This window comes from Bacillus rhizoplanae (genome assembly GCF_917563915.1).
GTDB lineage: Bacteria > Bacillota > Bacilli > Bacillales > Bacillaceae_G > Bacillus_A > Bacillus_A rhizoplanae.
Genome location: NZ_CAKJTI010000002.1, coordinates 1 through 230,686 on the forward strand (window position 1 = coordinate 1; position 230,686 = coordinate 230,686).

Sequence of the window (230,686 nt, forward strand, 5' to 3'; positions counted from 1 at the left end):
AATCATTATTATTTATTGCAACATTTTCAAAGATGTATTATACTGAGTTGGTAATGAAAAACGTAATCATTACGTTTTGTTACAAAAGAAAGATGTTCATTTAATAATAAAAAAGGAGATAAGAAAAATGAAAGCATTTAAGGTAATGGTCACGGCAGCTATAACATCATTATTCTTTTCATCAATTACAGTTTTTGCAGAAGGTGATGTTACGCCTGCTGAGTCGCAAATGGTTGAAGAAATTGTGGAACAAAGAGGGCAATTATTTTTTGATAAGGATAAGATCGAAACAGGTCAAGATGATTCACTATATAAAGACGTTAAAAAAGAAGGTTTGGCTACAGCATATAAACCGAATGATACTGTTCGCTTAATTGTAGAAGTTGAACAACCAACAGAAATTGAGCAAACAGCCAAAAGCAAAAAAGCTTTATATAAACAAAAGCAAGACAAAGTAATCGAACAAATCTCAAAAGAAAAAAATTCTAAATCAAATGCTTCTATTAAAGTGAAGCATCGTTTTTTCGAAGGGTTTAACGGATTCAGTGTAGAAACAGAGTTTCAAAATATTAAAGGTATCCAGTCTATTCCAGGGGTTACGAATGTCCATGTTGCTAGAACATACCAGGAAACGATGGGGGCAAGTAAAGAATTAGTACAAGCTCAAAAAGTATGGGAACAATATGGTTATAAAGGTGAAGGATTAGTAGTAGCGGTCGTAGACTCCGGGATTGATTATACGCATAAAGATATGAAACTATCTGACACAGCCAAAGCGAAAGAAAAATGGACTCAAGATAAAATTAATCAAAAATTTGTTGAGACAGATGTAAACGAAATTTGGTATTCCGATAAAATTCCAACAGGATATGATTGGGCAGACAATGATACCAATGTCATTCCGGGAACAAAAGGCAGCCCGCATGGTACACACGTGGCTGGTACAATTGGAGCAAATGGCGATGAAACGAATGGCGGTGTCGAGGGTATTGCACCAGGTGTTCAACTATTAGCTGAGAAGGTATTTTCTGATAATGGCGGTGGTGCCTATGAGGATGATATTATAGCGGGTATTGAGCATGCCATTACATTGGATGCAGATGTAATAAACATGAGCTTAGGTGCCGATGCAGGCTATGTAGATGAAGAATTTGATCCGATCCAAAAAGCAATTCGAGTTGCGACAGAACAAGGCACTCTTGTTGTAGTGGCAGCCGGTAATTCAGCCTACAGTACGAAAAATAATATCATTCCCTCTTCATTAAGACCATATGCAGAAAATCCTGATATTGGAACAGTTGGTGCACCGGGTGTAAGTCCATATGCGTTATCGGTTGCTTCCTATGAAAATACTAAACTTCATTTAAATGCATTAGCAGATGCAAGTGGTTTTTCGGTGCCGTTCAAAGACCAAACACAATTTCCAGCATCGTATAATTTTAAAGTCTCTAAGGTTCTTTCACCAGATGTACCTTATGATTTGGTATATGTTGGGGAAGGAAAGAATGCATCAGATTATCCTAAAGGCAAAACTGGCTACATTGCAGTAGTTAAACTATTAAATTCATATAGTACTGTTTCATCCATTCAGTGGACAGCAAAGAGTGCAGGAGCAAAGGCGATTATTATGATACCACCTGCAAATTGGTCAGATTATGCTACTCTACCAGTAACGCCAACTGCAACACCAACGGCGTCAACAAGTAAAGCTGCAGGTGAAGCATTACTGAGTAAAATGAATAGTCTGCCAAGCGGTCAATATGTAAGTATGAAATTCGCAGGCGATACTCTCGTTGATAACCCAGCAAAAGATAGTATGTCTAGTTTTTCATCGATGGGTACTCCACATACATTAGATTTTAAGCCAGAAATTTCTGCCCCTGGTGGAAATATTTATTCCACTATACCAGGTAATGATTATGAAATGATGAGCGGTACATCCATGGCAGCACCTCATGTTGCAGGCGGTTCGGCATTGTTATTGCAGGCCCTTTATCAAAAAGGATTAACCCATTCAGAAGATACAGTTTTAAAAGCAAAACTTGCTTTAATGAATACAGCTAATCTTGCCATGGATCCAAGGACCAATGGAGAAGTTCCATATTCACCACGTGTACAAGGATCAGGTCTAATGCAAATTCAAAATGCCATTCATACACCAGTCATTGTGACAAATAGAAATGCGCCTTTAGAACAAGCTGGAGCGGTTGCTTTAAAGGAAATAGGTCAAAATACAAGTTTCAAATTAAACATGGAAGCATTCGACGCTCCTAAAGGTAAAAATAGTAGTGAGGATATTGAATATAAAGTTTATGTAGATGTATTAAAAGATAAGACGGAAATGAAGGAATTTGATTTAGATAGTGATGGGCAATTGGATTCAAAAGAGTATTTAACATTAACTAGTGAACGTATTAATGGTGCGACAGTCACTGTCAATGATAATACAGTTACAGAAACAGAAGGAGCATTAGTTAAAATCAAACCAGGTCAAACAAAAATGCTGACTGTTAATGTAACTTTACCAGATTCCTTAAAGAAAAATAGTTTTGTAGAAGGATTTGTTCGTCTCGTTCCGGTTGCTAAAGACCAGGATAAAGCTGTTCCTTTAACTGTTCCATATATGGGCTTCTATGGAAAATGGGATGAACCACGAAATATCGACGCACCTGCATGGGAGAAGGATGCGTTTGTAGGATATACGGCCCTTTGGGATGAGAATTCAGAAAGGTATCCATTAGGGTATAACCCATATACTGGAAGGTTCAGTCTTAACCATATTGCATTCTCGAAAAACTATATACTCGATGGTATCTATCCGTCATTCCAATCCTTACGTAATTTAGACAAAACTGAAATGTATATTGAAGATCAATCTGGAAATCTCATTAAAAATTTAGGTGACTTTAGTGAATATACTGGTACTCCATGGAAATTTAGAAAAAATATAATGTCATATGGGGATACAAAGTATGACGGATATAAATGGGATATGAAAGACTCATCCGGACAATATGTGCCTGATGGTGTTTACCAATATGTTATTAAAACAACATTAGATTATCCAAACGCAAAGCCGCAGATTGTTAAAATGCCAATTACGGTAGATTCCATCGCTCCGACCGTTTCAGATATTACAGTAACGCCAAAGAACGGAAAATATGAAATTTCCTTCAATCCGCAAGACAATGCAAGTGACTTTAATTCTGCTGTTGTATGGGTGAATGGACAATATTATTCACTAGGTCTTGAGCAAAAATCTTTCTTAGTTAATACAGAACCGAAAAGTATTATTATTCTAGCCATTGATTATGCAGGAAATCAATCGTACAAAGTTTGGGGAGATCCGAACTATATTAAATATACTATGGCTGTACAAACGATCAGTATAACTCCGACTGCAAATATTAACAAAAGCAAACCTGCAAATATTAGTGCCTGGGCTTATGCTAGAGTAGACTGGACGATTAATGTTAAAGATGCAAGTGGAAAGATAGTCGATTCGTTTGAAGTGAAAAATGAACATACACTGAAAACACAATGGGTACCTAATGCGGATCTTCCAAATGGAACGTATACGATCTCAGCTGATGTGGTTACAAAAGACGGTTTTAAAGTTACAACAGAACCTAAGCAAGTCACGGTTCGTCAACAATCATAGAGAAAACTCGCCGATTGGCGGGCTCCTAAGAGTGAAGACAGAGGTGTAGTTACACTTATGACTGATAGGAAAGTGAAATACTTTCCTATCAGCGAATAAAATCGCTAACATGACTAAATCAAGACCCAAGTGAGGATTATTCACTTGGGTCTTTTCTTGTTCGTCGCATTGTGCCATTAAAAGGACGTACTACTTCAACTTTTTCATTTTCTTTTAAATCATAAAGTAGTTCTTTTGTACTATACGGTATAGAACTTATAACTATAAAAAATATTCCTTTTTGCTAATTTTCAGAAAAGTTTTATTTTATTACAATAAGGAAGTAGAATCGTAGTCTAATAGCTTCGTAAATTTATGTTATACATTGACTACAAATAAAAAGAAATGATGGGGGAACTTGTATGAAGAGAGGGAAATTTGGGAGGGTTCTTACAGGAACGTTAGTTGCTGGCATGCTATTGTCACAAGGTATTCCGTATAATGTATTGGCAGAAAGCGCGGTTGAACTGAATCCAGTTGATAATGCGGAACAGGTATTAATGAATCTGTCTCCAGAACAAAGAAAAGCGTTGGAACAGTTAGATGTAAGTCCTAATTTTACAATTTCACCTGATATTGATTCGAATAGTCCTGAATTAGTCAACGTTATTGTGGAATTCAATCAGGCTCCGGCAAAAATTGAAGTGATGAAACAAGCGGCAAAAGGAAAGAAAATAGCTTCTACTACTGCGCAAGCAAAAGTGGATGAAGAACATAAAGTGTTCAAACAACATGTCGAATCCTTGAAATCGAAGAAGGATGCCGGCACGTACGATGCGCAAAAAATGAAGATCACACGTGAATACAAGAATGCGATCAACGGTGTAGCCATGACTTTACCTGGTGTTGCAGTGCAGGAATTACTGCAATCCGGAGTAGTAAAACGTGTCTTTAAAGATTACGAGGTAAAAGTGGAACCTCCGGTAGAAACGCAAAAAGAAATCCAGCCAAAAATGGCGGACAGCATTCCGCAAATTGGCGTGGACAAGCTCCATGCAGAAAACATTATGGGTAAAGGGATTAAAGTCGGCGTTCTTGATACAGGTGTTGACTATAATCATCCTGATTTAAAAGATGCTTATAAAGGCGGATATGATTTTGTAGATAACGATGCAGATCCGATGGAAACAACATACGAGGATTGGATCAATGCTGGTAAGCCGGAATATCCAGGCTATGTATATTACACAAACCATGGTACACACGTAGCGGGGACGATTGCAGCTCAAAAGAAAAATAATGCGGATTATGCTGTGAAAGGTGTGGCACCTGAAGTAGATTTATATGCGTATAGAGTATTAGGCCCTTGGGGCGGAGGTAATACAGCGGGAATTCTTGCTGGAATCGATAAAGCGATTGCAGATGGTATGGACGTTATCAATATGTCACTTGGTGCTCAGAAGAACGATCCGTTATATGCTACTTCTGTCGCGACAAATAACGCCATGCTTTCAGGTGTGGTAACAGTTGTTGCCGCAGGTAACTCTGGACCGAACGAAAAAACACTCGGTTCCCCGGGAGCGGCAGCTCTTGGTATTTCAGTAGGGGCAAGTGATGTTTCCATGTCCATTCCTACATTCAGCGCAAGTGCAGCGAGCGAAAAGTTTGAAAACATGCAGTTATTAGGGAAAGATTTTCCTGATAAGTTAGAAGATTTACAAGGACAATCGTTACCAATTGTATTTGCGGGACTTGGTAAACCAGCTGATTTTACGGGGAAAGATTTAAACGGAAAAATTGCGTTAATTCAGCGCGGAGAAATTACGTTTGATGAAAAAATCAAAAACGCCAAAAAGGCCGGAGCAAAAGCTGTTATCGTGTATAACAATGTCGACGGACAAATACCAGCCTACTTAGGCGAGGGTGTGGATTTCATTCCATCTTTCCGCCTATCAAAAGCGGATGGCGAACGGTTAAAGGGACTAGGCGAAGTATCTTTCAAATTTGAAACGTTAAGCAATACAAAAACGGAGGGCGATCACTTAGCTGATTTCAGCTCACGTGGGCCGGTAAACGGAAACTACGATATTAAGCCAGATGTAGTCGCTCCTGGTGTGTCAATTTTCTCTACTGCACCGGAATATATCAATGATCCGCAGGACGGTGTGAATTACAGCAATGCATATGTACGCTTATCAGGAACGTCCATGGCGACTCCTCACGTGACAGGTACAGCAGCATTGATTCTGCAGGAGCATCCGGATTACACTCCTTTCGATGTAAAAGCAGCTCTTATGAACACATCTGATGATTTGAATGGGAAGTATTCTGTATACGAAGTGGGTGCGGGACGCATTGATGCGTATCAAGCTGTTCATACGGACACTTCCATCAAAGTATTAGACAAAACAAAAAATATCGAGAACGGAAATATTGTTGAAATTGACGAACAAACAGGCTCTATCATGTTCGGCAGACATTTTAAGCAAGGTGATAAACCAATTGAAGCGAGCAAAAAAGTGAATTTCCAAAACCACAGCAAGGAAGAAAAATCCTTTAAAGTGGAAGTGGAGTATCACGGCGAGCGTACAGGTATTCAAGATGCAGTGAAGAACGGTGTAAAAGTTGAGGTACCGGCATCCATTACAGTGGCAAGCGGACAATCACAGGAGCTGGAGCCAAAAATTACGATTCCTTCTAGCGCAGCGACAGGCAGATATGAAGGATATATCCATGTGATGAATGCGAACAATCCAGCCGAAACGTATCAAATCCCATTCGCTGTCATGGTGACGGAAAAAGGATTTGAATATATAAAAACGACTAAACCATCCGTAACAAACACGACACCTTTCTGGCAATATTTAGGTCCTGTGGTCCACGGAGTAATGAAGTTGAATAGTCCGATGCAAACAATCGATATAGTTGTCAAAGACAGTAAAACAGGAAAAGCTGTAGGTTTTATAGGAACAGCGAATACCAGCAAATTACTGACAGACACAGAAACTTTTCTTATAGGAGCATTCAGTGGTACTGTCTATCCATTTACAAATGATCCTTCCAAGCCGATTGGCGATCTTCCTGTGAAGCTTCCAGCAGGCGATTATATACTGGAAATGATTGCGCATGATGAGGAAGGGAAATCATATGTTGCAGACAATCCGCTTATTGTGGACAATACAGCACCGGAAGTGAACATGGATAAAAAACCGGGTGTAATTGAGATTAATGACTCCATGTTTACAGTAGAGGATGGACAAAAAGCGGTATGGGTGCATGGAACAGCCAAGGATGAGACAGTGGACGTATTAAAATCAAAAGGTTTAAACTATGATCAGTCTTCCAACAGCATGCTTTACTCTGTAAACCCTCCGTTCATAGATGATGGGTACTTTCCAATCCAAGCGAATGGAGATGTAAAATTCGGAATTGAGGAAAGTGATATTGCAACAAAACCGTTACCTTTGAAGTTGACTACGTTTGATATTGCAACGGCAATGGTTCAACAAAACTATGTCTTCGTAAAAGAAGGTACGGAATATACGACTTCTAGTTATGATAAGAAAGATGTAAAAGTTGACGATACAGTTACGATGACACTCAGCCTCAATAATGTAAAGCAGCTTGTATCTGGGGAATTTCAGGTCGAATTCAAGAAAGATTTGTTTAAGTTTGAGAATGTGAAACTGAACAATGCGGCAAACGAGTATGTAAAGGAAAAAGGCCTGGAGGTATCACTGCAAGAACCTGTGGTGACAGAAGGAACTTACAAGAATACGGTGAAAGTTGGCGCATCTATGAAAGGGAATGCATTCAGCGGTATGGATGGAGATATGCCTTTCCTTGATGTCACGTTCAAATTAGTAAGTGATGCATTTTTCGATAATGTTATCGGATTTGATGTAAAGCAGGGGTCTTATATGAAAGCGGGACAAACAGCAGCTACTGCTATTCCTTTTTATAATACGGAAAGTTTTAACATCATTCCAACGCATTCGAGAGTGCAGGGTTCTATCGGACCGGAAGCATTTTTTATTGGGAATGAGGGTTCTCAGTATTTGAGAAAAGCGGATTATACAAAAATCGGTGCTCAAGTATATGCGATGTCCCCAAGCGGTAAAAAATATAAGGGAACAATTGATAATACAGGATTCTACACCATTTATGGTATCCCAGCTTCTAATGAAGCATACACAGTTGTTATTGATGTTCCGGGACATCTCAAAGCGATGAAGAAATTCATTCCTGGATATTCTGTAAACGGTGAGATGCGCGGGCAACATGTTAGAATAGGTGTTAAAAATCTTGCAGGGGACGTGAATGGTGATAGATTAATTGATATTCGCGATATGCAAAGTGTAGTTGATGTATACGGTAAGAAGGAGGCATCCATCGTGCCGCAAGACATCAATCAAGACGGTGTCGTAGACGAGACAGATGTCCGCTTCATTGAGAAAAACTTCTTGCAAAAAGAAGTCGGCGTTCCAGAAGCGGTTAAGCCAAAAGAAACAATCGGTAAAAAAGGACTGGAAGATTTCCTGCGCCAGATCGGTTTGGAGCCGAAATCGAAATAATAAAGTGAAACTTCCATCAGTGGGGGGGTTTCATCCCCCACTGATGGTTAGTTGAACCAATCGGGCTTTTACGGGCAGTTATCCCCACCTATCTTCCACGCTTTCCTCTGAATCTTGAGGTGGGGGTCTTACTGCCCGTTAATGCGGGATAAAGTGAAATTTCCATTAGTGGGGGATTTTCTTCATCCCTCACTAATGATTTCTAACTTAATCTAATGATAGATTTTATCCACTATATTTTTACACAAAGTGAGATCGATAGCTTTAAAGGTTACTTCTTTTGTTTGATTTTCAGAATGGCATCTTAGTTTACTAGTTTCGCGGATTGTTTGTAAAACAATTATATGAGGAAAAGGAGATGCGCTATGAAGAGAAGAAAAAAAGGGAAGCTTCTTATAGGAACGTTAGCTGTAGGCATGCTATTGTCACAAGGCATTCCGTATAACGTATTGGCAGAAAGCCCGGTTGCATTGAATCCAGTTGATAATGCGGAGAAAGTCTTGACGAGCCTGTCTGCGGATCAAAGAAAGGCTTTAGAGCAATTAGATGTAAATCCTAACTTTACGATTTCGCCTGATATTGATTCTAATAGTCCTGAATTAGTCAAAGTTATCGTGGAATTCAATCAGGCTCCAGCGAAAATTGAAGTGATGAAACAAGCGGCAAAAGGAAAGAAAATATCTTCTAGTGCTGCGCAAGCAAAAGTGGATGAAGAACATAAAGTGTTTAAGCAACATGTCGAATCCTTGAAATCGAAGAAGGATGCCGGCACGTACGATACGAAAAAAATGAAGGTTACACGCGAATACAAAAATGCGATCAACGGCGTAGCGATGACTTTACCTGGTGTTGCAGTGCAGGATTTGCTGCAATCTGGAGTAGTAAAACGTGTCTTTAAAGATTACGAGGTAAAAGTAGAACCTCCAGTAGAAACAAAAGAAACAATCGAGCCAAAAATGGCGGACAGCATTCCGCAAATTGGTGTGGACAAGCTTCATGCAGAGAACATTATGGGTAAAGGGGTTAAAGTCGGCGTTCTTGATACAGGTGTTGACTACAATCATCCTGATTTAAAAGATGCTTATAAAGGCGGATATGATTTTGTAGATAACGATGCAGATCCGATGGAAACAACATACGAGGATTGGATACAAGCTGGTAAACCGGAATATCCAGGCTATGTATATTATACAAATCATGGTACACATGTAGCTGGAACGATTGCAGCTCAAAAGAAAAACAATGCGGATTATGCTGTGAAAGGTGTGGCACCTGAAGTAGATTTATATTCTTACAGAGTTTTAGGACCATGGGGAGCTGGATATACAGAGGGAATCCTTGCTGGAATCGATAAAGCGATTGAAGATGGTATGGACGTCATCAATATGTCGCTAGGTGCCCAGACAAATGATCCGTTATATGCTACTTCCGTCGCGACGAATAACGCCATGCTTTCAGGTGTGGTGACTGTTGTTGCCGCAGGAAACTCCGGACCGAATGAAAAAACTCTCGGTTCCCCAGGAGCGGCAGCTCTTGGTATTTCAGTAGGGGCAAGCGATGTTTCCATGTCTATTCCTACATTCAGTGCAAGTGTATCCAATGAAAAGTTTGAAAACATGCAGTTATTAGGCAAAGATTTTCCTGATAAGTTAGAAGATTTACAAGGACAATCCTTACCAATTGTATTTGCGGGACTTGGGAAAGAATCTGATTTTGCGGGGAAAGATTTAAACGGAAAAATTGCGTTGATTCAGCGCGGGGAAATTACGTTTGATGAAAAAATCAAAAACGCCAAAAAAGCCGGGGCAAAAGCGGTTATCGTGTATAACAATGTCGACGGACAAATACCTGCCTACTTAGGTGAGGGTGTAGGTCTTATTCCATCTTTCCGCCTCTCAAAAGCGGATGGCGAACGGTTAAAGGGGCTAGGCGAAGTATCTTTCAAATTTGAAACACTGAGCAATACAAAAACGGAAGGCGATCACTTAGCTGATTTCAGCTCACGCGGACCGGTAAACGGAAACTACGATATTAAGCCGGATGTAGTCGCTCCTGGTGTATCAATTTTCTCTACTGCACCGGAGTATATCAACGATCCGCAGGACGGCACTAATTACAGCAATGCATATGTACGCTTGTCTGGCACGTCTATGGCTACTCCTCATGTGGCAGGTGCAGCGGCATTGATTTTGCAGGAGCATCCGGAATATACACCTTTTGATGTAAAAGCGGCTCTTATGAATACATCTGATGATTTGAATGGGGACTATTCTGTATACGAAGCAGGTGCTGGGCGCATCGATGCATATCAAGCTGTTCATACAGACACATCCATCAAAGTATTAGATAAAACACAAAATGTAGAGAACGGAAACGTTGTGGAAATTGATGAACAAACGGGATCTATCGTGTTTGGCAGACATTATAAGCAAGGTGATAAACCAATTGAAGTGAGCAAAAAAGTGGCTGTTCAAAACCATAGTAAGGAAGAAAAATCCTTTAAAGTGGAAGTGGAGTACCATGGCGAGCGTACAGGTATCCAAGATGCGGTGAAGAACGGTGTACAAGTTGCGGTACCGGCGTCCATCACAGTAGCAAGTGGACAATCGCAGGAGCTAGAGCCGAAAATTACGATTCCTGCTAGCGCAGCGGCAGGCAGATATGAAGGATATATTCATGTAACGAATGCGAATAATTCGGCCGAAACGTATCAAATTCCATTCGCTGTCATGGTGACGGAAAAGGGATTTGCCTATATGGAAACGGAACGACCATCGGTAACAACTAATACGCCTTTCTGGCAATACATGAGGCCATTCATCCTTGGAAAAATGAAGTTGAATAGCCCAATGAAAACAATCGATATAGTTGTCAAGGACAGCAAATCGGGGAAAGCCGTAGGATTGACCGGAACGATAGATGGCAGCAACATGATGACAGATAGAGAGTATGGTGGCATATTGTTCAATAGCTATGTCTATCCATTTACAAATGATCCTTCCAAGCCAATTGGAGATGTCCCTGTAAAACTTCCAGAAGGAGACTATACAATTGAAATGATTGGGCATGATGAGGAAGGAAAATCATATGTTGTAGGCAATCCGATGATTGTGGACAATACAGCACCGGAAGTGAACATGGATAAAAAACCGGGTGTAATCGAGATTAATGACTCCATGTTTACAGTAGAGGATGGACAAAAAGCAGTATGGCTGCATGGAACAGCCAAGGATGCGACAGTAAATCTATTAAAATCCAAAGGGTTGAACTATGATCAATCGTCCAATACAATGGCTTACTATGGAAACTCTGGATTCATAGAGGCATTCTTCCCGATCCAAGCAAACGGAGATGTAAAATTTGGAATTGAGGAAAGCGATATTGCAACACAACCTTTAAAATTTAAGTTGACTACGTTTGATATGGCAACGGCCGTTGGTAGACAAGACTATATCTTCATGAAAGAAGGTACAGAGTATACGACTTCTAGTTACGATAAGAAAGACGTAAAAGTCGGTGATACCGTAACAATGACACTGAGCTTGAATAATGTGAAGCAGCTTGTATCTGGGGAATTCCAGGTAGAGTTCATCAAAGATCTGTTTAAGTTTGAGAATGTGAAGCTGAACAATGCGGCAAACGAGTATGTAAAGGAAAATGGCTTGGAGGTATCACTACAAGAGCCTGTGGTGGCGGATGGCGATTACTTTAGTACGGTAAAGGTTGGCGCATCTATGAAAGGGAATGCATTCAGCGGTCTGGACGGAGATATGCCTTTCCTTGATGTCACGTTCAAAGTAGTACATGATGAATCGTATTCTGGCGATATCTTTATGGATGTAAAACAGGCATCTTATATGAAAGTGGGACAAGCGGCAGCTACTGCCATTCCTTTTTACAATACGCAAAATGTTAACATCATTACGAAGCATTCGACTGTGACAGGCTATATAGGGCCGGAAGCATTTTTGACAGCAGGCGGTTATTTGAAACAGGGAGATTATACAAAAATCGGTGCCCAAGTATATGCGCTGTCTCCGAGCGGTAAAAAATATAAGGGAACCATTGATAAACAAGGAGAATACCGTATCACCGGTATCCCAGCTTCTGGTGAAGTATTCACAGTTGTTGCTGAGGTTCCAGGACATCTAAAAGCAATGAAGAAGTTTATTCCTGGATATTTGGTAAACGGTGAACAGCGTGGGCAAAACTTTAGATTTGCTGCCCTAAAAGGTCTTGCAGGAGACGTGAATGATGATAGATTGATTGATATTCGTGATATGCAAAGTGTAGTCGATGTATACGGTAAGAAAGATGCATCTATCTTGCCGCAAGACATTAATCAAGACGGTGTCGTAGACGAGACAGATGTCCGCTTCGTTGAGAAAAACTTCTTACAAAAAGAAGTTGGCGTTCCAGAGGTGGTCAAGCCAAAAGAAACCATTGGCAAAAAAGGTCTGGCAGACTTCTTACGCCTTATCGGTCTAGAGCCGAAGAAATAAACATAAAAAAGAAGTCGTCTTAGGAGCGGCTGTTGATAAAAGAGGGGGAAATTTCATCTTCTGCAAATATCGATAGTCGCTCTTGAATAACAATAACGGTTCTTTATTAAGAACTTCAAGAGAACAAACTATGTGATTTTGTTTTACTTCATATGGGCTTATTGGCTTTTAAATATTATAAAATTAGGGGGATTATGAAAATGAGTCTTAAGAAAAAACTTGGTATGGGTGTTGCATCCGCAGTTCTTGGTTTATCTTTAATTGGAGGCGGAACGTTTGCGTACTTCAGTGATAAAGAAGTATCAGCAAACACGTTTGCGGCTGGTACATTAGATTTGAGCATTGATCCACAAGTTATCATCGATGTTGACAATATCAAACCAGGTGACCAAGTGGAACGCGATTTCCACTTAATCAACAACGGCACTTTGAAAATCAAGGACGTTCATCTTCTTACTGACTACATTGTAACAGATGCAAAAGGTGATAACGGAGATGCAGATTTCGGTGATCATATTAAAGTGGAATTCTTATGGAACATAGACAAGAACACAGTTCCTGTATGGGAAACTACTTTGTCTGAATTGAAACAAGCTACTGCTGATGGTAACTTTCCTGATCTTGTAGAAAAAGGTATCGTAAACTGGGAAGGAAACGGACTTGCTCCAGGCAATGATGATACTTTCTATGTGAAATTTACATTTGTAGATAATGGAGAAGATCAAAACGTATTCCAAGGAGATACGTTGAAATTGAACTGGACGTTCGATGCGACTCAAACAAAAGGTAAAGACAAATAAGCTCGAATTTTATTCATTATATCTATGTGAAGTTTATGTAACGACTTAGCCGCTAAATGAAAATGCAAGAGAAAGAGAGGTCATACTATGAAGGATGACCTCTCTTCTTATTTTGTACAAGCAGTTTTACTTGTAAATTGATGATACATAAGCTGAGTTTATCCCGCACTAACGGGCAGTAAGACCCTCACCTCAAGATGTAGAGAAAGCGAAGAAGCTAGGTGGGGGGGAAGAGTCCGATTGGTTCAACTAACCTCCACTGAGGGACGTTTCACTTTAAGCCAGCATGTCTGCTTTTCGATTTTGAATGACATCTTCATAATGCATCACGAGGTCACTGAAAATTTCATCCCAGCTTTGTGTTAAAGCATAGTTTCTACCTTGTTGCCCCATGTATTCACGTTGCTCTTTCTGATCAAGCAATGTGTAAATAGAAGATAAAAAAGAGTCCGTTTGTTTCGGCTTACAAAGAAATCCTGTTGTTCCGTGCGTAATAATGCCTTTCACACCACCTGCGTTTGCGCCAATCACTGGTGTGCCGCATGCGAGGGATTCTAAGACGACATTTCCGAATGTTTCTGTTGCAGAAGGGAATACCATAACATCTGAACAAGCATATGCTTTAGCTAACTCTTCTCCTTTTAAATACCCAGTAAATGTTATGTTCTCTGTTTTTGTTTCTTTTACTTCACTAGCGAGAGGGCCATCTCCGACAATCAGCCAATGAATATCGTTTTTTCGTTCTTTCGTTGTTTTTTGGATTAATGCCAGCAATGTTTCGATATCTTTTTCAGGAGCTAAACGTCCAACGTAAGAGAGGATATAGGGCGATGTAATGTTATATTTTTTTCGAAATACGTCCTCGTTATAATGAGGATGGAATAGATTGCAATCTACCCCGCGGCTCCATAAGTATAAGTCTTGGAAGCCTTTTTTCTGTAATTGATGCATCGTTTCAAAAGAAGGTACGAACGTTTTTTGCAGGGAGCTATGAAACCATTTTAAATAGTTCCATAACATATTGGAGAAAAATTCAATTTTATAATATTGCAAATAAGCATCAAAATCTGTGTGATACGAACCGACAAGAGGGATGTTTAGTTTTTTGGCGTAATACATGCCGCAAAGTCCCATATTAAACGGTGTTGCGACATGTATTATATCTGGTTGAAATTGAAATAGTTCTTTTTTGATGAAACGTGGATTTGGAAAAGCTAATCGGCATTCTGGATATAGTAGTTTAAGCGGAATACTTTTTATTTTATTGACGTTCGTAACAAAATTATCTTCCGCTGTATGCTGCGGTGCAAATACTGAGTAAGAGATATTTTGCTTTTGCAAATACTGTGTAAAGCGATCGAGTGTTTTTGCAACGCCGTTCACTTGCGGTGTAAATGTATCTGTAAAGATGGCAATTTTCATCAAATCCCCTCCTTCTTCTATCCCGCTATTAACAGGCAGTAAGATTCCTCACCTCAAGGTTCAGAGAAAACAAAGAGACACTGATGGAAGTTTCACCTTATATGAAAAGTGGAATGAGTTGATAATAAGAAACAATGCCGGACATTGTTCCGAGGCACGTGCCAACAAGTACATCAGATGGATAGTGCAGGCCGAGATAAATGCGTGAAATACCCACGCTAATCGCTATTGGAAGCAGCAAGAATGTCATACTTGGTTCATATAATAAAAAAGGAATAATAACAGAAAAGATAGCAGTCGTGTGTCCTGATGGAAAAGAATGATCTACTAATGGATTTGTTGGATACTTTGCATTAAGAATTGTTAAATAAGGCCGTTTTCTTGGATAAAACTTTTTTAGAATTTGCACAGGTATATGGCTAATCGCAAGGGAAACAGCACTTGCAATTGATGCGTTGTGTAAAGTTCCGGTTGTGAAAAAAAGTAAGAATAGAACGAGGGAAATCGTAACGGTAGCACCGCCCATATGTGTAATGGTGCGAAAAAAGATGTTTAATGTTTTGCGTTCAAAATAGCGATTAATTCCTTCGAAGATGTAGCACTCTATTTTATATAAGGAGCTTATGGAACGAGTTTTCATGAAAAATTCTCCTCCTCACTACATATATATTTGAAGATTTACTTTTATTTTAATAAAATTTTATTGAGGGAATAATAAGATTTTGTAAAGAAAACGTAGAATTTTGCAAAGAAAAAGCTGCCTGTATAGTGGCAGCTAAAAAAATTATTTTGTTTGTAAACCTTTATAATATTGTCCTTTTTCGACGTATTGACGACGGATGCGAGCCATATCTTTACGGTCTTCATCCGTTAACTCGCGAATGACTTTGGCAGGGCGGCCGAATGCAAGTGTATTTGGCGGGATTTTCTTTCCTTGTGGTACTAAACTGCCAGCACCAATAAATGCACCTTCACCAATTTCAGCTCCGTCTAAAATAATGGACCCCATGCCGATTAAAGCGTCTTTTTTCACTGTGCAGCTATGTAAAATGACTTGATGTCCAATTGTTGCATCATCTTCTAAAATAAGCGGATATGCCGGGCTTTGATGAAGTGTACATTGATCTTGTACATTGACCCGGTCTCCAATAATGGTTGGAGAAACATCTCCACGAATGACAGTGTTAAACCAAATGCTTGATTCTTCACCAATTGTTACATCACCTGTAATTGTGACATAGTCAGCGATAAACGCGCTATTAGCAATTTTCGGATTTTTGTCTTTGTAAGGATAAATCATATAAGTAGCCTTCCTCTCCTAGAAACTAATATAAGTGTAGCAAATTATGAAACAGAGTGAAATGGAGGAGTTTTATGTGGAATTATGAAGCAGAAGAGGCGAAAGCTGTTATAGTTATGGTACACGGTGCAATGGAGCATCATGGCCGTTATGTGTCACTTGCAGAAATGTGGCGGCATATTGGATTTCATGTTGTGATGGGTGATTTACCAGCGCACGGAACAACTTCAAGAAATAGAGGACATATTACTTCATTTGATGAATACATAGAAGAAGTAAAGACATGGATTAAAGAAGCGAGAAAATATTACTTGCCTATTTTTCTATATGGGCATAGTATGGGAGGCTTAACGGTCATTCGTGTGCTGCAAGAAACGAAAATGGATATGCAAGGAGTAATCTTAACTTCGCCATGTTTAGGGGTTGTAGCAAATCCTAAAGTACCGCTTCGTGCTATTGTAAAAGTGCTGAATGTTGTTGCACCGAAAATGCAGTTTAATTCAAATATTACAGTTGAAATGGCAACGCGTAATCATGAAATTCGTGATGCGATGGAAAATGACTCATTGTTCTTGCGCAAAGTATCAGTTCGTTGGTATAGTGAGTTAATTAAAGCTATAGAAATCGCACATGAAAAACGCGATGAGTTTCCAGATGTACCACTCTTGCTAATGCAGGCATGTGAGGATAAACTTGTAGATAAAACACGTGTCCGCAAATGGTTTGATAATCTGAAAATTAGTGACAAAGCATACAAGGAATGGCCGAATTGTTATCATGAGCTATTTAATGAGTATGAAAAAGATGACGTTTTCGCATATGCAAAATCATTTGTAGAAACACATTTAATTCAGAAAGACAAATAAACAGATGAAATTCGTAATACATTTAGAACATGTTTGACCATATTCATTAGAGGAGATGAAGAAAGAAGTGAAAGTACCGAGTAACCCCATAACGCTCATGGCGAAAGTATACCGAGATGTGTTTCCGGTCGTACACCATGAGCTCGCAATGTGGAAAGAACGCGCCTATCATATTCCGAATGATGAACTTCATAATCAAGCGTTAGCGAGTATCGAACATAAAACGTTTCACTGTGAAGGCGGTGGGATTTTAGCACTGCTTGCTCATGAACATCGTGAGGAATGTATTCGATTTATTGTAGCGTATCAAACGATTAGTGATTACTTGGATAATTTATGTGATCGCAGCACATCGCTTGATCCGAATGATTTTGCGGCGCTTCATGAATCGATGCTTGCGGCGCTAACGCCAGGAAGTGAAGGAAGCAATTATTATCGTTACCGTGATGATCAAGATGATGGCGGTTATTTAGATGAACTTGTAGAAACGTGTCAGGACGTGCTTACAAAAACGAAGCATTATGATAAGATTGCACCAATTCTTCATGAGCTTGCTTGTTATTATTGTGACTTGCAAATTCATAAACATGTAAAGCTAGAAGAGAGAGAAGAACGCTTAAAAACGTGGTTTGCAACGCATCGTGAAAATGTACCACCGATGAGCTGGTTTGAATTTTCCGCATGCGCAGGCTCAACGCTCGGTATTTTCTGTCTTGTAGCGTATGCGTTCCACGATGAATTAACAGACGAAGATATTATGAAAATTAAGCAAGGATATTTTCCATATGTACAAGGATTGCATATTTTACTTGATTATTTCATTGACCAAGAAGAAGACCGCATTGGCGGAGATTTAAATTTTTGTAGTTATTATGAGAATAAAGAAGCAACTCTTGAGAGATTGAAACATTTTGTGATAGAAGCGGAAAAAAGTTTGGAACAACTGCCGCATATGAAGTTTCATCGCCTCATCAGCCGCGGGCTACTTGGTATATATTTATCAGACCAAAAAGTGTCGCAGCAAAAAGAAATGCAGCAGATGGCGCGGCGTATTGTGAAATATGGAGGTCTTACTTCGCGCTTTTTCTATTGGAATGGGAAGATGTATCGAAAGAAAATAGCGCAGTGATAAAAAAGCCGCTCTTTATACTGTTGTATGAAGAGCGGCTTTTTTACTTCTATCTTTTTGTAGGTGTATTCACGTCGAATTTTGTAGAACGATCTTTATATTGTGTCGAAGCGTCGATATATTTCAAAAAGCGCCGATATATGACGAGAAGTGGTCGATATATCGAGAAAAGCGCCGATATATTGACGAGACACTTTATCTTTTCTCAATCGCAATAATAAACGGCGGGTTATTTTGTTGGTTCATAAATTCGTACTTCAGTACATGCGCTTCTTTTTGATCCAGCTCTTGTGCAAATTTCACAACAGCATCGCGTTCGACTTGCCCTTCTGGATGTCCGTGATAGATGACGAGAACGATGATTCCTTCCGGTGCCATTACTTCTAATAACTGCTGTATAGCAGAAAGAGTTGAGAACGGTTTTGTGACGATGCTTTTATCGCCGCCAGGAAGGTAGCCTAAGTTAAAGATAGCTCCTGTTACTTTTCCTTTTGCATCCTCTGGTAATACGGCTGTTAATGTATCGTGGCTATCATGAATAAGAACGGCGCGCTCAGCCAGTCCTTTTTCTTGTAGACGCGCGGCTGAATTTGTGATTGCCTCTTCTTGAATATCGAAGCCAAATACTTTTCCGTTCTCTCCAACAAGTTCTGCTAAAAAACAGGTATCATGACCGTTGCCAAGCGTTGCATCAACGGCATAATCCCCTTCTTTCACCGCTCGCTTTAGCAGTGTGCGAGCAAAAGGTAAAATTCGTTCTAATTTCATGCTTCCGTCACCTCATTTGCATATTTGCCTTGCCAGCTGCCGCGGCGTACAAATTCAGCGTCAATCGCATTTAATACTTCCCATTTATTTAAGCTCCACATCGGACCGATCATTAAATTTGGCGGACCGTCGCCTGTGATGCGGTGTACGATGACGTCTGATGGAATGATTTCAAGCTGATCAACAACAAGATTTACGTAATCTTCAAGAGAAAGGAATTCTAATTGTCCTTTTTCATATTGTTTCACCATCGGCGTTCCTTTCAATAAATGAAGCAAATGAATTTTAATACCTTGAATATCAAGTTTTGCGACTTCGCGTGCTGTTTCCATCATCATGTCATAGTCTTCAAGCGGAAGACCGTTAATAATATGTGAACAGACGTTAATGTTATGCTTACGAAGTTTATTTACACCTTCTACATAAGATGGATAATCATGAGCACGGTTAATAAGAAGTGCTGTACGTTCATGCACTGTTTGTAAGCCAAGTTCAACCCAAAGGTAAGTCCGTTTATTTAAGTCTGCTAAATATTCGATAACATCGTCTGGTAAGCAGTCTGGTCGGGTAGCGATTGATAAACCAACAACGCCTTCTTCCTTTAGCAGAGGTTCGAATTTTTCTTTTAACACTTCAACAGGAGCATGAGTATTTGTATAAGCTTGGAAATATGCAATACATTTGCCATCTTTCCATTTTGTATGCATTTTTTCTTTCATTTCATGATATTGCGTAATAACATCATCACGGCGGTCACCAGCAAAGTCACCAGAACCAGCCGCGCTGCAAAATGTACAGCCGCCGTATGCGACTGTGCCGTCACGGTTTGGACAATCGAAGCCAGCATCTAAGGAAACTTTAAAGATTTTCTCGCCAAAATGTCCGCGCAGGTGATAGTTCCATGTATGATAACGTTTATTGTCATTTGAATATGGGAAAGGATTTTGAACTTTCATGTTACGCCTCCTCAATGATATGAGCAAAAATCATTATAACATACTCATAAGGTTCATATGGAAGGGATAAACTAATGGAGAAATGAAAGGCAAGGAGGAAACATGATGGCAGAGCGTCACGCAATTGAACGATGCATCAATGAAGCAGAACAAGCGATGGAATACGCAAAACAACAGCTAGAACTTGGCATGAGACAAGAACATTACAATAAGATGAATTATTCAGATGCGCAGCTCCAATTGGAAAAAGCTTATACAGAAATGGAAACAATGGAGCACTATGCAACTGCTGAGCAGCGCGATCAGTTATATCGTGCTCGTCTTGCGGTTCAACAGCTGCAGCATCAAATGATCGTTACACCGCACTAATAAGGAGTGAAAGATAAATGGCAAAACGTTCTGATCAAAATAACCCAGAGCAAAAAACGCAAAACGGACATAATGCCGAGTTTTCAAATGAATTAGATCCAGTGGTGCAAGCGAAGCAAAGAAATCGTAAAAAAGGGCAACCACAAAAATCAAAGCAGTCTGAGTAAGCCAGGTCGAAGTATGACCTGGTTTTATTTTTTGCTCTTACATGATGATCATTAAAAGACTGCTTATTAATACGTACATATGTGCGTATTGAGAGGAGATGAATTATAATTAAAATTAAACATAACATATCGGAGGAATGAAACATGATTGCACATATCGGCACAGTAGCAGTTTACGTAGATGACCAGCAAAAGGCGCTAGAATTTTGGACAGAGAAAGCAGGATTTGCAGTATACCGTAATGATCTAATGGGTCCAAATGCAAGCTGGATTGAAGTAGGACCGAAAGATACGCGTTCTCACTTAGTTATTTATCCAAAAGCAATGATGAAAAATACAAATGAACTAAAAGCATCGATTGTATTTGTAACAGAAAATATGACGGATACATATGAAACAATGAAGAAAAACGGTGTAGAATTTACACAAGAGCCAAATGAAATGCCATGGGGTACATTTGCAATCTTCAAAGATAACGAAGGAAATGAGTTTGTTTTAAAAGGATAAAATGAAAAAAGCTGAACTTACATGAGCTCAGCTTTTTTATATTTCACATGGTAATATGTGGTATATTTAGTGTGGAGAGAAATATTGACATGCTTGAGTTTTTATAAAGTGAAACTTCCATCAGTGGGGGGCTTCATCCCCCACTGATGGAAAGCTCTCACCAATCGGGCTTTTACGGGCAGTTATCCCCAACCTATCTTCTTTGCTTCTCTCTCAATCTTGAGGTGGGGGTCTTACTGCCCGTTAATGCGGGATACAACATGACGAGAAAAATAAAGGGAAGGAAATAGAGATGAAAAATACTATGGAGACAAGTGCTAATCATGTACAGGAGAAACTCAATGTATTTGGAAGTAAATCTTTTTCACAACCAGTTATTGCCGAAAGTGTCCGTGTGAAAGGTGTTGCATCTTTTAAAAAGGATGTACAGGCTAATGAATTTAGTATAATCGGGGACTGCACAATTCGGGGAAGTTTAATTGCTAAAAGTTTTAGCAATTCTGGTACATGCAAGATTGAAGGGGTATCTCAAATTAACGAAATAAAAAACACCGGTAGTTGTAAATTAGGAAAAATACAGGCAAAACATATACACTCATCAGGTACTTTATCGATAAAGGAAGATGTGTGTGCCGAAACACTTACAGTACAGGGAGCTGTTCGAGTAAATGGAAATCTACAAGTAAAAAAGATTGAAATAGGATTTATAGCACCTAGTGAATTGCAAAATGTTGAAGGGGATATAATCACGTTAGCGCCATCTCGTAAATTTCTATCTCTTACAAGTTTTATCCCAGGCATAAAGAAAAGAATTGCTTGTAAAAAGATAAAAGGAACCGACATCACTTTAAGTAAAACAGATGTATCAATTGTGTCTGGTCGTCATATAAAAATCGGTCCAGACTGCAATGTGGATGAAGTTGAATATAGCGGTACATTACATGTAGATCCAAGTGCGAGCGTTAGAAAAATCACACGGTTGTAATGTCACTTTATTACATGAAATGAAAATATATATTAAAATAACAAGCGGCTCCATATGCTACGTGTTTACATGTAACATATGGAGCCGTTTTTGTATATGACAAAAATGTAAGATAAATGTAAGTTTAATCAATGGCAGATCATGCTTTAAAAGAGCAAAATAGGAATAGGAAAACAAAGCACAGGAGGGTTCATATGAAAACACCAGTTGTAGACGTGAAAAATGTTCAAAAAGTATACGGTAAAAAGGGTGAGAGCCAATCACATGCATTAAAAGGCGTATCATTTTCCATTCAAGAAGGCGAATTTGTTGGGATTATGGGACCATCTGGTTCTGGTAAAACCACTTTATTAAATGTCATTTCAACATTAGATAAAGCGACGGATGGCGTTGTTGAAATTGCTGGTACGGATATTACGAAAATGAAGCAAGGGGAACTATCTGATTTCCGTTCACAAAAACTAGGATTTATTTTCCAAGATTTTAATTTACTAGAGAACCTATCAATCTATGAAAATATTGCATTGCCGCTTTCTCTGCAAGGCATTCCTTCTAAAAAGATTGGTCCAAAAGTAGAGAAGGTAGCAGAAATGTTAGGGATTTCAGCAATTCTTCAAAAATACCCTTCAGAAGTTTCTGGCGGGCAAAAGCAGCGTTCAGCAGCAGCGCGTGCACTTGTACATGAACCGGCAATTATTTTAGGAGATGAGCCAACAGGAGCACTTGATTCTAAAAACGCAACAAGTCTTTTAGATGCGATGACAGACTTAAATGAAGAACAAGGTGTTTCTATCATGATGGTTACACATGATCCGTATAGTGCAAGTTATTGCCGACGTATTTTATTTATTCAAGACGGAGAGTTATATAAAGAAATTCACCGCGGTGGTACACGTGAAGAATTCTATAAAGAAATTTTAGATGTGCTTGCTAATTTAGGCACACAAAAAGCGTAAGAAAGGAGGGTTAGGCATGTTATTTAAGCTTTCCATGTCGGGGCTGAAAAGTAAGTTAAAAGACTATATCGTCTTACTTGTTGGTCTTGTTATGTCGATTTCTATTTTTTATATGTTCCAAACGTTAGCGATAAATAAAGCGTTTCTTGAATCGAATTCTGTTATTGCATCAATTGCATTTGTTTTTCAGGCAGGTTCATTTTTACTAGCTATTATTACATTCTTCTATATTTTATATGCGAACTCATTCTTATTATCTCTTCGTCAAAAAGAGTTTGGGATGTATATGATGTTAGGAGCAAAAAAACATAAGATTACATTGCTTATGTTTATAGAAACAATTGTAATAGGAATAGCGTCTCTTGTGATTGGGATTGCAGTCGGTGTAGGACTGGCGCAAGGAATTGGGCAGCTGCTTATGAAACAGCTTGAGTTTACTGCAGGTGGTTATCAAGCATTTTATGTTCCATCGATGACTGTTACGTGTATCTTCTTCTTTGCATTATTTGTGTTATCCGCAATTATGAATAGTATTAAACTATCACGTATTTCAGTATTACAGCTTGTGCATGCAGATGCGCAAACAGAGCGCGTTGCTGTAAAAGGAACAATGACTGGTATCGTAGCATTTCTTGCGATTATTTTATTAGCAATCGGTTATGCTTCTATGATTTATATGGACAAGTTACGAGAATTTGGTATCATCATTGCGCTCATTACAACAACATCAGGAACGTATATGTTATTTGCTTCTGTTCTTCCGCTTATTATTAAAAAGCTGAAAAGTAATAAAAAAAGAAGCGAAAAAGGGGTTAACGCATTTACATTTGCACAGCTAAACTTTCGTATTAACAGCTTAACGAGAGTGTTAGCGACAGTAGCGATGCTAGTAGCACTTGGTGCGGGTGCCATTTCTGGCGGTATGGCTTTTAAAAATAACGTTATGCTTACTGTAGACGGTTTTGCGGTTTATGATACAGCCATTCATAATCCAACAGCAGAAGAAAAGAAAATTTTAGACGGTATTACATTCAATGAGAAAAATGAATATCGATATAAAGTTGATGATAAATTTGTTTACTATTTGAAGGAAGATTTAGAGAAGAATCGTCCATTGGTGCGGGCTGGCATAGGCAAAGAGAACTTTGGTAAATTTAAACGCGTTTCAGGAGAGCTTCCTGTAGGTGCTGTTTCAAGAAATAGTCAGGAAATGGCGGAACAAGCAGTGGCAATTCCAAAAGAATGGGATGAGGCCTTAAGTAGTATTCAGCCATTTTATCTATACCGCAATCAAGCGATTAAAATTGTAGATCAGAAAATGTACAATGATGTACAAGGAAAAGAAGGAATTGCCTTCATTGGCAAAACAGATGATTTTATAGCACATAAAGATGAATGGAAAAAACTTGATGAATTGGAGTTAGCGAAATATAAAGATGTTAAAGCTGATGATTTAGCAACGAAATATGCGATGTATACAGGGTTTTACAGTATTGCGAGCGGAACCGTATTTATGGGCTTCTTCTTAGGAATTGCGTTCTTAGCAATGATGGCAAGTTGCTTAATGTTTAAGATTCTTTCTGGTGCCTCAAAAGATATTACACGTTATAACATGCTTCGTAAAATCGGTGTGCGCCGTGAGTTATTAACGAAGTCTATTTACAAAGAGTTATTCTTAGTGTTCTTATTCCCGGCAATTGTGGGAATTGTACACGTGTTAATTGGAATGAAAATGTTCGGTTTTATTTTACTTGATCCGTACTTCCGTATTTGGCTTCCAATTGTTATCTTCGTAGTCATTTATGCAATTTATTATTTCATTACCGTTCAATTGTATAAAGGGATTGTTTTGCCGAAAGAAGAATAGAATTTTAAAAATACCGAGCATAGGATGCTCGGTATTTTTTATCCCCCACTGATGGAAGTTACACTTTATTTCAACTGTTGAATTGCAACAAAGATTAATTAAAATGAGTTCGTTTAGTTTACTAATAAACTATCTTTTTATTTTAAATCCACAAATGATTGGTTCGATTAACTATCTTCCTTTAAATAATGGTTGGGTCTTTTCTAAAAATGATTTAGTTCCTTCTCTGAAGTCCTCCGTGGACGCTATCAAACCGAAATAATCTGCACCGAGAAGTGCGGACTCTTCTAAAGTTAGATTACCTCCCCGATGAATTGCTTCCCAAGTCATCTTCACTGCGATAGGAGCTTGAGACAGAATTTCTAGGATAAGCGTTTCTGCTTCTGATAGTAATTTATCAGGTTCAACAATTCTATTAACTAGTCCTATTCGATAAGCTTCGTCTGCGCTTATCGCGTTTCCGGTGAGCAACAGTTCTGCAGCACGCCCCTTACCTATAAGTCTGGGCAGTCTCGTAGTTCCTCCAAAACCGGCAACAGCTCCAATACGGACTTCAGGATGTCCTAATCTAGCATGATTAGCACAAATACGGAGCGCACAGGATTCAGCTAATTCAAGTCCACCTCCTAGTGCAAAGCCGTTGATGGCGGCAACAACTACTTTCCCTAATGACTCGATTTTATTAGTAACCGTAACAGCTAACTGAGCTAAATCACGTACTTCTAGCGGAGTGGCTTTATTGAGAAACTGAATGTCAGCACCTGCGGAAAATGCCTTTCCCCCGGCACCAATAATTATCACTGCTTTTACACTTGAATCAGTTTTAACCATGTCCAAGACGGACGAAAGTTGTTCAAGAACATCTCGGTTTAACGCATTTAGTGTTTCCGGTCTGTTTAGTGTAATTCTTGCGATACCATTTTCCATAGTGTAGAGGACGACATTTTTGTTTAACATCTTAATCCCTCCAATAGTTTAGTGTACCGACACAAAAGGTTACTTATTTTTGCTGAGATGCCATTACCGACTGATTGCTTGCTCATGAACGAGCCTATATTTAGAATATACTGACCGATTCAAAAAAATGTTTCTTTATTCATCCGTTATATAGTTAGAAAATCTAGAAATATAAAAGTGTTATTTTCCATATCTGATAAGAATTCGTGTTGCTTCTTCGTTTTTATTCCTTTTAATCCTTGTGACGAGACATCTTGAATTTTTAACCACGGCTAATTATTTCAAACCCACATCAATCATTCTAGCTATTAGTTCTATATCATTAATTTTCATGCTAAAGGTGCTTGGATTTTTCATTGCAAAAGAGAAAAGATATTGGAAATAAAAACATGTAATGATAAATAAAGGAATCCTCTTTATAATGAAATTGAAGAGAAATTATAGGAAGGTTCTGATCATATGTTTACGGTAGGGATTGATGTGAAAAAAACAGAAAAAGAATTAATTATTAAGTGGCAGCTTGCAACAGTCAATATTCTATTGGAAGAAATTATTGAAATTACCGAAGATGATACTTACGGCGGCGAAAAAGCTGATGCAATTCGAATAGGTGCACCATATGGTACAACGAATCGGATTTTCATTAAAACGAAAAAACAAAATTACATATTGTTTACGGATAATATATCTAAAATTTTAAAGGAAATACATTCATAAAAAACAAAAAGAGTTCTCGATACTCAGTCGGGGGGGGGGCAGATAGTTTTTTTGTTTGATATACAGAATGGGTAAAAGGATTAACGGTTTTTAGCCGTTGAAACTTAGCTTAATAGTGCCGTGCTATAATGAAAGAGAAACCAATAGGATGTGAAACGCTAATGAAGCAAGCTTTAGTTGTTATTGACATGCAAGAGATCTTTTTTAATGAACCGCAAAATTTTTTGTACGATAAGGAACATGTAGTTACAAATATAAACGAATTAATCACAAAAGCTCATGAGAAAAATATCCCAGTTATCTTTATTCAACATACGAGTACAGAGGAAACAGATGAAATGTTTGAAGGGAAAGATGAGTGGCAATTACATAAGGGGTTAGTGAAAACTTCTTCAGATAAAGTTATTCAAAAAACGAAATGGGATTCATTTTATGAAACAGAGCTATTAAACTACCTAAAAGAGAATGAAATTGAGCAAATTATTTTTGCAGGAGCGCAAACTGAATTTTGTTTGGACACTACAATTCGAGCTGCTTATAGCTTAGGTTATCAAAATAACATTCTTTATAAAAATAGCCATAGTACAATAACGAGTACAGTATTAGAAGCGCAAACCATTATTAAACATCATGAAAACATTTGGAATAACCGATTTTTAAAGATTGTAGAAGGAGATACAGTGCTATCTTTTTAATAACAAATATAGATTAAGCAGTTCTATAAATGAAAGCTAGTGAGCATTCAATAAAATACATGAATGTTACCCTAGCTTTTTTCATAGCACAGTTACTATTTGACTTCGTAAAGATAAAAAGCATTTTCACCAGGAGGATGTATAACACTCATAGTTCGATCCCCTTTTGTAAATATAGTCATTTCCCCTTCATTGGACGCTTTTGTCTAACCTTTCATCTTTATAGCTATCAAAGGTAAAAATGAAGTATATTTCTAATCTTTTCTAAAGTCATATGTTTCATCTGGTACGTGTAACGTATGGCCATTGATAATAACAGTATCTTCACTTTGCCATTCAATATTGGCTTGGTCTTCTTTGTAATGCCAATAAATATTTTTTGTTTTAAATATCTTACGTTTGTTAAAAATAAGTTCACCTCTCACGGCAAAGCTTGTAGTTGCTCCTCCATTTGTAATATAGGCATTTAACGTATATGTACCATTTGGAGATTTAACCTCTTGAATCAATTCACCTTTTGGAACACCTTGCAAACTAAAAAACTTCCAATATACAAAACTAGCTCCAATGATAAATATAGAAAATAATACAACTACTACTTTTCTTTTCGTTTTCTTAATTTCTTTTTGTGCCTTTTTTGTATCCATTCTATTCCCCTTGAAAATTGTGATATGTATGTGATTCACAGTACATTATACCATTTTATGGATAAATATATTGTGGACTGAAAAAATAACGCCCAATATGAGTACGATTTCAACTCATTATCTGAATTTCATCAACTATTAATCATTTGCCTTCCTATTCAAAAACGACTACAATTTTACTGTTATTGAAGACCGAAAAAATAATAGAATAGGAGGGAAGGGCATGCCAAGGAAAGTATGGCTATTAGTAGCTGGGATGATTATTAATGTCACAGGTGCTTCTTTTTTATGGCCTTTTAATACAATTTATTTACATGATCATTTAGGAAAGTCATTATCTGTGGCCGGAATGGTATTAATGATTAACTCGTTAACAGGAGTAATTGGTAATTTACTCGGCGGTGTACTATTTGATAAATGGGGCGGATATAAGTCCATTTTAGTTGGTATTGTTATTACACTATTAGCGATTTTAGGACTGGTATTCTTCCATGGTTGGCCATTTTATGTTGTGTGGCTTGCGTTAATTGGATTTGGTTCTGGAATGGTCTTCCCGTCGATGTATGCGATGGTCGGAACGGTTTGGCCAGAAGGCGGACGGAGAGCATTTAATGCGATGTATGTAGGGCAAAACGTTGGGATCGCTATTGGAACAGCGTGCGGTGGTTTAGTTGCTTCTTATCGTTTTGATTATATTTTCTTAGCAAACTTTATTTTATACTTTATTTTCTTCTTAATTGCTTTTATTGGATTCCGTGGTATGGAAGATAAGAAAGATAAGAGTGTAGAAGTAAAAGAAAATACGAAAAAAGGTTGGTTACTTACACCAGGATTCAAGGCGCTTCTTATTGTATGTGTAGCATATGCTTTATGCTGGGTTACATATGTACAGTGGCAAGGAGCGATTGCAACGCATATGCAGGAGTTGAATATTAGTCTTCGTCATTATAGTTTATTATGGACGATCAACGGAGCGATGATTGTTTGTGCGCAGCCATTAATAAGTATGATTATTCGTGCGATGAAACGTTCTTTAAAACAACAAATTATGATCGGAATCGGTATTTTCGCAGTGTCGTTTATCGTATTAAGTCAAGCGCAGCAATTTTCAATGTTCCTTGTGGCGATGGTGACTTTAACAATCGGTGAATTATTTGTATGGCCAGCTGTTCCAACGATTGCGAATATCCTTGCACCAAATGATAAGCTCGGTTTTTATCAAGGTGTTGTAAATAGCGCAGCAACTGTTGGGAAAATGTTTGGACCTGTTGTCGGCGGAGCAATTGTAGATCTATATAATATGGAAGTATTGTTCATAGCGATAATGGTAATGCTTGTATTAGCACTTATCGCAACGAGTATTTATGATAAGAGAGTACGGGTTGAAGAAGCAGTAGAAGAAAAAATTGCAGTTTAGTTTGACGGAACAAGTAACTTGTTTTAGAATATATTTTAAATAACTCATATGTAATAACAGTGATAAGGAGTAGTAGTAATGGAAGCTGGTTTAGAGAGTTGACGGTTGGTGCAAGTCAATCCACGTTTCGTTATGAACTCGCCTTGGAGTTGCAGTCGTGAAAGAAAGTAGCGATTTGCCGTCTATCCACGTTACGGATCTAAGCGAATGTATGTATGACATTAATTTAGGGTGGTACCGCGGGAATATAACCTCTCGTCCCTTTTATGGGATGAGGGGTTTTTTGTATTTTTGGCGGTGAAAATATGTAGAATTTGAATGGAGGGTGTTTAATGAGCTTCAATCATGAAGAAATTGAGAAGAAGTGGCAAGCGTATTGGGAAGAGAATAAAACATTCCGTACGCCAGATGAAACAGATAAACCGAAATTTTACGCACTAGATATGTTCCCATATCCATCAGGCGCAGGTCTGCACGTAGGACATCCAGAAGGATATACAGCAACGGATATTTTATCTCGTATGAAACGTATGCAAGGCTATAATGTACTTCATCCAATGGGATGGGATGCGTTCGGTCTTCCAGCGGAGCAATACGCACTTGATACTGGAAACAGCCCGGCTGAATTTACAGAGAAAAACATCAACACATTCCGCAATCAAATTAAATCATTAGGTTTCTCTTATGATTGGGATCGTGAAGTAAATACGACAGATCCAGGCTATTACAAATGGACACAATGGATCTTCCTAAAATTATTTGAAAAAGGCTTAGCTTATGTAGATGAAGTACCAGTAAACTGGTGCCCGGCACTTGGTACTGTACTTGCGAACGAAGAAGTAATCGATGGTGTGAGTGAGCGCGGCGGACATCCTGTTGAGCGCCGTCCGATGAGACAATGGATGCTTAAGATTACAGCTTATGCAGATCGTTTACTTGAAGACTTAGATGAACTTGATTGGCCAGAAAGCTTAAAAGATATGCAGCGCAACTGGATCGGTCGTTCTGAAGGTGCAGAAGTACACTTCAACATCGACGGTACAGATGAGAAGTTTACAGTGTTTACAACGCGTCCTGATACACTATTTGGTGCAACGTACTGTGTACTTGCTCCAGAACACGCACTTGTTGCAGAAATTACAACTGCGGATCAAAAAGAAGCAGTGGAAGCGTACATTGATTCTGTAAAAGCGAAAAGTGATTTAGAGCGTACAGAGCTTGCGAAAGAAAAAACAGGTGTATTCACAGGTGCTTATGCAATTAACCCAGTAAATGGTGAGAAATTACCAATCTGGATCGCTGACTATGTACTTGCAAGCTACGGAACAGGTGCTGTTATGGCAGTTCCAGCACACGATGAGCGTGACTATGAGTTTGCGAAAACATTTGAGCTTCCAATGAAAGAAGTTGTAGAAGGCGGAGATATTACGAAAGAAGCACATACAGGTGATGGTGCTCACGTAAATTCTGCATTCTTAGATGGCTTAAATAAAGAAGAAGCAATTGCAAAAATGATTGAATGGCTTGAAGTAACGAGTGCAGGAAATCAAAAAGTAACATACCGTCTTCGTGACTGGTTATTTAGCCGTCAACGTTACTGGGGTGAGCCGATTCCAATTATCCACTGGGAAGATGGCACAATGTCAGCTGTGAAAGAAGAAGAATTACCATTAGTTCTTCCAAAAACAGAGAACATCCGTCCATCTGGTACAGGTGAATCACCACTTGCAAACATTGATGAGTGGGTAAATGTTGTTGATCCAGTGACTGGTAAAAAAGGTCGCCGCGAGACAAACACAATGCCGCAATGGGCAGGCAGCTGCTGGTATTACCTACGTTATATCGATCCGAAAAACAGCGAAACACTTGCTGATCCAGAAAAAATTAAACAATGGCTTCCGGTTGATATTTACATCGGCGGTGCAGAGCATGCGGTACTTCACTTACTATATGCACGCTTCTGGCATAAAGTATTATACGATGTAGGCGTGGTTCCAACGAAAGAGCCATTCCAACAACTATTTAACCAAGGTATGATTCTAGGTGAAAACAACGAGAAAATGAGTAAATCAAAAGGTAACGTTGTAAACCCTGATGATATCGTAGCAAGCCACGGTGCAGATACACTTCGTCTATACGAAATGTTCATGGGACCATTAGATGCTTCTATTGCTTGGTCTGAAAATGGTCTTGACGGAGCTCGTCGTTTCTTAGATCGCGTATGGCGTCTATTTGTTCAAGATAATGGTGAACTAAGCGAGAAGATTACAGATACAGCAAACAAAAATCTTGAAAAAGTATATCATCAAACAGTGAAGAAAGTTACAGAAGATTATGCAGAACTTCGCTTTAACACTGCGATTTCTCAAATGATGATGTTTGTAAATGATGCATATAAAGCAGAAACACTTCCAAAAGAATATGTAGAAGGTTTTGTGAAATTATTAGCACCAGTTGCACCGCACGTAGCGGAAGAGCTTTGGAGCAAGCTTGGACATAACGAAACAATCACATATGTAAGCTGGCCAACATTTGATGAGTCTAAACTTGTAGAAGATGAAGTTGAAATCGTTGTTCAAGTCATGGGCAAAGTACGTGCGAAGCTAACAATGAAAAAAGATGCAGCAAAAGAAGAAATGGAACAACTTGCACTTGAGGCAATTAAAGAGCAAATTGAAGGGAAAACAGTTCGTAAAGTAATTGTTGTTCCTGGAAAACTTGTGAATATCGTAGCGAATTAATGGAAAGGAGCACCTATTTTAGGTGCTCTTTTTGTCATGCATTAACGGATAGTAAGACTCCCACCTCAAGATGCAGAGAAAAGCGAAGAAGATAGGTGGGGGATAACTGTCCGTAAAACCCCCGCTGATGGAAGTTTCACCTTATGTTTTAACTGGGATGAAGAAACTGAATTTTAGAGCAGACAAACACCTATTTCTCTTTTTGCAATATGATAACATCGACACATTAAATTGTGAGGAAGAGGTGAACGAAATGAATTATAATGAACAACGACAAATGCCTAGTCCATATGGTATGGGTGGGTTCCCTACAACACAAGTAGGATATCCACATGGAGGATATCCTTATGGCTATCATCATGTGGGGTATCATCCACATTATCCATATCATCACTATCCTCATCATGGTTATCAACATGTTGGTTATTATCCTCATCATGGTTATCATCCTCATCATGGTTATCATCACGGCCAACCTTATGTCACGCCACATTAAGGCTAACAACAGAAGAATGTAAGATTAAACAACTATGAATAGGACGTTAGTGCCTTAAAGAAAATCTCCTTCTATGCAAGGAGATTTTTTATTTGGGAATGATAAAGAAAAAGGGGGTGTATACATATGGGTAAAGGCAGAAGCAATAACGCTGGACAAAAACAACCGAACTTCGATGATTCATCTAATTTCTCTAAAGGGAAACAAAGTCAAACGACAGCACCGAAGAAGAAGTAACGTAAAAGGAGCTATCTGTATAGATAGCTCCTTTTCAAAGTATCAATATATCGGCGATTTTTATAATATATCGACCGTTTCTCATCATATATCGGCGCTTCGACACAACATAAAGACCCTTCGACAATATATGGCATGATTTCACTGTTATCCCGCATTAACGGGCAGTAAGACCCCCACCTCAAGATTCAGAGAAGAGCTAAGAAGATAGGTGAAAAGCCCGATTGGTTCAACTAACCATCAGTGGGGGATGAAGAAAACCCCCACTGATGGAAGTTTCACTTTATTTTCCTACTTTTTCAAGTGCTTCTTGACGCTGACGTTCAATTTCCGCACGAAGTTGTGGTTCTGGCGCTTCCCATCCTTCAGGTTTTAAAATCTTGCCGTCACCTTCGCGGAAGCGTGGTTTACCGTCTGGGAATAATTTTGCCATGTTTGCATTGTTCACGATCTCAAAACCTTTATCAGGACGTACACCCATTTCTGCAAACGTTCCAAATGCAAAGTAAATTAAGTCAATTAATGCATCGTATTGATCTTCTACTGTGTTTGCTTCTAAGAACTCTTCTAGTTCTTCTTGCATAAAGCTTGCACGAATTTTTGCACGCTCTTCTGTTAATTTTGTTGGAATATCAGCAACAGGGTGACCGAATATTTCATGCATTTTCGCAACAAGCTCATATCCTTTATCTAAACCTTTTTCGTTTGTCATGTTGTTTCATCCTTTCTCGTTCTTTACCGATTGTTATTGTAACATGATTTACGTTAGGGAGGTTTAAATTCTGTTTTTACAAAAAAGATCCTCTTTCTAATTTAACTTTAGGAAAGAGGATCAACTATTTTATTCAATAACGCCTGAATTTGTAATATCAACTTCATATTTAACTTTTACAGGAACATCTTTGTACATTTTTTTCCATTCTTTTAATTGAAAAGGTCTGTAGTGTTGTTTAAATCTGGCACCTAAAGCGAGTGGGTCTGTACCAAGAGATTGAAATTTTTTAATTAATTTTACACCATCTTTATTTAAGCTCTTTTCAATGTCTTTTCGTATTGTTTCTACAATTTTTTTGTTTTCTAGGTTAGCATGCTTCGAAACCTCTTGAAGGCGAGTTGTCATTTTTACATGAATGAAAAAGGAAGGCTTGCCGTTGCTTACATATACACGATAAGAAGGAGAAGAACGAATATTGTTAATAATCGTATAGCCCAATCTTGTTTTAAATTCATGTGAATCCATCTCACTTTTCTCAAGCAGCGATTTAAAAAGAAACATATCTTTTTCTTCTACTTTTCCTACATACTTATCTTGTTTGAAAAGAGCCATACTTGTAATTTTAATGCTGTTCTTTTTCTTTTTTAACATAGGCATATACGTATCTTGCCCTTCACGATAATATCGAGCAGCCTGAAGGTGTAAATTATCTTTTGGTAATACGCCTGTTTTCATATTATGTTCTAACATTTTTTTTATGTAGATTGCTACGTTAGCAGATGTGTTATATTTGCCTGAGAGCAGTTTTTCCCCTTCTCCATTTCCGCCACCTTCAAGAACGCCGATATATAATAAGTTACCGATAGTTACATCGCGAATAAGCGTATCAAGTATACTAGAGAGTCCTTTTTTAGCTAGTTTTTCTGTGAAAAGATTAACGCGCATTTGTCCGCTGACAAGAGGTTGTCCAGATTCTAAAGAAGTTGTTACTTTAATTTGTTTGACTGTATTCCCATACCCTTGAACTACTTGTACTTTATTCCCTTTTCTTTGAATAGGACAAACGTAAGTCACTTTTACTCTTTCCTTCTTTGAGCCTGTATCTGAAGCGACATCAAAAACAGCACCTTGAATGAGGCTGAGATCATCAACGATGTTTTTGGGTACACATGCTGTTGTAAAAAATAAGCATAAACTAAAAAGGAATATTACTTGCTTTTTGATGTTTTCCATTTCTTTTTCACCCACATTATAAGAAATAAAACCGGGATGTACACGTAAACAATCCAAAAACTTGTTTTTGAGACGTGACTAATAAAATTATTAATATCATACCGTTCTGTTAGCAATTGTGAAATAATGACGGTTAAGAATAATAAGGAAATTAAGATGTATTTTTGTTTTACGCGAAATAGTTCATGTAATCCTCTTGTTGCAGCCCATAAGGGGAGGATGAAACTTGTAATTGCAATGAGTGCATAGCCGCTGATAGCAATATATTCTAGACGCTCAATAAAAGGAAGACGAATTACTTGCGAGATGGATAGCTGTGACCAAATTGTTTTTGATAATTGTTTTTCGCTAAAGAACGTAAAAGCAAGAATTGTACTTAGTAAATATAAAAAGTTAGAAAATAAAACACCATATTGTGCAAATTTATGAGATTTCTCCGGGGTTTTGATAAATGGATATATCATCAAAATAATTTCGAAACTAATCATTGTATAAACAGATGCTTGAGCTGATTTTAAAATATCCCCAAAAGAGTGAGAGAATATAGGTAGTAGGTTTGCAAAGTTAACGTATTTCATTGCTAAAAATAACATCATGATATATCCGCATGTAGCGACAACAGAAACAACACAAATACCAGTCATAACTCGAAAGCCAGATGAGATAATGTAATAACCAAGTAGAGATAAAAAGATTGTTAATTTCCATGTAGATGCTGTTGGGAACATCCAAACTTGAATAATTTCTACATACTCGCGCATAACGGATAGGCTAACAAGAAAGAAATATACAAGATAGATTAGACTGAATGCATTTCCTATCCATTTTCCGAATATATTTTGATGCAATGTAATCAGGTTTCCGTTTACACTTTCTAATAAGCGGTACATCATCCACATCAGAATATGAATGCCTGCACCTGCAATAATTACACCCATCCATGCATCATATCCAGCAGCTTTTGCAATAATACGTGCAAATCCAAGAACACCAACACCGAATTGTGCACTATGGATTAAGAAAAAAACAAAAATGGGAGATACTTTGTAGTTTGTTTTAACTGTACTCATATGCTCTCCTCGTTTCTTACTCATCAAAATCTGTCATACGTTTTTGAAATACTTCTTTTACATAACGACCGACATGTTGCGGTCTTGCTTGAACATTGCGTGTATCTATTTTAGATAAGGGCATTCGTACGAGTGAATCTTTTATTGACTGTTTTCGAAATGGATAAAAAAGCCCGTACGGTTTTCGAAGGGATGATAATTGAAAAAGTCGCGTTAAAAGAAAGATAAATCCTATTGAAATTCCTAATACTCCCCACAACTCTGCAAGTATTAAAAATGGAAAGCGAAGTAAACGAATGGCATTGCCCATTTTATAAATCGGTGTAATAAATGATGCTAGTGCAGATAAGGCGACGATGATCAACAAAATATTACTTGTTAAGCCCGCTTGTACAGATGCTTGCCCAATAACGATACCACCTACAATACCGAGCGTTTGTCCGACCTTCATTGGTAAACGTGCTCCTGCTTCGCGGAGAAGGTCAATGGCTAACTCTAGAAAAATAGCCTCTATTATAGGTGGAAATGGTACTTGTGCCCGCGATAAAATTAATGTCTCTAGCAAATCACTTGGAATCAATTCATAGTGGTAACTAAGTGCAGCAACATAGAGGGACGTTGCACAAATTGAAAACGTAACCGCTACAAAACGTAATAAGCGGGAAAAGGTTGCATAAAACCAAGACACGCTGTAATCCTCAGGAGAGATGAAGAAATCCAGTAGAGATACAGGCGCTAATAAAACATTCGGTGAGCCATCAACGAATATAGCGATCTTTCCATCAACGAGCCCACTGCTGACACGATCAGAGCGTTCTGTATTAATAAAAGTTGGAAAAATAGATGTATCGCCCATTAGATGGGGAATATAATAGCTATCATTAATTTGCTCATATTGAATTTTGTTCAGGAGATCTTCTAAATATGTGATGCTTTCTTCTTCTGCTAAATTACTCAAATACATCATAACGACTTTTGTTTTTGAAAATTCCCCAATCAACATTTCTTTTGTTTTTAATTCCAGGACTGGTAAACGCTTACGAACAAGATTAATGTTTGTATCGATATCCTCTACAAATCCTTCTTGCGGCCCAATAACTGCTGATTCATTTAATGGTATACTCGGTAATCTGTATTTCTCAATTGCGATGTTTGCAAGTAGACATTCAGTATCATGCTCCTGCAGTTGAACAATGGCATGCCCTTTTAAGACCATTTCTTCAATTTTTTTTACGTCACTTGTAATGGTAAGGCCGCTTATTGGAACCATTGCTTTTATTTCTTCTAGTGTTGGCGCAGTATGATGTAATAAAGCAGGCATTAAATAATTTTGTAATCTCATGCCATCCATTGATGTACGAAAATACGAAATCCAATAAGGCTTAGCTGGGTCTTCAGAAGTATGATAGTGAACAAAATCGCTTGATTCTTGTAATTTCTGCAAGAGTTCTTGTAGTGAATGAGCTGTTTCATGCTCTGGCTTACTAAAATCGAAAATGCCGTTTTTACTTTGTTTAGTATATTGTTTGCTTGATTGTTGATTTGGTTGTTGCTTATTTGCTTCAGCTTGTTGCTGTTTCGGCTGTTGCTTGTTTGTTTGAGCTTGTTGTTGTTTTGGCTGTTGCTTATTTGTTTGAGCTTGTTGTTGTTTCGGCTGTTGCTTGTTTGTTTGAGCTTGTTGTTGTTCCGGCTGTTGCTTACTTGCTTGAGCTTGTTGCTGTTCCGGTTGTTGCTTACTTGTTTGAACTTGTTGTTGTTTTTGCTGTTGCTCCGTTTGCTGCGTGCCTTTCATTTGTGCCTTCTTTGTTGCATCTGTACTGTTCTTTTTTCTACTAAACCATTTAAAAAACATATGTATTCCCTCTTTATCCAAATAAGATAACTTTAGTCTGTGGGAATTTTTATATATTATGCACATATTTGTGTTTGGAAAAAGCGAAACAAATGGCTGGGCTATGGTAGAAGGAAATCATGCCCTATAGTACGAATAAATATAATTGATTATGGTGTATGCGCATTCTTGTAACAACGGATATACTTGCAGCGGCTTTTTTCGAGATGTTATCAAAGAAAGGCCGTTTTCTCTTTTTAATTTGTCTTCAGTATCACGCTTTGTTTATGTTAATAAAGTGAAACTTCCATCAGTGGAGGCGGGTTGATCCCTCACTGATGGAAAGCTCTCACCAATCGGGCTTTTACGGGCAGTCATCGCCTCGATTTTCTCTGAATCTTACCGCCCGTTAATGCGGGATAAAAATGAAGAAAAGTGTTACGTAAGGAGGACGAAATGGTGTTATACGTAGAAAAACAAGAATTTCGATTAAAGAAATTCACATTTGAAAACGGTGCATCAATCCCAATTCAAATCGGTTATGAAACATACGGTAAGTTAAACCGTGAGAAGTCAAATGCGGTTTTAGTATGTCATTATTTTAGTGCAACGAGCCATGCAGCGGGGAAGTATACAGAGCAAGATCCTTTGCCAGGATGGTGGGATGAGTTCATCGGGCCAGGAAAAGCAATCGATACGAATACATATTTTGTTATTTGTACAGATAATCTTTGTAACGTACAAGTGAAAAATCCTTATATTGTGACAACAGGACCAAAAACAATAAATCCAGAGACGGGTGCAGAATATGGGATGACTTTTCCAATCTTTACGTTTCTTGATATGGCTCGTATTCAATATGAATTAATACAGCAAATGGGAATTGCTAGACTGCATACTGTGGTTGGACCATCAGCTGGAGGCATGATAGCACAGCAATGGGCGGTTCATTATCCGCATATGATGGAACGAATGATTGGTGTCATTACAAATCCGCAAAATCCAGTTGTAACGTCTATTCATGTTTTGCAAAATGCAATCGATTCAATTCAATTAGATCCAGCTTGGAAAGATGGAAATTATGGAGAGCAGCAGCCCGTGAAAGGGCTGCACATAGCAGCTAAAATGATGTTTATGAATGCATTTGATGCACATTATTATGAAACGACATTTCCGCGGGACAGTACAGAATCTGCGCCGTATCAAGATTTCTGTACATTCACTTCATTTGAAAAAACGATTAATGAAGCAACATTACAAAATATCGCCTTTGTTGATGCAAATTCATGGATGTACACCGCAAAAGCAACTTTATTACACGATATTGCTCACGGATTTTCTTCATTAGAAGAAGCGCTTCGACAAGTAGAAGCGAGCGTCCTTATGATTCCTTGTAAGCAAGATGTACTACAGCCTTCTCGTTATAATTATGAAATGGTTGAGTTATTGAGGAAGAATAAAAAAATTGCAGAAGTATATGAGATTGAAAGTATATACGGACATATGGCAGGTGTGCTAGAGACGCATTTATTTGCTAAAAAAGTACATCAATTTATGAATCAGCGAATTTCAAATATTCTCTAATGAGACTTGGATACATATCTTGTTTTCTAGCTGTTGCATGCTAAAATTGAGAATGAATTGAAAGAAGGAGGAAGTTCCATGTCTGAAATTAAAACAATTATGCCACAAGAAGTACAAGAACGTTTAGAAAAAGGGGAAACGTTATTTTTAGTAGATGTGCGTGAAGATGAAGAAGTAGAATACGGGAAAATCCCAGAAGCAGTTCATATTAAAATGGGTGATATTCCGCATAAAGTGGACTTCTTTGATAAAGAAAATGAGTATATTTTCATTTGCCGCTCTGGTATGCGCAGCGAAAATGTTTGTCATTATTTAAATGAACTAGGTTATAAAACAGTAAACATGGTTGGCGGTATGATGCAGTATGAAGGTGAAATTAAATAAAGTTCAACTAACCATCAGGATCCCTGTTAGGAATAATTTTTTTAAAACTTGAAACGCGTCCGTTTCAAGTTTTTTTCTTTTGCATACAGTGTAGAAAGAACGAGATATTGTTAAGGAAGGTGTCTTACGGGTGAATCCACTTATTCGAAAAATTAAAATTATAAACAATAGAGGACCAATTAATATGGGGAATTGTTATAATCTTTCTCCGTTTTTTGCGACGAAGGTATTTAGTGGAGCTGGTGGATCAAGCTCTGCTAGATTGTTAAATGGGAAATTAACGCCAGTGGGAGCACCACGAGGTAATACTGAATTTACTTCGGCGAACATAAGTTCAACAGCAGGAGTGTAATAGAAAGGTTGTATGAAGATGGGAGTTTCTATTAAAGAATTTGTTATCGTAAATAACTCTGGGAATATATTCACAGGAGATAATTTACGGGATACTTCGTTTGTTGCAACGAAAACATTTACCGGATCAACAGGACCGACATGTATGGATGTTGTAGTCGTTATCGGAAATACAAATGAAGTTTGTTTGCGACCAGGAGACACAATTACAACAACTATTACACGAGGTAGCACCTTGACAGGTGCTGCTGCAAGTAGTAGTGGGATGACAGGTGCTTTACCGGGGGGCTCAGAATAGCAGCGGGATGACCAATGCTTCACAGGGAGCTCGTAATAGTAGTGGGATGACTAATGTTTCACAGACAGCTCAGAATAGCAGCGGGATGACATGTGCTTCACAGGGGACTACGAATAGAAATGGGATGACAAATGCTTCACAGACAGCTCAGAATAGCAATGGGATGACTGGTGCTTCACCGGGAGCTCCGAATGTGGAGCGTACAGATTGTATAGTAGAATAAGAAAAAAGCATTCCGAGGAAAGGAATGCTTTTCTATTTTTATGAAATATTTATTTCGTGAAAAATTCCCTGATTAAAATTTCATTTCGTTAGACTCTATCGGTTTTCTTTTTCGATAAATAACATAGCTGCGTCGTAAATATTTCACGGGAACGCTAAAGACATGAACAAGTCTTGTAAATGGCCATGCTGCAAACAGTCCCATTGCTGCAACGATGTGAATTTTAAACCAAATTGGCACCTCCGCCATATACTCGGCTTTAGGTTGGAAAATAAAGAGGCTGCGGAACCACGAGCCAATCGTTGTTCGATAATCAAAACCGTTTGAATCAATATTTAAAAATGTAGAAGAAAGTCCTGCGAGCATTACAATGAGCAACAAGATGAGAGCGATATAATCTCCTGTTGTACTTGTTGCAATAATACGTTTTATGGTAAAGCGGCGATACGTTAGAATGAATAATCCGATTACAGAAGCAATACCTGCCGGAAGGCCGAAACCGATTGCCATTATATGATACGTATGTTCAGAAATGCCGAGGGAACTGTAGACGGGTTCGGGGATTAAAATTCCCATGACATGCCCGCCAATTACGAACATAATACCAAAATGAAACAATAAACTTCCGATTCGGAGCATTTTCTTCTCTAATAGTTCACTAGATTTTGATGTCCAGCCAAATTGATCGTAGTTGTATCTAAAAATATGCCCACCAATAAAAATGACTAAAATGATATATGGAAAGAGTACCCATAAAAATTGATCTATCATCTTTGCCGTACTCCTTTCTATTCTATTTCATAATGCCATGCACCAATAGCAGTAAGAATGCATCGGACAATTGGTTCGTGCATACTGTTTGCGTCTTTTAATTGTTGATGCAATGCCTCGATATTGTTTGCATATTTTTTCATAATAGGCTCAATATCTTCTTCCTCTGCATTTGCGAGAAACTCTAACATAAGTGGTAAATAATCAGGCAGTTCTTTATCTGTTACGGCGAAGCCTGCTTTTTGATAGTGCTGTTTTAATTCTAGTAGTTCAATCCCTCGTTCTCGTTGTTCACCAGTATTCATATAAGTGAGATACATATTTGTTTTTTTGCCAAAATCAAATGTATATACATATGCTTCAATTAATTCCTCGTTTGTTTTTTGCTTTGCTTGTTCGATAAATGTTGTAAGGGTAGTGCGAATTTCCTCATGTTCGATGCTTTGAATATCACTTTGTAAATGAGGAAGTGCTTCTCTCCAACCCTGTTCAGGATAGGAGAGAAGAAAGGAAGAACAAGAAAAAGCAGTTTGTAAACTTTGTTTCATAGTTGTTACCTCCTTTATTTTAAGAGATTGTCATACAAGAGCCGGGGCCGCCAGCAAAGGAAAGACCGCAGCTTCCTTGCTCGTTATAAAGGTCTGCTACTTGTTCGCGGTGAGAAGTTGGAATTACGAAACGATCTTTATATTTCGCAATCGCAAGCAGACGGTACATATCTTCAATGTCTTCTTTTGCTAAGCCCAGTTCTGTTAATACATCTTTATTTGGTTCTTTATTTATTTGCAATGCTCTCATATGAGTACGCATAACAGCCATTTTTTTCAATGTAAGACGAATATGAGATTCATCGCCTGCAGTTAATAAGTTTGCTAAATATTGAATAGGAATACGCATATTATCAATAGTCGGAAAAATTTCTTCTGCCTGCCAGTTGCTTCCTTTTCCTTCGACCATGTTCATAATCGGGCTTAAAGGCGGGATGTACCAAACCATTGGCAACGTACGATACTCTGGATGAAGTGGAAGAGCAATTTTCCAATCAATAATCATTTTATAGATAGGTGATTGCTGAGCAGCTTTGATCCATTCTTCTGGAATACCTTGTTTCTTTGCTTCAGCGGCTACTTCTGGATCGTTTGGATCTAGGAATACATTAAGCTGAGAATGGTATAAGTCTTTTTCATCTTCTACAGATGCGGCTTCTTTTACTTTATCAGCGTCATATAACATAACTCCGATGTAACGAATTCGTCCAACACATGTTTCCGAACAAATTGTCGGCATACCAGCTTCAATACGCGGGAAACACATCGTACATTTTTCAGCTTTATTCGTTTGCCAGTTGAAATACACTTTTTTGTATGGACAAGAAGAGACACAGAATCTCCAAGCGCGGCATGCGTTTTGATCAACTAGGACAATTCCATCTTCATCGCGCTTATACATAGAGCCAGATGGACAAGAAGATACGCACGGCGGATTGATGCAATGTTCGCAAATACGCGGTAAGTACATCATGAACACATTTTCGAAATCCGTTTTAATTTCTTCTTCCATTTTCTTGACGTTTGGATCTTGTAAGCCTGTTACATGCCCGCCGGCTAAATCATCTTCCCAGTTTGGTCCCCATTCAATTTTATCGATAAATTCACCTGTAATGGCTGACTTTGGACGAGCAACTGGTTGGTGCTTTCGCTGCGGACTGTTTGTTAATGTTTCATAGTCGTAGTTCCAAGGCTCAAAGTAATCATCAATTGTTGGTTGATCTGGGTTATGGAAAATGTTCATGAGACGTTTCATTTTTGAACCGGATTTCAACTGAAGGTCTCCATTTTTCAGCTCCCAGCCGCCTTTATATTTTTCTTGATCTTCCCATTGTTTTGGATAGCCAATACCCGGTTTTGTTTCCACGTTGTTAAAGTACATGTATTCAGCACCTGGACGATTCGTCCAGGTGTTTTTGCATGTTACGCTACAAGTGTGACAGCCGATGCATTTATCAAGATTCATTACCATTCCGACTTGTGCTTTAATCTTCAAGCCAATCTACCTCCTTCAGTTTGCGGATGACGACGTTTAAGTCGCGTTGGTTTCCGGTTGGGCCATAGTAGTTAAAGCCATAGCTTAATTGACCGTATCCGCCAATCATATGTGTTGGTTTTACGTGAATACGCGTCGGACTATTGTGTGTTCCTCCGCGGTTACTTGTTAAATTCGTACCAGGCACGTTAATGTGGCGATCTTGTGCATGATGCATAAAGGCCATTCCCCGCGGCATGCGGTGTGTTACGACAGCACGTGCAACAACGACACCGTTTCGATTAAAGCATTCAATCCAATCATTATCAGCAACACCGGCTTCAGCGGCGTCATCTTTATTCATCCATACTGTTGGTCCGCCGCGGAACAGTGTTAACATCGGCAGTGAATCAAAGTACATACTATGAATGGACCACTTGTTATGCGGTGTTAAATAATTCAGCGTAATTTCTTTTCCTTCTACTTCAGGGCGAGATTTACGGAACGGTTTATGCTGTAAAATTGGTTTGAACGTTGCCATTGTTTCGCCAAATTCTTTCATCATATCGTGATCTAAGTAGAAAGATTGACGCCCTGTTATTGTTCTCCAAGGAATAAGACGTTCTACGTTTGTTGTAAACGGTGAGTAACGGCGTCCTCCTTTTTCTGAACCACTAAAAGCAGGGGAGGTAATAACCGTTTTTGGCTGTGCTGTAATTTGTTCGAATGTGAAGCATTCTTCTTCACGCTCTGCTGCTAAATCACGGAGTTGTAAGTCCGTTTGTTTTTCAAGCGCTTCCCATGCTTTTACTGCCATATGACCGTTTGTTGTAGAAGAAAGGGTTAACACAGCTTCAGCGGCATTGATTGCTTCTGTTATATCAGGGCATCCTTTCGCGATAGAATCAGCGCGAATTACACCTAATTTACTCTTTAATTGTTCGTATTCTTTTTCCGCAGACCAAGAGATGCCTTTCGTGCCAATTGGTTGTTTTCCAACGTTTGGTCCGAGTGCAGTCATTTTGTCATATAGCGTTTTATAGTCGTGTTCTACAACATGAATTTGCGGCATTGTTTTGCCTGGGATTGGCTCACATTCCCCTTTACTCCAATCTTTAATTTGTCCAAGCGGCTGTGCTAATTCTTGTGGTGTATCGTGAAGAAGCGGCGTTGCAACAACTTCTTTCATTGGCTCAAGGTCTAATTTTTGTGCCAAATCAGAGACTGCTTTTGAAAGGGAGCAGAAAATATCCCAATCCGAACGCGCTTCCCAAGGGGAACCGATTGCCGGATTAAATGGATGTACGAACGGGTGCATATCTGTACTGCTTAAGTCATGTTTTTCATACCACGTGGAAGCAGGAAGAACGATGTCAGAGTATAGTGCTGTCCCAGCCATGCGGAAATCTAAGTTAATCAGTAAATCAAGTTTTCCTTCCGGTGCCTCTTCATGCCACTTTATTTCCTCTGGTCGTAATGAATCACTATCGTCGTTCATTAATCCGTTTGTTGTACCTAATAAATGTTTTAAGAAATACTCGTGTCCTTTACCAGAGCTTGAAATTAGGTTCGCGCGCCATACGAATAAGTTGCGCGGGAAGTTATTTTTGTTATCTGGATCTTCAATCGCAAATTTGAGCTCTTTGTCTTTTAGCTTCTGCGCAACATATTTCCCGATTTCCTCTTGGGTTGTTGCACCACTAGCGACCGCTTCTTTATATAATTCAATGCCATTCTTTTCGAACGTTGGATAAGAAGGCAGCCAGCCAAGACGAGCCGCTAACACGTTATAATCACCATGATGCTGATAACGTGAATTGCCGACAACTGGCGATGCTAAATGTCCAACAGGTGTATCTTCATAGCGCCACTGATCTGTAACGAAATAGAAGAAGGATGTACCGTTTTGCAGTTTCGGTGGGCCTTGCCAATCCTTTGCGGTTGCGATGGTCTGCCAACCTTCTGCCGGGCGTAATTTTTCTTGGCCGACATAATGAGCCCAGCCGCCGCCGTTTACACCTTGTGCACCAACAAGAAGAACGAGGTTTAAAACAGCGCGGTAAATCGTATCAGAGTTAAACCAATGGTTAATACCAGCGCCGACAATAATCATCGAGCGTCCATTTGTATCAACAGCATTTTGAGCAAATTCACGAGCGATTTGAATAATAAGTTCTCTTTTTACACCTGTCATTTTTTCTTGCCATGCTGGCGTAAACGGAACATCTTCATCAAAGCTCTTCGGTTCTTGGCCGCCAAGCCCGCGGTCTACGCCGTAGTTTGCTAATGTTAAATCATAGACAGTTGTTATGAAAAGATCTCCGTTTGGTGTTGTAATCTTTTTCACTGGAATGGTACGTTCTAATACTTCATTTCCGTCATCAGAAAAGTACGGAATTTGTACAGTTCCAATTGCATCCTCCATACCAAGTAAAGAAAGGCGCGGCTCAATTTTTTCACCCGTTTGTTCATCTTCTAAACGTAAGTTCCACTTCTTCTCGTTATCCCAGCGTGATCCCATTGTGCCGTGCGGCGTTGCGAAATCATGACAGTTATCGTTCCAAAGAACAGGTTTCCATTCGCCAAGCTGCGTTTCACGGCCAATATCAGCCGCATTTAAGAAGCGATCTGCAACAAATTGATCTCCTTGCTGCTTTAACGTGACAAGGAATGGGAAATCTGTATATTGTTTTGCATAATTTATGAAGTAGTCTACTTGTTTGTCCACGTAGAATTCTTGTAAAATGACGTGCCCCATTGCCATTGCAAGTGCACCGTCTGTTCCTTGTTTTACACTGATCCAGTCATCGGCGAATTTTGTTGATTCGGCATAATCAGGGCTAACAGAAACGACTTTCGTTCCTTTATAGCGCACTTCCGCTAAGAAGTGGGCATCTGGTGTCCGCGTTAGCGGTACGTTGGAGCCCCATGTCATAATGTAGCCAGCGTTGTACCAATCACTACTTTCTGGCACATCTGTTTGATCACCCCAAATTTGCGGTGAAGCTGGCGGTAAGTCAGCGTACCAATCGTAGAAGCTGAGCATCGGCCCGCCCATAAGCTGCATAAAGCGGCTTCCAGCTGCGTGGCTTAACATTGACATCGCAGGAATTGGCGAGAAGCCAACATTTCGATCTGGACCGTATTTGATTACTGTATATAATAAGGAAGCAGCAACAAGCTGTAATACCTCATCCCAATTTGCACGAATGAAGCCGCCTTTTCCGCGTGCTTGCTTATATGTGCGTGCTTTTTCTGGATTTTCAACAATGCTTTTCCAAGCATCTAACGGTGATTCATGTTTTTGCAGTTCTTCTTGCCACATATTCCAAAGGACGCCGCGTACATATGGATATTTCACACGAAGCGGGCTATAAATGTACCAGGAAAAGCTTGCTCCGCGCGGACATCCGCGTGGCTCAAAGTCTGGCATATCAGGACCAGTAGACGGATAATTTAGCTCTTGTCCTTCCCAAGTTACAATTCCATCCTTTACGTAAATGTTCCAGCTGCAAGAACCGGTGCAGTTTACGCCATGTGTGGAGCGAATTACTTTATCATGCTGCCATCGCTTTCTATAAGCGTTTTCCCATTCGCGGTCTTCGTATGTTTCTTGTGTATGATTATCGTTGTAACGATCTATTGGAGAAAAATATTTTAAACGTTGCATGAATGGTGATAGTTTCTTTTTCATACTGCTCACTCCTTTATTGCGTCTCTCTTGCTTACTTTCACTATAAGAGGGCATGCAAAATAGAGATGTGATATCTATCACAGTTCAACAGATTGTCAAAAATTCATGAGTGTGTAAGGGGAAAATAGAGAAGGTGTGACATTTTGCACATTACAAAACACGTTTAGGATGTAGAATAAAAAAAGAGCAGCATCTAAATGAGACGCTACTCAATACTACAAATAGAGGTAGGGCAATCTTCACAGGCGATTGCACATTTTAAAAAGTTTAAATTATGAATGGTAATCTTTCCTTTATAAATGGAAATAATGCCTTGTTTTTTTAAATCATTTAACATGCGATTGACACTTTCCCGAGAGGTTGCACAGAAGTTTGCAAGCTCTTGATTCGTTAATGGAAGATCGATGAGAATACCATCTTCTTTTAAAATCCCATAACTATTCGTCATGCGAATGAGCGTCGAATAGAGCGCTCCTTTTTTGCCGTGCAATACTAAATCACGAAACTTCGTTTGCATTCTTCGTAAATGCTCACTAACCCACCTCATAAATTCAAACGCAAGAGCGGGCTTTTCCAGCAATGCTTTTTCTAATGCGTCTCGTTTAATGACACCGATTTCTGCATGTTCAAGCACTTTTGCATTTAACAAATATTTGGCATCCTCTGTAAATAATGTGAGTTCTCCGATAATATCATTTTGCGAACAAATGCGCAGCGTCAATTCTTGACCATCGGCACTAATTTTACTAATTTGCACTTTTCCAGAGTGAATAATGTATAGTTCTTTTGCCGCCATACCTTCTTGGAATATATAATTGGCTTTGCTTACTTTCATTTTATATTCAACAGATGCGAGCAATTCTTTTAAATCATTTGATAATGCCGTACTGTTTGCCACAGCAATCACCTTTCTTTTCAGAACAGTCTATTTCTTATTTTGAATGTAAATATAGTGAAAATGCAAGAGATTTTTTCCTTTGGCTAATTGTGAACAGTTTTTGAACAGAATTGTGAAGAATTTTTGAATGAGAAAATCGATGTGAGAAATATCACAACATAGATTGTTGTTCTTTTTTATGATGAAGACAAATGAAAGACAGCCAAAAAAAGATAAAGCGCAAGAGCAAAAACACCCTAGTTTAAAAATATATTATAATAGAATAAAGGTATATAGAGACAGCAAGAAGGAGGGGTGAAGATGACTGAGAAGATTTTAGATGTATGGCAGCGTCCACTTCAAGATTTACGCATTTCTGTTATTGATCGTTGTAATTTTCGGTGCACATATTGTATGCCAGCTGAAGTGTTTGGAACAGACTATGCGTTTTTAAAAGATGAATTTTTGCTTACTTTTGATGAGATTGAGAGACTAGCTAAAATTTTTGTTCGCATGGGTGTTAAGAAAATTCGATTAACTGGCGGCGAACCGTTACTTCGTAAAGATTTACCAAAGCTTATTGAACGTCTTGTGAAATTAGAAGGCTTAACAGATATTGGGCTAACGACGAACGGTATTCATTTAACGAAGCAGGCGAAGGCTTTAAAAGAAGCTGGTTTACAACGAGTAAACGTTAGCTTAGATGCGTTAGATGATGATGTATTTCGAAACATTAATGGTCGCAATGTAAGTACGAAACCTATATTGCGAGGGATCGAAGCCGCAAGAGCAGCCGGATTAGAAGTGAAAATCAATATGGTTGTGAAAAAAGGAATGAACGATAATCAAATTTTGAAGATGGCCGCTTACTGTAAAGAGCAGTGCATCCCTCTTCGCTTTATCGAATTTATGGATGTTGGTAGTACGAACGGCTGGAATTTTGAACAAGTGATTACGAAGAAAGAATTAATCGATATGATTGGACGTGTGTATCCAATTGAGCCGGTAGATCCGCATTATTTTGGTGAAGTGGCAAAGCGGTATCGATATGTTGGAACTGAGGCGGAGGTCGGCTTTATCACGTCTGTTTCTGAATCATTTTGTTCTTCTTGTACGAGAGCACGCATTTCAGCAGAAGGTAAGTTGTACACATGTTTATTTGCAACAACAGGAACGGATTTACGAATGCTTCTACGCAGGGGTATAGATGATGATGAATTATTCCAAGTTGTGCAAGATGTGTGGACGAAGCGCAGTGATCGTTATTCAGATGAACGAACGGAAGAAAGTGCAAATAACCGCCCGAAAATTGAGATGTCATACATTGGCGGATAAGAGAGAAGGGGTCAAGATGCAAGAGCGGTACTCACGGCAAATACTATTTTCAGAGATTGGTGAAACTGGCCAGCGAAATCTAGGTGAAAAACACGTATTAATCATTGGCGCTGGTGCGCTTGGTACGGCAAATGCCGAGGCGCTTGTCCGGGCGGGAATTGGCAAGTTAACGATTGCCGATCGTGATTATGTTGAGTGGAGCAATTTACAAAGGCAGCAGTTATATACAGAAGAAGATGCGAATCGTTATGTACCGAAAGCAGTTGCAGCGGCGCAGCATTTAAGTCGGATTAACTCTGAAGTAGATATAGAGCCAGTTGTAACAGATGTAACAGTGCAAGAAATGGAACAGCTTGTTAAGAATGTGGATGTAATGATAGATGCAACAGACAACTTCGATACGCGTCTTCTTATTAACGATATTTCACAGAAGTATAACGTTCCGTGGATATACGGTGGTTGTGTGGGGAGTTATGGTGTAACGTATACGATTATCCCAGGGAAAACACCATGTTTTCGATGTTTAATGGAGCATCCAACGAGCGGGGCAACGTGTGATACAGCCGGGATTATTCAACCAGCCGTGCAAATGGTCGTTGCTTATCAAGTTGCAGAAGCTTTAAAAATACTAGTTGGAGATTTTGAAGCATTGCGAGAAACGATGGTAACATTCGATCTTTGGAACAATCAGTATATGGCTTTTAAAGTAAACAGGCAGAAAAAAGAGAATTGCCCATCTTGTGGTAAATTACGTACATATCCAAGCTTAACATTTGAGGCACAAATGAAAACAGAAGTGCTGTGCGGTCGAAATACAGTTCAGATTCGCCCAGGCATAAATCAGCTTCTTAACTTAGAAGAAATAGAAAAGCGCTTACAAAAGAGCGTAACGATGCAGAGGACACCGTACTTATTATCATTTTATGTAGATGAATATCGCTTTGTTTTATTCCAAGATGGGCGAGCCTTTGTTCATGGTACAAATGATACACAAGTGGCAAAGCGATTATACGCTCGTTATATAGGGTGAATCCAAGGGGACGCCCCCCTTGGATTCGATGAAGGAGTTTAAGACTGATTTCTTGTATAATCGCCGCTTTTGCCGCCTGTTTTTTCAAGCAGGTATGTTTCACCGATGATCATGCCTTTATCGACAGCTTTGCACATGTCATATACGGTAAGAGCCGTAGCGGAAGCTGCAGTTAAAGCTTCCATTTCAACGCCGGTGCTGCCCTCTGTTTTCACTTTTACTTCAATAAGCAAACGATATTGTTCATCTGCAATATGCCAGTCAAAGGAAATATCGACACCTTTTAGAAGTAGTGGATGACACATCGGAATAATATCAGAAGTACGCTTTGCTGCCATAATACCAGCGATTTGTGCAACGGCTAGAACATCGCCTTTTCCAATTTCATTGCGGGTGATTTTATCATAAATTTCTTTCGTCACTATGATGCTAGAATGAGCAATAGCTGTTCGCACCGTAATCTTCTTATCGCTAATATCGACCATTTTGGCGCGGCCTTGTTCGTTAAAATGAGTAAATGAAGACATGAAATTCCTCCTTGAAGTAATTACTATTATGATTAGCATTGTACAACAAAAAGTGTAATGAAGATGTGATATTTTGCAAACGTGGGGTGAAAATGATGCTAGAAAAACGAATACCAATTGCTGTTAGCGATGCAGTGGCACATGTGATGAAATATGCAAGATATGGAGAAACAGAGCGAGTACCGCTTACAGAAAGTTATGGGCGAATTCTTGGTGAGGACGTAGTAGCGGATCATGATGTTCCTCATTTCGATCGCTCTCCATACGACGGTTTTGCGATACGTGCAGAAGATACAAAAAAAGCAAGTCAGGAGCAGCCAGTTGAATTTGAAGTCGTTGGAGAAATTGGTGCTGGTTTTGTTTTTACAGAAGAAGTGAAGACATTTCAAGCGGTGCGGATTATGACAGGCGCAGCTATTCCAACAGGTTGTGACGCGGTTGTCATGCTAGAGCTTACAGAAGGCTTCCAAAAAAACGGGAAGACATATATGAAACTGAAGCGTCCGTTTCAATCAGGCGATAATATTTCATTTAAAGGTGAAGATGTAAAGCAACATGATGTACTTGTGGAAAAGGGAACAGTGATTAATCCAGGAGTGGCAGCGCTTCTTGCAACGTTTGGTTATAGTACGGTAGCTGTTATCAGAAGACCTGTTGTTGGAGTTGTCACAACAGGAAGTGAATTGCTAGAAGTTCATGAGCCTCTTGAACCGGGAAAAATTCGTAACAGTAACTCTTATATGATTGCTGCGCAAATTATGCGAGCGGGCGGCACTGTCCGGTATTATGGACAATTCGCAGATGACTTCGATACTTGCTATGAAATGGTAAAAAAAACAATGGAAGAAGTCGATCTTCTCATTACAACAGGCGGTGTGTCAGTTGGAGATTATGATTACTTACCGGCTATTTATGAGAAGCTTGGAGCGCATGTACTGTTCAATAAAGTAGCGATGAGACCAGGAAGTGTAACGACGGTAGCGGAAGTAAACGGAAAATTATTATTTGGATTATCAGGTAATCCGTCTGCTTGCTATGTTGGATTTGAATTGTTTGTACGTCCTATTGTTCAGACATTTCTACATAGGAAGCAGCCTCATATGTACCGCGGTGATGCCATTTTAATGAAGGGGTTTCCGAAAGCGAATCCATTTACACGTTTTGTTAGGGGGAAAGTAGAAATAGTAAACGGACAACTGCAAGCAGTGCCAGTTGGGCTTGATAAATCAAGTGCTGTGTCTTCACTCGCTGATGCGAATGCTTTTATCGTCTTACCAGGTGGTACGCGCGGTTTTGAAGCAGGTATGACTGTTACTGTATTTTTATTAGAAGCAGAGCAAGGAAGTGAGTGGCCATGGGAAGAGCCGTTCCAGTCTTACAAATCGTAGGGTATCAAAATAGCGGAAAAACAACATTGGCAGAGAAGCTGATTAGAGCTTTAACGAATGAAGGCGTGCGAGTAGGGACGATTAAGCATCATGGACACGGAGGATATCCAGAGTTGCCGCTGCAAAAAGATAGCGAGCGTCATCGTCAAGCGGGAGCGACCGTCAGTGCAGTAGAAGGGGACGGGTTATTGTCTTTATCTGCTAAGCGCCATTGGTCTTTACAAAAAATCATTCATTTGTATACATGTTTTGAAGCAGAAGTTGTTATTGTTGAAGGATATAAAAAAGAACAATACCCGAAAGTAGTTTTACTTAGGTCAGATGAAGATGCTTCTTTATTAGAAAGTGTAGAAAATGTGATCGCTGTCATTACATGGAATGAGGCTCCGGAAACATGGCACGAGAACTATAAAGTTTTTCGTATAACAGAAGAGGCAGAGTATATAAATTGGCTCGTACAAAGAATGAGGGATACAAAATGACAAATACGTATTTTGAAGTAGTGGATACACCAATTTCCATTGAAGAAGTGACAAAGAAAGTGATTCGGCGTGAATGCGGCGCTGTGACGACATTCACTGGTACAGTGCGCGAATTTACGAAAGGGCGCCGTACGCTTTATCTGGAATATGCTGCGTATCGTTCGATGGCCGAAAAGATGTTTGCCAAAATTGGTGAAGAAACGAAGGAAAAATGGCCAGGAACACATGTGGCAATTACGCACCGCATCGGCACACTGCAAATTTCTGATATTGCCGTAGTTGTTGCTGTATCGACGCCGCACCGAAAAGCAGCGTATGAAGCAAATGAGTACATTATGGAGCGCATTAAACAAATTGTGCCAATTTGGAAGAAAGAGTTTTGGGAAGACGGCGAGAAATGGATTGGCGATCAATTAGAGCAAACACCGTATCCAAAGGGAGAACCAGGAAAGGGGAATGTAAAATGATTACAGTATTATTATTTGCTCATTTACAAGAAGAAGCTGGAGCGCATCAATTACAAATCGATGTACAAAACCTTGCCGTCGCAGAATTGAAGGAGCTTGTGACGAAAGACTACAATGTATCCCTTTCACAGCACACAATGGTAGCGATTAATGAAGAATATGCGAATGAAGATGATATCATTCAAGATGGTGATGTTGTCGCATTGATTCCACCGGTAAGCGGAGGCTGATTCTTTCCTGCCTAATCACGCTCTATCGTGATTAGGCAGGAGGGAAGTAATAGAAATTGTGAAATATTGAACAAAATTGGAGGAGAGACTGATGAAAAGTACGAATTTTCAGTTAGGATTACAAACTTCAAATCTTGTAATTGGCTTTATGGTATGGGTTATTTTATCTTCTTTAATGCCATTTATTAAAGCAGACATTGCGTTAACAGCAGGGCAGATTTCTCTTGTCACAGCAGTACCAGTTATTTTAGGATCTATTCTTCGCATTCCAATTGGTTACTGGACCAATCGTTACGGAGCAAGAAAATTATTCTTTATTAGTTTTATTATTCTATTATTCCCTGTTTTCTATATTAGTAAAGCAACATCGATGCTAGATTTAATTATTGGCGGTTTATTTGCCGGAGTTGGCGGTGCTGTATTTTCTGTTGGGGTCACAGCTCTTCCAAAATATTATCCGAAAGAAAAGCATGGTTTTGTAAACGGAATTTATGGAGTAGGAAATGCAGGGACAGCGGTTACATCGTTTCTTGCACCAGTACTTGCAACTTCATTTGGCTGGAGAACGACTGTACAAATGTACTTAATTTTACTCGCTTCATTTGCACTGCTCAATTTCCTGTTAGGAGATCGTAACGAGAAGAAGGTGAATACACCGTTAACAGAACAAATTAAAGGTGTATATAAAAATGAAAAGCTTTGGTTCTTATGTATTTTCTATTTCTTAACTTTCGGTTCATTCGTCGCATTTACAGTCTATTTACCGAACTTCCTTGTATCTCACTTTGGCTTAGAAAAAGTAGACGCTGGATTACGTACAGCTGGTTTTATCGTGTTAGCAACAATCATGCGTCCAATTGGGGGCTGGCTTGGTGACAAATTTAATCCATTTAAAATTTTAATCTTTGTATTTATTGGATTAACATTATCAGGCATTATTTTATCCTTTATGCCAAGCATGCACGTATATACATTTGGCTGTTTATTAGTTGCCTTTTGCGCTGGTATTGGAAATGGAACGATCTTTAAACTTGTACCAATGTATTTCTCGAAACAAGCTGGTATCGTAAACGGTCTTGTATCGGCACTTGGGGGACTTGGCGGTTTCTTCCCGCCGTTAATTTTAACATTATTATTCCAATTTACAGGACACTATGCAATTGGATTTATGGCATTATCAGAAGTAGCGCTTGCTTGCTTAATTATTACAGTGTGGATGTATAGTCAAGAAAAGTTACTTGCAATGTTACAGCATAGATAGTAAAAGAGGGTGTCTCCTAAGTGGTGATTTTGGGGACACTTTTTTAATTTTTAAGGAGGGTTGTTCAGAGATAGCTTGGTGAGAGCTTTCCATCAGTGGGGGATGAAAAAACTCCACTGATGCAAGTTTCACTTCATAAGGTTGTGTAAATAAAGGAGAGAGGAATCATCTTGATAGTATAAGCATATTAGTTTATAGAGTCTATCTTTACGTATAAGGGGAATGAAGAGAATGAGAAAGGTAAGAAAAAATGATTTTGTTTCTGGGTTTGTACCACATCATAACCATGGGTCAGTGGATTATACATCTGTTGAGGACGGACATGTACATCAATGTCTAGATGTAACATCTCCGCCTATTAAGACGCAAGAGGGTGGGCATATACATTATACAGAAGGATATGTTTTGTTCGAAGATGGGCATACGCACTATTATAAGGCATACTCAGGACCAGCAATCCCAGTTGGAAATGGGATGCATGTTCATTATTACGATTTTTATACGACGGAAGATGACGGACATAAACACCATGTTAAGGGAGTGGATCAGCCCGCCCCGGGTGATAAATAAAGTGAAACTTCCATCAGTGTGGGATAAAGTTAATCCGAAAAAATTCTTGCTGTTAAGAGGTAGTTTTTTGTCTTGTTTTTGATTTTAAAAACCTTGAAACAATTACTATTTCTTCTAGTTATCTTGTATTTAGATTATCCATATACATAGTATGGTAGTGAGATTCGAGGAATAAGGAGTGAGTGTATGTCTCAAGATAAACCTGTTCCTGAACACTTTGTTATGGATACGCAACGCGCTATGCTGTTGCCTCCAGAGCTGAAAGCAGCACCTCCTGAATCATTAACAGAACAACTATTTATTGAAAGATCCTTAACTGAAAATCAATTTTGGCTGCGAATTATGAAAGAGCATGCTCTTTTTCTTAGTGAAGGGTTTGATAGACATGAGAAAAGTTTAATTCAACAAGTAGATCAATTTTTTCATTTGTTTGACCGGCATTTACAAAAAGCATTTTCTGTTCCTCACACAGTTCAAGCAGTTCGGAAATTAAATGAAGAAAGTATTGAGCTAGTTTACGCTTTCCGTAATTATAAAAGAAATCTTTTAATTTTAATTATTAATTGTAAAGCAAAAGGATTTAATTTCCCGCTATTAGTGGACCATACTGCACGAGAAGCGGAGTATTTTATGAGAACACTCCAGAAATTTAACGAGGGAAAAATGGATCCTATTCAAGATTCAATTATTAGTGAAAATGTATTTTGGTTACGAATCATGATGGAACACTCTCGTTTTATTGCATCTCTGCTTGATCAATCAGAAAGAAATTTAGTTCATACTGCGTCGAAATTCGGTGACGATTTTGAAGTTCTCCTCAATCAAGCTAGAGATGTTGAATCCATGTTATATAAGAAACAACCGACATATCCTATTATTGGTAAAATGAATAAAGACAGCGAAAATGCGACTGTTGAGTTAAGAAACTTCAAAAAAGCAGGACTGGAGTTCATCCAAACATGTCAAATTAAAAATGTAATTAATCCTTTACTAGCGGATCATGTTTTAAGAGAAGCTAATCATTTCCTCTTTATGATTAGCGTTTTAGAACAGCGATTAAAACAAAAACAAATGGAACAATCTGTACAATAATAGAAGGGATCTCGGACTTCTATCTTAAAATTATGAGATAGAATCATATTGCTATTAACCTAATAGAATTAAATACCAAAAAAGAGCTTATATTACTGTAAGCTCTTTTTTTATCCCGCATTAACGGGCAGTAAGACCCCCACCTCAAGATGCAGAGAAAAGCAAAGAAGATAGGTGGGGGATAACTGCCCGTAAAAGCCCGATTGATGAGAGCTTTCCATCAGTGGGGATGAAGAAACCCCCCACTGATGGAAGTTTCACTTTATCAAATTTCAAATCATTGATGTTAGCTTGATGGGTATGCGGTGTTACCCTATTATAAAATGAATATTGAATCATACTCTATTAACTTTTATTATGAATATATGGGATATTATGTATTTGTTTATTGAGGTAGATTTGTGTGCTTTCCAAAAATATAAAGGCTCAATTCTTGCAATAGTTGGTGCTGTAGATTTGAAATAAAGATTAATCATTTATAAAAAAGTTGTACTGTTTAACCCCTTGGAATATTTTTGTCTAAAGAGATGTTTTAAAATAAGGGTTGGGAACTTATAACAAGGTTCGATGGGATAGGGAGGATTTACGGAATGAATAAGAGTTTTAAAAAGAGACTTGTGTATTTATTTACAGGGGAACTCTTCGCAGTGATTACCTTTATTTTTCTGTACTTTTTTTATCCTTTAAACCCTAACGGTAGTTATGCTCTAATATATGTATTCTTTATATTAAATTTCGTCTTACTACAAGGGAGTTTTTACTGGTTTGTAAAGTGGAAACGATTAAAAACAAAAAGACCCCTTCTTCCTAATTTTTACAAGTTACTTAGCATACTAAAAAAAATAAATCTTATACTCATATGTATAGCACCTATCATATTTCTTATTGATATAACTATGATGGAACGGATGTCATTTCCTGTATTTTTCCTAACATTATTCATTTATGCATTTTCTATAATTGAGTATATTAACTACTTTCATATTCAATTAACAAATTACAAAAAAGGAAGGGGAAAAAAGGCTTCAATTGCTAAAGAAATTAACAGAATTACAAGTAAAGATTGATCAAACTTTTTTATGAAAATTCCATCTGTATTCAAAACTGTAGAATCCATTTTGTTCGATCTTTTTTTTATGGATTCTTTTTGTTTGTTGTCTAATAATAATTAGTTTCGCCCTTTGTATCAAACTTTTTTACAAAACTACAGGTACTGTTATTTACATTATCACAACACTTATCGTTTCAATATATAGAAAGAGGAGAGTTCTGTGAAAATAAGATACATGGTTCAATTCGGAGTAGCTCTTATATTCTTTATCGTTTCAGCAATTATCAGTTGGTACGAAGGAAGTAATTTAATCGAGGATTCATTTGACTGGAAATATTCCGCTAAGTTTACGAATTATTTCAAAGGGCCTGTTTCAGATTACCACGACATTATGCAAATCGATTTTTTTGTATATGCAGCTAAATTTTATCCTATACCAGTTATCATTATGGTTACTAGTTTTGGATATTTGGTGTTGTTAAGTTTGTATATCGTTTTGAAAAGAAGGCTGTTTTCTTAAAGATTGTTTTATACTCCTTTTGTCGTACTTCGTTCTAACTCTAATGGGAGATTTTAAGAAGCGTATAGCTATTTTATAGTAGTAGATGAAAGTGCTCTTGAATTCATAGGGGGAGAAATTTATATGAAAAAATGGGTTCAGTTTAGAATAGCAAGACCGACAGACAAATTTGAAGAAGTAATTCAGTTTTACGAAGAAGGATTGGGGTTAAAACGCATAGGCGAGTTTCACAATCATGAAGACTATGATGGGGTAACCTGGTGTAGAATATCATTTAGAGTTTACAAGGCATATAAATGGAAGTCCATGTCCTGCTCCAACAAAAGATAACCTACTTGTATTTTATTTTCCTGATAAAATTGAAATTGAAAAAATAAATTATAGACTAAATACAATGGGCTATTATGAAGTTGAGCCGGAAAATCCTTATTGAAAAGAAAAGGGGATTACAATAGAAGACCCTGATGGATGGAGAATTGTACTCATGAATACAGAGGGATTGCGCTCCCGTGATTAAAGCCGTAAGCTCATTAACGAAGCAGGGATTCTATATATTACAAAATTTATTGTTATAAATTTTTATTAAAAACGGAGAACGATTATTTTGTTTATAGTTTATAGGTTTACCTCAGGTTTCTTCTTTTTTCCTTAGCATATCCCCTTAAATTTCATTCATAAAATAAAAAATTCTTAATACAATAAACCAAATCCGTTCTTTTTCGAAAGGAGGGGTGGGAGATGAGCCGCACAATTAAAATTGATATTACAGACAAGGTAGTGGCGAAATTCAAGACAGATTATTTGGAATTATACTCTAATAAATTTATGATTGGTAAATTTTATGTCTATACTGAAGAGAAGCAGTACGTATTAGAAGATGGCTATTTATATGAAGATGGAAAGTTTTATCGTATCATTGATACGCGCCGAGATAACAGTCCAGCAGTAGAAGGTTGTGACTTAGGATGGTGTTAATGTGATTCGAGTGAAGATATTTGATGAAAGTCATGAAAAAGATTTAGAAGAGGCTATCAATGTCTTTTTAAAGAAGATGGATGAAGAGCAAATTGTAGATATTAAATACCAAGTATCAGTTTCAAATAATGATGAAGAGAGTCAAATTTATTGTTTTTCAGCGATGGTTGTATATCGGTCTTAAATAAAAACAACGAAAAAGGACGACGAGAAGTCGTTCTTTTTCGTTGTTTATTAAATATATCGGCGCTTTTTTCAATATATCGACTATTCGACACGATATAAAGACCGTTCGACAACACACGACAGGAATAGGTTCTGAGAATAAAGTGAAACTTCCATCAGCGGGGGTTTTTTCATCCCCCACTGATGGAAAGCTCTCACCAATCGGGCTTTTACGGGCAGTTATCCTCCAACTATCTTCCTCGCTTCTCTCTCAATCTTGAGGTGGGGGTCTTATTGCCCGTTAATGCGGGATAAACAAAAAAGGCTAGCGTTTCGCTAGCCTTTCTAATATAAATTTTACTTATTTACAGCCTTTTGCTTGGGTACTGCTGCACCCTCTTGGTTTTGTTTTAAGAAGAACCATGAAATAAGTAAACTAATAACAGCTAATATAAACGTGCCGCTAAAGATAATATGAACACTAGAAGCCAAGACTTCTTGCGATCCTGTAGCAGTACTTCCGTGTTCCGAAGTTACTAAGTTTACATTTCCCTCACCTGCACTGTGAATCATTATATTGAAGATCGTTCCAAATACAGCTGATCCTAGCGTTTGGCTAAATGTATTAATAAATGTATTTAAACCGACCGCTGTTCCGCGTTTATTTGCAGGGACAGAAGCTTGAATTGTGACCATATAGATTGGTGTCACAAGTCCCATTCCTAAACCGAACATACCCATTGCGATGTAAATGAGAGCTGGATGCGAGTGAGTAGACAATGTGAACAACAGGAATGTAGAAACGGATAAAATGCTCCCGCCAAGTAAAATAATTTGTTTTGTTTGTAACCGGCCAACTAAGTTACCAGATAGCATGGCCCCAACTGTCCAAAGGACTGGAATTGGCATAAGAATCAAACCGGCTTCTGTTGCATTTTTTCCTAATACGCCTTGGGTCCAAATTGGGAGGTACATCGTAATACTAATAATCATACCACCAGCAATTAACGTTAATGCGTTAACAATGGATACAGTCCGATTTGAGAAAAGATCTAATGGAATTAATGGTTCTGGTGATTTTTTTTCTACGAGTAAGAAAATGATAAATGCGACAATCGCAAATAGCAGTAGACCAATAATTGTGATATCTCCCCAGTTTTGATGCTGACTTCCTGTTAATAGTGCATAAAGTAAAGCAATTGTACTAAGTGAGAAAATAACAGCACCTGGATAATCGATATGCTGTTTTGCTGGCGTGATGGATTCTTTATAAGAAATGGCGATCATCGCACAAGCAAGGATTCCAAATGGAATGTTTATGAAAAAGATATAACGCCAAGATAGTGAATCGACTAAAAAACCGCCAACTAACGGTCCAATAACACCGGATACACCCCAAACAGCACTCATCCATCCTTGTGCTTTTGCTCTGTCTTTTGCTTCGCTGTATAGGTCACCAATAATGGTCATTGTAATTGGCATGACAGCTCCTGCACCTAACCCTTGCAGAGCACGGAAAAGAATTAATTGTTCCATTGTCGTTGCAAGGCCGCATAATGTAGAGCCGATTAAAAAGATGGTTGCACCAATTAATAGTACTTTTTTACGCCCAAACAAGTCTGCTAACTTTCCGTAAATCGGTGTTGATACAGCGGTTGCTAACATATAAATCGCATATACCCAGCTTACAAGTTCTACACCTGACAGTTCGCTTGTAATGCGAGGTACAGCTGTGCTAACAATCGTTCCTTCAACAGCGGAAAGAAACGTCATTAACATTAAAGATATCATTACTTTTTTTCTCATCTGTTTTCCCCTTTGTTTCTTTATACTGATATATCGGTTATTTTACAATATCCGACATTTTTTACTATTACATGTTAGCATTTTGACCCGCAGTCATTCCAGCAATTCGGCCTGTAATGAGTGCAGAAGTAATATTATATCCGCCTGTATAGCCATGAATATCAAGAACTTCGCCGCAGAAATATAAGCCGTTCATAAGTTTTGATGACATTTCTTTCGGATTAATTTCTTTGACAGACACACCGCCGCCCGTTACAAATGCTTTTTCAAGAGGCTGCGTTCCATTTACGGTAAAAGTAAATCCTTTGAAGTCTGCGGCAAGAGCTCGGATTTTTTCATGAGAAATTTGTCCGCATTGCTGACTACCGTCAATTTCATTTTTTTCTAATAGGAATAAGAAATAACGTTCAGGTACATAACCTTTCAGTACATTTTTTAATCCTTTCTTCGGCTCTTCTTTTATTTGCTTCATCATGCGCTGGAAGAGTTGTTCGCTATGTTCATCTGGCAGTGCATCAATGCTCATTGTTACTTTGTTTGTTTTGAATTTTTTCATCGTTTTCACAACAAATTGACTACAGCGAAGGGCAGCGGGACCAGAAACGCCAAAATGAGTAAAGAGCATGTCCATTTTATGAGAGATAACAGCTTTTCCTTTTGGATTTAACACGCTTAGTTCTACATCTCGCAGTGCTAAGCCTTGTAATGTACGGTCACGAATAAATGGTTCGTTAGAAAGGATTGGTACCTCAGTTGGAAATAGTTCTGTAATTGTATGCCCTACTTTTTCAGCCCAAGCATAGCCATCACCAGTTGAGCCGGTATGCGGTACAGATTTACCCCCAACAGCGATTACAACATGATTTGTTTCAAGAACTTCTCCATTTTGCAGAATAACCGCTTTTGTTTGCCCATTTTCATACTCTACTGTTTTAACAGGAAGATTGGTACGAATCGTAACGCGCAGTTCCTTTAAGCGTATTAACAAAGCATCGACTACTGACTGTGCTTTATTGGATACTGGGAACATGCGGCCGTGATCTTCCTCTTTTAATTTCACGCCGAGATTTTCGAAAAACTGAATAATATCTTCATTATTAAAAATAGAAAAGGCGCTATATAAAAAACGACCATTTCCAGGAATATGTTTTACAATTTCATCAAGCGGAAGACGGTTTGTTACGTTGCAGCGTCCTCCGCCAGAAATGGCAAGTTTTCTTCCTAATTTATCGCCTTTATCAAGAAGTAAAACGCGTGCACCTTCTTCTGCAGCTCCGATTGCTGCCATTAATCCAGAAGGACCTCCTCCGATAACAATTACATCATAATGCATATAAATCGACCTCATTTTCTTATTTTGCTGCATTCAAGAATATCACGTTTTCATAGAAAAGAAAAATGAGGGAAGGTACTGTTTACATGAGAAATTGTGGTACAATACAAAAGTTGAGTTCAGCGTTTTAAATAATGGAGGAGGATTTTTTATGTCCGATTCAAAATTTTTACGTGGAACGCTTATTGTGACACTTGGGACATTTTTAGTAAAGTTCCTCGGTATGATCTATGTCTTTCCGTTTCATGCGTTAGTTGGCACAGAAGGCGGGACGCTGTATACATATGGATATATTCCATATACAATCTTTTTAAGTATCGCAACGGCAGGAGTGCCGCTTGCAGTTTCGAAGTTTGTTTCGAAGTATAATGCGCTTGGAGATTATAAAACGAGCCGAAGAATGTTTCGCTCAGGTATGATTATGATGATTGTGAGCGGAATTCTTTCCTTTTTCGTATTGTATATGTCAGCGCCGTTATTTGCTGAGGCAATGCTAGGGAAACAGAGTTTACATAGCAGCTTAGAAGATGTAACAATGATTATTCGTCTGGTCAGCTTTGCGCTTATTGTTGTACCAGCAGCGAGTTTAATTCGCGGCTACTTCCAAGGTCACCAATCAATGGGACCTACAACAGTGTCGCAAATTATTGAACAAATTATTCGTATCGTATTTTTACTTGCAGGTAGTTTTATCGTAATAAAAGTATTGAAGGGTTCGGTTGCAACCGCAGTTGGTGTGGCGACGTTTGCAGCGTTTGTTTCCGCCGTCGGGGCATTAGCTGTGCTCATTTGGTATTGGATGAAGAGAAAGCATCATTTAGATCAATACATCATCAATCAAACCGTACCAGAATCAACAGTTCGTACATTTGACCTATTTAAAGAGCTGTTTGCTTATGCGATTCCTTACGTTGTAGTTGGATTAACGATCCCGCTTTATCAGCAAATTGATGCGTTAACATTTAACTCAATTATGCAAGCAATTGGACAAGGGGATATTGCAGAGCGTGCTTTCGGTATTTTTACGATGTGGACACATAAGTTAATCATGATTCCAGTATCGCTTGCAACGGCGTTTAGTTTAACGCTTGTACCAGCGATTACAAAATCGTTTACAGAAGGACAGTTCCGTTATTTAAACCAGCAAATTACACAAACGTTTCAAGTGAATATGTTTTTAACATTACCAGCTGTCATTGGAATTTCCACTTTAGCGTATCCAATTTATACCGCATTTTATGAAGCTGATCCGCTCGGCGGAAAAATATTAATGTGGTATGCACCAGTCGCATTATTATTTGCACTATTTACAGTAACAGCGGCAATTTTGCAAGGAATTAATCAACAAAGGCATGCAATCGTTGCACTTGGCATGGGAATTATTTTAAAATTCTTATGTAATGTACTATTCATTCGTTATTTTGGCACAATAGGTGCGGTCGTAGCAACAGGTGTAGGGTTCTTCGCATCCATTTGGTATACAAATAAACAAATTCGAAAACATGCCCATTTCTCATTTGAACTTGTTTATAAACGAACGTTCCAAATTGCAGTGTTAACAGCTGCGATGGTGATTGTTGTAAAGCTATTATTATGGATTCTTTCGTTTATGCTTCCATATGAGACAAGCCGTTTTGCGGCATTGGTTACAGTAGGTATTTGCGCAATGGGAGGTGCGGCTGTATATGGCTATTTAGCACTTCGTACAGGCGTAATCGAACGAGTACTTGGCGGTGAATTTTTAGAGAAGATTCAGCGTAAACTTGGTAGTAGATTGAAAATTAAAGTGAAAACGAAAGGGGCGTAATCGTACGCCTCTCTTTTTCTGAGTATAACAAGAAGGTGTGAAACGATGAGATTAGATAAATTATTAGCAAATATGGGCTATGGCAGCCGCAAAGAAGTGAAGAAGTTATTAAAGGACGGCGTCGTAAAAATAGATGGCGTACCGGTGAAAGATGCGAAATATCATGTGAATGTGGAAGAACAAGAGGTTATGATTCACGGTGAAGTAGTGGAGTATAAAGAATTTGTGTATTTAATGATGCATAAACCTCAAGGCGTCATTTCTGCAACAGAAGATGATAATCATGAAACGGTTGTTGATTTATTAGAACTAGAAGATGCTATTTTTGATCCATTTCCAGTAGGAAGACTTGATATTGATACAGAAGGTTTTCTTTTATTAACGAATGACGGAAAGCTAACGCATCAATTACTTTCTCCGAAAAAGCACGTGCCGAAAAAATATTTTGCGAGAGTAGCTGGGAAAGTTACAGAAGAGGATATTGCTGCGTTCAAAAAAGGTGTTATTTTAGATGACGGATATGAGACGAAGCCAGGAGCGCTTACGATTTTACAAAGCGATGATGTGTCTGAAATTGAACTTGTCATTACAGAAGGTAAGTTTCATCAAGTAAAGCGCATGTTTGAAGCAGTTGGAAAAAAGGTTGTGTATTTAAAACGTACAGAGATGGGGCCTTTAGTATTAGATGAGGAATTAGAACTTGGGCAATATCGTGAGTTAACAGATGAAGAAGTAGAAATGCTGAAGTCATATCATTCTCAAACAGAGGGTTTAGATAATTGATTTAATATATTTCCCTAAGACCGATTCCAAAAACGAAAAAGAATCCCCTTTCTCTGTATAGAAAGGGGATATATATTGTAAATCAAGTTATATTTGTCACGAGGTCATTCTCACTTTCTTTCCTGTTGTTGTCCACTTGCCGCGGCAAGGGCTATACACGAGTTCATTAAATTGCAACACATTCAGATCGCGCTGTATCGTTCGCGGTGTGATCCCGAACTCATCTACAAGGTCTTGCGTCGTTACGGTGCCTTTCTCATTAATGTACATATAGATAGATTTAATGCGTGTTAGCATACGAGTAGTTGTAGGTTTTATCAAAAAACCACTCCTCTACAAGTTTTTTGACCCATTCAGGAAAGAAGGTCCTTACTTCCATTGTACTCCATATGAAAAAAAATCATGCTCTAACTTGCTCAAATTTTACAAAATTTTAACATATACTAGAGTTTGTAGAAAGAAAGTTGTTGATATTCTGTTTCTCTTTATCAACTATCTTATAAATTTCTACGTAAAACGTCAAATTCCTGCAAAAAACTTTGAAAAAAATAAGAAAAAACTAAATTTAATTATCTGAAATATTTAAATTGTTCGGTATTGCCCCTTTCCTTGCTAGCATAATAAGAAATCGTTTGCTATGATGAAAGAGAGAATAGAGAAGAAGGTGAAGGTATGAAAAATATAAATTGGATGCAAGAAGTAGAGAAACGAAAAGATGCTCTTATTCAAGACGTACAGCAATTTTTACAAATTAAAAGTGTATGGGAAGAAGAGACGGCAAAAGAAGGCGCACCATTTGGAGAAGGGGTAGCAAAGGCATTATCTTTCATGCTAGATAAGGGAGAAGTTGACGGATTTCTTTCTAAAAATTTAGAAGGATATGCAGGTCATTTAGAAATGGGACAAGGAGAAGAACTTCTTGGTATTTTATGTCATGTTGATGTTGTACCAGAAGGAGACGGCTGGACAACTCCTGCATATAGTGCGGATATTCGCGATGGTAAAATTTTTGCACGCGGTGCAATTGATGATAAAGGGCCAACAATGGCAGCTTACTATGCAATGAAAATTGTAAAAGAATTAGGATTGCCGCTTTCTAAACGCGTTCGGATGATTTTAGGAACAGATGAAGAAAGTAATTGGAAGTGCGTGGATCATTACTTCAAACATGAAGAAATGCCAACGATGGGATTTGCACCAGATGCAGATTTTCCGATTATTAATGCTGAAAAAGGAATTTGCGATTTATATGTTGTTCAAAATAAAAAAGAACACGCAGCAGGAGAGAATGTATTAGTATCATTTTCATCTGGTCGCCGTTTAAATATGGTTCCTGATTTTGCAGAAGCTGTTGTAACGAGCGAAAAAGCAGCAGAACTTGCAAGTCAGTATGAACAATATGTGCAAGAAGCAAAGAAAAATGGAAAAGCAATTGTAGAAGGAAATACAGTTACACTGCAAGTAAAAGGTATTTCTGCACACGGCTCTACGCCTGAACAAGGAGAAAATGCAGGATTAACACTTGTAAACTTCTTAACGACAATCTCTTTAGATGAGCAAGGCGCAGCATTTGCTAGCCTAGCGGCGGAAACATTCACAAATGATACGCTTGGGAAAAAAGCTGGCATTGCTTATGCAGATGAGATTACAGGACCATTAACAGTAAACGTTGGTCTTCTTTCATATACGAAAGAAGAAGGCGGTAAACTTGGATTAAATATTCGTTATCCAGTTACAACAAACTTAGAAGGAACGCTGCAAACATTAATGAATTATGTGGGTGCACAGGACTTTGCTATAACAATTGTGTCAGACTCTCGTCCGCATCACGTAGATAAAAATCATGTGTTAATTCGTACACTTCAGCGTGTATACGAAGAGCAAACAGGCGAAAAAGCAGAGTTATTAGCAATCGGCGGCGGTACATATGCACGTTCATTGGAAGCTGGTGTTGCGTTTGGTCCTCTATTCCCAGGAAAAGAAGAATTAGCACATCAAAAAGATGAGTATATTGAAATTGAGGATTTACTAAAAGCAACAGCCATCTATGCACACGCTATTTATGAATTAGCGAAATAGTAGCAACAATAAATGAACCGCTCTCTGCAAGGAGAGCGGCTTCTTTTGTATGTATGGAGAATAAGAAGACGTTTCACACTAATAATAGTGAAAAGTCCTGTTGAGATGTATTGTGTTAGACAGTTTAATAACAGGCAAAGGAGTTAGAAAAGATGGCGAGACATTATTTTATTGCAGTGAAATTACCAAATGAGATAAAGAATGTGCTGGCGGAGTGGAAAGAAACGATAGAAGAAACCGCCCCGTTTCGTTCTTGGGTGCATAAAGAGGACTATCATATTACACTCTCGTTTTTAGGAAGTGCTGAGGAAGCGCAGCTTAAAAAACTGAAACAAGACTTGCAGCAGCTAGCTAAAATTTCACGTTTTTCACTTACATTGCAAGGATGTCATACATTTGGAAGAAAAGAACAGCCGCGTGTTTTTTGGGTGGGAGTGGAAGAAGAAAGGGCTTTGTTTGACTTACAAAAACAAGTGTATACAATATGTGAACAGAATGGTTTTCAATTAGAAACACGCCCATATCACCCTCACATTACGATGGCTCGTAAATGGAAAGGTGAAGAAAAATTTGATGAGAAGCCGCTTTCAGTAGTACCGCGGCGTACATTTGAAGTCGAAACAGTAACCTTATACGAAACTCATGTAGACCAGGTACCGAAGTATGAGGCAATCCATGAAATATCTTTACAGAAGACACAAGCTTGAAAACGTTTTCTGGTTTTTTGAATATACTATAGAAAATGGAATGTCTCTTGGGAGGATGTGAGTACATATGTTAAACATACAGCGTACGTTTGAAGCATATTTAGATGAAATGGATAAAATCACAATTTTACTTCCGCATGCGTACGGAACGAGTAGCATCTTCCATTTAAAACAAGATGCAAATGAATGGGAGCTCTCGATCGAACGTATCACCTCTCTTCCACATGCAATAAAATATGAATGTAAAGTGAGTGAACCAATTACACTGAATCAGTGTTATATCATATATGATGAGCGCGGTGTAGAAACAGATTTGCAGATGGGTGCTGTCATTAGAACAGCGAAGTTTGATGAGTTATATATGTACGAGGGAAGCGATTTAGGAGCTTCTTATTCAAAGGTACAAACGAAGTTTAAAGTGTGGGCACCGACAGCCACTAAAGCAAAAGTTCGTATTTATGAAAGCGACGATGTATATACAGATTATGAAATGAATGGACAAGAAAAAGGCGTTTGGTGCTATGAGTTGTCGGGAGACTGGGATGGTGCGCAATATACATTTCTTGTCTGTATCAATCTTATTTGGAGAGAAGCAGTTGATCCATATGCAAAATCAGTTTCTTTAAACGGCACATATGGAATCGTCGTAAATCTTGCGAAAACATATGTACAAGACCATGAACCGTTACCGCCAATGACTTCTATGACGGATGCCATTATTTATGAGGCACACATTCGTGATATGACGGTTCATCCTGATAGCGGTGCGAGCAATAAAGGAAAGTACCTCGGTTTAACGGAAGAAGGAACAGTAGGAAAAGATGGGACGTTCACAGCTCTTTCTTATATAAAGGAATTAGGAGTTACACATATCGAACTATTGCCCATTCATCATTATGCTGGAGTAGATGAGAAGCAGCCGTTCACAACGTATAACTGGGGATATAACCCGTTATATTACAACGTTCCAAATGGCAGTTATGCAACAAATCCGATTGATCCGTACAACCGAATTGTTGAATGTAAACAAATGATTCAAGCACTTCATCGAAATGGTCTACGCGTTATTATAGATGTTGTTTATAATCATATGTATGAAAGAGAAACATCTTCTTTTGAGAAGCTTGTACCAGGATATTACTTTCGGCACGATGAAAATGGGATGCCGTCAAATGGGACGGGTGTTGGAAATGATATTGCATCAGAGCGTAATATGGTCCGTAAATTTATTGTCGATTCGGTATTATATTGGTTAACAGAATACAATGTGGACGGATTTCGTTTCGACTTAATGGGTATTTTAGATGTTGATACAATGAACGAAATTCGTGAAAAAACAAATGCAGTGAAAGAACATGTAGTATTACTAGGTGAAGGATGGGATTTGCAAACACCGCTTGCTGCTGATAAGAAAGCAACGTTACAAAATGCAATCCAAATACCATCTATTGCTCAGTTTAATGATCAATTTCGAGATGGAATCAAGGGAAGTACATTTGATGTGCAAAAAAGCGGCTACGCTCTTGGTGAAACAACAAATAAAGAGCATATCCAATATTTACTTACAGGAAGTATCCCTTATTTAAAGTCGTCTAGTTTATTTCAAGAGCCTGTGCAAAGCATTAATTATGTAGAATGTCACGATAACATGACAATGTGGGATAAGATTGCAAGCAGCAGTAAAGAAGAGGAACAACTGCAAAAACGTCGTCACCGCCTCGCGACGACAATGACATTATTAGCACAAGGTATTCCGTTCTTACATGCTGGTCAAGAATTTTACCGTACAAAACAAGGAAATGAAAATAGTTATAATGCCCCGGATTGCATCAATCAGATGGACTGGGATCAAAAAGAGCGAGAAGAAGAAAATGTTTCCTATATAAAAGGAATGATTCGTATTCGAAAATCACACGGAGCATTTCGTTTTGCGTCTTCTGAGCTGATTAAGCGGTATATGTCCTTCTTAAATACGGTTCCTTCTGTTATCGCGTATTACTTACAGGATGTGCAGCAGTTTGGGACGTGGAAAGAAATTGTTGTGTTCTTTCATAACGGAATAGAAGAGCAAACTGTTTCATTGCCAAATAGCGGTGTATGGCATGTACTTGCAAATGATAAAAATGCAGCAGAGAGTCCAATTTCTTCATTTGATGGAGATACATTTGTTATTGCTCCGATTAGTACCTATATATTGGCGAAAATGTGACAAATCGACCCTTGACGATGCGAATATAATAAATGTAGAATTGACAAAGGTGGCTATTCAGATAAGTTGCCAGATATATTATTGTTTTTGTAAAATAAAGTAAAAGAGTGAACAGCTTGTTTGTTTCTTTTCATAACTATAAAAGATAAGGAATTGTTAACGGGTAATGAACATGGAATGGTTGGAACAATTGTTAGGAGAAGAGTGGAAAGTAATACCAGCCGGAGGGGCGACAGGAGATGCCTACATTGCGCACAATGAACAACATAAACTATTTTTAAAGCGCAATTCATCGCCCTTTCTTGCGGTATTGTCAGCAGAAGGGATTGTTCCGAAGCTACTTTGGACAAGGCGATTAACAAATGGCGATGTCATTTCGGCGCAAAAGTGGCTGCCAGGACAAAGGTTAGAGCCAGAAGATATGAAATCTAAGCGAGTTGCAGCATTGCTGAAAAAAATTCATTCTTCTGAAGCGCTGGTGCATATGATTCAAAAGCTTGGTAAACAGCCCTTGCATGCGCAAGATATATTAGAAGAAGTGCTTCTCACTTTGCAAGAGGATGTAAAGCAAAATGAAATCATTCAAAAAGGACTTCAGTATTTACAAAAGTCCCTTCAGCATGTAGAATTTGATAATCTTGCTGTTTGCCATTGCGATGTGAATCATAACAATTGGTTATTAACAGATGATGATGAATTGTTCTTGATTGATTGGGACGGAGCAGTTATTGCAGACCCAGCTCTTGATATTGGAATGCTACTCCATTGGTATATTCCAAGAGATGAATGGCACGAGTGGCTTGAGCATTATGGATTAGAACTGACTGATTCTTTGCTAAGCCGTATGAAATGGTATGTTACACTGCAATGTATGATTTTCGTACAATGGTACACAGCAAAAAATAAGCAAGTAGAAGCAGAATATTGGCTTCAATATTTAATACAACTACTCGCTTCAGAATAATTTAAGAAAAACTATCCATTCCTGTAATCCATTGTGACAGTTGTTCTTGATGACCAGAAATATGGCCGTCTAAATCAGGAGACAATTTACCCGATTGACTATAGTAATATACATCGTTTAACATCGTTTTGACCTCATTGCTCACACTGTCATTTACGAGTAATGATTGAATGAGACGTTCTAATTGTTCACACTCAGAAACCGTTCCACAACAATCACTTTGATGATTGACTAAGATGTCTTTTAAGATTGCCATTTGATGTTCATGATTAAGTGGCATTTTTGACACATCCTTTTCAGTTGTTATCGTAACAATGAAACGAGCGTAATGCACCGCCAGCGAAGAGCTGATGGAAGTTGTATGTAATACACTTTGTAGTTTCCATCAAAATAGCAAATCTTATACTAGAAAGAAACGGACCGAGTGCTCGTACGTACTTGGTTTTTTATTTGATATACACATCTTGAAATACAGAGAGGGAGAGAACTATGCGCTTAAGACATAAACCATATGCAATGGACCGAACGAAAGAATATTCGCAGTTTGTAATTGGAAATCCGGAAGAACATAACGGGAAATGGAAAGAGTTGTTTGGTAACGACAACCCAATTCATATTGAAGTTGGAACAGGACGTGGTCGCTTCATGTACGAAATGGCAAAAGCAAATCCCGATGTAAACTATATTGGAATTGAGAAGTTTACAAGTGTGGTTGTAGATGCACTTGATAAACTAATTGAAGAAGCAGTGCCGAATTTAAAATTAATTAATAAAGACGCAGAAGATTTAACAGTATTTTTTGCGGAGAATGAAATTGATCGCGTTTATTTAAACTTCTCTGATCCATGGCCAAAGAATCGTCATGAAAAACGCCGTTTAACGTATAAAGCGTTTTTACGTAACTATGAAACAGTACTTGTAAAGGGCGGAGAAATTCACTTCAAAACAGATAACCAAGCTCTATTCGAATACTCTCTTACAAGTATGGCGGAATATGGCATGCTGCTGCCGTATATTAGCTTAGATCTTCACAACAGTGATTTTGAAGGCAATATTATGACGGAATACGAAGCAAAATTCTCAAGCAAGGGAAATCGTATTTACCGCGTTGAAGCAAAATATCGTACGGAACCTGCGCAATAATGCGCAGGTTTTTTCTTTTTTAGGGAAGCTGCATAAAATAAAGAAGCCGCCCCAAAGTACTAGCTTTGTGACAGCTTCTTGGAAAAAAGAAAGAGTTAGAGAAGCACAAGAATGTCAATGAAAGTGAAACGGTTTAAAAAACTAAATTTTCAGAAAAATATAAAGCTTATAGGGTGTTTTTTTCTACTCTTTCTTTATGATTATGAGTTTATCATTAAAAATAAAATAAATCAACAAAAAATAGACAATTTTCTTTATAATTCGACATTTTTACAGATTGATCCCGCATTAACGGGCAGTAAGACCCCTACCTCAAGATTTAGAGAGAAGCGAGGAAGATAGGTGGGGGGCAAATGCCCGTTAAAGCCCGATTGGTTCAACTAACCATCAGTGGGGGATGAAAAAAACCCCACTGATGGAAGTTTCACTTTACATCAGAACCATCTAAAGTATTATTAAGTCATATTAAATGTGGATATCACATGTAATACATAGGAGTGAAAAGGATTGTTTCAGTTAGACAAAGGAGATCAAATAGGTATTTTTTCACCATCACTGCCAGGTACATATACATCGCCTAATAGATTCAAACGCTCCAAACAGTTTATGGAAAGTAAAGGATTTCGTATAGTTGATGGAAGTCTTACTGAAAAACATGATGGGTATCGATCTGGAAGTATAAAGGATCGTGTTCAAGAGTTGAATGAACTCATTCGAAATCCAGCGATTAAGTGTATTATGTCGTCTGTTGGAGGGAGCAATTCAAATTCTTTACTTCCCTATTTAGATTACGAAGCAATAAAACAACACCCTAAAATTTTTGTTGGATATTCAGATGTTACAGCAATTTTATTAGGTATTTATGCTAAAACAGGTATTCAAACATTTTATGGACCTTCCTTGATTTCTTCATTGGGAGAATTTCCTCCGTATGTAAATGACACATTTTTATCATTTGAAGATGTGCTAATAAAAAGTGAAGCACTTCCATATGAGTATCCTGTATATCCTTTTTGGACAGATGAGCAATTAAATTGGCAGACACAAAATAGGCCAAAAAAAAGTTATCCGAATGAATGGATTTGTGTAAAAGAAGGTATAGCAACAGGTCGGTTAATAGCTGGAAATTTAACGACAATGTTAAGTATATGGGGAAGTCCTTATATGCCTGCTATTAATAAGGGGGATATTTTAATGATTGAAGACTGTAAAAAAACAGCAGCGATCGTTGAAAAGCATTTTAGTTTCCTAAAAATAAATGGTGTGTTCGACAAGGTTAGCGGCATAATCTTAGGAAAGCATGAACAGTTTGACGATCAAGGAACAGGGTTAGCGCCATATGACATTTTACTCGAAGTAATCGGGGACCTTGATATACCTATCTTAGCGGATTTTGATTGCTGCCATACACATCCTATTGTAACAATGCCAATTGGAGCAACTATTGAATTAAATGCAACGCAGAAAACAGTTCGTATTTTGAGCTTTTGATTGTTTATAGCATTTTCAATTGGAATTATATACCTATCTAGAGCGAAAAATATGTGTATTTTAATCTTATAAGAGACATAAAAAAATCCCTTCAGAAAAAATCTAAAGGGATTTTTGATATTGAAAAAACATACAAGTCTTTGTGTTAATAATCTAGTTAAATAATAGATAAAATACATATCAAACCAAATAACCTCAAAAAGTTTAAGGTATTTGGTTTGATATGACAGGACAGCAAAGAAAGAGTGGTAAATGCACATACATGTCAAACAAGTGGAAATGGATTAAACAAGCGAAAAAATGAATATTTATACTTCTTGGAATACAGAGGGTTTTAGTTACTCTCTCTTTGTGATTGTAAGTGTAACACTAAAAATAAAATAAAGCAACGGAAAATAGACAATTTTCCTATTAATTCGACAATTAGGGTTTTTGGATAATATCTGTGATAAAGATTCAAGCATTACAGAAATGTAATGTTTACGTCACGTAAATCGATAACAAATCACGCACAAAACCTTTACGATACAAAAAGATAATACATTGCAAATTCATGGAAAAGGCGTGAACGATTTGAAGAAATATGTAGTAGGTATTATGACATGTGTTTTATTATTTTTACTATCTTCAGTAGTAGTATTGGCTGTTGCTGAAAAGAATGATGTACTAGATATTAAAAAATGGGGAACAAAAGAATATTATGTTCAAATCACAGAGAACGGAAAAGAAGAATCTACGAAAGGTGAAGATGGGGAAATGTATACGCTGTATTGGTATACATTGAAAGCATATGATGATAAAGGTAAGGAAGTAACTGTTAAATTTTTTGCAAATAAAAATTTGAAATTACATGCATTTCTTCGTGTATATGTAGAGGGTGAATATGATGACAAAACGAAATCAATTCAAAGTTATGAAGAGGTAACAATGAATGAATTACCTGTGAAGGCAAAAGAAAAGTTAGGTGTGAAATAATATATAAAAAAAGCAGTCCATATTTATGTAGAAAAAACGCTATTCTTTTTGTAGAAATATAAAAAGGATAGCGTTTTTTTACCAATCTCGTTTTTTTAATTACAAAACCAATTACAAAACTTACAAAATCTGTTTTTATTATTGAAAGCGTTTTAATATTGTGAATAACGACATAAGGGGGTGCCTCTATGGGGATTCAAAAAAAAATGGAAACGGTGTCACCTGTAGGTGAAGTAGAAACAAAACAGGAATCACTTGTTTCAAAAATCATGAATATAAAAATTGGTGTTATACCGTTGCCTTTATATATCGTGCTAGCGGCTGTTATTTACGGAGCATCTGTATATAATAAGTTGCCTGCTGATATGATTGGTGGATTTGCAGTAATTATGATTATGGGAATTTTCTTAGGTGATATCGGAATGAGAATTCCAATTTTAAAAAACATTGGTGGACCAGCAATTCTTTCATTATTTATTCCTTCGTTACTCGTGTTCTTTAATTGGATGAGCCCAGCTTCAATGAATGCTGTGAATATGTTAATGAAAAAATCGAACTTTTTATATTTATATATTTCTTGTTTAGTAGTCGGCAGTGTTTTAGGAATGAATCGTAAAGTGTTAGTACAAGGGTTTATTCGTATGTTTATTCCATTAGTTGTAGGAACAATTGCTTCTATTGCAGTTGGATTATTAGTTGGATCATTATTTGGATTTGAAATGAAGAGAACGTTCTTCTTTATCATTGTACCAATTGTGAGCGGTGGTATCGGAGAAGGTATTTTACCACTTTCTCTAGCTTACAGTGACATTTTACATCAATCATCAGCAACATTTGTATCTCAGCTTATTCCAGCAGCGGTTATCGGAAATATGTTTGCGATTGTAGGCGCTGGATACATGAAGCGATTAGGCGAGAAAAAACCAGAGCTTAGCGGTAATGGTATGTTGGTGAAAACAGGTAATCAAGATGAATTATTAAAAGAACAAAATACAGAAAAACCAATTGACTTCTCATTAATGGGAGCAGGTTTATTAATTGCATGTACGTTCTTTATTTTCGGTGGACTTGCTTCTAAATTTATTGGTATTCCAGGGGCAATCATTATGATCTTTTCAGCAGCACTTGTAAAATACTTTAAATTAATGCCAGCAAAAATGGAGCAAGGTTCATATCACTTATATAAATTTATTTCAACAAGCTTAACGTGGCCATTAATGGTTGGTTTAGGATTGCTATACATTCCGTTAAAAGATGTAGCAGCTGTTCTTTCAGTTGGATATGTTGTTGTGTGTGCATCAGTAGTAGTAACAATGATAGCTTCTGGTTATTTTGTTGGAAAAATTATGAAGATGTATCCAGTTGAATCTGCGATTGTAACAGGATGTCATAGCGGATTAGGTGGAACAGGAGACGTTGCGATTTTATCAGCTTCAAACCGTATGGAATTAATGCCGTTTGCACAAATTTCAACGCGCTTAGGCGGAGCAGCGATGGTTGTAATAGCATCAATTTTATTAAAAATGTTTTCGTAATGTATGCAGACAAGCTAGCTATGGAAAGACGTAGCTAGCTTGTCGAATTAGGAGGAGATTATTTCTATGTTAGAGAGTCAAATTAAGGAACGTTCGTTATTACTTCATAAAGAATTAGTAGGAAAAATTGAGATTACAAGCAAGGTAGAAGTGAATTCAGCAGATGATTTAAGTTTGACATATACACCAGGCGTAGCTGAATCTTGTAAGGCCATTGCTGCGGATGAAGAAACAGCTTACGACTATACTGCACGCGGTAATATGGTTGCCGTTATATCTGATGGAACGGCAGTGCTTGGATTAGGGGATATTGGACCGAAAGCAGCTATGCCTGTTATGGAAGGAAAAAGTATTTTATTTAAAAAGTTTGCGAATGTCGATGCATTTCCGCTTTGTCTTGGAACGACAGATGTAGATGAAATCGTAACTATTGTTAAAAATTTAGAACCTACATTTGCAGGGATTAATTTAGAAGATATCGCAGCACCGCGTTGTTTTGAAATTGAAAAACGTTTAAAAGAAGAAACGAATATTCCCGTGTTTCATGATGATCAGCACGGAACAGCAATTGTTGTTTTAGCTGCGGCTATTAACGCGTTAAAAGTTGTAAATAAAACGATGAATGAAGTAAAGATTGTCATTAATGGTGCTGGTTCTGCAGGAATTGCAATTGGTAAATTATTATTAAAAGCAGGCGCACAGCATATGACATTAGTAAGTTTAGAAGGTGTTGTTTGTGAAGGAGAGTCATGGATGAACCCGGCACAAATCGAGATTGCGAAAGAAACAAATCGTGAACTTGTACGTGGAACATTAAAAGAAGCGATTGATGGTGCAGACGTTTTTATCGGTGTATCTGCTCCTAACGTATTAACAAAGGAACTTGTAAAAACAATGAATGAAAATCCAATTGTGTTTGCAATGGCGAATCCAGTACCGGAAATATTCCCAGAGGATGCGCTGGAGGCCGGAGCAGCTGTTGTTGGAACAGGACGCTCTGATTATCCGAACCAAGTGAACAATGTATTAGCATTTCCAGGTATATTCCGCGGTGCATTAGATGTCCGTGCAACAGATGTTACAGAGGAAATGAAATTAGCTGCGGCGTACGGAATTGCTAACATTATTACGGATGAAGAACGAAATGCAAATTACGTCATTCCAAATCCACTGGATAAAAGAGTTGTACCAAGTGTAGCAGCTGCGGTAGCAAAAGCAGCTATTCAATCAGGAGTGGCGCAAATTACAACGATGCCAAACTATTCTACAGAACAATAAAATGAAACTTTGAATGGAAGTTTCACTTTATAATTTGTTGTTCTTTTGGCTTGTTAAATTAAATAGGTATCCATTGCTACTTATGGATATCTTTTTTGTTTGTTTAAAATCACCACTAGTATAATCTTTGGAAATAGAGTGTTCTAATTCGCATTCTTTTGAATCTATACTCAAAATCTTAACTTTTATTAAGTGTGAAGAAATCTTGTAACAAAAATATAACAGTTATAATGATCATTCCCAAGTTAAATATAAGAGCTGTTATAACAGATAAGTCTGTGATATTTAATAATACGATACAGATTGAAAAAATTGATGCAATAAAAGGAATGATTTTTTTCGTTCTTGATATCACATACCCTTTACTTTCCTGAAGATATATCATCATTACAGCAATAATTAATAGTAGGGGAGCAGTAATAAGGACCCCAAACCAACCTACAGCATCTTCAACAAACCAAGGTAAAAATCGTATGGTCGAGGAGAATATAAATAGGTTAAGTACGAAAACGAGTAATTGTACGAGAGATAATCTATACATGTTTTTTTGCTTCATAGTGTCAAATCTCCTAGAGTGTAATTTTACACTATTTTAAAAATAATTCACTATGATGTCAAGTGGCTCTTCAGTAAATTTTATCCCGCTATTCGCGGGCAATAAGACCCCCACCTCAAGATTGTGAGGAATCCGATGAAGATAGATGGGGGGTAACTGCTGGCATGTACCCGATTGGTTCAACTAACCATTCGGAGGAAAAGCATCTCCGAATGGAAGTTTCACTTTATGCTCTTTTTTCTATTTTTGTACCAAAATCTAGAAATCTGTATGGACCTTTTGGAACTATAGTATATTTGTATTAAAACTAGTAAAGTAATGTAGATGATTTTACTTATAAAAAGTGTTGTTTTCATTAAAGAGAATAAGTAAATATAGATTTTGCATGCGGTATAGAAGAAATAAGGGAGAAAATAGAGAGATGAGAAAAAGAAAAAACTTGTTAGGTTTACGGACAACGATTACATTGCTAGTATGTACGGTTGTCATATTGTCTTTGCTTGTAACAGACATTTTAATTAGTCATCATGTCGAGCGTATGACAGAAGAAAGCCAAATGGAAAAAGCTAAAGCAGTTGCACGTATTACAGCAAATTCACCGCTCGTAATCGATGCTTTAACGGGAAGAAAAGATGCATCTGAAATTCAAGCGTATACGAATAGACTTTTAAAAAATACAGATGTTCAATTCATTGTAGTCATGGATATGAATGGAATAAGAAAGTCTCATCCAGATCCTAAGAAGATCGGCCAACATTTTGTTGGGGGCGATGAAGGCTTAGCCATGAAAGGAAAAGAACATGTATCAAAAGCAGAAGGAACATTAGGGAGATCTATGCGGGTATTTGTACCCATTTTTTCTGAAGCGAAAGAACAAATTGGGGTTGTTGCTGTTGGAATTTCAGCTGATAATGTGGAAGAAAGGGTTAAGGAGAGTAGACATATTATTTACATCGGTGTTAGTGTTGGAATTTTAGTTGGTGTTATAGGTGCTATTTTATTAGCTAGACATATTAAGAAAATTTTATTTGGCCTCGAACCTAGTGAAATCTCAAAAATTTTAGAAGAGCGGAATACGATGCTACAATCCGTCAAAGAAGGAATTATTGCGATTGATAAAGATGCGAGGATTACTTTAATTAATAACGAAGCGAAACGGTTAATTGAGAAAAGCGGAATCAAAGAAGAGTGTATTGGTAAAGACATTGAGCAGTATATGCCGAACACAAGGATAAAAGAAGTATTACAAACGGGAGTAGCGCAGCTCGATGAGGAACAAAGTCTACATGGGATTACAATTGTTACGAATCGAGTTCCTCTATACGTAAAGGGTGAAATTGTTGGTGTCATTGCAACATTTCGTGATAAAACGGAAATGAGAAAATTAGCAGAGCAGTTAACGGGTATTCGACTATATGCAGAGGCTTTACGGGCACAATCTCATGAATTTATGAATAAGATGCACGTTGTATTAGGGCTAACACATATGAAAAATTATGAAGAATTAGAGACGTATGTTAGTAGCATGGTATCAGAGCATCAATATGAAATTGGCGGTGTGATGAGGAAAATAAAAAATCCCGTGTTTGCAGGGTTTATGCTTGGCAAGCTTAGCTATGCGAGAGAAAAGGGAATAGAACTGACTATAAGTGAGGATTCGTATTTACCAGATCCAGATGATGAGAGATTGATTCATGAACTCATTACAATTGGAGGAAATTTAATTGATAATGCACTAGATGCGGTGGCGAGTTGTGAATATAAGCAAGTACATGTTTCCGTCCAATATCATGATAAATTGATTATTAAAGTTACCGATACAGGAAATGGAATTCCGAAAGAAGAAGTGGATAAAATATTCGTCAAAGGATATTCCACAAAAGGTGAAAATCGAGGGTATGGTTTATATCTTGTAAATGAAAGTATAAGGCGCATAAAAGGGAACATATATATCGATTCCGTCTTAGGAAAGGGAACGACCATCACAATTGAAATACCATATAAAAGTAGGGATGAGATAGGAAAATGATCAAAGTTTTAATTGTAGAAGATGACCCAATGGTGGCGATGCTAAATAAGCATTATTTAGAACAAGTTGGAGGATTTGAACTTGTTCATATAGCTAAATCCGTAAACGAAGCAGTACAAATATTAGAGGAATCTCATATAGATTTTATACTGCTTGATATCTTTATGCCTGGTGATACAGGGTTTGAATTGTTATTGCATATCCGCAATAAAGAAAAAGAAACTGATGTTATGATGATTTCAGCGGTACATGATATGGCAAGTATTAAAAAAGCACTGCAATATGGAGTTGTCGACTATTTAATTAAACCATTTACGTTTGAACGTTTTAAGGAAGCGTTAACTGCATATCGTGAGAAATTTAGATTTATGAAGGCGCAACAAAAGATTAATCAATCCGAACTAGATGCACTGATTTTACAAAAAGAAAAAGTAGAATCTCACGTAAGTAAAGAACTTCCAAAAGGATTAACAAAACAAACATTGCAGTTAATTTGGAAACAAATAGAATCGCTCCGTGGAAACGAATTTACAACAGATGAAATGGCGCAATTAGTTGGAATCTCAAGGGTGTCTATTCGAAAGTATGTCATATTTTTAATTGAAATTGGAGTTTTAGAAAATGAAATGGTTTATCAGCAGGTAGGAAGACCGGTAAGTAAATTGCGTTGTATTGATGAAACAAAAATACAGTTGTATATATAAGCAGCTTATGGAAGCTGCTTTTTAAAATTACAAAATCTATTAAGATTTAGTAGCATACGATGCAGACGGCAAAGCATACAAGTATGAAGTGAAAGAACAACTAGTAGCTGGATACAAATCAGAAGTAAACGGTTATGATATCACGAATACAGAAATCAAGGACGGAACAGTCGAAGTTCCTAAAGACAATCCAAACACGAATAGCGATTCAAAAGTTCCACCTACTAAAGAAGATGATAAAACGACAGTATTACTTCCTAAAACAGGAGGAACACCAGCGGAGATGATTTCAATTGCTGGAGGTATGATATTGTTTGTTTTAGGTAGAATCCTATTCTTTCGTCAAAGAGTTAAATAATTAGATTATTTATTAACGATAACCCGAGTAGTAGACAAGTTAACAAGTCGCTATTCGGTTTTTTTGTTATCCCGCACTAACGGGCAGTAAGACTCCCACCTCAAGGTTCTGAGAAAACAAAGAAGATAGGTGGGAGCTAACTGCCCGTAAGAGCCCGATTGGTTCAACTAACCATCAGTGGGGGATGAAGAAAACCCCCACTGATGGAAGTTTCACTTTATTTAGAACATGTCTTTTTTAAACAAATGCTCTTTACTGCATATAGTTATAGGGAGAACGGAGGGATAAAAGTGACTAGAATTGCCTATACAGAAAGTGATGTCGATTTACTTGCTCGTCTTATGAGAGCGGAAGCAGAAGGTGAAGGGCAACAAGGTATGATGGCAGTAGGAACAGTTGGTGTGAATCGTGTAATGTGCGATTGTTTGGATTTTAAACAAATTACAAATATTTCACAAATGGTGTATCAGCAGCCAGGCGGATTTGAAGCAGTGACGAAAGGGTATTTCTACCAACGAGCAAGAGAGAGCGACAAAGAAATGGCAAGAAAATGTTTGAATTATGCTCGCATATGGCCAGGTGTATATTCTCTTTGGTTCTTTCGTCCAGTTGGCAATTGTCCTCCTACGTGGTGGGATCAACCTCATGCAGGACAATATAAGAATCATTGTTTTTACGAACCGACTGGAGATGAATGTCCGAAGGTATATAGCGGAAAATAGAGTAAGTAGCTTGGGACGAATATATCGGCGCTTTTCATGATATATCGGCGCAAGTGCATCATTTATCGGCGTTTTTTACAATATATCGGCGCTTCGACACAACATAAAGACCGCTCGACGATATTCGACATACGAAAAAAACACCTCATTTCCAAAATGAGGTGTTTTTTTGTTGTATTCATAGAAAATGATATTACCTCTTGTCAGCTCGCGAATAATGAATGGAGATAAGAATTAGAATATTTTCCCTTAAAGAATACATAATAAAAAATAGTTATGAAATGCAGAAAGGGATGGAGTTTATGTTTAAGTTTCTGAAACCATTAAAAGGTAAACGCAATTCAAAGTCTTTTCAAATAAACAATAATACTCATTTTCAGGAAAAAAACATAGAAGATTCTCCCTTGGACGTTAATTTATCTAAGAACATAGCTCAACTTCAACAACTCTTCTGTCAATCTCCTGATTTGGTCATTCGTCCGTTTCCAATCACAGTCGATGGATTAGAAGCAGCTTTAGTCTATTTGTCTGGCTTAACAGACAAGCGATCGATTCAAAATCATGTTTTAAGTCCTTTGATGAATAGCGTCCGTGATCCTAACATGGATCTGCCCATTACATTAGGGCAGGTCAAAGTCGTCGATACGTGGACCAAAATTGAAAGTGCTATTTTGGAAGGAGATAGCGTTTTATTTATTCACGGCCAGACTACAGCGCATCAATTAGATACGAAAGGATGGCCGCAAAGAAATATTGAAGATTCTAGGAATGAAATATCACTAAAAGGTGCTCATCAAGGGTTTGTAGAAACTGGAAGTCAAAATATCGCATTGATTCGGAGATACATTCCTCATCGAGAATTAATGTTAAAAGAGATTACAATTGGTGTGCGGGGTAAAACGAAGATTTCCATTTTATATTTGAAAGATGTAGCTTCCGAAGATGTGCTGAAAGAATTGGAAACACGGATTCAAGATATTATGGTGGACGCTGTCATTAGTACGGGTGAACTTATCGAGTTCATTGAAGATAATCCGTATTCACCGTTTCCTCAATTTATATTAACTGAAAGACCTGATTTAGCTGTATCTCACATTCTCCAGGGAAGATTTGTGATTGTTGTAGATCATTCTCCAAATGTATTGATTGCTCCGACAAATTTTATATCCTTTTTTCAAGGAGTTGATGATTACGGGACACGTTGGTTAGTTGCCTCGTCTATTCGGATACTTCGTTTCATCGCTTTTATGATTGCTCTATTTTTGCCTGCGAGTTATGTTGCGTTTATTTCCTTTAATTTTGAAGTCATTCCTGTGGAGCTTTTTTTATCTATTGCGGAATCAAGAACGCGCGTACCATTTTCTCCAGTTATGGAAGCACTGCTTATGGAAATGACTTTAGAAATGATGAGGGAAGGAGCTTTGCGGCTACCTACTCCTATCGGTCAAACAGTTGGAATTGTAGGGGGGATTATCATTGGACAGGCGGCTGTTCAGGCGGGAATTGTAAGCAACATTATGATTATTGTTGTTGCTGTTACAGCCATCGCTTCCTTTATCATTCCGAATTATGATATGGGAGCGGCAGTCAGATTGTTGCGATTTCCTATGATGATATCAGCTGCTTTGTTTGGAATTGTAGGAATTGTTATCGGGTGGATGACATTAATTGCGCATCTCATCAGTCTTGAATCGTTAGGTACTCCTTATGGGACTCCGTTAGCACCATTTCGCTTTGCGGATATGAAGGATGCTTTTGTACGCTTTCCTCTATGGGCAATGAGAAGTCGTCCTAAGGGTACGAGAGCTATTCAATCTATTCGCCAAGGAAAAAACCACAATAAAAGGTGAAACTATGAAAAAGTATGCCTATAATGACATCACTCTTATGCAGTATATTTTTATAATTAATGGAATGCAGGTGGCAACTGGAGTTTTATCTCTCCCACGAGTGCTTGCAGAAAAAGCTGGAACAGATGGATGGATAGCTATACTTATCGGCTGGGTATTCTCCACAATATCCGGTATTTTTATAATTAAAACATCTGCAAGATATCCAGAGGACACGCTTTATGACATTCTTATACGATTGTTTGGAAAAATAGTTGGGAAAGCACTAGTTGTTATTTACACGATATACTTCGCTTGTTATTCCGGTATCGTTCTTGTGAACGCTATGCTTTATCTTAAGGCGTGGCTTCTCCCGAAAACGCCTGATTATATCATTATATTTTTGTTTTCAATTCCTATTTTTCTTGTTGCACGCAACGGCCTTCGTATTATAGGACGATACTGCGAACTCGCTTTTTATATGATGCTTTGGATTCCGCTGTTTTTTTTGATACCGCTAAGAGGTGGTTGGAGTTGGCTGCCTTTCTTTCCATTGTTGAAGGATGGATGGAATCCGATATTGACAGCTGTGCCAACTACTATTTTTGCATATTTAGGATTTGATATTACGTTCTTTTTGTATCCTTTTTTACAAAAAAAGCAGTACGCGGTCCATGGATTCGTTATTGCAAATACTTTGACGATGTTATTCTATCTGTTTGCTACTCTTGTTTGCTTTTCCTATTTTAGCCCTGATAGCATTACAGAATTTAACCAACCAGTACTAAATTTACTTAAAGTAATTGAATTTCGTTTTTTAGAACGCTTTGACATGGTTTTATTAGCTGTTTACTTAATTGTTGTTTCCACAGCCTGGATCCCTTGCATATACTGCGCTGTATTTTGTTCTAGTCAATTACTTGGAAAAGAAGATCATAGCTCTCACGTCATTGTTTTATTATTGTGCATTATCGGTTTCGTATTTTTGACCCATCCTACTTGGAATCAATCTGAGGTTTGGCAACAGGCAATATCAAATGCTGGATTAGGATTGACGTATATATCACCTGTGATTTTATGGATGTACAGCTGGGTATATGAGAAGTATAGCCGGAGGGGGATACATTGAAAAAGAAGGTACTATGTTGCATTTTGTTATTGACGTTCACGATGACGGGATGCTTTGATCAAACAAATGTTGAAGATGTTTCTCTTACTCTTATACTTGGTATTGATTTAGATCGCAATAATAATTTATTGGTATACATGTCAAGTCCTGTGTTTAATAAAGAAGCACAGATAAAGGAAGAAAATTCTGGTGTAAAGTCTGTTACGGTTCGAAAGTCTAGACAGAAATTTGATGCTACGGTTATGGCGCTAACATCGGGAAGCAAAACTCAAGTCTTCTTAGTTGGAAAACGGCTGCTAAAACGAAAAAACTGGGAAGATTACCTTGATCCATTTTACCGTGATCCAAAAAATACGGTTACTGCACGGGTTGTCGCTGTAGATGGACCTGTTTCGGACGTAATTTTTTATAGACCAAAAGATAAGCCTCGGCTCCCTTTGTATTTATCAAAATTAGTTGATACCGCCTATTTAAGAAATGTTACGGTAAAAACAACTCTTCAAAAATTTCATCAACAAATGACAGATAAAGGGATGACAGCGAGTATTACCGAGATGAAAAAAAAGAATAGAGTATGGGTGACAGGAACGGCTTTGTTGGACGAAAAAGGCAGATATAAATTAACGCTAACACCGGATGAAAACAGATTATTACGTATTTTACAGCATGAAACTAAAGGTGAGTTTCTATTTACACTGCCAATCAAGCCGAAAACGGATGATCGTAATAAAGATTGGATCAGCTTTGCTGCTCAAAATATCAAGGTAAAGACAAAGGCAAAATATGACGGTCGTTTTATATTTAATACAGATGTAAAGATGAGAATCATCATTACAGAACGGCTTTTTCCGTTCAATACAAGAAAGGACGCAGCAAAGCTGCAAAAAGCTATTGAAACTAAGCTGGAAGCTGATTTCAAGCACTTAATAAAGAAAATACAAGCAGCCGAAATCGATCCTTTTGGACTTGGTAAATATGCAAGAACTTACACATATCCAGAGTGGAAAAAAGTCCAAAATCAATGGGATAAGGAATTGGCAAAGGGAGATGTAAATGTCAAGGTAAGTGTAAAAGTTGCTGGGATGGGAACGATTAAGTAATTAAGATACGGATGAAAATTGAGTATAATTTGCAAGCCCCTTCAGAAGATCTGAAGGGGGCTTTTCTAATGTGAAAGTAAATTAAAGTGGTAATACTTCTTCTAGATGTGTATTTAGTTCAGATACAAATTTATCAACATCAGGGTTCTTTATTACATTATAGCAAGCGAAGCTCTTTAACGGTTTCATACCGATAAACTCTTGCATCCGGTGTAAATGACTGAGTGCGTCCTCTAAGCTTTTTCCTCCAAAGAATTGTGTTGGATCGTTAAATGCTTTTTCGGGAGCGTTCCATGTAGTCGAGAACATATAGTGTTTATCAGTTAATAATCCGCCTCTTCCGTATTGCTCAGAGCCTTTGAAAAATAATCCGTAAGCATATACCTCATCCATGTATGTTTTCAGTAATCCTGGAACATTGAACCAATAAATAGGTGTTTGGAAGATTAGAATATCAGCCCATAAAAACTTATTTTGTTCTTCTTCGATATCATATCCGTTTTGAATGACTGTTGTTTGTACATGATTCTCGGGACTTAATATATTCACCATGTTGTCTGTTAATGTTTTGTTTAGTTTTCCTTCCGCTGATCTATATGTTTGATGCCCGTTTATAATAAGTATATTTTTCATCTTTATTTTTCCCCTTTATACGATAATGTGTTAGCGATTCTAAAAACTTCGAAATCTTTCAAAGTAGTTTTATTTTTAAGTACGATACCGAGTCGTTGCATGAGAATAAGATGATCCTCTAAGTGCCAATCTTCAATAATTTTCTATCCTCATTTTCAATACCCCCTTATTTCTAAAATAGCGTCTAGTCGCTAATGATATTGTATGTATAGTTGATTCCTTTTGGAAAGTAGTGATATTTATTTCATATAGTTACCGTAAGGATAGAATTGTGATAGCATAAAGGAAATCAGTCAAAAAATTTTTAGGAGTGTGTTTCTATGAGTAGCATGGATCCAATTGAATTAACAAAAGGAACACCAGGGCAAGTTTGTCCCATTGCGAAAACACTTGACGTGATCGGAACAAAGTGGACTTTTTTAATTATTCGAGATCTTCTTATTGAAGGAACGATGCGATTTAGCGATTTACAAAAATCAATGGATGGAATCAGCCCGAAAACCCTCTCACTTCGTTTGAAGGAACTTGAAGCACAAGGGATCGTGGAAAGAACGGTATACCCAGAGGTTCCTCCGCGGGTAGAATACAAATTAACAGAGAAAGGAAAACAATTAGAAAGTATTTTTATTGAATTAAAGCGCTTCGGGTTAACATTATAAAGAGCTTTGAAACGAGATAAAAAATAAATTTTTTGTGCGTACATTTCTTGCTAAAAAAGAAACTTTCTAAAATGTAACTATGTGAATTTAATATCACTACTTCCAAAAATAAAGTATTAGAAATACAATAACCTCAGCAAAACAAAACAAGAAAAACTGGGGGAAATGAACATGTTAAGTAATAAAAAGATTGTAATTATCGGTGGAAGTTCTGGAATTGGTTTAGAAACAGCGAGACTTGCACTCCTGCAAGATGCTGAGGTTATCATTGCTAGTCGTTCTGAGGAAAAGTTACAGAGAGCGAAGGATCATTTAGGAGGAAACGTAACAGTTTATACGCTGGATACAACGCAAGAACAACAAGTTCAATCCTTTTTTGAACAAGTCGGTACGATGGATCATTTAGTTGTTACAGCGGCAGAAACATCCGGGGGCTCTTTTATTGACACAGATACAGCTGCAGCACGTCAGTTGTTTGAAAATAAATTTTGGGGACAATTCTATTCTGCAAAATATGGTGCATCAAAGATTGCTGAGAATGGCTCCATCACTTTATTTTCCGGAGTTGTTGCTTATAAATCTATGGTTGGGTCTGCAACGCTTGGTGCAGTCAATGCAGCCGTTTCTAATCTTGGCCAAACGTTAGCGTTAGAACTAGCTCCTATTCGAGTGAATGTTGTTTCTCCTGGAATTATTGATACACCGTCACGCAGTAAAATGGCAGAAGAAGCGCGTAATAAATTCTATACTGACTTAGGAAACAAACTTCCTGCAAGGCGAGTAGGTAAGGCTGAAGATGTAGCGAAAGCTGTACTATATGCGATGCAAAACGGTTTTGTTACGGGAACGGTTCTTCATGTTGAAGGTGGGCATACTTTGATTTAGTAGATTAAGATGAATTTATATTTAGTATAAAGGGAAAACGCTATTCTTTTGTGGAAACATACAGAGAGAATAGCGTTTTTTATGAATTTATCGATGTTTGATAAATTTCAGTTGTAGACTGAAAAGGGGAAAATCCCTTTTATAAATTCCGTTAGCAACATTTATTTTTGCTTAACCAATCCTCTTTATAAAGAGCATAGTGATTTTCCGTAAAAACTTGGTTGTACTTAGTAAACAACCGTTTTATTTGTTTTTCTAATTGAAATCCCATGTTCTCCATGGAACTACATGAATTTATGTTATTATTCCAAGCTTGTGCATGAACTTCATCCACCTTTAATGTCGAAAACACATAATGATATATTAAAGTTCTAGCTTCACGAGCAATTCCTTGTCGCCAAAATTCACGTGCGATTCGCTGAGCTTCTGAAGCAATCACTAAATGATTATTCTCATCCTCTGTTGGTACAGTAATCCAATACGTGCCTATCATTTCTCCTGAACTTTTTAATATAACAGACCAAGCAATCATATCTTCTAGGTCTTTATACTTCTGAAGCAATTGTTTAATTTCATCAGCATTTACAGGAACTGTGTTTCCTGTCCAATGATGCATTTCAGGATCTTTCATGGTCTCATACCACTGCTTATAATCCTTTTCTGGATCTATTGGACGCAGTAGTATGTTTGTTCCTTCTAATATAGGTATTGTTATAAGCGACATAATTCATCTCCCTTTGTTATTGAGATGTAAACCAATAATTCATTTGTATCAAACAGAATAAATTTTGGGGTTCCCATATGTCATACATCTACTATTTAGTCTAATACTTTTGTTTTTACCTTATTTAGCAGTCGAACTAAACAGTCTACATACTATGAGTTTTGTCTATGGCTTCACGTAGTGCTTTAGCTAATTTGATTGGATCGTCATTTGCCCAAAAATGCATAAAAAACAGTCGGGGATTCTCGGTTAACATGTGATTATGTACAGCCGTTACTTCAATATCGTATTTACGTAACGTACTTGCAACAGGATTTATCTCTTCTGCAGTAAGCACAAAATCACCAGTTATGGCTGCTTTTCCATTTTTCGTCGGCTGAAAATTGATTGCTGTTGCTACCCCCATAGCAGGAGGAATTTCCATGCCATTTTCCATGATTTTTTCTAACCGTGGAATACTTACGTGATAAACACCACCACTAACTGTACCTTTATGTCTAAATATTTTATCAAGCTTCTGTTGATCAATGGAAAAGGCATGCGAATCATTCGGTAATTTGTTGTTCCATGGTATTGTTGTTAGTTTCATTGCGGATTTAATCCCTTTAGCTAATTGAACTGGATTACCATACCCTTTCACATGCAAATACATAATACGTGTTGACTCTCCTAGTAAATGATTGTGTAGTGCAGAAACTTGAATTCCTTGTTGGAAAAGTTGATCCATGACAGGTTGAACTTCATTTTCTGTAAGAACTAAATCACCCATAACCATCGCTTGACTACCCATTTGTTTAAAGGCGGTCCAGCCCCCCAAGGCTAAACTTGCTCGGATTGATATTCCCTTTACACTTACTTGTAAATCACTACGTGGAAGGCTGATATAAAAGACTTCACCTGGCTTCATCGCACCTGATTTTCCCATTGTTTTCTCAACTAGTTTCCAGTTTACTTGCTGCGATAAACGATTTGTTGAATGACTGTAATTAGGAGAAGAAGGGTTCTCCATCGCTTGAATCAAGGAATTCGATGGAAAATCATAAATTATAACAACAACTAAAAAAGTAACTATAATATACTTCCACTTATGCATAGATTAACTCCTTTTTAGATGTATGGTGAAATATTAGGAAACGATATTATAATTCCCCATTCATCTTTTTTCTTACACATAAAAGCTCGTTAGTGAATGAGCTTTTTTATTCTCGATTACGTCTCGATTCTTTTGTTGCATATAAAAAAGGTTAATTGATATAGCTAGTAGGAGAAAACAAATACTTAAGAATTTCATAAGCCAATGAGGGGAAACGGAATGACTGGTTCAGTGCTGTTAGATGAACAAGGCATCTTCGTTAGGACTAATCATTCCTTTTAGAAATGGAATGCACATTTATTATTATGACTTTTATACAACTCATGTTAAGGGAGTGAATCGACCTGCTTCAGAGAATAGATGCGGTCTGATATAAGAGCTATTATGTAAAAAAGGTTAGAAATGCCCTTATAGAAACAGAAATAGGGAGGATTGATGAGAATTCCTCCCTGATATAAATAAAATCAAACTATTTTTTTAATACTTTAAATGCTGCTCTTATTTTTCTAGCAAACTCTAATGGTGGTTCAACTGATTCAAAATGCATATACATAGCCCGTGGTTCTTCAAATAACCAATGATTATGAAGTGCTGTAACGATAATGTCTCTTTTTCGAAGTTCAGTTAATAATGGATTAACCTCTTCTTGTAAAAGAACTGTTTCCCCTAAATTCAACGCATTTCCTTTACTATCAACATCTTCAAACGAAAAAAACTGTGGGTTAACCAGTGGAGAGTGTGTTCTACGTCCAAGAATAGTAATTTTAATATCACGAAACTTTTGTACTAAGCAGACCCCTTCTGGAGTAACTGTTGCAGATCCACCTAAGATTTTCCCAAATTCTTTACATAAGTCACATATAGAGTCATTTGAACGATGACTATTTGAACCCATAAAAAACCTTCTTTCCGTAAATATTTGGGGTTTATATAATCAATTCCCTCTAGTAAAGTATTCATAGTATAGAGAAAAGGCTTGGACTATTTACGTACTATTAATAGAATTAATATAAATATTTTAATAGTTTTATATACTTAAGAATTCTAAAAGCTCAATATTTCCTATTTCAAAAAACAAGAGCAGTCTTTTCGACCTCTCTTGTTCCATAAATTTTAACTTCCTTTTCCTTTAATAAGCTGTTTTTTCTGAATTATATGATAACATGAAAGAAAAGGGGGCATACAAAAATGGAACGTCTACAAATTGGAGATATACAAGTGACATGGCTGCGAGGAGGAAATACGCATTTAGATGGCGGAGCGATGTTTGGCGTTGTGCCGAAAGCGCTTTGGTCACGTAAATATAGCCATAACGATAAAAATCAAATTTATTTACGAACAGATCCATTGTTGCTGCAAACGAAAGATGGAAATATGCTCATAGATTCAGGTATGGGAAATAACAAAATGAATGAGAAGATGAAACGAAATCAAGGAGTGACAGAAGAGTCATCTGTTGAACAATCGCTCGCTCAGCTCGGTTTGAAAGCGGAAGATATTCAGTATGTTCTTATGACGCATCTTCATTTTGATCATGCCTCTGGTTTAACGAAATGGGAAGGTGAAAAGCTTGTCCCGACGTTTCCGAATGCAAAAATATATGTATCGCAAACAGAATGGGACGAAATGAGAAATCCGAATATCCGTTCACGCAATACATATTGGAAAGAAAATTGGGAGCCAATTGTACATCAAGTACATCTCTTCACAGAGGAAGTTAATGTTACAGATGAAATCAGAATGGTTCATACAGGCGGACATAGTGATGGACATGCGGTTGTCATTGCGCAAAGCCAAAATGAAACATTGCTGCATTTAGCAGATCTACTGCCAACACATGCGCATCAAAATGTATTGTGGGTCATGGCGTATGATGATTATCCAATGACATCAATTGATAATAAACAAAAATGGATGAAATACGGAACAGAGCAGAAAGCGTGGTTTACGTTCTACCACGATGCATATTACCGTGCGGTGAAATGGGACGAAGAGGGGCATATGGTAGAAAAATTAGAACGTAAAGAAGTAGAAGTACCGAGCGAAGTGTAATGGAGTAAAACTTGAATCAGTAAACATGAAGCGAATGAAAAGATAACTCATATGAGTACATGCAAAGTATCGGTCTACACTGACCGATACTTTTTATGTATTAGAAAAAATTCTGAAAATATAGACATTTACACATGAATGTTTTATAGTAGTTAATACAATAACTACTATAAGGGAGGACTTATGGAAGAGAAAGCAATTATTGAATTGCAAAAACATGGATTTTCAAAATACGAGTGTAAGGCCTATATAGGTTTATTGAAATCACCAGCCATCACTGGCTATGAATTAAGTAAGCGTTCTGGCGTCCCGCGCTCAATGATTTATGAGGTATTGGGAAAGTTACTTGATAAAGGAGCAATTCAAACTGTTCCTTCTGATCCCATTGTTTATAAACCTGTTGAGCCGAAACAGTTGCTCGCTCGTCTTAAAGAAGAGATGAATACATCATTAGAAGTGCTAGAATCGTCCCTTACAACATTAGAAAGTGATCAGAAAGTGGATGTCGTGACTAGAATTGTTCAGTATGAACATATTGTTCAAGAAATGCTTTCGATGATTCGAGATGCAAACAAAGAACTTTGGTTATCCATTTGGTCTCCTATTGTGAAAGACATTGAAAAAGCCGTTCGAGAGAAAGAAGGATCAATCCCTATTTTTACAGTTTTATTTGGAGCAGAAGATAAGACGCTAGGACACACGTATCATCACAACTATATGGCACCGGACATTGTTAGTAAACGTATGGGCGGGTATTTGACCATTCTTATTCGAGATGAAGAAGAAGCCTTAATTGCTAAGTTTAGCGACAGAGGTTCAGAGTGGGCTGTGAAGTCAACTGATCCTGCTCTCGTTCTTATCGCTACTGAATACATTCGGCACGACATTATGGTAGAAGAGATTACAGCTGCGTTCGGTCCTGAAAAGCTAGATGAGCTATGGAAAAAGCGAGAAGATTTAATTCATGTCATGACGGGAAGAAACAGCTTAGCGTAAAGCTGTTTTTTATCCCGCATTAACGGGCAGTAAGTCCCCCACCTTAAGGCTGAGAGAAGCAAGGAAGATAGGTGGGGAATAACTGTCCGTAAAAGCCCGATTGGTTCAACTAACCATCAATGGGAGGTGAAAAACCCCCCACTGATGGAAGTTTCACTTTATCATAAAACAAAAGTCGTTATAACTATAACTACTTTGGGGGGATTAGATGTATGCAAAATTAAAATTTGCCATCTCTATGGCTATCTTTGGTTCAATCGGTTTATTTTCAATAGAAACAGGTCTTCCATCGATTGAATTGGTTTTTGTGCGTTGCCTCTCTGCAAGCATTCTTTTAGGAGCAATATGGGGGTTTCGTGCATTAACAACGAAACAGCAGCACAACAATTCTATTCCGCGCCGGGAGTACTTACTCGCCTTACTATGTGGTGTATTTCTTGTTATAAACTGGGTCTTTTTCTTTCGCTCTTTTGAAGTAATGCCTATTACTGTGGCAGTATCCATTTATCATTTAGCACCTGTTATTGTGCTTTTATTAGGCTCCTTTATCTTTAAAGAAAAAATAACAGGAACAGGTTTATTATTTTTCTTTGTTTGCTTTGTAGGAACACTGTTAGCCGGAGGGATTCATCAACATACAACCGTTGCTGGATTTTTGTCCACAGGTGTTCTCTGGGCGTTTGCAGCAGCATTCTTCTATGCACTTACTTCAATCACGGGAAAGGGAATTCAAACACTTAGCCCGTTGTTAACAACGGTTATTCAAACGAGTTTAGGTGTTTTATTATTGATTCCATTCGTAGATTGGTCAAAGTTTATGCATCTTACCACTGAAAATTGGTTCTATATCCTTGTTACAGGATTTATTCATACAGGATTCGTATTTTATTTGTTTTTCAGTAGTTTGCGAGAATTAAAGGCTCAAACCATTGCTATTTTAGTCTTTATTGATCCGATTGTTGCAATCTTACTGGATGTTACTATTTTGAATTACCATCCTGATGTCTATCAGCTTCTTGGGATTTTGCTAGTGTTTGTAGGGATTAGTTATTCTCCTAAAAAAGAAAGACGATTAGCAGCGGAAGCGTGAGTAGTAAAACTTTAATCAAATTTTTTTATAAAATGAGGTTGTATATACTTATGTTAAGAGCATGTTTTGATTAATCTTTTATCTAAACATGCTCTTTATATTTGAACTTATATCAAAGTTGAAAGCGTTAATTTAATCAAACTTTATTTCAAAGCTACATGATTGTATGGATATAAGATTATGTTAGCTTGATAACGATGCTTGGTTACTAGAGTTGAAAAATTTTAGTTTTATGATGATCAATAAAAACGAAAGCAGTGTAAATGTGAATCCGCTCCAGATAAGCTGGTGAATGCCTAATCGAGAAATGAACCAGCCGCCAATAGAGGTTCCTAAAGTAATTCCAAGGTTGGAAAACGAGACGAATAAGCTATTGCCAAATTCCGGAGCTTCTTTTGCTTCACTTATTAACCATGCTTGACCAACAATTAAACCGCCGGAATGTACGATTCCCCAAATGAATACCATAAAAATCATCGGAACAAGATAAGACCCTAAATAATAAACCAATAAATAAACGACTGAATATAAAATTGGAAAAAATATTATGGTATTTACTATACTTTTTTGAAGAAAAACTCCAAATAAATGATTACCTAAAATCATAGTGACACCAAATATGAATAGCATGATACTGATGAGAGAGCTGTTCATGTCAGTTACTTTTGCAAGGTACTCGGCAAAGTAACTGTATACTGAAAACATGGCTGCAAAAAGAAAGGTAACAGTTGCGATATTTAACCATAATGCTGATTTACGCAATATGCGAATTTGCTTGCCAAAAGACATTTTTTCTTCAACGGGCATAGAAGGAAGCAAAATCAATATTCCGATAAATGCGAGAGCATTTACAAATGCTCCAAATAGGAATGCAATTTCTAATGAAAACTGTTCTGCAAGGTAAGAAGTCAATGGTACACCTAAAGCAAATCCAACAGTAATTCCCGTAAAAACTTTTGTAACTGCTTGACCGCTTTTTTCTGGAGGGACAAGTTTTGCAGCAGTTACAAGAGCGATTGAAAAGAAGAGTGGGTGAAGTGCTGCTGGTAGAATACGAAAAATGAGCATAACTTCAAATTGTGTTGTATAAGCGTAAATCATATTAGAGATAGCAAAAATAGATATTGCTGTTAATAAAAGTATTTTACGATTAATCCCAGATACGAGCAGTATTAAAAATGGTCCAGAGATCGCAACAACTAGAGCAAATATACTTACTAATAATCCGGCTTGTGCAGTTGAAATTCCAAATTTTTGAGTGATTTGTGGTAATACGCCGACAATACTCATCTCTGTTGTAATAATTCCAAATACACCTACTGCTAGCATAATAATAAGTAGATGGTTTACTGTTTTCATTTATAAAAATCTCCATTCTTATATTGATTTTAAAAGTCTGTATACATAAATGCTTAAAATTTATAGGGATCCAATTCATTAACATAAAAAATAGTTGGATATTGTTGCAAGGAGATATCGCTAAAAATGTCATCGTTCTTTTGTTTATGTACGGAATTTCCAAACATACAATAACAGATATCTGTATAATTAGATATGAAATCTTAAAAAAAATCCTCCTTTCTATTTGTCTTGCATGAACGGGCAGTAAGGTTCCTTTCACAAAATGGTGAGGGCCTGTAAAAGCAGAATTCGAGAAGACTAAGAATCAGTGGGGGTGAAGAAAACTCCCACTGATTCAAGTTTCACTCTATAATTCGTTTTGGACGTAATCGGAAAATTCTTGTATTGTTTTTTCATTTCGCCGATAATACGTCCATTTCCCAATTCGTTCGGATTCTAATAATCCTGCTTTTTTCATCGTTAATAAATAACTAGAAACAACAGATTGGGCTAAGCCAGTTTTGAGTTGGATATCTCCTACACATACTCCAACTTGAAAACTAATTCCTTGTTCTAAATAAGGTTTTTCGTCAAAAAACTTTTCTGGATTCTTTAGCCATAATAAGATTTGACTTCTAGTATCATTTGATAATGCTTTATAAATTAATGAAGGTTCCATAACAACAATTATATCTACTTTTATAGATTTGTAAATAGGAGATGCTGTAGCTGCCTGGTATAAAGAAGAAGAGCGAAAGAAAGATCCAACATATAAGAAACAAATTGCTCCTCAATTTGAATATAATCAATTTGTTCGTGACTTTTTTGCGGATTCAAACAATAAAGGAAAAAGTCATGAAGAAGCGATTAAAGCTTGGAACACCATTAAGAAACTTCCCGGAAGTAATAAACATACGCCTAACCATTAGTATCTTAAGCACCTCTGAGTATTTTTTGTGATATGAAAAAACAAGCATTTGTTTGGCATTTTTAAATTATCGAGGCCAATAGGCGTTTTCTCTAAGTTTTGTTGTAACTATTTGTCGAAATGTTCGCCTCTAAAACATTCTGAAAATTGTTATAATAACCCCAAGCTATTCCATTTTTTATAAGAAGATAACAAAAAAATGAAAGCGTTTTAATGGATGGGGAGGGGAAATGTATCGTGTATATGACGATTGGGAAGCTGCTGGAATTAACGGTTGGAAGTTATCCGAATAAGGAAGCAATTGTTGAGCCGGAAAAACAGGTTCGCTGGACGTATGCAGAGTGGAACGAGCAGGTAAACAAACTTGCCCATGCACTTCAGCAAAGCGGGATACGAAAGGGTGACCGCGTTTCGACATTTCTTTTTAATAGTAGTGCGCTGGCAACGACATGTTTTGCCTGTGCAAAAATTGGGGCTGTATTCAATCCAATTAATTTTCGGTTAAAGCCGCAAGAACTTGCTTATATATTAGAAGACGCTTCTCCTAAAATCGTACTTTTTGAACAGCAATTATCCTCCCAAGTACAAAGCATTCATACACAATTTCCTCACATTCAGTTTTGGTACATTGATCAAGATCAGCCAACGTTTTCTATTTCTTATGAAGAAAAAGTATCTAGTGCCACGCCATATTTTGAAAAAATAGAAGTAAAAGAAGATGATATTTGTTCCATTATGTATACAAGCGGAACAACGGGTTATCCAAAAGGTGTGCTTCATCGTCACCGAGAGATTATTGATCAAAGTTTGATGGGCGTTGCTTATTTACATTACACGGAAAATAGCCGCGGCCTTGTAACAGCGCCGATGTTTCATTGCGCGGAGCTGCATTGCTGCTTTATTCCGAGAGTACATAGCGGTGCAACAAATATCATTCTTCATCATTTTGATGCAAAGCTTGTCTTAGAGACAGTTCAAAGTGAAAAGGTGACTGTTATGTTTGCGGCACCGACAATGTGGAATATGATACTGCAAGAAGATTTGTCACAGTATGATTTATCCTCACTTCAATACGGTTTATATGGAGCGGCGTCGATGGCACCTGCACTTGTGAAAGCTTGCGATGCAAAATTGAATGTTTCATTAGTACAAGCTTACGGAATGACAGAGATGGGACCAGCCGTTACGTTTTTACGTGAGCATGAGCAGCTTTCAAAAGTTGGTTCGGCAGGAAAGGCTGGGTATAATCATGAAATTCGCATTGTCCGTCCGAACGATGATGGACCGTCTGAACCGGATGATGTATTACTTCCATATGAAATTGGAGAAATTATTATAAGAGGTTCGTGTGTAATGGCAGGGTATTACAACAATAAAGAAGCGACAGAAAAGGCTTTATATAAAGGGTGGTATCATTCAGGCGATTTAGGGTATGTAGATAGCGATGGGTATTTATACGTTGCAGACCGCGTTGATGATATGGTCGTGAGCGGCGGTGAGAATATTTATCCGCGTGAAGTTGAGGACTTTTTGTATACGCATGAAAGTGTGTTAGACGTTGCGGTGCTGGGAGAGAAGGATGAACTGTGGGGACAGCGGGTTGTTGCGTATGTCGTTTCGAAGGACGGGTCTCTTACAGAAGAAATGCTAGATGAATATTGTAAACAAAGCGATAAACTTGCTGATTATAAACGCCCGCGCAAGTATGTATTTACGGAGCAGTTGCCGAGAAATGCGAGCGGGAAAATTCAAAAGTTTATTATACGTAGTGAAGGGCAGAGGTGAAAAAATAAGGAGAGAATACGATGAAGCATGCGTATTTGGAGGAGGAGCATCACATTTTCCGTGATGCCTTCCGTAAATTTTTAGAAAAGGAAGCGTATCCGCACTATAACCAATGGGAGAAAGACGGTATTATTCCGCGTTCCTTATGGAAAAAGATGGGCCAAAATGGCTTTCTTTGTCCGATGGTAGAGGAGAAATACGGCGGAGCTGGAGCAGATTTTGGATATTCAGCTGTGATAAATGAAGAGTTAGAAAAGGTTGGTTCTAGTTTAGTAGGAATTAGTCTCCATAATGATATTGTCGTTCCTTATTTAACAGCATATGGAACAGAAGAGCAAAAGAAACGTTGGCTTCCAAAATGTGTGAGCGGTGAATACATTACTGCAATTGCGATGACAGAGCCGGGAGCAGGTTCTGATTTAGCTGGTATTCGCACAACAGCACGAAAGGAAGGAGCTCATTATGTTGTAAACGGAGAAAAAACATTCATTACAAATGGCATTCATGCAGATTTAGTCGTTGTTGTTTGTAAGACGGATTCTACTGTAAAGCCAGCTCATAAAGGAATGAGTTTGCTTGTTTTAGAGAGAGGAATGGAAGGATTTAAAAGAGGGAAAAAATTAGAAAAGGTTGGATTACATAGCCAAGATACAGCAGAACTTATTTTTGAAGATGTGAAAGTTCCTGCCTCTAATTTGTTAGGAGAAGAAGGAAAAGGTTTTTATTATTTAATGGACAAATTGCAGCAAGAGCGCCTCGTTGTCGCGATTGCTGCCATAACTGCAGCAGAAGTGATGCTGCGTTTAACAAAGGAATATGTAAAAGGGCGAAAAGCATTCGGAAAGAGTATAAGTGATTTTCAAACTGTTCAATTCAGACTCGCAGAAATGTATACAGAAATTGAAATTGGCCGCACATTTATTGATGAATGTATTAGGGCACATATGCATGGGGAAAACATCGTTACCAAAGTATCGATGGCAAAGTGGTGGATAACAGACCTTGCGAAGAAAGTAGCGGCAGAGTGCATGCAACTGCACGGCGGGTATGGATATATGGAAGAATACGAGATTGCAAGGCGGTACCGTGATATTCCAGTAAGTGCGATCTATGCCGGAACAAACGAAATTATGAAAAGTATTATCGCGAAAAGTATGGGATTGTAATGAAAGAGGAATGGGAGGAGAAACGATGATTCAAAATATTGCAGTAATTGGTGCCGGAATTATGGGAGGCGGTATTGTCCAAGCATTAGCGATGGGCGGAAAGTGTGTGAAAATGTATGATGTATCGGAAGAAAGTTTACAAAAAGCATATAAGGCGATTACCACAAGTTTAGATCGCTTTGTAAAAGCTGGGCGTATGGGTGAAGAAGAGAAAGAGCAGATTCTAGCTAATATTGTTTCTACGATTACGTTAGATGAAGCATGTAAAGATGTAGAACTTGTTATTGAAGCTGCACCTGAAAATTTGCAGTTGAAAAAAGAGATTTTTAAACAGCTAGATAGCTATGCTTCTCAGGCTACTATTCTTGCGACAAATACATCTGAATTAAGTGTAACGGCGATTGCAAGTGCGACAAACCATCCAGAGAAAGTAGTAGGGATGCATTGGTTTAATCCAGCGCCTGTTATGAAACTCATTGAAATTGTGAAAGGGGTTGATACAGAGGAACATACAATACAAGCAGTGAAAGAATTAGCAGAAGAGATTGGAAAAGAAACAGTTGTTGTGAAAGATGTGCAAGGATTTGTCACTTCAAGAGCAATTGCAGTGCATTTGTTAGAGTGTATGCGCATGTATGAAGAAGGAGTAGGAAGTAAAGAGGAAATTGATAAAGCAATTAAACTCGGCTTGAATTATCCAATGGGTCCGTTTGAGTTAGCGGATTATGTTGGATTAGATACGATGCTATTTGCAAGTCAAGGCTTAAGCGAAGCGTTTGGTGATAGATTCCGCGCTCCGCAAACACTTGTAAAACTTGTAGAGGCAGGACATCTTGGCCGGAAAACGGGAAAAGGGTTCTATGATTATCAAAAAGGGAAAGTGGGAGAGAAAATATGAATCGAGAAGTCGTTATTGTTGAAGCGGTACGTACTCCAGTTGGAAAAAGAAACGGTGCTTTTCGTGAACTTCATCCAGTACAACTTGGAGCAGTTGCACTGAATGAAGTAACAAAACGTGCAAATATCGAAAAAGGAATCGTAGAAGATATTGTAATGGGATGTGTGACGCCGATTGCGGAGCAAGGTTTTAATATTGGTAGACTTGCCGCGCTAGAAGCAAATTTTCCGATTACAGTTCCTGCCGTAACGATTAACCGTCTTTGCGGTTCGGGACAGCAAGCGATCCATTTTGCGGCGCAAGAAATTAAATCTGGTGATATGGATATTACCATTGCTGCTGGTGTTGAGCATATGACGAAAGTGCCAATTTTAAGCGATGGCAATGCAAATACAATTCCGAGTAGTCTTCATGCGAAATATGAAGTTGTACATCAAGGTGTATCAGCAGAAATGATTGCTGAAAAATATGGAATTACAAGAGAGCAACTAGATAGCTATGCCTTTGAAAGTCATCAACGCGCACTACATGCGATAGAAGCAGGTCATTTTAAACGAGAAATTGTACCTGTAAATGGAATAGATAAGGAAGGAAATGCAATACTAGTTACAAATGATGAAGGGCCGCGGGCGAATACTTCTCTTGAAGCACTAGCAAATTTAAAGGCTGTGTTCAAGGAGAACGGATCGATTACAGCAGGAAATGCAAGTCAAATTAGTGACGGAGCAGCAGCGATTCTTTTAATGGACAGTGAAAAAGCGAAAGAGCTAGGATATAAAGCACGGGCGCGAATTGTGAATCAAGTTGTTGTTGGCTCAGATCCTACAATGGGACTTACTGGAGTTATTCCAGCAACGAAAAAAGTACTGCAAAAATCAAACTTAACGATTCATGATATGGACTTAGTAGAAATTAATGAAGCATTCGCTTCCGTTGTTCTTGCATGGCAAAAAGAAATGGAAGCAGATTTACATAAGGTGAATGTCAATGGCGGTGCTATTGCATTAGGGCATCCGCTTGGAGCAACAGGTGTGAAATTGATGACTTCCCTTCTCCATGAACTGGAAAGAAGAAATGGAAGATACGGGTTGCTTACGATTTGTATTGGACACGGGATGTCAACGGCAACAATTATTGAGAGAATATAACAGTAAATTTAAGTCATATATTGTCGACTCGCCGTTATGTTGTGTTGAATGGTCGATATATCATAAAAAACGCCGATATATTGATGTGATAATTAAAAGGGTGCAGAAATGAATCTGCACCCTTTTAATTAAGCAACTTTTACTTCTAAAATTGTACCTGTTTTTGCATCTACTAAAAATTCAAATCGTTCTTGTACATCGTGTAATAACGTTGTAATACCACCACGGTATACATCATAAGTAACATCATATTTTTCAAACGTCTCTGGGACCATATGGACCCAAGAACCTGTAATTTCACCTTTATGACTTAATGCTTGTTTCACCATTTTTAATGCTTTTTCAGAAGAAATGTGTGCTTGTTCTTGTACTTTATTTGCAACAACATATCCAGCCGCAAAACCTATACCAACACCAGCTAATAAGCTTTTCCAGTTCATGTATTCACCTCTATCCTATAAAAAGTTCATCTTCATAATTATAAATCAATTTACATGAAAAAAGAAGAAACTAGAAAGATTTCGAAAATTTCGTTACAATAAAAAGAGTGATTCTATTATTGGATTGAAGGAAGGATAACGCGATGAATAAAGAGACAATGGAGCTATTTCGTACGTTAACAGAGCTGCAAGGAGCTTCTGGATTTGAGCATGATGTGCGTCGTTTTATGAAGCAAGAACTGAGTAAATACTCAGATGAGATTGTGCAAGATCGTTTAGGAAGTATCTTCGGCTTAAAAAAGGGTGACGAAAATGGACCGCGCGTTCTTGTAGCTGGTCATATGGATGAAGTTGGCTTTATGGTAACGCAAATTACGAAAAACGGAATGGTTCGTTTTCAAACATTAGGCGGCTGGTGGAGCCAAGTGTTACTAGCGCAGCGCGTACAAATTATGACAGACAATGGACCAATTATCGGTGTAGTAGGTTCTGTTCCTCCTCACTTATTAAGTGACGAACAACGTGCGAGACCAATGGATATAAAAAATATGCTAATTGATATCGGTGCAGATAGCCGCGAGGAAGCGCATGAAATTGGCGTGAAACCTGGTCAACAAATTGTGCCAATTTGTCCGTTTACACCAATGGCAAATCCAAAGAAAATTATGGCGAAAGCTTGGGATAACCGTTATGGCTGCGGCCTTGCGATTGAATTGTTAAAAGAGTTAAAAGATGAAAAATTACCAAACACGCTATATTCCGGTGCAACTGTACAAGAAGAAGTCGGCCTTCGCGGTGCACAAACAGCAGCGAATATGATTCAGCCAGATATTTTTTATGCGTTAGATGCAGGCCCAGCAAACGATGCATCAGGAGATAAAACACAGTTTGGTCAAATCGGAAAAGGTGCTGTGCTTCGTTTGTATGATCGTTCTATGGTAACACACCGTGGAATTCGTGAATTTATTTTAGATACAGCAGAAACGCATAACATTCCGTATCAATATTTCGTATCACAAGGTGGTACAGATGCAGGACGCATACATACAAGTAACTCTGGTGTACCATCAGCTGTTATTGGTGTATGTGCTCGTTACATTCATACACATGCTTCGATTTTACATATCGATGATTATGCAGCTGCGAAAGAATTGCTGATTCATTTAGTAAAAGCAACAGATAAAACAACATTTGAAACAATTAAACAAAATGTTTAATATGGAAAAGGCCAAATGCGGCCTTTTCTTTTTAAATTAGGAGGTTTAACAGTGAAAGTAGCAGTCGGATCAAAAAATAAAACGAAAGTAAATGCTGCTCAGCAAGTGTTACCAGATGCTGAAATGATTTCATTGTCTGTACCATCTCATGTGTCAGCGCAGCCGTTTTCTGATGAAGAAACGCTGCAAGGGGCAAGTAACCGGGCAAAATTAGCATTAGCAGAAGGAAAAGCAGATATTGGAATTGGTTTAGAAGGCGGTGTGATGCACACAGAACACGGCTTGTTTATGTGTAACTGGGGTGCTTTAGCAACGAAAGAAGGAAAGCTATTTACCGCAGGCGGAGCACGTATGAGACTGCCAGATGAATTTATTCAGCCTCTTGAAGAAGGAAAAGAATTAAGTGAAGTGATGGATGACTATACAAAGCGGCATGACATTCGCAGCCATGAAGGAGCAATCGGCATTTTTACAAACAATTACGTAGATCGAACGGATTTGTTTGTGCATGTTGTGAAGCTATTAGTTGGACAATATATGTATGACAGAAATGAAGCATAAACCTTGCACCGTACTTCATGTATGGTAGTATATAAATACAAATTAAAAAAACGACATAAAAACCCTCTTTCTTTTTAGGGGGGCGAGAGCATCTGGCCATGCATAGAAGCGGTCAGGGCCTTTTCCTGCCACATGCAAGGGTTAAAACAAAGGTGGAAAGCGAGTGCAGGTCATGTTTTAATCTGCATAGCAGCGACTTATATGTTGATAAATCAAAATGGATTTATATATAAATTAAGATTAGATTAGTAAATATACACTTCTTTTTAGGGAGGAATAATAGATGAAATCATTAGAAAGCATGGAGCAATTTCAAGAATTGAAAAACGAAGAGAAAGTGATCTTTTTATTCTCAGCAGACTGGTGCCCGGATTGCCGTTTTATTGATCCATTTATGCCGGAAGTAGAAGAAAAATATAGCGAGTTCTCTTTCTATTATGTAGACCGTGATGAATATATCGATCTATGCATCAAATTAGACGTATTTGGTATTCCAAGCTTTGTCGCTTACAATAAGGGAGAAGAAATTGGTCGTTACGTTAACAAAGATCGTAAAACACAAGAGCAAATTGAAGAGTTTATTGAAGGGTTAAAATAAAGTGAAACTTCCGTCAGTGGGGGGTTCCCCCGTTGATGGTTAGTTGAACCAATTGGGCTTTTACGGGTAGTTATCCTCCCTATTTTCCTCGTTTCTCTTTGAATCTTGAGGTAGGGGTCTTACTCCCGCGAATAGCGGGATAAGCTGTTTCCAGCCAATTACAATGCGAAAAACAACCTCTATCTTCACATGTGGAGGTTGTTTTTTTCGGAAGGGAGGTACATCATATGAAAATGACGAGTAAAAAGATGAAAGACGAGCTCATGAAGCGCCTTGAAAGAGCAGAGTGGAGTTTTCAGTACGATAGTGAAAAGGAGACACTTCGCATTGAACAGACAGATACGGAAAAGGGAATCACGGTTTCTCTTCCGGGTATCGTAGCGAAGTGGGAGGTAAAGAAAGAGAAGGCAATTGACGAAGTTGTATATTACATAGAAGAAGCACTTGTTGCGATGCATAAAGAAGTAAAAAGTACGGCGAAAGTTTTGCCGGTCATTCGTTCAACGTCCTTTCCGAAAGAAGCGGAAAAAGGAAATCCGTTTGTCATGACAGAGCATACAGCAGAAACACGTATTTACTATGCATTAGATTCAGATAAAACATATCGCCTTATTGATCAGCGTTTGTTGCAAAAACTTGGAATGACAGAAGAACAAGTGCGTGAAATGGCATTGTTCAACGTTCGTTCTTTAAGTGCTGATTTTAAGCGAGACGAAGTCGCTGGAAATACGTTTTATTTCTTAAATACAAATGACGGCTATGACGCAAGCCGTATTTTAAACGATTCATTATTACGAGAGATGCGTAAACAAATTTCAGGTGATATGGTTGTTGCGGTTCCACACCAAGATGTATTAATTGTTGCTGATATCGAGAACAAAATCGGTTATGATATTATTGCACAAATGACAATGAAGTTTTTTGCAGAAGGTCATGTTCCGATTACATCACTTTCATTCGTATATGAAGATGGTAATTTCGAACCAATCTTTATTTTGGCGAAAAATCGGAAGGAACGAAGTGAAAAAGAGAAAGGATGAACAAAGTGAACGTTTTTTATAACCTTGAAGGTATTGGGGATACATTAATTGTTGCCCTGCAAGATATTACATTAGAAAACCGTACATTTGAGCGTAAAGGAGATGTAGCGCGCGTTTTCGATCGTGAAAGTAATGTAACAGCAGGATTCAACATTTTTAATGCTTCTTCTTATATGGAAGTAACAGAAACAGGCAATCTTACATTAACGAAAGAGCTTGTTGAAAAAATCAATGAAATTTTAGCAAAGAACGATTTTACAGAAAAAGTAGAAGCGGATCTTTCTCCAAAATTTGTTGTTGGTTACGTAGCAGAAAAAGAAAAACATCCAAATGCGGATAAATTAAATGTATGTAAAGTAGAAGTTGGGACAGAAACATTACAAATCGTATGCGGTGCGCCAAACGTTGACGCAGGTCAAAAAGTAGTTGTTGCGAAAATCGGTGCGGTAATGCCAAGCGGTATGTTAATTAAACCAGCAGAGCTTCGTGGTATTCCATCTTCAGGTATGATTTGCTCAGCACGTGAATTAGAGCTTCCAGATGCTCCACAAGAAAAAGGAATTCTTGTACTTGAAGACAGCTACGAAGTTGGACAAGAGTTTAAATTTTAAATATATGGCCCGTTAGAGCGGGATGAAAAATAGTCTCATTGTTAATGAGGCTATTTTTTTATGGTTATATATTTTCTTCGTAAAGAATTTCATTAAAAAAGGAATATACATATCCTCCGTACAATATTATAAAGTGTAAAATTACACTTTAAGGGTAGGGGATTGTATGAAAAAAATAATTGTCATATCACTTCTTAGTATCGTTGCTGCTATCGCTGTTTTGTTTTACGTTGCTTTTAACGGTAATCCTATTAGTAAATATGTAATGGAGAGAGATACAAGGTTGTATTTAGAAAAGAAGGGATATAAAAAAGATGAGATTCTTTCTATAGAATCAACATATAACATGAAACGGAATACTGACTGCATTGAAGGAACCATTACGAAGGTTGTATTTAAGGACGAGCAGAACGTAACATATATATACGTTAAGCATCGAAAGGACAATCGTATTTTACAACACTGTGAATATTATAATCACGATACAGGAACATGGGAGGTATGGGAGGTTGAATTTAATTCTAAACGTAAACATATGGAGAGAACTTGTATAAAAATGTATTGAAGTGGTCCGGTAGACGGACTTTTTTTATGTATGAGTTTTTTATTTTGATATCTAATGTAGTGATTCTCCTTTTTCGATTGAAACAGTTTTTATCTCGTAATATTTTTCACTTTTCTGTAAATAAAATGAAAGCAATTTCATCTGCACTTTTTGCCGAATGCTGATACAATAAAGGGTGTTACTATTTAGTAGAAAGAGTGGTAAGCATGCTAGATTGGATGAAAAAGCTTTTTAAAAAAGAGGAAGAAAATGAAGCAACAACATGGATAGAAGCAGAAAATTCTGTAGAGACAAAGGTTACTTCTCACATTCCTCGTGTAAACTACTACTCTGATAAACGAGAAGATGAGCGGCAAGTGTCCAAGCCATATTCAAGTGGGAATTTTCGTTTTCCATTAATTCCTGACGGAGGACTTGAGGAGAACACAATGAAATCGCCTCGGAGAGAGGAGCGCGTTATACAAGAAATACCGATTAGAGAACGACGCCAATCAAGACGAGTAGAAGAGACACAGATTGAACTGATAGAAGAGACACAGATTGAACCGATTATTCAAGAGGTAACGAAAGCAAAGTCTACTTCTGGAGAAGAAAGTCACCGAAGACCGTTTCGTCCAACAGAAATGATTTCTCCGATTTTTGGATATAAACGCCCAGAAGTAGGGGGACAAGAACATACTGAAAGTAAGAAACAACAACAAGAAGATATTGAGATATCAATAGAAGGAAAAGCAGTTGTTGATGCGTGGTTTGAGAAGAATGGCTATGCAGTTTACGGTTTATCACAAGATGTTCTACCAGAACAAAATCAAGTAGAATCTACACAAATCGAAGCCGATGCAATGCAAGAGGGATCGGTAGTTAAGAAGTCTGTTGTTGATACATGGTTAGAGAAAAATGAAACAACATTCGATGAAACGGTGCTACATAATCGTGATACAGAACAGGCAAATATGTCCGAAGATGCTGTTGTGTTAAAGGAAGATTCTAGTCAGCAAATTTATTCATTTGAAAGTGAAACAGCTGCGTCTCAAGGTGAAAATGAATTACCTGAACCTATTGCTGTGAAGACAGAATTTGAAATGAAAGAAGAAGCAAAAGAATCTGAAGAGTCTAAGGAAACAGAAGAAATAGAGTTATCTTCAGAGACAGAAGAATCGGATGTACAAGAAGAAACACAAGAATCTGAAGAGCCTAAGGAAATAGAAGTAGTGGAAGTATCTTCAGAGACGGAAGAATCGGATGTACAAGAAGAAACATTTGAAGTTGAAGAGCCTAATGAAATAGAAGTAGTGGAAGTATCTTCAGAGATAGAAGAATCCGTTATGCAAGAAGAAGCAAAAGAATCTGAAGAGCCTAAGGAAATAGAAGTAGTGGAAGTATCTTCAGAGATAAAAGAATCCGTTATGCAAGAAGAAGTACAAGAATCTGAAGAGCCTAAGGAAATAGAAGAAGTAGAGTTATCTTCAGAGACAGAAGAATCGGATATACAAGAAGAAACACAAGAATCTGAAGAGCCTAAAGAAATAGAAGTAGTGGAAGTATCTTCAGAGATAAAAGAATCCGTTATGCAAGAAGAAGTACAAGAATCTGAAGAGCCTAAGGAAATAGAAGTAGTGGAAGTATCTTTAGAGATAAAAGAATCCGTTATACAAGAAGAAGTACAAGAATCTGAAGAGCCTAAGGAAATAGAAGTAGTGGAAGTATCTTCAGAAATGGAAGAATCGGATATACAAGAAGAAGCACAAGAATCTGAAGAGCCTAAGGAAATAGAAGTAGTGGAAGTATCTTCAGAGATAAAAGAATCGGATATACAAGAAGAAGCACAAGAATCTGAAGAGCCTAAGGAAACAGAAGAAGTAGAGTTATCTTCAGAGACGGAAGAATCGGATGTACAAGAAGAAACATTTGAAGTTGAAGAATCTAAGGAAATAGAAGTAGTGGAAGTATCTTCAAAAACGGAAGAATCCAATACACAAGAAGAAGTACTTGAGGCTGAAGAGTTCAAGGAAGCATTTTCAATAATAGAAGAACCGCTTGAAGCTAAGGAAGCGGAAGCAGTAGAGTTATCTTCAGAAATGGAAGAGTCCAATATACAAGAGGAAGTACTTGAAGCTTCAATAACAGAAGTACCGCTTGAATCTAAGGAAGTGGAAGCAGTAGAGTTATCTTCAGAAATGGAAGAATCCAATATACAAGAAGAAGTACTTGAAGCGGAAGCAATAGTAACTGAAAATTTCGTTCATGAACAAAGTGAAGAACAAACACAGCAAGCTGTACAAAGCTTTGCAAACACATTAATAGGAGAAACAGAGGAAAAACAAAATGCAGTTGCTGAGCAGACTAAAGTAAAAACAGAGCAGTCCAAAGTAGATGCAACGAAAGAACCAAACCGCGAGAAGAAACGTTTCGTTCCGTTTAATGTAGTGATGTTGAAGCAAGATAAACGGATGTTAGAAGAAAAGCGCCGTGTAGTAATGCCATCACAACCGGCTCCCTCACACAATGTGACTGAGCAAAAACAAAATATTGAACCGCCAGCAGTGAAACAACCAGTGCAAGAAGAGATGACGCATCGAGTTGTTGTAGAAACAAAACAAGATATTCGTAATGTTTTACAGGCACCGCCAACGTATGAGTTTCCACCATTAGCACTTTTAAATATCCCAAGTTATCCGGCGGCACATGATGCTGAGTGGTTAGAGGAACAAAAAGAGCTGTTAAATACGACATTCCATAATTTCCATGTCGGTGCAAAAGTGGTGAATGTGACGCAAGGGCCAGCTGTAACTCGTTTTGAAGTGCAGCCAGAACCTGGTGTGAAAGTAAATAAAATTACGAATTTAAGTGACGATATTAAACTAAATTTAGCTGCTCGTGATATTCGAATTGAGGCGCCAATTCCAGGGAAAAATGCAGTTGGAATTGAAGTGCCGAATAAAGAGAGCAAAGCTGTATTTCTTCGTGAAATTTTACGAAGCCCAGTGTTTACGAAAAGCGAATCGCCGCTGACAGTCGCACTTGGTCTTGATATTTCAGGGACACCGATTGTAACGGATATTCGAAAAATGCCGCACGGTTTAATTGCTGGGGCAACGGGATCAGGAAAAAGTGTATGTATTAATGCAATTTTAACAAGTATTTTATATAAAGCGAAGCCACACGAAGTAAAGCTGATGCTCATTGATCCGAAGATGGTTGAACTTGCGCCGTACAATTCTGTACCGCACCTTGTTGCGCCTGTTATTACGGATGTAAAAGCGGCGACGGCGGCATTAAAGTGGGCAGTAGAGGAAATGGAACGTCGTTATGAATTGTTTGCGCATGCAGGTGCGCGTGATTTAACGCGTTACAATACAATTATGAACGAACAAGAAATTCCAGGCGAGACGTTGCCGTATATCGTTATTGTTATTGATGAGCTGGCTGATTTAATGATGGTTGCACCGGGTGATGTGGAAGAAGCGATTTGCCGGATTGCCCAAAAAGCAAGAGCGTGTGGAATTCATTTATTAGTAGCGACGCAGCGTCCATCTGTAGATGTTATTACAGGGTTGATTAAATCGAACATTCCAACGCGAATTGCTTTTACAGTGTCATCGCAAGTAGACTCACGTACAATTATTGATATTGGCGGAGCTGAGAAATTACTTGGCCGTGGTGATATGCTATTTTTAGATAATGGAACATCAAAACCGGTTCGTGTGCAAGGAGTATACGTTTCAGATGAAGAAATTGAAAAGTCTGTTGCGCATGCGAAACGTCAAATGAAGCCAAATTATTTATTCCATCAAGAAGACCTATTGGCAAAAACAGAACAGCAAGAATCTGAAGATGAGTTGTTCTTTGAGGCATGTCAATTTGTTGTAGAACAAGGGGGAGCATCCACGTCTTCTGTGCAGAGAAGATTCCGAATTGGGTATAATCGTGCAGCTCGTCTTATTGAAGACATGGAAGCGCAAGGGATTATTTCAGAAGCACGCGGAACAAAACCAAGAGACGTCCTCATTACAGAAGATGAATTTGCTGCAATGCAGGATATACATGTATAAGAAAAGGTTTTGCTGTATACTAAGAGAAAACGCTGGATAGTAAAGTAGGGAGTATAGCGACATGAAAGAAATCGAATTAAAATTACAAGGTGAAATAAATCGACTAACAAATAAGACGTTCAAGTTTGATGAGCGCGTTGGCGAAGGTTGGTTTTCTGCGGTTTATTTCTTAAAAACTCGTGATATTATTAAAGAATTTCGACCAGGAAGCGTTGTGACAATGCAGTTTTTCCAAAAGGAACATGCTGTATTATGCGGAACAGATGAAGCACTTGCTTTATTACAAACATTTGCAGAGCATCCTGAAGAGCTTGAAATTTATTCCTTAAAAGATGGGGATCAGGTTAATCCGTTTGAAACAGTATTAACAATTCGCGGACCGTATGAGTATTTCGGTTATTTAGAAGGTGTAATAGATGGCATTTTAGGACGCCGCACTTCTGTTGCAACAAATGTGTATAATGTTGTGCAAGCTGCGCGCAGCGGTGAGAAAGAGAAGCCTGTTATTTTCATGGGTGATCGTGATGATCATTATACGCAACAAGCTGGTGATGGTTATGCGGCTTATATCGGTGGCATGAGCGCGCAAGCAACGCATGCGATGAATGAATGGTGGGGTAGAAGCGGCATGGGAACAATGCCTCACGCTTTAATTCAAATGTTTAACGGTGATGTTGTGGAAGCGGCAAAAGCATACCATAAAAAGTTCCCAGAAGATGAGTTAGTTGTACTAATTGATTACAATAACGATGTGATTACAGATGCGCTTCGCGTGGCACATGAATTTGGATCAGAGCTAAAAGGAGTACGTGTAGATACATCTCGTACGATGATTGATCAATACTTCATTCGTCATCCGGAAGTGCTTGGTACATTTGATCCGCGCGGTGTGAATCCGTCTCTTATCTTTGCACTTCGCAAAGCATTAGATGACGAAGGATTCCAGCATGTAAATATCGTAGTGAGCGGCGGATTTGATGAAAAACGTATCCGTGAGTTTGAAGCACAAAATGTTCCTGTTGATATTTATGGCGTTGGCAGCAGCTTATTAAAAATGAATATTGGCTTCACAGGTGATAACGTAGAATTGAACGAAAAACCGGAAGCGAAAGCAGGACGTAAATATCGTCCAAATCCACGCTTAGAGCGTGTTCAATTGCAAGCAAGAGAAAATGAGGAATAAGAGGAAAAACTGATAGGGAATTGACCCTATCAGTTTTTCTGTTATCATAGTATAACGGATTGTTTTTTGCTATAATAAGTTTGTTGTGGATTTAAAAGAGAGCATGAACGTGATTATAAGAAATTCGAGATGATTACCAAAATAAAAAGAAAATCATATACTGTCTTATAGATAGACCGTTGGAATAGTTCGAAATGTTGGAGGTTCTTTAAGATGACAGTTTACCATTTTGTGGGAATTAAAGGGACAGGGATGAGTGCTTTAGCGCAAATTTTACATGATATGAAGCATACTGTTCAAGGTTCTGATGTAGACAAACGTTTTTTTACGCAAACAGCATTGGAAAATCGTGGGATTTCTATCCTGCCTTTTGATAAGAATAATGTTGAAGAAGGACAAGTGATTATCGCAGGAAATGCATTCCCAGATACGCATGAGGAAATTGAAGCTGCGAAGGAATTAAATTTACCTATTTATCGTTATCATCATTTTTTAGGCGACTTTATGAGTAAGTATACGAGTGTTGCTGTAACCGGTGCTCACGGAAAAACATCAACGACAGGTTTGTTATCTCACGTGATGCAAGGAGCAAACCCTACATCTTGTTTAATTGGTGATGGAACAGGACTTGGAGTAGAAGATAGTAAGTATTTTGTATTTGAAGCGTGTGAATATCGTCGTCATTTCTTGTCATATCATCCAGACTATGCAATTATGACAAATATTGATTTTGATCATCCAGATTATTTTGCAGACATTAATGATGTATTTAATGCGTTCCAAGAGATGGCACTGCAAGTGAAGAAAGGTATTATTGCGTGTGGTGATGATGAAGAACTTCAAAAAATTCATGCGAAAGTACCAGTTATTTTCTATGGATTTGGTGAAGATAACGATTTCCAAGCACGTAATATTCAAAAAAGAACAGATGGTACAGTGTTTGATGTCTTTGTTCGTAATACGTATTATGGAACGTTCCAAATTACAGGTTACGGCAATCATAGTGTGCTAAATGCATTGGCGGTTATTGCTCTTTGTGATTATGAAAACATTGATGTCGAAGTTGTGAAACATCAGTTAACAACATTCGGTGGTGTAAAGCGTCGCTTCAATGAAAAGAAAATGGGCGAGCAAGTGATTATTGATGATTATGCACATCATCCAACAGAAATCAATGCGACAATTGAAGCTGCTCGTCAGAAATACCCAGAGCGTGAAATTGTAGCAGTATTTCAGCCTCATACATTCTCTCGAACACAAAAATTCTTAGATGAATTTGCAGAGAGTTTACGTAAGGCTGATCAAGTATATTTATGTGATATTTTTGGTTCTGCTCGTGAAAATAGAGGAGAATTAACGATTCAAGACCTGCAGCAACGCATTGATGGTGCAGAGCTTATTACAGTTATGACTACAGAAGCATTAAAGAAACATAAAAACGGCGTACTTATTTTTATGGGCGCTGGTGATATTCAAAAATTTGAAGCTGCTTATGCGAAGGAAGTACAAGTAGCGGAGAAGAAGTAAGGTAGAAATGACGTGCAATTAGCACGTCATTTTTTTGTTGACTTAAAGTTAGCTCTAATCCATAAGATGGAAGAGTGAAAGTTAGGGGGATATGATGTATACAATTGCAGGCATTCTTTGTTCCTCAGAGCTGTTTGTATTAAACAATTAAAAAAGAGTTTCCTTTTGAATTGTTATTTTTTTTTAGAAAAATTGTAATTTCAAATGTTAGAATAATAAGAAAAAATAAGGGGAGAGGAAAATGTTTACACTACGTGTTGATGATGAAATTTCATTACAATTATTAGAAAGGCAATATAAAGATGAACTATACGAATTAGTGGACAGCAACCGAGAATATTTACGAGAATGGCTTCCATGGGTGGATCGTACGAAATCAGCTGAAGGGTACAATGAATTCTTTCCAATGTGGCTGCATAACTTCGCAGATGGGAATGGTTTTGAAGCAGGTATACGCTATAAAGGAAAGCTCGTTGGGATGGTTGGGATTCATCCGGTGGATTGGGCGAAGAAGGCGACAACTCTTGGATACTATCTTGTGGAAGAAGCAAGTGGAAAAGGAATTATGACGCGAAGTGTAAAGGCTGCACTTCGTTATGCTTTCGAAGAATTAGAATTAAATAAGGTTGAAATTCATTGCGGAGTAAAAAATCGAAAGAGCCGTGCAATTCCAGAGCGGTTAGGTTTTCACTTAGATGGAATTATACGTGAGGGAGAATGGTTATATAATCATTTTCAGGACATTGCGGTGTATAGTATGTTAGCGAGAGAATGGAGGGAGAGAAGCGTTTAAAATGACGCTTCTTTTTTCTGAATTTATCAACAATTGATGGTATAATATGGATAAGGAGTGATAAAGATGGAGTTTTACGTGAAAAAAAATCCAGTTATGATACTGTTTACTGTCATTATGCTGTTACTTGTCGTAATCTCTCCCGTTATATCATTTATGCTGAACGAGAAAGGTTGGCTGACGGGACTTGCAGCAGGAATCTTATTTCTAGCTGCAAATATTATTCCCATTTCTGAAATGTTTGTATTTCAGCATAAAGTTGTTGATGGTGAATTAATAACAGGGCATTGGCTAACAAAGAAGAAAATTCCGACTGTAAGCATTCGTGCTATGCGATTTGTTGGAAAAAACAATAAAAGCTTAGAAATCACGTACGGTAGTAATTTTGAAGTACATATGATTACAATGCCAAAAGAGAAAGAAAAGTTCATGGAGCTGCTTTTGCAAGGAAGTCCTTATGTGAGAATAGAAGACTGAGTATTATATTTTCAGGGAGAAGCTGATGGAGGTTTTACTATGACTAAAATAGGTATAATTCGTCACGGAAGTACACCGTGGAATAAAGAAGGAAGAGCACAGGGGAGTTCAGAGATTTCCCTTGATCAAGATGGAATATTAGATGCGTATAAACTTGCAGAGCGCTTGCGTAAGGAGAATTGGGATTTCATATATTCTAGTAATCTATTAAGAGCAAAGCAAACTGCTGAAATTATAGGAGAAAAAATTGCGAATATACCAATTTACTTGGAACCTAGGCTTCGTGAAGCAGGCGGAGGACAGATTGAAGGGACAACGGAAGAAGAGCGAGTTTTAAAATGGGGAAAGAATTGGAGAGAGCTAGATTTAGGAATTGAAAGTGCTGATAGTGTAATCACAAGAGGTCTTTCGGTAATTGAGGAGATTGCATCTAAACATGATAACAGGAATATATTAATTGTTAGTCATGGTGCATTCATTAGACATCTTCTAAAGGAACTAGTACCGCATTTAAATATGGTAGAATCTCCGAGAAACACGTCTCTAACTAAACTTATAAAAGCAAAGAATGGTTGGGATTCAGAACTATATAATTGCACAGTACATTTGGGATAGAGGAAAAAGAGGGATTGACGCTTTTTAAAGTAAAGCTCCCTCTTATCTGCTTATCTCTGCTTTCTTCTAATTTCATCACACAATCTTTTTCGGGGTCTTCTCAGTGCTGTTATTTGATTGGAATGTAGGGAAAAGGGAGATGTGAAATATGATAAATTCCACATTAGAAATGTATGACTACCATGTGTGGGCGACTAAAAAAATGATTGATCGATTAAAAGAACTGTCTCAGGATGTTTACACCAAGGAAATGCAGAGTATTTTTCCTTCTATATCAAAAGCGTTATCTCATATCTATCTCACCGATCACTTATGGTTAGATGTGATTTCTGGTAAAAGTATGAATGAAGCATTCGAATTAGTAAATCAATTAATAGAGCAAACAGAGTCAAAAAGTATCGAGGAAATGGAGAGCATATTTTTCGATTTATCAAGGAAATATACAGACTTTCTAAGTGTTCAAGAAGATATGGAAAAGGTAATAGTAGTTGATAATCCATATGCTGGTTTACTTACAACTTCTATTTCTGAATCTATACTACACGTTGTTACTCATGGATCTTATCACCGTGGCAATATCGCAGCTATGTTACGACAACAAGGTCACGCTTCCGTTATGCAAGATTATGGTCTTTATTTGTATAAGAAGTAATTCTCTATTAGGAAAAGAGTACCTTTATTTTGTATTTAGCTTGTAATGTAGAAGCAAGGGAGAAATAAATATGAATTCTTGGGTTATAACTGCATTTGTTTTTTTCGGTGTCATTTATATTTCAGATCGTATCAATCAAATTAATAAAAGAGTAAAACGAACAGAAAATCAATTAGAGCAAATAGCTAAACAAGTGGGTGTTCCAGAGCATGTAAGCAATGAAGAGATCCATCAGTTAGTTAAAGATGGAGAGAAAATTAGAGCGATTCAAAAAGCCTAGAAAGATCTAGGATTATCATTACGTGAGTCTAAAGATTCTATTGATTCTTTATAATACATATAATTTCCGCTAACGAACCTCATGTTGAAAAACAAAAATGAGCACAGCAACCTGTGCTCACTTTCTCTATCTTATTTTAAGTTCTCAGGATTTAATGCTTCTAATTCAGGTACAACGAAGCGGCCGTCTTTACGGATCAATACGTCATCGAAATAAATTTCTCCGCCGCCGTATTCAGGGCGTTGGATACATACTAAATCCCAGTGGATGTTAGAGTTGTTGCCGTTCCATGCATCTTCGTATGCTTGTCCTGGTGTGAAGTGGAAGCTGCCGTCGATTTTCTCATCGAATAGAATATCGCCCATTGGATGTAAAATGTATGGGTTTACGCCAATTGCGAATTCACCAACATAGCGTGCGCCTTCATCTGTATCGAAAATTTTGTTAATGCGTTCTGTATCGTTTGCAGTTGCTTCAACGATTTTACCGTCTTTAAATGTAAGTTTTACATTTTCGAACATGTAACCGTTGTATGGAGATGGTGTGTTGTAAGAAACTGTACCGTTAACAGAATCGCGAACAGGCGCAGAGTATACTTCGCCGTCTGGAATATTTAAGTGACCAGCACATTTAATTGCTGGAATGTCTTTAATTGAGAATGTTAAGTCAGTTCCAGGTCCAACAAGACGTACTTTGTCTGTTTTGTTCATTAACTCAACAAGATTGTCCATCGCTTTATCCATTTTAGCGTAGTCTAAGTTACATACGTCAAAGTAGAAGTCTTCAAAGCCTTCTGTGCTCATTTTTGCAAGCTGTGCCATAGAAGCGTTTGGATAGCGAAGTACAACCCATCTTGTTTTTGGAACACGAATGTCTCTATGTACTTTTTTACCTACTGTGTTGCCGTAAATTTTCATGCGTTCGCTTGGAACGTCAGCTTGTTCATTTACGTTATCACCAGAGCGAAGGCCGATATAAGCATCCATATCTTTCATTACGCTTGCTTCATATGCAGCGATTTGCTCGAAATGTTCTTCTGTTGCGCCCATCATTAAAGAGCGGTCTACTTGATGATCTTTTAATAGTACGAATGGATAACCACCAGCTTCATATGCAGCTTTTACAAGTGCTGTTACAAGCTCTTTTTGTAAGCCGAAGTTTTCGATTAATACTTTTTCGCCTTTTTGCAAACGAATAGAGTAATTAATTAAATTTTTTGCTAATGTTTCAATACGTGGGTCTTTCATATGTAAAGCCTCCCTTATATGTGTATCCTTACTTATTGTAACCTACTTGTCTGAATTTGTTTAATAATTTATGTTGCAGTTGCCAAACAAATATGAAAATTAATACGAAATATGGAACAATTAGAATGAAACGGAAAATGATTGTATAATAGAAAAAAGCATAAAAAGATAAAGGAGTGATTCGTATGCAAATTCTTTTATACGTCAGTGTAGCCATTATCGCAATTGCGTTTGCCGTATTAGTTGTATATGTATGTAAGACTTTAGTATCTGTCCAAAAAACGTTAGAAAATGTAGCAAGTACGATGGAAGGTCTTGAAAAACAAATGCAGGGCATTACTGTAGAAACAGAGCAGCTTCTTCATAAAACAAATGCATTAGCAGAAGATATTCAACAGAAATCACAATCGTTAAATAAAGTTGTGGAAGGTGTAGAGGGAATTGGAACAACGATTCATTCTTTAAACACAAGACTACGCAGCGTTTCTGATTCTGTTGCAGATCAAGTAGAAAATAATGCAGATAAAGTAGCACAAGTGGTGCAATGGAGTAATGCGGTCATTGATGTGTATAATCGCTTTCGTGCAAAAAAGAAAGAGGATGAAGTAGAGCAGCTTGAAAAGCCAGAGAAAAAACCGAAGAAGGAAAAGAAATTACCGCGACTTCCGATTCGAATGAGAGGCGAATGAAATGAGCATGACGAAGATTGAAACAATGGAGCAATTTGAAGAAGTAACAGCAAGTAAAGGGCCATATATATTGTTTAAACATAGTACAACATGTCCAATTAGCCACGGTGCTTTCACAGCGTTTCAAGAATATCGCAGTGAAGAGCAAGCTGTGCCGGCATATTATTTATATGTGCAAGATGCACGTCCTGTTTCAAATAAGGTTGCCGAGCATTTTGAAATTAGACATGAATCACCGCAAGTATTATACATAAAAGATGGTAAAGTGCTATGGCATGCATCGCATTGGAAAATTACAAAGCAAGCGTTACAAGAGAATATAAAGTGAAACTTCCATCAGTGAGGTTTTTTCATCCCCCACTGATGGTTAGTTGAACCAATCGGGGTCTTACTGCCCAAAAGTAGCGGGATAAAATAAGGGAAAGCAAGCAAATGCGCTTGCTTTTTTAATTTTTTGAAAATAATATTGACGTACCATGCGTTTTACGATTAAATTAAGAAAAAATAACGATTCCATACGTAATCTAATGCGAAGTGTATGAAGTGACATCCGCATATGTATCATATATAATAAGTTATCTTATGGATGATATTTATATCTTTTTATTAATATACATATAAATTTTGAAAGAGGTGGCTTTATTATGGCATCACAGGAATTAGATCGTTTACGTTCTCAAATTGATGAAAAAAACTTGCAAATTTTAAAATTATTAAATGAGCGCGGTCGTCTTGTACAAGAGGTTGGTAAATTAAAAGAAGTACAAGGTGTGAAACGTTTTGATCCAGTACGCGAGCGTAAAATGCTCGATTTAATCGCAGAAAACAATGATGGACCATTCGAAACATCAACGCTTCAACATTTATTTAAACAAATTTTTAAAACAGGTTTAGAATTGCAAGAAGATGATCATCGTAAAGCACTTCTTGTATCTCGTAAGAAAAAGTCAGATGATACGATTGTTGATATTAAAGGTGAAAAAATTGGTGATGGCAATGCTCACTTTATTATGGGGCCATGTGCAGTTGAAAGTTATGAGCAAGTTCGTCAAGTAGCGGAAGCAATGAAAGAACAAGGATTAAAACTTATGCGCGGCGGAGCATTTAAACCGCGTACATCACCATATGATTTCCAAGGTCTTGGTGTTGAAGGGTTGAAAATTTTACGCCAAGTAGCAGATGAGTATGATTTAGCTGTAATTAGTGAAATTTTAAATCCAAATGATATTGAAATGGCGCTTGATTACGTAGATGTAATTCAAATTGGTGCGCGCAATATGCAAAATTTTGAGCTATTAAAAGCCGCTGGTTCTGTCAATAAGCCAGTATTATTAAAACGAGGATTATCCGCAACGATTGAAGAGTTTATGTATGCGGCAGAATATATTATTGCACAAGGGAACGGCGATATTATTTTATGTGAGCGCGGCATTCGTACGTACGAGAAAGCAACGCGAAATACATTAGATATTTCTGCTGTACCAATCTTAAAGAAAGAAACGCACTTGCCGGTTGTTGTAGATGTAACACATTCGACAGGACGCCGTGATTTATTATTGCCAACTGCAAAAGCAGCGATGGCAATCGGAGCAGATGCGATTATGGCAGAAGTGCACCCTGACCCAGCTGTAGCACTTTCAGATTCAGCGCAGCAAATGGATATTCCGGAATTTAATGCATTTATGAACGAATTAAAAGCATTTCGTATGAGATAAAGTGAAACTTCCATCAGTGGGGGTCTTACTGCCGTTAATGTGGGATAAGAATGGCTTCAAAATCTATGTAGCTGAATGCTGCATAGATTTTTTTCTCGAAAATAAGTATTTTTCTATTTAAAATATGAAAATATAAGAAAAGGAACAAATTTTTTCGAAACTTTTTCGGGAAAATATTGTCTCAATCCTTATTTGTATCGTATCATTAGTAAAAGGGCTCGGGAGTGACATCTTCAAGTAGAGTGGATGTCTTTTTTTTCATTCAAGTTAACCGATACATAGTATATAGATAAATTTTATAAAGGAGTGTGTGAAAAGATGAACGTAACAATATATGATGTAGCGCGCGAAGCAAATGTCTCAATGGCAACAGTATCACGTGTTGTGAACGGCAATCCAAATGTAAAACCGACAACAAGAAAGAAAGTACTAGAGGCGATTGAGCGCCTTGGCTACCGTCCAAATGCAGTAGCACGAGGATTAGCAAGTAAGAAAACAACAACAGTAGGGGTTATTATTCCAGATATCTCTAACACGTTTTATGCAGAACTTGCACGTGGTATTGAAGATATCGCAACAATGTACAAATATAATATTATTTTAAGTAACTCTGACCAAAACAAAGAGAAAGAGTTCCATTTATTGAATACAATGCTTGGTAAGCAAGTAGACGGCATCGTATTTATGGGAGAAGATATTACAGACATTCATGTAGAGGAATTTAAAAAATCTCCTGTTCCAATCGTACTTGCGGCATCGTTTGATGAGCAAAACATTACACCATCTGTAAATATTGATTACACACAAGCAGCATATGATGCAATGAAGCATTTCTTAGAGCAAGGTCATACACGCATTGCTTTCGTAACTGGTCCTTATGTTGATAAAGCAGGCAGCGCAAAAAAATTACAAGGATATAAACAAGCATTAGAAGAAGCTGGTATTGCTTACGACGAAGAGCTTGTTGTTGACGGTGATTATACATACGATTCAGGTATGGAAGCATTAGATAAGCTATGGGAACTTGCTGAAAAGCCAACAGCAGTATTCGTATCCTCTGATGAAATGGCATTAGGTGTGATTCATGCAGCTCAAGATAAAGGTCTAAACGTGCCAAACGATTTAGAAGTACTTGGTTTTGACAATACGCGTCTTGCAATTATGGTACGCCCGCAGCTTTCAACAGTTGTACAACCAATGTATGACATCGGAGCAGTTGCAATGCGCTTATTAACAAAATACATGAACAAAGAAACAGTAGAAGATCATACGGTTATCTTACCGCACAGTATTAAGTTTAGAGATTCAACAAAGTAATAAGGAGAAAACTCGTGGAAATACAACCACGAGTTTTTTATTTTGTAAAGAGTTCAATAGTCACTGTGACATTTGTTTTTAGATGGAAGTTTCGCTTTACCACTATTTCTAATGTATAATGATTATAAAGTGAAACTTCCATCAGTGGGAGATCATACTGTTCGTGAATAGCGGATAAAACGATGTGAGGGGGAGATGAAATGATAATTCTTTGGGGAATTACGCTTTGTGTGACGGCTATATTCGCTTATATGACGTTAAAGCAGAGTGGTATGAGACGCTTTATTCCTGGTGGTGTTTTGGCAGGGATAGCCCTAATCACATACGTTACTTCGATTTTTTTAGAAAGTGCTGGAGAACAAATACATGACAGTTTTGTGTTTTTTTCCACTACATTATTTATAGGCGCTATTATTATTTTACTTGTCGCAGGTATTATTTTGTTTATTCATACAAATTCAGAAACGCTATAAAGTGAAACTTCCGTCAGTGAGGTTTTTTTCATCCTCCACTGATGGTTAGTTGAACCAATCGGGCTCTTACTGCCCAAAAGTAGCGGGATAAAAAAGAGAGCAGATCTATGTCTGCTCTCTCTTTGTCTATTTCATTATGCATTGTCTCTTGAGGCATTTTGTTGTTTTAATAAATCACGAATTTCTGTAAGAAGCTCTTCTTCTTTCGATAAAGCAGCTGGTACTTCTTCTTTCTTCTCTTCTTCTTTTTTGAATGATAGTTTATTGAATAGTTTAATGAATAAGAAGATAGAGAATGCAATGATGAAGAAGTCAACAATAGTTTGAATGAATGCACCGTATTTTAATGCTGCATCACCTACTGGATAAGAAAGACCCGTAAAGTCAACGCCACCTAGTAAAATTCCGACCAATGGCATAATAATATCATTTACTAATGAAGAAACAATTTTACCAAATGCGCCACCGATTACAACCCCGACAGCTAAATCCATGACGTTCCCTTTTAAAGCGAACTTTTTAAACTCGTTCCACATTTATAATTCCCATCCTTTTCACAATTATGTATAAAATTATTAGTCCTATCCCATACATTGTATATAGATTTAAGGTAGAAATAAAGAGTAAAAGGGAATGAAAGTGAATTCGGAAAACTGAATGCGTTTTCCTTTTTTGTTACAAATTTCTAGCAAGGTATGAAGAAATTGCTGCGATTTCAACCCTTCTAAACCATCAATGATTGGTTTTGTATTACCGTAATGACAGATAGGAGAAAATGATCTCGTATTAACATTAATAAATAGTTTTCTGGTCCTGATGTAAGGTGTAAATATTAAATTTTTCTAAACTGGTGCTTAAATAACTATAAAATCGCTTGAGTATTGGAAACTATCTTCTTATGCTTAGCAGTAAGCCCCAATGATGGGAATGAAGCGAGGTTTGTAGCTATGTCTATAAAAACAAGATTTTTATTATCGTATATTGCAGTTATTTTTGTATCGATTACGTTATTAATAGTTACAGGTTTCTTAATCGTATTTTCGATAACAGGGGATTTGGAATCTGTGAAAAATTTTTATAAAAGCTCTTATATTCAAAAGCCTCTTACTCCAGAAGAAGAGAATGCATTTCTTGAATTAAAGCTAGCTGCCAAGAAAAATCCAGAACAGTTATTAGATGAAAAGATGATAGCATCATTAGAGCAAAAAGATGTCAAAATTATTGTGAGAAAAGGAAAACGAATTTCGTATGTATCAAAAGCAATTCAAAATGTCTCTTTAGATGAGGCTCTTCCAAATTTTGAAGTTACAAATATTAACAGTCGTGGTACTGCGGATTTGAATAATGAACTTTATAGATATGTGAAATTCGATTTTTATTTTCCGAAAGATGAAGAGGGAAGTATATTTGTTCTAAAAAAGCAAAGTTCTTATGAGGAATTAATACAGAAATTATTTCCAATTTTGTTTTTATCGGTACTGTTATTGGCAATTTTTATTATTGGATTAGTAAGTTATTTTGTTTCAAGAAGTGTCATAAAACCAATTTTTAAATTGAAGGGTGCAGCGAATCGAATTAAAGAGGGAGATTTGCAATTTCAAATTTCGGCAACTTCACGTGATGAAATGGGACAGTTAAATCAAGCATTTGAAGAAATGAGGAAAAGGCTGAAAGAATCGATTGAGGTTCAGTCTAAATATGAGGAAAACCGAAAAGAGCTTATTTCTAATATTTCACATGATTTAAAAACACCAATTACCTCTATTATTGGTTATGTGGAAGGAATACAAGATGGCGTTGCCAACACACCAGAAAAGATGAATCGATACTTAACAACAATTCATGCGAAGGCAAAACATATGGATACTCTTATTGATGAATTATTTCTATTCTCAAAATTAGATTTAAATCGAGTTCCATTTCGATTTGAAAAGATAGAATTATACACGTTCATGAAGGATTTAGTAGAAGAAATGCAAATGGATTTATATGAAGATGGAATCGAGTTGCAATTAATTTCGAATATACATGAACCAATATATGTTACGGCTGATCGTGAGAAGATTAACCGGGTTATATCAAATTTAATTCATAATAGTGTTAAATATATGGATAAACAACAAAAGAAAATTATAGTTTCTCTACTTGATGAAGAAGATGTGATAATTGTAAGTGTGAAGGATAACGGTGCGGGTATAGCAGCTGAAGCGCTGCCTTACATTTTTGATCGTTTTTATCGTGCCGAACAATCACGTAATTCTAGTACAGGAGGAAGTGGGCTCGGTTTAGCGATTGCAAAGCAAATTGTAGAAGAACATGGCGGAGTAATTTGGGCAACGAGTGCAATCGGCATTGGTACAAATATTTTCTTTTCACTAAAAAAAGTAAAGGAATGTGGTGAGGGAATTGAAGAGAGTTCTGCTAATTGAAGATGAGGTGAGCATTGCTGAATTACAGCGAGATTATTTAGAAATCAATGGTTTTCAAGTTGATATACAACATTCCGGTGAAACAGGACTACACTGTGCGTTGCGAGAAAACTATGATCTCATTATTTTGGATATTATGCTTCCAAAAGTAAATGGATTTGAAATTTGTAGACAAGTACGAGCTGTAAAAGATATTCCGATTTTACTTGTATCAGCTAAAAAAGAAGACATTGATAAAATTCGCGGACTTGGTTTAGGAGCCGATGATTATATTACGAAACCATTTAGTCCAAGTGAATTAGTGGCAAGGGTAAAAGCTCATATTGCCCGTTATGAACGTTTGTCTGCTAATACGATAAAACAGGGAAATACGCTATATATACATGGGATCTCTATTGATCAAGCTGCTAGAAAAGTATATATAAACGATGATGAAGTTTCTTTTACAACGAAAGAGTTTGATTTATTAACCTTTTTAGTTATGCATCCGAATCAAGTATTAAGTAAGGAACAGTTATTTGAACGAATTTGGGGATTAGACTCAGCAGGAGATTTATCTACTGTTGTTGTTCATGTTAGAAAGCTACGTGAGAAAATTGAAAGAGACCCTGCCAATCCGCAATATATTGAAACGGTTTGGGGTGTTGGGTATCGATTGAATGTGTAGACCTGCCAAAGAGTTGGCAGGTTTTTTATATTAAGAAATAGATTAGCTTTATTTAATAGTTTGTTAAGAATTTGTTTATAAGCATTTTATACTTGCCACCTATTATCGATAGTACAGAGCGGAAATAGAGAAGAGAACATGTTTTTCTTTAATGAGAGTTTTTGTTCCGTACGAAGTGGACGAAGTTTCATTTCATGTAAACAAACAATAACGAACAATAGTAATGAGGAGGCTTTTTATGATGAAAAAACTTAAATTTTTTGTACCGGCTATGATTGGATTAACGGTGATGGTAACAGGTTGTGCGCAGGAAGAAACAAAAGCAAAGCCAAAACAAGAGACGAAGCAAGAAGAGAAGAAACAGGAAGCACAAATTACAAAATTACAAGCATTAAACGCAATGACACTACAAATAACATTTGCGAAACCTTTATCAGAAGAAGAGGTGAAGTTGGAAAATTTAGAAGCAATTAAGAAAAACTTTGTATTTGATAACGGTATGACAATTGTAAACGTACCTCGCTTAAAAACAGGTGCTACAAGTACGTATATCATTCCTGTTACGATTCAGAAACCTGGCACAACATATACATTAAGTTATAAGGGTGGCAAAAAAGAAACATTTGAGGCAAGCAGTGAGAAAATTCATGTACGTCAAGCCAAACAGGTGACAAATGATACATTTGAAATTGAATCATTTTTAGAAGATGGTGTGACGGATTATGCCAATGTAATTGAAGCTTATAAAGCTGGCAGAGGGAATCAAGCATTTCAACTAGATGAAAACAACAAAGACAAAGCTGGGAAGCAATATCAAATTATTTCATCATTACGTGATCGAAAAGTAACAATTACAACAAGTGCAGGGGGAAAAATTGAGGCAAGTTATGTACCGTTTACACAAGCGACAGATGGAAGACAAGCACCAAAGTTTCGCCTACCAGCGGGTCAAGTATTACAACCAGGTATGTCATATACAGTAACATCTGATTGGGCAGATATTCAAAATCCGGCTTTTAGTGCTGAAACAATCGCACCACTAACGATTCAAGCTGTAGAAGCAATTGATAATAAGTCTATCCAAGTTACTTTAGATAAAGATCCAAAAACAGAGTTATTTGCCGGACGCAAAGTAGAGCTACAAGCCGCAGACGGAAATAAAATAGAAGCGCAGTACCGCTTTACATCTCGAAAAGGTGAAATAGGCATTTTTGACTTGCAAAATGGTGCAACGTTACAACCGAATGTAACATATACAGTCGTTCCTATGAATGGATGGGCAACTGCCAATCATATTACGTTTGCAGCAAAATAATGAGAAAAAAGGTGTGCTTTTAAAGAGCACATCCTTTTTGTATTTGTTAACGATACGACAAAGCTTGCTTTCCTAACGCATCCCAAGATTGAATAAACGTTTCTTTGTTTACCTTCAGTGCTTTTTTCTCAGTTAAAGGATCATTAATATAAACGTATCCATTTTCAAAACCTACGAGTACAACAGCGTGTAAATCTAGAGGAGCTGTAATATTTTCGTTTCCATGTTTCCATGACGCCCATTTGTCAGGAAGTTTATAATCCCCTGTTGTCCAAACTACTACAGGTTTCCCCATGTTGACTTGAGCTAACACATCATCAAAAGATTTTCCTGTTAAATTTACTGTGCGATTTGGAAGGTAGCGTGCCATCAATTCTTGCAGTGGTTCAACGTAAACAGCATATCCCATAGTTTTCCCCGTTATATCTCCAACGAACCCCTCTTTAGGGTCTCCCCATTGAAGAATGTCCCCGTCTTTGCTGACAGACGGCGGATCGTTATCTTTTTTGATATTATTTGCTAACTGCATTTTATCGACTTTCACGCCAGCATGTTGCAGTACCATCGCTAAGCTCGTCACTTCACAGCCGAATTTCAGCTCAGGTTTTTGAGGTATGAGCGGTACATCTAAAATAACCTTTTCTTGTTTTGGAGGAGTTGGAGGTTGCAGTGGTTCGTTTGGGGGCGATGAATATTTTACATTTTTCGTTAATTCGGCTTCTTCATGTTTGGGATGAGATGCATGCTTTTCAGTGGGAGCCTGTTTAGTAGAATAGCCTGTCATAAATGCAAATAGGGTATACAAAATTAGAAATCTTTTCATAGCGTTCACCTTCTTTATGTAGTGCCATACATGGTGTAATGATAGCGTGTTTATCCCGCATTAACGGGCAGTAAGATCCCCACCTCAAGAATCAGAGAGAAGTAAAGAAGATAGGTGGGGGATAACTGCCCGTAAAAGCCCGATTGGTTCAACTAACCATCAGTTAGGGATGAAGAACCCCCTCACTGATGGAAGTTTCACTTTATAATTAAGTTCTTTCATTTCTCATGAAAATATTCAAAAGATAATGGATTTGGTTTAAGAGTAAAAAAGAGAAATTTCCATCGGTGAGAGGATGAAGAACCTCTCCACTGATAGAAGTTTCTCTTTATTAATGAAGATATAATTTTATAATAAAGTTAGTTTTTCAAACATAGCACTTATTCCTGTATTTGTTTGTCTTCCCAAGCTTCAAATGAAAACGGAATTCCAACCATTTTAGCAGTCAACTCATCGTATGATACTAAATCTTTTTTTGACAATTCTTTTAATGAGCGTTTTCCCATTGCTCTTAATGCCGTTTTTATTTCTTCTATACTTGCCGTTAAGAACTTTTCAGCAGATTTTACCCCATCTTCGACATTAAATTGATCCTTAAATTTCCCGTTGTACCAAACAGCTTGTGTCGGTGGCTCAAAAGGAAGTGCATTGAAGGATTGAGTATGAGAGAGAGAAAATAACATTGCAGAGCCAAGATACACAGCATCAGCGCCGAGTGCGAGCACCTTCAAAAAATGTCCAGGGACCAAAAGTCCTCCGGAGACAATTAAGCTTATTTCTCCTTTCTTATTTCTTTTTTCTAAATGATTCACAGCACGAACGACTGCATGCAATGTTGGAATACCAAAATCATCGCATAAAATAGGTGGAGCCTCTTTCATCGCTGCCTGTCCTCCATCAATCGCGATAAAATCAACACCTTGGTCAATTAAATGATCAATATCTTCTTCAATCTTTCCACCTGCCCCTATTTTCACACCAATGGGGACACCGCCAGATAAACTTCTTAGTTCCTCAACTAGTTCTTTTATATCCCTTAATGTTTGATTTTCAAAAAAATGTTCCAAAATCACAGCATCCTCATTTTCCTTAAGCCCCATCACCTCGCGAGCACGACCTGTTAAATCTTTAGGTTCGATTTTCTTGCCCATCCCGGCTAGTGCCCCTTGACCAAGTTTAATTTCGATCATGTCAGCACGCTTAATCACTTCTTTTTCCTTTGCCCATGCTGTTTTCGAAAACTGTAAAATATACTTCCCGGCTGTGTCTAACTCTTCAGGTAAGATTCCTCCTTCACCGGAGTTAATCGCTGTCCCTGCATTTCTAGCTGCTTCTACTAATGAAAGCCTTGCCTGCTCACTAAGCCCTATCCCATAGCCCATCCCACTGATCATTAGAGGGATTTGAATTTCCAGTGGTTTTTTTGCTTTTGGTCCAATGGTTATTTTTAGATCAACTTCCTCTTCACCATCAATTGGAAATGGTGTCGTTTGTGTAGGGATAAAAGTTATTGGATCTAAGTGCGGCCATTTTTTGGAAGATCCAGCAAGTGGTCGCTGAAGGACGCTGCCTGTTTCTGCACGCAAGCTATTTTCCAGCATATTTTGAATGCCCATATGCCTTAGAGTTGGTATCAACTCTGTAATATTTTCTTGATAATTATCGGTTAAAATAATTTTCCCGTACTTCTTCACCGTTAGTTCTATGATCCAACGCCAACCAATAAATAAGAATAATATTAGAACAAATACAATGGACAACATTGCAAACGCTATATAAATAAAAATGTTCGGCATATTCACTTCTCCGCTATAAATTAAATAGTTGTTATTATCATTATTCCTCAAAGAGAGATAATTATCATTTGATATGAAACACTGCACGGCACTTGAAAATATAACAATAAAGTTGTTTAACGTATTTCCGAAAGAAGTCCCCATCTTCAAGCGCGTGACGGGCAAAAGTCCAGCGGTAAGGTGGGGATGAATTTCGGTTAGGTATAGCCTAACTGATTTGTAAGAACTGCCAATTGTTCGTATGGTGTATACGTTCCATATCTGACATCTTCACTTGCTTATAGGATTTAGAAGGGTTTTGTATATATTGTCCATGGATATCTTGTACGTATACCATTTTTCCTGTAAATCCTGTCACAAATCCTACTTGTCCAAATACCTTTACTTTATCACCTAGATAGATTCCATCTATATGTGGTGTATTTTTCCTGTTCCGTTTTGCACTTGTATTCTTTGTTTTCCTTCCTTTTCTTGCGGTTGCTTCATGCAGGGAGCGTTTTTTCTTTCTAAATTGCTTAATTCGAAACTCACCGCTTTGATCATATTCTTGTATTGGTGTTGGATGGGCAATCGCAATCGCGTCATTTACATGAGTTTTTGATAAACCTAATTCTTTTCGCTTCGGTGTGGTGTAACTGCCGTACGTAATGTCACAATCTAAACGATTCATAATTTGTAAACGCAATACATTCATAAAAGCAGTCTCTTTATATTGTTTCGGTTTTTTGAAACTGTGTTTGATTTTCCCTTGATGAAATTTTTGATGGCATTCATCGTGCACTGTTACAAGATTATCTGCCATATCTGAACCGCCACTGCATCGTTCAATGATATGATGTGTATGTAAAATACCACCTTTCTTCTTACAAATTTGGCAGGTGTAATTGTCTCTAGCGAATACATAATATCTCGTATTCCAAAAGCCAAAGGTATCCCCTTGTTGGTATTCTATTCCTTGTATATCGGGATTTTTTAGCTTTTGTGCATCAAATTTTTCTACTTCGACAATCACTTTTGGAGATGGTAATAACGAGCGAAATATTTCAATCCAATGAATTTGGTTATCCACTCTGCTTTGAACCGATGGCGGCAACCATCCTTCTTTCTTTTTCCGATTGAGAAAACGTGCTTTTCGATATCTTGTTTTTCGTTGTCTTCTACCTCTGCGTAATGTAGCTCTCAGTGTAAGATTTTCTTTGACGTCCTGACGTAACTCAATGGTTCCTTTTGTTAGCACTTTGTCTTCAGTGGTAATCGCAATGCCGATATGCTTTGCTCCGCTGTCAACACCGATTGTGACGGGTTGCACCGCTTCACCTGTAGCATATTGTAATTGAATTGTAAACGGATTGTATCCAATAATCTTTGCTTTTCCTTGTTTGAGAAGAATCCGTGCCTTGCGATGACTGCAAGGCATGAGCGGCTCTCCCCTTAAATTTTTGACAAACACACACATGTTTTGTCCCTCCTAAGAGTTTGTTTCCCTTCGCCAATGTTTGTAGGTGTTGGCAACTTCTCGTGCAAGAAGGCGTGTGGTTGACCGTTCCTTCCCAATCAGAACTGTTACAGAGCCACCATAGAGCCAAGAACTAGGGAATCATTCTTGGGCATGCAACCTACGAACGGAGTCCACGAAAGACCGAGGCTAGACAACCAGGGCTTTTTTCAAGCCCCCACTTCAAAACGTGTTAGTGTTTAAGTGGTGGGTAGTTGACTAGAAAAAAAGTAAAACATACCTCCAATCATCCAGTAAGGCTCCCAGAGTACTAGTCGCCAGAAGGTGGCATAGCTATCTAATTCAAGGTTTAAAACACCAATTGCACTCAAGGATATTGTTATGAAATTGAACAAACCGTATAAAAAAAGTAAAAGTCCACAAATTTTTATTATGAGATAGAGCGACTTTTGAATCCGAGAATTTTCCCATTTAATTAACAACATTATGAGCAATACTACTCCGAGTAATTTTATGAATCCAGTTATCCAAACGATTGCTATAAACGATGGTGTTGGATGTAATGCCATTTCATAAATTGCACCTCCTAGGGATCTAACACCAAACATACCTCCCGCTGCCCAATAGAAACTCAAGACAGAAAATAGAAGTGTCCATATCACTCCTAAATACAAAAAATACTTATTGGTTTCCATAAAAATAGCTCCTCGTATTGAAATAACAATGCTCTTTAATCCTGCATTAACGGGCAGTAAGACCCCCACCTCAAGATTTCGAGATAATCGAAGAAGATAGGTGGTGGATAACTGCCCGTAAAAGCCCGATTGGTTCAACTAACCATCAATGGGGGATGAAAAAAACACTGATGGAAGTTTCACTTTATCCCATTTTGAAGCATTATACTTGTCCACTTTCTTCCTTTAAAGAATGATAGAACGCTGTAGTAACAGATGAAAATTTCTCTTGCTCTTCTAGAAATGGATAATGATTGCTGTGTTCAAAAGAAATAAAAGAAGAGTTTCGTATGCCTTGATGTATTTGTAGGGAAGAGGCAATAGGACATTGAACATCGTGTTTTCCACAAAGGATTAACGTTTTTGTTGTTACACTAGAAAGGTGTTCTCTTAAATCAAAGCTACGAAATTCTTTTGAAAAATAGTTCATACGGCTTGCGGCCATCGTCTTATGAATCGGTTTTGAAAAGTATGTTTCATATTGCTCTGGATGGTATAAAGATAGCTTCGCACGCTTGACTGATAAGGCATTTCTTTCTTCTTTTGTAAGATGCGGCAGTTTTAAATCTTCAATCAGTTGCTGCATATATGCAAACTGCGGATGATCTGGATGATAAATGCAGTCCTTTGTTTTTGTGTAATCGCTGGCAGATGCTCCTACTATTACTAAAGATTGTAAGGATTGTGGATGATGTACAGCATAAAAGATTCCAAGCATGCCGCCGGTAGAGTGTCCTGCAAAATGCCATGTTGAAATGTGTAGCGCTTCTCGAATTGCTTCTAGGTCTTCAACTGTTTCTTCCATACTTAATTCTTCTTCTTTACAAGCAATTACTGAATGACCTGCATCTTTTAGGTTGATTAATATAACTTGATGTGATGATGTAAAGCTATCGGCAAAATAATCGCCAGTTTTGTTAAACTGTGAATATAGGTGTGTCACACAGAGAGGTTCTCCATGTCCTTTTGTAAATAATTCAAATGTTCCTCGCTCTGTATGGATAAGTTGTTGCTTCCACATAAAAGATCACCTTTCATAAAAAAGAATAGGAGCAAATCTCCTATTCTGTTATTTAATATAACGCTTTTTTTGTATTATTCCGAATAATTTCAAGGGATTTTGCCACGGTTAAGGCATTTTTTTCTTCGATTTCTGGTTTTCGAGGGATAGGATTATACATGTTGTTAGGATCTTCCCATGTGAGGGGAAGATCAGCTGTTGCTTGTCCTTTCCAAGCTTCAGTCCATTCTGGAGGGAGATAACCTGAGATGTTCTGGATGTTATTCATTTCGAGCCAAATGAGTGCCCAAGCTCTTGGAATGACGCGCCACATATCATAGCCGCCGCCACCGACTGCAATCCAGCGACCGTTGCAATATTCATGAGCAATTTCATGAGCAAGTCTCGGGATTTCACGGTAAATTTGTATGGTTGAACAAAGATGTGTTAGGGGGTCGTAGTAATGAGCATCAGCTCCGTTTTGCGTTAAAATAATATCTGGTTTGAAATAATCGGCGACTTCACGAATAACAGTGCGATACGCATGTATAAATGAATCATCTTCTGTAAAAGCATCAAGAGGAACGTTAAAAGAATAGCTGTATCCATTTCCTTGACCACGTTCGTTTACAGCACCTGTTCCAGGAAATAAGTAACGCCCTGTTTCATGTAAGGAGATCGTGCATACGTTAGGATCATCATAAAAGGACCACTGCACACCATCACCGTGATGGGCATCTGTATCAATGTATAAAACACGAAGACCATATTTTTGCTGCATATACTTAATAGCAATTGAGCTGTCATTATAAATACAAAAGCCAGATGCTTTGCCGCGAAAGCCGTGATGTAAGCCGCCTCCTAAATTTAGAGCATGTTCTGCTTTTCCTTCAAGGATTGCATCGACCGCAGTTAATGTCCCCCCAACAAGAAGGGCGCTTGCTTCATGCATATTGGCAAACATTGGCGTATCTTCTGTTCCAAGACCGTAGGACATTGCGATTGATTTTTCTAGCGTTCCTTCTCCAGCACGTTTTACCGCATTTATGTACTCCTCTGTATGAATTAAAGCAATTTCTTCATCAGTTGCAATTCGTGGTGGAATGACTTGTGAAGGGTGTATGAATCCTCCTTTTTGGAGTAAATCATATGTCAGCTTTACACGAAGCTGATTAAAAGGATGATCAGGACTAAAGGAATAGCCCTGATAATCTTCTGAGTAAATGAATACATTTTTCATGTTCCCATCCCCGCGATATTCGGCCATAACACACGGTAGCCTTTTTGTTCTAGTTCTTCAATTGCTTTAAGAGGATTCATTGTTTGAATGCGGAAAACAAGAACTTTGTCGCTCTCTTCTTTTGCTGGATAGACGAGAACGCTCACAATGTTAATTTTCAGTTCGCTAAAAACAGCAACAACTTTTCCAAGAATACCAGGTTCATTTTTTATTTGAATTTCAATTTGTGAACTTGGTTGATGAGCACCTGTTAATTTAACGAGCGTATGCAGTACAGTCGATTCTGAAATAATACCGACAAGCTTACCGCTTTTTGTAACAGGAAGACAGCCAATTTTATTTTCAAAAAATAACGTGGCGATTTCTTCAACGAAGTCAAGAGGATGACATGTCATAACGGGATGTTTCATAATACGTTCAACTGGCTCGTTAAGAGCATCCTTTGAAACGTGTTCATCAAGAATAGATGGACTTGCATCTCGAACGTCACGGTCGGAGATAATCCCAACGACTTCATATTTTTCATTTACAACTGGAATGTGACGGATGCTTTTTGCTGCTAATGTTCGTAAAGCTGTTTCAATCGTGTCGTTTGGGCGCAGCGCTGTTACATTTTGATTCATAATTTCTTCAACAATCATGATGTAATCCTCCCTTTTAGTACATGAAACGATTTTGGAAGCGTAAGCGGTCAAACTTTTGAATGGCTTGTGGATCAACGCGTTTTCCGATGCGAACCATTAAGCAGTTTGCTGGATGCGAACAAATTTCAGGATCATCCGTTGCCATCCATTCAAGTCCACCAGCATTCATCATTTTTTCCATTACTTTTCGATATTCCCAAACATTTAAGCCGGTTTGTTTTAAATCCCAGTGCCAATAATACTCAGTTGTTAAAATAATATAATCTTCCATATGATCATCCATCATGGAAACTTCTAATAAATTCTTTCCGACAGCACATCCGCGAAAATCTGCTGCAACCTCAATGGCACCAAGTTCGATTAAATCGTCCATTTTCCCTTCAGACCATCTCTCAAGCGGATCGGGATATAAATATGTTACATAGCCAACAATCGTATGTTCATGACGAGCAATAATGATGCGGGCTTCCGGTAACTTAGAAATTTCGACAATTGCTTTATATTGTTGATCGGCAGGTCGAAAGGCAACTAAATCAGGATGAAACTCATACATTTCTAAATTATGTGCTTGGACAGGACCTTCAATAACTAAAGTTCCTTTCGGCGTTTTCAAGTTTCTTACATTGTACACTTTACTATGAATCAATTTCAGGCTCACCACCTTCAGAGCTTTGTGAATCTACTATCTATTTTCATACTACTGTACTCAGTATGCGATGTGAATCGAAATTTGTCAGTAAAAATTTGTGCGAAATTTGTAAAAAATACTGAAAATTATAAAAAATATATTTATAATAAATACATAGAGTACATAGAAGGGGGATGTAAAGAATGAAAGTAGAAACGCTTCCAGTAATTAAAGGTGAAAATAATTTGTTGAATTATGATGAAGCATATCAAAATTTTAATTGGGAAGAAGTAAATCAAAACTTTTCTTGGCATGAAACTGGGCGAGTAAATATGGCTTACGAAGCAATTGATCGACATGCAAAATCCCACCGAAAAAATAAAGTAGCATTGTATTATCAAGATGGTGAGAGAAAAGAGAAATATACATTTAAAGAAATGATGGAGTTGTCGAATAAAGCAGGAAATGTCTTGAAGAATTATGGGGATGTCGAAAAAGGCGATCGCGTCTTTATTTTTATGCCTCGTTCACCGGAATTGTATTTTGCTTTACTTGGTGCAGTAAAGCTAGGAGCAATCGTTGGGCCACTATTTGAAGCTTTCATGGAAGCGGCTGTTTGCGACCGTTTAGTAGATAGTGAAGCAAAGGTGCTTGTGACAACGCCAGAATTGTTAGATCGCATACCTCTTAATGATTTACCGGCATTAAAAACGGTATTTGTCGTTGGTGAAAATGTAGAAGAAGGCGGTAAAATTACAGCGTTCAACCCACTCTTTGAACAAGCTTCCAATAAGTTAAACATTGAATGGCTTGGAAGAGAAGATGGACTTATTTTACATTATACATCTGGTTCTACAGGGAAACCAAAAGGTGTACTGCACGTTCAAAATGCAATGGTGCAGCATTATCAAACAGCAAAATGGGTGTTAGATTTAAAAGAAGACGATGTATACTGGTGCACAGCTGATCCAGGCTGGGTAACAGGAACTGCCTACGGTATATTTGCACCGTGGTTAGTCGGAGCGTCAAACGTTATTCTAGGAGGACGCTTTAGTCCAGAGGCATGGTATGAAGCGCTGCAAGATTATGGTGTAACGGTTTGGTATAGTGCACCAACAGCGTTCCGCATGCTTATGGGAGCTGGTCAAGAAACACTTAAAAAGTATGATTTATCACAGCTACGTCATGTGTTAAGTGTTGGTGAGCCGTTAAATCCAGAAGTAATTCGTTGGGGAATGAACGTATTTGGCCTTCGCATTCATGATACATGGTGGATGACAGAAACAGGAGGACAAGTTATCTGTAACTATCCTTGTATGGAAATTCGTCCAGGGTCAATGGGAAAACCAATTCCAGGCGTGCAGGCAGCAATTGTTGATAATGAAGGAAATAAAGTGCCGCCATATACAATGGGGAACTTAGCGATTGCGAAAGGCTGGCCATCTATGATGCGTGCCGTTTGGAATAACCCGCAAAAATATGAGTCTTATTTTATGCCAGGAGACTGGTATGTGTCAGGTGACTCTGCGTATATGGATGAAGATGGCTACTTCTGGTTCCAAGGGCGTATTGATGATGTTATTATGACGTCAGGTGAGCGCGTTGGTCCATTTGAAGTAGAAAGTAAATTAATCGAACACGCAGCAGTTGCGGAAGCTGGTGTAATTGGTATTCCGGATCCAGTGCGCGGAGAAATTATTAAAGCATTTATCGCACTGCGCGCAGGATATGAAGCGTCCGATGAATTAAAAGAAGAGATTCGCCAATTTGTGAAAAAAGGATTAGCTGCTCATGCGGCACCTCGTCAAATTGAGTTCCGTGATAAATTACCGAAAACGAGAAGCGGTAAAATTATGCGCCGTGTGTTAAAGGCCTGGGAGTTAAACTTGCCAACAGGAGACTTGTCTACGATGGAAGATTAAATAAGAAAGGTCTGAACTAGACTTGGTTCAGGCCTTTCTTGTTTAGAGTATAGTGAAATTGTGTTCAAATTGTTCAGCGTTACATATAACTTATTGTAATATGTAAAATGCAACAGAGGATGCAAGAAGGTTAATACAATGGTATAAAGTGAAACTTCCATCAGTGGGGATTTTTCTTCATCCCCCACTGATGGAAAGCCCGTCCAATCGGGCTCTTACTGCCCTAAAGTAGCGGGATAAAGAAAAGATTTAATCAGTGGAGGGATGTTAGTGACGCAATATTATCTTTTTGTTGCTATGTCAATTTTTCTTATTATTTTGCCAGGACCTGATACGGGATTAGTAACTCAGAATACAATACTGCAGGGAAAACAAGGCGGAATGAAAACTGTTTTTGGTATTCTATGTGGTTTAAGTATTCATACGTTAGCGGCTGTACTTGGGATTTCTGCAATTCTTGTTAAATCGGCATTTTTATTTTCTATTTTTAAGTATATTGGTGCTATTTATCTTATTTATTTAGGATGCGTATCATTATGGTCTATACGGAAGAAAGGAAAACAAACAGAGGATATTACAGTTAAAAATAAATATCAGGGTGCTCCTTGCTTCCGGCAAGGTTTTCTTACTAATTTGTTAAATCCAAAAGTTGCTATTTTCTTTTTAACATTTTTACCACAATTTATACAGCATGATGGAAATATGTTTTTTCAACTTTTTATTATGGGAATGACATATACAGTTTTAACTTTTCTATGGTTTATACTCTATATTTATTTAATCAATGCAATTCGGACATGGATGAAAAAGCCGTCTACAGAGCGGGCTATTCAAGGTATAAGCGGTTTTGTACTTGTGGCATTTGGTATTAAATTAGCGCTGGAAAAAAGACCGTAGTCATTTTCATAAGTAAAGCTCATTTCTTACTTATGGTTAGCCTAGCTAATCAAGCCCCTGCTACACGTTAGTGTGGGATAAAGTGAAACTGGGGAACTTAAAGGCTTAGGAATTAAACTTGCCGATAGGCGACTGTCTACGATGGAAGATTAAATAAGCAAGTTCTGAACTACACTTGGTTCAGAACTTGCTTATTTTAAGTAGGTTATTATAAAAACGAAAGAACTTATATATACGTGTTTAAGGGGATGTTATTGTGAGAACGGAAAAAGAAAAGATGATATGTGGTGAAATGTATGTGGCCGCTGATCCAATACTAGTACAAGAACGAGAGTATGCCCGAACATTAACAAGAAAGTTGAATGAAATACCAGAAACAAAACATGAGGAGCGACGAGTAATCATAAAAGAGCTATTTGGTTCAACTGGCGATAACGTTCATATTGAACCTCTCTTTAAATGTGATTATGGCTACAACATTCATGTCGGAGAAAATTTTTATGCAAATTTTGATTGTGTGATTTTAGATGTGTGCTCAGTAGTAATAGGGGATAATTGCTTAATGGCTCCAGGTGTCCATATTTACACAGCGACGCATCCTCTTAATCCAATTGAACGAGCAAGCGGCGTAGAATTTGGTAAACCTGTTACAATTGGCAATAACGTATGGATTGGTGGAAGAGCTGTCATTAATCCGGGTGTCACAATTGGAGATAATGTAGTGATTGCATCTGGTGCAGTTGTAACGAAGGATATACGGGATAATGTGGTAGTAGGAGGCAACCCTGCAAGAGTAATTAAAGAAATAAAGTAAAACTTGCCTTAGTGGGGGTTTCTTCATCCACCACTGGCCCAATTGGGCATATGCCAGTAGTTATCCCCCATCTATTCTCTTCGCTTTCTTTGAATCGTGAGGCTGGGGTCTTACTGCCCAAAAGTAGCGGGATAAAGAAATAAAATGATTTTTTGAACCAATTGCCTCCAGTATTTGTATAAGTTTATGACATGATAGATTAGGAGGCGGTTTATATGTCGAATAAATGGATGATAATTTTTGCTTCATTAGGAATTATAGTCGTATTTTCTTGTGGCATGTTATTGCCTATGGCGATTGGATTTAAGGTTTCGATGATCACAGCGGGAATTATGATGGTTGTTATGTTCTCGATTATTATACCTTTTGACAAGAAATATATTGTGAGAAAAAAGGGGAATAAAATCGATTTTACAAAAACAAAAGTTTACTTTCGCTGGAATGTATTTGATACAATCTCTGTCTGTGTTGCGATATATGCTTGTCTATGTGTACAGGCGCTTAATTTTTTAGTTTCAAGCGGATTAACAATTCAAAATCCATATGTGCAGTTTTTTACGAATCAAGCGCAAGTTTGGACATTAGTCGCAAGTATTTATTTAATTAGCCGAATCTCTTTAACGTTAAAAGGGATAAAGGAGATTAAAAAACATGGCGCAAATTGGGATTGAGGAAGAACTCATGCTTGCGTATCAAAATGGGGATAAGCGGGCAGGAGAAAAATTATATATCTTAATCAAACCAGCGTTATATACGTTTTTATATCGCTTTAACCGTGATGAACAGCTGAGCATAGACCTCGTTCAAGATACGTTTTTGACGTTAGAACGTAAGAAACATATGTATGAGATTGAAAAAGGGAAGATTAAAACGTATTTGTTTCAAATTGGTTATCGGCTTATGATTAATAAACTGAATCGAAGAAAGAAATGGCGTTCACTTATACCATTTCTTGTACCGATTCAAGAACAGGAATTTCCGCAGGAAGACCGTCTTACAGTGAGAGAGGCGGTTTTGAAAGTTCCAGAAGACCAGCGAGCGGTCCTTATTCTTTCTTATTATCATGATATGCCGCAAAAGGAAATCGCAGAGGTACTTGATATTCCTGTAGGAACGGTGAAATCGAGGCTTCATAATGGCATTAAGAAATTGAAACAATTGCTGGAGGTGGATGAAATTGAACGAAAATCCCTTTGATAAAGAATATAGATTGAAACAGCATTTAGATAGCGATCATGTGGAAGTTCCTGATTTTCCGCAAAAAGTTAATATGGGAGATCGGTTTTTACGTTTTCTTGCGTCTCCAGCAAAAGATCCTGTGGAAGCAACGATTGGAAATGAGTTATCAATTGTGCTTCATGTATCGTTACTAGCGGGTGTTCCGATTTTTTCTTTGATTATGATATTCATTGTGAGTTTGTAAGATGATTGAACACTGAGAAACTCCCAGCTCTATTTGACATGCCTATATAAATGATGGTATAAAGAAAAGTATATAAATAATTGAGCGTGGAAAGGGAACAGTAGTGATCATTTCCCTGTTTTAGAGAGCTGATGGTCGGTGAAAATCAGCACATAAATGATCGTGAATTACACCTCTGGAGCATCTTTCTTCGATTGGATTTCATCCGAAAGGGGAAAGACGGTGATAAGCCGTTATGTGAATGAAGTGGCAGGCTTTTTGTTTGCAACTAGGGTGGTAACGCGATGAGTAAAATCGTCCCTTATTGAAGGGGCGATTTTTTTATGTTTTTAAAATCCGCGCAAAAACTATTTCTAAAGGAGTGAATTTGATGAACATTTTACAAGATCTTGAGTTCCGTGGTTTAATTAATCAACAAACGGATGCAGAAGGTTTACAAGAGTTGCTAGAGAAAGAAAGTGTGAAATTATACTGTGGCTTTGATCCGACAGCTGACAGTTTACATATTGGTCATATGCTTCCAATTTTAATACTACGTCGCTTCCAGCAAGCAGGGCACCAACCAATCGCACTTGTTGGCGGAGGTACAGGTTTAATCGGTGATCCAAGTGGTAAAAAAGCAGAGCGTACATTAAATGAGAAAGAAACAGTTGCCTTTTTCAGTGAGCGCATTAAAGAGCAGCTTTCTAGCTTCTTAGATTTTGAAAAATCAGGTAATCCAGCGATTATCGCAAACAACTACGATTGGATTGGTTCTTTAGATTTAATCACATTCTTACGCGATATCGGTAAAAACTTTGGTTTAAATTACATGTTAGCGAAAGATACAGTTGCATCTCGTTTAGAAACAGGTATCTCATTTACAGAGTTTAGCTACATGATTTTACAATCATACGATTTCTTAAACTTATACCAAACATACGGCTGCAAATTACAAATTGGTGGTAGTGACCAATGGGGGAACATTACAGCTGGTCTTGAATTAATCCGTAAATCAGAAGAAGATGCGAAGGCGTTTGGATTAACAGTACCGCTTGTAACGAAATCTGACGGTACGAAGTTTGGTAAAACAGAAGGCGGCGCAGTTTGGTTAGACCCAGAAAAAACAACGCCATACGAGTTCTACCAATTCTGGATTAATACAGATGATCGCGATGTTGTTAAATACTTAAAATACTTCACATTTTTATCTCATGAAGAGATTCTTGAATTAGAAAAACAAGTAGCAGAAGCGCCGGAAAAACGTGAAGCACAAAAAGCATTAGCTTCTGAAATGACAAAACTTGTTCACGGCGAAGCTGCATTAGAGCAAGCAATCAAAATTTCAGCAGCATTATTTAGCGGTTCTGTTGCAGAATTATCAGCAGCAGAAATTGAGCAAGGCTTTAAGGATGTACCATCTGTGGAACGTAGTGTAGAAGATGCATTATTAGTGGATGTACTTGTGGAAAGCAAAATTTCACCATCAAAACGTCAAGCGCGTGAAGACATTACAAATGGTGCGGTTTATGTAAATGGTGAGCGTACACAAGAGTTAGACTACACGGTAACAGAAAAAGACCGTATTGAAGGCAAGTTTACAATCATTCGCCGCGGTAAGAAAAAATATTTCTTAATTCGTTACTAATATGCGAAAAAGCGTAAGAATCCTTACGCTTTTTGCATTTTAAAGGAGAGGAGTTAATATTTTGGATATTCAGAAATTTTTTGAAGAGTATATTTTAAACCCAGAAAAATTAATGAGCTTTGGGGGAACTATCCTAAGAATTATTATTATTTTTATTGTTGCAAAAGTGGTTATTCGCGTAACTTGTGTAGGAATTGAACAAATTTTTAAGATGAGCAGCAAAGCGCCTGTGCGTACGAATGAAAGACGTGAGGCGACATTAACGAAGCTTTGTCAAAATATTGTTCATTATGTTGTGTATTTCATGGTAGTTGTGACGGTTTTAGACACAGTAGGAATCGATATTAAAGCACTTCTTGCTGGGGTGAGTGTTGCCGGTTTGGCAATTGGTTTTGGTGCGCAAAACTTAGTAAAAGACATTGTAACAGGATTCTTTATTATTTTTGAAGATCAATTTTCAGTTGGCGATAAAGTGAAAATCAATGATATCGATGGTATCGTCGAAGAAGTAGGGCTTCGTACGACGCAGCTAGTTGCAGAAGAAGGGGAGATTTACTTCATTCCAAACAGCTCAATTACAAAAGTTGTGAACTACTCTTTAGGAGAAAAGCGTAAAGAAATAGCGTAAGAGAATTTAGATGAAAAAAGACTTTGGTGATCCCGGAGTCTTTTTTTGTTTAAAAATTTTCCGTATGTTCACTTCAAGTTCATAACAAGCATGTATGATGTAAGTATCATAAGTGATAGAAAAAAGGAGCTTAACTATATGTCACTAGAAGCATTAATTATCTTTTCGTTACTGAACGCAGGACAGCTAGCAGAAAATGAAAAAAGCCACTTACAAAAAAATCAAAGTGAACAACATGTTTATGTAGAGAAACAAGAACCTAATGAAACCATGAATATAAAGCTTAAATAATAATTTTTATAAAACGAAAAAAGCCAATCCAAAAGGATTGGCTTTTCGTCATTAACGAGAGTAGAACTCTACGATTAACGCTTCGTTGATTTCAGCAGCTAACTCAGCGCGCTCTGGTAAGCGAGTGAAAGTAGCTTCTAATTTGTCAGCATCGAAAGTTAAGTACTCAGGTACGAAGTTGTTAACTTCAACTGCTTCTTTAACTACAGCTAGGTTTTGAGATTTTTCGCGAAGGCTGATTGTTTGGCCTGGTTTAACGCGGTAAGATGGGATATCAACGCGAGCGCCATCTACCATGATGTGACCGTGGTTTACTAATTGACGAGCAGCGCGACGAGTGCGAGCTAAGCCCATACGGTAAACTAGGTTGTCAAGGCGAGCTTCAAGAAGGATCATGAAGTTTTCACCGTGTTTACCCATCATTTTACCAGCTTGGTCAAACGTGCGACGGAATTGACGCTCAGTCATGCCGTACATGTGACGAAGTTTTTGTTTTTCTTGTAATTGTAAACCGTATTCTGAAAGTTTCTTACGTTGGTTAGGACCGTGTGGACCTGGTGCGTAAGGGCGTTTTTCTAATTCTTTACCTGTGCCGCTTAGAGAGACTCCAAGACGACGAGAAAGTTTCCAAGATGGACCTGTATAACGAGCCATGAATGACTCCTCCTTTAAATGTTTTTATTTTTGTAAAATAAAAACAGACGTAATTGACATTTATGCGTATTTCATTTTCATGTACCCTCGCTCCAGCAGCAGGGAGTTACACGATACACCTCTTCGTGAGGAACAAAATACAAACAATAAACTCATATTACAAGGCTGCCTTTTTATTTTACACAAAGGCTATTATATCTGTTTATCGGGAGAGAGTCAAGAAGATCAATTTTCATTTTATACATATAAATTTTGGAAAAATGCAAGAAGGAATTTTAAGAATGCTCATGGAAAGGATAGCAACAGATAGAAAGCGTTTACATAATATGAAGTATAAGGGGGATGTTTGTATGAAAAAGAAACATATCGAAACGACGCTAGTTCATCACGGGTATGATGCTGCGCAGTATAAAGGGAGTTTAACACCGCCGTTATTTCAAACATCTACGTATACATTTGAAACAGCTCAGCAAGGGGAAGCGAGTTTTGCTGGATATGATTCAGCTTACATTTATTCTAGACTTGGCAATCCAACAGTCGAGTTATTTGAAGAAAGAATGGCAGCTTTAGAAGAAGGGGCAGCTGCGCTTGCATTTGGCTCTGGAATGGCAGCTATTTCAGGGACGCTTTTAGCCTTTTTAAAAGCGGGAGATCATATTGTTTGTTCTAACGGATTATACGGTTGTACGTATGGATTTTTAGAAGTGTTAGAGGAGAAATTTGCAATTACGCATACATTATGTGAGATGGAAACAGAAGCAGAGATTACAAATAGTATTCAACCGAATACAAAGATCATTTTTGTAGAAACACCAATTAATCCAACGATGAAACTTATTGATTTAGAACTTGTTGTAAAAGTAGCAAAGCAGCATGGGCTTCTCGTTATTGTTGATAATACGTTTTGTTCGCCATATTTACAAAGACCGCTTACCTTAGGCTGCGATGTTGTTTTGCACAGTGCGACAAAATATATTGGCGGTCATGGTGATGTTGTCGCGGGTGTTACGATTTGTAAAACAAAAGAGCTTGCAGAAAAAATTCGTCCAATTCGCAAAGATGTTGGAGGGATTATGTCACCATTTGATGCATGGCTGCTTTTGCGCGGTTTAAAAACATTAGCAGTGCGGATGGATCGCCACTCTGAAAATGCAGAAAAAATTGCTGCTTTTCTGAGAAATCATGAACTAGTAGAAGATGTTTGGTATCCAGGAGGAATGCTTGCGAATAAACAAATGAAGCGCGGCGGTGGAGTGCTGTCGTTTACAGTAAAAGGTGGAAAAGAAGAGGCACAGGCTTTGATGGATAGCTTAAAGTTAATTGCAATTGCAGTTAGCCTTGGTGATACAGAAACGTTAATTCAGCATCCAGCAACGATGACACATGCGGTTATTCCAAAACATATTCGTGAGCAGATGGGTATTTATGATAATTTATTGCGCTTATCTGCAGGACTTGAGGCGTGGGAAGATGTCGTAGTAGATTTAGCACAAGCGCTGCAAAAAGAAAAAACGGCTCTATCTTAAGAGCCGTTTTTCTATATATGTTTTAATAAAGTTTCTACAAATTTCTCTAAATATGTTTGATCGATTTCATCAAAACGACCTTTATTTGGGCTATCGATGTCTAATACGCCGATGACTTCATCGTTTTTGATAAGTGGTACAACAACTTCTGAATTAGAAGCTGCATCACAGGCGATATGTCCAGGGAACTGATGAACATCAGCGACAAGTTGCGTCGTTTTTGTTTCCGCTGCTGCGCCGCATACACCACGGCCAAATGGGATACGAACGCAAGCTGGCAATCCTTGAAATGGTCCAAGTACAAGCTGATTCCCTTCCGTTACATAAAAGCCCACCCAGTTAATATCTTGTAAAAACACATTGAGCAAAGCAGATGCATTTGCTAAGTTAGCTACTACATTTGACTCACCTGTTAATAATGCATCGAGCTGTTTTATTACTGTTTCGTATTGCTCCTCGCGTGTACCTGTATATCCTTCTGATGTAAACATAAAAACGCCGCCCTTTCTCTAGTAAAATGTAAAATCATCGCAAAATAAGCTATAATTCGCATGACTTTGTCGATAGAAAATTAAAGGAATTTGTCTTAAAAGTCAAGAAATTTACATAAAAGTGAAACTTTCATCAGTAGAGGAGGGCGTCCTCCTTTGATGGCTAGTTGAACCAACGGGCTCTTACTGCTTGCTAAAGAATAAAAGCTGTTCTACGAAAGGGAGTGAGTAAGTATATGACACAGGCAAGACAGAAGATTATTGATGCGGCAATTTCGCTATTTTATGCGAAAGGATATGATGGTACATCGGTGCGTGATATAGCAAAACAAGCAAATGTCAATGCTGCCAATATTTCGTATTATTTTGCTGGAAAACAAGGATTGCTGGAACAGTTGGTGTCAGACTTTTTAGAGGGGTACTTACGTGTAATTGAAATAACATTTGAACAGCGGAATTTTTTGTCTTCAAAAGAAGTATTATTTCAGATGGTACGCAATATTTTACAATATCAATTTGAGCGAAGAGAGCTAACTCGTTTCTTTTATAGAGAACTTTCATTAGATAGCACATTAATTCGAGAAGTAATGACAATTTACTTTTCGAAAGAGAGATATTATGTGGAACAACTTATTAGACAAGGTCAGGAAAATAAAGAATTTCAAAAAGTATCCTTCACGATGTTTATGACGCAGCTGAAGGGGATGATCAGTATGCCATATTTATATCCGCAATATATATCGGAAGTGCTGCATTCATTTCCGTCAGAAGTGTTTTTTATTGAAATGTATATAAAGGAAGTAGAGCAGTGGATAGAGAAAACTCTTTGTATAGAGCATTCGCATTATCGTCTGCCGAGAGCGGCTTATGTATAAAGAAAATCGAAAAACATAAAAACAGCTTGTTACCAGTATGTATGGGAACGAGCTGTTTTTATGTTTACTTCCTAATGAAATAGTATCTTCTTTTTTGTATTCTTATATAGTAGTATATCAATGAGATGGTAATAGTACTTACTTTATACAGAAGAGAAATACTGTTTTTAGCAATTATAACTTTTGGTTAGAGGTGTAACCATAATGAATTTGGAGGTAGTAAATTCTTTCGTTAAATTTTTCTAAAAACTAGGCCAAAAACATATGATTACATGGTATGATTAGTACATTGACAGTTGTTAAATATAGGGGATTTTCCTTTTCTTACATAACGCCTTCCATTTCAAAAAACGGAACGGACAAAAAACAAGATAAATAGGAGGCTTTTGAATGGATTCAATTTTAACGATCGTTATCATCGTAGTAAGCTCTATTTTGCTCTTCCTCATAGTAGAGCTTGTGATGAGAAATCGTTTATATAAAGATATCGAGGCATTGCAGCAATGGCAGCAAGAAATTAAGGATAAGCCTGTTGCAGATGAACTGAAGAGAGTAAAAGAGTTAAATATGACCGGACAAACAGAAGAACTGTTTGAGAAGTGGCGAAATGAATGGGATGAAATTGTTGCTAATATTCTTCCGAAAGCAGAAAAAGAATTAGAAAGCGCTCAAAAGCTTGCCGCGCAATTTTCCTTCCGAAAAGCAAAACATATAATGAATGAATCCATTAGCGGTTTAGATGAAGCAGACCATCGGATTACTGATATTTTAAATGAATTGCAAGAGTTGTTGGAAAGCTATGAGAAAAACAATTCAGAAATTGAACAGTTACGTGATACATATCGGAATATGAAAAAGAGTGTGCTTGCTCATCGCCATATGTTTGGCTCAGCAGAACAGAAAATTGAAGAGTTACTTGATGTAGAGTCTAAAAAATTTCAAACGTTTGAAGAAGCAACGCAAAATGGAGATTATTTAAAAGCGCGTGAAATTGTTAGGAGTTTAGAAGAAGGACTATCAAATTTAGAACTAATTGTGCATGAAGTGCCCGATCTATTAGTAGAATGTCAAGCGACATTACCAGTACAATTAGAAGACTTAACACAAGGTCACGACGATATGAAAAAGCAAGGCTATGTATTAAATCATTTGGAAATCCCAAAAGAAGTAAGAGAGATGAACAAACAACTGCAAACATGTCTTGCGGATTTAGAATATCTACATGTGTTGGAAGCAAAAGAAAAAATCGATGTTTTAAAAACGCAGCTCGATACGTTATACGAACAATTGGAATTAGAAGTGAGAGCGAAATATTATGTTGAGCAACAGACAGCAACTGTATACGAAGATTTAGAAACAATTCGAGAGCAGGCGCTGGAAACAAAAGCAGAAACACAATTTGTGAAGCAAAGTTATCAGCTGCAAGATAAAGATATTGAATCACAAAAAATAATTGAAAAACAAATGCATATTTTGATGAAGCGTTTTGAAGTATTACAACTTCGTATTGCAGAGCAAGATATCGCCTTCTCTGTCATTCGAGAAGAGTTAGAGGAAATTTACGAGCAATGTGAAACATTGAAAGTACTTCACGCTGAGTACAAGGATATGTTACAAACAATGCGTAAAGATGAATTCGAAGCACGTGAAGCGTTACGAGAAATGCGCCATACAATAATGGAATCAAAACGTATGATGCAAAAATCAAATTTACCAGGTTTGCCAGATAGCATCATGGTTGATTTGCAAAACGGCCAACAAGCGATGCAAAGTGTGTATGAGCAGCTGGAATTAAAACCGCTGAATATGGGCGTGGTAAATGGTACGTTAGAAGAAGCAGTAGCTATTGTAAATGGTGTATATGAAGCAACGCAAGAATTAATTGAGCAAGCATATTTAGTAGAGAAATTAATTCAGTATGGTAATCGTTATCGTAGTCATGATGATATGCTGGCGCGAAGTTTAGATAACGCAGAGCGATTATTTCGTGAATATGAATACGATGCAGCTCTCGAACAAGCAGCTTCTGTATTAGAACAAATTGAGCCAGGTGTTGTCCAAAAGATTGCTGGATTTGTTGACATAGAACAAACTCCTTAATATGTATTAAGGGGTTTGTTTTTTTTGTTCAAATAACTTTTGTATGCGTGATGATGCAATATTGCTATAATGAATAGCGGAATATGGAGCGTTTTTTAGTTAAAAGTAGAAAAGCATACTTCCGCTTTAATGACGGAAACTATGAGCATGCTTAGCGTAAACGCATGAATTTGTGATATGATTGTGTGATGTGATATCGCTGAAAGGGGAAGAACGATGATCTATTTTGATAATAGTGCAACGACAAAACCATACCCGGAAGCCTTGCAATCTTATGTAACAGTTGCAGGAAAATATTTTGGAAATCCTTCTTCTATTCATTCCCTTGGGGGAGAATCAGAGCGTTTATTAACGCAATCACGTGCGATTGCAGCTCAGCTTCTTCATGCAAAGCCTTCAGAAATTATCTTTACGTCTGGAGGAACAGAAGGGAATAACCTTGCAATTAAGGGGATTGCGATGAGAAATCGCTCCCGCGGCAAGCATATGATTACAACAAATATTGAACACGCTTCTGTGTCTGAATCATATAAACAGCTAGAAAATCTTGGTTTTGACGTTACATATTTACCTGTAAATGAAAATGGTGTTGTATCGGTAGAAGATGTAAAACGTGCTCTTCGAGAGGATACAATTCTTGTTTCCATGATTCACGTTAATAACGAAACAGGAGCGATTCAGCCTGTTGGTGAAATTGGAAAGTTGTTAGTGGACTATCCGAAAGTACGGTTCCATGTGGATCATGTGCAAGGAATTGGAAAAGTACCACTTGACTTTTATGAAAATCATATTGACCTTTGCACGATTTCTGGGCATAAGTTCCATAGTGTGAAAGGAACAGGGCTTTTATATGTTCGTGATGGCGTTAGACTTGATCCAGTTTTATCAGGTGGTGGACAAGAGTTGCGTTACCGTTCTGGTACAGAAAACTTGCCGGGAATTGTTGCAATGATAAAAGCTTTGCGAATGACATTAGAAAAGCAGTCAGAGAATATCATGTATCTTCAAACATTAAAAAAAGAACTCATTCATGTTTTTAATGATATGGAGGATGTTACAATTAATACGCCGAATGACCATACGGCACCGCATATTTTAAACGTATCATTTGTAGGATTAAAGCCAGAGGTTGTTGTACATGCCTTAGAAGAACGTGATGTGTATGTATCGACAAAGTCTGCTTGTTCTTCAAAAGCAAACGAAATCAGCCATGTTTTACTGGCGATGGGCTTACCGCATGCAGTAGCAGCAAGTGCGATTCGCGTGAGTCTAGCGCCGGAAAATACGATGGAAGAAGTAAAACAATTCGAAGGAATTGTAAAAGAAACATTGCCAAAATTATATGAAGTGATGAGGTAAGGAAAGATGATGACATACGAATATATTTTAGTTCGTTACGGCGAAATGACAACAAAAGGAAAGAACCGTTCTAAATTTGTAAGTACGTTGAAAGATAACGTAAAACATAAGTTGAAGAAATTTACAAATTTAAAAATTGATGCAACGCATGATCGGATGTATATTCAATTAAATGGTGAAGATCATGAAGCGGTTGCGGAGAAGTTAAAAGACGTGTTTGGTATTCATAAATTTAACTTGGCTATGAAAGTACCAACAGATTTAGATGAAATTAAAAAAGGTGCACTCGCTGCTTTCCTGCAAGTAAAGAGTGAAGTAAAAACATTTAAAATTACGGTTCATCGTTCTTATAAGCACTTTCCGATGCAAACGATGGAATTGCTTCCAGAAATCGGCGGGCATGTTTTACAAAATACAGAGGATATTACAGTAGACGTTCATAATCCAGATGTAAATATCCGTGTTGAAATTAGAAGCGGTTATAGCTATATTATGTGTGATGAGCGCATGGGAGCTGGCGGTCTTCCAGTTGGTGTTGGCGGAAAAGTCATGCTTCTTCTTTCTGGCGGTATTGATAGCCCGGTTGCAGCTTATTTAACAATGAAACGCGGCGTATCAGTGGAAGCTGTTCATTTTCATAGTCCGCCATTTACAAGCGAACGCGCGAAGCAAAAAGTTATCGACTTAGCACAGGAGTTAACGAAGTATTGTAAACGTGTGACACTTCATCTCGTACCGTTTACAGAAGTGCAAAAAACAATTAATAAAGAAATTCCATCTAGCTATTCGATGACAATTATGCGCCGTATGATGATGCGCATTGCAGAGCGTATTGCAGAAGAGCGTAACGCGCTTGCTCTTACGACAGGGGAAAGCCTTGGCCAAGTGGCAAGTCAAACATTGGATAGTATGCATACGATTAACGAAGTGACAAATTATCCAATTATCCGTCCACTTATTGCGATGGATAAGCTAGAAATTATTAAAATTGCAAATCAAATCGGTACGTATGACATTTCGATTCGTCCGTATGAAGATTGTTGTACAGTATTTACTCCAGCGAGTCCAACAACAAAACCGAAGCGTGAAAAAGCAAATAAATTTGAATCATACTATGATTTTACGCCGCTTATTGAAGAAGCAGTTGCCAATACAGAGAAAATGGTATTACAAACAGTAGAAGTAGCAGAAGAAGAACAATTCGAAGATTTATTTTAAAACCATAAATTACCATTAAAAGATACGTATGAAGCCATATGGTTTATCACACTCTATACTCACAAGGAGGTGATACCATATGGCAAACACAAATCAATTAGCAGTTGCTGGTGCGCAAGCTGCTTTAGATCAAATGAAGTATGAAATCGCTCAAGAGTTTGGTGTACAACTTGGACCAGATGCAACATCTCGTGCTAACGGATCTGTTGGTGGAGAAATCACAAAACGTTTAGTTGCAATGGCTGAACAACAATTAGGCGGTTTTCAACGATAACAACCATATATAATGGCTTAGAGAGAGCGGGATTCCCCGCTCTTTCTTTTTTTGTCAAAAAATAAGAGAAAACATCTACTATTGTAGCCAACTAGTCAAAATATAAACCAATTTGTCAAAAGAAGATAGTTTCGAATTAACAGAAAATTCTTTATCATCGGCAGAAAACCCTTTATTATTGACAGAAAATTCTTTATTATTAAGGGGAAGTCGTATATTGTAAAGGGGGAAGCGTATGAGACGTGTGAGCCGTGAAGAGTTATTGGCACCGCCGACGTATAACTTAGTAGAAGAGATGGAGCGTTATGCAAAGCAACCAAATAAGCTTGCGCTTATTTGGCAAGATGATCAAGGTAATAAAAAGAAAGTGACATATGGGGAATTGTTACAAGGGGCAAATAAAATTGGAAACGCTTTTATAAAAAGGGGTCTGAAAAAAGGGGACAAGCTTCTAATTATGATGCCTCGTCTTATTGAAACATATATGACGTATATTGCCGCAATTAAAGCGGGATTTGTTGTCATTCCAAGTTCAGAAATGCTGCGTAAAAAAGATATTGAATACCGCATTGCACATGGAGAAGTAAAAGCGATTGTGAGTTATGAGCCGTACGTTAGACAATTCGACGGAATCGAAGCAATGAATTCGCTTTATAAATTTGTATTAAGTGAAAGACCGTTAGACGGTTGGAGCAATATAAGGGAAGCGCTTGAAACAGAGAGTGATGTACTAGAAATGGCAGAGACAAACTGTGATGATATGGTCTTTTTATCATATACATCTGGAACGACAGGCAATCCAAAAGGTGTTGTACATACACATGCTTGGGCGTATGCTCATCTTCGTACGAGCGCTGCAAATTGGTTAGCAATTGAAGAAAATGATGTTGTATGGGCAACAGCAAGTCCAGGATGGCAAAAGTGGGTTTGGAGTCCTTTTCTTGCAACACTTGGTTCAGGCGCAACGGGATTTGTGTATCACGGGAAATTTGACCCGGCAACATATTTACAATTATTAAGTGATAATAAAGTAAATGTATTGTGTTGCACGCCGACTGAATATCGTTTAATGGCAAAAATAGAAAACTTGCAGCAATATGACTTGTCTTCCCTGCATAGTGCTGTTTCAGCAGGAGAGCCATTGAACAGAGAGGTTATTAATACATTCCGAAATTATTTTCATGTAACGGTTCGCGATGGTTATGGCCAAACAGAAAATACATTACTTGTTGGTGTATTAAAAGGAATGGAAACAAAGCCTGGTTCGATGGGGAAACCAACGCCAGGTAATCAAGTTGATATTGTTGATGAGGATGGTAAACCAGTTCTTCCGGGAGAAGTAGGAGATATTGCGGTACACATCAAAACACCAGCATTATTTAAGGAGTACTATAAAGACCCGGAACGTACAACTATGCAGTTTCGCGGTGATTATTATATTACAGGTGATCAGGCGAAAAAGGATGAAGATGGCTACTTCTGGTTTGAAGGGCGAGGCGATGATATTATTATTAGTTCTGGTTACACAATTGGACCGTTTGAAGTGGAAGATGCACTTGTGAAGCATCCATATGTAAGAGAATGTGCTGTTGTGGCAAGTCCAGATGAAATAAGAGGGAATGTCGTAAAAGCCTTTATTGTTTTACAAGAGGGGATAGAGGAACAAGATGAAATGTTAATTCCGCTTCTGCAAGAGCATGTGAAAGAATTAACAGCACCTTACAAATACCCGCGGAAGATTGAATTTGTGAAAGAACTTCCAAAAACAATTTCCGGTAAAATTCGCCGCATTGAACTGCGAAAGCGTGAAATGGAAATAGCTGCGAAGTAAAGTGAAACTTCCATCAGTGGGGGGCTTTATCCCCCACTGATGGAAAGCCCGCCCAATCGGGCTTTTACGGGCAGTTATCCCTCACCTATCTTCCTCGTTTTTCTCCGAATCTTAAGGTGAGGTCTTACTGCCCGTTAACGGGATAAAGAAGGATTGTAAGTACGAAAGAATCGTGGGCAGAGAAATCTGCCTGCTTTTTTTCTTGCTGACAATTTCGTACACTAAAAAGTAAGAAGCAAAGGGGGAGAAAAAATGGGAGAACTTTGGTATGGTGGAAAGATTTATACAATGGAAGAAGAAGGAACGACCGTAGAAGCTGTTTACGTAGAAAACGGTAAGATTATTGCTGTTGGAATGAAAGAAGATTTAGAATCTCGTTATCATCCGAAGCAGTTATTTGATGTAGAAGGAAAAACAATGCTCCCTGGTCTTGTAGACAGTCATATGCATCTTATTGGACACGGGGAACGATTGCTTCGCTTAGATTTATCAGCATGTACATCTTATCAAGAAGTGTTAAATCTTGTTGCTGAACGAGTAAAAACAGCCAAGCAAGGAGAATGGATTATTGGAGAGGGCTGGAATGAAAATAATTTTACAGATCGGAAAGACATACATAAACGCGATTTAGATGTTCTGTCACTTCATCATCCTATTTTATTGAAACGCGTTTGTCGTCATGTGACTTTAGTAAATTCTTATATTCTTGAGAAAGCAGAGATTATGCAGGGAAGAGAAGATCCGAAAGGCGGGAAAATTGGACGAGATAAAACTGGTGAATTCACAGGTTTATTGTACGAACAAGCGCAGGATTTAATTGCTCATATTCAACCAGAAATCGATGCAGCGTATTTAACAAACGCATTGAAAACAGCCATTAAAGATTGTTGGAAATATGGATTAGTTGGTGGTCATACAGAAGACTTAAACTATTACGGTGGTTTTCAAAAAACATATAAAGCCTTTGCAGAAGTGATTCGAGATATGCCGTTTAAAGCGCACCTTCTAGTTCATCATGAGGTGGCACATGAAAGGGAGCGCTATGAGAGTACACGTTATATTGAGTTTGGAGCGATGAAAATCTTTTCAGATGGTTCCTTTGGCGGACGAACAGCACTGCTTAGTGAGCCATATGAAGATGTAAAGGAAACAAATGGAGTTGCCATCTTTTCACGTGATGAACTTGCGCTACTTGTAAAACAAGCGAGAGATTTTCATATGCCTGTTGCAATTCATACAATTGGTGATTTATCACTTGAATATGTGATAGATGCGCTCGAAATGCATCCACCAAAAGAAGGGCAGCGTGATCGCATTATTCACTGTCAGCTTGTACGTGAAGAGTTAATTGAGCGAATGAAGAAGCTCCCTGCAATTTTAGATCTTCAACCTGTCTTCGTTTCTTCCGACTTTCCATCTGTTATTGAAAAACTAGGGGAGCATCGCCTTCGTTATGCCTATGCCTGGAAAACACTTCTTCATGCTGGCTTGCACTGTGCGGGCGGTTCGGATGCACCAATCGAGCAGGTGAACCCGCTTTTAGGCATATACAGCGCCGTAACAAGGAAAAGCTTTGTGGATGGAAACTGTTACATACTAGAAGAAAAGTTAACAGTATTTGAAGCTGCTTCGCTATTCACAACAGGAAGCGCATATGCGATTGGAAAAGAAGAGAGCCGCGGGAAAATTGCTGCAGGGTATGAAGCGGATTTTACTATATTAGACAGAGATATATTTGACATTCAGGAAGAAGAAATAAAAGAGATAGATGTTGTAATAACGGTTGTGGATGGTGAAATTGTATATAAAAAATAGAGGCAGCATATGCCGCCTCTATTTTTTATCCCGCATTAACGGGCAGTAAGATCCTCTACCTCAAGATTCAGAGAGAAGCAAAGAAGATAGGTGGGGGATAACTGCCCGTAAAAGCCCGATTGGTTCAACTAGCCGTCAGTGGAGGATGAAGAAAACCTCCACTGACGGAAGTTTCACTTTATAAAAACGTTCTTTGTACTTTCTCCCAGAACGAATTATTTTTCAGTTTCACTGTTTTAATTTGTTTATCGCTTAAACGAACAACTGCTTTTTCGACTTGTTTAATACTTAATGCTTCGTTATCCATGCCCATGACAGGATAGTCGTTGCCACTTGGAGCTAATTTTAGTGTTAATGTACGATTATTGTTTAAGATAAATGGGGAACCAAGTGTACGGTACGTATTGTTATTTAAAGAAGCGAGTTCACTCACCTGGAAACATGGAATTAATGTATCCACAACAGCTCCGCGTAGTGATTTATTATATGCTGTGCTCCCTGTTGGTGTAGAAACGACTAAGCCATCGCCTCTGAATGTTTCAAAGTATAAGTCATCAACGTACACATCTAGTACAAATGTTTTAATAACGCTAGAGCGCAGTGAAAATTCATTTAAGCAATAAAAAGATGTATCATGATCAACTGTTACTTGAATTGTTGGATATCTTCTTACTTCAATTTCATTTTTTGTGATTTCTTGAAGGGCGCTATCGACATGGTCAATGTGGAAGTCACAGTAAAAGGAAATATCATCTGTTGTCGAAACCCCTGCGTATAAACAATCTTCACGAAATCCTGTTTTTCTGACAGCTTGCAAGAATGTACCGTCGTCGCCAACACTAACGATGGCATTTGCATGTTTTGGATGGTCTAATATTGTAAATCCATTTTCTTCTAAAATGTCGTATACTGGTTTCATTTTTTCGACAAGTGTTGCTTTATCATCACCGTAAAAGAAAAATAAATTGCGACGATCTGCCATTTTGTATCCCTCCATGCAGTAAATAATATGTTCGAATACTATATTTCGATAAAAAGTATTAAAAATCCTTCTATTTTTTAGAAAAATCTATATTTTCAATTTCGTTTATTCTTTTCATATTGTGTCGATAATGGATACGAAATGAAAGGATGGTACGATGAAGTGGCTTGCGATTGGAATTGGAATACTTATTTTGTTCGTCTTGCTTATTTTGTTATCGAAATTATCGCTGAAAATTAGTTTGTTATATACAGAAACAGAAAAACAATGTTTATTTCAAGTGAAAATATGGATGATTCATTATACGTTTGATGTACTTGAGCGGATAGAGAAACAACAAAAGAAAACAGATCAAAAAATTGAAAAAGCAGAAGAAGAGGGCGGAACAGAAGATAAGTTTGTAGCAATGCTTGACAGTATAGCCGAGGTTATAAAAAGGATGCAAGAAATCCATACTATGATGAAAGGCTTTCTTCAAAAAGTGAAAATCAAAAATTGGAGATGGCGTTCGCAAGTTGGAACAGGTGATGCAGCGAGCACTGGAGTTATAACAGGCTATGTATGGTCAGTAAAAGGAATGATTGTTGGCATTACTGGAAATTATATGGACATTATCGGTGTACCTCAGCTTGAAGTTACTCCAATTTTTCAAGGGGAAACTGTGGCATCACATTGTGAATTAACAGCTTCATTTCGTATATACCGTGCAGTGAAAGCGGCAATTCGTATATTTGTATTTTTGAAACAACAAGGGGTTATTGCTACAGATAATGCTATGCAACAATGAACATAGGGGGGATTATGTGGAACATCCAATTCAAGGATTGATGACAACAGCGATGCAACATTTAAATCATATGATTGATGTAAGCACAATCGTCGGTGATCCAATTCAATCGCCAGATGGAAGTGTCATCTTACCGGTTTCTAAAGTAAGTTTTGGCTTTGCGGCAGGCGGGAGTGAATTTGGTAAACTTGAAAACAATAATCGTCATCCATTTGGCGGTGGTAGTGGGGGCGGCGTTTCCATTAATCCAATTGCTTTTCTCGTTGTAAATAGTGAAGGTGTGAAAGTGCTTCACTTAGATAAACAGACACATATACTTGATAAAATAATGGAATTAGCACCGCAAGCAGTCGATAAAGTGAAAGAAATGATGAACACACAAAAAGGTGAACAGCCGGAGTATGAAATATAGAATGAAGAAGCTAATCAATTGATTAGCTTCTTTTTTTATTAAATAGAGCGATTCATTTGCATTCTGTTTGCTGAACATCTATCATTTACACTGTACATATTTTGTTATAGAAAAGGGAGGATTTTCAAATGGCAAACGTAACGTTTAAAGGAAACCCAATCACTTTAGTTGGAACAGAAGTTAAAGTAGGCGACCAAGCGCCTAACTTTCAAGTATTAGCAAATGACCTATCTCCAGTAACTTTAGAAACATACAAAGGTGCAGTGAAATTAATTAGTGTTGTACCATCTATCGATACAGGTGTATGTGATGCGCAAACTCGTCGTTTTAACGAAGATGCAGCTGGTATTGAAAATGCAAAAGTATTAACAATTAGCGTTGATTTACCATTCGCTCAAAAACGCTGGTGTGCAGCTAACGGTTTAGAAAATGTTGTAACGCTTTCTGATCACCGTGACCTTTCTTTTGGCAAAGCATACGGTGTTGTAATGAAAGAACTTCGTTTACTTGCACGTGCAGTATTCGTAGTAGATAGCAACGACAAAGTTGTTTACGTAGAATATGTAAGCGAAGGTACAAGCCATCCAAATTACGAAGCAGCATTAGAAGCAGCAAAAGCTGCAAAGTAATGTGAAGAGCAAAAAGCGACCTCTTATGAAAAGAGGTCGCTTTTTCTTTTGGAAAGAATTTAGAGTGTGGTATGATATAAGTTATGTGTATTTTAGTTTTAAGGAGGAATTTTCGTGAGTTCAACAGTAGAAACATTATTTTCTATCTTTGATTCTTCTGCCGTAATTTTACGTAAAGAATTAGACATAACCTATTTAGAAGCGCTTGTAGAAACAGGCGATAATTTATTTGAAGGAACAATTTTACAAGAAGGATTAGAACAACCAACAATTGAACGACTAGAGCGTGAATATAGCAAGTTTAATGAAGAAAACTATAAAGGCGAAGAAATTCGCAAAGCGTTTCAACTTGCCATCTTAAAAGGAATGAAAGAAGGCGTACAAGCAAATCATGAAATGACACCAGATGCAGTTGGTATGTTTATGAGTTATTTATTCCAGAAATTTATGAAGGATCAAAAGGAAATGACTGTTTTAGATCCTGCAATTGGAACGGGAAATTTATTGATGACAATCTTTAACGGTTGCCCAGAAGGTACAAATATGAGCGGATTTGGGGTAGATGTGGATGATTTGCTTGTTAAGCTTGCTTTAGTCAATGCAAATTTACAAAAACAAGCAGTTGAGTTTTTCAATCAGGATGGATTAGCTCCTCTTTACATTGATCCAGTTGATGCAGTTGTGTGTGATTTACCAGTCGGCTATTATCCAAACGAAATTGGTGCAAGTGAATATACTTTAAAAGCAGATGAAGGCATGTCTTATGCGCATCATCTTTTTATTGAACAAAGTGTAAAACATACGAAAGAAGGCGGCTATTTATTTTTCTTAGTGCCAAACTTCATTTTCGAAAGTGATCAAGCGCCAAAGCTTCATGCATTTATTAAAGAAACATGTTTTGTGCAAGGTCTACTGCAGCTACCTGTTTCCATGTTTAAAAATGAAAAAAATGCAAAAAGTATATTTGTTCTCCAAAAGAAAGGGCAAGATACAAAAATGCCAAAACAAGCGTTATTAGTAGAATTGCCAAAATTCTCAAATATGAAAGCGATGGAGAATATTATGAATCAAATTAATGGTTGGTTTGCTGAACAAAAGTAAACAGTGTTTATATGTAACAGGTATATACTAATATATAGTACAGTTTTATATTGTTTACAAAATTCAGTAATATATATAAGAGTCGAAATGAAAAAATGTTAAATCTGTAATATAAAAAAATTCTTTGTGTTACAATTTTTTCACTTGAAATATATGTCGTACGATGTTTAAATTAAAATCGTGAGTATAAAACTTCTGTCAGTAAAATATTTATATTAGCTGATGGCTAGTTGAAGACATAAAATTGAGCGGTTTGTGGAAAGATTCCACAAGGCTAACAAGAGAAAAAGGGGCGAAAGACTAGATGTCAAAAATCATCGCGATTAATGCAGGAAGCTCTTCCTTGAAATTCCAATTATTTGAAATGCCAAGTGAAACAGTATTAACAAAAGGTTTAGTAGAACGTATCGGTTTAGAAGATAGTATATTTACAATTACTGTAAACGGCGAGAAACAAACAGAAGTAACAAATATCGCAGACCATGGAGTTGCGGTTAATATGCTTTTAAACAAATTAACTGAAACTGGCATTATTAAATCTCTTGATGAGATTAGCGGTATTGGTCACCGTGTTGTACACGGCGGTGAAAAATTCGCAGATTCTGCTCTAATTGACGATCAAGTATTAGCAGAAATCGACGCTTTAAGTGAGTTAGCGCCACTTCATAACCCAGCACACGTTGTTGGTATTAAAGCGTTCCAAGAAGTTCTTCCGAACGTACCTTCAGTAGCAGTGTTCGATACAGCATTCCATCAAACAATGCCGGAAGAATCTTTCTTATACAGCTTACCTTACGAATACTATGAGAAATACGGCATCCGTAAATACGGTTTCCACGGTACTTCTCACAAGTACGTAACAGAGCGCGCAGCTGAATTATTAGGCCGTCCACTTGAAAGCTTACGTTTACTTTCTTGTCACTTAGGTAACGGTGCAAGTATCGCAGCTGTTGAAGGCGGAAAATCAATTGATACGTCTATGGGCTTCACTCCACTTGCTGGTGTAACAATGGGTACACGTTCTGGTAACCTTGATCCTGCGTTAATTCCATATATTATGAAGAAAACAGGACAAACTGTAGATGAAGTTCTTAACGTATTAAACAAGAAAAGTGGTATGTTAGGTCTTTCTGGATTCTCAAGTGACTTACGTGATATTGAACAAGCTGAAGAAGAAGGAAATCACCGTGCAGAAGTAGCACTAGAGATATTTATAGGCCGCATTCATAAATATATCGGTTCTTATGCAGCTCGTATGAAAGGTGTAGACGCAATCATCTTTACAGCTGGTATTGGTGAGAACAGTGCATTAATTCGTGAGCGTGTATTAGAAGGCCTTGAGTTCATGGGTGTATACTTTGATGCGAAACGCAACAATTTCCGCGGTGAAGAAGCATTCATTAGCTTCCCGCACTCTCCAGTAAAAGTAATCGTAATTCCAACAGACGAAGAAGTTATGATTGCTCGTGATGTAGTACGTCTTGGAAATATTGGTTAATATATGATAAAAAAGACGGGATGATTCCCGTCTTTTTTTGTATTATTTTTTTGAAAGTAGTTCGGTTAATCCGTTTGGGTATAATGTTTTTTCTCCTTGCAAAAATGTTTCAATGGGAACACATACACCGTAGGAGATGTTCTGTCCTTCTGTTATTGTGAATCGATCCTTTTGATAAAGTTCTTTTTTTGAAAAGCAGACAGAATACAATTGGATTAGTTCATGTCCAATTGTATTTTCTATTTGAAAGATATTTTCTAAACAGCCCAAATATGCAACGATTTCCACATCGACGCCAAGTTCTTCTTCGAATTCTCGGATAACAGTTTGCGTTGCATACTCTCCAAGTTCCATACTTCCGCCAAGTGGTCTATAATAATAGCCCTCACCACTTTCATGTTTTCCTTTATATTCTTCAACAAGGATACAATGATTGTGTTCAATAATACCTAAGGCTTTTGCACGTGGATACATAGCATTCCTCCCATTTTTTATCCCGCATTAACGGGCAGTAAGACCCCCACCTCAACATTCTGAGAAAAGCGAAGAAGATAGGTGGGGGATAACTGCCTGTAAAAGCCCGATTGGTTCAACTAACCATCAGTGGGGAATGAAGAAAGCCCCCACTGATAGAAGTTTCACTTTATTATGACGCATTTAAAGTTAACATGTTTTTCAGAAAAAAACAGGCGTTCTTTCTCTTCTAGCAAATATGTTACAATGTAGAAAAAATAATCCAAGGGGTTGTTTGTATGCTGTCAAAGCGAGAAGAACGAATTTTATATGATATGAAAAGCTGGGAGCAGCAATTAGTGCAACAAGAATCAACGGATTTCCAGAGAATGTTTGATAAGTGGTTGAACGGCACATTTTCTAAGTTACCAGAAAAAAAACGAAATGAATTTTTTTCGAAAGCAGATGGATGGCTCTTTCATCTTCATGCATTTATTCAAAGTTCGCAATCACAGCTCGATGCACGTGGACGTATTTTAGGCACGGCACGTTTATTTGATGATTCCATTGAACATATTGAAGAAATGAAAACATTATCGATTGATCAATTAACATACATAGCAGAACAGCAAACAGCTCGTCATCGTTTATATTCTTTCGTGCAAGGAGGAGTAACAGGAATTGGTGGCTTTTTATTATTAAGTGCAGACTTACCAGTAATGGTTGCCTTAAATGTGAAAGCAGTGCAGCTAATCGCCACATCATTTGGTCATGATGTGAATAAACCGTATGAAATGATGCTAGCGTTAAAAGTATTCCATGCAGCCATATTGCCAACGCATTTGCAGCAGTATGCTTGGTACAACTTACTGCAAGAGTTAGAACAAGAAGAAGCGGCTCCATTCTTCTATGAGGGAGAAGAGGAAGTGTTGAACCCAGCATCTGTACAGGTGCTATTAAAACAAATCATGAAAACGTTCGTTATTTATTCACTGCGTCGTAAGTTGTTTCAAGGTGTACCGGTACTTGGGATTGCGGTAGGATCAACGATGAATTACCGTTTAACACGGAGCATAACAGAATTTGCAAATCGATTTTATCAAATGCGTTATTTACGCCAAAAAATATAAAAAGCGAAAGGCAGCCGCCTTTCGCTTTTTAGTTTGTTGCATGTTGTTTTGATAATGGAATTGCCACTGGTTTCTTTTCCTTTGCTGGATAGTAGATTAAATCTAGTACTTTCGCCTGCACGGCAAGGGAAAGAATCGTAAAGGCAATTTCAGTCCATGTTAAATAATATAATGAAAGTGCAATGACAATTGCGTCAAAAACGAAGAAAATTTGCCCAATTGTAAAGCGTGATTTTTTGCTTAATACAATAGTTAAAATGTCGTCTCCGCCTGTTGCACCACCGAATCGTAAAATAAAACCAAGTCCAATCCCAGCTAATGCACCGCCCACTACTGCAGCTACAAATAAGTGATTCGATAAATCCACCGTGAACGGAGAATAGTTTTCCATTAAAGAATAAAATACTCCGAATGAAACGGAACCAACAAATGAATAACCGACCATTTTTTTACCTAAAAATGTAGCACATAGTAAAATGACAGGAATATCCATTAAAACAGTTGAAATTGACGGTGAAATGTCAAAAAAGTTTTGTAAAAACAGTGCGATTCCTACAAAGCCACCTTCTGTTAAGTGATTTTGAAACTGAATGTGGTATAGGGCGACAGCTAAAATAAATGAACCAAGTAAAACCATAAAAATTTCTTTAATAATTTGTCGACTTTGGATGTTCTCCATCGTTATTCCTTCTCTCCGTAGTTAGTAGTTTTTTGTTTTTTCATAAACTAACTACGCCTACATAGCAGCAGTTAGTTTACATACGTCTAACTACGCTATATATCACTGAAGAAATAACGAATAATCCTCTCGTCCATCAATTCTCCCTACTTTCGTTTTAGTTTAGGTCTGAAACAGACTAAACAAAACTTAGAGTAGGATTTTCATTTAGCAATCCTGCTCTCTTCAATGTTTTGTTTAGCGAGTATGAAACAACCTAAACAAAACGCTACGTGTAAGAAGAGTCTTTTCGTTGCCAAATTATCCTTCGGGCAATCATAATTTCCCCACTCTCGTATTTTTTTTCGCTAGACAAAGTATCTAAGCAAAAAAATACGCTACGTGTAAGATTCGTCTTTTCGATGCCACATGCTCCTTCGAGCGATCATGATATCTAAATCCTTTCTATAAAAGATTATATTCCATTATATCATACTTTTTTAAAATGTATGTTCTTGGAAGTCGACAATGGGCAGCGAAAAACCTACATACTTCGTAAATATGGAAGCTTTAGGTGAAATTCGTGTAAATTTTGCTGAAAAATGGTGCAATAAAAAAACATTTGCCGTCGAAAGATTTTCCGTATGAAAAATTAAATTTTGTTCATTTTTCTTTAAAACTTACTTTAATTAATTACAAAATGTTTATTTTAAACAAAATATTTTGTATTATTCGAATAATATTATCTATAGTGACTGGAGAGATTTGTATGAAAACGATAGATATACAAGAAAGGATGGAGGAAAAAAGGAAGGAACTAATTGAACTTGTAAGAGATTATGGTTTTTATCATGATAGAGTAATTGTATGTAGTCAAGAATTAGATAGTTTAGTATATCTTTTGATGGAAAGTACTATATACACAGAGAAAGCGTCTCATATGTCCGAAAAGAAAAATACGATTACCACTGCATGTTTAACGGAATAGACAAGGCTATACTTTCTATTATTATAATATAGATATATTTTAACTAGTTTCGCGTTGTAACTTACCGTATTTGAACAAGTCGACAACGATATTGTTTATCTATAATTGAAAGCGTTTTCAGGATACGTACAAAGGGGAACGGAAAGAAAAAAGATAGAACTGTTTTATCCCGCTATTTTTGGGCAGTAAGACCCCCACCTCGAGATTCAGAGAAAATCTAAGAAGATAGTTGAGGGATAACTGCTGGCATGCGCCTGATTGGTTCAACTAACCATCAGTGGGGGACCACTGATGGAAGTTGAACTTTATAAAATTTTTAAGTCGTTGAGGAAATATTCTCAACGACTTTTTTATTTCACTATTCATGGGTGGTAAGACCTATACTTCAATATTCAGAGAGAAGCGAGGGAGATAGGTGGGTGATGAAGAAAACCCCCACTGATGGAAGTTTTGCCTTACTGATGTGCTTTTCCTACAGATACATTTTGAGTTAGACGATACCAAAGCCAAAGATCGTTAATAATGGAAGCGAGATCCGCGATTTCTGTATTGAGTCTACAAGAAATTGCAAAGTTTTCTTCGTTATTTAACCGGTGTTGTTTCGTGTTAATGATATGTTCAAGTTCTTTAATCCGATCTGGTATTTTCCCGCGAATTTGTTCCCACTTTAATAAAATTGCATGTTGCACTGTTTCAGGTATATCCTCCCATTCTTCTTGGAAATCAGGTAGTTTAATACCTAGGTGTTCGTTATATGTGAAATATTGTTCCATACATTGTCCCCTCCATTTTCTGTCTTCATTGTATCGAAAAAGGGAAAGAACTTCGACGAAATTGTTTTAAAAATAATTATGAATATCCCTTGCAACATTTTGTGAAAGGTGATAAATTATGAATTAATATTAATGATGATGAATAATTATTCTTTAGGGGGATATAAAATGGAGAACAAAAAAGTTGTATTAGCATATTCCGGAGGTCTTGATACTTCTGTTGCGATTAAATGGTTGCAAGAAAAAGGATACGATATTATTGCACTTTGTTTAGATCTAGGGGAAGGAAAAGATTTAGAGTTTGTAAAAGAAAAAGCATTGTCCGTCGGAGCAATTAAATCTTATATGATTGATGTGCAAGAAGAGTTTGCGAATGAATACGCATTAAAAGCATTGCAAGCTCACACGTTATATGAAGGGAAATATCCACTTGTATCTGCATTATCTCGTCCGTTAATTGCTAAGAAATTGGTAGAGATTGCAGAGATGGAAGGTGCAAGTGCAGTTGCACATGGATGTACTGGAAAAGGAAATGACCAAGTACGTTTTGAGGTTTCTATCCAAGCGTTAAATCCGTATTTAGAAGTGATTGCACCGGTGCGTGAATGGAAATGGTCACGTGAAGAGGAAATTGCGTATGCAAAAGAAAACAATGTACCAATTCCGATAAACTTAGACAGCCCGTTTTCAATTGATCAAAACTTATGGGGACGCAGCAACGAATGTGGAATCTTAGAAGATCCATGGGCAGCACCGCCAGAAGATGCATATGAAATGACGTTAGCATTAGAAGATACACCAAACAAACCCGAATTTGTAGAAATTGGTTTTGAAGCAGGGGTGCCAACGACATTAAACGGCGTATCATATTCACTTTCAGAGTTAATTAAAACGTTAAACGCTCTTGCTGGTAAGCACGGGGTTGGCCGCATCGACCATGTAGAAAATCGTCTTGTTGGTATTAAGTCACGTGAAGTGTATGAATGCCCAGCGGCGATGACATTGATTACTGCACATAAGGAATTAGAAGATTTAACGCTTGTAAAAGAAGTAGCACATTTTAAACCGATGATTGAACAAAAATTAACAGAGTTAATTTATAACGGTTTATGGTTCTCGCCTTTAAAAGATGCTCTTGTTGCCTTTTTACAAGAAACGCAAAAAAATGTAACAGGTACAGTACGTGTGAAACTGTTTAAAGGACATGCGATTGTAGAAGGACGTAAATCAGAGTATTCTCTATACGATGAAAAATTAGCGACGTATACAGTAAATGATGAATTTAATCACGATGCAGCGATTGGATTTATTTCATTATTTGGTTTACCAACAAAAGTATACAGCCAAGTGAATCAAAAGAAGGTGGAGGCATGAGCAAACTTTGGGGCGGCCGTTTTACGGAACAGGCCGAACAGTGGGTTGAGGAGTTTGGAGCTTCCATCTCCTTTGACCAGCAATTAGCAGTAGAAGATATACAAGGAAGTATGGCCCATGTTACGATGCTTGCGAAATGCGGTATCGTAACGGCTGAAGAAGGAGAGAAAATTAAAAACGGCTTACAACATTTACTTGAAAAAGCAAAGAAGCACGAGCTTACGTTTTCTGTTGAAGCAGAAGATATTCATTTAAATATTGAAAAGATGTTAATTCAACATATTGGTGAAGTTGGCGGTAAGCTGCATACAGGAAGAAGTCGTAACGACCAAGTAGCAACGGATATGCATTTGTATTTGCGAAATGAAGTGCAAGGTATTATCGAGGCAGTGAAACAAGTGCAAATTGTACTTGCAGGACAAGCTGAAGAACATATCGAAACAATTATGCCAGGGTATACGCATTTGCAGCGTGCGCAGCCGATTTCTTTTGCTCACCATCTCCTTGCATACTTTTGGATGTTAGAGCGTGATGCGAATCGTTTTAAAGATTCGTTAAAACGTATTAACATTTCTCCGCTTGGAGCTGGGGCACTTGCTGGGACAACATTCCCGATTGATCGCGAGTATAGTGCGCAGTTGCTTGGTTTTGAAGGAATATATGAAAATAGCTTAGATGCAGTAAGCGACCGTGACTTCATTCTTGAATTTTTAAGTAATGCTTCTATATTAATGATGCATTTATCGCGTTTTTGTGAAGAACTTATTTTATGGAGCAGTCAGGAATTTCAGTTTATTGAAATGAGCGACAGCTATGCAACGGGTAGCAGTATTATGCCGCAAAAGAAAAATCCAGATATGGCAGAGCTTATTCGCGGAAAAACAGGAAGAGTATACGGCAACCTGTTTAGTTTATTAACGGTTATGAAAGGATTGCCGCTTGCTTACAATAAAGATTTGCAAGAAGATAAAGAAGGTATGTTCGATACAGTAAATACAGTAAAGGGCTGTTTACATGTAATGGCAGGCATGCTTGAGACGATGACGGTGAAAAAAGATAAAATGGCACAGGCTGTCACGCAAGATTTTTCAAATGCGACAGAAATTGCAGATTATTTAGCGAGTAAAGGGTTACCGTTTCGTCAGGCACATGAAATTGTAGGAAAACTTGTCCTTCATTGTATTAACGAAGGTGTTTATTTGCTAGATTTACCGTTAACAACCTACCAAGAGATGAGCTCGTTATTTGAGGAAGACTTATATGAAGTGCTTTCACCATATGCAGCAGTAAAACGAAGAAACAGTGCAGGTGGTACAGGATTCGCACAAATTGAACAGGCACTTCAAAAAGCAAAAGAGATAGTAGAAAATCCCGTGAACATGTAATGTTTCACGGGATTTTTCATGATTGTTACATATATTCAATTAATTTACTTTCTAATGCTTTTGATCTTTGCAGAGATGTTGTTTTTCGTTTACGGCTTGTAGCAGTTCCAAACATAATATTTTCAGGGTCTAGACTATGCGTTCGATAAGAGTTTGTATCTGGATTTTTTCCTTGTAGTTTTCGGTGGGAGTAGAATAAGATATGTCCGAGTTCGTGCGCAAGTGTATTTTCTAGCGAAGATTTTGTAAGGATAATATGATTGAAACGGCTTTTCGTCGTGAAGGAAGAGAACGTTCGTCCTGTCGTATTATTCGAGAGGTGCCTTGCATTTGTATAGAATATTGAAATGCTATTTGGATTTGGAAAGAGATACTTTCTTTCACGAAATAATCGTTGTATATTTTTGCTTTGTTTTTTACGAAATGAAGTATCATTCGTTTGAACAGAAAAATTTTTCAGCGTTGTGATACTTGTGATAATAAAGTCTATGTTCCATATTTTGGTTGCTAACGCAACTTGCTGCTTAATTTGTTTTTCAGTTACATTGCAGCCGGGAAGAGTAAATATACATAAGTTCATAATTGGAGTAGCGGATTTGCTTTTTCTTTTATTCTCATCACTCAAAAACATCACACCTTTATGCTTGGACATATATATAATGTATGCATAAAGAAAAAGGTTGCTTGTACGCTGCAAGCAACCAGTCGCCTATATTTTTTCATGTTCGTATTTATGCTTTCCTTCTGTAATGCGAATATATTCTATATCCATTAAATCGCGAAAAAGTGCACCGTGACTTAACTCCACACCATGTTTTTCTTTGAAGTGGGCACAAATTTTTTCTACCATGTCAATTTCTTGTCCGTTTAAATCCAGTATAATACGTTCCTGACTTTCCATGCCGTTTCCCTCATTTCCTTTTTTCTTAGCATAACCTTAGAGAATCATTTTATCCCGCTATTGGCGGGCAGTAAGACCCCCCTTCAGAGAGGAGCGAAGGAGATTGGTGAGAACTTTCCATCAGTGAGGGATACCCCCACTGATGGAAGTTTTACTTTATTTAAAGCAAATAAAAAAAGCACCAAGCTCATGAAATAAAGGCTTGGTGCTGCTTCATTACAGTTATTAAATTTCCCCTTGCTCTTCGTCACCGCGAACAACAAGGACATCGCATTTCGCATAGCGAATAATATGTTCAGAGACGCTGCCGATTAAGAAGCGCTCTACTGCGTTTAAACCAGTTGCTCCGCACATAATTAAATCAACTTTGTGTTTCGGTGCGATATCTTTTGAGATTTTTGATTTTGGATTACCAAATTCTAATACAGTTTCTATTTTTGTTAGACCTGCTTCTAATGCAGTCTTTTTGTAGTCTTCTAATAAATCTTCTGCAAATAAATTTGCACGTTCTGCAATAGCGCGGCTATATGCTTCTACTGCAGAATAAGCTTTGACGTCAACGATATGAGCGATTGTTAATGTAGCGTTGTTACGCTTCGCTACTTGAATGGCTTTTTTGAATGCTTTTTCAGCTTCTTTAGAACCATCGACTGCAATTAAAATATTTGTATATGTAGTATTCATGAACGATTCCTCCCAATTGTATAAGTGTTATAACTCTTTACACTTTTATTATAAAGTAAATTATGGAAAAAGGTATGTCAGAAACGTTACAGAATTTTGAAAAATCTGTTCAAACTTTTTAGTTGTAATTATTCGAAGAAGTTGTTACATATGAATTATAGCAAGAAAAAAGGAGGCTTATTTTTGTGAGACATGCGCTCATTACAGCCGGTACAAAAGGTTTAGGGAAGCAAGTAACAGAGAAATTATTAGATAAAGGATATTCGGTAACAGTAACGTATCGCAGTGATGTACAAGCGATGGAAACGTTACAACAGCAATATAAACATCTTGCACATCGTATGCAATTTGTGCAAGCGGATGTAACGAAACAAGAAGATTTACATAAAGTAGTAACAAAAGCGATGGAGCATTTTGGTCGTATTGATTTTCTGATTAATAATGCAGGTCCTTACGTATTTGAACGTAAAAAATTAGTTGAGTATGAAGATAATGAATGGAATGAAATGATTCATGGTAACTTAACAGCAGTTTTTCATTTATTAAAACTCGTTGTACCGATTATGCGACAGCAGAAATTTGGTCGTATTGTGAATTATGGATTTCAAGGAGCAGATAGCGCGCCGGGATGGATGTATCGTTCCGCATTTGCGGCTGCAAAAGTTGGACTAGCTTCACTCACAAAAACGATTGCCTATGAAGAAGCGGAATATGGTATTACATCAAATATGATATGTCCGGGTGACATTATTGGTGATATGAAGGAGGCAACAATTGCTATGGCACGTACGTTACCCGATCATCGTACGCCAATCGGGCGTTCTGGTACAGGGGAAGACATCGCTCGTACAATTTCCTTTTTATGTGAGGAAGATTCGGACATGATTACGGGAACAATTATAGAAGTAACGGGAGCAGTTGACGTTATTCATCGATATCGTCAAAACTAGACAAATTCTATCGGACAACTTTCATTATTTTTGTCAAAAAATGCGATATTATGGTAAAATATAAGAGAATAGAAAGCGCTTTATGAAAAGCGTATATGCTATGGCTATTCAGGGGTAATTTTATAATCTCAAGGGGGAATTTCCAATGCGTATCGGTGTACCAACAGAAATTAAAAACAATGAAAATCGTGTGGCAATGACGCCAGCTGGTGTTGTTCATTTAATTCACAATGGTCATGAAGTTTTTGTTCAAAAAGGTGCTGGTTTAGGATCTGGTTTTACAGATGAAGCATATGTAGAAGCAGGAGCAACAATTGTAGAAACAGCACAAGAAGCTTGGAATCAAGAGATGGTTATGAAAGTAAAAGAGCCAATCGCAAGCGAATACGGCTATTTCAGCGAAGGCTTAATTTTATTTACGTACTTACACTTAGCTCCAGAACCAGAATTAACAAAAGCATTAATTGAAAATAAAGTAGTCGCAATTGCGTATGAAACAGTTCAATTAGACAACCGTTCTTTACCATTACTTGCACCTATGAGTGAAGTAGCTGGTCGTATGTCTGCACAAATTGGTGCACAATTCCTTGAAAAAACAAAAGGCGGAAAAGGTATTTTACTTGCAGGCGTTCCAGGGGTAAAACGCGGAAAAGTAACAATTATCGGTGGTGGTCAAGCTGGTACAAACGCAGCGAAAATTGCTGTTGGTTTAGGTGCTGACGTAACAATTATCGACCTAAGTCCAGATCGTCTTCGTCAATTAGACGATATCTTCGGTAACCAAGTAGCAACATTAATGTCTAACCCATATAACATTGCAGAAGCTGTAAAAGAGTCTGATCTTGTTATCGGTGCAGTATTAATTCCAGGTGCAAAAGCGCCAAAACTTGTAACAGAAGAAATGATTAAATCTATGGAACCAGGTTCTGTTGTAGTCGATATCGCAATCGACCAAGGCGGTATTTTTGAAACAACTGACCGTATTACAACACATGACAACCCAACTTACGAAAAACATGGCGTTGTTCACTATGCAGTTGCAAATATGCCTGGTGCAGTTCCACGTACGTCAACTCTTGCGTTAACAAACGTAACAGTACCATACGCAGTACAAATCGCAAACAAAGGCTATAAAAAAGCTTGCTTAGATAACAGTGCCTTATTAAAAGGTATTAATACATTAGATGGCTACGTAACATTCGAAGCAGTGGCAGAAGCACATGGTTTACAATATGCAGATGCGAAAGAGCTTCTTGAAAAAGCACCTGCTTTATCATAAGAAAGAATACAAAGCGACTATCCGTTGGGTAGTCGCTTTTATTATGGTTTCATCCGTGCTCGTGCAGTTTCTCGTTGGCTACTTACAGGAAGAGAAGTACCTGCTTTTGCTAAACCGAAAAGAGGCATATTTGCATATACACTCTCATATTGACCTTTCTCAACAACAAATGTTTCATGAAAAATACCAACCGTTTCAGTTTTGGAAGCTTTTTGGTTAAAATTTTTCCATGCTTCTAAATGTAAGGAAGCATGGCGTGCATAGTGTTCAAGAGCTTCAAATGATTTCCAATATTGAATTTGTACAATTGTGCGGCCGGTGAAGAAAGATTCTGTGCTGAGAAAACCGAGTTCTTTATTTTCATATAGTTCTTTTAGCATTCCACCCATTGCTAGCGCTACGGGTAACCATTTCGAAACAGCAAATAGTTTATTAATGCGCATACCAATCACAAACACTACAAATGAATCGTCCATCTGTGCAGTATAACGTCCAGGTATTACAGGTTTCATCATTCATCCCTCTTTTATTGTGGATTTAATATGTTTAAATGAAGGTCATACATTTCCATTACATTTTGAGTTTGAAAGACATGGGCTGTTAAATAGGCACCGTAAAAAATAGAGTGTAATAGTTTCACAATCTGTGAAGTGTCCATCTTGAGTGTAATTCCTCCTGCAGCTTTTCCTTCTTCCACGCAGTTTGCAAATACTTCATTTAAATTTGGAATGAGCTTTCGTACTTGCTCTTCTTTTTCGGGATATAATAGATAAATTTCTGCATCTGTTAAATGAGGCATACAAGGATGCATTTTTTCTTCTGAGAGAAATGCAATTAAACTTAGCATCAGTCCAGGTTTTTCTTTTGCATATTCTGAAACTCCTTCAAAAATATGACGGAGTGCAGTCATTCCCTTTTTGTTTGTTTCTTTCAGCTCCAACATACGATCCGTTAACCATAACCTCATGAAATAAATAAGAATGTCTTCTTTTCGGGAGAACATTTTAAAAAATGTTACCTTCGAAATTTCTACTCGTTCGCATAATTCTTCAACGTATACTTCTCGAAATGATTTTTCTCCAATGATGTCTAATGCAGTGTGAAATAGTTTAATTTTGGTTCGTGCTTTTTTGATTTCTCGTAGTGGTAATTTCTCTTTCATTACTATGCTCCTTGTTAGTAAAAATTAACTCTTATTAATAAATTAACACGAGTTAATTTTTGAATCTACACTTTAATTTAAATTTTTTGAATTTTTATCCAATAAATCAGAAAAAGGTTTGATATGATCAAATTAGAAGAAATTGCAATATAACACTTGGATAATGAGTGATAGGGAGATAAATATGAAGAATGAACTTACAAAAAAATTAAACTTAGAAAAAATCAACTTATTAGAGATGACAAGAAATATTACAGAGCAACACAAAAATTTTGTTGTTTCAAATGTAAATAATCATTGTTTGCGGATTGCTGTATTTACGGGAGAATATGATTGGCATTTCCATTCGAATTCAGATGAATTATTTATGGTATTAGAAGGAGAGTTATTAATTGATTTTCAAGATCGAGAAACGATTGCCTTAAAGCCAAATGATACGTTATGCATTCCGGCGGGGACAATTCACCGTACAAGAGCATTAGAGCGTACTGTAAACCTTTGTTTTGAAGACGTAGATGCTGATACGGTTATCGTGGAGAATGTATGAAGAGCCGTTTTTACGGACTTATAAAGACAAGGTAGTTTAAAACGAGTTGTTTTAAAGGGATAGAGGAAAGTAGAGTTCACAAGATTGAAAGCACATCAAGTTTTGATGTGCTTTTTATGTATAGAAATTTTTGTGGAATTTGTATACATTTTATCCCGCATTAACGGACAGTAAGACCCCCATCTCAAGATGCAAAGAAAAGCGAAGAAGATAGGTGGGGCTAACTGTCCGTAAAAGCCCGATTGGTTCAACTAACCATCAGTGGGGGATGAAGAAAACCCCCACTGATGGAAGTTTCACTTTATGTTTTCAAACGTTAAGTACATAGAAAGGAGCGAATGCTGAATTATGATATATACGAATTACTGTTATTAGAAAAATCAAGAGCAGTATATCAATATTTACTAAAACTTGGCATTGAAACAAAAGAAGCTGAAGATATTCCGTTAGATAGTTACGGAACAGGTCAATCTGAATCAATTTTTAAACTCGTTTGGACTTGAGAAAAGATAAAATGTGTAACAGTGGATGCGTATGGATTTACAATGTCGATAAACTCTTCTGCTTTAGAGAAGTTCTCAAATTGCATTTTTAGCATATAACAAGCATTTCCGGCTATACGGTAACAAAAATCCACATTAGGAAGACTCTCAATGTAATTTTTAAAATTTTTATAGCCACCGTTTTTAACTGTTGCTTCTATTATGCATTGGATAGGAAATCCCAATTTTTCATAATCAATTTCTAAAGTATATTTTTTTATTATTCCAAATGACTCCATTTGTCTTACTCGTTCAGTTACAGATGGAGAAGATAAATTAATTCTTCTTCCAAGTTCACTCATTGATAAACGACTATTATTAGATAACTCAACTATTATTTTTTTATCAATATCATCTATTTTCATTTTTAAAGTAATTCCCCTCTTTTTGTTTGTTATTTAAAAGATTGTTTAACAATACGTTTCTAATTTAATGTAATCTATAGATTTTATTGTGTATGCTTAAGATAACAAGGAGGTGTTGTAAATGGCAAGAATCAATGAATCAAATTTCGGAGAAACACCTTTTCAAAAGCTTTTAGGACACAATAAAAAAGTTATGGAGGCGTGGTCTTATTTAGGGGAAGTATTAGAGAAAGATGGGCTATTATCATCGAAATTAAAAGAACAGGTTAGAAGAACATTAGCGCAAAGCAATGGTTGTGAGTATTGCAAAGCAAAAGGAAAACCTGAGCCTCATATGTTTGATGAAAAAATATCTGTTGCGGTTGGATTTGCAGAAGTCTTTTTAAAAGAACAAAAAGGAAAAATTTCAAATCATCATTTCCAAATATTAGAAGATTATTTTTCTGAAGCTGAAATAAGTGAGCTTTGTGCATTCATTTCTTTTACTACTGCTCAACACTATTTTGGTGGAATGATGAAGTTAGAAGCTGATGGGTTTTAACTTTGAAGTTTTACGGATAAATACAAATAAAAAACGCTTGGATATTGATAATTTCCAAGCGTTTTTATGCTTATTTTACAAACTGTAATTCTTTCGGGAATTTCGTTAAAATTTCTACGCCATCTTTCGTTATATAAACATCATCTTCAATACGAACGCCGCCTACGTTTGGTACGTAAATACCAGGTTCAATTGTGAAGACCATTCCTTCTCGTAATGGAGAGTTGTTGCCATCTTTTACGTCTGGATATTCGTGAACGCTAATGCCAAGTCCGTGGCCAAGGCGGTGCGGGAAGAAATCACCGTAGCCAGCGTCTGCGATAATAGAACGAGCAGCACGGTCAATTTCACTAAATGTCACGCCCGGTTTACATGATTCAACTGCATTTAATTGCCCTTTTAATACAGTGTCATAAATGCGTTTTTGTTCGTCTGTAATCTCGCCAAAAGCAACTGTACGCGTAATGTCAGAGCAATAACCGTCAATAATAACGCCTAAGTCAAATAGGACGAAATCACCGCGTTGAATTTTATTTGCACCTGGTATACCGTGCGGAAGGGCAGAATTTGCACCTGTTAATACCATTGTGTCAAAGGACATTTTATGAATGCCTTTTTTCTTTAATTCATGCTCAATTATCGCTAATACTTCAAGTTCACTGCGATTCTCTTGAATTGCATTTACCCCAACTTCAACTGCATAATCAGCCATAGCAGCAGCTTGGCGTAAAATCGCAAGTTCTTTTTCATCTTTAATTAAGCGAAGTTCACGTACTTTTTCTTCAGCAGGTTTGAAAACTGCTTTTGGGAATAATTGTGATAAGTGCTCGTAGCGTTCTACATTTAAATGTTCTTTTTCGATTGCCACTGCATTTGCATCAATGCCGCGTGCTTTGATTGCTTTCGCAATCATATCCCATGGATTGTCTGTATCTGTAAATCCGATAATTTCGTGAGTCCAGCCAGCACTTCTTACTTTGTCTTCTTCCATCTTAGGACAAATTAACATCGGTTCTTTTTCTTGGAATACAAATAGACCGAGTAATCTTTCGTGCGGTTCGCAGTGGAAGTTCGTCATATAGAAGACGCTCGGTGTAGAAGTTAAGAATGCAGCTTCTGTATTTTGTTCTTGTAGCCATTGTGTTAATTTTTCTAATCTAGTATTCATATATCTGCACCTCCGAAATTTCAATTACATGTATAACTTTACATCGAATGAAAGTATTATGACAAGAAAATCGATGTTTGAAAAGACAGGAAATTGTGAAATCGTGTAGAATAGAAGGTGTGAATGTGAACAAGGGAGGTAATGAAAAGATGAAAGTATCTTATCACGGTCATTCAGTTGTAAAAATTGAAACGAACGGAAAGGTTATTTTAATTGATCCATTTATTACAGGTAATCCGAAAACAGATTTAAAAGTAGAAGAGGTAACAGTTGATGCGATTATTCTTTCTCATGGACATGGTGATCATGTTGGGGATACAGTAGAATTAGCAAAAAAACATAATGCAGTTGTTATTGCGCCGTTTGAGCTCGCGACATTTTTAGGTTGGAAAGGTGTAAATACACATCCGATGCATATTGGCGGTTCTCATGTATTTGATTTTGGAACAGTAAAGTTTACACAAGCATTTCATGGTTCTAGCTATGTTGATGAAGAAAATCAAACGATTACATATACAGGTATGCCAGCAGGGATTGTATTTACTGCAGAAGAAAAAACGATTTATCACGCCGGAGATACAGCGTTGTTCTCGGATATGAAATTAATTGGCTCTCGTCATACAATTGATGTGGCATTTTTACCAATTGGAGATAACTTTACAATGGGTCCAGAAGATGCTGTGTTAGCAGCAGAATGGATTGGAGCAAAAATTGTTGTGCCGATGCACTATAATACCTTCCCGGTTATCGAACAAGATCCGCATCAATTTGTAGAGAAACTAACAGGTAGTGTAGGGAAAGTATTAAAAGCAGGAGAAACAATTGAATTATAAAGTGAAACCTCCATCAGTGGCGGTCTTACTGCCCGCGAATAGCGGGATAAAAAAGAAACCTTCATTTTGCGCGGCAAAATGAAGGTTTTTACATGTGGGAAGGACATAATGTAAATGTTGGATTTGTTATATTATTTTTAGATTGTAATCTATGTGTTTCTGTTTCAGTTACTTCGTTGATTTCGGTTGCTACTTTCTTTCCATCCACGAACGCTAACAATACCGCACCAATTATTTCTAAAATTTTTTTCATATCATATCGCTCCTTGTCTCTCATTTCTTGTCTTCATTGTACGATAAGAAAATGAAACAAACTATCGAATAAGATGACAAGGAAATTACAGGATTGTAAGAAACTTGTATTCTTTTGTTATAAAAAAATTAGTACAGGTATATAAACATACAGTGTAACAGTTTTGAAAATATAGTATACTAAAAAGATAACACGTGAAGAATTCAGGGAAAAGAAAGTATGGTGAAACTATTTGGCTACGAAACACAACCAAATTTTAGAATATATCAACAGTTTGCCAATTGGGCATAAAATTTCTGTGCGCCAAATTGCAAAAGAGTTGAGCGTAAGTGAAGGAACGGCATATCGGGCGATTAAAGATGCGGAAAATAAAGGATATGTAAGTACAATTGAACGGGTCGGGACAATTCGTATTGAACAAAAAAAGAAAGAAAATATCGAAAAGTTAACATTTGCAGAAGTTGTTAACATCGTGGATGGCCAAGTACTTGGCGGAAGAGAAGGCTTACATAAAACGTTAAACAAGTTTGTAATCGGGGCAATGAAGCTAGAAGCGATGATGCGCTATACGGAAGCTGGGAATTTACTTATTGTCGGAAACCGTACACAAGCACATCAATTAGCGCTTGAAGAAGGAGCAGCTGTACTGATTACAGGTGGATTTGATACAGAAGAGCATGTAAAGAAATTGGCAGATGAATTAAAGCTGCCGATTATTTCGAGCAGCTATGATACATTTACAGTAGCAACGCTTATTAACCGGGCTATTTATGATCAGCTTATTAAAAAAGAAATAGTTCTCGTTGAAGATATTTTAACACCAATTGAAGAGACGGTATATTTACAGCCAAGTGATACAGTGGAAAAATGGCATAAGTATAATGAAGAAACGATGCATGGCCGTTATCCGATTGTAGATGAAGCACATAAAGTGCTTGGCATTGTAACGTCCAAAGATATGATCGGTGTAGTAAAAGAGACACCAATTGAAAAAGTAATGACAAAACAGCCGATTACTGTAAACGGAAAAATGTCTGTTGCTGCAGCAGCGCGTATGATGGTGTGGGAAGGGATTGAGCTTCTTCCAGTTGTTGATGATAACAATACATTGCAAGGGATTATTAGTCGTCAAGATGTGCTGCAAGCACTCCAAATGATTCAGCGTCAGCCGCAAGTTGGGGAAACGATTGATGATATTGTAACGAATCAATTTATGAATCCGAAAGAAGCAAAACAAGATTCTGCTTACCATTTTTCTGTCACACCACAAATGACAAATTCAATAGGGACTTTGTCATATGGCGTCTTTACAACAATTGTGACAGAAGCGACAAATCGTGTGCTTCGTGCGCAGAAAAAAGGTGACGTCATTGTTGAGAATTTAACCATTTACTTTGTAAAGCCGGTTCAAATTGATAACGTTGTGTCCGTCCATCCGAAAGTGCTAGAAATTGGACGTAAATTTGGTAAGGTTGACGTAGAAGTACGACACGAAGGAAATGTTGTTGGAAAAGCATTGCTTATGGTTCAATTGATTGATCGTTAAGAAGGAAAAGCTGCCTGAAAGGGCAGTTTTTTTATATAAATAAATATTTGAATTTTATTTCGATATGTTATAATGGAAAAAAAAGGTAGTTATGTATATGTTATCTTCTGGTATCTTTTTCGGAAGCATTGCTGTTCTTTACTTTTTAATCATGATTCCAATTCAATACTCCTATATATCTGGCTTGAAAGAAAGAATGAAAAAAACAGGTCTCACGCAAAGTGAGTTATATGAAAAGATGTCATTTGAAGAAGAACAAGCGCATTTCAATTTGCAAGGGAACTTGTTTAATTTACCGTCGGCCATTGTTGCGAGTCTTATATTTGAATTGCGCCATCGTAAATAACTGTCTTAATGGACAACTGTCAAAACTGATAAAGTCATAACAAGTCCTAAAACAGTGACTATATTGCAGCAATAATAAAAATACAAAAAGGCCGGTCTCACTATTGATGAGCCGGCTTTTTTGTAAAGTATGTGGGCATTTCATTTCGTTAAGTTGGTGGGAATTCCTACACAGATCTCTAAACTAAAAATGGGATTATCCTTGTTCCTTTTCAATATACATGCAATGGGGAATAGGATTTCATCTAGATGTATCTTGTTCTATTCAAGACAAAAGCTTTGTAACGCCTCACGTTTTTCCTTTGTTAAACCGAACTCATGAGCAAAGTACGTATCAAGGTTTCCATACGTATTCGTAATAGATTGGAAAACACCTTCTAAAAACTCCTCTTTTACTCCAAGCAGCTGTTTCATAATTTGAAGACCTCTGTCATCCAAATGCGCTGAAATTTGCTTCAATACCTTTTCGTTAAACTCTTTCATCGTTTCATTTGTCAATAAATAATCTTCCATAACAGTTTCTTTTGGAATTCCAAGCACAGATAAAATAAGGGCAGCACCAACGCCCGTACGATCCTTTCCAGCGGCACAATGATGTAATAACCCCAAATTATTTGGGTCTTGGATAATTTCCATCAATCGTTTGTAAGATGGATTGTTTAGCGGAAGTTTGGAATACAACTCCGACATAATATCTAAGTTAAGATTTTTGAAGAAATTACTTCTAGCCATTTCTTCGATAGTGCCGAATTGATTATTTTGCCCTGATGCCGGGATACGTTCGTATGCCACATTTGAAAGTATAGGATCGGGCTTATTTTGTGCTTCCAACTCATCGCGATAATCAAAAATGTATTTAATGTTTAATGTTTGTAAGAAATTCATATCTTCATCTGTCAAACCTGTTAGTTCGTCTGAACGGAAAAAAAGTCCAGACTTTACTGTACGGCCATCAGATGTTTTATAGCCGCCCATGTCACGAAAGTTATTAGCTCCAATAAAGGGGACTACTCGGTTTGCAGGATATGTCGCATAACGATTTGCTGTTGTGATTTCCATTAAAATAAACACCTCTTCTATTTGTAATTAAAAACACTTGCTCGTTGGAGAGTTGGATGATAACTTTCTCTTTTTTATAGCAAGTTGTATACAAGTAGAATACTACCTAATTGTAAAAAAAATATTAAGGCTTTTTAAAGTTCTTGTAACTTTCGAATTTTAGATGCGTTGAAATAATATTTTTGGGTTTCCTTATAGTTCAAAAACAGGTATTTTGTATACGAAAAGGATCCACGGGAGTTATACATTCCTACAGCTAATCTAGAACTGGTTATGTGAAAGATAGGAAAAAATTATTTTTTAAAAAAGCGTCCCATATTATCAGAAAAGAAAAAGGGACGAAAGATTTATGATCTAACGTCCCTGATAAATATGAAGTAAGGTATAAACAAATAAAACTCAAAATTTACATTCTTCCTTCCATTACTAAACGATTACGATTGTTGAGAAGAGTCTCTTTTACTATTTGCTTTGCACCTTCATAGTCTCTGGATGCCACAGCTTGATAAAGAGACTCATGAACACGGTTAGTGGAATAATGAGGCTGATGAGGAGTAAGCTTCCAGTTTACGGTAGCAATCATGATGATTTTATCTTGATATGAATCCATAATTTGCAGCATAGCTTGATTATTTAAGGCAGACATAATGCAGCGTGAAAACAAATGGGAGTATTTGACGTATTCAGGATAATCATCTTGCTGGCTAGCTTCAATCTGATTTTTGAGACATTTTTCTAATTCCGAGATATTTAAAATACAACCGCGTTCAATCATAGAATCTAGCGCATGTATTTTAAAAGAGGTTAGCACTTCCATCATATCCAAAATTTCTTTAACTGAAATTTCTTTCACTAAAATGCCCCGATTTTTTAATGAAACCACAAACCCCTCCGATTCTAAATGAGAAATGGCAGTTCGAATCGGTGTTCGGCTCATGTTTAGTTCGTTTGCAAGTTCGTTTTCTGATAATAGTGTTCCAGGCATGAAATCGCCAAGAATAATCTTTTGGCGTATTTTTGTATAGGCAATGTCTATTAAAGATTTAGATGACATGAACTTTTAATTCCTTTCATTTATCATTTACAAAATTATCTTACAGTAAGCAAGTTTCAACCGCAATTAAAAAACGTAAGTATAGGTTCACGATAAATAAATGAGAAACTTACATGAAATTTAAAAAGCCTTAATATTTCATTTACATTCCACTGGTATTCTTCTTGTATACAACTAAGAAAGGAAGGTATACCTAAGCCAAAAGATTGTTTCTCGCTGTTTGTAGACCAATGACTTTAAGGGGGAAGATAGAACAAACTAATAAGCGCAGAAAAGTGTTGTATAGAAACATAAATAACAAACAATTAGGGGGAGACATACAATGAAGGTTTCGTCAAAAACGGTTCTATCTTACGGACTGGGGAGTCTTGGGCAGAATTTAGTTTATATTTTGACTGTTAGTTATTTAATGTTATTTTATACCGATTACTTTGGGATATCAGCAGCTGCTGTAGGAACATTATTTCTTGTAGCCCGATTGTGGGATGCCTTATTAGATCCTTTTATAGGCATCATGGTAGATAATACAAAATCCAGATGGGGAAAGTTTAGGCCGTATCTTTTGCTTCCCCCTGTTATTATGGCCGGTTTTACAGTTCTTTGCTTTTTGCAGCCTAATATTAGTCCTGCCGCTAAGATCATTTACGCTTCTGTAACCTATATCATGTGGGGAATGAGCTTCGGTCTGGTAGATGTTCCATATTGGTCTATGACATCCGCTATCACAGACGATCCAAAGGAACGAACAAAAGTGGTGATGGTGCCTCGTGTAATGGCAATTATCGCTGCATTATTTGTAAGTGTCTTTACCTTACCGCTTGTTAAAGCGTTAAACAGTTGGGTCCTTGTCAGCTCGATCTATGCTGTATTATGTATCGGCTTCTTCTGGATTACATTTTTCAATGTAAAAGAACAAGTAACAGTAGCACGAAACGAAAAGTTTACGTTCAAAGATGCCTTTCGTGTAATCAAATCGAATCAGCCGCTTTTGCTACTGTTGTTGACAATGTTAATGGAAGACATCGTAACAAAATTCCGCGGTGCTTTCGGTATTTATTATTTTAAATATTATTTACATGCAGAAAATCTTTTCCCTGTGTTTTCTTTGGTGAGTATAGTGCCAGTATTAATAGGAGGTCTGTTAGCACCTACGATTTCGAAGCGCTTAGGGAAAAAGAAAACTACTATTATTGGAATTATTGGTTACGGTGTAGAGCATATTGCTTTATTCTTTGTAGGCAAAAATATGATTCCGTTCTTTACACTAAATATTCTAGGTGGTTTATTTTTTGGTATAGCGACGATTACAATGAGTGCTATGATTGCTGATTGTGTGGAATACGGGGAATGGAAAACTGGAAAACGGGCAGAGGGAACGGTATTTTCTACTAACACTTTCCGCGCTAAATTCGCAGGAGCGATTGGCGGAGGAATAGGAGCTTATGCGCTTTCTGGTATTGGTTACATCCCGAATCAAACTCAAGCAGGTACAACGATGGTTTGGATGCAGTTGTTTTTTACGCTTATTCCAGGAATTTTGCTGCTTATCTCTGTTATACCGCTTATGAAATATCAGTTAACAGAAGGATTCTATGAAAAAATCCTATCTGAAATAAAAATTAGACGAAAGAGTCGTACGACTGAATTTAAGAATGCACAATAAGATCTGATAATTTGGACATGTATGAAAAACCATACAAATCAGGAGGAGTAAACATGATGAATTTAAGAGAAAATCCTTTCTATCTAACAGATCAAGATATTGCATGGGTGAATGAAACCTTATCCTCTATGACGACTGAAGAAAAAGTCGGACAACTTTTCTGCCTGCATGGTATAGATAAAGATGAAAAGAAACTGAAAGAAATAATGGAGAAATTTAAGCCTGGTGGGTTTATGTTTAGGCCAGACAAAGGAAAGGCAATGCAAGAGGTTCATCGTTTTTTACAAGAGCAATCCGCTATTCCTCTACTTCTTGCGGCAAACCTAGAAGCCGGAGGAAATGGCATTGCATTGGACGGGACAGCAGTTGCTAATCCCATGCAGACAGCAGCAACAGGAAACACAGAAATAGCATATAAGTTAGGGGAGATTGCAGCTAAAGAGGGCAGGGCTGTCGGCTGTAACTGGTCTTTTGCACCTGTAGTAGATATTGATATAAACTTTCGAAATCCTATTACCAATATTCGTACCTTTGGATCAGATGTTTCCACAATTATAAAAATGAGCAAAGCGTATGTACAAGCTTTGCAAGAAAACGGACTAGCGGCATCCATCAAACATTTTCCAGGAGACGGTGTCGATGAAAGAGATCACCATCTAGTGACTTCTGTTAATTCTCTCTCTGTAGAGGAGTGGGATCGTACTTATGGCATTATTTATAAGGAATTAATTGAGGCAGGTACAAAAACGATTATGCCTGGACATATTATGCTCCCTCATTATTCCAGAAAGCTTCGTCCTGATATGAAGGAAGAAGAAATCATGCCGGCTACTCTATCTAAAGAATTGTTACAGGATTTACTAAGAGAACAACTGCAATTTAATGGTGTCATTGTCTCTGACTCTACAATGATGGCTGGGTTCGCAATGGCAAAAAATAGAGAAGAGGCAGTTCCTTTAACAATCGAAGCGGGCTGTGATGTGCTGCTCTTTAACCGAGATGTACAAGAGGACTTTGAATTTATGATGAAGGGTCTTGAAAACGGACTGCTGACGATGGAAAGAGTAGAGGAAGCAGTCACGAGAGTGTTAGCCTTAAAAGCATCTCTTGGTCTTCATAAAAAAGAAGCCGCTACGTTAATTCCGAGAGAAGAGGAGCTCAAGGTACTCGGCTGTCAAGAACATAAGGAGTGGGCATCCATTGCAGCAGATGAATCTATTACCTTGGTAAAAGATACAAAACAATTACTGCCTATATCCGCTGATCAATATCGGAGAGTTTTGTTAATTCCTGTAGAAAACATAAATTCTCAGTTAAAAGCAGAGGGCTTCTACTCAAAATCCTACACTGAAAAATTTGCAGATAAGCTGCAAACAAATGGGTTTGAGGTGGTTCTCTTTGATTCAAATCAAAATCCTGGAGCGTCATTTATAGCGCCTACGTACACAATAAAAGAACAATTTGACCTTGTTATTTATTTGGCGAACCTTCCTACCGTTAGCGTAAAGCCTACTTTACGGCTGCAGTGGTCGCCAAAGCTTGCGGGCGATTTACCATGGTTCATTCAGGAAGTGCCTACTATTTTTATTTCTTTAGCTAATCCGTATCATTTATTCGATATTCCGAGAGTCCCTGTCATGATTAACTGCTATCACGCAAACGAAGACATTATTGATTATCTTTATAAGAAGTTAACGGGGGAATCCGAATTTAAAGGAAAGAGTCCGGTAGATCCATTTTGTGGATGTTGGGATACACGGTTTTAACGAATGATGTGTTATTAGTGAAGAAAGTTAACTGAGTATGTGCCTTTCTGCGAAATGTAGATAATGCTCAATTGTTATGAAGTTAAGAAATTAGCTGTTCCAAAAAACAAAAAAATAAGTTGAATTTTCATTTTAAGGTACTTCAAAATATTAGCCTGATGGCTAGGAAGTATCATCAACAGAAAGCAAATTTCATAAGCTAAGGTCGTAACGGTGAATGTACAAGGGATTTTAATTTAAAAACGGTCATCCTTTCATGGATATTCTATGAAAGGATGACCGCTTTTTTATCCCGCATTAACGGGCAGTAAGACCCCCACTTCAGGATTCAGAGAAAAGCGAAGAAGATAGGTGGGGGATGAAACCCCTCCACTGATGGAAGTTTCACTTTATGTCTCCAATGAATCTTACAGAAAAACTACAGTTATTAGATAAAGGAATGACCCCTATTCGATTGCAATGCCAAATTCACTCAAAGCAAGTGCTTGAAAAGCTTGCATATCAATCGTTTGTTTAGATTTATGATTCCCGCTCGTTACGGTATAGGTTTTGTCTGTCAGCGTAATGTGACCATCGTCTGTTCGTTTTGCAAGAAGCGGCGATTTATTAAATGGTGATTGTTCATGGTGGGTAATGATTTGTTGTGCGTTTTGTAAAACTGTTTCATCAATTGGCGATGTGAAGAAGTCATAGCCAATTTCTAGAGTGCTATTTTGATATTTTTCAAATGCGTATTCTCCTAAATCTGTTTTTTTCTTTTGAATGCGATATTCACCAGTTGAAGAAGATACTAGTTCTCCTGTAAAAGGAAGAGGTTGCAGGGCATGATGTGAACCGAAACCAACATCAATTAGGTATGACTGATTATTATGATGTAGAATCGTTGCAAAGTGGGTTCCGCTTAGCCGGATTTCTCCATCATTAAATACAGTGCCGCATATCATATGGACCTGAAAGCCTAGTTCTTTTAAAGCATAGTAAAACAAAGGATTCAGCTCATAGCAAACACCGCCGCGCCGGTTGTCTATAATCTTTCTTTTTAAGTTTTCAAAGGTAATATCAATGTTTTTATTTTGTATAATACTAATATTTTCAAATGGCACATGTTTAGCAAATTGAGATTGTAACATACGAATATCTTCAAATGTTACATCTTTTTTTGCATATTGAATACGGTTGAAAAAATCGTTTAGAAAGGTGTTCATTTTATCTCACCTCAAATTATTTTTGTAACTGCTCTGCCTCTTCAATCGCAAGCGGTAAAAAATGCTTATATTGGCGAATACCGTTGTAGATGCTAGCTCCGCCAACAATTACAAATAAAATTCCAACGATTATACGAGCCGCTGAAAGATCCAAGAAAAATTGGTTCAGGCCAAATAATGCAACAAATATTCCGAGTGCAATCGCTGATTTTCCAGCAAGCCATCCTTTCTCCATGGAACGGTTTGTGCGAAAATATTTCGTTTTGTAGAAGAGATACAACATAAATGTAACGATAATACAAAAGACTAATACTGGCATGATCCCAATCCCCCATCTGTTTGTATATTATTTCTTTATTGTAAATCAATTCTCGACCTGGATGAAGTGTTATGCGTTATAATGGGTATAAATTGGTGGAAAAGGAGACTTTTACATATGAATGAGAAGATTTTAGAGGCAATTAAGCAATTTGATACGATAATTATTCACCGTCATGTACGTCCAGATCCAGATGCATTAGGTTCGCAGTGCGGACTTGGTATAATGCTGCAAGAGTCGTTTCCAGAGAAAAAGATTTATATGGTAGGATACAATGAACCATCTTTATCATTTTTACGCGTAATGGATGAAATTGATGATGCTACGTATGAAGAGGCGCTTGTTATCGTTTGTGATACAGCAAACCAAGAGCGCGTTTGCGATCAGCGTTACACAAAAGGAAAGCAATTAATTAAAATTGATCATCATCCAAATGAAGACCCGTACGGAGATATTGTTTGGGTAGATACAACTTCTAGTTCTACAAGTGAACTTATTTATGAATTTTATTTATACGGTAAAGACAAAGGATTAACTTTATCAAAAGAAGCAGCGCGTCTTATTTTAGCTGGTATCGTTGGTGATACAGGACGTTTCTTATTCCCGAGCACATCGGCAAAAACACTTCGTTATGCATCTGAACTTGTAGACATGGGAGTTGAATTCCCGGCATTATATGATGAAATGTATAAAACAAATGAGCGCATTGCACGTTTAAATGGTTACATTTTACAAAACTTCACAATGACAGAAGAAGGATCAGCTTATATTAAGCTAACAAAAGAAGTATTAGAGCAATTTGACGTACTTCCGTCTCAGGCATCAGGAGTTGTTGGATCACTTGGAAATATTGAAGGCTTAAAAGCGTGGGTTCTATTTCTAGAGGAAAAAGATGTAATTCGTGTTCGACTTCGTTCAAAAGGACCAGTAATTAATAAATTAGCGATGCAATATAACGGCGGAGGGCATCCGATGGCTTCCGGTGCAAAAGTTTTTTCTTGGGAAGAAGCAGACCGTCTTTTTGCAGACTTACGTGAATTGTGTAAATAAGAAGAAAGGTAGAGAGAGCTCTACCTTTCTTGTTTTATCTTTACGCTAATTTCAAGTGTAGTGTCAAAAGAAACCGTTTCGATTTCAAATCGATAGACACGGTCGTAATATTTATATACTTTATTTTCAATGACCTTTTTCAGTAGTTCTTTATTATTTGCGACGCTCTGAATATTTTGGGTAAGCAAGTGGCGGAGATCATCGCGAATCGAGGTTTTTAATGTTTCAACAGTTAGAGAGTCTACATTGTATTTATCATGATTGACAATCTCAACTTCAATCTCTTGAATCGTTAATATTTTTTTATTTTTTTCATTTTCTTTATTTTGATCTTCAATAATTACATGTAAGTCATCTGTTAATTTCTTTATTTTTGCTTCTTGTTGTTCCAGTGTTTTTGTTTGCACTTCTTGAAATACGCCATATATGTACAAAAAAATAATCCAGCTTAAAATACCGCCAACAGCAGCACCGCCTAAAAAAAGCTTCCATCTATTGGAGAGTGAGCTTGGAACTCTCATACATGCTCCTGTGTAATCCAATTAATAATAATGAATCCTGTTTGCATACCGCCTGTGGCAAAGAAAATGAGAAGAATTTGTTTCACAATATCTTTTGTATCTCCTCCAAAGAAGCTGCGTTCAAAGCTGTAAAATGTATCAAAAGTCCCGCCAATAGCAGCGACAAGTGCCCAAATTCGTAAATTTTCTGCAAACTGCGTAATCATTGTGAGGGGTGGTTTCCCGACTAAAAAAGCACCGACTCCGCCGATTAACGATCCACCAATCATAACACCAAGGGCGATAAAATAACTTGTAACGAGAAGAGAGAAAAAGCTTTGATTCACTTCCATCATCATTCCCCTTTCTTTTTCATGTATATGGACAAAGAAGGAGAAGTATGTTTTGATTTCACGTATAATAAGAGGTAGTCAAATAGATAAAGAGAGGGCATAAAAGTGAAGTTTGTGCATTTACAATGTCAAACCGTTTATAGTTTATTGAAAAGTGCTTGTAAAATAGACGAGCTTGTTCATCAAGCGAAAGAACTTGGTTTTACAGCATTAGCTATTACAGATGAAAATGTGATGTATGGTGTTGTTCCGTTTTATAAAGCGTGTAAAAAAGCGGGTATTAAGCCGATTATCGGGTTAACAGCATCGATATGGAATGAAGAAGAAGAACGGTCTTATCCACTTGTTTTACTGGCTGAAAACGAAACAGGGTATAGAAATTTACTTAAAATTTCTAGCAGCATTATGACAAAGTCAAAAGACGGTATTCCAAAGAAATGGCTTGCACGCTATGCAGGCGGATTAATTGCGATTTCTCCAGGGAAAGATGGCGAAATTGAACAACTTGTCTTGCAGGGCAAACATGAGGTTGCTGAAGAAGTAGCGAATATGTACAAAAGTATATTTGCAAGCTTTTACATAAGCTTGCAGCACCATGCTATTCAAGAAGAATTATTGCTGCAGGAAGAGCTTCTGCCATTTGTAAAGCAGCTTGGAATTCCGCTTGTGGCGACGAATGATATTCGTTATGTCAAACAAGGCGATGCGATTGTACAGGAATGTTTATTATCCGTTCATAGCGGGACAAAAATGACAGATTCTGAAAGGCCGCGTTTACAAACTGATCAATATTATATGAAATCGCCTTCTGAAATGGAAGCGTTATTCTCTGCTATGCCAGAAGCGATTCAAAATACTGTATGTATTGCAGAGCGCTGTCATGTAGAGATTCCGTTTCATACAAATCAACTTCCGAAGTTTCCAGTACAAACAAATGAGTCATCGGATCGCTTTTTACGCCGCATTTGTGAAGAAGGGCTGAAGAAGCGTTATGAAATAGTGACAGATGTGCATAAGGCACGTCTAGCGCACGAATTAGGCGTTATTTCTCGAATGGGATTTAGTGATTATTTTCTTATTGTATGGGATTTTATGACATACGCTCACGAGCACCGCATTTTAACAGGACCAGGCCGTGGTTCGGCAGCTGGATCACTCGTTTCTTACGTACTAGAAATTACCGATATCGATCCAATTCAGTATGATTTACTGTTTGAACGATTTTTAAATCCAGAGCGTGTTACACTTCCTGATATTGATATTGATTTTCCAGATATTCGCCGCGATGAAATGATTCGTTATGTGAAAGATAAATACGGAGAACTACGTGTTGCTCAAATCGTAACATTTGGAACACTTGCAGCAAAAGCAGCGATTCGCGACATTGCAAGAGTAATGGGGCTGCCGCCAAATGAAATTGATATTTTTTCAAAGCATATTCCATCCAGGGTTGGCATTACATTAGAGGAAGCTTATGCAGAATCACAAGCACTGCAAAATTATATACAAAGTAACCTCATATTTCAAAGGATATTTGATATCGCAAAACGGGTAGAAGGCTTGCCCCGTCATACGTCTATTCATGCAGCCGGGGTGATTATGAGTGAAGAACCGCTTACAAATAGCGTTGCCATTCAAGATGGGCATGATGGTGTATATGTTACGCAATATCCCGCAGAGGTATTAGAAGAACTTGGATTGTTAAAGATGGACTTTCTTGGTCTTCGGAATTTAACGTTGCTTGAAAATATTCGTACCTTTGTTGCACAAACAACTGGGACAAATATAGATATAAAGAAATTGCCGCTTCAAGATGCGAAAACATTTGCACTGCTTGGACGAGGAGATACGACTGGAATTTTCCAGCTCGAATCAAGCGGAATGCGGAATGTTTTGCGTTCGTTAAAACCGAATGAGTTTGAAGATATTGTTGCAGTCAACGCGCTATATCGACCAGGACCAATGGAACAAATTCCGGTGTTTATTGAATCAAAACACGGGAAACGTGCGATTCATTATCTTCATCCTGATTTGAAACCAATTTTAGAAAATACGTACGGAGTTATCGTTTATCAAGAACAAATTATGCAAATTGCCTCTCGTTTAGCAGGATTTTCTCTTGGTGAGGCGGACTTATTACGCCGTGCAGTAAGTAAAAAAAATCGTGATATTTTAGACGAAGAGCGTACTCACTTTGTGAAAGGTTGTTTGCAAAATGGATATGATGAAGAAACTGCCCAGAAAATTTATGATTTAATCGTTCAATTTGCGAATTATGGGTTTAACAGAAGTCATGCAGTTGCTTATAGTATGATTGGATATCAGCTTGCCTATTTAAAAGCAAATTATCCGCTGCAGTTTATGACAGCACTATTATCAAGTGCAATTGGAAATGAAGAGAAGATTGTACAATATGTTCGGGAAACAAAGCGAAAAGGGTTTCATGTTTTACCTCCATCTCTTCATAAGAGCAGTTATGATTTTCATGTGGAAGGAAATGCAATTCGGTATAGTTTACTTGCTATTCGCAATGTAGGGATGGCGACAGTGAAAACCTTGATTGAAGAAAGGAACAAAAAAACATTTCAAGATTTATTTGAGTTTTGTTTACGCATGCCGGCGAAGTTTGTAACAGAACGCAATTTAGAAACAATGATTTGGGCTGGTTGTTTTGATGATTTTGAGGTTTCACGTTCGTCCTTGTTTAACAGTATTAAAGGTGCGTTAGAATATGCGGGCTTAGCACGTGAAATTGGCGAGGAACTTGTGCCGAAGTCAGAGTATGCACAAGAGGCAGAGCTCTCTTTTATCGAACAATTAAATAAAGAGAAAGAAGCACTAGGTTTTTATTTATCAAGTTATCCAACTGCGCAGTACGAACCGCTTGTTAAACAATTGGAAATTCCGACACTTGCACAAGCGATGAAGCAGCAAAGAAAAGTGCAGCGGGCAATTGTGTATTTGACAAATATAAAAATCATTCGGACAAAAAAATTACAAAAGATGGCGTTTGTCACGTTTTGTGATCAAAATAATGAAATGGAAGCAGTTGTATTTCCTGAAGCATATATCCATTTTGCAGAGCGGCTACAAGAGGGTGAAATTGTTTTAATAGAAGGAACAATTGAACAGCGAAATCACAAGCTGCAATGGATTATAAATGGCGTCTATCCGCTAGAACAAATGGATACTTACGATAAAATGAAAGACGCTTCTATTTACGTGAAAGTACCATCACAGTATGAAAAAAGGCTGTTAAACAATGTAACAAAAATATTATTTCACTATTCAGGTTTTGTGAAAGTACTAATTTATTATGAAAAAGAGCATAAGATGGTACAATTATCTCGTAGTTTATCCATTCATCCAAGTGAAGAATGTCTACAAGCACTTTATGAGGTAGTCGGAAAGGAAAACGTCGTTGTAAAAATATAATGGACAATTTCCCTCTATTTCGATTATAGTAATAATAGCGTTCGTGGTCAGACCACCTTGGAGAATGAATAATGCTATTCAGCAAGAACATATGAGGAGAGTGGATCGTTTGTCAACACTTCGTGAAGAAGCACTTCACATGCATAGAGTGCATCAAGGAAAATTAGAAACTGTATCAAAAGTAAAGGTAGAAAATGCAAAAGATTTAAGTCTTGCGTATTCTCCAGGGGTTGCAGAACCATGTAAAGTTATTTATGACGATAAAAGCAAGGTATACGAATATACAATGAAGGGCAATATGGTAGCAGTTGTAACAGATGGAACGGCTGTGTTAGGTCTTGGAAATATTGGACCGGAAGCATCTCTTCCAGTTATGGAAGGTAAAGCTGTATTATTTAAGAGCTTTGCTGGTGTAGATGCATTTCCAATTGCTTTAAATACAAATGATGTAGATAAGATTGTTGAAACTGTAAAATTAATGGAGCCAACTTTTGGCGGCGTAAACTTAGAAGATATTGCAGCGCCAAACTGCTTCATTATTGAAGAGCGTTTAAAGAAAGAAACAAATATTCCTGTATTCCACGATGATCAGCACGGTACAGCAATTGTAACAGTAGCTGGTCTTGTGAATGCATTAAAGCTAGTTGGAAAGAAAATGTCTGATATTAAAGTTGTTGCAAACGGTGCTGGGGCAGCTGGTATTGCGATTATTAAACTTTTATATCGCTACGGTGTACGCGACATTATTATGTGCGATACGAAAGGTGCGATTTTTGAAGGGCGCCCTGTCGGTATGAATCCTGTGAAAAATGAAGTTGCAAAATATACAAATAAAAATCGTGTAGAAGGTTCATTAGCAGAAGTGATTCAAGGTGCAGATGTGTTCATCGGTGTATCTGCAGAAGGCGCATTAACAGAAGAAATGGTTCGTTCTATGAACAAAGATGCAATTATCTTTGCGATGGCGAATCCAAATCCAGAAATTATGCCGGAAATCGCAAAAGCAGCTGGAGCAGCTGTTGTAGGTACAGGTCGTTCGGACTTCGCGAACCAAGTAAACAACGTACTAGCTTTTCCTGGTATTTTCCGCGGTGCTCTTGACGTACATGCAACGCAAATTAATGAAGAAATGAAGGTTGCCGCAGTACAAGCCATTGCTGAGCTTGTATCAGCTGAAGAACTTAGTGCGGATTATATTATTCCAGCTCCATTCGATGTACGCGTAGCACCGCAAGTGGCAGCGTATGTAGCGAAAGCTGCAATGGAAACAGGTGTTGCTCGCCGTCAAGTCGATCCAAATGAAGTAGCTGAGAAAACAAGAAAACTAGCAATTATTGGTAAAGAATAAGCGAGGAGTGTCCATTGACATCATCACAAACAAAAGTATACCTGGAAATAGTGAAAAAAATCCGTTCCATTATAAAAGAGGACGGGTTAGAAGCAGGTAATCGCCTGCCATCTGAACGAGAGCTAAGCGCACGTTTAAATGTTGGTCGTTCCTCTGTTCGTGAAGCGCTCAGAGCACTGGAGTTGGTCGGCTTAATCGAAACGAGGCGCGGTGAAGGGACGTTCATTCGAAATTTTTATGAAAATGGTCTTGTGCAATTAATTGCACCGTTCGTATTACAAGATGAAAAAACGCGGCAAGATTTGTTACAAATGAAAGAGTTGCTTGAGAAGGATGCGATTCGTGTCTTATGTCAAAGGCAGACAGAAGACTGCTTAGAGGCACTTAAGGAAACTTTTTCTGATGAACAGTTATCTATCGCTGTATTTCATCAAACCTTTTTAAGAACGCTTGTAGAGCAAGTAGATAATTTTTTAATGTATCGTGTTTGGATGATTGTACATGACTACGCTTCGACGCTTTCTTGTGATGTTCATTTAAACGCGAGAAAGTTGCATGAAAAGCTATATAAAGCCTTAGAGAATAAGCAGGAACAAACAGCAATAGAGCTTTATGATGCAATCATAGAGAACATACAGTTTCATTTGTAATTCTAACATCTATACAAAATTTGTCGAAATGACCATGACACGTTCTGACAAACATTCTGCCAGACAACGTTTAAAGTTAAACGTAAAGAGATGGGTTATAAGACAAATTGAGAAAACAAGGCTAACACTTATTGAAGTAGGTGTTAGCCACATTTTCTTACTCGTTAACCTTAGCTCTTTTATCACCTAAAGGAGGGTCAAACTTTGCTACGAGATTTATTCCAAAAGAAGAAAAAATATGCTGCAATTCCTTCAGAGCAAGTAAGAAGAGATGTACCGGACGGTGTCATGACAAAATGTCCGAAATGCAAAAAAATCATGTATACGAAAGAACTTCTGAAGAATTTAAAAGTATGTGTTAACTGTGGGTATCATCATCCGATGAACGCATGGGAGCGTCTTGAAAGTTTGTTAGATGAAAATTCATTTCGTGAATATGACAAAGAAATGATTTCGGCAAACCCGCTTCACTTCCCTGGTTATGAGGAGAAACTTGAGAGCGATCGTAAAAAAACTGGATTAAACGAAGCAGTTGTGACAGGAGAAGGAACAATCGAGAACATGCTCGTTGTTGTTGCGGTTATGGATTCAAGGTTTCGAATGGGAAGCATGGGCTCTGTTGTAGGTGAAAAAATTGCGCGTGCTGCTGAAAAAGCACATGAAATGAAAGTGCCGTTTCTTATTTTTACCGCATCAGGCGGAGCTCGTATGCAAGAGGGTATTTTAAGTTTAATGCAAATGGCGAAGACGAGTGTTGCTTTGAAAAAGCATAGCAATGCAGGTGGTTTATTCATTTCTATTATGACGCATCCAACGACGGGCGGAGTTTCCGCGAGCTTTGCTTCACTTGGTGACTACAATCTAGCAGAACCAGGTGCATTAATTGGATTTGCAGGTCGTCGTGTAATTGAACAGACTGTTCGTGAAAAACTGCCGGAGGACTTCCAAACGGCAGAGTTCTTACTGGAACATGGACAATTAGATGCAGTTGTGCACCGTAATGATATGAGAGATACACTCCGCAAGATTTTAGAAGTTCATCAAGGGGAGGAAGTGGCGTCATGGCAGAATTAGAATTTGAAAAGCCAGTTGTTGAGCTGAAAAATAAGATTCTTGAATTAAAAGAATATACGAAAAACAGCCAGATGGACTTCAGTGAAGAAATCCGTATTTTGGAAGCTAAGTTAGAGCATTTAGAGGAAGAAATATACGGCAATATGAAAGTATGGGACCGTGTTCAAATTGCTCGTCATGCCGAAAGACCGACAACACTTGATTATATTGAGCACTTATTTACTGACTTTTTTGAATGTCATGGAGATCGCCTATTTGGTGATGATGCAGCGATCGTAGGCGGTATTGCAAAATATAATGGAATGCCTATAACGGTAATTGGCCATCAGCGCGGAAAAGATACGAAAGAAAATATTCACCGAAATTTCGGAATGCCTCACCCAGAAGGCTATCGCAAAGCATTGCGCCTTATGAAACAAGCAGAGAAATTTAATCGTCCTATCATTTGCTTTATTGATACGAAAGGTGCATATCCTGGAAAAGCAGGTGAAGAACGCGGACAAAGCGAAGCGATTGCACGTAATTTATTTGAAATGGCAGCACTCTCTGTACCGGTTATATGCATTGTGATTGGTGAAGGCGGCAGTGGCGGTGCGTTAGGACTTGGTATTGGGAATTATGTCCACATGTTAGAAAACTCCACGTATTCAGTTATTTCTCCCGAAGGAGCAGCAGCAATTCTTTGGAAAGATGCTACGAAAGCAAAAGAAGCTGCTGAAGCGATGAAAATTACGGCGGCTGATTTGAAAGAATTGGGTGTAATCGATGAAATGATTCCAGAAGCTCGCGGCGGTGCGCATCGCAACGTTAAAGAACAAGCGGAATATATAAACCGTACCTTGCAAAAAACATTCCAACAATTTGAAGGTGTTTCGAAAGAGGAACTGGTTGAAAATCGTTATACAAAATATATGAAAATTGGGCAAGTTTCGTTTTCAAACGCTTCCATTGGGGTAAAATAGAAAAAGCGTGCGTTCCATTTCGCGAATGCACGTTTTTCTTATGAAAAGACACATCTTCTCCATTGTAATTTTATATTTCTTCATGTTATTTTATTATAAGGCAAATAATCTTTTCGAGGTGAGTACTAATGAAACGTATTGGTGTGTTAACAAGTGGTGGAGATTCACCTGGTATGAATGCTGCCATTCGTGCAGTTGTTCGTAAAGCAATGTATCATGACCTAGAAGTGTATGGTATCTATCATGGATACGCAGGATTGATTTCTGGTCATATTGAGAAATTAGAATTAGGTTCTGTAGGTGATATTATTCATCGCGGTGGAACAAAATTATATACAGCAAGATGTCCAGAGTTTAAAGAACTAGAAGGACAATTAAAAGGGATTGAACAATTAAAGAAATTTGGTATTGAAGGACTTGTTGTTATTGGTGGGGATGGTTCTTACCAAGGTGCAAAAAAATTAACAGAGCATGGTTTCCCATGTGTAGGTGTACCGGGCACAATTGATAATGATATTCCTGGTACTGATTTCACAATTGGCTTTGATACAGCTGTAAACACTGTTATTGATGCAATTGATAAAATTCGTGATACAGCTACATCTCATGAACGTACATATGTAATTGAAGTAATGGGTCGTCATGCGGGAGATATTGCGTTATGGGCTGGTTTAGCGGACGGTGCAGAAACAATTTTAATTCCGGAAGCAGACTATGACATGAACGATGTAATCGCTCGTTTAAAACGCGGTAGCGAACGCGGGAAGAAACATAGTATTATTGTCGTAGCTGAAGGTGTTGGCAGCGCGATTGAAATCGGTAAACAAATTGAAGAAGCAACAAACTTTGATACACGCGTTACAGTATTAGGTCACGTACAGCGCGGAGGATCTCCAAGTGCGATGGACCGTGTATTAGCGAGCCGTCTTGGTGCAAGAGCAGTTGAGCTTCTATTAGAAGGAAAAGGTGGTCGTTGCGTAGGTATTCAAGACAACAAACTTGTTGATCATGATATTATTGAAGCGTTAGCGCAAAAACATCAAATTGATTTAGATGTGTATCAGTTATCAAAAGAGTTATCAATCTAATTGGCCTAGTGTCGGATTAGTGGTAACGTTTTCAGAAATATTTGGAGGTGCGTTATGCGCAAAACTAAAATTGTATGTACAATTGGTCCTGCTAGCGAAAGTATTGAAAAATTAGAACAATTAATGGGAGCAGGGATGAACGTTTGTCGTTTAAACTTCTCTCATGGTAGTCATGAAGAGCACGGAGCACGTATTAAAAGCATTCGTGAAGCTGCGAAGAAAACAGGTAAAACTGTAGCAATCTTACTTGATACAAAAGGTCCAGAAATTCGTACACATGACTTTGTAGACGGACAAGCTGAGCTAAAAACAGGTGCAGAAGTTGTTATTTCTACAGAGCAAGTATTAGGAACTGCTGAAAAGTTCTCTGTAACTTACGCGGGACTTTATGATGATGTCGATGCAGGTTCTCGCATTCTAATCGATGATGGTCTTATTGAGTTAGAGGTAATCGGAAAAGCAAACGGCGATATCCGCACAAAAGTATTAAATAGCGGTACTGTAAAAAATAAAAAAGGTGTAAATGTACCAAACGTAAGCATTAAGCTTCCTGGTATTACAGAAAAAGACATTCAAGATATCATCTTCGGTATCGGGCAAAATGTTGACTTTATCGCAGCTTCTTTCGTACGCAAAGCATCTGACGTATTAGAAATTCGTGAGCTATTAGAAGAGCACGGAGCACAACATATTCAAATCATTCCAAAAATCGAGAACCAAGAAGGTATCGATAATATCGACTCTATCCTAGAAGTTTCTGACGGCTTAATGGTAGCGCGCGGTGACATGGGTGTAGAAATTCCACCTGAAGAAGTACCGTTAGTGCAAAAGCGTCTAATCAAAAAATGTAATGTATTAGGTAAGCCAGTTATCACTGCAACGCAAATGTTAGATTCTATGCAGCGTAACCCTCGTCCAACACGTGCGGAAGCAAGTGACGTAGCGAACGCTATTTTCGATGGCACAGATGCAATCATGCTTTCTGGTGAAACAGCAGCAGGTTTATACCCACTTGAGGCGGTACAAATGATGGCAAACATCGCGATTCGTGTTGAGAAATCATTGCAATATGAAGACATGTTCCAAAAACGTCTTAAAGAGCAATCTAGCACAATTACAGATGCAATTAGTCAATCTGTTGCACATACAGCAATCGCACTTGATGTAGCGGCAATCGTAGCTCCTACAGAAAGCGGCTATACTGCGAAAATGATCTCTAAATATCGTCCGAAATCTCCAATCGTAGCAGTAACATCTAATGAACAAGTATGCCGTCGTCTTGCACTTGCATGGGGTGTACAAGCGTATATGGCAGAGGAAAAGGCAAAATCTACAGACGAAATGTTAGAAACTGCTATTCAAACAGCTATGGATACAGGTATGATTGGTCTTGGTGATACAGTTGTTATTACTGCTGGTGTACCAGTTGCTGAAACTGGCACAACAAACTTAATGAAAATTCATGTTGTTGGCGAACAAATCGCTAAAGGACAAGGAATTGGCCGTAAAACAGCAAAAGGTAAAGTTGTTGTAGCGAAAACAGCTGAAGAAGCATTAGCAAACGTAACAGAAGGTTCTATCCTTGTTACAACAAGCACTGACAAAGATATGATTCCTGCAATTGAAAAGGCTGCGGCTCTTGTTGTAGAAGAAGGCGGCTTAACAAGCCATGCAGCGGTTGTTGGTGTAACAATCGGTATTCCAGTTATCGTTGGTGTAGAAACTGCGACTGCTATCCTAAAAAATGGTCAAGAAGTAACAGTTGATGCAGCGCGTGGAATTGTATATAATGGACATGCGGAAGTGCTATAAGAAATAATATGTAGGGAAGGATCGAAAATCCTTCTCTTTTTTTTACACAATTTGAGAATAAGAAGATTTAGAAAAAGAGGTGAGAGGAATGAAGGTATTTCTCTTTTTGTTAATTTTAATTCCAGCGTTAGAGGTTACGGTATTGATTGGATCGAGTCAATTGATTGGGCTGTGGCCGACGTTTTGTGTGATTGTAGTAATGAGTATCATGGGAGCGTATATAGCGAAACGACAAGGAGTAGCAGTTTGGAGAGATATTCAGTATCGGTTAAGTAGAGGTGAGATTCCCGGTGATGCTGTATTAGATGCGATTTGTATTTTTGCAGGTGGTGTACTTCTGTTAATCCCGGGGTATATAACAGATTGTATAGGATTGGTTTTATTGATTCCGATAGCGAGAAAACCGGTGAAATATATGATAATCAAGTGGATGGAACGAAAAATAAACCGAAATAACACTATTATTGTGCAAAAATAACGTTTGAGAGAGGAAACTCTTCAAGCGTTATTTTTTTGTCGAAAATACAAATGAATAAATATTCATTTGTAGAAAAAGAAAGAAAAAGATTGTATTTTTATTCGTATTAGTAAATAAAAAAACAAGGAGAGATTTCTCCTTGTTTTTAGCTGAAAATTCACTTTATACCGACCGTAAGAGCTTTACCCTTTTATGAACTTCCAAAGATCTTTAAATACATTTGCTTTATGCAGTGTATTTAATAAAACGAGTGTTACGGGACCGATAATCAGTCCTAAAAAACCAAATAATTTAAATCCGATAAATAAAGAAAATAATGTTGCAAGTGGATCAAGTCCGATATTAGATGATAATACCTTTGGTTCCATTAATTGTCGTTGTACAATGACAACGATATATAAAATGAGTAAACCAAGTGCGAAAGCAGTGTCCCCTGTAAAGAATGCGTAAATAATCCATGGAACGAAAACAGTTCCTGTTCCTAAGTATGGAAGTAAATCAACAACTCCTGTAATAAGGGCGATAGTAATTGCGTATGGTACACGCAAAATTAATAGGCCGATTAGAACGATAATGGTCGTCATTGATATAAGTGTAAATTGTGCTTTTACAAATCCAAACAAAGCTTTTCGTAAATCAACAAAAATTGTTTTTCCATAGCCGTGTAACCGATTCGGTAATAATTTTTCAATTTTATGGGCAAGGCGATACCAATCAAAGCTAATAAAGAAAGTAGCTAATAAGACGAATACAAGAACAGTTAACATAGTCGGAAGAGCGCTGATGAAATTTGTTAATCCGCTTATAATGGCTGTCAAAATAGTTTTCATTTGCTGCGTTGCGTCTGCACCGAGGTTTTGAATGTTTGTTGTAATCGTATTTTGTTGTGTTGCACCAAGGTGGTTGAATTTAGCAATCAAATCGTTGTAGAGCGGCATAATGTTTGTGAGTGCAAATTCTTGCAAGTACTCAACAATAGCTGGAAACTTATCTGGAACGATTTGTAATAAGTAAGTTGTTGCAGAAATTGCTTCTGTCACAAGGTACGTAACGAGACCAACGATAGCCCCAAATACAAGGATGAGGCTAATAAATACAGACAAAGCACGAGGAAATCGTAGTTTTTGATCGAGAAAGTTTACAACTGGATTGATCATATATGCAATTGCAAAAGCGATAATAAATGGGTATACCAGACCTGCTATATATATGAGTGCGTATACTCCTAATATAGTTGCTGCAATGACAAAGAGAAGTCGAAGTGCTATGTATAGTGAATGTCGATTCAAAGGTCTTTCCCCCTTTGCAAAATATGTTGCGTATGAGCTAAAGTTGTGTAAATGTTCACTTATCAAATGATGAGATGCTTTGATGTCTCTTCTGTAAATGGTATGATATTGTATGGGTTTTTCCCTTTTTATTTTACCTTTTTCTTATAAGAAAGAAAAGGTGAGCAACTTCTTTTTGGGTGTAAGTGGAAACGATTCTCTATTTGCTGAATGAATTCCTCTTTTTATCCCGTATTAACGGACAGTAAGACCCCCCACCTTAAGATTCAGAGAAAAGCGAAGAAGATAGGTGGGGGATAACTTTTGGCATGCGCCCGATTGGTTCAACTAACCATCAGTGGGAGGTGAAAAAAACCACTGATGGAAGTTTCCCTTATTTCAGCAAAGGGACATTTTTGAGATCCCTTCATTATTTTCAGAAAGGATGAGGCATTATGATTAGTCAATCAACTTTATTTTTATTCATACTTCTTATCATTGGACTTATTGCAAAAAATCAATCTTTAACAGTAGCGGTTAGCGTTTTATTTTTGCTGAAATGGACGTTTTTAGGAGATAAAATTTTTCCTTATTTGCAAACGAAAGGAATTAACCTTGGGGTTACCATTATAACAATTGCGGTGCTTGTGCCGATTGCGACAGGAGAAATTGGATTTAAGCAACTTGTAGAGGCGACAAAATCTTATTATGCTTGGATTGCTCTTGCTTCTGGTATTGCTGTAGCACTTCTTGCGAAAGGCGGTGTACAACTTTTAGCGAGTGATCCGTACATTACGACAGCTCTTGTGTTTGGAACGATTATTTCGGTAGCACTATTTAATGGAGTAGCGGTGGGACCATTAATTGGAGCTGGAATTGCATATGCTGCGATGAGTATTATACAGCTATTTAAATAAAAAAATTTTATTGTAATATAAATTTTCGAATTCTTTCCATTCACAAAAGTCAGATAATTGTTTATAATAGATTTATGGAACTTCTTCGAGTTACATAACAGCATAGACCTACACCAAATAAAATAAAAACAACATGAAATAATTTGGTTAATATTGTTTTATGTTGTTTTTATATATCAGCTCTCCGAAATTATATTTCCTCACTATGTATCGTTTGTAGCGTGGGGGATCGGGGAGAAGCTCACGTCTATGCAAAAAAGCATGGAACGATAGATAGGTGTAAATGCAAAAGTGATTGTGCCAGGGTGTATTTTGCTTGTTTCAGAGATGAACGGGTGCTCATTCATTTTCGTGAACAGCTGAAAACACATTTTATTGAGACAAAGTATAAGGTTGGGGAGAAATTTCGAGGAAAAGGAGAGATTATAATGACTGTTATTCGAGGTTTAGAAGGGGTAGTAGCAACAACATCATCTGTAAGCTCTATTATTGATGATACATTAACTTATGTGGGTTACGATATCGATGATTTAGCTGAAAATGCTACATTTGAAGAAGTCGTATATTTATTATGGCACCGCAAGCTTCCGAATGAAATGGAATTAGAAGAATTAAAAACACAATTATCCCAGCAGGCAGAAGTGCCGGGAGAAATTTTAGAATATTTAAAAAACACAAACTTAAAAATAACACATCCAATGTCTGTTTTACGTACAGCGATTTCCATGCTATCATTATACGATGAGGACGCTGAGTTAATGGATGCAGAGTCCAATTATTTGAAAGCGGTTAAATTACAGGCGAAAGTCTCAACGCTTGTTGCGGCATTTGCAAGAATCCGCAAGGGGTTAGATGTTGTTGAGCCTCGCAAAGATTTATCATTAGCTGCAAACTTCTTATATATGTTAAATAATCGTGAGCCAAATGAAGTTGAAATTGAAGCGTTTGATAAGGCGCTTGTACTTCATGCGGATCATGAGTTAAATGCATCTACTTTTACAGCGCGCGTTTGTGTAGCTACACTTTCTGATGTGTATTCCGGTATTACAGCAGCAATTGGTGCTTTAAAAGGACCACTTCATGGCGGGGCAAATGAAAATGTAATGAAGATGCTAATGGAAATCGGTGAAGAAGAAAATGTGGAATCATATATTCATAATGCGTTTGCTAACAAAGTGAAAATTATGGGCTTTGGACATCGCGTATACCGCAATGGTGATCCGCGTGCAAAACATTTACGTGAAATGTCTAAACGTTTATGTGTGCTAACAGGACAAGATAAGTGGTATAATATGTCTATCAAAATTGAGGAGCTTGTAACTTCAGCAAAACAGCTTCCACCAAATGTAGATTTTTATTCTGCATCTGTTTATCATTGCTTAGGAATTGATCATGATTTATTTACACCAATCTTTGCAATCAGCCGTATGTCTGGTTGGTTAGCTCATATTCTAGAACAATATGAAAATAATCGTCTTATTCGTCCGCGTGCAGATTATAATGGTCCGATTAACCAACGCTATGTACCAATCGGCCAAAGAGCGTAATGCGCTTTCAAGAATCTGACTTTTTTGTAAAGATACAATGATTGGAATATTTAAACTCAATTTATGGTTTGAACTGAGGGGATATCCCTCAGTTTCATACATATGAAATTTCAAACATGGGGGTAATCGCAGTGACTACAGGAGAAAAAATTACCGTAACTAATGGCGTTATGAATGTACCGAACAACCCAATCATTCCTTTTATTGAAGGAGATGGAATTGGACCAGATATTTGGGCAGCAGCATCTCGCGTATTAGAAGCGGCTGTTGAAAAAGCATATAATGGTGAGAAGAAAATTGTTTGGAAAGAAGTGCTTGCTGGAGAAAAAGCATTCAATCAAACAGGTGAGTGGTTACCGGAAGAAACGTTGGAATTGATTCGCGAATATTTAATCGCAATTAAAGGGCCATTAACAACTCCTGTTGGTGGAGGCATTCGTTCTTTAAACGTAGCGCTTCGTCAAGAATTAGACTTATATGTATGTTTACGTCCTGTTCGCTATTTTGATGGTGTTCCTTCTCCTATCAAGCGTCCGGAAGATACTGATATGGTTATTTTCCGTGAGAATACAGAGGACATCTACGCTGGTATTGAATATGCACAAGGTTCTGAAGAAGTTCAAAAGCTTCTTGCGTTTTTACAAAATGAAATGGGCGTGAAAAAAATCCGTTTCCCAGAAACTTCTGGACTTGGGATTAAGCCAATTTCTGAAGAAGGTACAAAGCGTCTTGTTCGCGCTGCGATTCAATATGCAATTAATGAAAAACGTTCTTCTGTTACATTAGTTCATAAAGGTAACATTATGAAGTATACAGAAGGTGCATTCAAAAACTGGGGTTATGAAGTAGCAGAAAAAGAATTTGGCGACAAAGTATTTACTTGGGCTGAATATGATCGCATTGTTGAGAAAGAAGGAAAAGATGCTGCTAATAAAGCGATGTCAGACGCAGAGGCGGCTGGAAAGATCATCGTAAAAGATTCAATTGCAGATATTTTCTTACAACAAATCTTGACGCGTCCACGCGAGTTCGACGTTGTAGCAACAATGAACTTAAATGGCGATTATATTTCTGATGCACTTGCAGCACAAGTTGGCGGCATCGGTATTGCACCTGGTGCTAACATCAACTATGTTACCGGACATGCTATTTTTGAAGCGACACATGGTACAGCTCCAAAATATGCAGGTTTAGATAAAGTAAATCCATCTTCAGTTCTTCTTTCAGGGGTATTAATGTTAGAACATTTGGGATGGAATGAAGCAGCGAAATTAATTACTAATTCTGTAGAAAAAACGATTGCTTCAAAAGTGGTAACATATGACTTCGCACGCCTTATGGAAGGTGCAACTGAAGTGAAATGTTCCGAATTTGCTGATGCTCTTATTAACAATATGGACGCAGCAATTATTAAAAACTCATAATTCAAAGTGGGGGAGAAATTATGACAATCAAACGCAAAAAAGTTTCAGTCATCGGTGCAGGATTTACAGGGGCAACAACAGCATTCTTATTAGCGCAAAAAGAATTAGCAGACGTTGTATTAGTGGACATTCCGCAACTTGAAAATCCAACAAAAGGGAAAGCGTTAGATATGTTAGAAGCAAGCCCTGTACAAGGTTTCGATGCTAACATTATCGGTACATCTGATTACGTAGATACAGCTGATTCTGATGTTGTAATCATTACGGCAGGTATTGCTCGTAAGCCAGGTATGAGCCGTGATGATTTAGTGGCAACGAACTCTAAAATTATGAAAAGTGTAACGCGAGAAATTGCAAAATATTCTCCGAATACAATTATTGTTGTATTAACAAATCCAGTTGATGCAATGACATATTCTGTATTTAAAGAAGCTGGATTCCCGAAAGAGCGCGTTATCGGTCAATCGGGTGTATTAGATACAGCTCGTTTCCGTACATTTATTGCACAAGAATTAAATCTATCTGTGAAAGATATTACAGGATTTGTTCTTGGTGGACATGGTGATGATATGGTACCGCTTGTTCGTTACTCTTACGCAGGTGGCATTCCGCTTGAAACATTAATTCCGAAAGAACGCTTAGATGCAATTGTTGAACGCACTCGTAAAGGCGGCGGTGAAATTGTAAATCTATTAGGAAACGGTAGTGCATACTACGCACCAGCTGCTTCTTTAGTAGAGATGGCAGAAGCTATCTTAAAAGACCAACGCCGCGTATTGCCAGCTATTGCATATCTTGAAGGTGAATATGGCTACAACGATCTTTACCTAGGAGTTCCAGTTATCCTTGGCGGTAACGGAATTGAAAAGATTATTGAATTAGATCTTCTTCCAGAAGAAAAAGAAGGATTAGATCGTTCTGTAGAATCTGTACGCAGTGTAATGAAAGTTCTTGCATAAGAAAAGAAAGAAAAAGATTCGGGAGCCCCGAATCTTTTTCCACTATTAGAGGATTATTTTTGTAAAATAATTTGAAAGCGTTATCAAATGGATGTCCTACAATATAAAATATAGATTTGTAGTGAATGTGCTCTCATTGTTATAAAGATTCGTATAATATACCACTTCGAGTAGGATAATTTAAATATCGATCGGAGGGATTGTATCATGTTAAAAAAGAAAAGCAAATTAGGTCGTAAAATGGGTGAAATTACAGTAGGAGAAAAGTTATCCGTTACAGAGAAAATAGAAGACAAAGATTTGTTATTATATTTAGGATTAACGAATGATTCAAATCCATTATATATTCAGCATGACTATGCATCCCAAACTCCGTATGAAAAACCAATTGTACCAACTATTATGTTAACGGGGATTGTTACAACTGCGGTTACAAAATATTTGCCTGGTCCAGGAAGTCATGTTGTAAGGCAAGAACTTGAATTTATAAAGCCTGTATATCATTATGCAACGCTGCAAATTCATTTTGAAGTTGTTTCCGTTTACGAGAAAGATCATTTAATTGAAATGCAAATGTTTGCGTACAATGAGAAAGAAGAAGAAGTGATGAAAGGGTTACTAACAGTGGCGCCGCCGCATCATTTAGCAACGATATTTGAAAGAGCGCTTGATAATTTTTGATGAAAAACAGGTGATGTGATGTCACCTGTTTTTCTTATTCAGCTTAAACAGGCAATCTTATTTAGAGAAACATGAACTTTATCCACGTGGCCATAACATAATAAATACGCCAATGATGCAAACAAAGGCTCCGGTCCAATCGAATAAGTCGGGTGTTTTTTTATCAACCCACCAACCCCACAATACACTCATTACAATAAACACGCCGCCGTAAGCTGCATACACTCTTCCAAAGCTTGAGAATACTTGGAATGTAGCGATGACCCCATATAAAAATAGAATCACTCCCCCGATGATGCCGATTCCAATAGAACCGCCTTCGCGCAGCCATTTCCAAATGAGATAACCACCGCCAATTTCAGCTAAGCCCGCAAGAAAAAAGATAATAAATGCTTTTAACATAAGAGTCCTTTCTATAAAAATTTATTTTGTTGTATAAAGGTAACATAAAGTAGAGCATAAGTCAGTAGGGAGTCCTGCTCGTTAATGCGGGATAAACTCTTATTTTTCAAAGTACAATTTTATTGAGAGGGGTATTGTTTTCTAGTATGATGGAAATGTCGGGGAAGAATACTAGGGTGAAGAATGTTTAAGAGTCTATAACCTGGAGGAAAAGAATGAGCAATCGAATTTTAGTCGTAGACGATGAGGAGTTTATCTTAACTTTAATCGAATTTAACCTGCAGCAAGCAGGGTTTGAAGTCATAACGGCGATGGATGGAGAAACAGCGCTGCATAAAGCACAGACGGAACGTCCGGATCTGATTATATTAGATTTAATGCTTCCAAAAATGGATGGAATGGAAGTTTGTAAAGAACTGCGCCTGCAGCGTATTATGACACCTATTTTAATGTTAACAGCAAAAGATGATGAGTTTGATAAAGTGTTAGGTCTTGAGCTTGGAGCGGATGACTATATGACAAAGCCGTTCAGCCCAAGAGAAGTGGTTGCGCGTGTAAAGGCTATTTTGCGCCGTACGAAACTCCACGATGAACAAGTGCTGGAAGTAGAAGATGAAAATAGTATTATAATTGCTGAATTAAGAATTTTACCGGATTTTTATGAAGCATATTTCCAAGGTGAAAAGTTAGAACTTACACCAAAAGAATTTGAATTACTTGTATATTTAGCGAGACATAAAAGCCGTGTGTTAACTCGTGATCAGCTGTTAAGTGCTGTATGGAATTATGATTTTGCTGGGGATACGCGTATTGTTGATGTTCATATTAGTCACTTGCGAGATAAAATCGAAAAAAATACAAAAAAACCAACTTATATTAAAACAATCCGCGGATTAGGTTATAAATTGGAGGAGCCAAAAGGGGATGAATAAATTTCGCTCAAGGCTTCTCTTTACGTTTATTTCTCTAATTGTTCTTATTTTTGTAGGGACAGGATTATTGCTTGAAAAAGTATTGGAAGGATTTTATGTTGATCGTTTCCATGAGAGATTAGAGAAAGAAACGCAGTACGTTGCTTCTGTTGTCGAAGCGGAAGGAATTGATAATGTTCTTAAGAAACCAAATGTATTTTTGAAATTTGAAGAGCAGTTTGGTGTATATGTAACGTTTGTAAATGAACAAAAACAAATTCAATATGAGACTGTAAATCAACAGGCGGTATCACGTAAAGAAGTGATAGAAGAACTTCTTCCAGAAGCAAAAAAACAAACGCATACAGTTGTAATGAAGGAAACAAAGGATGAACACCCATATTACTATGCTATGTTTATCCAAGATGCACAGGGGAAGAAAGGGTATATCATTATTAATGCTTCTATTGAGTCCTTGAAAACTGTGCATCAAAAAACATGGGGCATAGTAATTCTTGGTTTTATCACTTCTTTATTTATTATTCTGTTTCTTGTTATGAGAATTACAGGGCAGTATATTAGACCGATTGAGTCTGTTACAAAAGTAGCTATTGAACTGGCGAAAGGAAACTATAAAGCACGTGCTTATGAAAGTCATTCAGATGAGACGGGAATGCTCAGCAAGGCAATCAACATTTTAGCGCGTAATTTACAAGAGATGACGTTAGAGCAAGAAATGCAGCAAGATCGGCTGCATACACTCATTGAAAATATGGGAAGCGGTATGATTTTAATTGATAGCCGCGGTCATGTTAGTCTTGTCAATCGTTCTTATAAAGAGATTTTTCATGTAACAGATGAAGAGTATTTACACCGTTTATATTATGAAGCATTTACGCACAAAGAAATTGTCGAACTTGTGGAAGAAATTTTTATGACAGAGGTCAAAGTACGGAAGCAAATGTTGTTGCCCCTTGAAATTGAAAGAAAACACTTTGAAGTGTATGGTGCTCCAATTATTGGAACAAACCATGAATGGAAAGGGATTGTACTTGTCTTTCATGATATTACGGAGCTTAAGAAACTTGAGCAAATGCGTAAAGATTTCTTGGCAAATGTGTCACATGAACTGAAAACGCCCATTACTTCTATTAAAGGATTTTCAGAAACATTGCTTGATGGAGCAATGGAAAATCAGCAATTTCTTGAGCATTTCTTACATATTATTTTGAAAGAAAGCGACCGAATGCAAATGTTAATTGAAGACTTACTAGATTTATCGAAAATTGAACAACAAGGATTTCGATTAAATATGGGAGTTGTCGACTTAAAAGGGTTATTAGAAGAAGTCGGTATCATATTAGAAAATAAAGCAAATGATAAAGACATTCGTTTACAGGTCGATGTAAATGAGCATATCTCTGTTGTAGGAGATGCAGAACGATTGAAACAAGTCTTTATTAATTTAATGAATAACGCAATTTTATATACGCCAGCAGGCGGGACTGTTTCTGTTAGGCTTTCGTATGATAGTCAAAACGTATATATAAAGGTATCTGATACCGGGATTGGAATAGAAAAAGAAGAAATCCCTCGTATTTTTGAGCGTTTTTATCGCGTTGATAAAGCGCGCAGTCGTAATACAGGTGGCACGGGACTTGGATTGTCTATTGTGAAACATTTAGTTGAAGCGCATCATGGGATGATTACTGTAGAAAGTGCAATTGGGGTTGGAACGACTTTTACTGTTACCCTTCAAAAGTACAGTAAGTAGATATTTACATTATATTAACAATAGCTTCACTTTATATTAATAAAGGTCTGTTAATATAATACATGAAAACCCCTTCATCCAAGGAGTAGTTTTGGACGAGAATAAGGAGACTTATTCTCGTCACTTCCCTTTTTTTTATGATATTTCTTCTTTTGAAATGTATTCATACGTGCTATGTTATACCGATATATATGCTGTTGTATTTCAAGAGTAAGAAAGAATTCCACCTATATGATGCTGAATATAATATATGAAGAAAGCCGTTGTTTTTCTTCTCTCTTCTAGTCGTGGTAATATAGAGAGAAGAAAAACAACGGTTTTTTCTATGTATTGAGAAATCGTTTTAATTTTTTACGGGGAGGTTTTTCAAATTGGAAAAGAAGGTCGTTTTAGTTGATGGAAATAATATTGCATATCGCGCTTTCTTTGCGTTGCCGCTTTTAAACAACGACAAAGGTATACATACAAATGCCATTTATGGTTTTACGATGATGTTAATGAGAATTTTAGAAGAAGAAAAGCCAACGCATATGCTCGTTGCATTTGATGCGGGGAAAACAACGTTTCGTCATAAAACATTTAGTGAGTATAAGGGTGGCCGTCAAAAAACACCGCCAGAACTATCAGAGCAATTTCCATTCATTCGTGAAATGTTAGATGCATTTCATGTGCCTCGTTACGAATTAGAGAACTACGAAGCAGATGACATTATGGGCACATTGGCAAAAGAGGCGAGTGAGCAAGGAGTTTCAGTAAAAGTTATTTCCGGAGATAAAGATTTGCTTCAGCTCGTTTCGGACAATACCCGTGTTTGTATTCCGCGTAAAGGAATTACAGAAGTGGACGAGTATACAAAAGAAACGTTATTTGAAAAATATAGTTTATCTCCAAAGCAAATTATTGATATGAAAGGGCTGATGGGAGATCAATCAGATAATATCCCAGGTGTCCCAGGTGTCGGTGAGAAGACGGCAATTAAATTGTTAACACAATTTGAAACAGTAGAAGCTGTATATGAAAACTTAGACAAAGTGAGCGGTAAGAAGTTAAAAGAAAAGCTTGAAGAAAATAAAGAGCAAGCATTGATGAGTAAAGAGCTAGCAACAATTATTACCGATGCACCAATTACGATTCAATTAGATGATATTGCTTATAACGGATATGACGATAGCGATATTATTCCAATGTTTGAGAACCTAGGGTTTCATTCTCTCCTAACTAAGTTAGGAGCACCCATTTCAGAAACACCTGCAGCTGAGCTAGATGATATCTCATTTGAAATCGTAGAAGAAATAACGGAAGAAATGTTGCAGCAAGATAGCGCGCTTATTGTAGAAGTGCAAGAAGACAATTATCACGGAGCAAATATTCAAGGATTTGGTATTCAAAATGAAAATGGATGTTACTTTGTTCCGACTGATATCGCTCTTCAATCACAATCGTTTACGAATTGGTTAGCGAATCCAGAGATGAAGAAGTATTCATTTGACGCTAAGCGTGCAATTGTTGCGTTAAAATGGAAAGGCTATGAAATAAAGGGAATTGATTTTGATTTATTAATTGCAGCTTACTTACTTGATCCAGCAGAAACGGATAAAGATTTTCGTGCCGTTGCGAAAATGAAAGAAACGCATGCTGTGCAATCAGATGAAGAGGTATACGGAAAAGGTGCAAAACGAGCTGTACCAGAGCAGACAGTTGTAGCAGAACACGTAGCGCGAAAAGTGCATGTGTTATACGATGTACAGCAATCATTTGCTGAAGAACTGAAAAAGAATGAGCAGTATGAATTATTTACAGAGCTGGAAATGCCGCTTTGCCGCGTATTAGCTGAAATGGAATGTAAAGGTGTTGCAGTTGATACAAATCGTCTCCGCAATATGGGGGATGAATTGGCTGCGCAGCTTAAGAAAATGGAAGAAGAAATTTACGAGCTTGCAGGAACGGAATTCAATATTAATTCACCGAAACAACTTGGTGTGATCTTGTTTGAAAACTTAAACTTACCGGTTATAAAAAAGACAAAAACAGGTTATTCTACATCGGCTGATGTGCTTGAAAAATTAATGGAGCATCATGAAATTATTCCGAAAATCTTACACTATCGTCAGCTGGGAAAATTAAATTCTACGTATATTGAAGGTTTGCTGAAAGTTGTTTATACAGATTCGTCTAAAATTCATACACGTTTTAATCAGGTATTAACACAAACGGGGCGTTTAAGTTCAACAGATCCAAACTTACAAAACATTCCGATTCGTTTAGAAGAAGGAAGAAAAATACGTCAAGCGTTTATTCCATCAGAAAAAGATTGGATCATGTTTGCTGCGGATTATTCTCAAATTGAATTACGTGTATTAGCCCATATTTCAAAAGATAATGGCTTGATTGAAGCATTCCAACATGATATGGATATTCATACAAAAACAGCGATGGATGTATTTGGAGTTGAAAAAGAGGGCGTAACCTCTAATATGAGACGACAAGCGAAAGCTGTGAACTTCGGAATTGTATACGGAATTAGTGATTATGGTTTATCTCAAAACCTTGGCATTACAAGAAAAGCAGCAGCTGATTTCATTCAAAAGTATTTTGAAAGTTTTCCAGGAGTAAAGGAATATATGGATGATATTGTGCAAGAGGCGAAGCAAAAAGGCTATGTATCTACATTGCTGAATCGCCGCCGTTACATCCCAGAAATTACGAGCCGCAATTTTAATCTGCGCGGCTTTGCAGAGCGCACGGCAATGAATACACCTATTCAAGGAAGTGCTGCCGATATTATTAAAAAAGCAATGATTATTATGGCGGATCGACTAGAAGAAGAAGGATTACAAGCTCGTCTTCTTCTGCAAGTGCACGATGAACTTATTTTTGAAGTGCCTCAAGAGGAAGTAGAAAAGCTAGAGAAACTTGTACCTGAAGTAATGGAGCACGCGATTGAGCTTTCTGTTCCATTAAAGGTTGATTATTCGTACGGTCCAACATGGTACGATGCAAAATGAGGAAGTGATAGTATGCCAGAATTACCAGAGGTTGAAAATGTAAGGCGAACGTTAGAGAAACTCGTCAGAGGAAAGACGATTGAAGAAGTTATTGTAACATACCCAAATTTAGTGAAAGAACCAGATGACGCCGAACTTTTCAAAGAGATGCTGCGCGGAGAAATGATTGAAGAAGTCGGACGTCGCGGTAAGTTTCTTCTCATATATGTAACCCGTTACGTCATTGTTTCTCATTTGCGAATGGAAGGGAAATATATGCTGCACGAAGCAGATGATCCGGTTGATAAACATACACATGTCCGTTTTCGTTTTACAGACGGTACGGAACTTCGTTATAAAGATGTACGTAAATTCGGTACGATGCATCTTTTCGAAAAAGGATCGGAGCTTACAGTCATGCCGCTTGCAGATTTAGGGCCAGAGCCTTTTTCGGGTGAATTAACACCAGCGTATTTACGAGAAAGAATGCAAAAAACCGCTCGTAAAGTAAAAGTTGTTTTGTTAGATCAACGCATTGTAGTTGGTCTTGGCAATATATATGTAGATGAAGTATTATTCCGTTCACGTATTCATCCAGAGCGAGAAGCGTCTTCTTTAACGAATGAGGAATTTGAAACGTTGTATAAAGAAATTGTTGCAACATTAACAGAAGCGGTAGAGCGTGGTGGAAGTACAATTCGTACGTATGTGAATTCGCAAGGACAAATTGGTTCATTTCAAGAACGACTTTACGTATATGGAAGAAAAGGTGAACCATGTGTAACATGCGGCACTGCGCTTGAAAAAACAGTTGTTGGCGGACGCGGTACACATTATTGCCCTGTTTGTCAGTTGAAAAGTTAAACAAACAAAACATCAGGAAAAATATTTATTGATGACAGCATCATTTTATTTTTTGTAATAACATCGGATAGGCTTCTGTCATATATATACAACAAAGCTATGTATAGGGAAGGAGCTTATCGATGTATCATTATTTCTCTCTTATTTTATTAGCTTTTACGCTAAGTTTAGATAGCTGCAGTGTGGGGCTTACATATGGGCTCCGCAACGTCCGAATTCCATTGAAATCTATTATTGTAATCGGGATTTGTTCAGCTGTTGTGATGATATTATCAATGGGAATCGGGCATATGATTGCACAAGTTTTTTCGCCGGTGCTTGCGACAAGAATTGGAGGATTGGTTCTCGTAGCAATCGGTGCGTGGGTGTTGTATCAATTTTTCCAAAGTAATAAAAAAGAGGAAGCACCGCAAGAAGAAAAAGTATGGAACTTAGAAATTGCTTCTCTCGGCCTTGTCATTCAAATTTTGCGAAAACCGACTGTTGCTGATTTTGATAAATCTGGGACAATTTCGGGGGTGGAAGCACTTCTTCTTGGTATGGCGCTTTCATTAGATTCGTTTGGAGCGGGTATTGGGGCGTCTTTACTTGGATATTCCCCATTTACGATGGCGGGATTAGTTGCGGTAATGAGTTCGTTATTTTTATTTATTGGAATGAAAGCGGGAACGATATTATCAAATATGCGATGGCTACAAAAGCTTACGTTTTTGCCGGGTATATTACTTATTATTATTGGAATTTGGAAAATGTAAGAGGAGACGTGAACCGATGTTTCACGTCTCTATTTTTAAAGGATACGAATTTATCCCGCTATTCGCGGGCAGTAAGCCCCCCACCGCAAGATGCAGAGAGAAGCGAGGAAGCTAGGTGGGGGATAACTGCTGGCATGTGCCCGATTGGACGGGCTCTCCAGCAGTGGGAGATGAAGAGAACCCCACTGCTGGAAGTTTCACTTTATAAAAGTTGAAGATGTTTAGCTTCAGCGCTTGTTTTGCTAAACAGGATGCTTAAGCTTTTCTTAAGGGGGAATTTTGATGACAGTTGTAATTGGATTAACAGGCGGCATTGCAAGTGGAAAAAGTACAGTATCACAAATGTTTCAAGGTTTTCATGTTCCAGTTATTGATGCAGATATTATTGCGAGGGAAGTTGTAGAACCAGGGAAGGAAGCATATAACGAAATTGTAACAGCATTTGGGAAAGAAGTGCTGGGGGAAAACGGAGAATTAGATCGTCCGAAGCTTGGTAGCATCGTATTTCATAATGAAGAAAAACGTTTGCTATTAAACGGCATTGTTCACCCTGCTGTACGAAAAGAAATGAATGCACAAAAGGATATGTACATAAGAGAAAAAGCGCAAGCGGTTGTGCTCGATATTCCACTTTTATTTGAGAGTAAATTAACAGGTCTAGTAGATAAAATTTTGCTCGTTTATGTTGATAGCGAGACGCAGCTTACAAGATTAATGGAGCGCAACAATTTTAAAGAAGAAGAGGCAAAGGCCCGTATTGCTTCGCAAATGCCGCTAGAAGATAAAATCACATTAGCGGATGAAGTGATTAATAATAATGGCACAATGGAAGAGACGAAAGCCCAATTAAGTCGCATTTTAAAAGAATGGAACATTATTAAATAAAAAAATTTAAAAATGATGAAATTGTTTAGTGACATATCTTCTTTTTGTGTTATACTATTATTGGGATTGGAGATAAATAGTATAACGCAATCAAGGGGGATAACATATTATGATTCGTGTGGCAATTAATGGTTTTGGACGTATTGGGAGAATGGTGTTTCGCCAAGCTATAAAAGAAAGCGCATTCGAAATTGTAGCGATTAATGCGAGCTACCCATCTGAAACGTTAGCACATTTAATTAAATATGATACAGTTCACGGTAAATTTGATGGTACAGTAGAAGCGTTTGAAGATCATTTATTAGTAGATGGCAAAATGATTCGCCTTTTAAACAACCGCGATCCAAGAGAATTGCCTTGGAAAGAAATGGGAGTAGACGTTGTAATTGAAGCAACGGGTAAGTTTAACTCCAAGGAAGGCGCAAGTCTTCACGTAGAAGCTGGTGCGAAAAATGTTATTTTAACTGCACCAGGAAAAAATGAAGATGTAACAGTTGTTGTTGGTGTAAACGATGAACAACTTGATATTACAAAACATATCGTTATTTCAAATGCATCTTGTACAACAAACTGTTTAGCACCTGTTGTAAAGGTGTTAGATGAGCAGTTTGGAATTGAAAACGGTTTAATGACAACAGTTCATGCTTATACAAATGATCAAAAAAATATTGATAATCCACATAAAGATTTACGCAGAGCGCGTGCATGTGGTCAATCTATCATTCCAACAACGACAGGTGCTGCGAAAGCGTTAGCAAAAGTTCTTCCACATCTAAACGGAAAACTTCATGGTATGGCACTTCGCGTTCCAACACCAAATGTGTCTCTTGTTGACTTAGTTGTGGATGTAAAGCGCGATGTAACAGTGGAAGAAATTAATGAAGCGTTCATGACAGCAGCTAACGGTGCGTTAAAAGGAATTGTAGCATTTAGTGATGAGCCTCTTGTTTCTATAGATTTTAATACAAATACACATTCCGCAATCGTTGATGGTTTATCTACAATGGTAATGGGTGAGCGCAAAGTGAAAGTACTTGCTTGGTACGATAACGAATGGGGTTATTCTCGTCGTGTTGTAGATCTTGTAAAGCTTGTTGTAGATCAATTTGCGAAACAAGAAAACGTACAACATATTTAATAGATGAGAAAAGGGCAAGCGTTAGCTAGCCTTTTTCTTTTTTTTTATGAAAGGAAAAGAATACATATGCTTTTTCTTTGTAAATCGCCTAAAAGAGCTATAATTACTGTGATTTGGAATCTTTTCTTTTTTTTTCAGAGAAAAGTAAAAGAGAAAGTGTCATCGAAAAAATAAAAAACTGTTGTTGCAAAATGAAAATAAACAAAGTATACTAACATTCGTAAACTTAAGAGCTGAGGTGGTAGTCACTACTTAAAGGGTTAGGACCTCTCTGGACTAACTTTCCCCCGTGGTAGTGGAGCAAACCAAATTGCAAATTAGTTTTCAATTCGAACAGTTAGATTAAATTTACAAGGGGGAACTGTAGAATGGATACTATGGATACTATGGGTCGTCACGTAATCGCGGAACTTTGGGATTGCGATTTCGACAAACTTAATGATATGCCTTATATTGAAAAATTATTTGTGGATGCAGCACTTCGAGCAGGCGCTGAAGTACGTGAGGTTGCTTTCCATAAATTTGCACCACAAGGTGTAAGTGGGGTTGTAATTATTTCTGAATCTCACTTAACAATCCACAGCTTTCCAGAACATGGTTATGCAAGTATTGATGTATATACTTGCGGTGATCGCATTGATCCGAATGTTGCTGCAGAGTACATCGCTGAAGGTTTGAGCGCAAAAACGAGAGAGAGCATTGAACTTCCTCGTGGTACAGGTAGCTTCGAAATTAAACAAAGAGAGACAAAAGCTCTTTAAAAAAGAAGATAAGTGATTTAAAATGTAAAGAGGTGTATAATACACCTCTTTTTAATTTATCCGCTATTCGGGGATAGTAAGACCCACACTGATGGGAGTTTCACTTTATACAAGGGTAAATTAGTTATTAGAAAGATAAAAAAGAATAACGTACATAAGTATATTTGATTAAGGGTTTATAATATAGAAGAGAAAATTCTTGTTTATAATGTTTTGGTTTTGTTAAGATAAAATTAAATTGTAAAGGAGTGAATGGATTGCGTTGTCCATCCTGTTTTCACAATGGTACGAGAGTATTGGATTCGCGTCCAGTTGACGAAGGGCGATCGATTCGTAGAAGAAGAGAGTGCGAAAGTTGTCTCAATCGCTTTACAACATTTGAACGTGTCGAGGAGCCGCCACTAATTGTTGTAAAGAAAGAAGGAATGCGAGAAGAGTTTAACAAAGAGAAAATTTTGCGCGGTTTAATTAAAGCGTGTGAAAAACGACCTGTATCTTTAAAACAACTAGAAGAAATTACGCAACATGTAGAACGTGAATTGCGTAACTTAGGAATGTCAGAAGTAAAAAGCGATATGATTGGTGAAATGGTCATGGAAGAGCTTCGTGATATTGATGATGTTGCATATGTACGTTTTGCATCTGTTTATCGACAATTTAAAGATTTGAACGTATTTATTGAAGAATTAAAAGATATACTTCAAAAAGAACGAAAATAAAAGAGCTAGAAGCGTAAGCTATTAGCTCTTTTTTTCACTGATAAGTAGTAACAAACGGAAATATAAATCACATATATCCCGCTATTTGCGGGCCGTAAGATCTCCACCTTGAAATTCTGAGAAAATAAAGAAGAGAGGTAGAGGATAACTGCTGGCATGCGCCTAATTGGTGAGAGCTTTCCGTCGGTGAGGGGTGAAAAAGCTCCCTTCATTGATGGAAGTTTCACTTTATGATAAGAATGGATAACAGAAAGGATTTGCAAGGATGGAAAGACAGTCATGGATGGAGTTACTGCCAATTGACCGTTATAAAGTAAGCGCAAGAGGACTGCTCAGTAATTATGACCGTAAAGTGCTTACGATGCTATATCAACCGCTAATCGGTAGTAAAGCTTTTAGTTTATATATGACATTGTGGGGCGAATTGGAGCAGGATCGTTTATTTGGAAGAGAAAATACACACCATTCTATTATGGTAACGATGCAAATGCAGCTCCCAGATATTTATGAAGAACGTATGAAACTAGAGGCAATTGGACTTTTAAATGTGTATATGAAAAAAGAAAAAGATATTCGCATGTTTATTTATGAGTTACAGCCACCTCTCATGCCGAAGCAATTTTTTGATGATATTGTATTAAGTATTTTTTTATATAACCGCTTAAGCAAGGCAAAATACAATCAAGTAAAGCAATATTTTTTAGAAGAAGAATTTGACTTCGTTTCTTATGAAAATACGACACGATCCTTTAATGAGGTGTTTGGCTCGTTTAATCCAGGACAAGTTGAGTATGCCAAGGAAGAACTGCTTATACCAAATACAACTGTGATGCCGAGCAGAGCGCAGGGCAAGGCACCTCAGCTCTGGAATGATTTCTTTGATTTTTCATTATTTGTAGAAGGATTATCAGCGCTCGTTCCGCGCAAAGCCATTACAGAACAGATGCGTGAATGTGTGCTGACATTAGCTTACGTATACGGGATTGATCCGCTATCTATGCAAAATATTGTTCTTGGTGCTGTTACGGAACATCATACAATTGATATGGAACGACTGCGAAAAGGTGCGCGTGATTGGTACCAATTTGAGAATGGACAAGCGCTCCCGGTATTTAGTGAACGAACGCAGCCACTGCATGCGCGGACAATGAAAGAGAAAGAACCGACGACACAAGAAGAAATGCTCATTAAACAGTTAGAAGAAATTTCGCCAAGAGAGTTATTAAAAGAAATTTCGGGCGGAGCTGAGCCGACGAAAGCTGATTTGCAAATTATTGAAGAAGTGATGCTGAATCAGAAGCTAACACCAGGCGTTGTAAATGTGCTGATTTATTATGTGATGCTTCGTTCTGATATGAAGCTAGCGAAATCGTACGTGGAAAAAATCGCTGGACATTGGGCTCGTAAAAAAGTTACAACGGTAACGGAAGCGATGAGTCTTGCGAAAGAGGAAAACCGTCAATATCAAGAATGGGCAGAAACAAAGAAAAAAGGAAAGACGACGAAGAAAACAGTTCGTAAAGAACTTGTACCAGATTGGTTAAAGGAACAAGCTGAAGAGAGCGAACAATTGGCTGAACAATCGAATCGCAGTGAAGGTCATGAAAAATTAGAAGAAGAGCGTAAAAAGTTAGAGGAAGAGCTAAAAAAATATAAGCGAAACGAATAGAAGAGAGCTCCCTTTGAGGTGAAGAAATGGAACCAATTCAAAATACATTTGCGAAGTTAATGCAAAATGAAAATTTTAAGAATAGATATGAAGTATTAAAACAAGAGGTAATGGTGCATCCGCGTATAAAAAAGTTTATAGAAGAGCATCAAGGTAAAGTGACAACGTCCATGGTAGAACGCAGCCTTGTGAAGTTATATGAGTACATTGGACAAAGTGTTGGATGTGAAGATTGTCCGAACTTAGAGTCATGTAAAAACATGATTCAAGGATATGAACCAAAGCTTATCATTCAAGGTAAGATGATTGATATTCAATATGATCGTTGCGTAAGAAAAGTGGCTTATGATGAGAGGAAGAAACATGAGAAGTTAATTCAAAGTGTGTATATGCCAAGTGATATTTTGCAAGCTTCTATGGAAAATTTAGACCCATCAGATTTAGAGCCTCGGTTTCAGGCAATTCGTGCGGCTAATGAATTTTTAAGTGCATATGAGCCTGGAAAAAAAGTGCAGGGACTATACTTTCATGGACCATTTGGTGTAGGGAAAACTTATCTTTTAGGAGCAATTGCCAATGAAATGGCGTTGCGAAAAATAAGTTCTATGATTGTGTATCTACCAGAATTTTTGCGTGAAATTAAAAGTTCATTGCAAAATAATACAATTAGTGAAAAGATTGATGCAGTGAAGCGTGTACCAGTATTAATGTTAGATGATATTGGAGCAGAAGCGATGTCGAGCTTTGTGCGCGATGATGTACTTGGAGCAATTTTACAATTTCGTATGCTGGAGAACTTACCGACGTTTTTTACATCTAACTTTGATTTTAAACAGTTGGAACATCATTTAACATATACACAGCGCGGAGAAGAAGAAGAAATGAAAGCGGCCCGTATTATGGAGCGTATCAAATATTTAGCGAAGCCGATTCCTATTGGTGGGAAAAACCGCCGGCATACGTAAAGAGCAAGCAGCGAGCTTGCTCTTTATTTTTTGGAAGGAAATATAATAAAGCACTACTTTGAATGATAAATTACTTTACGCTTGTATCATTTTTTGTACATCCCCCTAATATATATGGAAATAGCAAGGATTATAAAAGGGGGGACAAAAGTGATTGAAATCTGCTTTGAAGAAAAAAATGATGCTATTGTTATATATAAAGAGCTGAAAAAACGGACAGATGATATATATGCAGAAATAAGCATTTATTTGTATGAACAAATGGTGATTGTTCATATACCAATACAAGAATCATGCTACATTGATCGAGTGGTTATCCCTGTACTTGTTCAATATATTATAAATACAAAACAAGATGAATGGATAAGTGATATTTTAAAAGAGAAGTTTTACTATGAAGAGCGAGAAGAACGAATTCAAATTTTACATATGGCTCATTCTATTTTAAATGGGAGACGTAAGGGGCTAACAGATGCACCTTCTAAACAAAGAGGGAAAGAATTGGTAGTTTCTTCCTTGCGGGGGTGGATGCATGATACGATGTCTTTTTCGTTTGAAGCATACATTCGTTTTCGCTTGAGAAAGTACAATGAATTTTTATATCGCACTACAGAGATGGCGATAGATGAATATAAGTTAGAACAAGAGTATCAAATGTTTGTGGAAACGCTCCGGCAGCAAGTAAGCAGCCGAAAGTCGCGTTTGTCATGCTTGCATCTTGTGTTTGATGACAGTTTTATTTTTTATGATGAAAAGGGAGCTCGTTTAAAACAAGATAAACTTGTTCAGTATATAGAAGAAGAATTACTCTCTCAAAAAGACTTGTACATCGATCCGAATATTATGGCGCCGCTTCTTTCAATCTCGCCTAAAACAATTCATCTGTATACGAAAGAGCAAGATCATAATATGATTGTGACAATTCAAAATGTGTTTCAAGAGAGAGTACAACTATATGCGCTTCATGAATTTGAAAAGAATGTGAAAAATTATAAAAATAAAGGGAACGCCCTTGATTTTCTAAATTTTTGAGCATATAATTACGTACATACATGAAAATATATTGAAATGTTACGATGAGGACATGAGTTATTATCTACGATTCTCAGAGAGGGAAGCCTTAGGCTGTGAGCTTCTTAATACGAGATTATTACTTACCACCTCTGAACTTCAGCAGTGAACGAAATTCTAGTAATTGCTGACGGTAAATGCCGTTAAAATGAACTTGAGCAGTTAGCAATGCGTTAGCTGGAACAAGGGTGGAACCACGAATTCAACACTCGTCCCTTTTTATAGGGACGGGTGTTTTTTATTTTGACTATGAAAAAGGAGTGACCAAAGATGGCAGATGTAGTAAAAATTACATTCCCAGACGGAGCTGTGAAGGAGTTTCCAAAAGGAACAACAACAGAAGACATTGCTGCTTCTATTAGTCCTGGCTTAAAGAAAAAAGCAATCGCAGGGAAATTAAACGAGGAAATGGTAGACTTACGTACATCGATTGAGCAAGATGGTGCAATTTCTATTGTTACATTAGATTCTGAAGATGGTCTGTACATTTTACGCCATTCAACAGCCCACCTATTAGCACAAGCATTAAAGCGTTTATATAAAGATGTGAAGTTAGGAATTGGTCCAGTAATCGAAAATGGCTTCTACTACGATATCGATATGGAAGAAGCGATTACAGTTGAGGACTTCCCGAAAATTGAAAAAGAAATGCAAAAGATTGTGAACGAGAACTTAGAAATCGTTCGTCATGAAGTACCACGTGCTGAAGCACTTCGTCGTTACGAGGAAATTGGCGATGAGCTAAAATTAGAATTAATTAACGATCTTCCGGAAGATGCGGTTATTTCAATTTATGAACAAGGTGAATTCTTCGACCTTTGCCGCGGTGTTCACCTTCCATCTACAGGGAAGATTAAAGTATTCAAATTGCTAAGCGTAGCAGGTGCTTACTGGCGCGGCGATAGCAATAATAAAATGCTACAACGTATTTACGGTACTGCATTCGTGAAAAAAGCAGAATTAGACGAGCATTTACGTCTTCTTGAAGAAGCGAAAGAGCGTGATCACCGTAAATTAGGTAAAGAGTTAAAACTATTTACAAATAGCCAAAAAGTAGGACAAGGTCTACCACTTTGGTTACCAAAAGGTGCAACAATCCGTCGTATTATCGAGCGTTACATTGTTGATAAAGAAGCAAGCTTAGGATATGACCACGTATATACTCCAGTATTAGGAAGCCGAGAGCTTTATGAAACTTCTGGTCACTGGAATCACTACCGAGATGGCATGTTCCCATCAATGGAAATGGATAATGAAGAATTAGTACTTCGTCCAATGAACTGCCCTCACCATATGATGGTTTATAAAAACGATATCCACAGCTATCGTGAATTACCAATCCGTATTGCGGAGCTTGGAACAATGCACCGCTATGAAATGTCTGGTGCACTATCAGGATTACAACGTGTACGCGGAATGACTTTAAATGATGCGCACATTTTCGTTCGTCCAGACCAAATTAAAGAAGAATTAAAACGCGTTGTAAACTTAACTTTAGAAGTATACAAAGACTTCGGTTTAGAAAATTATTCATTCCGCTTATCTTATCGTGATCCAGAGGATACTAAAAAGTATTATGATGACGATGAAATGTGGGAAAGAGCACAAGGCATGTTAAAAGAAGCTATGGATGAAATGGGTCTTGAGTACTATGAAGCTGAAGGTGAAGCGGCATTCTACGGTCCGAAACTTGACGTGCAAGTTCGTACTGCGCTTGGAAAAGACGAAACACTTTCAACTGTACAATTAGACTTCTTACTTCCAGAACGCTTTGAGTTAACTTACATCGGTGAAGACGGTAAGCATCATCGCCCAGTTGTTATCCACCGCGGTGTTGTATCAACTATGGAACGCTTTGTTGCCTTCTTAATCGAAGAATATAAAGGTGCATTCCCAACTTGGTTAGCACCAGTTCAAGTGCAAGTAATTCCAGTTTCTCCGCAAGTACATTTAGATTATGCGAAGAAAGTACAAGAAGAATTACAACGTGCTGGCATTCGGGTTGAAGTGGATACTCGTGATGAAAAAATCGGTTACAAAATCCGTGAGGCACAAATGCAAAAAATCCCGTATATGCTTGTAGTAGGTGACAATGAAGTTGCTGAAACTGGTGTGAACGTACGTAAATATGGTGAACAAAAATCAGAAACAATCTCGTTAGATGCATTCGTTGACCTAATTAAAGCTGAAGGAAAACGATAAGAAAAAGTCGCGGTTCGTCCGCGGCTTTTTTTGTATGTTTTTGTTTGGTAATAAGAACCAAAGTTCGCTTTGTATAAAAAAATGTTGCATGTATTCGTTTTGTTTGTTACAATATTTTTTGTTGCTACTTAAGAAGTTTGACTTCTTGACACGCATCACGTCCTATGATAGAATCATCAAGGATAATAGAATACGGATTTGTGGAACAAGTAGAAGCACCCGCTTCTCACCTGATTGACGCGAAAGCAGTTACCAGGTAAATGTATTTCTTACTTAAGATATTACAAGTGTGGGTGTCATATACCCGCACTTTTTTGTTTGGGTTCTGCCTTCCCAAAACGTATTCCCATAAAACCTTGGAGGTGGCTTACTATTAGCAAGGACATGATGATTAACGAGCAAATTCGTGCACGTGAAGTACGTTTAGTTGGTGCAAATGGTGATCAACTTGGAATTAAGTCTCGTCAAGAAGCATTAGATATGGCTGCAAACGTAAATCTTGATCTAGTATTAGTTGCTCCAAATGCGAAACCACCAGTATGCCGTATTATGGACTACGGAAAATTCCGCTTTGAGCAACAAAAGAAAGAAAAAGAGCAGCGCAAAAATCAAAAAATCATTAGTATGAAAGAAGTACGTTTAAGTCCAACAATTGATGAACATGACTTTAACACAAAACTTCGTAATGCTATTAAATTCTTGGAGAAAGGCGACAAAGTTAAAGCGTCTATTCGCTTTAAAGGTCGTGCTATTACTCATAAAGAAATCGGTCAACGTGTTTTAGATCGCTTCTCTGAAGCTTGTGCTGAAGTTAGTACAATTGAATCTAAGCCAAAAATGGAAGGACGCAGTATGTTCTTAGTTTTAGCACCGAAAAATGATAAGTAATAAATAGAGGAGGAAATCACTATGCCTAAACAGAAAACTCACCGCGGCGCTGCAAAGCGTTTCAAAAAAACAGGATCTGGTAAACTAAAGCGTTCTCACGCTTACACAAGCCACTTATTCGCTAACAAATCTACAAAAGCTAAACGTAAATTACGTAAAGCTGGTGTAGTAAGCGCTGGTGACTTCAAACGTATTCGTCAAATGCTTGACAACATGTAATTAATATTTTGTTCAGATAGATATCTAGGAGGGAAATAATATGCCAAGAGTAAAAGGTGGTACGGTTACTCGTAAACGTCGTAAAAAAATTATTAAATTAGCAAAAGGTTACTACGGTTCTAAACATACATTATACAAAGTTGCTAACCAACAAGTAATGAAATCTTTAATGTATGCGTTCCGTGACCGTCGTCAAAAGAAACGTGACTTCCGTAAATTATGGATCACTCGTATTAACGCAGCTGCTCGTATGAACGGTCTTTCTTACAGCCGTTTAATGAATGGTCTTAAGCTTGCTGGTATCGAAGTAAACCGCAAAATGCTTGCTGACCTAGCTGTTTATGACGAAAAAGCTTTCGCTGAATTAGCAACAGCTGCTAAAACTGCTTTAAATAAGTAATGATAAAAAATCCTTAGGACATTGTTCCTAAGGATTTTTTTGATACAGTATGAAATGCTGTGAAAATCGTTGGTGCTATCGTTGCAACACGTAAAGAGTTACAAGAAGTACTGCAATTTGCTGCGGAAGGAAAAGTAAACGTAATCATTGAAACACATCATCTTCATGAGATTAACGATGTTTTTTCTGAAAGGGAAGAAGGAAAGATTAATGGACGTGTTGTGTTAGATATGACAAAGTAGGCATAAAAGATACAATAATATAGAAGAATAAACATAAAAAGTCGGAGGTATTCTCTGGCTTTTTATGTTTATCCCGCTATTGGCGAGCAGTAAGACCCCCACCTCAAGATTGTGAGGAGTCCGAAGAAGATAGGCGGGGGATAAATTGCTGGCATGCGCCCGATTGGTTCAACTAACCATCAGAGGGGATGGAGAAGACCCCCACTGATGGAAGTTTCACTTTATTTGAATGAAATATGCTGTGAAATGGGAGTTTGACTTCAGACAATCATGTCTTTCCACGCGAAACTGACACTGTTATAATGTAAGAATGTAACTTGCTTATTTTCTTATATTTACCATTAGAATGGAACAATATCGGATAATGTTTATTGGATATTGAAGGAGGAGTACGTTTTGGATTTACTACAGCTATTTAAATTACAAAAAGAATTAGATGATCGTATTGCGAGAGAACATAATTTAGAGCCAAAAAAGTTGTTAAAAGAAAAGATGCTAGCGCTTCTTGTGGAAATTGGAGAACTTGCAAACGAGACACGCTGCTTTAAATATTGGAGCAACAAGCCAGCATCTGAGCGTGCAATTGTATTAGAAGAGTATGTAGATGGGTTACATTTTATTTTATCTATCGGAATTGACTTAGGAATTGATAAAAATTTCTTATTTTATAAGTGTGCAATAACAAATAAAACACAGGTAGAAATTTTCTTAGATGCATATGCAAAAGTAATCCGTTTTAATGAACAGCCGTCTATTACGAATTATATTGAATTGTTTACGAGCTATCTTCGCCTAGGACAAGCACTCGATTTTGGTCAAGAAGAGATTGAAAAAGCATATTTAGATAAAAACGAAGTGAATCATCAGCGTCAAACAGAAGGGTATTGATGGAATTTTTTGAACATTCTTTTCCTCTCTTGTATAATTAAAGGAATGAAGAAAAAGGAGGTCATTGTCCAATGACAAAACTAGATGCGACATTGACAATGTTAAAAGAACTAACAGACGCGCGCGGGATTGCTGGAAATGAACGTGAGCCTCGTGAAGTAATGAAGAAGTATATCGCACCGTTTGCTGATGAAGTATCAACAGATAACTTAGGAAGCTTAGTTGCGAAAAAAATTGGTGACGGTAACGGCCCAAAAATTATGGTAGCTGGTCATTTAGATGAAGTTGGTTTTATGATTACGCAAATTGATGATAAAGGTTTCTTACGCTTCCAAACAGTTGGCGGCTGGTGGTCACAAGTTATGTTAGCGCAGCGCGTAACAATTGTTACGAGCAAAGGTGATGTAACGGGTGTCATTGGTTCAAAGCCACCTCACGTTTTACCAGCTGAAGCTCGTAAAAAACCAGTTGACATTAAAGATATGTTTATTGATATTGGCGCTTCTAGTAAAGAAGAGGCAATGGAGTGGGGCGTACGTCCAGGAGATCAAGTTGTACCATACTTCGAATTCCAAGTGATGAAAAATGAGAAAATGTTACTTGCGAAAGCGTGGGACAACCGTATCGGCTGTGCAATCGCAATCGATGTTTTAAAGCAACTAAAAGATGAAAAACATCCAAATATCGTATACGGTGTTGGAACTGTACAAGAAGAAGTAGGTCTTCGCGGAGCGAAGACATCTGCAAATTATATTCAACCTGATATCGCATTTGCAGTCGATGTTGGTATTGCTGGTGATACACCAGGTATAAGCGAAAAAGAAGCACAAGGCAAAATGGGTGATGGCCCGCAAATTATTTTATATGATGCATCTATCGTTGGACATAAGGGTCTTCGTGACTTCGTTGTTGGCGTAGCAGATGAATTAAATATTCCATATCAATACGATGCACTTCCAGGCGGCGGAACGGATGCAGGTGCAATTCATGTTTCTGTGGATGGTATTCCAGCGATGGCAATTACAATTGCAACTCGCTATATTCATTCTCATGCTGCAATGCTGCATCGCGATGATTATGAAAACACAGTGAAGTTAATTGTAGAAGTTGTGAAACGTCTTGATGCTGAGGCTGTACATAACATTACATTTGATTAATATACGAAAGAGCGAAAGGACATTCCTTTCGCTCTTTTTCATCCCGCTATTCGCGGGCAGTAAGACCCCCCGCCTCAAGATTTAGAGAAAAGCGAGGAAGATAGATGGAGGACAACTGCCTGTAAAAGCCCGATTGGTTCAACTAACCATCAGTGGGGGATGAAAAAAAACCACTGATGGAAGTTTCACTTTATTTAAATGGTGGTTCTAATCCAGCGGCTGTATACGGACCTAAAATGATTAAACGAGATAGCTGCAAGGCCATATAATGAGGCGTATACGGCATATTTTGTCTTAACCAAGAAATAATCATACCTAAATGTGCACCTGCCATATAACTAGTAAGAATATCACGAGGTACAATTAATTCTTCTTCATTTGGTTGTGAAAGAGAAAGGGCGTTAAGCAAATCCGTTTGAATTGCTTTCATCATTTGTGAGGAAAACTTCGGAATCCCATTCTCTCCAAGCATCACTTGATAAAAGAAAGCATGTTCAGCAATATGGCTAAATAAAGATAAAAAGATAGGATGAGGAGTATCAAAAGTAAGTTCAAACTCCTTCTTATCTAATTTTTTCGATTGGAGAATATTTGCTAATGCTGTTAACATTTCTTCAATGCTTTTGTCTAGTAAATCATATTTGTCGTGATAATGACTATAAAAGGTAGCGCGGTTTACAGTTGCCTTTTCAGCAATATCTTGAACCGTAATACTATCAAAACCTTTTTCATGTATTAAAGATACAAGAGCGTCACGTATCGCTTGTCTCGTTCGTTTTACGCGTGGATCATTTGAATTTTTAATAGACATTTTCGTTCTCCTTGCTTTGTTTTTTATACTTTTTCAACATATATATGAAGGACTGTTGGAAAAACAACATATCGAAATAAATTGTTGGTTGTCACTCAGAATGAATTATTTATAATTATAAACGATATTCTTTTTCTTAGCACAAAATAAGGAGAGGATTTTGTGCTCGGAAAAGGGTTATTTTTTTAACTAGTCCTTAACAATATGAATGGTCAATATTGTTAACTAAAAGAAGAGAAGGACTTGTTAAAAAATACATTAATATTCAAAACAAGGAGAGAACACAATGAGTCAATTTCGGAGAATGATTATCATCAATGTTATTACATTGATTGTGTTAGTTGGCGGCGGATTTGCCGGTTATTATTATTACAATCAATCAACAAGTTATTTAAAAACGGACAATGCAAAAATTGATGGAAAAGTTATACCAATTGCATCTCCAGCAGCTGGAAAATTAACAAACTGGACAGCTGAAGTAGGAAAAAGTTATAGTGCTGGGGATAAAGTAGGTTCTGTAACGACTAACGCTGGCGGAACAGCACAAGAAGTGGATATTACAGTTCCGACAAATGCAACGCTTGTTCAATCGAATGCAACACAAGATTCTTACATTGCTCCAGGAACACCGCTTGCATATGCCTATAATATGAGTGATTTATGGGTAACGGCAAACATTAAAGAAACAGACATCGACGATATTCAAAAAGGGCAAGAAGTAGATGTGTACGTAGACGCATATCCTAATACAACGTTAACAGGAAAAGTAGAACAAATTGGTTTAACAACAGCAAATACATTCTCTATGCTACCATCTAGTAATGCAACAGCAAACTATACGAAAGTAACACAAGTTATTCCAGTTAAAATTTCATTAGACCATAGTAAATCGTTAAATATTGTCCCAGGCATGAATGTCACAGTTCGGATTCATAAGTAAGGGGGAATGAAATATGTCCTCGATCTTTATTGCAGGATACGCTCTTTTATGTATTGTCGTGTTCATTATTGTAAATCGTGTTTTTAGAAAGAAAGAAACACAAAGGATAGAAGAACCGGTTCAAGCAGTTTTAAAGGATACAAAAGAGGCAGTAATAAAACAAGAAATATCAGAAGGTATTGAAGAGAGAACTCAGGAACAAGAAATTGTAGAAGAAACAATTGAAAAACAAGAAGCATTAGAATTTGTAAAAGCACCGGTACAAGAACAAAAAGCGGAAAGTGAAGAACCGAAAGCTTCTCGGTCTCAGGCGGTTCTTCCTGATTTTAACGTGAAGGTCGTCTTGGCTGTTCTTATTTCCGGGATGTTCGTTTCGATTTTGAATCAAACATTAATTAATGTTGCTTTACCGTCCTTAATGAATGAATTTAATGTATCGACATCTACAGCGCAGTGGCTTACAACAGGTTTTATGCTTGTGAACGGGGTATTAGTACCGGTTAGTGCGTTTTTAGTTTCGCGGTTTACGTATCGAAACTTATTTTTAGCAGCCATGATATTCTTTACAGTAGGTTCGATTATTTGTGCGGTATCTGGAAATTTTACGATGATGATGACAGGACGTGTCATTCAAGCGGTTGGTGCCGGTATTTTAATGCCTATTGGAATGAATATTTTTATGACAATCTTCCCGCCTCATAAACGCGGGGCGGCGATGGGATTGCTCGGTGTTGCAATGATTTTAGCGCCTGCCATTGGGCCAACAATTACAGGATGGATCATTCAAAACTATAAATGGAATGTGATATTCTATGCGATGTTTATTATTGGTTTACTCATTATTGTATTAGCACTAAAATATTTCACGCTAAAACAGCCTGTGTCAAAGGCAACGCTGGATACGTATGGTGTTATCACTTCTAGTATCGGCCTTGGGAGCTTACTATATGGTTTTAGTGAGGCAGGAAATAAGGGATGGAGCAGTGCGGAAGTTATCATTGCGATTATTATTGGAGTTATTGGACTAAGTTTATTTATATGGAGACAGTTAACAGCTGACAATAAAATATTAGATCTTCGTGTATTCAGCTATTCTGCATTTACTTCGACGCTGATAATTAATGCAATTGTTACGATGGCGCTATATGGTGGGATGCTATTACTTCCTATATATTTACAAAACATCCGTGGATTTACACCGATTGATTCAGGGTTAATACTTCTTCCAGGATCTTTAATCATGGGACTGATGGGACCATTTGCCGGAAAGCTATTTGATAAATACGGGATTCGGCCACTTGCAATTTTTGGATTACTCCTGACAACATATGCAACATACCAATTTACACATCTAACATTAGAAACACCCTATAATGAGATTATGCGAGATTACATTATTCGTTCGTTTGGGATGTCCTTTATTATGATGCCAATCATGACAGCAGGGATGAATGCTCTGCCAAGGCAACTGATTTCGCATGGAACAGCAATGCAAAATACAGCAAAGCAAGTTGCTGGTTCCATTGGGACTGCGCTTTTAATTACAATTATGACACAGCAAACGACAAATCATATGGCAGACTATGCAAATGCGATTACAACAACAAACTCGATTATTGTAAACAAACTATCTCAAATGGGGCAAAGTATTGCTGCATTGACAGGATCAGCTCAGGCAGGAAACGCGTTAAGCTCACAAATGCTATTTGGGCAAGTTTCGAAGATGTCCGTTATTAACGGAATTAATGATGCGTTCTGGATTGCAACATTATTAACAGCTATTGCCTTATTCTTATCGCTTTTCTTACAATCAGGAAATAAGGTGAACAAAAAAGCAGAGAGATGATGTAAGTAGTTCGGTTATGAAGTGGAGAAATGTTAATGAATAGACTAAATAACAAGCAAAATGGCACTGTTTTGAACAATGGAATCGCATAAAAAAACGCAGAGATTTTGAAATCTCTGCGTTTTTCTGTTATGAAATAGTGTTCTTTTTTATTAGTGAGCCCGTTAGTCGATGAACAAGCGTCTTTTATTTAAATATTAATGCTTTACAAGTTTTGTCTGCCCTTTTCCTTCATTTGCAGAAATATGCAAATAGGAGGGTGTATGTGTTTGTAATTCGCGATCTACCATCTGATCTAATCGCTTGATCGCTTGCAGTGCTTTTTCATAAGAGATTGTTCGATAGTGATGTGTTCCTCCTGGTTCTTCATCTGCTTCGTCTGCCCATTTAATAATATTTTGCAGAGACGTTCTTTCAAGTGTTTGCTCTAGTAGAAAAGAATCAGTGTGCAGGAGAATGGCAACAGAAATTTCCTTTGCTTGATTAGGGTGTTCTCCTAATCGGATTAGCAATTTATGAGCTCTTTCCGCTCCTTTAATAGCGTGTATATCATTCTCTTTATACAATTCATAGTCCCATTCCCCATTGCGATACCATGTGTGATGTCCGATATCATGAAGAAAACCAGCCTTTGTTGCCGCATCGACTGAGGCGTGATGCTTTTTGGCTAAGTGGAACGCGTGGTAAGCGACAGCAATCGCATGAACCATTCCAGAACGATTTACATATTTTTGGGTGATGGGATGCTGAAAAATTTGTTCAAGTGTAACACGGCGCATAAAACATTCACTCCTTTCATTCAGTGCAGTGTATTATAGAAAAAAACAATAGCTATAAATATATTTTGAACATTTTACTACATCATTGTTATGTTAGTAAAGTAATTAGTGATGTAATAGAAAAATTTTTTATGTTATGATCCCTTTTCAGGAGAATAACTAAATTACATCATTTCATAGAAAAAGATCCCTATTACAACAAGCGAAAATAGAGTAATCCCTACATGTTTAATACTAGTTATTTGATTACGTGCCCCGCTAATTCCTGCTAATAAACTAGCAATAGCCAACATACTCCAGTACATAGACGGTGAAAGAGGGGAAGGCTGTTCTACATCCTTTCCTATTACTGCAGAAATTATAGGCAGGAGAACGAGTGAAAAACAAACTATTCCCATTAGAAGAATAAACCATTTTTTATGTATTGCTCCTCTTATCATGAAAAATAATCCCCCGTCAATGCCGCATAGTACAAGAACGGGTACGAAAAGGATCCAAAGTAAGACAAAGATTTGCATATATAAGAAAGCCTCCTGTGTAATAAGTTATATTTTATAACAGAAGGTTTATTTTGGGTATTATGAAAAAAAATGGATTTTTATCCCGTTATTAATCAACAGATTTGCTCTGTTTTTTTATTGGCAGAAATATGAACATGGGATGTCGATTGTTGGATTTGTAATTCGCGATCTACCATTTGATCTAATCGCTTGCAGTACCTTTTCATAAGAGATTGTTCGATAGTGATGTGCCCGGTCAGGTTCTTCATCTACTTCGTCAGCCCATTTAATAATATTTTGGAGAGGTGTTATCTCAAGTGTTTGTTCTAGTAGAAAAGAATTAGTGTGCAGGAGAATAGCAACGGAAATTTCCTTTGCTTGTTTTTGTCGTTCTCCTAATCGGATTAGGAATTTATGAGCTCTTTCCGTTCCTTTGATGACATGTATATCATTTTTCTTATACAATTCATAGTCCCATTGCGATACCATGTGTAATGACCGATATCATGAAGAAAACCGGCCCTTGTTGCTGCATCGACTGAGGCGTGATGCTTTTTGGCTAAGTGGAACGCATGGTAAGCTACAGCGATTGCGGGAACCATTCCGGAACGATTTGCATATTTTTGTGTGATAGGATGTTGAAGAATTTGTTCAAGCTTAGCACGGCGCATAAAACATACACTCCTTTTATTCATTACAGTGTATGGTAGAAAAAATAATAGCTATAAAGATATTTTGAATATTTTACTCCATCATATTGTGTTAGAAAAGTAATTAGTAATTTAATAGAAAAAATTTTTATGCCACATTTCCTAGGACAGAAAGCATACTTATTTTGGGAAATACTTTAACAAAATTATTAAAGTTCGTCCAAATGTCTATTTCGCAAAGCTTTATTCAGTCATATAAATATAGTAACTCTATAAAGAAAGGAGTTAAATGTATGGCCCTTCTAACTAACTGTACTACATGTACGCCTCCAGCGGGTTCAACACCTATTCTTACTGTGGATGTACCGGGTGGACTTGCTATTAATTTATTGGGTATTCATATCGAAGCTTGCCCAATCTGTCTTACGGTATTCACTGGTGGTGGCACGTTAACAGCTGAGCAGCAAGCTATTGCAAATAACCTTGTACAAGCTGTTAACAATTTGATTCCGAGTATCCCAAGTGCTCAAAAGTAAATAAGTGAATAGGTATTTTGAAAAGCCTTCCGTTTTTCTCTGGAAGGCTTTTTTGGTGAATAGGATTAGAGACGGGGCATGAACATATCACCCCGTCTTTGAGGAAATTTCTTATCTTTTTAAGCCTTGCTCCAATGTAGTTAACATTTCATGCTTTTCATTTTCATCAGCATTTTTCCAAATCACTTCAAATAAAACGCCAAGCCCTGGAAGCATTTTTTCTTCCCCACTTTGAATGGCATCGACAATTGTTTCTTGTAATTGGTCTTGCGTATTTCCAGATACGTTTGCTAATACAGCACCGCGTAAGTTAAAGTTCATCATTTTCACCTCTTTTTAGGAATGGAAACTGACATTAGTTTTTGTTCTTTTTTATGTAAATATGTATGAAAAATAGGCTATAATGAGAAGACAAGAAGAGAGGGAAATACATATTATGAAAAACATTGATTCAGTACAAAATCCGCGCGTAAAGCAGTGGAAAAAGCTGCAGACGAAAAAAGAGCG

At 37.5% G+C, this 230,686-nt stretch carries 220 protein-coding genes, 7 pseudogenes and 4 other annotated features (1 of these 231 cut by a window edge); of the genes and pseudogenes, 159 read left to right on the plus strand and 68 right to left on the minus strand.

What is annotated here, in order from left to right; genetic code table 11:
* The first annotated feature begins 127 nt into the window (after positions 1-127).
* The 4 genes from LRP84_RS02145 to LRP84_RS02160 all read left to right on the plus strand — a co-directional run bounded on the left by LRP84_RS02145 (position 128) and on the right by LRP84_RS02160 (position 13,516).
* The gene (locus LRP84_RS02145; RefSeq protein WP_230573569.1) at positions 128-3,661 is read left to right on the plus strand and encodes a S8 family serine peptidase; all 3,534 of its coding nucleotides are present in this window, start codon (positions 128-130) and stop codon (positions 3,659-3,661) included.
* A 401-nt stretch (positions 3,662-4,062) separates the two neighbouring features.
* The gene (locus tag LRP84_RS02150) at positions 4,063-8,214 is read left to right on the plus strand and encodes a S8 family serine peptidase (RefSeq protein ID WP_230573570.1); all 4,152 of its coding nucleotides are present in this window, start codon (positions 4,063-4,065) and stop codon (positions 8,212-8,214) included.
* A 365-nt stretch (positions 8,215-8,579) separates the two neighbouring features.
* The gene (locus tag LRP84_RS02155) at positions 8,580-12,716 is read left to right on the plus strand and encodes a S8 family serine peptidase (protein ID WP_230573571.1); all 4,137 of its coding nucleotides are present in this window, start codon (positions 8,580-8,582) and stop codon (positions 12,714-12,716) included.
* Positions 12,717-12,916: 200 nt separating this feature from the next.
* Positions 12,917-13,516 carry a CalY family protein gene (locus LRP84_RS02160; RefSeq protein ID WP_230573572.1) on the plus strand — a complete coding sequence of 200 codons (600 nt, stop codon included), beginning with the start codon at positions 12,917-12,919 and terminating at the stop codon, positions 13,514-13,516.
* 276 nt (positions 13,517-13,792) lie between these two features.
* Here the strand turns inward: LRP84_RS02160 and LRP84_RS02165 are convergent, their stop codons facing one another.
* The 3 genes from LRP84_RS02165 to LRP84_RS02175 all read right to left on the minus strand — a co-directional run bounded on the left by LRP84_RS02165 (position 13,793) and on the right by LRP84_RS02175 (position 16,238).
* A complete protein-coding gene (locus tag LRP84_RS02165) occupies positions 13,793-14,938 on the minus strand; it encodes a glycosyltransferase family 4 protein (RefSeq protein WP_230573573.1) in 1,146 nt (381 codons plus the stop codon).
* Between the two features lie 97 nt (positions 14,939-15,035).
* Positions 15,036-15,578, minus strand: a complete 543-nt coding sequence (locus LRP84_RS02170) for a phosphatase PAP2 family protein (RefSeq protein ID WP_230573574.1) — start codon at positions 15,576-15,578, stop codon at positions 15,036-15,038.
* A gap of 144 nt (positions 15,579-15,722) precedes the next feature.
* Positions 15,723-16,238 (minus strand): gamma carbonic anhydrase, encoded by a 516-nt coding sequence (locus tag LRP84_RS02175; RefSeq protein ID WP_230573575.1) that lies wholly within the window; start codon positions 16,236-16,238, stop codon positions 15,723-15,725.
* Between the two features lie 74 nt (positions 16,239-16,312).
* On the opposite strand from LRP84_RS02175, the gene LRP84_RS02180 reads away from it, so the two are divergent.
* On the plus strand, positions 16,313-17,104 hold the full coding sequence (locus LRP84_RS02180) for an alpha/beta hydrolase (RefSeq protein ID WP_230573576.1): 792 nt from the start codon (positions 16,313-16,315) through the stop codon (positions 17,102-17,104).
* Between the two features lie 67 nt (positions 17,105-17,171).
* Positions 17,172-18,233, plus strand: coding sequence for a tetraprenyl-beta-curcumene synthase (tbcS, locus tag LRP84_RS02185; RefSeq protein WP_230573577.1), 1,062 nt, complete (start codon positions 17,172-17,174; stop codon positions 18,231-18,233).
* A gap of 195 nt (positions 18,234-18,428) precedes the next feature.
* On the opposite strand, the gene mnmM is transcribed toward tbcS, so the two are convergent.
* On the minus strand, positions 18,429-19,001 hold the full coding sequence (gene mnmM, locus LRP84_RS02190) for a tRNA 5-(aminomethyl)-2-thiouridylate-methyltransferase MnmM (RefSeq protein WP_230573578.1): 573 nt from the start codon (positions 18,999-19,001) through the stop codon (positions 18,429-18,431).
* Entirely contained in the window at positions 18,998-19,957 is a 960-nt protein-coding gene (mnmL, locus tag LRP84_RS02195; RefSeq protein ID WP_230573579.1) for a tRNA modification radical SAM protein MnmL/YtqA, read from the minus strand. Before mnmL ends, mnmM begins: the two co-directional genes overlap by 4 nt.
* Positions 19,958-20,062: 105 nt before the next feature.
* On the opposite strand from mnmL, the gene LRP84_RS02200 reads away from it, so the two are divergent.
* The 6 genes from LRP84_RS02200 to LRP84_RS02225 all read left to right on the plus strand — a co-directional run bounded on the left by LRP84_RS02200 (position 20,063) and on the right by LRP84_RS02225 (position 24,808).
* The gene (locus LRP84_RS02200; RefSeq protein WP_230573580.1) at positions 20,063-20,326 is read left to right on the plus strand and encodes a YtzC family protein; all 264 of its coding nucleotides are present in this window, start codon (positions 20,063-20,065) and stop codon (positions 20,324-20,326) included.
* A 17-nt stretch (positions 20,327-20,343) separates the two neighbouring features.
* A complete protein-coding gene (locus LRP84_RS02205) occupies positions 20,344-20,493 on the plus strand; it encodes a hypothetical protein (protein ID WP_003208774.1) in 150 nt (49 codons plus the stop codon).
* A 144-nt stretch (positions 20,494-20,637) separates the two neighbouring features.
* Positions 20,638-21,000: a VOC family protein gene (locus tag LRP84_RS02210; protein WP_230573581.1), complete on the plus strand. Its 363-nt coding sequence runs from the start codon at positions 20,638-20,640 to the stop codon at positions 20,998-21,000.
* A gap of 292 nt (positions 21,001-21,292) precedes the next feature.
* A complete protein-coding gene (locus tag LRP84_RS02215; RefSeq protein ID WP_230573582.1) occupies positions 21,293-21,985 on the plus strand; it encodes a hypothetical protein in 693 nt (230 codons plus the stop codon).
* Between the two features lie 194 nt (positions 21,986-22,179).
* Positions 22,180-22,941 carry an ABC transporter ATP-binding protein gene (locus LRP84_RS02220; protein ID WP_230573583.1) on the plus strand — a complete coding sequence of 254 codons (762 nt, stop codon included), beginning with the start codon at positions 22,180-22,182 and terminating at the stop codon, positions 22,939-22,941.
* Between the two features lie 16 nt (positions 22,942-22,957).
* Positions 22,958-24,808, plus strand: a complete 1,851-nt coding sequence (locus tag LRP84_RS02225) for an FtsX-like permease family protein (protein ID WP_230573584.1) — start codon at positions 22,958-22,960, stop codon at positions 24,806-24,808.
* A gap of 171 nt (positions 24,809-24,979) precedes the next feature.
* On the opposite strand, the gene LRP84_RS02230 is transcribed toward LRP84_RS02225, so the two are convergent.
* Positions 24,980-25,765, minus strand: coding sequence for an enoyl-CoA hydratase/isomerase family protein (locus LRP84_RS02230; RefSeq protein WP_230573585.1), 786 nt, complete (start codon positions 25,763-25,765; stop codon positions 24,980-24,982).
* Between the two features lie 141 nt (positions 25,766-25,906).
* Positions 25,907-26,037: pseudogene (locus tag LRP84_RS22525) on the minus strand (TnsA endonuclease N-terminal domain-containing protein); the annotation flags it as partial.
* 187 nt (positions 26,038-26,224) lie between these two features.
* On the opposite strand from LRP84_RS22525, the gene LRP84_RS02235 reads away from it, so the two are divergent.
* Both LRP84_RS02235 and LRP84_RS02240 read left to right on the plus strand, forming a co-directional pair.
* On the plus strand, positions 26,225-26,482 hold the full coding sequence (locus tag LRP84_RS02235; protein WP_230573586.1) for a SunI/YnzG family protein: 258 nt from the start codon (positions 26,225-26,227) through the stop codon (positions 26,480-26,482).
* Between the two features lie 161 nt (positions 26,483-26,643).
* A complete protein-coding gene (locus LRP84_RS02240; protein ID WP_230573587.1) occupies positions 26,644-27,177 on the plus strand; it encodes an isochorismatase family protein in 534 nt (177 codons plus the stop codon).
* A gap of 254 nt (positions 27,178-27,431) precedes the next feature.
* Here LRP84_RS02240 and LRP84_RS02245 read toward each other — a convergent pair whose 3' ends face one another.
* Entirely contained in the window at positions 27,432-27,824 is a 393-nt protein-coding gene (locus LRP84_RS02245) for a DUF5412 domain-containing protein (RefSeq protein ID WP_230573588.1), read from the minus strand.
* Between the two features lie 223 nt (positions 27,825-28,047).
* Between LRP84_RS02245 and LRP84_RS02250 the strand changes: the two genes are divergently transcribed.
* From LRP84_RS02250 to LRP84_RS02260, 3 genes are all read left to right on the plus strand, one after another.
* Complete coding sequence (locus LRP84_RS02250) at positions 28,048-29,241, plus strand: MDR family MFS transporter (protein WP_230573589.1); 1,194 nt, start codon at positions 28,048-28,050, stop codon at positions 29,239-29,241.
* Positions 29,242-29,291: 50 nt separating this feature from the next.
* Positions 29,292-29,507: a binding site (T-box leader), on the plus strand.
* Between the two features lie 66 nt (positions 29,508-29,573).
* Positions 29,574-31,982: a leucine--tRNA ligase gene (gene leuS, locus LRP84_RS02255; protein WP_230573590.1), complete on the plus strand. Its 2,409-nt coding sequence runs from the start codon at positions 29,574-29,576 to the stop codon at positions 31,980-31,982.
* Between the two features lie 253 nt (positions 31,983-32,235).
* A complete protein-coding gene (locus LRP84_RS02260) occupies positions 32,236-32,478 on the plus strand; it encodes a hypothetical protein (RefSeq protein ID WP_230573591.1) in 243 nt (80 codons plus the stop codon).
* A gap of 520 nt (positions 32,479-32,998) precedes the next feature.
* On the opposite strand, the gene LRP84_RS02265 is transcribed toward LRP84_RS02260, so the two are convergent.
* From LRP84_RS02265 to LRP84_RS02280, 4 genes are all read right to left on the minus strand, one after another.
* Complete coding sequence (locus LRP84_RS02265) at positions 32,999-33,427, minus strand: pyrophosphohydrolase domain-containing protein (protein ID WP_230573592.1); 429 nt, start codon at positions 33,425-33,427, stop codon at positions 32,999-33,001.
* 129 nt (positions 33,428-33,556) lie between these two features.
* Positions 33,557-34,663 (minus strand): Ger(x)C family spore germination protein, encoded by a 1,107-nt coding sequence (locus tag LRP84_RS02270; protein WP_230573593.1) that lies wholly within the window; start codon positions 34,661-34,663, stop codon positions 33,557-33,559.
* Complete coding sequence (locus LRP84_RS02275; RefSeq protein WP_230573594.1) at positions 34,639-35,733, minus strand: GerAB/ArcD/ProY family transporter; 1,095 nt, start codon at positions 35,731-35,733, stop codon at positions 34,639-34,641. The genes LRP84_RS02270 and LRP84_RS02275 overlap by 25 nt, the downstream gene beginning before the upstream one ends.
* A gap of 16 nt (positions 35,734-35,749) precedes the next feature.
* Positions 35,750-37,585, minus strand: a complete 1,836-nt coding sequence (locus LRP84_RS02280) for a spore germination protein (RefSeq protein ID WP_230573595.1) — start codon at positions 37,583-37,585, stop codon at positions 35,750-35,752.
* Between the two features lie 438 nt (positions 37,586-38,023).
* Between LRP84_RS02280 and LRP84_RS02285 the strand changes: the two genes are divergently transcribed.
* The 5 genes from LRP84_RS02285 to LRP84_RS02305 all read left to right on the plus strand — a co-directional run bounded on the left by LRP84_RS02285 (position 38,024) and on the right by LRP84_RS02305 (position 40,404).
* Positions 38,024-39,148 (plus strand): alpha/beta fold hydrolase, encoded by a 1,125-nt coding sequence (locus tag LRP84_RS02285; protein ID WP_230573596.1) that lies wholly within the window; start codon positions 38,024-38,026, stop codon positions 39,146-39,148.
* 78 nt (positions 39,149-39,226) lie between these two features.
* Positions 39,227-39,532, plus strand: coding sequence for a rhodanese-like domain-containing protein (locus LRP84_RS02290; protein WP_230573597.1), 306 nt, complete (start codon positions 39,227-39,229; stop codon positions 39,530-39,532).
* A gap of 130 nt (positions 39,533-39,662) precedes the next feature.
* A complete protein-coding gene (locus LRP84_RS02295) occupies positions 39,663-39,884 on the plus strand; it encodes a spore germination protein (protein WP_230573598.1) in 222 nt (73 codons plus the stop codon).
* An 18-nt stretch (positions 39,885-39,902) separates the two neighbouring features.
* Positions 39,903-40,181 carry a hypothetical protein gene (locus tag LRP84_RS02300; protein ID WP_230573599.1) on the plus strand — a complete coding sequence of 93 codons (279 nt, stop codon included), beginning with the start codon at positions 39,903-39,905 and terminating at the stop codon, positions 40,179-40,181.
* Between the two features lie 7 nt (positions 40,182-40,188).
* Positions 40,189-40,404: a hypothetical protein gene (locus LRP84_RS02305; protein WP_230573600.1), complete on the plus strand. Its 216-nt coding sequence runs from the start codon at positions 40,189-40,191 to the stop codon at positions 40,402-40,404.
* Between the two features lie 72 nt (positions 40,405-40,476).
* On the opposite strand, the gene narI is transcribed toward LRP84_RS02305, so the two are convergent.
* The 5 genes from narI to LRP84_RS02330 form a co-directional block, all read right to left on the minus strand.
* Positions 40,477-41,175, minus strand: coding sequence for a respiratory nitrate reductase subunit gamma (narI, locus tag LRP84_RS02310; RefSeq protein ID WP_230573601.1), 699 nt, complete (start codon positions 41,173-41,175; stop codon positions 40,477-40,479).
* 17 nt (positions 41,176-41,192) lie between these two features.
* Positions 41,193-41,723 (minus strand): nitrate reductase molybdenum cofactor assembly chaperone, encoded by a 531-nt coding sequence (narJ, locus tag LRP84_RS02315; protein WP_230573602.1) that lies wholly within the window; start codon positions 41,721-41,723, stop codon positions 41,193-41,195.
* A 19-nt stretch (positions 41,724-41,742) separates the two neighbouring features.
* Positions 41,743-43,218, minus strand: coding sequence for a nitrate reductase subunit beta (narH, locus tag LRP84_RS02320; RefSeq protein WP_230573603.1), 1,476 nt, complete (start codon positions 43,216-43,218; stop codon positions 41,743-41,745).
* A complete protein-coding gene (locus LRP84_RS02325; protein WP_230573604.1) occupies positions 43,208-46,891 on the minus strand; it encodes a nitrate reductase subunit alpha in 3,684 nt (1,227 codons plus the stop codon). Before LRP84_RS02325 ends, narH begins: the two co-directional genes overlap by 11 nt.
* A gap of 205 nt (positions 46,892-47,096) precedes the next feature.
* The gene (locus tag LRP84_RS02330; protein ID WP_230573605.1) at positions 47,097-47,789 is read right to left on the minus strand and encodes a Crp/Fnr family transcriptional regulator; all 693 of its coding nucleotides are present in this window, start codon (positions 47,787-47,789) and stop codon (positions 47,097-47,099) included.
* Between the two features lie 300 nt (positions 47,790-48,089).
* On the opposite strand from LRP84_RS02330, the gene moaA reads away from it, so the two are divergent.
* A complete protein-coding gene (moaA, locus tag LRP84_RS02335; RefSeq protein WP_230573606.1) occupies positions 48,090-49,103 on the plus strand; it encodes a GTP 3',8-cyclase MoaA in 1,014 nt (337 codons plus the stop codon).
* Positions 49,104-49,119: 16 nt separating this feature from the next.
* Positions 49,120-50,133 (plus strand): molybdopterin-synthase adenylyltransferase MoeB, encoded by a 1,014-nt coding sequence (locus LRP84_RS02340; RefSeq protein WP_230573607.1) that lies wholly within the window; start codon positions 49,120-49,122, stop codon positions 50,131-50,133.
* Positions 50,134-50,171: 38 nt separating this feature from the next.
* Here LRP84_RS02340 and moaC read toward each other — a convergent pair whose 3' ends face one another.
* The gene (gene moaC, locus LRP84_RS02345; protein WP_230573608.1) at positions 50,172-50,660 is read right to left on the minus strand and encodes a cyclic pyranopterin monophosphate synthase MoaC; all 489 of its coding nucleotides are present in this window, start codon (positions 50,658-50,660) and stop codon (positions 50,172-50,174) included.
* Between the two features lie 95 nt (positions 50,661-50,755).
* Between moaC and LRP84_RS02350 the strand changes: the two genes are divergently transcribed.
* The 11 genes and pseudogenes from LRP84_RS02350 (at position 50,756) to LRP84_RS02400 (ending at position 58,880) form a co-directional block, all read left to right on the plus strand.
* A complete protein-coding gene (locus LRP84_RS02350) occupies positions 50,756-52,048 on the plus strand; it encodes a molybdopterin molybdotransferase MoeA (RefSeq protein ID WP_230573609.1) in 1,293 nt (430 codons plus the stop codon).
* Positions 52,015-52,530 carry a molybdopterin-guanine dinucleotide biosynthesis protein B gene (gene mobB, locus LRP84_RS02355; RefSeq protein WP_230573610.1) on the plus strand — a complete coding sequence of 172 codons (516 nt, stop codon included), beginning with the start codon at positions 52,015-52,017 and terminating at the stop codon, positions 52,528-52,530. The genes LRP84_RS02350 and mobB overlap by 34 nt, the downstream gene beginning before the upstream one ends.
* Entirely contained in the window at positions 52,527-52,997 is a 471-nt protein-coding gene (locus tag LRP84_RS02360; protein WP_230573611.1) for a molybdenum cofactor biosynthesis protein MoaE, read from the plus strand. Before mobB ends, LRP84_RS02360 begins: the two co-directional genes overlap by 4 nt.
* Entirely contained in the window at positions 52,994-53,227 is a 234-nt protein-coding gene (gene moaD, locus LRP84_RS02365) for a molybdopterin converting factor subunit 1 (protein WP_230573612.1), read from the plus strand. The genes LRP84_RS02360 and moaD overlap by 4 nt, the downstream gene beginning before the upstream one ends.
* A 91-nt stretch (positions 53,228-53,318) precedes the next feature.
* Positions 53,319-54,488, plus strand: a complete 1,170-nt coding sequence (locus LRP84_RS02370; RefSeq protein WP_230573613.1) for a nitrate/nitrite transporter — start codon at positions 53,319-53,321, stop codon at positions 54,486-54,488.
* Between the two features lie 231 nt (positions 54,489-54,719).
* Entirely contained in the window at positions 54,720-55,058 is a 339-nt protein-coding gene (locus tag LRP84_RS02375; RefSeq protein WP_230573614.1) for a YmaF family protein, read from the plus strand.
* 186 nt (positions 55,059-55,244) lie between these two features.
* The gene (locus LRP84_RS02380) at positions 55,245-56,150 is read left to right on the plus strand and encodes a DUF2935 domain-containing protein (RefSeq protein WP_230573615.1); all 906 of its coding nucleotides are present in this window, start codon (positions 55,245-55,247) and stop codon (positions 56,148-56,150) included.
* A gap of 1,271 nt (positions 56,151-57,421) precedes the next feature.
* Positions 57,422-57,721 (plus strand): YjdJ family protein, encoded by a 300-nt coding sequence (locus LRP84_RS02385; protein WP_230573616.1) that lies wholly within the window; start codon positions 57,422-57,424, stop codon positions 57,719-57,721.
* Positions 57,722-57,844: 123 nt separating this feature from the next.
* A pseudogene (locus LRP84_RS02390) lies at positions 57,845-58,238 on the plus strand (VOC family protein).
* 221 nt (positions 58,239-58,459) lie between these two features.
* Complete coding sequence (locus tag LRP84_RS02395) at positions 58,460-58,696, plus strand: DUF2553 family protein (RefSeq protein ID WP_090918724.1); 237 nt, start codon at positions 58,460-58,462, stop codon at positions 58,694-58,696.
* A gap of 1 nt (position 58,697) precedes the next feature.
* Positions 58,698-58,880 carry a sporulation protein Cse60 gene (locus tag LRP84_RS02400; RefSeq protein ID WP_020060291.1) on the plus strand — a complete coding sequence of 61 codons (183 nt, stop codon included), beginning with the start codon at positions 58,698-58,700 and terminating at the stop codon, positions 58,878-58,880.
* Between the two features lie 338 nt (positions 58,881-59,218).
* Here the strand turns inward: LRP84_RS02400 and LRP84_RS02405 are convergent, their stop codons facing one another.
* Both LRP84_RS02405 and LRP84_RS02410 read right to left on the minus strand, forming a co-directional pair.
* Entirely contained in the window at positions 59,219-60,667 is a 1,449-nt protein-coding gene (locus LRP84_RS02405) for an MDR family MFS transporter (RefSeq protein WP_230573617.1), read from the minus strand.
* A 67-nt stretch (positions 60,668-60,734) separates the two neighbouring features.
* Positions 60,735-62,000: a BaiN/RdsA family NAD(P)/FAD-dependent oxidoreductase gene (locus LRP84_RS02410; protein ID WP_230573618.1), complete on the minus strand. Its 1,266-nt coding sequence runs from the start codon at positions 61,998-62,000 to the stop codon at positions 60,735-60,737.
* A 151-nt stretch (positions 62,001-62,151) separates the two neighbouring features.
* Between LRP84_RS02410 and LRP84_RS02415 the strand changes: the two genes are divergently transcribed.
* Positions 62,152-63,807, plus strand: coding sequence for a putative polysaccharide biosynthesis protein (locus tag LRP84_RS02415; protein WP_230573619.1), 1,656 nt, complete (start codon positions 62,152-62,154; stop codon positions 63,805-63,807).
* A 45-nt stretch (positions 63,808-63,852) separates the two neighbouring features.
* Complete coding sequence (locus LRP84_RS02420) at positions 63,853-64,590, plus strand: pseudouridine synthase (protein ID WP_230573620.1); 738 nt, start codon at positions 63,853-63,855, stop codon at positions 64,588-64,590.
* Positions 64,591-64,686: 96 nt separating this feature from the next.
* On the opposite strand, the gene LRP84_RS02425 is transcribed toward LRP84_RS02420, so the two are convergent.
* Positions 64,687-64,908, minus strand: coding sequence for a DeoR family transcriptional regulator (locus LRP84_RS02425; protein WP_035436379.1), 222 nt, complete (start codon positions 64,906-64,908; stop codon positions 64,687-64,689).
* A gap of 354 nt (positions 64,909-65,262) precedes the next feature.
* On the opposite strand from LRP84_RS02425, the gene pepV reads away from it, so the two are divergent.
* The 4 genes from pepV (at position 65,263) to LRP84_RS02445 (ending at position 70,549) form a co-directional block, all read left to right on the plus strand.
* Positions 65,263-66,669, plus strand: coding sequence for a dipeptidase PepV (gene pepV / locus LRP84_RS02430; RefSeq protein WP_230573621.1), 1,407 nt, complete (start codon positions 65,263-65,265; stop codon positions 66,667-66,669).
* Positions 66,670-66,821: 152 nt separating this feature from the next.
* Positions 66,822-67,376, plus strand: coding sequence for an RNA 2',3'-cyclic phosphodiesterase (gene thpR / locus LRP84_RS02435; protein WP_230573622.1), 555 nt, complete (start codon positions 66,822-66,824; stop codon positions 67,374-67,376).
* A 67-nt stretch (positions 67,377-67,443) separates the two neighbouring features.
* Positions 67,444-69,585, plus strand: a complete 2,142-nt coding sequence (pulA, locus tag LRP84_RS02440) for a type I pullulanase (RefSeq protein WP_230573623.1) — start codon at positions 67,444-67,446, stop codon at positions 69,583-69,585.
* Between the two features lie 166 nt (positions 69,586-69,751).
* Complete coding sequence (locus LRP84_RS02445) at positions 69,752-70,549, plus strand: phosphotransferase family protein (RefSeq protein ID WP_230573624.1); 798 nt, start codon at positions 69,752-69,754, stop codon at positions 70,547-70,549.
* Position 70,550: 1 nt separating this feature from the next.
* Here the strand turns inward: LRP84_RS02445 and LRP84_RS02450 are convergent, their stop codons facing one another.
* Positions 70,551-70,829 (minus strand): YtzH-like family protein, encoded by a 279-nt coding sequence (locus LRP84_RS02450; protein ID WP_098306736.1) that lies wholly within the window; start codon positions 70,827-70,829, stop codon positions 70,551-70,553.
* 209 nt (positions 70,830-71,038) lie between these two features.
* Here LRP84_RS02450 and trmB point away from each other — a divergent pair, with 209 nt between their 5' ends.
* The 5 genes from trmB to LRP84_RS02475 all read left to right on the plus strand — a co-directional run bounded on the left by trmB (position 71,039) and on the right by LRP84_RS02475 (position 76,971).
* Positions 71,039-71,692 (plus strand): tRNA (guanosine(46)-N7)-methyltransferase TrmB, encoded by a 654-nt coding sequence (trmB, locus tag LRP84_RS02455; RefSeq protein ID WP_230573625.1) that lies wholly within the window; start codon positions 71,039-71,041, stop codon positions 71,690-71,692.
* A 507-nt stretch (positions 71,693-72,199) separates the two neighbouring features.
* Positions 72,200-73,183: a S66 family peptidase gene (locus tag LRP84_RS02460; protein WP_230573626.1), complete on the plus strand. Its 984-nt coding sequence runs from the start codon at positions 72,200-72,202 to the stop codon at positions 73,181-73,183.
* A 543-nt stretch (positions 73,184-73,726) separates the two neighbouring features.
* Positions 73,727-74,158, plus strand: coding sequence for a YxeA family protein (locus LRP84_RS02465; RefSeq protein ID WP_230573627.1), 432 nt, complete (start codon positions 73,727-73,729; stop codon positions 74,156-74,158).
* Positions 74,159-74,346: 188 nt separating this feature from the next.
* Entirely contained in the window at positions 74,347-75,693 is a 1,347-nt protein-coding gene (locus LRP84_RS02470; protein ID WP_230573628.1) for a 2-hydroxycarboxylate transporter family protein, read from the plus strand.
* A 66-nt stretch (positions 75,694-75,759) separates the two neighbouring features.
* Complete coding sequence (locus LRP84_RS02475; RefSeq protein ID WP_230573629.1) at positions 75,760-76,971, plus strand: NAD(P)-dependent malic enzyme; 1,212 nt, start codon at positions 75,760-75,762, stop codon at positions 76,969-76,971.
* A gap of 178 nt (positions 76,972-77,149) precedes the next feature.
* Here the strand turns inward: LRP84_RS02475 and LRP84_RS02480 are convergent, their stop codons facing one another.
* Positions 77,150-77,527, minus strand: coding sequence for a hypothetical protein (locus tag LRP84_RS02480; protein ID WP_230573630.1), 378 nt, complete (start codon positions 77,525-77,527; stop codon positions 77,150-77,152).
* Positions 77,528-77,948: 421 nt separating this feature from the next.
* Here LRP84_RS02480 and LRP84_RS02485 point away from each other — a divergent pair, with 421 nt between their 5' ends.
* The 8 genes and pseudogenes from LRP84_RS02485 to LRP84_RS02515 all read left to right on the plus strand — a co-directional run bounded on the left by LRP84_RS02485 (position 77,949) and on the right by LRP84_RS02515 (position 85,398).
* A complete protein-coding gene (locus tag LRP84_RS02485; RefSeq protein WP_230573631.1) occupies positions 77,949-79,556 on the plus strand; it encodes a sensor histidine kinase in 1,608 nt (535 codons plus the stop codon).
* On the plus strand, positions 79,553-80,260 hold the full coding sequence (locus tag LRP84_RS02490; RefSeq protein WP_230573632.1) for a response regulator: 708 nt from the start codon (positions 79,553-79,555) through the stop codon (positions 80,258-80,260). Before LRP84_RS02485 ends, LRP84_RS02490 begins: the two co-directional genes overlap by 4 nt.
* A gap of 55 nt (positions 80,261-80,315) precedes the next feature.
* A pseudogene (locus LRP84_RS22420) lies at positions 80,316-80,399 on the plus strand (Cna B-type domain-containing protein); the annotation flags it as partial.
* 15 nt (positions 80,400-80,414) lie between these two features.
* Positions 80,415-80,618, plus strand: coding sequence for an LPXTG cell wall anchor domain-containing protein (locus LRP84_RS02495; protein WP_302850565.1), 204 nt, complete (start codon positions 80,415-80,417; stop codon positions 80,616-80,618).
* A 245-nt stretch (positions 80,619-80,863) separates the two neighbouring features.
* Complete coding sequence (locus tag LRP84_RS02500; protein ID WP_437438757.1) at positions 80,864-81,340, plus strand: cell wall hydrolase; 477 nt, start codon at positions 80,864-80,866, stop codon at positions 81,338-81,340.
* 302 nt (positions 81,341-81,642) lie between these two features.
* Positions 81,643-83,190: a spore germination protein gene (locus LRP84_RS02505; RefSeq protein WP_230573635.1), complete on the plus strand. Its 1,548-nt coding sequence runs from the start codon at positions 81,643-81,645 to the stop codon at positions 83,188-83,190.
* A 4-nt stretch (positions 83,191-83,194) separates the two neighbouring features.
* Positions 83,195-84,298, plus strand: coding sequence for a GerAB/ArcD/ProY family transporter (locus LRP84_RS02510; protein WP_230573636.1), 1,104 nt, complete (start codon positions 83,195-83,197; stop codon positions 84,296-84,298).
* Positions 84,295-85,398, plus strand: coding sequence for a Ger(x)C family spore germination protein (locus LRP84_RS02515; protein ID WP_230573637.1), 1,104 nt, complete (start codon positions 84,295-84,297; stop codon positions 85,396-85,398). Before LRP84_RS02510 ends, LRP84_RS02515 begins: the two co-directional genes overlap by 4 nt.
* Before the next feature lie 81 nt (positions 85,399-85,479).
* Here the strand turns inward: LRP84_RS02515 and LRP84_RS02520 are convergent, their stop codons facing one another.
* Positions 85,480-86,031, minus strand: a complete 552-nt coding sequence (locus LRP84_RS02520; RefSeq protein WP_230573638.1) for an NAD(P)H-dependent oxidoreductase — start codon at positions 86,029-86,031, stop codon at positions 85,480-85,482.
* Between the two features lie 320 nt (positions 86,032-86,351).
* Between LRP84_RS02520 and LRP84_RS02525 the strand changes: the two genes are divergently transcribed.
* Positions 86,352-86,690: a winged helix-turn-helix transcriptional regulator gene (locus LRP84_RS02525; RefSeq protein WP_230573639.1), complete on the plus strand. Its 339-nt coding sequence runs from the start codon at positions 86,352-86,354 to the stop codon at positions 86,688-86,690.
* Positions 86,691-86,861: 171 nt separating this feature from the next.
* Positions 86,862-87,575 (plus strand): SDR family oxidoreductase, encoded by a 714-nt coding sequence (locus LRP84_RS02530; protein WP_230573640.1) that lies wholly within the window; start codon positions 86,862-86,864, stop codon positions 87,573-87,575.
* A gap of 151 nt (positions 87,576-87,726) precedes the next feature.
* Here the strand turns inward: LRP84_RS02530 and LRP84_RS02535 are convergent, their stop codons facing one another.
* The 3 genes from LRP84_RS02535 to LRP84_RS02545 form a co-directional block, all read right to left on the minus strand.
* Positions 87,727-88,299, minus strand: coding sequence for a GNAT family N-acetyltransferase (locus LRP84_RS02535; RefSeq protein WP_335379631.1), 573 nt, complete (start codon positions 88,297-88,299; stop codon positions 87,727-87,729).
* A 145-nt stretch (positions 88,300-88,444) separates the two neighbouring features.
* On the minus strand, positions 88,445-89,392 hold the full coding sequence (locus tag LRP84_RS02540) for a DUF1259 domain-containing protein (protein WP_230573641.1): 948 nt from the start codon (positions 89,390-89,392) through the stop codon (positions 88,445-88,447).
* Between the two features lie 469 nt (positions 89,393-89,861).
* On the minus strand, positions 89,862-90,287 hold the full coding sequence (locus LRP84_RS02545; RefSeq protein WP_230573642.1) for a DUF1259 domain-containing protein: 426 nt from the start codon (positions 90,285-90,287) through the stop codon (positions 89,862-89,864).
* A 293-nt stretch (positions 90,288-90,580) separates the two neighbouring features.
* Between LRP84_RS02545 and LRP84_RS02550 the strand changes: the two genes are divergently transcribed.
* The 3 genes from LRP84_RS02550 (at position 90,581) to LRP84_RS02560 (ending at position 93,530) form a co-directional block, all read left to right on the plus strand.
* Positions 90,581-91,444: a YtnP family quorum-quenching lactonase gene (locus LRP84_RS02550; RefSeq protein ID WP_230573643.1), complete on the plus strand. Its 864-nt coding sequence runs from the start codon at positions 90,581-90,583 to the stop codon at positions 91,442-91,444.
* A 183-nt stretch (positions 91,445-91,627) separates the two neighbouring features.
* Positions 91,628-92,440, plus strand: coding sequence for a TrmB family transcriptional regulator (locus LRP84_RS02555; protein ID WP_230573644.1), 813 nt, complete (start codon positions 91,628-91,630; stop codon positions 92,438-92,440).
* 208 nt (positions 92,441-92,648) lie between these two features.
* Positions 92,649-93,530, plus strand: a complete 882-nt coding sequence (locus LRP84_RS02560; RefSeq protein WP_230573645.1) for a DMT family transporter — start codon at positions 92,649-92,651, stop codon at positions 93,528-93,530.
* Between the two features lie 183 nt (positions 93,531-93,713).
* Here the strand turns inward: LRP84_RS02560 and LRP84_RS02565 are convergent, their stop codons facing one another.
* Both LRP84_RS02565 and LRP84_RS02570 read right to left on the minus strand, forming a co-directional pair.
* Positions 93,714-94,889 (minus strand): MFS transporter, encoded by a 1,176-nt coding sequence (locus LRP84_RS02565; protein WP_230573646.1) that lies wholly within the window; start codon positions 94,887-94,889, stop codon positions 93,714-93,716.
* Between the two features lie 349 nt (positions 94,890-95,238).
* Positions 95,239-95,550 carry an ArsR/SmtB family transcription factor gene (locus tag LRP84_RS02570; RefSeq protein ID WP_230573647.1) on the minus strand — a complete coding sequence of 104 codons (312 nt, stop codon included), beginning with the start codon at positions 95,548-95,550 and terminating at the stop codon, positions 95,239-95,241.
* 40 nt (positions 95,551-95,590) lie between these two features.
* Here LRP84_RS02570 and LRP84_RS02575 point away from each other — a divergent pair.
* The 5 genes and pseudogenes from LRP84_RS02575 to LRP84_RS02595 form a co-directional block, all read left to right on the plus strand.
* Positions 95,591-95,800: pseudogene (locus LRP84_RS02575) on the plus strand (DUF6434 domain-containing protein); the annotation flags it as partial.
* Between the two features lie 236 nt (positions 95,801-96,036).
* Entirely contained in the window at positions 96,037-97,584 is a 1,548-nt protein-coding gene (locus LRP84_RS02580; RefSeq protein ID WP_230573648.1) for a fatty acid--CoA ligase, read from the plus strand.
* 20 nt (positions 97,585-97,604) lie between these two features.
* A complete protein-coding gene (locus LRP84_RS02585; RefSeq protein WP_230573649.1) occupies positions 97,605-98,750 on the plus strand; it encodes an acyl-CoA dehydrogenase family protein in 1,146 nt (381 codons plus the stop codon).
* Positions 98,751-98,775: 25 nt separating this feature from the next.
* Positions 98,776-99,648, plus strand: a complete 873-nt coding sequence (locus LRP84_RS02590) for a 3-hydroxyacyl-CoA dehydrogenase family protein (RefSeq protein WP_230573650.1) — start codon at positions 98,776-98,778, stop codon at positions 99,646-99,648.
* Complete coding sequence (locus LRP84_RS02595; protein WP_230573651.1) at positions 99,645-100,796, plus strand: thiolase family protein; 1,152 nt, start codon at positions 99,645-99,647, stop codon at positions 100,794-100,796. The genes LRP84_RS02590 and LRP84_RS02595 overlap by 4 nt, the downstream gene beginning before the upstream one ends.
* Before the next feature lie 128 nt (positions 100,797-100,924).
* Here LRP84_RS02595 and LRP84_RS02600 read toward each other — a convergent pair whose 3' ends face one another.
* A complete protein-coding gene (locus LRP84_RS02600) occupies positions 100,925-101,236 on the minus strand; it encodes a PepSY domain-containing protein (RefSeq protein WP_098306792.1) in 312 nt (103 codons plus the stop codon).
* 143 nt (positions 101,237-101,379) lie between these two features.
* Here LRP84_RS02600 and LRP84_RS02605 point away from each other — a divergent pair, with 143 nt between their 5' ends.
* The 14 genes from LRP84_RS02605 to LRP84_RS02670 all read left to right on the plus strand — a co-directional run bounded on the left by LRP84_RS02605 (position 101,380) and on the right by LRP84_RS02670 (position 115,407).
* Entirely contained in the window at positions 101,380-102,453 is a 1,074-nt protein-coding gene (locus tag LRP84_RS02605; protein WP_230573652.1) for a M42 family metallopeptidase, read from the plus strand.
* A 51-nt stretch (positions 102,454-102,504) separates the two neighbouring features.
* Positions 102,505-103,014, plus strand: coding sequence for a DUF84 family protein (locus LRP84_RS02610; protein ID WP_230573653.1), 510 nt, complete (start codon positions 102,505-102,507; stop codon positions 103,012-103,014).
* A gap of 283 nt (positions 103,015-103,297) precedes the next feature.
* Positions 103,298-103,612, plus strand: coding sequence for a thioredoxin family protein (locus tag LRP84_RS02615; protein ID WP_090918897.1), 315 nt, complete (start codon positions 103,298-103,300; stop codon positions 103,610-103,612).
* 227 nt (positions 103,613-103,839) lie between these two features.
* Positions 103,840-104,652 (plus strand): DUF1444 domain-containing protein, encoded by an 813-nt coding sequence (locus LRP84_RS02620; protein WP_230573654.1) that lies wholly within the window; start codon positions 103,840-103,842, stop codon positions 104,650-104,652.
* Positions 104,649-105,263 (plus strand): YtpR family tRNA-binding protein, encoded by a 615-nt coding sequence (gene ytpR, locus LRP84_RS02625; protein ID WP_154711143.1) that lies wholly within the window; start codon positions 104,649-104,651, stop codon positions 105,261-105,263. The genes LRP84_RS02620 and ytpR overlap by 4 nt, the downstream gene beginning before the upstream one ends.
* Positions 105,264-105,429: 166 nt before the next feature.
* On the plus strand, positions 105,430-105,828 hold the full coding sequence (locus LRP84_RS02630) for a DUF3139 domain-containing protein (protein ID WP_230573655.1): 399 nt from the start codon (positions 105,430-105,432) through the stop codon (positions 105,826-105,828).
* Positions 105,829-106,034: 206 nt separating this feature from the next.
* A complete protein-coding gene (locus LRP84_RS02635; RefSeq protein ID WP_230573656.1) occupies positions 106,035-109,880 on the plus strand; it encodes a DNA translocase FtsK in 3,846 nt (1,281 codons plus the stop codon).
* A gap of 61 nt (positions 109,881-109,941) precedes the next feature.
* Entirely contained in the window at positions 109,942-111,063 is a 1,122-nt protein-coding gene (locus LRP84_RS02640; RefSeq protein ID WP_230573657.1) for a nicotinate phosphoribosyltransferase, read from the plus strand.
* Positions 111,064-111,276: 213 nt separating this feature from the next.
* Entirely contained in the window at positions 111,277-112,590 is a 1,314-nt protein-coding gene (gene murC, locus LRP84_RS02645; RefSeq protein ID WP_230573658.1) for a UDP-N-acetylmuramate--L-alanine ligase, read from the plus strand.
* A 241-nt stretch (positions 112,591-112,831) separates the two neighbouring features.
* Positions 112,832-113,383 (plus strand): GNAT family N-acetyltransferase, encoded by a 552-nt coding sequence (locus LRP84_RS02650; RefSeq protein ID WP_230573659.1) that lies wholly within the window; start codon positions 112,832-112,834, stop codon positions 113,381-113,383.
* Between the two features lie 66 nt (positions 113,384-113,449).
* A complete protein-coding gene (locus LRP84_RS02655; protein ID WP_230573660.1) occupies positions 113,450-113,860 on the plus strand; it encodes a PH domain-containing protein in 411 nt (136 codons plus the stop codon).
* Positions 113,861-113,899: 39 nt separating this feature from the next.
* Positions 113,900-114,475, plus strand: a complete 576-nt coding sequence (locus LRP84_RS02660; protein WP_230573661.1) for a histidine phosphatase family protein — start codon at positions 113,900-113,902, stop codon at positions 114,473-114,475.
* Between the two features lie 148 nt (positions 114,476-114,623).
* Positions 114,624-115,127: a DinB family protein gene (locus LRP84_RS02665; RefSeq protein WP_230573662.1), complete on the plus strand. Its 504-nt coding sequence runs from the start codon at positions 114,624-114,626 to the stop codon at positions 115,125-115,127.
* A gap of 70 nt (positions 115,128-115,197) precedes the next feature.
* The gene (locus tag LRP84_RS02670) at positions 115,198-115,407 is read left to right on the plus strand and encodes a hypothetical protein (RefSeq protein ID WP_230573663.1); all 210 of its coding nucleotides are present in this window, start codon (positions 115,198-115,200) and stop codon (positions 115,405-115,407) included.
* A gap of 131 nt (positions 115,408-115,538) precedes the next feature.
* Here LRP84_RS02670 and LRP84_RS02675 read toward each other — a convergent pair whose 3' ends face one another.
* Complete coding sequence (locus tag LRP84_RS02675) at positions 115,539-116,654, minus strand: aminopeptidase (RefSeq protein WP_230573664.1); 1,116 nt, start codon at positions 116,652-116,654, stop codon at positions 115,539-115,541.
* A 185-nt stretch (positions 116,655-116,839) separates the two neighbouring features.
* Here LRP84_RS02675 and LRP84_RS02680 point away from each other — a divergent pair, with 185 nt between their 5' ends.
* The 5 genes from LRP84_RS02680 to LRP84_RS02700 all read left to right on the plus strand — a co-directional run bounded on the left by LRP84_RS02680 (position 116,840) and on the right by LRP84_RS02700 (position 120,848).
* Entirely contained in the window at positions 116,840-117,343 is a 504-nt protein-coding gene (locus LRP84_RS02680) for a DUF948 domain-containing protein (protein ID WP_230573665.1), read from the plus strand.
* A gap of 1 nt (position 117,344) precedes the next feature.
* A complete protein-coding gene (gene ytxJ / locus LRP84_RS02685; protein ID WP_230573666.1) occupies positions 117,345-117,671 on the plus strand; it encodes a bacillithiol system redox-active protein YtxJ in 327 nt (108 codons plus the stop codon).
* Positions 117,672-117,987: 316 nt separating this feature from the next.
* Entirely contained in the window at positions 117,988-119,058 is a 1,071-nt protein-coding gene (locus tag LRP84_RS02690) for a bifunctional 3-deoxy-7-phosphoheptulonate synthase/chorismate mutase (protein WP_098305471.1), read from the plus strand.
* A 318-nt stretch (positions 119,059-119,376) separates the two neighbouring features.
* The gene (gene ccpA / locus LRP84_RS02695; RefSeq protein ID WP_230573667.1) at positions 119,377-120,375 is read left to right on the plus strand and encodes a catabolite control protein A; all 999 of its coding nucleotides are present in this window, start codon (positions 119,377-119,379) and stop codon (positions 120,373-120,375) included.
* A gap of 200 nt (positions 120,376-120,575) precedes the next feature.
* Entirely contained in the window at positions 120,576-120,848 is a 273-nt protein-coding gene (locus LRP84_RS02700) for a DUF3917 domain-containing protein (RefSeq protein ID WP_230573668.1), read from the plus strand.
* A 134-nt stretch (positions 120,849-120,982) separates the two neighbouring features.
* Here the strand turns inward: LRP84_RS02700 and mscL are convergent, their stop codons facing one another.
* A complete protein-coding gene (gene mscL, locus LRP84_RS02705) occupies positions 120,983-121,384 on the minus strand; it encodes a large conductance mechanosensitive channel protein MscL (protein WP_230573669.1) in 402 nt (133 codons plus the stop codon).
* Between the two features lie 135 nt (positions 121,385-121,519).
* Positions 121,520-121,612: pseudogene (locus LRP84_RS22645) on the minus strand (gfo/Idh/MocA family oxidoreductase); the annotation flags it as partial.
* Between the two features lie 183 nt (positions 121,613-121,795).
* Between LRP84_RS22645 and LRP84_RS02710 the strand changes: the two are divergent.
* The 3 genes from LRP84_RS02710 (at position 121,796) to LRP84_RS02720 (ending at position 125,259) form a co-directional block, all read left to right on the plus strand.
* The gene (locus LRP84_RS02710; protein WP_230573670.1) at positions 121,796-123,277 is read left to right on the plus strand and encodes a sensor histidine kinase; all 1,482 of its coding nucleotides are present in this window, start codon (positions 121,796-121,798) and stop codon (positions 123,275-123,277) included.
* Positions 123,255-123,944 (plus strand): response regulator transcription factor, encoded by a 690-nt coding sequence (locus tag LRP84_RS02715; protein WP_230573671.1) that lies wholly within the window; start codon positions 123,255-123,257, stop codon positions 123,942-123,944. The genes LRP84_RS02710 and LRP84_RS02715 overlap by 23 nt, the downstream gene beginning before the upstream one ends.
* 241 nt (positions 123,945-124,185) lie before the next feature.
* A complete protein-coding gene (locus LRP84_RS02720; RefSeq protein WP_230573672.1) occupies positions 124,186-125,259 on the plus strand; it encodes a hypothetical protein in 1,074 nt (357 codons plus the stop codon).
* A gap of 46 nt (positions 125,260-125,305) precedes the next feature.
* On the opposite strand, the gene LRP84_RS02725 is transcribed toward LRP84_RS02720, so the two are convergent.
* From LRP84_RS02725 to LRP84_RS02760, 8 genes are all read right to left on the minus strand, one after another.
* Positions 125,306-126,082, minus strand: a complete 777-nt coding sequence (locus LRP84_RS02725) for a C39 family peptidase (RefSeq protein WP_230573673.1) — start codon at positions 126,080-126,082, stop codon at positions 125,306-125,308.
* Between the two features lie 380 nt (positions 126,083-126,462).
* Positions 126,463-127,878, minus strand: a complete 1,416-nt coding sequence (locus LRP84_RS02730) for an FMN-binding glutamate synthase family protein (RefSeq protein ID WP_230573674.1) — start codon at positions 127,876-127,878, stop codon at positions 126,463-126,465.
* A 208-nt stretch (positions 127,879-128,086) separates the two neighbouring features.
* On the minus strand, positions 128,087-129,334 hold the full coding sequence (gene iscB / locus LRP84_RS02735; protein ID WP_230573675.1) for an RNA-guided endonuclease IscB: 1,248 nt from the start codon (positions 129,332-129,334) through the stop codon (positions 128,087-128,089).
* A gap of 239 nt (positions 129,335-129,573) precedes the next feature.
* Positions 129,574-130,029 (minus strand): DUF3995 domain-containing protein, encoded by a 456-nt coding sequence (locus LRP84_RS02740; RefSeq protein WP_230573676.1) that lies wholly within the window; start codon positions 130,027-130,029, stop codon positions 129,574-129,576.
* A 202-nt stretch (positions 130,030-130,231) separates the two neighbouring features.
* Positions 130,232-131,089: an alpha/beta fold hydrolase gene (locus tag LRP84_RS02745; protein ID WP_230573677.1), complete on the minus strand. Its 858-nt coding sequence runs from the start codon at positions 131,087-131,089 to the stop codon at positions 130,232-130,234.
* A gap of 52 nt (positions 131,090-131,141) precedes the next feature.
* On the minus strand, positions 131,142-132,308 hold the full coding sequence (locus LRP84_RS02750; protein ID WP_230573678.1) for an acetoin utilization protein AcuC: 1,167 nt from the start codon (positions 132,306-132,308) through the stop codon (positions 131,142-131,144).
* Positions 132,305-132,949 carry an acetoin utilization AcuB family protein gene (locus LRP84_RS02755; protein ID WP_098305451.1) on the minus strand — a complete coding sequence of 215 codons (645 nt, stop codon included), beginning with the start codon at positions 132,947-132,949 and terminating at the stop codon, positions 132,305-132,307. The genes LRP84_RS02750 and LRP84_RS02755 overlap by 4 nt, the downstream gene beginning before the upstream one ends.
* A 16-nt stretch (positions 132,950-132,965) precedes the next feature.
* Positions 132,966-133,598, minus strand: a complete 633-nt coding sequence (locus tag LRP84_RS02760) for a GNAT family N-acetyltransferase (protein WP_230573679.1) — start codon at positions 133,596-133,598, stop codon at positions 132,966-132,968.
* Positions 133,599-133,783: 185 nt separating this feature from the next.
* On the opposite strand from LRP84_RS02760, the gene acsA reads away from it, so the two are divergent.
* The 9 genes from acsA (at position 133,784) to LRP84_RS02805 (ending at position 141,182) form a co-directional block, all read left to right on the plus strand.
* A complete protein-coding gene (gene acsA, locus LRP84_RS02765; protein ID WP_230573680.1) occupies positions 133,784-135,502 on the plus strand; it encodes an acetate--CoA ligase in 1,719 nt (572 codons plus the stop codon).
* A gap of 264 nt (positions 135,503-135,766) precedes the next feature.
* Entirely contained in the window at positions 135,767-136,399 is a 633-nt protein-coding gene (locus LRP84_RS02770; RefSeq protein WP_230573681.1) for a LysE family translocator, read from the plus strand.
* A gap of 256 nt (positions 136,400-136,655) precedes the next feature.
* Positions 136,656-137,213, plus strand: a complete 558-nt coding sequence (locus LRP84_RS02775; protein ID WP_230573682.1) for a maltose acetyltransferase domain-containing protein — start codon at positions 136,656-136,658, stop codon at positions 137,211-137,213.
* A gap of 215 nt (positions 137,214-137,428) precedes the next feature.
* Complete coding sequence (locus LRP84_RS02780; RefSeq protein ID WP_230573683.1) at positions 137,429-137,884, plus strand: hypothetical protein; 456 nt, start codon at positions 137,429-137,431, stop codon at positions 137,882-137,884.
* Positions 137,865-138,410, plus strand: a complete 546-nt coding sequence (locus LRP84_RS02785; RefSeq protein ID WP_230573684.1) for an RNA polymerase sigma factor — start codon at positions 137,865-137,867, stop codon at positions 138,408-138,410. Before LRP84_RS02780 ends, LRP84_RS02785 begins: the two co-directional genes overlap by 20 nt.
* Positions 138,391-138,636, plus strand: coding sequence for a hypothetical protein (locus LRP84_RS02790; RefSeq protein ID WP_230573685.1), 246 nt, complete (start codon positions 138,391-138,393; stop codon positions 138,634-138,636). The genes LRP84_RS02785 and LRP84_RS02790 overlap by 20 nt, the downstream gene beginning before the upstream one ends.
* Positions 138,637-138,714: 78 nt before the next feature.
* Positions 138,715-138,941: a binding site (T-box leader), on the plus strand.
* Between the two features lie 65 nt (positions 138,942-139,006).
* Positions 139,007-140,263, plus strand: a complete 1,257-nt coding sequence (gene tyrS / locus LRP84_RS02795; protein ID WP_230573686.1) for a tyrosine--tRNA ligase — start codon at positions 139,007-139,009, stop codon at positions 140,261-140,263.
* Between the two features lie 61 nt (positions 140,264-140,324).
* Positions 140,325-140,891, plus strand: coding sequence for a mechanosensitive ion channel family protein (locus LRP84_RS02800; protein WP_230573687.1), 567 nt, complete (start codon positions 140,325-140,327; stop codon positions 140,889-140,891).
* Positions 140,892-141,029: 138 nt separating this feature from the next.
* A complete protein-coding gene (locus tag LRP84_RS02805; RefSeq protein ID WP_230573688.1) occupies positions 141,030-141,182 on the plus strand; it encodes a transporter in 153 nt (50 codons plus the stop codon).
* A 51-nt stretch (positions 141,183-141,233) separates the two neighbouring features.
* On the opposite strand, the gene rpsD is transcribed toward LRP84_RS02805, so the two are convergent.
* Positions 141,234-141,836, minus strand: coding sequence for a 30S ribosomal protein S4 (rpsD, locus tag LRP84_RS02810; RefSeq protein WP_230573689.1), 603 nt, complete (start codon positions 141,834-141,836; stop codon positions 141,234-141,236).
* A gap of 350 nt (positions 141,837-142,186) precedes the next feature.
* On the opposite strand from rpsD, the gene megL reads away from it, so the two are divergent.
* Positions 142,187-143,362, plus strand: coding sequence for a methionine gamma-lyase (gene megL, locus LRP84_RS02815; protein ID WP_230573690.1), 1,176 nt, complete (start codon positions 142,187-142,189; stop codon positions 143,360-143,362).
* Positions 143,363-143,373: 11 nt separating this feature from the next.
* On the opposite strand, the gene LRP84_RS02820 is transcribed toward megL, so the two are convergent.
* On the minus strand, positions 143,374-143,853 hold the full coding sequence (locus LRP84_RS02820; RefSeq protein ID WP_230573691.1) for a GAF domain-containing protein: 480 nt from the start codon (positions 143,851-143,853) through the stop codon (positions 143,374-143,376).
* 236 nt (positions 143,854-144,089) lie between these two features.
* Between LRP84_RS02820 and refZ the strand changes: the two genes are divergently transcribed.
* From refZ to LRP84_RS02855, 7 genes are all read left to right on the plus strand, one after another.
* Positions 144,090-144,728 (plus strand): forespore capture DNA-binding protein RefZ, encoded by a 639-nt coding sequence (gene refZ, locus LRP84_RS02825; RefSeq protein WP_230573692.1) that lies wholly within the window; start codon positions 144,090-144,092, stop codon positions 144,726-144,728.
* Positions 144,729-145,118: 390 nt separating this feature from the next.
* Positions 145,119-146,828 (plus strand): septation ring formation regulator EzrA, encoded by a 1,710-nt coding sequence (gene ezrA, locus LRP84_RS02830; protein ID WP_230573693.1) that lies wholly within the window; start codon positions 145,119-145,121, stop codon positions 146,826-146,828.
* 216 nt (positions 146,829-147,044) lie between these two features.
* A complete protein-coding gene (locus tag LRP84_RS02835; RefSeq protein WP_230573694.1) occupies positions 147,045-148,187 on the plus strand; it encodes a cysteine desulfurase family protein in 1,143 nt (380 codons plus the stop codon).
* A gap of 6 nt (positions 148,188-148,193) precedes the next feature.
* Positions 148,194-149,405: a tRNA uracil 4-sulfurtransferase ThiI gene (gene thiI, locus LRP84_RS02840; RefSeq protein WP_230573695.1), complete on the plus strand. Its 1,212-nt coding sequence runs from the start codon at positions 148,194-148,196 to the stop codon at positions 149,403-149,405.
* A 79-nt stretch (positions 149,406-149,484) separates the two neighbouring features.
* Positions 149,485-149,679, plus strand: coding sequence for an alpha/beta-type small acid-soluble spore protein (locus LRP84_RS02845; protein ID WP_098305423.1), 195 nt, complete (start codon positions 149,485-149,487; stop codon positions 149,677-149,679).
* Between the two features lie 244 nt (positions 149,680-149,923).
* Positions 149,924-151,510 carry an acyl-CoA synthetase MbcS gene (gene mbcS, locus LRP84_RS02850; protein WP_230573869.1) on the plus strand — a complete coding sequence of 529 codons (1,587 nt, stop codon included), beginning with the start codon at positions 149,924-149,926 and terminating at the stop codon, positions 151,508-151,510.
* A gap of 252 nt (positions 151,511-151,762) precedes the next feature.
* A complete protein-coding gene (locus LRP84_RS02855; RefSeq protein WP_230573696.1) occupies positions 151,763-153,325 on the plus strand; it encodes an amidohydrolase in 1,563 nt (520 codons plus the stop codon).
* A gap of 178 nt (positions 153,326-153,503) precedes the next feature.
* Here LRP84_RS02855 and LRP84_RS02860 read toward each other — a convergent pair whose 3' ends face one another.
* Positions 153,504-154,307, minus strand: a complete 804-nt coding sequence (locus LRP84_RS02860) for an NAD kinase (protein WP_230573697.1) — start codon at positions 154,305-154,307, stop codon at positions 153,504-153,506.
* Between the two features lie 157 nt (positions 154,308-154,464).
* Between LRP84_RS02860 and LRP84_RS02865 the strand changes: the two genes are divergently transcribed.
* The 5 genes from LRP84_RS02865 (at position 154,465) to LRP84_RS02885 (ending at position 158,734) form a co-directional block, all read left to right on the plus strand.
* Positions 154,465-155,094, plus strand: a complete 630-nt coding sequence (locus LRP84_RS02865; protein ID WP_230573698.1) for a DUF2953 domain-containing protein — start codon at positions 154,465-154,467, stop codon at positions 155,092-155,094.
* A gap of 16 nt (positions 155,095-155,110) precedes the next feature.
* On the plus strand, positions 155,111-155,506 hold the full coding sequence (gene ytfJ, locus LRP84_RS02870; RefSeq protein ID WP_230573699.1) for a GerW family sporulation protein: 396 nt from the start codon (positions 155,111-155,113) through the stop codon (positions 155,504-155,506).
* Positions 155,507-155,634: 128 nt separating this feature from the next.
* Positions 155,635-156,135 carry a thiol peroxidase gene (gene tpx, locus LRP84_RS02875; RefSeq protein WP_230573700.1) on the plus strand — a complete coding sequence of 167 codons (501 nt, stop codon included), beginning with the start codon at positions 155,635-155,637 and terminating at the stop codon, positions 156,133-156,135.
* Between the two features lie 114 nt (positions 156,136-156,249).
* Positions 156,250-157,236, plus strand: coding sequence for a class I SAM-dependent methyltransferase (locus LRP84_RS02880; RefSeq protein WP_230573701.1), 987 nt, complete (start codon positions 156,250-156,252; stop codon positions 157,234-157,236).
* 304 nt (positions 157,237-157,540) lie between these two features.
* Positions 157,541-158,734 carry an acetate kinase gene (locus LRP84_RS02885; protein ID WP_230573702.1) on the plus strand — a complete coding sequence of 398 codons (1,194 nt, stop codon included), beginning with the start codon at positions 157,541-157,543 and terminating at the stop codon, positions 158,732-158,734.
* Between the two features lie 42 nt (positions 158,735-158,776).
* On the opposite strand, the gene LRP84_RS02890 is transcribed toward LRP84_RS02885, so the two are convergent.
* On the minus strand, positions 158,777-159,208 hold the full coding sequence (locus tag LRP84_RS02890) for an NUDIX hydrolase (protein ID WP_230573703.1): 432 nt from the start codon (positions 159,206-159,208) through the stop codon (positions 158,777-158,779).
* A gap of 278 nt (positions 159,209-159,486) precedes the next feature.
* On the opposite strand from LRP84_RS02890, the gene LRP84_RS02895 reads away from it, so the two are divergent.
* Entirely contained in the window at positions 159,487-160,317 is an 831-nt protein-coding gene (locus LRP84_RS02895; RefSeq protein ID WP_230573704.1) for an EcsC family protein, read from the plus strand.
* 28 nt (positions 160,318-160,345) lie between these two features.
* Here LRP84_RS02895 and LRP84_RS02900 read toward each other — a convergent pair whose 3' ends face one another.
* Positions 160,346-160,996, minus strand: a complete 651-nt coding sequence (locus LRP84_RS02900; protein WP_230573705.1) for a YitT family protein — start codon at positions 160,994-160,996, stop codon at positions 160,346-160,348.
* Positions 160,997-161,744: 748 nt separating this feature from the next.
* Between LRP84_RS02900 and LRP84_RS02905 the strand changes: the two genes are divergently transcribed.
* A complete protein-coding gene (locus LRP84_RS02905) occupies positions 161,745-161,963 on the plus strand; it encodes an aspartyl-phosphate phosphatase Spo0E family protein (protein ID WP_230573706.1) in 219 nt (72 codons plus the stop codon).
* A gap of 455 nt (positions 161,964-162,418) precedes the next feature.
* Here LRP84_RS02905 and LRP84_RS02910 read toward each other — a convergent pair whose 3' ends face one another.
* The gene (locus tag LRP84_RS02910) at positions 162,419-162,736 is read right to left on the minus strand and encodes a radical SAM protein (RefSeq protein WP_230573707.1); all 318 of its coding nucleotides are present in this window, start codon (positions 162,734-162,736) and stop codon (positions 162,419-162,421) included.
* A 168-nt stretch (positions 162,737-162,904) separates the two neighbouring features.
* On the opposite strand from LRP84_RS02910, the gene LRP84_RS02915 reads away from it, so the two are divergent.
* Positions 162,905-164,110: an argininosuccinate synthase gene (locus LRP84_RS02915; RefSeq protein WP_230573708.1), complete on the plus strand. Its 1,206-nt coding sequence runs from the start codon at positions 162,905-162,907 to the stop codon at positions 164,108-164,110.
* Positions 164,107-165,495, plus strand: coding sequence for an argininosuccinate lyase (argH, locus tag LRP84_RS02920; RefSeq protein ID WP_230573709.1), 1,389 nt, complete (start codon positions 164,107-164,109; stop codon positions 165,493-165,495). The genes LRP84_RS02915 and argH overlap by 4 nt, the downstream gene beginning before the upstream one ends.
* Positions 165,496-165,520: 25 nt before the next feature.
* Here the strand turns inward: argH and LRP84_RS02925 are convergent, their stop codons facing one another.
* The 3 genes from LRP84_RS02925 to LRP84_RS02935 all read right to left on the minus strand — a co-directional run bounded on the left by LRP84_RS02925 (position 165,521) and on the right by LRP84_RS02935 (position 167,080).
* Positions 165,521-166,120, minus strand: a complete 600-nt coding sequence (locus tag LRP84_RS02925) for a hypothetical protein (protein ID WP_230573710.1) — start codon at positions 166,118-166,120, stop codon at positions 165,521-165,523.
* Between the two features lie 84 nt (positions 166,121-166,204).
* On the minus strand, positions 166,205-166,396 hold the full coding sequence (locus LRP84_RS02930; protein WP_230573711.1) for a ProA domain protein: 192 nt from the start codon (positions 166,394-166,396) through the stop codon (positions 166,205-166,207).
* A gap of 225 nt (positions 166,397-166,621) precedes the next feature.
* Positions 166,622-167,080, minus strand: coding sequence for a universal stress protein (locus tag LRP84_RS02935; RefSeq protein WP_230573712.1), 459 nt, complete (start codon positions 167,078-167,080; stop codon positions 166,622-166,624).
* 185 nt (positions 167,081-167,265) lie between these two features.
* Here LRP84_RS02935 and LRP84_RS02940 point away from each other — a divergent pair, with 185 nt between their 5' ends.
* A complete protein-coding gene (locus LRP84_RS02940) occupies positions 167,266-168,030 on the plus strand; it encodes an SDR family oxidoreductase (RefSeq protein ID WP_230573713.1) in 765 nt (254 codons plus the stop codon).
* Positions 168,031-168,175: 145 nt separating this feature from the next.
* Positions 168,176-169,309, plus strand: coding sequence for an alanine dehydrogenase (ald, locus tag LRP84_RS02945; RefSeq protein WP_230573714.1), 1,134 nt, complete (start codon positions 168,176-168,178; stop codon positions 169,307-169,309).
* Between the two features lie 41 nt (positions 169,310-169,350).
* On the opposite strand, the gene LRP84_RS02950 is transcribed toward ald, so the two are convergent.
* Both LRP84_RS02950 and LRP84_RS02955 read right to left on the minus strand, forming a co-directional pair.
* Complete coding sequence (locus LRP84_RS02950) at positions 169,351-169,821, minus strand: DUF4188 domain-containing protein (RefSeq protein ID WP_230573715.1); 471 nt, start codon at positions 169,819-169,821, stop codon at positions 169,351-169,353.
* Between the two features lie 14 nt (positions 169,822-169,835).
* A complete protein-coding gene (locus tag LRP84_RS02955) occupies positions 169,836-170,471 on the minus strand; it encodes a TetR/AcrR family transcriptional regulator (protein ID WP_230573716.1) in 636 nt (211 codons plus the stop codon).
* A 184-nt stretch (positions 170,472-170,655) separates the two neighbouring features.
* On the opposite strand from LRP84_RS02955, the gene LRP84_RS02960 reads away from it, so the two are divergent.
* Together LRP84_RS02960 and LRP84_RS02965 are read left to right on the plus strand one after the other, a co-directional pair.
* Complete coding sequence (locus tag LRP84_RS02960) at positions 170,656-171,018, plus strand: cupin domain-containing protein (RefSeq protein ID WP_230573717.1); 363 nt, start codon at positions 170,656-170,658, stop codon at positions 171,016-171,018.
* A gap of 338 nt (positions 171,019-171,356) precedes the next feature.
* On the plus strand, positions 171,357-171,521 hold the full coding sequence (locus tag LRP84_RS02965; RefSeq protein WP_230573718.1) for a hypothetical protein: 165 nt from the start codon (positions 171,357-171,359) through the stop codon (positions 171,519-171,521).
* Here the strand turns inward: LRP84_RS02965 and LRP84_RS02970 are convergent.
* The gene (locus LRP84_RS02970; protein ID WP_230573719.1) at positions 171,485-171,925 is read right to left on the minus strand and encodes an Lrp/AsnC family transcriptional regulator; all 441 of its coding nucleotides are present in this window, start codon (positions 171,923-171,925) and stop codon (positions 171,485-171,487) included. The two genes, LRP84_RS02965 and LRP84_RS02970, sit on opposite strands and share 37 nt — an antisense overlap.
* A gap of 121 nt (positions 171,926-172,046) precedes the next feature.
* On the opposite strand from LRP84_RS02970, the gene LRP84_RS02975 reads away from it, so the two are divergent.
* Positions 172,047-172,466, plus strand: a complete 420-nt coding sequence (locus LRP84_RS02975; protein ID WP_230573720.1) for a carboxymuconolactone decarboxylase family protein — start codon at positions 172,047-172,049, stop codon at positions 172,464-172,466.
* A 70-nt stretch (positions 172,467-172,536) separates the two neighbouring features.
* Here LRP84_RS02975 and pepQ read toward each other — a convergent pair whose 3' ends face one another.
* Positions 172,537-173,634 carry a Xaa-Pro dipeptidase gene (gene pepQ / locus LRP84_RS02980; RefSeq protein WP_230573721.1) on the minus strand — a complete coding sequence of 366 codons (1,098 nt, stop codon included), beginning with the start codon at positions 173,632-173,634 and terminating at the stop codon, positions 172,537-172,539.
* Positions 173,635-173,783: 149 nt separating this feature from the next.
* Between pepQ and LRP84_RS02985 the strand changes: the two genes are divergently transcribed.
* A complete protein-coding gene (locus LRP84_RS02985) occupies positions 173,784-174,467 on the plus strand; it encodes a metal-dependent hydrolase (protein WP_230573722.1) in 684 nt (227 codons plus the stop codon).
* Positions 174,468-174,555: 88 nt separating this feature from the next.
* Here the strand turns inward: LRP84_RS02985 and LRP84_RS02990 are convergent, their stop codons facing one another.
* The gene (locus tag LRP84_RS02990) at positions 174,556-174,744 is read right to left on the minus strand and encodes a hypothetical protein (protein ID WP_230573874.1); all 189 of its coding nucleotides are present in this window, start codon (positions 174,742-174,744) and stop codon (positions 174,556-174,558) included.
* Between the two features lie 208 nt (positions 174,745-174,952).
* On the opposite strand from LRP84_RS02990, the gene LRP84_RS02995 reads away from it, so the two are divergent.
* Positions 174,953-176,266 (plus strand): CBS domain-containing protein, encoded by a 1,314-nt coding sequence (locus LRP84_RS02995; RefSeq protein ID WP_230573723.1) that lies wholly within the window; start codon positions 174,953-174,955, stop codon positions 176,264-176,266.
* A 97-nt stretch (positions 176,267-176,363) separates the two neighbouring features.
* The gene (locus LRP84_RS03000; protein WP_230573724.1) at positions 176,364-176,612 is read left to right on the plus strand and encodes a DUF3949 domain-containing protein; all 249 of its coding nucleotides are present in this window, start codon (positions 176,364-176,366) and stop codon (positions 176,610-176,612) included.
* Between the two features lie 260 nt (positions 176,613-176,872).
* On the opposite strand, the gene LRP84_RS03005 is transcribed toward LRP84_RS03000, so the two are convergent.
* Positions 176,873-177,670: a tyrosine-protein phosphatase gene (locus LRP84_RS03005; protein WP_230573725.1), complete on the minus strand. Its 798-nt coding sequence runs from the start codon at positions 177,668-177,670 to the stop codon at positions 176,873-176,875.
* A 406-nt stretch (positions 177,671-178,076) separates the two neighbouring features.
* Entirely contained in the window at positions 178,077-178,724 is a 648-nt protein-coding gene (locus LRP84_RS03010) for a GntR family transcriptional regulator (protein WP_230573726.1), read from the minus strand.
* A gap of 322 nt (positions 178,725-179,046) precedes the next feature.
* Between LRP84_RS03010 and LRP84_RS03015 the strand changes: the two genes are divergently transcribed.
* Complete coding sequence (locus tag LRP84_RS03015) at positions 179,047-180,387, plus strand: glycoside-pentoside-hexuronide (GPH):cation symporter (protein WP_230573727.1); 1,341 nt, start codon at positions 179,047-179,049, stop codon at positions 180,385-180,387.
* A gap of 53 nt (positions 180,388-180,440) precedes the next feature.
* Positions 180,441-182,153, plus strand: coding sequence for a glycoside hydrolase family 3 protein (locus LRP84_RS03020; protein WP_230573728.1), 1,713 nt, complete (start codon positions 180,441-180,443; stop codon positions 182,151-182,153).
* Between the two features lie 446 nt (positions 182,154-182,599).
* Here the strand turns inward: LRP84_RS03020 and LRP84_RS03025 are convergent, their stop codons facing one another.
* The gene (locus LRP84_RS03025) at positions 182,600-183,358 is read right to left on the minus strand and encodes an arylamine N-acetyltransferase family protein (protein ID WP_230573729.1); all 759 of its coding nucleotides are present in this window, start codon (positions 183,356-183,358) and stop codon (positions 182,600-182,602) included.
* 16 nt (positions 183,359-183,374) lie between these two features.
* Positions 183,375-183,677: a YtpI family protein gene (locus LRP84_RS03030; protein WP_230573730.1), complete on the minus strand. Its 303-nt coding sequence runs from the start codon at positions 183,675-183,677 to the stop codon at positions 183,375-183,377.
* Between the two features lie 117 nt (positions 183,678-183,794).
* On the opposite strand from LRP84_RS03030, the gene LRP84_RS03035 reads away from it, so the two are divergent.
* Entirely contained in the window at positions 183,795-184,727 is a 933-nt protein-coding gene (locus LRP84_RS03035) for a DHH family phosphoesterase (RefSeq protein WP_230573731.1), read from the plus strand.
* Between the two features lie 20 nt (positions 184,728-184,747).
* On the opposite strand, the gene ytrI is transcribed toward LRP84_RS03035, so the two are convergent.
* Together ytrI and ytrH are read right to left on the minus strand one after the other, a co-directional pair.
* Positions 184,748-185,248: a sporulation membrane protein YtrI gene (gene ytrI, locus LRP84_RS03040; protein WP_098305356.1), complete on the minus strand. Its 501-nt coding sequence runs from the start codon at positions 185,246-185,248 to the stop codon at positions 184,748-184,750.
* The gene (gene ytrH, locus LRP84_RS03045; RefSeq protein ID WP_098305354.1) at positions 185,245-185,586 is read right to left on the minus strand and encodes a sporulation membrane protein YtrH; all 342 of its coding nucleotides are present in this window, start codon (positions 185,584-185,586) and stop codon (positions 185,245-185,247) included. Before ytrH ends, ytrI begins: the two co-directional genes overlap by 4 nt.
* A 99-nt stretch (positions 185,587-185,685) precedes the next feature.
* Here ytrH and dnaE point away from each other — a divergent pair, with 99 nt between their 5' ends.
* The 8 genes from dnaE (at position 185,686) to LRP84_RS03085 (ending at position 196,427) form a co-directional block, all read left to right on the plus strand.
* Entirely contained in the window at positions 185,686-189,015 is a 3,330-nt protein-coding gene (dnaE, locus tag LRP84_RS03050) for a DNA polymerase III subunit alpha (protein WP_230573732.1), read from the plus strand.
* 91 nt (positions 189,016-189,106) lie between these two features.
* Positions 189,107-190,363: an NADP-dependent malic enzyme gene (gene ystJ / locus LRP84_RS03055; RefSeq protein ID WP_230573870.1), complete on the plus strand. Its 1,257-nt coding sequence runs from the start codon at positions 189,107-189,109 to the stop codon at positions 190,361-190,363.
* Between the two features lie 14 nt (positions 190,364-190,377).
* Entirely contained in the window at positions 190,378-191,013 is a 636-nt protein-coding gene (locus tag LRP84_RS03060) for a FadR/GntR family transcriptional regulator (protein ID WP_230573733.1), read from the plus strand.
* Positions 191,014-191,217: 204 nt separating this feature from the next.
* Entirely contained in the window at positions 191,218-192,087 is an 870-nt protein-coding gene (gene accD, locus LRP84_RS03065) for an acetyl-CoA carboxylase, carboxyltransferase subunit beta (protein WP_230573734.1), read from the plus strand.
* Positions 192,075-193,049 (plus strand): acetyl-CoA carboxylase carboxyl transferase subunit alpha, encoded by a 975-nt coding sequence (gene accA, locus LRP84_RS03070; RefSeq protein ID WP_230573735.1) that lies wholly within the window; start codon positions 192,075-192,077, stop codon positions 193,047-193,049. The genes accD and accA overlap by 13 nt, the downstream gene beginning before the upstream one ends.
* Positions 193,050-193,177: 128 nt before the next feature.
* Positions 193,178-194,137, plus strand: coding sequence for a 6-phosphofructokinase (gene pfkA, locus LRP84_RS03075; protein ID WP_230573736.1), 960 nt, complete (start codon positions 193,178-193,180; stop codon positions 194,135-194,137).
* A gap of 54 nt (positions 194,138-194,191) precedes the next feature.
* Entirely contained in the window at positions 194,192-195,949 is a 1,758-nt protein-coding gene (pyk, locus tag LRP84_RS03080; protein ID WP_230573737.1) for a pyruvate kinase, read from the plus strand.
* 88 nt (positions 195,950-196,037) lie between these two features.
* Positions 196,038-196,427: an FxsA family protein gene (locus tag LRP84_RS03085; RefSeq protein ID WP_230573738.1), complete on the plus strand. Its 390-nt coding sequence runs from the start codon at positions 196,038-196,040 to the stop codon at positions 196,425-196,427.
* A 182-nt stretch (positions 196,428-196,609) separates the two neighbouring features.
* Here the strand turns inward: LRP84_RS03085 and ytvI are convergent, their stop codons facing one another.
* Positions 196,610-197,716: a sporulation integral membrane protein YtvI gene (gene ytvI, locus LRP84_RS03090; protein ID WP_230573739.1), complete on the minus strand. Its 1,107-nt coding sequence runs from the start codon at positions 197,714-197,716 to the stop codon at positions 196,610-196,612.
* A gap of 434 nt (positions 197,717-198,150) precedes the next feature.
* On the opposite strand from ytvI, the gene LRP84_RS03095 reads away from it, so the two are divergent.
* The 5 genes from LRP84_RS03095 (at position 198,151) to LRP84_RS03115 (ending at position 203,223) form a co-directional block, all read left to right on the plus strand.
* Complete coding sequence (locus tag LRP84_RS03095) at positions 198,151-198,612, plus strand: DUF441 domain-containing protein (protein WP_230573740.1); 462 nt, start codon at positions 198,151-198,153, stop codon at positions 198,610-198,612.
* Positions 198,613-199,040: 428 nt separating this feature from the next.
* On the plus strand, positions 199,041-200,159 hold the full coding sequence (citZ, locus tag LRP84_RS03100; protein WP_230573741.1) for a citrate synthase: 1,119 nt from the start codon (positions 199,041-199,043) through the stop codon (positions 200,157-200,159).
* A gap of 131 nt (positions 200,160-200,290) precedes the next feature.
* The gene (gene icd, locus LRP84_RS03105) at positions 200,291-201,583 is read left to right on the plus strand and encodes an NADP-dependent isocitrate dehydrogenase (RefSeq protein ID WP_230573742.1); all 1,293 of its coding nucleotides are present in this window, start codon (positions 200,291-200,293) and stop codon (positions 201,581-201,583) included.
* A gap of 20 nt (positions 201,584-201,603) precedes the next feature.
* Positions 201,604-202,542, plus strand: a complete 939-nt coding sequence (gene mdh, locus LRP84_RS03110) for a malate dehydrogenase (RefSeq protein ID WP_230573743.1) — start codon at positions 201,604-201,606, stop codon at positions 202,540-202,542.
* A 207-nt stretch (positions 202,543-202,749) separates the two neighbouring features.
* A complete protein-coding gene (locus LRP84_RS03115) occupies positions 202,750-203,223 on the plus strand; it encodes a MaoC family dehydratase (RefSeq protein ID WP_230573744.1) in 474 nt (157 codons plus the stop codon).
* A gap of 78 nt (positions 203,224-203,301) precedes the next feature.
* Here the strand turns inward: LRP84_RS03115 and LRP84_RS03120 are convergent, their stop codons facing one another.
* Positions 203,302-203,625, minus strand: coding sequence for a YnfA family protein (locus tag LRP84_RS03120; RefSeq protein ID WP_098305327.1), 324 nt, complete (start codon positions 203,623-203,625; stop codon positions 203,302-203,304).
* Between the two features lie 215 nt (positions 203,626-203,840).
* Here LRP84_RS03120 and LRP84_RS03125 point away from each other — a divergent pair, with 215 nt between their 5' ends.
* From LRP84_RS03125 to LRP84_RS03215, 19 genes and pseudogenes are all read left to right on the plus strand, one after another.
* A complete protein-coding gene (locus LRP84_RS03125) occupies positions 203,841-204,557 on the plus strand; it encodes a response regulator transcription factor (protein ID WP_230573745.1) in 717 nt (238 codons plus the stop codon).
* Complete coding sequence (gene pnpS, locus LRP84_RS03130; protein WP_230573746.1) at positions 204,550-206,310, plus strand: two-component system histidine kinase PnpS; 1,761 nt, start codon at positions 204,550-204,552, stop codon at positions 206,308-206,310. Before LRP84_RS03125 ends, pnpS begins: the two co-directional genes overlap by 8 nt.
* Before the next feature lie 371 nt (positions 206,311-206,681).
* Positions 206,682-209,315 (plus strand): DNA polymerase I, encoded by a 2,634-nt coding sequence (gene polA, locus LRP84_RS03135; RefSeq protein ID WP_230573747.1) that lies wholly within the window; start codon positions 206,682-206,684, stop codon positions 209,313-209,315.
* A 12-nt stretch (positions 209,316-209,327) separates the two neighbouring features.
* Positions 209,328-210,158 carry a DNA-formamidopyrimidine glycosylase gene (gene mutM / locus LRP84_RS03140; protein ID WP_230573748.1) on the plus strand — a complete coding sequence of 277 codons (831 nt, stop codon included), beginning with the start codon at positions 209,328-209,330 and terminating at the stop codon, positions 210,156-210,158.
* A gap of 122 nt (positions 210,159-210,280) precedes the next feature.
* Entirely contained in the window at positions 210,281-210,913 is a 633-nt protein-coding gene (ytaF, locus tag LRP84_RS03145; protein WP_230573749.1) for a sporulation membrane protein YtaF, read from the plus strand.
* Positions 210,914-211,195: 282 nt separating this feature from the next.
* The gene (coaE, locus tag LRP84_RS03150; protein ID WP_230573750.1) at positions 211,196-211,798 is read left to right on the plus strand and encodes a dephospho-CoA kinase; all 603 of its coding nucleotides are present in this window, start codon (positions 211,196-211,198) and stop codon (positions 211,796-211,798) included.
* Between the two features lie 109 nt (positions 211,799-211,907).
* On the plus strand, positions 211,908-212,936 hold the full coding sequence (locus LRP84_RS03155; RefSeq protein WP_098305311.1) for a glyceraldehyde-3-phosphate dehydrogenase: 1,029 nt from the start codon (positions 211,908-211,910) through the stop codon (positions 212,934-212,936).
* A 377-nt stretch (positions 212,937-213,313) separates the two neighbouring features.
* A complete protein-coding gene (gene speD / locus LRP84_RS03160) occupies positions 213,314-213,697 on the plus strand; it encodes an adenosylmethionine decarboxylase (protein ID WP_176524508.1) in 384 nt (127 codons plus the stop codon).
* 257 nt (positions 213,698-213,954) lie between these two features.
* Positions 213,955-214,416, plus strand: a complete 462-nt coding sequence (gene nrdR / locus LRP84_RS03165; protein ID WP_098305307.1) for a transcriptional regulator NrdR — start codon at positions 213,955-213,957, stop codon at positions 214,414-214,416.
* Positions 214,417-214,681: 265 nt separating this feature from the next.
* Entirely contained in the window at positions 214,682-216,085 is a 1,404-nt protein-coding gene (locus tag LRP84_RS03170) for a replication initiation and membrane attachment family protein (protein WP_230573751.1), read from the plus strand.
* Between the two features lie 26 nt (positions 216,086-216,111).
* Positions 216,112-217,050, plus strand: coding sequence for a primosomal protein DnaI (gene dnaI, locus LRP84_RS03175; RefSeq protein WP_230573752.1), 939 nt, complete (start codon positions 216,112-216,114; stop codon positions 217,048-217,050).
* 150 nt (positions 217,051-217,200) lie between these two features.
* Positions 217,201-218,082 (plus strand): putative sporulation protein YtxC, encoded by an 882-nt coding sequence (ytxC, locus tag LRP84_RS03180; RefSeq protein ID WP_230573753.1) that lies wholly within the window; start codon positions 217,201-217,203, stop codon positions 218,080-218,082.
* Positions 218,083-218,114: 32 nt separating this feature from the next.
* Positions 218,115-218,341: a binding site (T-box leader), on the plus strand.
* 50 nt (positions 218,342-218,391) lie between these two features.
* Positions 218,392-220,323, plus strand: a complete 1,932-nt coding sequence (gene thrS / locus LRP84_RS03185; RefSeq protein WP_230573754.1) for a threonine--tRNA ligase — start codon at positions 218,392-218,394, stop codon at positions 220,321-220,323.
* A 201-nt stretch (positions 220,324-220,524) separates the two neighbouring features.
* Positions 220,525-220,645 (plus strand) — a sequence feature (ribosomal protein L20 leader region).
* Positions 220,646-220,707: 62 nt separating this feature from the next.
* A complete protein-coding gene (gene infC / locus LRP84_RS03190; RefSeq protein ID WP_020060081.1) occupies positions 220,708-221,211 on the plus strand; it encodes a translation initiation factor IF-3 in 504 nt (167 codons plus the stop codon).
* Positions 221,212-221,232: 21 nt separating this feature from the next.
* On the plus strand, positions 221,233-221,430 hold the full coding sequence (gene rpmI, locus LRP84_RS03195) for a 50S ribosomal protein L35 (RefSeq protein WP_020060080.1): 198 nt from the start codon (positions 221,233-221,235) through the stop codon (positions 221,428-221,430).
* Between the two features lie 40 nt (positions 221,431-221,470).
* On the plus strand, positions 221,471-221,830 hold the full coding sequence (rplT, locus tag LRP84_RS03200; RefSeq protein ID WP_230573755.1) for a 50S ribosomal protein L20: 360 nt from the start codon (positions 221,471-221,473) through the stop codon (positions 221,828-221,830).
* Between the two features lie 23 nt (positions 221,831-221,853).
* A pseudogene (locus tag LRP84_RS03205) lies at positions 221,854-222,072 on the plus strand (zinc-dependent alcohol dehydrogenase); the annotation flags it as partial.
* A gap of 396 nt (positions 222,073-222,468) precedes the next feature.
* Positions 222,469-222,960, plus strand: a complete 492-nt coding sequence (locus LRP84_RS03210; protein ID WP_098305295.1) for a dUTP diphosphatase — start codon at positions 222,469-222,471, stop codon at positions 222,958-222,960.
* Positions 222,961-223,031: 71 nt separating this feature from the next.
* Positions 223,032-224,117: a M42 family metallopeptidase gene (locus LRP84_RS03215; RefSeq protein ID WP_230573757.1), complete on the plus strand. Its 1,086-nt coding sequence runs from the start codon at positions 223,032-223,034 to the stop codon at positions 224,115-224,117.
* Positions 224,118-224,307: 190 nt separating this feature from the next.
* On the opposite strand, the gene LRP84_RS03220 is transcribed toward LRP84_RS03215, so the two are convergent.
* Positions 224,308-224,928 carry a TetR/AcrR family transcriptional regulator gene (locus tag LRP84_RS03220; protein ID WP_230573758.1) on the minus strand — a complete coding sequence of 207 codons (621 nt, stop codon included), beginning with the start codon at positions 224,926-224,928 and terminating at the stop codon, positions 224,308-224,310.
* Between the two features lie 286 nt (positions 224,929-225,214).
* Between LRP84_RS03220 and LRP84_RS03225 the strand changes: the two genes are divergently transcribed.
* Both LRP84_RS03225 and LRP84_RS03230 read left to right on the plus strand, forming a co-directional pair.
* Positions 225,215-225,868, plus strand: coding sequence for an HlyD family secretion protein (locus tag LRP84_RS03225; protein ID WP_230573759.1), 654 nt, complete (start codon positions 225,215-225,217; stop codon positions 225,866-225,868).
* 13 nt (positions 225,869-225,881) lie between these two features.
* Complete coding sequence (locus LRP84_RS03230) at positions 225,882-227,714, plus strand: DHA2 family efflux MFS transporter permease subunit (protein ID WP_230573760.1); 1,833 nt, start codon at positions 225,882-225,884, stop codon at positions 227,712-227,714.
* Between the two features lie 197 nt (positions 227,715-227,911).
* On the opposite strand, the gene LRP84_RS03235 is transcribed toward LRP84_RS03230, so the two are convergent.
* The 3 genes and pseudogenes from LRP84_RS03235 to LRP84_RS03245 all read right to left on the minus strand — a co-directional run bounded on the left by LRP84_RS03235 (position 227,912) and on the right by LRP84_RS03245 (position 229,664).
* Entirely contained in the window at positions 227,912-228,493 is a 582-nt protein-coding gene (locus LRP84_RS03235) for an HD domain-containing protein (RefSeq protein ID WP_230573761.1), read from the minus strand.
* 164 nt (positions 228,494-228,657) lie between these two features.
* Positions 228,658-229,011, minus strand: a complete 354-nt coding sequence (locus tag LRP84_RS03240) for an ammonia permease (RefSeq protein WP_230573762.1) — start codon at positions 229,009-229,011, stop codon at positions 228,658-228,660.
* 95 nt (positions 229,012-229,106) lie between these two features.
* Positions 229,107-229,664: pseudogene (locus tag LRP84_RS03245) on the minus strand (HD domain-containing protein).
* A 272-nt stretch (positions 229,665-229,936) separates the two neighbouring features.
* Between LRP84_RS03245 and LRP84_RS03250 the strand changes: the two are divergent.
* Positions 229,937-230,179, plus strand: a complete 243-nt coding sequence (locus tag LRP84_RS03250; RefSeq protein WP_230573763.1) for a hypothetical protein — start codon at positions 229,937-229,939, stop codon at positions 230,177-230,179.
* Positions 230,180-230,290: 111 nt separating this feature from the next.
* On the opposite strand, the gene sspI is transcribed toward LRP84_RS03250, so the two are convergent.
* Entirely contained in the window at positions 230,291-230,500 is a 210-nt protein-coding gene (gene sspI, locus LRP84_RS03255) for a small acid-soluble spore protein SspI (protein WP_230573764.1), read from the minus strand.
* Between the two features lie 82 nt (positions 230,501-230,582).
* Between sspI and LRP84_RS03260 the strand changes: the two genes are divergently transcribed.
* Positions 230,583-230,686: the 5' portion of a TrmH family RNA methyltransferase gene (locus LRP84_RS03260; RefSeq protein ID WP_230573765.1), read on the plus strand. Its footprint extends 694 nt past the window's final position; only the first 104 of its 798 coding nucleotides appear in the window; it begins with the start codon at positions 230,583-230,585; its stop codon lies beyond the right edge, outside the window.

Excerpts from the sequence above, each read along its gene's own strand:
- LRP84_RS02145 (WP_230573569.1), top strand. The coding sequence starts at position 128 with ATGAAAGCATTTAAGGTAATGGTCACGGCAGCTATAACATCATTATTC.
- LRP84_RS02150 (WP_230573570.1), top strand. The coding sequence starts at position 4,063 with ATGAAGAGAGGGAAATTTGGGAGGGTTCTTACAGGAACGTTAGTTGCT.
- LRP84_RS02155 (WP_230573571.1), top strand. The coding sequence starts at position 8,580 with ATGAAGAGAAGAAAAAAAGGGAAGCTTCTTATAGGAACGTTAGCTGTA.
- LRP84_RS02160 (WP_230573572.1), top strand. The coding sequence starts at position 12,917 with ATGAGTCTTAAGAAAAAACTTGGTATGGGTGTTGCATCCGCAGTTCTT.
- LRP84_RS02165 (WP_230573573.1), bottom strand. The coding sequence starts at position 14,938 with ATGAAAATTGCCATCTTTACAGATACATTTACACCGCAAGTGAACGGC.
- LRP84_RS02170 (WP_230573574.1), bottom strand. The coding sequence starts at position 15,578 with ATGAAAACTCGTTCCATAAGCTCCTTATATAAAATAGAGTGCTACATC.
- LRP84_RS02175 (WP_230573575.1), bottom strand. The coding sequence starts at position 16,238 with ATGATTTATCCTTACAAAGACAAAAATCCGAAAATTGCTAATAGCGCG.
- LRP84_RS02180 (WP_230573576.1), top strand. The coding sequence starts at position 16,313 with ATGTGGAATTATGAAGCAGAAGAGGCGAAAGCTGTTATAGTTATGGTA.
- mnmM (WP_230573578.1), bottom strand. The coding sequence starts at position 19,001 with ATGAAATTAGAACGAATTTTACCTTTTGCTCGCACACTGCTAAAGCGA.
- mnmL (WP_230573579.1), bottom strand. The coding sequence starts at position 19,957 with ATGAAAGTTCAAAATCCTTTCCCATATTCAAATGACAATAAACGTTAT.
- LRP84_RS02200 (WP_230573580.1), top strand. The coding sequence starts at position 20,063 with ATGGCAGAGCGTCACGCAATTGAACGATGCATCAATGAAGCAGAACAA.
- LRP84_RS02205 (WP_003208774.1), top strand. The coding sequence starts at position 20,344 with ATGGCAAAACGTTCTGATCAAAATAACCCAGAGCAAAAAACGCAAAAC.
- LRP84_RS02210 (WP_230573581.1), top strand. The coding sequence starts at position 20,638 with ATGATTGCACATATCGGCACAGTAGCAGTTTACGTAGATGACCAGCAA.
- LRP84_RS02215 (WP_230573582.1), top strand. The coding sequence starts at position 21,293 with ATGAAAAATACTATGGAGACAAGTGCTAATCATGTACAGGAGAAACTC.
- LRP84_RS02220 (WP_230573583.1), top strand. The coding sequence starts at position 22,180 with ATGAAAACACCAGTTGTAGACGTGAAAAATGTTCAAAAAGTATACGGT.
- LRP84_RS02225 (WP_230573584.1), top strand. The coding sequence starts at position 22,958 with ATGTTATTTAAGCTTTCCATGTCGGGGCTGAAAAGTAAGTTAAAAGAC.
- LRP84_RS02230 (WP_230573585.1), bottom strand. The coding sequence starts at position 25,765 with ATGTTAAACAAAAATGTCGTCCTCTACACTATGGAAAATGGTATCGCA.
- LRP84_RS02235 (WP_230573586.1), top strand. The coding sequence starts at position 26,225 with ATGTTTACGGTAGGGATTGATGTGAAAAAAACAGAAAAAGAATTAATT.
- LRP84_RS02240 (WP_230573587.1), top strand. The coding sequence starts at position 26,644 with ATGAAGCAAGCTTTAGTTGTTATTGACATGCAAGAGATCTTTTTTAAT.
- LRP84_RS02245 (WP_230573588.1), bottom strand. The coding sequence starts at position 27,824 with ATGGATACAAAAAAGGCACAAAAAGAAATTAAGAAAACGAAAAGAAAA.
- LRP84_RS02250 (WP_230573589.1), top strand. The coding sequence starts at position 28,048 with ATGCCAAGGAAAGTATGGCTATTAGTAGCTGGGATGATTATTAATGTC.
- leuS (WP_230573590.1), top strand. The coding sequence starts at position 29,574 with ATGAGCTTCAATCATGAAGAAATTGAGAAGAAGTGGCAAGCGTATTGG.
- LRP84_RS02260 (WP_230573591.1), top strand. The coding sequence starts at position 32,236 with ATGAATTATAATGAACAACGACAAATGCCTAGTCCATATGGTATGGGT.
- LRP84_RS02265 (WP_230573592.1), bottom strand. The coding sequence starts at position 33,427 with ATGACAAACGAAAAAGGTTTAGATAAAGGATATGAGCTTGTTGCGAAA.
- LRP84_RS02270 (WP_230573593.1), bottom strand. The coding sequence starts at position 34,663 with ATGGAAAACATCAAAAAGCAAGTAATATTCCTTTTTAGTTTATGCTTA.
- LRP84_RS02275 (WP_230573594.1), bottom strand. The coding sequence starts at position 35,733 with ATGAGTACAGTTAAAACAAACTACAAAGTATCTCCCATTTTTGTTTTT.
- LRP84_RS02280 (WP_230573595.1), bottom strand. The coding sequence starts at position 37,585 with ATGTTTTTTAAATGGTTTAGTAGAAAAAAGAACAGTACAGATGCAACA.
- LRP84_RS02290 (WP_230573597.1), top strand. The coding sequence starts at position 39,227 with ATGTCTGAAATTAAAACAATTATGCCACAAGAAGTACAAGAACGTTTA.
- LRP84_RS02300 (WP_230573599.1), top strand. The coding sequence starts at position 39,903 with ATGGGAGTTTCTATTAAAGAATTTGTTATCGTAAATAACTCTGGGAAT.
- LRP84_RS02305 (WP_230573600.1), top strand. The coding sequence starts at position 40,189 with ATGACCAATGCTTCACAGGGAGCTCGTAATAGTAGTGGGATGACTAAT.
- narI (WP_230573601.1), bottom strand. The coding sequence starts at position 41,175 with ATGATAGATCAATTTTTATGGGTACTCTTTCCATATATCATTTTAGTC.
- narJ (WP_230573602.1), bottom strand. The coding sequence starts at position 41,723 with ATGAAACAAAGTTTACAAACTGCTTTTTCTTGTTCTTCCTTTCTTCTC.
- LRP84_RS02325 (WP_230573604.1), bottom strand. The coding sequence starts at position 46,891 with ATGAAAAAGAAACTATCACCATTCATGCAACGTTTAAAATATTTTTCT.
- moaA (WP_230573606.1), top strand. The coding sequence starts at position 48,090 with ATGACTGAGAAGATTTTAGATGTATGGCAGCGTCCACTTCAAGATTTA.
- LRP84_RS02340 (WP_230573607.1), top strand. The coding sequence starts at position 49,120 with ATGCAAGAGCGGTACTCACGGCAAATACTATTTTCAGAGATTGGTGAA.
- moaC (WP_230573608.1), bottom strand. The coding sequence starts at position 50,660 with ATGTCTTCATTTACTCATTTTAACGAACAAGGCCGCGCCAAAATGGTC.
- LRP84_RS02350 (WP_230573609.1), top strand. The coding sequence starts at position 50,756 with ATGCTAGAAAAACGAATACCAATTGCTGTTAGCGATGCAGTGGCACAT.
- mobB (WP_230573610.1), top strand. The coding sequence starts at position 52,015 with ATGGGAAGAGCCGTTCCAGTCTTACAAATCGTAGGGTATCAAAATAGC.
- LRP84_RS02360 (WP_230573611.1), top strand. The coding sequence starts at position 52,527 with ATGACAAATACGTATTTTGAAGTAGTGGATACACCAATTTCCATTGAA.
- moaD (WP_230573612.1), top strand. The coding sequence starts at position 52,994 with ATGATTACAGTATTATTATTTGCTCATTTACAAGAAGAAGCTGGAGCG.
- LRP84_RS02370 (WP_230573613.1), top strand. The coding sequence starts at position 53,319 with ATGAAAAGTACGAATTTTCAGTTAGGATTACAAACTTCAAATCTTGTA.
- LRP84_RS02375 (WP_230573614.1), top strand. The coding sequence starts at position 54,720 with ATGAGAAAGGTAAGAAAAAATGATTTTGTTTCTGGGTTTGTACCACAT.
- LRP84_RS02380 (WP_230573615.1), top strand. The coding sequence starts at position 55,245 with ATGTCTCAAGATAAACCTGTTCCTGAACACTTTGTTATGGATACGCAA.
- LRP84_RS02395 (WP_090918724.1), top strand. The coding sequence starts at position 58,460 with ATGAGCCGCACAATTAAAATTGATATTACAGACAAGGTAGTGGCGAAA.
- LRP84_RS02405 (WP_230573617.1), bottom strand. The coding sequence starts at position 60,667 with ATGAGAAAAAAAGTAATGATATCTTTAATGTTAATGACGTTTCTTTCC.
- LRP84_RS02410 (WP_230573618.1), bottom strand. The coding sequence starts at position 62,000 with ATGCATTATGATGTAATTGTTATCGGAGGAGGTCCTTCTGGATTAATG.
- LRP84_RS02415 (WP_230573619.1), top strand. The coding sequence starts at position 62,152 with ATGTCCGATTCAAAATTTTTACGTGGAACGCTTATTGTGACACTTGGG.
- LRP84_RS02420 (WP_230573620.1), top strand. The coding sequence starts at position 63,853 with ATGAGATTAGATAAATTATTAGCAAATATGGGCTATGGCAGCCGCAAA.
- pepV (WP_230573621.1), top strand. The coding sequence starts at position 65,263 with ATGAAAAATATAAATTGGATGCAAGAAGTAGAGAAACGAAAAGATGCT.
- thpR (WP_230573622.1), top strand. The coding sequence starts at position 66,822 with ATGGCGAGACATTATTTTATTGCAGTGAAATTACCAAATGAGATAAAG.
- pulA (WP_230573623.1), top strand. The coding sequence starts at position 67,444 with ATGTTAAACATACAGCGTACGTTTGAAGCATATTTAGATGAAATGGAT.
- LRP84_RS02445 (WP_230573624.1), top strand. The coding sequence starts at position 69,752 with ATGAACATGGAATGGTTGGAACAATTGTTAGGAGAAGAGTGGAAAGTA.
- LRP84_RS02450 (WP_098306736.1), bottom strand. The coding sequence starts at position 70,829 with ATGCCACTTAATCATGAACATCAAATGGCAATCTTAAAAGACATCTTA.
- trmB (WP_230573625.1), top strand. The coding sequence starts at position 71,039 with ATGCGCTTAAGACATAAACCATATGCAATGGACCGAACGAAAGAATAT.
- LRP84_RS02470 (WP_230573628.1), top strand. The coding sequence starts at position 74,347 with ATGGGGATTCAAAAAAAAATGGAAACGGTGTCACCTGTAGGTGAAGTA.
- LRP84_RS02475 (WP_230573629.1), top strand. The coding sequence starts at position 75,760 with ATGTTAGAGAGTCAAATTAAGGAACGTTCGTTATTACTTCATAAAGAA.
- LRP84_RS02480 (WP_230573630.1), bottom strand. The coding sequence starts at position 77,527 with ATGAAGCAAAAAAACATGTATAGATTATCTCTCGTACAATTACTCGTT.
- LRP84_RS02485 (WP_230573631.1), top strand. The coding sequence starts at position 77,949 with ATGAGAAAAAGAAAAAACTTGTTAGGTTTACGGACAACGATTACATTG.
- LRP84_RS02490 (WP_230573632.1), top strand. The coding sequence starts at position 79,553 with ATGATCAAAGTTTTAATTGTAGAAGATGACCCAATGGTGGCGATGCTA.
- LRP84_RS02500 (WP_437438757.1), top strand. The coding sequence starts at position 80,864 with ATGCTCTTTACTGCATATAGTTATAGGGAGAACGGAGGGATAAAAGTG.
- LRP84_RS02505 (WP_230573635.1), top strand. The coding sequence starts at position 81,643 with ATGTTTAAGTTTCTGAAACCATTAAAAGGTAAACGCAATTCAAAGTCT.
- LRP84_RS02510 (WP_230573636.1), top strand. The coding sequence starts at position 83,195 with ATGAAAAAGTATGCCTATAATGACATCACTCTTATGCAGTATATTTTT.
- LRP84_RS02520 (WP_230573638.1), bottom strand. The coding sequence starts at position 86,031 with ATGAAAAATATACTTATTATAAACGGGCATCAAACATATAGATCAGCG.
- LRP84_RS02525 (WP_230573639.1), top strand. The coding sequence starts at position 86,352 with ATGAGTAGCATGGATCCAATTGAATTAACAAAAGGAACACCAGGGCAA.
- LRP84_RS02530 (WP_230573640.1), top strand. The coding sequence starts at position 86,862 with ATGTTAAGTAATAAAAAGATTGTAATTATCGGTGGAAGTTCTGGAATT.
- LRP84_RS02535 (WP_335379631.1), bottom strand. The coding sequence starts at position 88,299 with ATGTCGCTTATAACAATACCTATATTAGAAGGAACAAACATACTACTG.
- LRP84_RS02540 (WP_230573641.1), bottom strand. The coding sequence starts at position 89,392 with ATGCATAAGTGGAAGTATATTATAGTTACTTTTTTAGTTGTTGTTATA.
- LRP84_RS02545 (WP_230573642.1), bottom strand. The coding sequence starts at position 90,287 with ATGGGTTCAAATAGTCATCGTTCAAATGACTCTATATGTGACTTATGT.
- LRP84_RS02550 (WP_230573643.1), top strand. The coding sequence starts at position 90,581 with ATGGAACGTCTACAAATTGGAGATATACAAGTGACATGGCTGCGAGGA.
- LRP84_RS02555 (WP_230573644.1), top strand. The coding sequence starts at position 91,628 with ATGGAAGAGAAAGCAATTATTGAATTGCAAAAACATGGATTTTCAAAA.
- LRP84_RS02560 (WP_230573645.1), top strand. The coding sequence starts at position 92,649 with ATGTATGCAAAATTAAAATTTGCCATCTCTATGGCTATCTTTGGTTCA.
- LRP84_RS02565 (WP_230573646.1), bottom strand. The coding sequence starts at position 94,889 with ATGAAAACAGTAAACCATCTACTTATTATTATGCTAGCAGTAGGTGTA.
- LRP84_RS02570 (WP_230573647.1), bottom strand. The coding sequence starts at position 95,550 with ATGGAACCTTCATTAATTTATAAAGCATTATCAAATGATACTAGAAGT.
- LRP84_RS02585 (WP_230573649.1), top strand. The coding sequence starts at position 97,605 with ATGAAGCATGCGTATTTGGAGGAGGAGCATCACATTTTCCGTGATGCC.
- LRP84_RS02590 (WP_230573650.1), top strand. The coding sequence starts at position 98,776 with ATGATTCAAAATATTGCAGTAATTGGTGCCGGAATTATGGGAGGCGGT.
- LRP84_RS02595 (WP_230573651.1), top strand. The coding sequence starts at position 99,645 with ATGAATCGAGAAGTCGTTATTGTTGAAGCGGTACGTACTCCAGTTGGA.
- LRP84_RS02600 (WP_098306792.1), bottom strand. The coding sequence starts at position 101,236 with ATGAACTGGAAAAGCTTATTAGCTGGTGTTGGTATAGGTTTTGCGGCT.
- LRP84_RS02605 (WP_230573652.1), top strand. The coding sequence starts at position 101,380 with ATGAATAAAGAGACAATGGAGCTATTTCGTACGTTAACAGAGCTGCAA.
- LRP84_RS02615 (WP_090918897.1), top strand. The coding sequence starts at position 103,298 with ATGAAATCATTAGAAAGCATGGAGCAATTTCAAGAATTGAAAAACGAA.
- LRP84_RS02620 (WP_230573654.1), top strand. The coding sequence starts at position 103,840 with ATGAAAATGACGAGTAAAAAGATGAAAGACGAGCTCATGAAGCGCCTT.
- ytpR (WP_154711143.1), top strand. The coding sequence starts at position 104,649 with ATGAACAAAGTGAACGTTTTTTATAACCTTGAAGGTATTGGGGATACA.
- LRP84_RS02630 (WP_230573655.1), top strand. The coding sequence starts at position 105,430 with ATGAAAAAAATAATTGTCATATCACTTCTTAGTATCGTTGCTGCTATC.
- LRP84_RS02635 (WP_230573656.1), top strand. The coding sequence starts at position 106,035 with ATGCTAGATTGGATGAAAAAGCTTTTTAAAAAAGAGGAAGAAAATGAA.
- LRP84_RS02640 (WP_230573657.1), top strand. The coding sequence starts at position 109,942 with ATGAAAGAAATCGAATTAAAATTACAAGGTGAAATAAATCGACTAACA.
- murC (WP_230573658.1), top strand. The coding sequence starts at position 111,277 with ATGACAGTTTACCATTTTGTGGGAATTAAAGGGACAGGGATGAGTGCT.
- LRP84_RS02650 (WP_230573659.1), top strand. The coding sequence starts at position 112,832 with ATGTTTACACTACGTGTTGATGATGAAATTTCATTACAATTATTAGAA.
- LRP84_RS02655 (WP_230573660.1), top strand. The coding sequence starts at position 113,450 with ATGGAGTTTTACGTGAAAAAAAATCCAGTTATGATACTGTTTACTGTC.
- LRP84_RS02660 (WP_230573661.1), top strand. The coding sequence starts at position 113,900 with ATGACTAAAATAGGTATAATTCGTCACGGAAGTACACCGTGGAATAAA.
- LRP84_RS02665 (WP_230573662.1), top strand. The coding sequence starts at position 114,624 with ATGATAAATTCCACATTAGAAATGTATGACTACCATGTGTGGGCGACT.
- LRP84_RS02670 (WP_230573663.1), top strand. The coding sequence starts at position 115,198 with ATGAATTCTTGGGTTATAACTGCATTTGTTTTTTTCGGTGTCATTTAT.
- LRP84_RS02675 (WP_230573664.1), bottom strand. The coding sequence starts at position 116,654 with ATGAAAGACCCACGTATTGAAACATTAGCAAAAAATTTAATTAATTAC.
- LRP84_RS02680 (WP_230573665.1), top strand. The coding sequence starts at position 116,840 with ATGCAAATTCTTTTATACGTCAGTGTAGCCATTATCGCAATTGCGTTT.
- ytxJ (WP_230573666.1), top strand. The coding sequence starts at position 117,345 with ATGAGCATGACGAAGATTGAAACAATGGAGCAATTTGAAGAAGTAACA.
- LRP84_RS02690 (WP_098305471.1), top strand. The coding sequence starts at position 117,988 with ATGGCATCACAGGAATTAGATCGTTTACGTTCTCAAATTGATGAAAAA.
- ccpA (WP_230573667.1), top strand. The coding sequence starts at position 119,377 with ATGAACGTAACAATATATGATGTAGCGCGCGAAGCAAATGTCTCAATG.
- LRP84_RS02700 (WP_230573668.1), top strand. The coding sequence starts at position 120,576 with ATGATAATTCTTTGGGGAATTACGCTTTGTGTGACGGCTATATTCGCT.
- mscL (WP_230573669.1), bottom strand. The coding sequence starts at position 121,384 with ATGTGGAACGAGTTTAAAAAGTTCGCTTTAAAAGGGAACGTCATGGAT.
- LRP84_RS02710 (WP_230573670.1), top strand. The coding sequence starts at position 121,796 with ATGTCTATAAAAACAAGATTTTTATTATCGTATATTGCAGTTATTTTT.
- LRP84_RS02720 (WP_230573672.1), top strand. The coding sequence starts at position 124,186 with ATGAAAAAACTTAAATTTTTTGTACCGGCTATGATTGGATTAACGGTG.
- LRP84_RS02725 (WP_230573673.1), bottom strand. The coding sequence starts at position 126,082 with ATGAAAAGATTTCTAATTTTGTATACCCTATTTGCATTTATGACAGGC.
- LRP84_RS02730 (WP_230573674.1), bottom strand. The coding sequence starts at position 127,878 with ATGCCGAACATTTTTATTTATATAGCGTTTGCAATGTTGTCCATTGTA.
- iscB (WP_230573675.1), bottom strand. The coding sequence starts at position 129,334 with ATGTGTGTGTTTGTCAAAAATTTAAGGGGAGAGCCGCTCATGCCTTGC.
- LRP84_RS02740 (WP_230573676.1), bottom strand. The coding sequence starts at position 130,029 with ATGGAAACCAATAAGTATTTTTTGTATTTAGGAGTGATATGGACACTT.
- LRP84_RS02745 (WP_230573677.1), bottom strand. The coding sequence starts at position 131,089 with ATGTGGAAGCAACAACTTATCCATACAGAGCGAGGAACATTTGAATTA.
- LRP84_RS02750 (WP_230573678.1), bottom strand. The coding sequence starts at position 132,308 with ATGAAAAATGTATTCATTTACTCAGAAGATTATCAGGGCTATTCCTTT.
- LRP84_RS02755 (WP_098305451.1), bottom strand. The coding sequence starts at position 132,949 with ATGATTGTTGAAGAAATTATGAATCAAAATGTAACAGCGCTGCGCCCA.
- acsA (WP_230573680.1), top strand. The coding sequence starts at position 133,784 with ATGAAAGTAGAAACGCTTCCAGTAATTAAAGGTGAAAATAATTTGTTG.
- LRP84_RS02770 (WP_230573681.1), top strand. The coding sequence starts at position 135,767 with ATGTTAGTGACGCAATATTATCTTTTTGTTGCTATGTCAATTTTTCTT.
- LRP84_RS02780 (WP_230573683.1), top strand. The coding sequence starts at position 137,429 with ATGTCGAATAAATGGATGATAATTTTTGCTTCATTAGGAATTATAGTC.
- LRP84_RS02785 (WP_230573684.1), top strand. The coding sequence starts at position 137,865 with ATGGCGCAAATTGGGATTGAGGAAGAACTCATGCTTGCGTATCAAAAT.
- tyrS (WP_230573686.1), top strand. The coding sequence starts at position 139,007 with ATGAACATTTTACAAGATCTTGAGTTCCGTGGTTTAATTAATCAACAA.
- LRP84_RS02805 (WP_230573688.1), top strand. The coding sequence starts at position 141,030 with ATGTCACTAGAAGCATTAATTATCTTTTCGTTACTGAACGCAGGACAG.
- rpsD (WP_230573689.1), bottom strand. The coding sequence starts at position 141,836 with ATGGCTCGTTATACAGGTCCATCTTGGAAACTTTCTCGTCGTCTTGGA.
- megL (WP_230573690.1), top strand. The coding sequence starts at position 142,187 with ATGAAAAAGAAACATATCGAAACGACGCTAGTTCATCACGGGTATGAT.
- LRP84_RS02820 (WP_230573691.1), bottom strand. The coding sequence starts at position 143,853 with ATGTTTACATCAGAAGGATATACAGGTACACGCGAGGAGCAATACGAA.
- refZ (WP_230573692.1), top strand. The coding sequence starts at position 144,090 with ATGACACAGGCAAGACAGAAGATTATTGATGCGGCAATTTCGCTATTT.
- ezrA (WP_230573693.1), top strand. The coding sequence starts at position 145,119 with ATGGATTCAATTTTAACGATCGTTATCATCGTAGTAAGCTCTATTTTG.
- LRP84_RS02835 (WP_230573694.1), top strand. The coding sequence starts at position 147,045 with ATGATCTATTTTGATAATAGTGCAACGACAAAACCATACCCGGAAGCC.
- thiI (WP_230573695.1), top strand. The coding sequence starts at position 148,194 with ATGATGACATACGAATATATTTTAGTTCGTTACGGCGAAATGACAACA.
- LRP84_RS02845 (WP_098305423.1), top strand. The coding sequence starts at position 149,485 with ATGGCAAACACAAATCAATTAGCAGTTGCTGGTGCGCAAGCTGCTTTA.
- LRP84_RS02855 (WP_230573696.1), top strand. The coding sequence starts at position 151,763 with ATGGGAGAACTTTGGTATGGTGGAAAGATTTATACAATGGAAGAAGAA.
- LRP84_RS02860 (WP_230573697.1), bottom strand. The coding sequence starts at position 154,307 with ATGGCAGATCGTCGCAATTTATTTTTCTTTTACGGTGATGATAAAGCA.
- LRP84_RS02865 (WP_230573698.1), top strand. The coding sequence starts at position 154,465 with ATGAAGTGGCTTGCGATTGGAATTGGAATACTTATTTTGTTCGTCTTG.
- tpx (WP_230573700.1), top strand. The coding sequence starts at position 155,635 with ATGGCAAACGTAACGTTTAAAGGAAACCCAATCACTTTAGTTGGAACA.
- LRP84_RS02885 (WP_230573702.1), top strand. The coding sequence starts at position 157,541 with ATGTCAAAAATCATCGCGATTAATGCAGGAAGCTCTTCCTTGAAATTC.
- LRP84_RS02890 (WP_230573703.1), bottom strand. The coding sequence starts at position 159,208 with ATGTATCCACGTGCAAAAGCCTTAGGTATTATTGAACACAATCATTGT.
- LRP84_RS02895 (WP_230573704.1), top strand. The coding sequence starts at position 159,487 with ATGCTGTCAAAGCGAGAAGAACGAATTTTATATGATATGAAAAGCTGG.
- LRP84_RS02900 (WP_230573705.1), bottom strand. The coding sequence starts at position 160,996 with ATGGAGAACATCCAAAGTCGACAAATTATTAAAGAAATTTTTATGGTT.
- LRP84_RS02905 (WP_230573706.1), top strand. The coding sequence starts at position 161,745 with ATGAAAACGATAGATATACAAGAAAGGATGGAGGAAAAAAGGAAGGAA.
- LRP84_RS02910 (WP_230573707.1), bottom strand. The coding sequence starts at position 162,736 with ATGGAACAATATTTCACATATAACGAACACCTAGGTATTAAACTACCT.
- LRP84_RS02915 (WP_230573708.1), top strand. The coding sequence starts at position 162,905 with ATGGAGAACAAAAAAGTTGTATTAGCATATTCCGGAGGTCTTGATACT.
- argH (WP_230573709.1), top strand. The coding sequence starts at position 164,107 with ATGAGCAAACTTTGGGGCGGCCGTTTTACGGAACAGGCCGAACAGTGG.
- LRP84_RS02930 (WP_230573711.1), bottom strand. The coding sequence starts at position 166,396 with ATGGAAAGTCAGGAACGTATTATACTGGATTTAAACGGACAAGAAATT.
- LRP84_RS02935 (WP_230573712.1), bottom strand. The coding sequence starts at position 167,080 with ATGAATACTACATATACAAATATTTTAATTGCAGTCGATGGTTCTAAA.
- ald (WP_230573714.1), top strand. The coding sequence starts at position 168,176 with ATGCGTATCGGTGTACCAACAGAAATTAAAAACAATGAAAATCGTGTG.
- LRP84_RS02950 (WP_230573715.1), bottom strand. The coding sequence starts at position 169,821 with ATGAAACCTGTAATACCTGGACGTTATACTGCACAGATGGACGATTCA.
- LRP84_RS02955 (WP_230573716.1), bottom strand. The coding sequence starts at position 170,471 with ATGAAAGAGAAATTACCACTACGAGAAATCAAAAAAGCACGAACCAAA.
- LRP84_RS02960 (WP_230573717.1), top strand. The coding sequence starts at position 170,656 with ATGAAGAATGAACTTACAAAAAAATTAAACTTAGAAAAAATCAACTTA.
- LRP84_RS02965 (WP_230573718.1), top strand. The coding sequence starts at position 171,357 with ATGCTGAATTATGATATATACGAATTACTGTTATTAGAAAAATCAAGA.
- LRP84_RS02970 (WP_230573719.1), bottom strand. The coding sequence starts at position 171,925 with ATGAAAATAGATGATATTGATAAAAAAATAATAGTTGAGTTATCTAAT.
- LRP84_RS02975 (WP_230573720.1), top strand. The coding sequence starts at position 172,047 with ATGGCAAGAATCAATGAATCAAATTTCGGAGAAACACCTTTTCAAAAG.
- pepQ (WP_230573721.1), bottom strand. The coding sequence starts at position 173,634 with ATGAATACTAGATTAGAAAAATTAACACAATGGCTACAAGAACAAAAT.
- LRP84_RS02985 (WP_230573722.1), top strand. The coding sequence starts at position 173,784 with ATGAAAGTATCTTATCACGGTCATTCAGTTGTAAAAATTGAAACGAAC.
- LRP84_RS02990 (WP_230573874.1), bottom strand. The coding sequence starts at position 174,744 with ATGAGAGACAAGGAGCGATATGATATGAAAAAAATTTTAGAAATAATT.
- LRP84_RS03000 (WP_230573724.1), top strand. The coding sequence starts at position 176,364 with ATGTTATCTTCTGGTATCTTTTTCGGAAGCATTGCTGTTCTTTACTTT.
- LRP84_RS03005 (WP_230573725.1), bottom strand. The coding sequence starts at position 177,670 with ATGGAAATCACAACAGCAAATCGTTATGCGACATATCCTGCAAACCGA.
- LRP84_RS03010 (WP_230573726.1), bottom strand. The coding sequence starts at position 178,724 with ATGTCATCTAAATCTTTAATAGACATTGCCTATACAAAAATACGCCAA.
- LRP84_RS03015 (WP_230573727.1), top strand. The coding sequence starts at position 179,047 with ATGAAGGTTTCGTCAAAAACGGTTCTATCTTACGGACTGGGGAGTCTT.
- LRP84_RS03020 (WP_230573728.1), top strand. The coding sequence starts at position 180,441 with ATGATGAATTTAAGAGAAAATCCTTTCTATCTAACAGATCAAGATATT.
- LRP84_RS03025 (WP_230573729.1), bottom strand. The coding sequence starts at position 183,358 with ATGAACACCTTTCTAAACGATTTTTTCAACCGTATTCAATATGCAAAA.
- LRP84_RS03030 (WP_230573730.1), bottom strand. The coding sequence starts at position 183,677 with ATGCCAGTATTAGTCTTTTGTATTATCGTTACATTTATGTTGTATCTC.
- LRP84_RS03035 (WP_230573731.1), top strand. The coding sequence starts at position 183,795 with ATGAATGAGAAGATTTTAGAGGCAATTAAGCAATTTGATACGATAATT.
- ytrI (WP_098305356.1), bottom strand. The coding sequence starts at position 185,248 with ATGAGAGTTCCAAGCTCACTCTCCAATAGATGGAAGCTTTTTTTAGGC.
- ytrH (WP_098305354.1), bottom strand. The coding sequence starts at position 185,586 with ATGATGATGGAAGTGAATCAAAGCTTTTTCTCTCTTCTCGTTACAAGT.
- ystJ (WP_230573870.1), top strand. The coding sequence starts at position 189,107 with ATGAGGAGAGTGGATCGTTTGTCAACACTTCGTGAAGAAGCACTTCAC.
- accA (WP_230573735.1), top strand. The coding sequence starts at position 192,075 with ATGGCAGAATTAGAATTTGAAAAGCCAGTTGTTGAGCTGAAAAATAAG.
- pfkA (WP_230573736.1), top strand. The coding sequence starts at position 193,178 with ATGAAACGTATTGGTGTGTTAACAAGTGGTGGAGATTCACCTGGTATG.
- pyk (WP_230573737.1), top strand. The coding sequence starts at position 194,192 with ATGCGCAAAACTAAAATTGTATGTACAATTGGTCCTGCTAGCGAAAGT.
- LRP84_RS03085 (WP_230573738.1), top strand. The coding sequence starts at position 196,038 with ATGAAGGTATTTCTCTTTTTGTTAATTTTAATTCCAGCGTTAGAGGTT.
- LRP84_RS03095 (WP_230573740.1), top strand. The coding sequence starts at position 198,151 with ATGATTAGTCAATCAACTTTATTTTTATTCATACTTCTTATCATTGGA.
- citZ (WP_230573741.1), top strand. The coding sequence starts at position 199,041 with ATGACTGTTATTCGAGGTTTAGAAGGGGTAGTAGCAACAACATCATCT.
- mdh (WP_230573743.1), top strand. The coding sequence starts at position 201,604 with ATGACAATCAAACGCAAAAAAGTTTCAGTCATCGGTGCAGGATTTACA.
- LRP84_RS03115 (WP_230573744.1), top strand. The coding sequence starts at position 202,750 with ATGTTAAAAAAGAAAAGCAAATTAGGTCGTAAAATGGGTGAAATTACA.
- LRP84_RS03120 (WP_098305327.1), bottom strand. The coding sequence starts at position 203,625 with ATGTTAAAAGCATTTATTATCTTTTTTCTTGCGGGCTTAGCTGAAATT.
- LRP84_RS03125 (WP_230573745.1), top strand. The coding sequence starts at position 203,841 with ATGAGCAATCGAATTTTAGTCGTAGACGATGAGGAGTTTATCTTAACT.
- pnpS (WP_230573746.1), top strand. The coding sequence starts at position 204,550 with ATGAATAAATTTCGCTCAAGGCTTCTCTTTACGTTTATTTCTCTAATT.
- mutM (WP_230573748.1), top strand. The coding sequence starts at position 209,328 with ATGCCAGAATTACCAGAGGTTGAAAATGTAAGGCGAACGTTAGAGAAA.
- ytaF (WP_230573749.1), top strand. The coding sequence starts at position 210,281 with ATGTATCATTATTTCTCTCTTATTTTATTAGCTTTTACGCTAAGTTTA.
- coaE (WP_230573750.1), top strand. The coding sequence starts at position 211,196 with ATGACAGTTGTAATTGGATTAACAGGCGGCATTGCAAGTGGAAAAAGT.
- LRP84_RS03155 (WP_098305311.1), top strand. The coding sequence starts at position 211,908 with ATGATTCGTGTGGCAATTAATGGTTTTGGACGTATTGGGAGAATGGTG.
- speD (WP_176524508.1), top strand. The coding sequence starts at position 213,314 with ATGGATACTATGGGTCGTCACGTAATCGCGGAACTTTGGGATTGCGAT.
- LRP84_RS03170 (WP_230573751.1), top strand. The coding sequence starts at position 214,682 with ATGGAAAGACAGTCATGGATGGAGTTACTGCCAATTGACCGTTATAAA.
- dnaI (WP_230573752.1), top strand. The coding sequence starts at position 216,112 with ATGGAACCAATTCAAAATACATTTGCGAAGTTAATGCAAAATGAAAAT.
- thrS (WP_230573754.1), top strand. The coding sequence starts at position 218,392 with ATGGCAGATGTAGTAAAAATTACATTCCCAGACGGAGCTGTGAAGGAG.
- infC (WP_020060081.1), top strand. The coding sequence starts at position 220,708 with ATGATGATTAACGAGCAAATTCGTGCACGTGAAGTACGTTTAGTTGGT.
- rpmI (WP_020060080.1), top strand. The coding sequence starts at position 221,233 with ATGCCTAAACAGAAAACTCACCGCGGCGCTGCAAAGCGTTTCAAAAAA.
- rplT (WP_230573755.1), top strand. The coding sequence starts at position 221,471 with ATGCCAAGAGTAAAAGGTGGTACGGTTACTCGTAAACGTCGTAAAAAA.
- LRP84_RS03215 (WP_230573757.1), top strand. The coding sequence starts at position 223,032 with ATGACAAAACTAGATGCGACATTGACAATGTTAAAAGAACTAACAGAC.
- LRP84_RS03220 (WP_230573758.1), bottom strand. The coding sequence starts at position 224,928 with ATGTCTATTAAAAATTCAAATGATCCACGCGTAAAACGAACGAGACAA.
- LRP84_RS03225 (WP_230573759.1), top strand. The coding sequence starts at position 225,215 with ATGAGTCAATTTCGGAGAATGATTATCATCAATGTTATTACATTGATT.
- LRP84_RS03230 (WP_230573760.1), top strand. The coding sequence starts at position 225,882 with ATGTCCTCGATCTTTATTGCAGGATACGCTCTTTTATGTATTGTCGTG.
- LRP84_RS03235 (WP_230573761.1), bottom strand. The coding sequence starts at position 228,493 with ATGCGCCGTGTTACACTTGAACAAATTTTTCAGCATCCCATCACCCAA.
- LRP84_RS03240 (WP_230573762.1), bottom strand. The coding sequence starts at position 229,011 with ATGCAAATCTTTGTCTTACTTTGGATCCTTTTCGTACCCGTTCTTGTA.
- LRP84_RS03250 (WP_230573763.1), top strand. The coding sequence starts at position 229,937 with ATGGCCCTTCTAACTAACTGTACTACATGTACGCCTCCAGCGGGTTCA.
- sspI (WP_230573764.1), bottom strand. The coding sequence starts at position 230,500 with ATGAACTTTAACTTACGCGGTGCTGTATTAGCAAACGTATCTGGAAAT.